The sequence below is a fragment of the Pantoea sp. X-Soil-TKNS-1211 genome, from assembly GCF_059730495.1.
In genome coordinates this window covers 57,672-288,357 of record NZ_AP035955.1, presented here as the reverse complement: position 1 = coordinate 288,357, position 230,686 = coordinate 57,672, and the positions used below count along the sequence as shown (strand labels likewise).

The 230,686-nt window shown below is 49.8% G+C and carries 201 protein-coding genes and 5 pseudogenes (2 of these 206 only partly in view); 95 read left to right on the top strand and 111 right to left on the bottom strand.

Features of this window, described 5'->3' with window-relative positions; genetic code table 11:
- From AC6I8W_RS24695 to AC6I8W_RS24685, 3 genes are all read right to left on the bottom strand, one after another.
- Positions 1-897 carry the 5' portion of a hypothetical protein gene (locus AC6I8W_RS24695; RefSeq protein WP_497838875.1) on the bottom strand. It extends 135 nt beyond the left edge of the window, so 897 of the gene's 1,032 nt are visible here — the first part of the coding sequence; its start codon is at positions 895-897; its stop codon lies beyond the left edge, outside the window.
- A 224-nt stretch (positions 898-1,121) separates the two neighbouring features.
- Complete coding sequence (locus tag AC6I8W_RS24690; RefSeq protein ID WP_497838874.1) at positions 1,122-2,057, bottom strand: Rpn family recombination-promoting nuclease/putative transposase; 936 nt, start codon at positions 2,055-2,057, stop codon at positions 1,122-1,124.
- 151 nt (positions 2,058-2,208) lie between these two features.
- Positions 2,209-7,674 (bottom strand): hypothetical protein, encoded by a 5,466-nt coding sequence (locus tag AC6I8W_RS24685; RefSeq protein ID WP_497838873.1) that lies wholly within the window; start codon positions 7,672-7,674, stop codon positions 2,209-2,211.
- A gap of 353 nt (positions 7,675-8,027) precedes the next feature.
- Here AC6I8W_RS24685 and AC6I8W_RS24680 point away from each other — a divergent pair, with 353 nt between their 5' ends.
- Positions 8,028-8,207, top strand: coding sequence for a hypothetical protein (locus tag AC6I8W_RS24680; protein ID WP_497838872.1), 180 nt, complete (start codon positions 8,028-8,030; stop codon positions 8,205-8,207).
- Positions 8,208-8,269: 62 nt separating this feature from the next.
- On the top strand, positions 8,270-8,455 hold the full coding sequence (locus AC6I8W_RS24675; protein WP_497838871.1) for a hypothetical protein: 186 nt from the start codon (positions 8,270-8,272) through the stop codon (positions 8,453-8,455).
- 101 nt (positions 8,456-8,556) lie between these two features.
- On the opposite strand, the gene AC6I8W_RS24670 is transcribed toward AC6I8W_RS24675, so the two are convergent.
- The 7 genes from AC6I8W_RS24670 to AC6I8W_RS24640 all read right to left on the bottom strand — a co-directional run bounded on the left by AC6I8W_RS24670 (position 8,557) and on the right by AC6I8W_RS24640 (position 14,240).
- A complete protein-coding gene (locus AC6I8W_RS24670; RefSeq protein ID WP_497838870.1) occupies positions 8,557-10,566 on the bottom strand; it encodes a hypothetical protein in 2,010 nt (669 codons plus the stop codon).
- A 208-nt stretch (positions 10,567-10,774) separates the two neighbouring features.
- Positions 10,775-11,383: a hypothetical protein gene (locus AC6I8W_RS24665; RefSeq protein ID WP_497838869.1), complete on the bottom strand. Its 609-nt coding sequence runs from the start codon at positions 11,381-11,383 to the stop codon at positions 10,775-10,777.
- Positions 11,383-11,937 carry a hypothetical protein gene (locus tag AC6I8W_RS24660; RefSeq protein ID WP_497838868.1) on the bottom strand — a complete coding sequence of 185 codons (555 nt, stop codon included), beginning with the start codon at positions 11,935-11,937 and terminating at the stop codon, positions 11,383-11,385. Before AC6I8W_RS24660 ends, AC6I8W_RS24665 begins: the two co-directional genes overlap by 1 nt.
- Positions 11,918-12,655 (bottom strand): type III secretion system inner membrane ring lipoprotein SctJ, encoded by a 738-nt coding sequence (sctJ, locus tag AC6I8W_RS24655; protein WP_497838867.1) that lies wholly within the window; start codon positions 12,653-12,655, stop codon positions 11,918-11,920. The genes AC6I8W_RS24660 and sctJ overlap by 20 nt, the downstream gene beginning before the upstream one ends.
- The gene (locus tag AC6I8W_RS24650; RefSeq protein WP_497838866.1) at positions 12,655-12,945 is read right to left on the bottom strand and encodes a hypothetical protein; all 291 of its coding nucleotides are present in this window, start codon (positions 12,943-12,945) and stop codon (positions 12,655-12,657) included. Before AC6I8W_RS24650 ends, sctJ begins: the two co-directional genes overlap by 1 nt.
- Before the next feature lies 1 nt (position 12,946).
- On the bottom strand, positions 12,947-13,228 hold the full coding sequence (locus AC6I8W_RS24645) for a hypothetical protein (protein WP_497838865.1): 282 nt from the start codon (positions 13,226-13,228) through the stop codon (positions 12,947-12,949).
- A 10-nt stretch (positions 13,229-13,238) separates the two neighbouring features.
- Positions 13,239-14,240, bottom strand: a complete 1,002-nt coding sequence (locus tag AC6I8W_RS24640) for a PrgH/EprH family type III secretion apparatus protein (RefSeq protein ID WP_497838864.1) — start codon at positions 14,238-14,240, stop codon at positions 13,239-13,241.
- A 603-nt stretch (positions 14,241-14,843) separates the two neighbouring features.
- On the opposite strand from AC6I8W_RS24640, the gene sctC reads away from it, so the two are divergent.
- The 21 genes from sctC (at position 14,844) to AC6I8W_RS24535 (ending at position 40,242) form a co-directional block, all read left to right on the top strand.
- On the top strand, positions 14,844-16,505 hold the full coding sequence (gene sctC, locus AC6I8W_RS24635) for a type III secretion system outer membrane ring subunit SctC (RefSeq protein WP_497838863.1): 1,662 nt from the start codon (positions 14,844-14,846) through the stop codon (positions 16,503-16,505).
- Entirely contained in the window at positions 16,502-17,590 is a 1,089-nt protein-coding gene (locus tag AC6I8W_RS24630) for an HrpJ domain-containing protein (protein WP_497838862.1), read from the top strand. The genes sctC and AC6I8W_RS24630 overlap by 4 nt, the downstream gene beginning before the upstream one ends.
- Positions 17,574-17,897, top strand: coding sequence for a hypothetical protein (locus AC6I8W_RS24625; protein ID WP_497838861.1), 324 nt, complete (start codon positions 17,574-17,576; stop codon positions 17,895-17,897). The genes AC6I8W_RS24630 and AC6I8W_RS24625 overlap by 17 nt, the downstream gene beginning before the upstream one ends.
- A complete protein-coding gene (locus AC6I8W_RS24620) occupies positions 17,887-19,959 on the top strand; it encodes an EscV/YscV/HrcV family type III secretion system export apparatus protein (RefSeq protein ID WP_497838860.1) in 2,073 nt (690 codons plus the stop codon). The genes AC6I8W_RS24625 and AC6I8W_RS24620 overlap by 11 nt, the downstream gene beginning before the upstream one ends.
- Before the next feature lie 169 nt (positions 19,960-20,128).
- A complete protein-coding gene (locus tag AC6I8W_RS24615) occupies positions 20,129-21,136 on the top strand; it encodes a hypothetical protein (RefSeq protein WP_497838859.1) in 1,008 nt (335 codons plus the stop codon).
- The gene (locus tag AC6I8W_RS24610; protein WP_497838858.1) at positions 21,120-22,148 is read left to right on the top strand and encodes a FliM/FliN family flagellar motor switch protein; all 1,029 of its coding nucleotides are present in this window, start codon (positions 21,120-21,122) and stop codon (positions 22,146-22,148) included. The genes AC6I8W_RS24615 and AC6I8W_RS24610 overlap by 17 nt, the downstream gene beginning before the upstream one ends.
- 3 nt (positions 22,149-22,151) lie before the next feature.
- Entirely contained in the window at positions 22,152-22,811 is a 660-nt protein-coding gene (locus tag AC6I8W_RS24605; RefSeq protein ID WP_497838857.1) for an EscR/YscR/HrcR family type III secretion system export apparatus protein, read from the top strand.
- Entirely contained in the window at positions 22,811-23,068 is a 258-nt protein-coding gene (sctS, locus tag AC6I8W_RS24600; RefSeq protein WP_497838856.1) for a type III secretion system export apparatus subunit SctS, read from the top strand. Before AC6I8W_RS24605 ends, sctS begins: the two co-directional genes overlap by 1 nt.
- A gap of 11 nt (positions 23,069-23,079) precedes the next feature.
- Positions 23,080-23,835, top strand: coding sequence for a type III secretion system export apparatus subunit SctT (sctT, locus tag AC6I8W_RS24595; RefSeq protein ID WP_497838855.1), 756 nt, complete (start codon positions 23,080-23,082; stop codon positions 23,833-23,835).
- Entirely contained in the window at positions 23,832-24,917 is a 1,086-nt protein-coding gene (locus AC6I8W_RS24590; RefSeq protein WP_497838854.1) for an EscU/YscU/HrcU family type III secretion system export apparatus switch protein, read from the top strand. The genes sctT and AC6I8W_RS24590 overlap by 4 nt, the downstream gene beginning before the upstream one ends.
- Positions 24,918-24,942: 25 nt before the next feature.
- Positions 24,943-26,322, top strand: a complete 1,380-nt coding sequence (locus AC6I8W_RS24585) for a hypothetical protein (protein WP_497838853.1) — start codon at positions 24,943-24,945, stop codon at positions 26,320-26,322.
- A gap of 38 nt (positions 26,323-26,360) precedes the next feature.
- On the top strand, positions 26,361-28,229 hold the full coding sequence (locus tag AC6I8W_RS24580) for a hypothetical protein (RefSeq protein WP_497838852.1): 1,869 nt from the start codon (positions 26,361-26,363) through the stop codon (positions 28,227-28,229).
- A 58-nt stretch (positions 28,230-28,287) separates the two neighbouring features.
- A complete protein-coding gene (locus AC6I8W_RS24575) occupies positions 28,288-28,839 on the top strand; it encodes a hypothetical protein (protein ID WP_497838851.1) in 552 nt (183 codons plus the stop codon).
- Positions 28,840-28,907: 68 nt separating this feature from the next.
- Positions 28,908-29,348 carry a tetratricopeptide repeat protein gene (locus AC6I8W_RS24570; RefSeq protein ID WP_497838850.1) on the top strand — a complete coding sequence of 147 codons (441 nt, stop codon included), beginning with the start codon at positions 28,908-28,910 and terminating at the stop codon, positions 29,346-29,348.
- A 12-nt stretch (positions 29,349-29,360) separates the two neighbouring features.
- On the top strand, positions 29,361-31,139 hold the full coding sequence (locus AC6I8W_RS24565; RefSeq protein ID WP_497838849.1) for a hypothetical protein: 1,779 nt from the start codon (positions 29,361-29,363) through the stop codon (positions 31,137-31,139).
- Between the two features lie 13 nt (positions 31,140-31,152).
- Positions 31,153-34,026 (top strand): hypothetical protein, encoded by a 2,874-nt coding sequence (locus AC6I8W_RS24560; protein WP_497838848.1) that lies wholly within the window; start codon positions 31,153-31,155, stop codon positions 34,024-34,026.
- Positions 34,027-34,130: 104 nt separating this feature from the next.
- The gene (locus AC6I8W_RS24555; protein ID WP_497838847.1) at positions 34,131-34,604 is read left to right on the top strand and encodes a hypothetical protein; all 474 of its coding nucleotides are present in this window, start codon (positions 34,131-34,133) and stop codon (positions 34,602-34,604) included.
- 141 nt (positions 34,605-34,745) lie between these two features.
- The gene (locus AC6I8W_RS24550) at positions 34,746-35,705 is read left to right on the top strand and encodes an Rpn family recombination-promoting nuclease/putative transposase (RefSeq protein WP_497838846.1); all 960 of its coding nucleotides are present in this window, start codon (positions 34,746-34,748) and stop codon (positions 35,703-35,705) included.
- Positions 35,706-35,785: 80 nt separating this feature from the next.
- Positions 35,786-37,411 (top strand): hypothetical protein, encoded by a 1,626-nt coding sequence (locus AC6I8W_RS24545; protein WP_497838845.1) that lies wholly within the window; start codon positions 35,786-35,788, stop codon positions 37,409-37,411.
- 170 nt (positions 37,412-37,581) lie between these two features.
- Positions 37,582-39,402 (top strand): hypothetical protein, encoded by a 1,821-nt coding sequence (locus AC6I8W_RS24540; RefSeq protein ID WP_497838844.1) that lies wholly within the window; start codon positions 37,582-37,584, stop codon positions 39,400-39,402.
- Between the two features lie 54 nt (positions 39,403-39,456).
- A complete protein-coding gene (locus tag AC6I8W_RS24535) occupies positions 39,457-40,242 on the top strand; it encodes a hypothetical protein (protein WP_497838843.1) in 786 nt (261 codons plus the stop codon).
- Between the two features lie 8 nt (positions 40,243-40,250).
- Here the strand turns inward: AC6I8W_RS24535 and AC6I8W_RS24530 are convergent, their stop codons facing one another.
- Positions 40,251-41,252 carry an IS110 family RNA-guided transposase gene (locus AC6I8W_RS24530; RefSeq protein ID WP_497835483.1) on the bottom strand — a complete coding sequence of 334 codons (1,002 nt, stop codon included), beginning with the start codon at positions 41,250-41,252 and terminating at the stop codon, positions 40,251-40,253.
- A 465-nt stretch (positions 41,253-41,717) separates the two neighbouring features.
- Between AC6I8W_RS24530 and AC6I8W_RS24525 the strand changes: the two genes are divergently transcribed.
- Together AC6I8W_RS24525 and AC6I8W_RS24520 are read left to right on the top strand one after the other, a co-directional pair.
- Positions 41,718-42,830, top strand: a complete 1,113-nt coding sequence (locus AC6I8W_RS24525; protein ID WP_497838842.1) for an RHS repeat domain-containing protein — start codon at positions 41,718-41,720, stop codon at positions 42,828-42,830.
- A gap of 100 nt (positions 42,831-42,930) precedes the next feature.
- Positions 42,931-44,172: an RHS repeat domain-containing protein gene (locus tag AC6I8W_RS24520; RefSeq protein WP_497838841.1), complete on the top strand. Its 1,242-nt coding sequence runs from the start codon at positions 42,931-42,933 to the stop codon at positions 44,170-44,172.
- Between the two features lie 60 nt (positions 44,173-44,232).
- Here AC6I8W_RS24520 and AC6I8W_RS24515 read toward each other — a convergent pair whose 3' ends face one another.
- Complete coding sequence (locus AC6I8W_RS24515; RefSeq protein WP_497838840.1) at positions 44,233-45,060, bottom strand: hypothetical protein; 828 nt, start codon at positions 45,058-45,060, stop codon at positions 44,233-44,235.
- 804 nt (positions 45,061-45,864) lie between these two features.
- Here AC6I8W_RS24515 and dinQ point away from each other — a divergent pair.
- Positions 45,865-45,960 (top strand): damage-inducible type I toxin DinQ, encoded by a 96-nt coding sequence (gene dinQ / locus AC6I8W_RS24510; RefSeq protein WP_497839088.1) that lies wholly within the window; start codon positions 45,865-45,867, stop codon positions 45,958-45,960.
- A gap of 103 nt (positions 45,961-46,063) precedes the next feature.
- Here dinQ and AC6I8W_RS24505 read toward each other — a convergent pair whose 3' ends face one another.
- On the bottom strand, positions 46,064-46,756 hold the full coding sequence (locus AC6I8W_RS24505; RefSeq protein WP_497838839.1) for a hypothetical protein: 693 nt from the start codon (positions 46,754-46,756) through the stop codon (positions 46,064-46,066).
- 321 nt (positions 46,757-47,077) lie between these two features.
- On the opposite strand from AC6I8W_RS24505, the gene feoA reads away from it, so the two are divergent.
- From feoA to AC6I8W_RS24485, 4 genes are all read left to right on the top strand, one after another.
- Positions 47,078-47,305 (top strand): ferrous iron transporter A, encoded by a 228-nt coding sequence (feoA, locus tag AC6I8W_RS24500; protein ID WP_497838838.1) that lies wholly within the window; start codon positions 47,078-47,080, stop codon positions 47,303-47,305.
- Complete coding sequence (gene feoB, locus AC6I8W_RS24495) at positions 47,302-49,614, top strand: Fe(2+) transporter permease subunit FeoB (protein WP_497838837.1); 2,313 nt, start codon at positions 47,302-47,304, stop codon at positions 49,612-49,614. The genes feoA and feoB overlap by 4 nt, the downstream gene beginning before the upstream one ends.
- Positions 49,615-49,767: 153 nt before the next feature.
- Positions 49,768-50,094, top strand: coding sequence for a hypothetical protein (locus AC6I8W_RS24490; RefSeq protein WP_497838836.1), 327 nt, complete (start codon positions 49,768-49,770; stop codon positions 50,092-50,094).
- Between the two features lie 409 nt (positions 50,095-50,503).
- Complete coding sequence (locus AC6I8W_RS24485; RefSeq protein WP_497838835.1) at positions 50,504-50,947, top strand: hypothetical protein; 444 nt, start codon at positions 50,504-50,506, stop codon at positions 50,945-50,947.
- Positions 50,948-51,034: 87 nt separating this feature from the next.
- Here AC6I8W_RS24485 and AC6I8W_RS24480 read toward each other — a convergent pair whose 3' ends face one another.
- Positions 51,035-51,295 carry a hypothetical protein gene (locus AC6I8W_RS24480; protein WP_497838834.1) on the bottom strand — a complete coding sequence of 87 codons (261 nt, stop codon included), beginning with the start codon at positions 51,293-51,295 and terminating at the stop codon, positions 51,035-51,037.
- Positions 51,296-51,647: 352 nt separating this feature from the next.
- On the opposite strand from AC6I8W_RS24480, the gene AC6I8W_RS24475 reads away from it, so the two are divergent.
- From AC6I8W_RS24475 to AC6I8W_RS24455, 5 genes are read left to right on the top strand one after another with little or no spacing between them, the layout of a single operon-like run.
- A complete protein-coding gene (locus AC6I8W_RS24475; RefSeq protein WP_497838833.1) occupies positions 51,648-52,751 on the top strand; it encodes an ABC transporter ATP-binding protein in 1,104 nt (367 codons plus the stop codon).
- Positions 52,752-52,778: 27 nt separating this feature from the next.
- A complete protein-coding gene (locus AC6I8W_RS24470; protein ID WP_497838832.1) occupies positions 52,779-54,056 on the top strand; it encodes an ABC transporter substrate-binding protein in 1,278 nt (425 codons plus the stop codon).
- Positions 54,056-54,967, top strand: coding sequence for a carbohydrate ABC transporter permease (locus AC6I8W_RS24465; protein WP_497838831.1), 912 nt, complete (start codon positions 54,056-54,058; stop codon positions 54,965-54,967). The genes AC6I8W_RS24470 and AC6I8W_RS24465 overlap by 1 nt, the downstream gene beginning before the upstream one ends.
- On the top strand, positions 54,964-55,758 hold the full coding sequence (locus AC6I8W_RS24460) for a carbohydrate ABC transporter permease (RefSeq protein ID WP_497833323.1): 795 nt from the start codon (positions 54,964-54,966) through the stop codon (positions 55,756-55,758). Before AC6I8W_RS24465 ends, AC6I8W_RS24460 begins: the two co-directional genes overlap by 4 nt.
- Before the next feature lie 11 nt (positions 55,759-55,769).
- On the top strand, positions 55,770-56,660 hold the full coding sequence (locus AC6I8W_RS24455; RefSeq protein ID WP_497838830.1) for a metallophosphoesterase: 891 nt from the start codon (positions 55,770-55,772) through the stop codon (positions 56,658-56,660).
- Here AC6I8W_RS24455 and AC6I8W_RS24450 read toward each other — a convergent pair.
- The 5 genes from AC6I8W_RS24450 to AC6I8W_RS24430 form a co-directional block, all read right to left on the bottom strand.
- Positions 56,657-57,421: a TraX family protein gene (locus tag AC6I8W_RS24450; protein ID WP_497838829.1), complete on the bottom strand. Its 765-nt coding sequence runs from the start codon at positions 57,419-57,421 to the stop codon at positions 56,657-56,659. The two genes, AC6I8W_RS24455 and AC6I8W_RS24450, sit on opposite strands and share 4 nt — an antisense overlap.
- 170 nt (positions 57,422-57,591) lie before the next feature.
- Positions 57,592-57,993: an H-NS family histone-like protein gene (locus AC6I8W_RS24445; RefSeq protein ID WP_497838828.1), complete on the bottom strand. Its 402-nt coding sequence runs from the start codon at positions 57,991-57,993 to the stop codon at positions 57,592-57,594.
- A gap of 475 nt (positions 57,994-58,468) precedes the next feature.
- The gene (locus tag AC6I8W_RS24440) at positions 58,469-58,675 is read right to left on the bottom strand and encodes a hypothetical protein (RefSeq protein WP_497838827.1); all 207 of its coding nucleotides are present in this window, start codon (positions 58,673-58,675) and stop codon (positions 58,469-58,471) included.
- A gap of 255 nt (positions 58,676-58,930) precedes the next feature.
- Entirely contained in the window at positions 58,931-60,361 is a 1,431-nt protein-coding gene (locus tag AC6I8W_RS24435) for a Cu(+)/Ag(+) sensor histidine kinase (protein ID WP_497838826.1), read from the bottom strand.
- Positions 60,351-61,034: a copper/silver response regulator transcription factor gene (locus AC6I8W_RS24430; RefSeq protein ID WP_497838825.1), complete on the bottom strand. Its 684-nt coding sequence runs from the start codon at positions 61,032-61,034 to the stop codon at positions 60,351-60,353. The genes AC6I8W_RS24435 and AC6I8W_RS24430 overlap by 11 nt, the downstream gene beginning before the upstream one ends.
- Positions 61,035-61,216: 182 nt before the next feature.
- Here AC6I8W_RS24430 and AC6I8W_RS24425 point away from each other — a divergent pair, with 182 nt between their 5' ends.
- The 4 genes from AC6I8W_RS24425 (at position 61,217) to AC6I8W_RS24410 (ending at position 67,407) form a co-directional block, all read left to right on the top strand.
- Positions 61,217-62,599 carry a Cu(I)/Ag(I) efflux RND transporter outer membrane protein gene (locus AC6I8W_RS24425; RefSeq protein WP_497839087.1) on the top strand — a complete coding sequence of 461 codons (1,383 nt, stop codon included), beginning with the start codon at positions 61,217-61,219 and terminating at the stop codon, positions 62,597-62,599.
- A gap of 76 nt (positions 62,600-62,675) precedes the next feature.
- Positions 62,676-62,954 (top strand): copper-binding protein, encoded by a 279-nt coding sequence (locus tag AC6I8W_RS24420; protein ID WP_497839086.1) that lies wholly within the window; start codon positions 62,676-62,678, stop codon positions 62,952-62,954.
- 90 nt (positions 62,955-63,044) lie between these two features.
- Positions 63,045-64,280, top strand: a complete 1,236-nt coding sequence (locus AC6I8W_RS24415; RefSeq protein ID WP_497838824.1) for an efflux RND transporter periplasmic adaptor subunit — start codon at positions 63,045-63,047, stop codon at positions 64,278-64,280.
- Positions 64,273-67,407, top strand: a complete 3,135-nt coding sequence (locus tag AC6I8W_RS24410; RefSeq protein ID WP_497838823.1) for a CusA/CzcA family heavy metal efflux RND transporter — start codon at positions 64,273-64,275, stop codon at positions 67,405-67,407. The genes AC6I8W_RS24415 and AC6I8W_RS24410 overlap by 8 nt, the downstream gene beginning before the upstream one ends.
- Positions 67,408-67,465: 58 nt before the next feature.
- On the opposite strand, the gene AC6I8W_RS24405 is transcribed toward AC6I8W_RS24410, so the two are convergent.
- From AC6I8W_RS24405 to AC6I8W_RS24395, 3 genes are all read right to left on the bottom strand, one after another.
- Positions 67,466-67,774: an addiction module antidote protein gene (locus tag AC6I8W_RS24405; protein WP_497838822.1), complete on the bottom strand. Its 309-nt coding sequence runs from the start codon at positions 67,772-67,774 to the stop codon at positions 67,466-67,468.
- 2 nt (positions 67,775-67,776) lie between these two features.
- A complete protein-coding gene (locus AC6I8W_RS24400) occupies positions 67,777-68,094 on the bottom strand; it encodes a type II toxin-antitoxin system RelE/ParE family toxin (RefSeq protein WP_497838821.1) in 318 nt (105 codons plus the stop codon).
- 201 nt (positions 68,095-68,295) lie between these two features.
- A complete protein-coding gene (locus tag AC6I8W_RS24395) occupies positions 68,296-68,898 on the bottom strand; it encodes a cupin domain-containing protein (protein WP_497838820.1) in 603 nt (200 codons plus the stop codon).
- Between the two features lie 140 nt (positions 68,899-69,038).
- Here AC6I8W_RS24395 and AC6I8W_RS24390 point away from each other — a divergent pair, with 140 nt between their 5' ends.
- Entirely contained in the window at positions 69,039-70,259 is a 1,221-nt protein-coding gene (locus tag AC6I8W_RS24390; RefSeq protein WP_497838819.1) for a hypothetical protein, read from the top strand.
- A 64-nt stretch (positions 70,260-70,323) separates the two neighbouring features.
- Here the strand turns inward: AC6I8W_RS24390 and AC6I8W_RS24385 are convergent, their stop codons facing one another.
- Positions 70,324-71,724 (bottom strand): RHS repeat-associated core domain-containing protein, encoded by a 1,401-nt coding sequence (locus AC6I8W_RS24385; protein ID WP_497838818.1) that lies wholly within the window; start codon positions 71,722-71,724, stop codon positions 70,324-70,326.
- 303 nt (positions 71,725-72,027) lie between these two features.
- On the opposite strand from AC6I8W_RS24385, the gene AC6I8W_RS24380 reads away from it, so the two are divergent.
- The 3 genes and pseudogenes from AC6I8W_RS24380 to AC6I8W_RS24370 all read left to right on the top strand — a co-directional run bounded on the left by AC6I8W_RS24380 (position 72,028) and on the right by AC6I8W_RS24370 (position 74,609).
- Positions 72,028-73,239 carry a hypothetical protein gene (locus AC6I8W_RS24380; protein WP_497838817.1) on the top strand — a complete coding sequence of 404 codons (1,212 nt, stop codon included), beginning with the start codon at positions 72,028-72,030 and terminating at the stop codon, positions 73,237-73,239.
- Positions 73,240-73,253: 14 nt separating this feature from the next.
- Positions 73,254-73,361 (top strand): annotated as a pseudogene (locus AC6I8W_RS24375) (integrase core domain-containing protein); the annotation flags it as partial.
- Between the two features lie 60 nt (positions 73,362-73,421).
- Complete coding sequence (locus AC6I8W_RS24370; protein ID WP_497838816.1) at positions 73,422-74,609, top strand: hypothetical protein; 1,188 nt, start codon at positions 73,422-73,424, stop codon at positions 74,607-74,609.
- 53 nt (positions 74,610-74,662) lie between these two features.
- Here the strand turns inward: AC6I8W_RS24370 and AC6I8W_RS24365 are convergent, their stop codons facing one another.
- The 4 genes from AC6I8W_RS24365 to AC6I8W_RS24350 are packed head-to-tail and all read right to left on the bottom strand — an operon-like array spanning position 74,663 to position 78,179.
- On the bottom strand, positions 74,663-75,754 hold the full coding sequence (locus tag AC6I8W_RS24365) for an NAD(P)/FAD-dependent oxidoreductase (protein ID WP_497838815.1): 1,092 nt from the start codon (positions 75,752-75,754) through the stop codon (positions 74,663-74,665).
- Positions 75,755-75,768: 14 nt separating this feature from the next.
- Positions 75,769-76,512 (bottom strand): amino acid ABC transporter ATP-binding protein, encoded by a 744-nt coding sequence (locus AC6I8W_RS24360; protein WP_497838814.1) that lies wholly within the window; start codon positions 76,510-76,512, stop codon positions 75,769-75,771.
- On the bottom strand, positions 76,505-77,308 hold the full coding sequence (locus tag AC6I8W_RS24355; protein WP_497838813.1) for an amino acid ABC transporter permease: 804 nt from the start codon (positions 77,306-77,308) through the stop codon (positions 76,505-76,507). The genes AC6I8W_RS24360 and AC6I8W_RS24355 overlap by 8 nt, the downstream gene beginning before the upstream one ends.
- 58 nt (positions 77,309-77,366) lie before the next feature.
- Positions 77,367-78,179 carry an ABC transporter substrate-binding protein gene (locus tag AC6I8W_RS24350; RefSeq protein ID WP_497838812.1) on the bottom strand — a complete coding sequence of 271 codons (813 nt, stop codon included), beginning with the start codon at positions 78,177-78,179 and terminating at the stop codon, positions 77,367-77,369.
- A gap of 198 nt (positions 78,180-78,377) precedes the next feature.
- Between AC6I8W_RS24350 and AC6I8W_RS24345 the strand changes: the two genes are divergently transcribed.
- From AC6I8W_RS24345 to AC6I8W_RS24300, 10 genes are all read left to right on the top strand, one after another.
- Positions 78,378-79,454 carry a LacI family DNA-binding transcriptional regulator gene (locus AC6I8W_RS24345; RefSeq protein WP_497838811.1) on the top strand — a complete coding sequence of 359 codons (1,077 nt, stop codon included), beginning with the start codon at positions 78,378-78,380 and terminating at the stop codon, positions 79,452-79,454.
- Positions 79,455-80,197: 743 nt separating this feature from the next.
- The gene (locus tag AC6I8W_RS24340) at positions 80,198-81,316 is read left to right on the top strand and encodes a hypothetical protein (RefSeq protein ID WP_497838810.1); all 1,119 of its coding nucleotides are present in this window, start codon (positions 80,198-80,200) and stop codon (positions 81,314-81,316) included.
- 127 nt (positions 81,317-81,443) lie between these two features.
- Positions 81,444-81,965 (top strand): ferric citrate uptake sigma factor FecI, encoded by a 522-nt coding sequence (gene fecI, locus AC6I8W_RS24335; protein WP_497838809.1) that lies wholly within the window; start codon positions 81,444-81,446, stop codon positions 81,963-81,965.
- A gap of 1 nt (position 81,966) precedes the next feature.
- A complete protein-coding gene (gene fecR / locus AC6I8W_RS24330; RefSeq protein ID WP_497838808.1) occupies positions 81,967-82,920 on the top strand; it encodes a ferric citrate uptake sigma factor regulator FecR in 954 nt (317 codons plus the stop codon).
- A gap of 87 nt (positions 82,921-83,007) precedes the next feature.
- Positions 83,008-85,311, top strand: a complete 2,304-nt coding sequence (gene fecA / locus AC6I8W_RS24325; protein WP_497838807.1) for a TonB-dependent Fe(3+) dicitrate receptor FecA — start codon at positions 83,008-83,010, stop codon at positions 85,309-85,311.
- A 14-nt stretch (positions 85,312-85,325) separates the two neighbouring features.
- Positions 85,326-86,192 (top strand): Fe(3+) dicitrate ABC transporter substrate-binding protein, encoded by an 867-nt coding sequence (locus AC6I8W_RS24320; RefSeq protein ID WP_497838806.1) that lies wholly within the window; start codon positions 85,326-85,328, stop codon positions 86,190-86,192.
- On the top strand, positions 86,189-87,154 hold the full coding sequence (gene fecC / locus AC6I8W_RS24315; RefSeq protein WP_497838805.1) for an iron-dicitrate ABC transporter permease FecC: 966 nt from the start codon (positions 86,189-86,191) through the stop codon (positions 87,152-87,154). The genes AC6I8W_RS24320 and fecC overlap by 4 nt, the downstream gene beginning before the upstream one ends.
- Positions 87,154-88,110 carry a Fe(3+) dicitrate ABC transporter permease subunit FecD gene (fecD, locus tag AC6I8W_RS24310; RefSeq protein WP_497838804.1) on the top strand — a complete coding sequence of 319 codons (957 nt, stop codon included), beginning with the start codon at positions 87,154-87,156 and terminating at the stop codon, positions 88,108-88,110. Before fecC ends, fecD begins: the two co-directional genes overlap by 1 nt.
- Positions 88,111-88,884, top strand: coding sequence for a Fe(3+) dicitrate ABC transporter ATP-binding protein FecE (fecE, locus tag AC6I8W_RS24305; RefSeq protein ID WP_497838803.1), 774 nt, complete (start codon positions 88,111-88,113; stop codon positions 88,882-88,884).
- A 111-nt stretch (positions 88,885-88,995) separates the two neighbouring features.
- On the top strand, positions 88,996-89,211 hold the full coding sequence (locus AC6I8W_RS24300) for a YdgH/BhsA/McbA-like domain containing protein (protein ID WP_497838802.1): 216 nt from the start codon (positions 88,996-88,998) through the stop codon (positions 89,209-89,211).
- A gap of 218 nt (positions 89,212-89,429) precedes the next feature.
- Here the strand turns inward: AC6I8W_RS24300 and ompC are convergent, their stop codons facing one another.
- Positions 89,430-90,557 carry a porin OmpC gene (gene ompC, locus AC6I8W_RS24295; protein ID WP_497838801.1) on the bottom strand — a complete coding sequence of 376 codons (1,128 nt, stop codon included), beginning with the start codon at positions 90,555-90,557 and terminating at the stop codon, positions 89,430-89,432.
- A gap of 253 nt (positions 90,558-90,810) precedes the next feature.
- Here ompC and AC6I8W_RS24290 point away from each other — a divergent pair, with 253 nt between their 5' ends.
- The gene (locus AC6I8W_RS24290) at positions 90,811-91,458 is read left to right on the top strand and encodes an SDR family NAD(P)-dependent oxidoreductase (RefSeq protein ID WP_497839078.1); all 648 of its coding nucleotides are present in this window, start codon (positions 90,811-90,813) and stop codon (positions 91,456-91,458) included.
- Here the strand turns inward: AC6I8W_RS24290 and AC6I8W_RS24285 are convergent, their stop codons facing one another.
- The 3 genes from AC6I8W_RS24285 to AC6I8W_RS24275 form a co-directional block, all read right to left on the bottom strand.
- Positions 91,459-91,998, bottom strand: coding sequence for a GNAT family N-acetyltransferase (locus tag AC6I8W_RS24285; protein WP_497839077.1), 540 nt, complete (start codon positions 91,996-91,998; stop codon positions 91,459-91,461).
- 437 nt (positions 91,999-92,435) lie between these two features.
- Positions 92,436-92,804: a HipA N-terminal domain-containing protein gene (locus AC6I8W_RS24280; protein WP_497839076.1), complete on the bottom strand. Its 369-nt coding sequence runs from the start codon at positions 92,802-92,804 to the stop codon at positions 92,436-92,438.
- Positions 92,801-93,115: a helix-turn-helix domain-containing protein gene (locus AC6I8W_RS24275; RefSeq protein WP_497839075.1), complete on the bottom strand. Its 315-nt coding sequence runs from the start codon at positions 93,113-93,115 to the stop codon at positions 92,801-92,803. The genes AC6I8W_RS24280 and AC6I8W_RS24275 overlap by 4 nt, the downstream gene beginning before the upstream one ends.
- Before the next feature lie 455 nt (positions 93,116-93,570).
- Here AC6I8W_RS24275 and AC6I8W_RS24270 point away from each other — a divergent pair, with 455 nt between their 5' ends.
- Complete coding sequence (locus tag AC6I8W_RS24270) at positions 93,571-93,717, top strand: Hok/Gef family protein (RefSeq protein WP_497839074.1); 147 nt, start codon at positions 93,571-93,573, stop codon at positions 93,715-93,717.
- A gap of 153 nt (positions 93,718-93,870) precedes the next feature.
- Here AC6I8W_RS24270 and AC6I8W_RS24265 read toward each other — a convergent pair whose 3' ends face one another.
- The 7 genes from AC6I8W_RS24265 to AC6I8W_RS24235 are packed head-to-tail and all read right to left on the bottom strand — an operon-like array spanning position 93,871 to position 99,152.
- Positions 93,871-94,815: a threonine ammonia-lyase gene (locus AC6I8W_RS24265; RefSeq protein ID WP_497839073.1), complete on the bottom strand. Its 945-nt coding sequence runs from the start codon at positions 94,813-94,815 to the stop codon at positions 93,871-93,873.
- On the bottom strand, positions 94,812-95,804 hold the full coding sequence (locus AC6I8W_RS24260) for a succinylglutamate desuccinylase/aspartoacylase family protein (RefSeq protein WP_497839072.1): 993 nt from the start codon (positions 95,802-95,804) through the stop codon (positions 94,812-94,814). The genes AC6I8W_RS24265 and AC6I8W_RS24260 overlap by 4 nt, the downstream gene beginning before the upstream one ends.
- Before the next feature lie 2 nt (positions 95,805-95,806).
- Positions 95,807-96,592: a transporter substrate-binding domain-containing protein gene (locus AC6I8W_RS24255; protein WP_497839071.1), complete on the bottom strand. Its 786-nt coding sequence runs from the start codon at positions 96,590-96,592 to the stop codon at positions 95,807-95,809.
- 18 nt (positions 96,593-96,610) lie between these two features.
- Positions 96,611-97,339: an amino acid ABC transporter ATP-binding protein gene (locus tag AC6I8W_RS24250; RefSeq protein WP_497839070.1), complete on the bottom strand. Its 729-nt coding sequence runs from the start codon at positions 97,337-97,339 to the stop codon at positions 96,611-96,613.
- Positions 97,320-97,976: an amino acid ABC transporter permease gene (locus AC6I8W_RS24245; RefSeq protein WP_497839069.1), complete on the bottom strand. Its 657-nt coding sequence runs from the start codon at positions 97,974-97,976 to the stop codon at positions 97,320-97,322. Before AC6I8W_RS24245 ends, AC6I8W_RS24250 begins: the two co-directional genes overlap by 20 nt.
- Before the next feature lie 2 nt (positions 97,977-97,978).
- Positions 97,979-98,641 (bottom strand): amino acid ABC transporter permease, encoded by a 663-nt coding sequence (locus AC6I8W_RS24240; protein WP_497839068.1) that lies wholly within the window; start codon positions 98,639-98,641, stop codon positions 97,979-97,981.
- Positions 98,625-99,152, bottom strand: a complete 528-nt coding sequence (locus AC6I8W_RS24235; protein WP_497839067.1) for a RidA family protein — start codon at positions 99,150-99,152, stop codon at positions 98,625-98,627. The genes AC6I8W_RS24240 and AC6I8W_RS24235 overlap by 17 nt, the downstream gene beginning before the upstream one ends.
- 269 nt (positions 99,153-99,421) lie before the next feature.
- Between AC6I8W_RS24235 and AC6I8W_RS24230 the strand changes: the two genes are divergently transcribed.
- Positions 99,422-100,156: a FadR/GntR family transcriptional regulator gene (locus AC6I8W_RS24230; protein WP_497839066.1), complete on the top strand. Its 735-nt coding sequence runs from the start codon at positions 99,422-99,424 to the stop codon at positions 100,154-100,156.
- An 82-nt stretch (positions 100,157-100,238) separates the two neighbouring features.
- On the opposite strand, the gene AC6I8W_RS24225 is transcribed toward AC6I8W_RS24230, so the two are convergent.
- Together AC6I8W_RS24225 and AC6I8W_RS24220 are read right to left on the bottom strand one after the other, a co-directional pair.
- Positions 100,239-100,391 (bottom strand): Hok/Gef family protein, encoded by a 153-nt coding sequence (locus AC6I8W_RS24225; RefSeq protein WP_497839065.1) that lies wholly within the window; start codon positions 100,389-100,391, stop codon positions 100,239-100,241.
- A 404-nt stretch (positions 100,392-100,795) separates the two neighbouring features.
- Positions 100,796-100,948 carry a Hok/Gef family protein gene (locus tag AC6I8W_RS24220; protein ID WP_497839064.1) on the bottom strand — a complete coding sequence of 51 codons (153 nt, stop codon included), beginning with the start codon at positions 100,946-100,948 and terminating at the stop codon, positions 100,796-100,798.
- 514 nt (positions 100,949-101,462) lie between these two features.
- On the opposite strand from AC6I8W_RS24220, the gene AC6I8W_RS24215 reads away from it, so the two are divergent.
- Positions 101,463-103,073, top strand: a complete 1,611-nt coding sequence (locus tag AC6I8W_RS24215; protein WP_497839063.1) for a dipeptide ABC transporter ATP-binding protein — start codon at positions 101,463-101,465, stop codon at positions 103,071-103,073.
- Between the two features lie 83 nt (positions 103,074-103,156).
- On the opposite strand, the pseudogene AC6I8W_RS24210 reads toward AC6I8W_RS24215, so the two are convergent.
- A pseudogene (locus tag AC6I8W_RS24210) lies at positions 103,157-103,445 on the bottom strand (type II toxin-antitoxin system RelE family toxin).
- Positions 103,445-103,684, bottom strand: coding sequence for a type II toxin-antitoxin system antitoxin RelB (gene relB / locus AC6I8W_RS24205; protein WP_497839062.1), 240 nt, complete (start codon positions 103,682-103,684; stop codon positions 103,445-103,447). The pseudogene AC6I8W_RS24210 and the gene relB overlap by 1 nt, the downstream one beginning before the upstream one ends.
- A 214-nt stretch (positions 103,685-103,898) precedes the next feature.
- Between relB and AC6I8W_RS24200 the strand changes: the two genes are divergently transcribed.
- Both AC6I8W_RS24200 and AC6I8W_RS24195 read left to right on the top strand, forming a co-directional pair.
- Positions 103,899-105,083, top strand: a complete 1,185-nt coding sequence (locus AC6I8W_RS24200; protein WP_497839061.1) for an RHS repeat domain-containing protein — start codon at positions 103,899-103,901, stop codon at positions 105,081-105,083.
- Between the two features lie 105 nt (positions 105,084-105,188).
- Positions 105,189-106,391: an RHS repeat domain-containing protein gene (locus tag AC6I8W_RS24195; RefSeq protein WP_497839060.1), complete on the top strand. Its 1,203-nt coding sequence runs from the start codon at positions 105,189-105,191 to the stop codon at positions 106,389-106,391.
- Positions 106,392-106,393: 2 nt separating this feature from the next.
- On the opposite strand, the gene AC6I8W_RS24190 is transcribed toward AC6I8W_RS24195, so the two are convergent.
- The 7 genes from AC6I8W_RS24190 to AC6I8W_RS24160 are packed head-to-tail and all read right to left on the bottom strand — an operon-like array spanning position 106,394 to position 113,837.
- Positions 106,394-107,215: a sulfurtransferase gene (locus AC6I8W_RS24190; protein ID WP_497839059.1), complete on the bottom strand. Its 822-nt coding sequence runs from the start codon at positions 107,213-107,215 to the stop codon at positions 106,394-106,396.
- On the bottom strand, positions 107,205-108,176 hold the full coding sequence (locus AC6I8W_RS24185; protein ID WP_497839058.1) for an ornithine cyclodeaminase: 972 nt from the start codon (positions 108,174-108,176) through the stop codon (positions 107,205-107,207). The genes AC6I8W_RS24190 and AC6I8W_RS24185 overlap by 11 nt, the downstream gene beginning before the upstream one ends.
- Positions 108,177-109,175, bottom strand: a complete 999-nt coding sequence (locus AC6I8W_RS24180) for a 1-aminocyclopropane-1-carboxylate deaminase/D-cysteine desulfhydrase (protein ID WP_497839057.1) — start codon at positions 109,173-109,175, stop codon at positions 108,177-108,179. It abuts the gene before it with no gap.
- Complete coding sequence (locus AC6I8W_RS24175) at positions 109,159-110,586, bottom strand: M20/M25/M40 family metallo-hydrolase (RefSeq protein ID WP_497839056.1); 1,428 nt, start codon at positions 110,584-110,586, stop codon at positions 109,159-109,161. The genes AC6I8W_RS24180 and AC6I8W_RS24175 overlap by 17 nt, the downstream gene beginning before the upstream one ends.
- Positions 110,583-111,497, bottom strand: a complete 915-nt coding sequence (locus AC6I8W_RS24170; RefSeq protein WP_497839055.1) for an ABC transporter permease — start codon at positions 111,495-111,497, stop codon at positions 110,583-110,585. The genes AC6I8W_RS24175 and AC6I8W_RS24170 overlap by 4 nt, the downstream gene beginning before the upstream one ends.
- A gap of 1 nt (position 111,498) precedes the next feature.
- Positions 111,499-112,347, bottom strand: a complete 849-nt coding sequence (locus AC6I8W_RS24165; RefSeq protein ID WP_497839054.1) for an ABC transporter permease — start codon at positions 112,345-112,347, stop codon at positions 111,499-111,501.
- On the bottom strand, positions 112,344-113,837 hold the full coding sequence (locus AC6I8W_RS24160) for an ABC transporter substrate-binding protein (RefSeq protein WP_497839053.1): 1,494 nt from the start codon (positions 113,835-113,837) through the stop codon (positions 112,344-112,346). Before AC6I8W_RS24160 ends, AC6I8W_RS24165 begins: the two co-directional genes overlap by 4 nt.
- Before the next feature lie 166 nt (positions 113,838-114,003).
- Here AC6I8W_RS24160 and AC6I8W_RS24155 point away from each other — a divergent pair, with 166 nt between their 5' ends.
- Positions 114,004-114,660: a GntR family transcriptional regulator gene (locus AC6I8W_RS24155; RefSeq protein ID WP_497839052.1), complete on the top strand. Its 657-nt coding sequence runs from the start codon at positions 114,004-114,006 to the stop codon at positions 114,658-114,660.
- Positions 114,661-114,726: 66 nt separating this feature from the next.
- Here the strand turns inward: AC6I8W_RS24155 and AC6I8W_RS24150 are convergent, their stop codons facing one another.
- Positions 114,727-115,035 (bottom strand): hypothetical protein, encoded by a 309-nt coding sequence (locus AC6I8W_RS24150; RefSeq protein ID WP_497839051.1) that lies wholly within the window; start codon positions 115,033-115,035, stop codon positions 114,727-114,729.
- Between the two features lie 233 nt (positions 115,036-115,268).
- Between AC6I8W_RS24150 and AC6I8W_RS24145 the strand changes: the two genes are divergently transcribed.
- Positions 115,269-116,321: an endonuclease I family protein gene (locus tag AC6I8W_RS24145; RefSeq protein ID WP_497839050.1), complete on the top strand. Its 1,053-nt coding sequence runs from the start codon at positions 115,269-115,271 to the stop codon at positions 116,319-116,321.
- Between the two features lie 96 nt (positions 116,322-116,417).
- Here the strand turns inward: AC6I8W_RS24145 and AC6I8W_RS24140 are convergent, their stop codons facing one another.
- Positions 116,418-117,737 (bottom strand): glycoside hydrolase family 10-like protein, encoded by a 1,320-nt coding sequence (locus tag AC6I8W_RS24140; protein ID WP_497839085.1) that lies wholly within the window; start codon positions 117,735-117,737, stop codon positions 116,418-116,420.
- Positions 117,738-117,842: 105 nt separating this feature from the next.
- Here AC6I8W_RS24140 and AC6I8W_RS24135 point away from each other — a divergent pair, with 105 nt between their 5' ends.
- Both AC6I8W_RS24135 and AC6I8W_RS24130 read left to right on the top strand, forming a co-directional pair.
- Positions 117,843-119,204, top strand: coding sequence for a hypothetical protein (locus AC6I8W_RS24135; protein WP_497839049.1), 1,362 nt, complete (start codon positions 117,843-117,845; stop codon positions 119,202-119,204).
- A 116-nt stretch (positions 119,205-119,320) separates the two neighbouring features.
- The gene (locus AC6I8W_RS24130) at positions 119,321-119,629 is read left to right on the top strand and encodes a hypothetical protein (protein ID WP_497839084.1); all 309 of its coding nucleotides are present in this window, start codon (positions 119,321-119,323) and stop codon (positions 119,627-119,629) included.
- Here the strand turns inward: AC6I8W_RS24130 and AC6I8W_RS24125 are convergent.
- From AC6I8W_RS24125 to AC6I8W_RS24110, 4 genes are all read right to left on the bottom strand, one after another.
- Positions 119,626-120,285, bottom strand: coding sequence for a DUF1345 domain-containing protein (locus AC6I8W_RS24125; protein ID WP_497839048.1), 660 nt, complete (start codon positions 120,283-120,285; stop codon positions 119,626-119,628). The two genes, AC6I8W_RS24130 and AC6I8W_RS24125, sit on opposite strands and share 4 nt — an antisense overlap.
- Before the next feature lie 79 nt (positions 120,286-120,364).
- On the bottom strand, positions 120,365-121,633 hold the full coding sequence (locus AC6I8W_RS24120) for a methyl-accepting chemotaxis protein (RefSeq protein WP_497839047.1): 1,269 nt from the start codon (positions 121,631-121,633) through the stop codon (positions 120,365-120,367).
- Positions 121,634-121,880: 247 nt separating this feature from the next.
- Positions 121,881-122,780 carry a hypothetical protein gene (locus AC6I8W_RS24115; RefSeq protein WP_497839046.1) on the bottom strand — a complete coding sequence of 300 codons (900 nt, stop codon included), beginning with the start codon at positions 122,778-122,780 and terminating at the stop codon, positions 121,881-121,883.
- A gap of 38 nt (positions 122,781-122,818) precedes the next feature.
- Positions 122,819-123,271, bottom strand: a complete 453-nt coding sequence (locus AC6I8W_RS24110; RefSeq protein ID WP_497839045.1) for a nuclear transport factor 2 family protein — start codon at positions 123,269-123,271, stop codon at positions 122,819-122,821.
- Between the two features lie 352 nt (positions 123,272-123,623).
- Here AC6I8W_RS24110 and AC6I8W_RS24105 point away from each other — a divergent pair, with 352 nt between their 5' ends.
- On the top strand, positions 123,624-124,622 hold the full coding sequence (locus AC6I8W_RS24105; protein ID WP_497839044.1) for a type IV toxin-antitoxin system AbiEi family antitoxin: 999 nt from the start codon (positions 123,624-123,626) through the stop codon (positions 124,620-124,622).
- A gap of 381 nt (positions 124,623-125,003) precedes the next feature.
- On the opposite strand, the pseudogene AC6I8W_RS24100 reads toward AC6I8W_RS24105, so the two are convergent.
- The 8 genes and pseudogenes from AC6I8W_RS24100 to fimA all read right to left on the bottom strand — a co-directional run bounded on the left by AC6I8W_RS24100 (position 125,004) and on the right by fimA (position 132,921).
- Positions 125,004-126,202 (bottom strand): annotated as a pseudogene (locus AC6I8W_RS24100) (IS3 family transposase).
- A gap of 75 nt (positions 126,203-126,277) precedes the next feature.
- Positions 126,278-126,514, bottom strand: coding sequence for a hypothetical protein (locus tag AC6I8W_RS24095; protein ID WP_084879151.1), 237 nt, complete (start codon positions 126,512-126,514; stop codon positions 126,278-126,280).
- Between the two features lie 294 nt (positions 126,515-126,808).
- Positions 126,809-127,354, bottom strand: coding sequence for a type IV toxin-antitoxin system AbiEi family antitoxin (abiEi, locus tag AC6I8W_RS24090; RefSeq protein ID WP_497839043.1), 546 nt, complete (start codon positions 127,352-127,354; stop codon positions 126,809-126,811).
- Positions 127,355-127,442: 88 nt separating this feature from the next.
- The gene (locus AC6I8W_RS24085; RefSeq protein WP_497839042.1) at positions 127,443-127,964 is read right to left on the bottom strand and encodes a fimbrial protein; all 522 of its coding nucleotides are present in this window, start codon (positions 127,962-127,964) and stop codon (positions 127,443-127,445) included.
- 11 nt (positions 127,965-127,975) lie between these two features.
- Positions 127,976-128,980, bottom strand: coding sequence for a type 1 fimbria D-mannose specific adhesin FimH (fimH, locus tag AC6I8W_RS24080; RefSeq protein WP_497839041.1), 1,005 nt, complete (start codon positions 128,978-128,980; stop codon positions 127,976-127,978).
- Positions 128,981-128,994: 14 nt separating this feature from the next.
- Positions 128,995-131,568: a fimbrial biogenesis usher protein gene (locus tag AC6I8W_RS24075; RefSeq protein WP_497839040.1), complete on the bottom strand. Its 2,574-nt coding sequence runs from the start codon at positions 131,566-131,568 to the stop codon at positions 128,995-128,997.
- Between the two features lie 30 nt (positions 131,569-131,598).
- Positions 131,599-132,294: a type 1 fimbria chaperone FimC gene (fimC, locus tag AC6I8W_RS24070; protein WP_497839083.1), complete on the bottom strand. Its 696-nt coding sequence runs from the start codon at positions 132,292-132,294 to the stop codon at positions 131,599-131,601.
- 75 nt (positions 132,295-132,369) lie between these two features.
- Positions 132,370-132,921: a type 1 fimbrial major subunit FimA gene (fimA, locus tag AC6I8W_RS24065; protein ID WP_497839039.1), complete on the bottom strand. Its 552-nt coding sequence runs from the start codon at positions 132,919-132,921 to the stop codon at positions 132,370-132,372.
- Positions 132,922-133,412: 491 nt separating this feature from the next.
- Between fimA and AC6I8W_RS24060 the strand changes: the two genes are divergently transcribed.
- Positions 133,413-134,597, top strand: a complete 1,185-nt coding sequence (locus AC6I8W_RS24060) for a hypothetical protein (protein ID WP_497839038.1) — start codon at positions 133,413-133,415, stop codon at positions 134,595-134,597.
- Here the strand turns inward: AC6I8W_RS24060 and AC6I8W_RS24055 are convergent.
- The 9 genes from AC6I8W_RS24055 to AC6I8W_RS24015 form a co-directional block, all read right to left on the bottom strand.
- On the bottom strand, positions 134,538-135,293 hold the full coding sequence (locus AC6I8W_RS24055; RefSeq protein ID WP_497839037.1) for an SDR family NAD(P)-dependent oxidoreductase: 756 nt from the start codon (positions 135,291-135,293) through the stop codon (positions 134,538-134,540). The genes AC6I8W_RS24060 and AC6I8W_RS24055 overlap by 60 nt on opposite strands.
- Complete coding sequence (locus AC6I8W_RS24050; RefSeq protein WP_497839036.1) at positions 135,290-136,255, bottom strand: zinc-dependent alcohol dehydrogenase; 966 nt, start codon at positions 136,253-136,255, stop codon at positions 135,290-135,292. The genes AC6I8W_RS24055 and AC6I8W_RS24050 overlap by 4 nt, the downstream gene beginning before the upstream one ends.
- A 9-nt stretch (positions 136,256-136,264) precedes the next feature.
- Positions 136,265-137,551, bottom strand: coding sequence for a hypothetical protein (locus AC6I8W_RS24045; protein WP_497839035.1), 1,287 nt, complete (start codon positions 137,549-137,551; stop codon positions 136,265-136,267).
- Positions 137,541-138,869 carry a histidinol dehydrogenase gene (hisD, locus tag AC6I8W_RS24040; RefSeq protein ID WP_497839034.1) on the bottom strand — a complete coding sequence of 443 codons (1,329 nt, stop codon included), beginning with the start codon at positions 138,867-138,869 and terminating at the stop codon, positions 137,541-137,543. The genes AC6I8W_RS24045 and hisD overlap by 11 nt, the downstream gene beginning before the upstream one ends.
- Before the next feature lie 15 nt (positions 138,870-138,884).
- On the bottom strand, positions 138,885-139,646 hold the full coding sequence (locus tag AC6I8W_RS24035) for an ABC transporter ATP-binding protein (protein ID WP_021185415.1): 762 nt from the start codon (positions 139,644-139,646) through the stop codon (positions 138,885-138,887).
- Positions 139,646-140,491: an ABC transporter permease gene (locus AC6I8W_RS24030; protein WP_497839033.1), complete on the bottom strand. Its 846-nt coding sequence runs from the start codon at positions 140,489-140,491 to the stop codon at positions 139,646-139,648. The genes AC6I8W_RS24035 and AC6I8W_RS24030 overlap by 1 nt, the downstream gene beginning before the upstream one ends.
- A 17-nt stretch (positions 140,492-140,508) precedes the next feature.
- Positions 140,509-141,498, bottom strand: a complete 990-nt coding sequence (locus AC6I8W_RS24025) for an ABC transporter substrate-binding protein (protein ID WP_497839032.1) — start codon at positions 141,496-141,498, stop codon at positions 140,509-140,511.
- Between the two features lie 492 nt (positions 141,499-141,990).
- A complete protein-coding gene (locus AC6I8W_RS24020) occupies positions 141,991-142,263 on the bottom strand; it encodes a type II toxin-antitoxin system RelE family toxin (RefSeq protein WP_497839031.1) in 273 nt (90 codons plus the stop codon).
- Positions 142,253-142,501 (bottom strand): type II toxin-antitoxin system Phd/YefM family antitoxin, encoded by a 249-nt coding sequence (locus AC6I8W_RS24015; protein ID WP_161519102.1) that lies wholly within the window; start codon positions 142,499-142,501, stop codon positions 142,253-142,255. Before AC6I8W_RS24015 ends, AC6I8W_RS24020 begins: the two co-directional genes overlap by 11 nt.
- 508 nt (positions 142,502-143,009) lie before the next feature.
- Between AC6I8W_RS24015 and AC6I8W_RS24010 the strand changes: the two genes are divergently transcribed.
- The 5 genes from AC6I8W_RS24010 to AC6I8W_RS23990 all read left to right on the top strand — a co-directional run bounded on the left by AC6I8W_RS24010 (position 143,010) and on the right by AC6I8W_RS23990 (position 151,387).
- The gene (locus tag AC6I8W_RS24010; RefSeq protein ID WP_497839030.1) at positions 143,010-143,150 is read left to right on the top strand and encodes a Hok/Gef family protein; all 141 of its coding nucleotides are present in this window, start codon (positions 143,010-143,012) and stop codon (positions 143,148-143,150) included.
- A gap of 405 nt (positions 143,151-143,555) precedes the next feature.
- Positions 143,556-143,696 carry a Hok/Gef family protein gene (locus tag AC6I8W_RS24005; RefSeq protein ID WP_497839030.1) on the top strand — a complete coding sequence of 47 codons (141 nt, stop codon included), beginning with the start codon at positions 143,556-143,558 and terminating at the stop codon, positions 143,694-143,696.
- Between the two features lie 265 nt (positions 143,697-143,961).
- A complete protein-coding gene (locus AC6I8W_RS24000; protein ID WP_497839029.1) occupies positions 143,962-147,231 on the top strand; it encodes a hypothetical protein in 3,270 nt (1,089 codons plus the stop codon).
- Positions 147,232-147,467: 236 nt separating this feature from the next.
- Entirely contained in the window at positions 147,468-149,399 is a 1,932-nt protein-coding gene (locus tag AC6I8W_RS23995; RefSeq protein WP_497839028.1) for a hypothetical protein, read from the top strand.
- Between the two features lie 53 nt (positions 149,400-149,452).
- Entirely contained in the window at positions 149,453-151,387 is a 1,935-nt protein-coding gene (locus tag AC6I8W_RS23990; RefSeq protein WP_497839027.1) for a hypothetical protein, read from the top strand.
- A gap of 43 nt (positions 151,388-151,430) precedes the next feature.
- Here the strand turns inward: AC6I8W_RS23990 and AC6I8W_RS23985 are convergent, their stop codons facing one another.
- Positions 151,431-151,643, bottom strand: coding sequence for a hypothetical protein (locus AC6I8W_RS23985; protein ID WP_497839026.1), 213 nt, complete (start codon positions 151,641-151,643; stop codon positions 151,431-151,433).
- A gap of 363 nt (positions 151,644-152,006) precedes the next feature.
- Between AC6I8W_RS23985 and AC6I8W_RS23980 the strand changes: the two genes are divergently transcribed.
- Together AC6I8W_RS23980 and AC6I8W_RS23975 are read left to right on the top strand one after the other, a co-directional pair.
- Positions 152,007-152,270 carry a hypothetical protein gene (locus AC6I8W_RS23980; protein WP_497839025.1) on the top strand — a complete coding sequence of 88 codons (264 nt, stop codon included), beginning with the start codon at positions 152,007-152,009 and terminating at the stop codon, positions 152,268-152,270.
- Positions 152,267-152,925, top strand: a pseudogene (locus AC6I8W_RS23975) (cell filamentation protein Fic). Before AC6I8W_RS23980 ends, AC6I8W_RS23975 begins: the two are co-directional and overlap by 4 nt.
- Here the strand turns inward: AC6I8W_RS23975 and AC6I8W_RS23970 are convergent.
- The gene (locus AC6I8W_RS23970) at positions 152,922-153,815 is read right to left on the bottom strand and encodes a LysR family transcriptional regulator (protein WP_497839024.1); all 894 of its coding nucleotides are present in this window, start codon (positions 153,813-153,815) and stop codon (positions 152,922-152,924) included. The pseudogene AC6I8W_RS23975 and the gene AC6I8W_RS23970 sit on opposite strands and share 4 nt — an antisense overlap.
- Positions 153,816-154,032: 217 nt before the next feature.
- Between AC6I8W_RS23970 and pckA the strand changes: the two genes are divergently transcribed.
- Entirely contained in the window at positions 154,033-155,652 is a 1,620-nt protein-coding gene (gene pckA, locus AC6I8W_RS23965; RefSeq protein ID WP_497839023.1) for a phosphoenolpyruvate carboxykinase (ATP), read from the top strand.
- A gap of 22 nt (positions 155,653-155,674) precedes the next feature.
- Here the strand turns inward: pckA and AC6I8W_RS23960 are convergent, their stop codons facing one another.
- The 3 genes from AC6I8W_RS23960 to AC6I8W_RS23950 form a co-directional block, all read right to left on the bottom strand.
- Positions 155,675-156,112, bottom strand: coding sequence for a hypothetical protein (locus AC6I8W_RS23960; RefSeq protein WP_497839022.1), 438 nt, complete (start codon positions 156,110-156,112; stop codon positions 155,675-155,677).
- A gap of 270 nt (positions 156,113-156,382) precedes the next feature.
- A protein-coding gene (locus AC6I8W_RS23955) for an IS3 family transposase (protein ID WP_497834991.1) occupies positions 156,383-157,503 on the bottom strand; the annotation gives its coding sequence in 2 pieces (ribosomal slippage) (positions 156,383-157,245 and positions 157,245-157,503; 1,122 coding nt in all).
- 68 nt (positions 157,504-157,571) lie between these two features.
- A complete protein-coding gene (locus AC6I8W_RS23950) occupies positions 157,572-157,862 on the bottom strand; it encodes a hypothetical protein (RefSeq protein WP_497839021.1) in 291 nt (96 codons plus the stop codon).
- Positions 157,863-158,201: 339 nt separating this feature from the next.
- Between AC6I8W_RS23950 and AC6I8W_RS23945 the strand changes: the two genes are divergently transcribed.
- Positions 158,202-159,194 carry a sugar phosphate isomerase/epimerase family protein gene (locus tag AC6I8W_RS23945; RefSeq protein WP_497839020.1) on the top strand — a complete coding sequence of 331 codons (993 nt, stop codon included), beginning with the start codon at positions 158,202-158,204 and terminating at the stop codon, positions 159,192-159,194.
- A 105-nt stretch (positions 159,195-159,299) separates the two neighbouring features.
- Here AC6I8W_RS23945 and AC6I8W_RS23940 read toward each other — a convergent pair whose 3' ends face one another.
- From AC6I8W_RS23940 to AC6I8W_RS23830, 23 genes are all read right to left on the bottom strand, one after another.
- Positions 159,300-160,310 (bottom strand): acyltransferase family protein, encoded by a 1,011-nt coding sequence (locus AC6I8W_RS23940; RefSeq protein WP_497839019.1) that lies wholly within the window; start codon positions 160,308-160,310, stop codon positions 159,300-159,302.
- Between the two features lie 225 nt (positions 160,311-160,535).
- A complete protein-coding gene (locus AC6I8W_RS23935; protein WP_497839018.1) occupies positions 160,536-161,060 on the bottom strand; it encodes a hypothetical protein in 525 nt (174 codons plus the stop codon).
- Positions 161,061-161,089: 29 nt separating this feature from the next.
- Positions 161,090-162,547: an undecaprenyl-phosphate galactose phosphotransferase WbaP gene (wbaP, locus tag AC6I8W_RS23930; protein ID WP_497839017.1), complete on the bottom strand. Its 1,458-nt coding sequence runs from the start codon at positions 162,545-162,547 to the stop codon at positions 161,090-161,092.
- A 127-nt stretch (positions 162,548-162,674) separates the two neighbouring features.
- Positions 162,675-163,415 carry a hypothetical protein gene (locus tag AC6I8W_RS23925; protein ID WP_497839016.1) on the bottom strand — a complete coding sequence of 247 codons (741 nt, stop codon included), beginning with the start codon at positions 163,413-163,415 and terminating at the stop codon, positions 162,675-162,677.
- Positions 163,416-163,509: 94 nt separating this feature from the next.
- A complete protein-coding gene (locus AC6I8W_RS23920; RefSeq protein WP_497839015.1) occupies positions 163,510-164,667 on the bottom strand; it encodes a glycosyltransferase family 4 protein in 1,158 nt (385 codons plus the stop codon).
- Positions 164,668-164,812: 145 nt separating this feature from the next.
- A complete protein-coding gene (cpsG, locus tag AC6I8W_RS23915; RefSeq protein WP_497839014.1) occupies positions 164,813-166,189 on the bottom strand; it encodes a phosphomannomutase CpsG in 1,377 nt (458 codons plus the stop codon).
- 14 nt (positions 166,190-166,203) lie between these two features.
- Positions 166,204-167,625 (bottom strand): mannose-1-phosphate guanylyltransferase/mannose-6-phosphate isomerase, encoded by a 1,422-nt coding sequence (locus AC6I8W_RS23910; protein ID WP_497839013.1) that lies wholly within the window; start codon positions 167,623-167,625, stop codon positions 166,204-166,206.
- Positions 167,626-167,755: 130 nt separating this feature from the next.
- Positions 167,756-169,228 carry a right-handed parallel beta-helix repeat-containing protein gene (locus tag AC6I8W_RS23905; RefSeq protein ID WP_497839012.1) on the bottom strand — a complete coding sequence of 491 codons (1,473 nt, stop codon included), beginning with the start codon at positions 169,226-169,228 and terminating at the stop codon, positions 167,756-167,758.
- A gap of 198 nt (positions 169,229-169,426) precedes the next feature.
- The gene (locus AC6I8W_RS23900) at positions 169,427-170,587 is read right to left on the bottom strand and encodes a glycosyltransferase (RefSeq protein WP_497839011.1); all 1,161 of its coding nucleotides are present in this window, start codon (positions 170,585-170,587) and stop codon (positions 169,427-169,429) included.
- Positions 170,580-171,146 (bottom strand): acyltransferase, encoded by a 567-nt coding sequence (locus AC6I8W_RS23895; protein WP_497839010.1) that lies wholly within the window; start codon positions 171,144-171,146, stop codon positions 170,580-170,582. Before AC6I8W_RS23895 ends, AC6I8W_RS23900 begins: the two co-directional genes overlap by 8 nt.
- Complete coding sequence (gene murJ / locus AC6I8W_RS23890) at positions 171,133-172,611, bottom strand: murein biosynthesis integral membrane protein MurJ (protein WP_497839009.1); 1,479 nt, start codon at positions 172,609-172,611, stop codon at positions 171,133-171,135. The genes AC6I8W_RS23895 and murJ overlap by 14 nt, the downstream gene beginning before the upstream one ends.
- A complete protein-coding gene (locus AC6I8W_RS23885; protein ID WP_497839008.1) occupies positions 172,608-173,780 on the bottom strand; it encodes a glycosyltransferase family 4 protein in 1,173 nt (390 codons plus the stop codon). Before AC6I8W_RS23885 ends, murJ begins: the two co-directional genes overlap by 4 nt.
- Before the next feature lie 39 nt (positions 173,781-173,819).
- The gene (locus tag AC6I8W_RS23880) at positions 173,820-174,863 is read right to left on the bottom strand and encodes a hypothetical protein (RefSeq protein WP_497839007.1); all 1,044 of its coding nucleotides are present in this window, start codon (positions 174,861-174,863) and stop codon (positions 173,820-173,822) included.
- A 261-nt stretch (positions 174,864-175,124) separates the two neighbouring features.
- On the bottom strand, positions 175,125-177,296 hold the full coding sequence (locus AC6I8W_RS23875; RefSeq protein ID WP_497839006.1) for a polysaccharide biosynthesis tyrosine autokinase: 2,172 nt from the start codon (positions 177,294-177,296) through the stop codon (positions 175,125-175,127).
- 13 nt (positions 177,297-177,309) lie between these two features.
- Positions 177,310-177,744 (bottom strand): low molecular weight protein-tyrosine-phosphatase, encoded by a 435-nt coding sequence (locus AC6I8W_RS23870; protein ID WP_497839005.1) that lies wholly within the window; start codon positions 177,742-177,744, stop codon positions 177,310-177,312.
- Between the two features lie 5 nt (positions 177,745-177,749).
- A complete protein-coding gene (locus AC6I8W_RS23865) occupies positions 177,750-178,886 on the bottom strand; it encodes a polysaccharide export protein (protein ID WP_497839082.1) in 1,137 nt (378 codons plus the stop codon).
- Between the two features lie 98 nt (positions 178,887-178,984).
- On the bottom strand, positions 178,985-179,398 hold the full coding sequence (locus AC6I8W_RS23860) for a helix-turn-helix domain-containing protein (RefSeq protein WP_497839004.1): 414 nt from the start codon (positions 179,396-179,398) through the stop codon (positions 178,985-178,987).
- 125 nt (positions 179,399-179,523) lie between these two features.
- Positions 179,524-179,799 (bottom strand): exopolysaccharide production protein YjbE, encoded by a 276-nt coding sequence (yjbE, locus tag AC6I8W_RS23855; protein ID WP_497839003.1) that lies wholly within the window; start codon positions 179,797-179,799, stop codon positions 179,524-179,526.
- Between the two features lie 243 nt (positions 179,800-180,042).
- Positions 180,043-180,756, bottom strand: a complete 714-nt coding sequence (locus AC6I8W_RS23850) for an EAL domain-containing protein (protein WP_497839002.1) — start codon at positions 180,754-180,756, stop codon at positions 180,043-180,045.
- Between the two features lie 807 nt (positions 180,757-181,563).
- Entirely contained in the window at positions 181,564-182,571 is a 1,008-nt protein-coding gene (locus AC6I8W_RS23845; RefSeq protein WP_497839001.1) for an alpha/beta hydrolase, read from the bottom strand.
- 253 nt (positions 182,572-182,824) lie between these two features.
- Positions 182,825-184,138 (bottom strand): M20/M25/M40 family metallo-hydrolase, encoded by a 1,314-nt coding sequence (locus AC6I8W_RS23840; protein WP_497839000.1) that lies wholly within the window; start codon positions 184,136-184,138, stop codon positions 182,825-182,827.
- Positions 184,120-189,678: a hypothetical protein gene (locus AC6I8W_RS23835; protein WP_497838999.1), complete on the bottom strand. Its 5,559-nt coding sequence runs from the start codon at positions 189,676-189,678 to the stop codon at positions 184,120-184,122. Before AC6I8W_RS23835 ends, AC6I8W_RS23840 begins: the two co-directional genes overlap by 19 nt.
- Before the next feature lie 161 nt (positions 189,679-189,839).
- Positions 189,840-191,099 carry an RHS repeat-associated core domain-containing protein gene (locus tag AC6I8W_RS23830; protein WP_497838998.1) on the bottom strand — a complete coding sequence of 420 codons (1,260 nt, stop codon included), beginning with the start codon at positions 191,097-191,099 and terminating at the stop codon, positions 189,840-189,842.
- A gap of 245 nt (positions 191,100-191,344) precedes the next feature.
- On the opposite strand from AC6I8W_RS23830, the gene AC6I8W_RS23825 reads away from it, so the two are divergent.
- Positions 191,345-192,709 carry a M60 family metallopeptidase gene (locus AC6I8W_RS23825; protein ID WP_497838997.1) on the top strand — a complete coding sequence of 455 codons (1,365 nt, stop codon included), beginning with the start codon at positions 191,345-191,347 and terminating at the stop codon, positions 192,707-192,709.
- A 44-nt stretch (positions 192,710-192,753) separates the two neighbouring features.
- Here AC6I8W_RS23825 and AC6I8W_RS23820 read toward each other — a convergent pair whose 3' ends face one another.
- The 3 genes from AC6I8W_RS23820 to AC6I8W_RS23810 form a co-directional block, all read right to left on the bottom strand.
- A complete protein-coding gene (locus AC6I8W_RS23820; protein ID WP_497838996.1) occupies positions 192,754-193,932 on the bottom strand; it encodes a hypothetical protein in 1,179 nt (392 codons plus the stop codon).
- Between the two features lie 355 nt (positions 193,933-194,287).
- Entirely contained in the window at positions 194,288-196,066 is a 1,779-nt protein-coding gene (locus tag AC6I8W_RS23815) for a hypothetical protein (RefSeq protein ID WP_497838995.1), read from the bottom strand.
- Between the two features lie 110 nt (positions 196,067-196,176).
- On the bottom strand, positions 196,177-196,365 hold the full coding sequence (locus AC6I8W_RS23810; RefSeq protein ID WP_497838994.1) for a MetQ/NlpA family ABC transporter substrate-binding protein: 189 nt from the start codon (positions 196,363-196,365) through the stop codon (positions 196,177-196,179).
- Between the two features lie 362 nt (positions 196,366-196,727).
- Here AC6I8W_RS23810 and AC6I8W_RS23805 point away from each other — a divergent pair, with 362 nt between their 5' ends.
- Entirely contained in the window at positions 196,728-197,129 is a 402-nt protein-coding gene (locus AC6I8W_RS23805) for an H-NS family histone-like protein (RefSeq protein ID WP_497838993.1), read from the top strand.
- A gap of 62 nt (positions 197,130-197,191) precedes the next feature.
- Here the strand turns inward: AC6I8W_RS23805 and AC6I8W_RS23800 are convergent, their stop codons facing one another.
- From AC6I8W_RS23800 to AC6I8W_RS23780, 5 genes and pseudogenes are all read right to left on the bottom strand, one after another.
- Positions 197,192-198,091: an alpha/beta hydrolase gene (locus AC6I8W_RS23800; RefSeq protein WP_497838992.1), complete on the bottom strand. Its 900-nt coding sequence runs from the start codon at positions 198,089-198,091 to the stop codon at positions 197,192-197,194.
- Positions 198,092-198,209: 118 nt separating this feature from the next.
- Complete coding sequence (locus AC6I8W_RS23795; protein WP_497838991.1) at positions 198,210-206,945, bottom strand: hypothetical protein; 8,736 nt, start codon at positions 206,943-206,945, stop codon at positions 198,210-198,212.
- 223 nt (positions 206,946-207,168) lie between these two features.
- A pseudogene (locus AC6I8W_RS23790) lies at positions 207,169-208,071 on the bottom strand (Rpn family recombination-promoting nuclease/putative transposase); the annotation flags it as partial.
- A gap of 213 nt (positions 208,072-208,284) precedes the next feature.
- The gene (locus tag AC6I8W_RS23785) at positions 208,285-208,848 is read right to left on the bottom strand and encodes a hypothetical protein (RefSeq protein WP_497838990.1); all 564 of its coding nucleotides are present in this window, start codon (positions 208,846-208,848) and stop codon (positions 208,285-208,287) included.
- Positions 208,849-209,334, bottom strand: a complete 486-nt coding sequence (locus AC6I8W_RS23780) for a glycoside hydrolase family 108 protein (protein WP_497838989.1) — start codon at positions 209,332-209,334, stop codon at positions 208,849-208,851. It lies immediately after the preceding gene.
- 264 nt (positions 209,335-209,598) lie between these two features.
- Between AC6I8W_RS23780 and AC6I8W_RS23775 the strand changes: the two genes are divergently transcribed.
- The 4 genes from AC6I8W_RS23775 (at position 209,599) to AC6I8W_RS23760 (ending at position 214,093) form a co-directional block, all read left to right on the top strand.
- Positions 209,599-210,051 (top strand): hypothetical protein, encoded by a 453-nt coding sequence (locus tag AC6I8W_RS23775; protein WP_497838988.1) that lies wholly within the window; start codon positions 209,599-209,601, stop codon positions 210,049-210,051.
- Positions 210,052-210,391: 340 nt separating this feature from the next.
- Positions 210,392-211,639 (top strand): serine/threonine transporter, encoded by a 1,248-nt coding sequence (locus AC6I8W_RS23770; protein WP_497838987.1) that lies wholly within the window; start codon positions 210,392-210,394, stop codon positions 211,637-211,639.
- A 28-nt stretch (positions 211,640-211,667) separates the two neighbouring features.
- On the top strand, positions 211,668-213,065 hold the full coding sequence (locus AC6I8W_RS23765; protein WP_497838986.1) for an L-serine ammonia-lyase: 1,398 nt from the start codon (positions 211,668-211,670) through the stop codon (positions 213,063-213,065).
- A 134-nt stretch (positions 213,066-213,199) separates the two neighbouring features.
- Positions 213,200-214,093, top strand: a complete 894-nt coding sequence (locus tag AC6I8W_RS23760) for an alpha/beta hydrolase (protein ID WP_497839081.1) — start codon at positions 213,200-213,202, stop codon at positions 214,091-214,093.
- 35 nt (positions 214,094-214,128) lie between these two features.
- On the opposite strand, the gene AC6I8W_RS23755 is transcribed toward AC6I8W_RS23760, so the two are convergent.
- Complete coding sequence (locus tag AC6I8W_RS23755; RefSeq protein ID WP_497838985.1) at positions 214,129-215,691, bottom strand: phosphoethanolamine transferase; 1,563 nt, start codon at positions 215,689-215,691, stop codon at positions 214,129-214,131.
- Between the two features lie 515 nt (positions 215,692-216,206).
- On the opposite strand from AC6I8W_RS23755, the gene AC6I8W_RS23750 reads away from it, so the two are divergent.
- Positions 216,207-217,391 carry a hypothetical protein gene (locus AC6I8W_RS23750; protein WP_497838984.1) on the top strand — a complete coding sequence of 395 codons (1,185 nt, stop codon included), beginning with the start codon at positions 216,207-216,209 and terminating at the stop codon, positions 217,389-217,391.
- Positions 217,392-217,484: 93 nt separating this feature from the next.
- Positions 217,485-217,793 (top strand): hypothetical protein, encoded by a 309-nt coding sequence (locus tag AC6I8W_RS23745; protein ID WP_497838983.1) that lies wholly within the window; start codon positions 217,485-217,487, stop codon positions 217,791-217,793.
- A 99-nt stretch (positions 217,794-217,892) separates the two neighbouring features.
- On the opposite strand, the gene AC6I8W_RS23740 is transcribed toward AC6I8W_RS23745, so the two are convergent.
- Positions 217,893-219,584: a hypothetical protein gene (locus AC6I8W_RS23740; protein ID WP_497838982.1), complete on the bottom strand. Its 1,692-nt coding sequence runs from the start codon at positions 219,582-219,584 to the stop codon at positions 217,893-217,895.
- Between the two features lie 301 nt (positions 219,585-219,885).
- Between AC6I8W_RS23740 and AC6I8W_RS23735 the strand changes: the two genes are divergently transcribed.
- The 3 genes from AC6I8W_RS23735 to AC6I8W_RS23725 all read left to right on the top strand — a co-directional run bounded on the left by AC6I8W_RS23735 (position 219,886) and on the right by AC6I8W_RS23725 (position 222,302).
- Positions 219,886-220,362, top strand: a complete 477-nt coding sequence (locus tag AC6I8W_RS23735) for a hypothetical protein (protein WP_497838981.1) — start codon at positions 219,886-219,888, stop codon at positions 220,360-220,362.
- Between the two features lie 381 nt (positions 220,363-220,743).
- Positions 220,744-221,076, top strand: coding sequence for a hypothetical protein (locus tag AC6I8W_RS23730; RefSeq protein WP_497838980.1), 333 nt, complete (start codon positions 220,744-220,746; stop codon positions 221,074-221,076).
- 536 nt (positions 221,077-221,612) lie between these two features.
- On the top strand, positions 221,613-222,302 hold the full coding sequence (locus AC6I8W_RS23725; RefSeq protein ID WP_497838979.1) for a fimbria/pilus chaperone family protein: 690 nt from the start codon (positions 221,613-221,615) through the stop codon (positions 222,300-222,302).
- 57 nt (positions 222,303-222,359) lie between these two features.
- On the opposite strand, the gene AC6I8W_RS23720 is transcribed toward AC6I8W_RS23725, so the two are convergent.
- Positions 222,360-223,190 carry a hypothetical protein gene (locus AC6I8W_RS23720; protein WP_497838978.1) on the bottom strand — a complete coding sequence of 277 codons (831 nt, stop codon included), beginning with the start codon at positions 223,188-223,190 and terminating at the stop codon, positions 222,360-222,362.
- A gap of 304 nt (positions 223,191-223,494) precedes the next feature.
- On the opposite strand from AC6I8W_RS23720, the gene AC6I8W_RS23715 reads away from it, so the two are divergent.
- The 10 genes from AC6I8W_RS23715 to AC6I8W_RS23670 form a co-directional block, all read left to right on the top strand.
- Complete coding sequence (locus AC6I8W_RS23715; RefSeq protein ID WP_497838977.1) at positions 223,495-223,728, top strand: hypothetical protein; 234 nt, start codon at positions 223,495-223,497, stop codon at positions 223,726-223,728.
- A gap of 450 nt (positions 223,729-224,178) precedes the next feature.
- Entirely contained in the window at positions 224,179-224,577 is a 399-nt protein-coding gene (gene gspG, locus AC6I8W_RS23710) for a type II secretion system major pseudopilin GspG (protein ID WP_497838976.1), read from the top strand.
- Between the two features lie 2 nt (positions 224,578-224,579).
- Positions 224,580-225,053 carry a lytic transglycosylase domain-containing protein gene (locus AC6I8W_RS23705; protein WP_497838975.1) on the top strand — a complete coding sequence of 158 codons (474 nt, stop codon included), beginning with the start codon at positions 224,580-224,582 and terminating at the stop codon, positions 225,051-225,053.
- Positions 225,050-226,219, top strand: a complete 1,170-nt coding sequence (locus AC6I8W_RS23700; RefSeq protein WP_497838974.1) for a type II secretion system F family protein — start codon at positions 225,050-225,052, stop codon at positions 226,217-226,219. The genes AC6I8W_RS23705 and AC6I8W_RS23700 overlap by 4 nt, the downstream gene beginning before the upstream one ends.
- Positions 226,220-227,848, top strand: coding sequence for a GspE/PulE family protein (locus AC6I8W_RS23695; RefSeq protein WP_497838973.1), 1,629 nt, complete (start codon positions 226,220-226,222; stop codon positions 227,846-227,848).
- Positions 227,832-228,524 carry a hypothetical protein gene (locus AC6I8W_RS23690; protein ID WP_497838972.1) on the top strand — a complete coding sequence of 231 codons (693 nt, stop codon included), beginning with the start codon at positions 227,832-227,834 and terminating at the stop codon, positions 228,522-228,524. The genes AC6I8W_RS23695 and AC6I8W_RS23690 overlap by 17 nt, the downstream gene beginning before the upstream one ends.
- The gene (locus AC6I8W_RS23685) at positions 228,521-229,033 is read left to right on the top strand and encodes a hypothetical protein (RefSeq protein ID WP_497838971.1); all 513 of its coding nucleotides are present in this window, start codon (positions 228,521-228,523) and stop codon (positions 229,031-229,033) included. Before AC6I8W_RS23690 ends, AC6I8W_RS23685 begins: the two co-directional genes overlap by 4 nt.
- Complete coding sequence (locus AC6I8W_RS23680; RefSeq protein WP_497838970.1) at positions 229,017-229,535, top strand: hypothetical protein; 519 nt, start codon at positions 229,017-229,019, stop codon at positions 229,533-229,535. Before AC6I8W_RS23685 ends, AC6I8W_RS23680 begins: the two co-directional genes overlap by 17 nt.
- Entirely contained in the window at positions 229,532-230,047 is a 516-nt protein-coding gene (locus tag AC6I8W_RS23675) for a hypothetical protein (protein WP_497838969.1), read from the top strand. The genes AC6I8W_RS23680 and AC6I8W_RS23675 overlap by 4 nt, the downstream gene beginning before the upstream one ends.
- A 6-nt stretch (positions 230,048-230,053) precedes the next feature.
- A protein-coding gene (locus tag AC6I8W_RS23670; protein ID WP_497838968.1) for a secretin GspD/PilQ domain-containing protein crosses the window boundary here: on the top strand, positions 230,054-230,686 show its 5' end (the start). 1,254 nt of this gene lie beyond the right edge of the window; 633 of the gene's 1,887 nt are visible here — the first part of the coding sequence; it begins with the start codon at positions 230,054-230,056; the stop codon falls past the right edge of the window.

Below are 230,686 nucleotides of genomic sequence, written 5' to 3'. Positions count from 1 at the left end.
CGTGTCGGGATACCATTGCATCACCTCATGGAGAAAAGGGGGCGAACAATGGGCATTCAGTAACTCCAGCGTGCTGACCGAGAGGATCTCATCAGGAAAAAACACCGCAGGAGAACCACGCCATTCGATTTCGCCATCGGTCAGGTTCAGGGTAAACATCAGACTGGCAGCGGTATCCGCCAGACCGGCGATAATTTGTTGCTCGCTGTGTCGGTGCGCCACCAGGAGCTGGTGGACATTGACGAACTGGCTCAGGCAACGGGTAAGAATCACCGAAAAAATCAGATACCACTGCGCCTGCCACACCGTCAGTACCGTGGCCTGCGCGGAATGATCGAACGACACGGCGGTGGTCATGATGGCGTATTGCAGCAGTAACAGCAGCCCGACCTGGCGGGAAGAAAGAATAAATACGCTGAGTAGCAGGGCGCTGAACTGGAGCCACAACGGGTTTAGCCCCAGCCACGGGCCGCTATCTGTGACCGCCAGCATTAACATCAGGCCAAGATTGCCGGCGATAATCGGCACGCTATACCAGCGGCTGGGTGAGAACGTTGTTTCTTTGCTGTACAGAAAATGCAGGATAGACAGCGCCGCCGTGAGCGCGGCCAGCATCCAGGAGAGAAAATGCTGCGGAGCGACAGCATAGCCTGCCAGCAATAAACAGCAGCTGAGCAGAATACTGCCGAGGCTCAGGCATATCGCCACGATGGCGACCTGGCAAAGTACCTGCATCACCGGCTGTTGCCAACGTAACTGTGGCAGCAGACGCAGCAGCATGACACAAAGCGGGAACACTACCACATCAAAGGCGGCAAAGATGCCAGCTAACAGGGGAGGACGTCCGGTATACACACCGCACAGGGCGTGCAGCAGCCCGGCGGTAATCAGCCACATTGGCCAGTCGCGCCGGGGGGATAACCACAGTGCTGCCAGCAGCAGACCTGCCGGAAACCATACCGTAGAGGAAAAACTCCAGGGATCGCGGTTTTGAAAACTGAACAGCGCCAGCGCAGTGTAAAGTGCGGCAAAACCTGCCCAGTACAGCAGCGTTTTTTTGATGGGACTGTCCTCGCTCAGGCCAATTCTGCGATGGCACGCGTTATCGCGCAGGTTTACGGTCAGGAATTGAGCTGTTGTAGTTCAACTTCGCTCAGACCTGTTATCTTCATGATGGTATTGAAATCAAGTTGTTCCTGTAGCATGCGTTGTGCCAATTCCTGTCTTTCTTCAAGTCTACCCTTCTGAAGCCCCTCCTGAAGCCCCTTCTGAAGCCCCTCCTGACATCCTTCCATCCGCCATTGCTGTACAATCGTCATAATTTGTTCCTTTAGCTGTGGTTTAGCCTGCTTGATAATCTCAACGAATTTATCCCGATGATCTGTCTCGCCGTAGCACAGCAGATAGAAAATCACATCGTGCGAAAGATCATCATTGTAATCCAGTGCCAGCAGCGTTGCCATCGAGTCAATCTTTTCCAGCATGTCGCGCATACGCACCATTTTATGGGCCATTTCCAACCGCGCCACGCCGCGGTGTAGCATGATCTCTTCATCCGGGATCACAGTGACATCGACTAACGGGAAAGGCTGACAAAAGATCTGTTCTGCCAGCTGGGGATTGCCGAATGACTCCAGCCAGTTCATGGAATAAGGGTAGGGACTGGTCTTCCCCTGGTAGAACAAAATAGGTACCACGAGCGGTAATTCATCATGCCCTTCATCCAGATGGCGCTGCATGGCGGCAATGGCATAACGCATCATACGTAGGGTCATATGCTTATGGGGCGTGCTTTGATGCTCAATTAATGCATAGACGTATCCATCGCCACCGTCCGTCTTCATTGACAGCAGAACGTCGGAATACAACGCGCGGAGATCTTTTTCAATGAAAGTGGTTGGAATCAGTTGCAACGTATCAAGGTCGCAATGCTGCTGCACTGATGTTGGCAGGTGAATTTCCAGGAACTGTCTGGCGATGGGAAGGTGACTGAGAAACTTTTTGAACAGGGCATCATGTGGGGTTGGGGTGATGCTCATCGTTGTATTACCTGCCATTTCAATGGAATGGCAGGACGGTAGCACGGGAGTTAAGCTGCCGAAATTTCAGGCGTGAAAATATCAGGCATATATAAGAAACTCAGTTCGCTATCAGAAAATGATCAGCATATTTACACCAATTTATCGCGCTGTTTTGCTGATGCGTCAGCTACTCCTCCAGGACGGTGTTCCTGACCAGCAAACCGACAAATTGGCGAAACAAATCGTGGGCAGTATCGGTGGTTGAATTAAATCCCCCCAACGTGTTGTAAAAAAGTGGTGGGGCCGATGTGTTCTCGCGTTTACGTACGGTATGTCCCTGCGCCCGTGCTATTTTTTCCGCGTACTCTAACATCGAGCCAAGTAAACTAAGGAACCAGTCCGGATTACTAAAGAGTAACTGCATAATAAAGGCCAGATTGTGGAAGGCGGCACTGGCTATCGGTGTGAACAGTTGATATCTCTCTGCTTTATTTTGCTGGCTTTTATTGTTGCTGGCAGTGAGTTTTTGTGGCAGGAAGCGGTTTCTGAAGTGAGTGATTTTCTCTTTCATTAGCGGATCCTGGGTAAATTGATGGAATTGGGTCAGTAAAGCATCGAGATAATGTTCATCACTCAACACATAATCTTGAAAAAAACTGAGGTCGGACAGCAGTTTTTTCCCCAGTTTGACCATGCCGTGGCGGGTAAGTTTTTTTACTACATGACCTGCATCAAGATAAATTTCCTTGCCGGTATTTAAGAAATCCACATCGCCCATTGCGCCATGTGTTTTTTCATGAATAATCAAATCTGTCAGTGCGTTAACGGGTGTCTCTTGAGCGGCATATAACATCAGGTAGATTTTTTTGAATTTATCCAGACTTGAGGTATAACCAATAACGTGACTCCCCATCGTCAATTTTTCTATGTTAGTTTTGGCACAACCGACCGGATAACGTCCATGATTCAGAAAGCGATCCTGCACGATATAAAAGTCGTCAAGCGTGAGCTGTTCACCGGTCTCCAGTATTTTGACCACGTTTTTGTGACAATAATTGACCAGGTTATTGTCCAGGTGACTTCTTCCCAAAAATCGTTGCAGTGCCTTTTTCATGCCGCCAGGGTTTTCAACCGGATCAATCATCGATAATACCACCCCGACGATATGGCGAATTTCGCTGAGGGAGCTTTCGATACTGTTGACTACATCTGGATATTTTCTGATTAAATCCTCTTCATTGTGGGTTTTTAAGATAAAAGGAGAAGGATGGGGATGAATAACTTTCTTGATCTTCATTATGAAGGTGGTGACGGCTGATTGTTCTGCTTCAATCACCTGCTGAAGTTTTTTTAATGCCTGAGAGTATTCATAATGCTTAATCAGATACTCCTGATGACGTGCCGCATATTTCCTGTGTTCGGAAAAAACATGCATCATATCTGCGACAAATTTATCAATAACCCTATCCCCTTTCTCAAAGTGTCCAAGTTTATAACTCTCAAAATACGCTTCTAACTGTTTCACCACACCATCGGTGAGCGGTTCTCGCCAGCTACTGAGTTCATGTACGATATCTTTAGGAAGGCCACCCGCAAATTCTTTAAAGGATTTGGGGAGCCATGAGGCAATATTTCGAAACAGCGACTTGACGTGGATCTTATTAAACAGCTGTGGTTTAGGGATCCTGGGTAGACAAACCGCCAGCGCATTGACCGCCTCATTGCGTGCTGCTGAGATGCCTGGCGGCAGGGCACGATAGCCGCTGGTGGCGGGCGTGAGGGCATCGAAAAACAGTGGTTTTGGCGAAACATCATTTCGACTGTGACGTGTCAGAGGGACCGGAGGAAACCACTCGCGCCACTGTGCCTGATGATTTGGCTGCATATACACCGGTTGGCCGTTGGCGTTTTTGAACTCAACGATTAACTGCGTGTGCGGTTCGGTCTTCAACCAACTTTGCTGGTAGCGCCACCCGGTGGGGATACTGCTGTGATCAAGATAGTTATGCACGATGTCGTGTGCCGGGTTGTCCGCTGCGACCGCGTTTAACCTCAGAGGCACCCTTGAGGGCGGTGATAAGCGGGCGATCAGCTCAGGGAGTCGTTGCTCGCGCACCGCTGGAAGAAATTCAGTCACCGGGAGGCTTAACCCGTCCGGCGGCACACTACCCGGTTGCGGCAACACCTGCTGACTATGCGGGTCAAAATGATAATGGCGGGGACCGATGGGGGTGGTGATATTACAATGCAGCCGATCGCTGAATTCATCCCAGGCCACGCCAGCCAGCGCATATCCGGTCGGCAGATCATTAACTGGCAACGAACGCTGCAACAGTTCCTGACCGAATGTGGGGTGAAAGGCGGTATGACGACACAGTTTTTCACCAATCAGGCTGTCGTCCACCAGACCTTCTTCAGCTCGGGTGATATTAATGGGCAGCGCAGTGGTTGCCGGTGGATGATCAATGAGACGCCCTGCCAGATAGTGGTACACCGAACGTAGCGCGCTTTCCCCCACATTTTCCGCCACCGTCGCAGTTTCCTCTTCGGGGATAACGCTTAGTCCACAGTCAATAAAATTCAGCAGAATTTTTTTGGCCGCTTGCCCCTGCACCGTGGATTTTAACGCTCGGTAGCACAGGGTGAACGGATTTACATCAAATAGCTGCCCCAGCAGGCTGGGTGGCTGCACCGTGGTCGACACCGTTAACGTTGTCGGTAGCACGATATCAGGGAATTGTTGTTCACCGATCTGGCGGGCAATGACGGCAGCGCAATGCGACCAGTCGTCAGCCGCGCCAGCCGTGTCGACCGACACTTTCGCATCAACAATGAAACGGATATGCGTACTTTCACGCAACGCAGCCGTAGAGAGTCGGGTCAGCATATCGACTTTACCCGCACCATTCAGCAATGACTGGACCTGTTCCCGGCTACTGAATTCTTCGCTGGCGTCAAAGCTGTCTGGCTGGCCCAGTTTATTTATCTGCGCCAACGGCGTGATAAAGGTGGTGCGTGACTCAAGATCATGGCTGGCAGAAAGATAACAACCGACACAGGAGGTTGCGGTTTTGCCATCAGTGGTGTGCTCCAGACGCACCTGATAGAGGCGAACACCTTGTGGCGTTTGCAGCTGTTCACGATAAAATCTTTGGTCGGCAGCGGGCAGGTTTTGCAGCACCGCCTCATACCATGCTTGCAGGTTGGTGCGTAATTGCTGATAAGTTTGCGTGATTGCCGTGGCATTGCCCGCTGGTGATGTGAGCAATTGTCGCAGCCGGGTTGCATGTTGTTGATAGCGGATGAGTCGCTCGCCTTGCTGTTCAATCTCCGCCAGATAATGTTTCATCCGATCCCTCGGGTGAAAAATCAACGCGTCCGTCGGTGCAGATTCATCCAGTAACGCCGTTTGCGAGCGGCGGTAGATCAACTGTATGCCGATTGCACGTATTTGTTCTCCGCTGGCTGCGTCGAGGGTCTGTTGATTCTCAATCTCATAGGCGGCGACTGCGCGCTGAAAGCCACTGTGTGACAGGCAAAGCTCGCTGGCGAGATCGGGGTGGTCGCTCAGTTTGAACATCGGATAGCGTTGCAGCAACATTGTTAGCAGCAGAAAGCGCAGCTTTACTTCCCGTTCGTTCTGCGCCTGCTGGTCAATCAGCTCAGTCCCTTTCTGTATCAAGCTGGTAAATAGCTGATCGGTTTCCAGCAGCAGCGCGGCGAGATCCTTATATGTTGTTTGGGCCGGATTCATGCGTTGAAGAAACAGTTGCTGGATGCTGAAGAGTGGGCGACCTGTGGCATCCAGCACATCATCTAACGCCAGCAGCAGGCGGTGCGCCAGGGCTGCGGTGCCACGCGGGGAACGCACGAAGGCATCAATGGATAGTGGATGCTGTTTAAACGCGGCCATGTCGGGAAGTCGGGTGATAAAATCGACTGCCAGTGTAGGACCAATATGCAGCCGGTGATGTTCACTGTCCCATGAGATCAGCTGATCGCAGGCCGTCAACAGCAGGGTTTTAAACGTCGACTCAGCGGGTGCTGCACCCACAAAATCTTCCAATATCGTTGCCAGTTGCGGTGTCGTCAGGGTTTCAATCCGCAGGCTGAGTTGATTAACCATATCGCGTAAACCTGCGGTTTCCAGGGGAGCAGGGGCTTCCAGGCAGGTGGGGGCGTTGGGATCGGTCTCAATCCAACTGGGCCAGGTGATCGGTGCGGCGGGGGTGGATGAGGACGACAACGATTCGTCCAGTTCAAGTTTAAAACCTGATCCGAAACCGCGTTTATTCCTATCCCACCATTCCTGATCAAAACGCGTAGTCGCTTCCGTCGCCTGTACGGTGGCAGGGAAGTTGTGCCACGTGCGCGGGAGAGGGGGATTAGAGCACACCGCTGGTGGTGCTTTCTGAAGTGCATGAGGCAGAGGGGATCGCCGCCAGTCGCGACCCTGAATATGAAGATTCTGGAGCGGCAGCGGGCTTTGCAGCGGCAGAATATGGCTACCGTGGATATGCACAACGATATCATCAGTGATAAACCGCATTCCTTCCTGTTGTTCCCCCTGACGATTGATAGCGGTAAACCATATCACCGACACGACATGTGGGTCCTGGAAAGGGGCGGTTGCGTTGCCAGCTATCCCGGCATTGCCCGCAGCGCAGTAAGGTAAAGATGTACCGGGTTTGAGGAAATCAGCACAGCTCCAGGCATCCAGAATGAGCGGATGCTCCCCAGCGGGATGATTAAGTGCAGAGTTGGCCTCCAGCGTCAGCGTGATGTTTAACGTGGGTAAGGTTGTTTCCTGTGGCGGCCGCGTTGGAGATGGCGCGCTGGAGGCGAGGCTCTGGCTTAGGATGTCATCACCATGCGCGATAACGGTCGGCAGCGTCACCGGGCGGCAGCCGGCGGAGTCAATGGTGGCACCGCCGATTAATTTGCCAAAGATCCACTGTTCACCCACCTGCAACGCGGGTCTAACCCCCTGCTGCGGGATCAGCCTTATCGCGTTAACACTGCAAATGGCCAGGGTGATGAGGGGAAATTTGTACGCCAGGCATTGGGTGAGCAAATGTATCGCTGCTCCCGGAGTCAGCTCCAGTGAGGGGCGCAGCATCACTTTATAAATCTCCCGCATCAGCAGGTTATTTAAACTGGGATAACGGGAAGGCAGTTGTGCCAGGGTTTGTTGAGCGGTGATGGCAGGAAATAATCCCTGCACCAGGTATTGCATTTGTTGTTCACTAAATAAGGGCTGAGCGGCCAATATGCCGTTACACCATCCCTTCACAAAGGCCAGCGCATCCTGTTTGATACGTTGCCAGCGCCATACGGAATCCGGCTGGCGTTGCGCTCCGCTATCTACCGCCTGCATCTCAAGCGTGACCAGACGGTCCTGAATATAAGTGAGCAACGCTTCATCGTTAGCAAATTTTTCTGCGCCAGCCAGGTTCTGCGTCAGGTGATGATATTCTTTTAACGCCGCACCTGGCGGAATGGGCGGCGGCGTGGTACTCCATGACTGCATAAAAATACGCGCATTGCTGACAAGCTTGGGAATTAAGGTCGGTTTATTATGCTGGGACGCGGAACCGGAAAGAGGGGTATAGTCTGGCGGAAAAATAGGGTTACTTACTGCCGGTGTCATCATTTTCCTCCATATTTATGAATATCATCTGAAACTGCCATCTGATTTTTCTTCATGTAATGAATGAAGATCTGCGGTACAACGTTCAGTTATGCATCTTAGTCAGTCAAGTTAGTCATGATCGTAAAAATCCGTGATGGCTAATAAATGATTATTAAGGGGTAAACGGTTAATTCGACGATTCAGTCATTTGCGGCGTTTTCAGACGATTTGTTACCGAATCTGTTGACTAGCCTGGTTGAATTACGACAAAACTGCCATGAAAAATTCCTGAATCCCGCTCGACAAGCGTGGAATTGAAGTCAATGATAAGAGTCTGATTTCAGATTGATGGTCGTATTTCAGAGGGGAAGGCAATGATGATCACCAGTGCTTACGTGGGTTCTGGCCCAGACTCCAGCGCTGCAACCTTGGGGCGAGAAATATCAAGAAATGAAGTGAGTCAGTTTGTTAAGTATATTACTAACGTACGGGCGTCGCTCAACGTTATCAAGCCGAAATATCAGCGACAACATGGTGGTGGTCTTAAATTTTAGCGGATTGTTATGTTTCCGCTGTTATAACCAATGACCAGTAATAACCCTATGGGAGAAAGTGGGTGTCTAGTTTAGAAAAGATTGCGCATACTATTGCAGAGCAACTGGAAGAATTAGGTTTTTATAAAGGGGTGCGCCAGACCAGGGTAGACATTGCTAAGGCAATGAAGAGCAGAGGGTATGATAAGGAAACGATAATCGCGCTAACAGAAGTGAGTGAGGATGATTTAGCGGAAAGTGACAAGTAGTTTCTTTTGATGGAAGGATGTTGGGGTATTATCTGCCCCTATTCACTTCACACAAGTGAATAGGGGATTTATTAATGGTATGCGTATTATATTAATTTACATCACTTGGCCATAGAAGGCTCATCGCAATCATCCGCAACTTTGCCCACCCCCTCTGGCAGTTCGATAGCAATGCGGTGATTGCTTGCCAGCCATAAACGGTTGCGATAACCGCTATAGACCGTCCTCATATTAACATTAAAGTTAGCATCCATTTTTTCACCTGCACGAATATAATAATGACCAAAAGTTTGATTAATAAAATCGCTCAGGAATTTAGGCCAACTATAACGGCCACCATTTTCTTGTGCCTGGAAAACTCTGGTTTCAGCAGAGCCAGATGATGGTATGGCTGTGACTTTTATTTCTGTATGCGGCGCAAGGTCGTTGAAGGAGCAAATATAACTACCGGTAGGGTTGATGAGCCAATGTTGACGAACGCCGTTATTGCATCCATTGGCACAATTAGCCAAATCGTGAAATGCGACCTCGAAGTCGACACTTATCGCGCTGCCCTGCGGGCGGAAGATAAAATTGCGATAACCACTGGCGACCGGTGTGAATTTTTCTTCTTGCTGCTCCCCGGCTTTCAGGTACAGGGAGCGTTCGTTAATGGCGGTTGCCAGCTGCAAAGGCCACTGGTAAGGCGAAATCTTGCCGTCAAGAGAATCTCGCGGATCCAGTTGGATTGAATTGCGCTCGATCTCAATGCCGTTTTCTTTAACACTCCAGATTAAGACGACGAATTTGTCATCTTTATTCTCTTGCAGCACGTCCTGATTGATCTGCTTAATCTGTTCCCAGCCGGCAATCTGCTGGCCGTCCAGCGCATAACGATAGATGATATTATCCGCGGCGACGTAAAGCGAATTACCCTGAATCATTGGCGCGCTACTAATAGCCCAGCGGCGCAAAATGATGTTGCTACTCTGGCCGTCGGGTGAGAAGGCCAGCACACCGCTGCCATTCTCACCGGTGAAGCTGCGATAACCCCATCCGGTACGGGAATCAAAAGTGGTCTGGTGAATAAACTCTGTGCCTTCAGGTGCTGGAACGGTAAATATCTTCGCACCTGTATCGCGGTTCATGGCATAAATCGCGTTGGGATAACTGGCATAAACTAAGTTGCTGTCCTCAGTACCCAACATAATGTGGGTGTGAAAACTATTAGGCGTATAGTCGTCTATGCAACCGTCTGCGGTCACTACCCACCCTGGCAGTGGGCTGGTCGTGCCATTCTGCCTGATCTTATTGACTTTGCATTGGTAGTTATTTAGCCCATAAAGCATATTATGTTCATCAATGACAACAGCTCCACTGCTAAACCATGGCCCGGAACTGAATTGATAACTACCATCAATAGCAGATATGCCATACCCTCCATAATTTGCTGATTTACTCTGATAGAGTAATTGCTGATTATGCGGGTTGTAAATCGCGTTTTCTTCGGCATTGCCTTGGTTTTTGTTCCAAAGATAGTCAGGATGTGTTGCGCCGTTTTGATTATCAAGTGTCCAGGCCGCAACGGAATTATAATTACTGTTGCTCAGAGCGATGCCGGTATATAATTGAGTGAAATCTTCATTAAATGAATATGTGATGATTTTTCGAGGGATGTGATCAGCAATACCAATTTTGTCTGGCAAGGTAAAAATAGTGGTGATTTCTTTTCCTGGATCCGCGTTAAGCTTGTATAAGCGATGAGAGCTGGCAATGTATAACTCATTTTGCGGTCCGCCAGTGACAGAGCGGAATCCGCTATACCATCGGTTGGGGATATTGAGATCATCAGCAAGCCAATGTTCAGATTGCTTTATTGACTGATTATCAATGACAGCATAACTTGAACACGCCTCGGCCGAGTCAGGGCACTCCGTGATTTTATGATAAACAGCATAAATTGATTGATCATCAACCTGATACAAGGTGGCACTTTTACCTGGCAATGGGTAGCTTTCCACCGGGAAAAGCTCTGCATGGCTGGTGCTGAGCCCGCTGAGAAAAATCCCAGATGTCAGCATAACGTGTGGAAGCATTTTTATTCGGCAAAGGGGAGATAATAAAGTAAACATCTGAACTAACCTCTGTAGTGGTTTTAGTTATTATTTCTCCTTATTGGATAACGCAAAAACAATTTTTCCGTGAATGTTGTGAGTTATACGGAATAATGTTGAGAGTGTTCTGATGATAATAATATTCAGGGTGAATAAGTTTTAACTTTTCTTATTGCAATCTGAGGGGATAGTTGTTTTTCAGCCAGTATCAAGCAGTCAGGAACCCTCAGCTTTTGGCACCGGTCGCCGTCGGCGTATAGTCGACATCGCTGTACGGCCAGTTGGGTTGCGCCAGGCCCTGCTCCCAATCTACCACCAGGGGTTTGCCCAACTCATCCTTGACTTTATCGAAAAGATTTTGCCAGTTCTTTTTGTACATCAATTGGAAATTGTTGAATGCCAGCGATAAGAAGTGTTTTTCGTCGGCCGGAGACGCGTCCTCGGCAGGTTCCTCTTTGCTCGGTGTCGGCACCAATGCAATCAACCACTTTTCCATCTCCGACATCGATGGGGGCTGTAAAACGGCTTGATCCTCCTCCGCCGGTAGCATCAGTTTGTAGAGCAGGGCCAGATCCTTGGCGAATTGCTTACACATCTTTTGCGGGTCGCTGTCGTAAGCAAGGATAAACTGTCCGGCGGCGATCGCCTGCGCATAGCGCTGTAAAAATTTTTCTTTGGCATTGACGCTGGGTGTCGGCGTCTCTGCATTTTCCTGAAAGACCTGTCCGGCAGGTTGTGACGACAGACTTTGTATCATCATGGCATCCAGCGAGTGCGAGGAAACCGCCATGGTCGAACGCTGGGCATAAGCCGAAAACACGTCAATGCTGCTCATCACTTTGTTCCTTCGATGTAATTCAGGATCTTGTTCAACGTCAGGCACACCCGCAGCGAAACATCCAGTGGCACTAGCTCGGCAGAGGATAAGGGGGGCAACGCAAGCCTGCCTGCCTGCATCACCTCGACTGGCAGATTAAATGCCTGACACATCGCCAGCCAACCACGTTCACACAATGATGCTTCATTCACCTGCGCCCCGTCCTGTTTGGACGGAATGGGAAAACATTGTTGCGACAGGGCGGTGATAAAACCGAGGTCAGCGGCCTGATACAACAACTGTAAACGCTGGGAATGTACTACGCCGATCAGACCGAGGCTGCCCGCCAACAGACTTAGCCGAGGTAGCTGTCCCCAGCAGGCGATAACTTCGCTGCCGGGGATGCTGGCGAGCGTCTCGGGGTGAGGTAACCGAAGGTGATGGTACATGATCAGCAGTCGGTTTTGTTGCCTCCGGTTCAGCCCGGTGTATTCCTGTGGGCGGCGCTGTGGGTGCAACCAACTGCTGATATCAGCCAACTGACATAACTGCTTATGGATGACCGTTTGCACGGGAGGCCCTCCATTTGTGTAGCCAGATACCTGCGATAATCAGCAATACCACCATTAACCCCACGCCTAAACCAAACATCGTGATCGGACTGGCTGCGGACGGTTCTGGCGGACGAGCAGGAGAAGGTGATGGCTCCTGTTTGGCGAACAGCACCACGGTAATATCCTCCAGCTTGACGTCAGGAAAGCTGTTCAGAATAAATAAACGGATTTTATTGGCGAAGATGGTGGCGTCATCCAACGGACGATGAAGCATCAGTACCGAAATACGCTTATCCGGCGGATGGGCCAGACGGGTTTCATCCTCCAGCGGATAGGTAATATGCACCCGCACCTCCACCGCCTCATCCAGTCTGAGCAGTGATTGTTGCAATTTTTGCTCAATCGCAGAGATCAGCCGCGCTTTCTCGGCACGTGGCGAAGCGACCAATGCATCGGTGGGGAAGAAGCGATCGATCTCAACGTCATCATGTGAAGGCAGACGATAGTCAGCGATAAGTGAGATGGCCTGTTTCATATGCTGTTGATCGACCAGCACATTAAACATTTTCTTCTCACCATGCACCTTGGTCGCCGGGATTTGGTAGCGATCCAGTAACGCAATCACCTCATTCGCCTGGCGCTCACTCAATCCCGTCAATGCTTCTTCACGGCAACCGCTGAGCAGCAGCATCAGCAATGCCAGCAGACAGATCTTTCCCGTAGCAAGCAGCTTCATCAGGCTTTAACCAGCGTTTCAATCCCTCGATTCACTTCGCGGGCAAAGGCCAGTAGCGTTTCGGTGTGAATTTTATGATCGCCCAGCAGGGCAAGGGATTTCAGCATCTCGCCAGGCGAATTGTTGGTCACTGCGTTATCCATCGCCTCGGTGCCCGCCGCGCGCAATTGTTGATTGTCCGTAATCATCTGGCTCATCGCGGCGATCATTCGTTGGTCCAATGACACTTCGACATCGTGATTAAGCGCCCCTGCCACTTCCGGTAGAGCGAAAAGGTGAATTTGCGCCATATTATTTAATCTTCTGGGTGATTTCGCTTTGTAGGGCGACCAGCGCACTGACCAAACTGCCAACCCCACGACTGAGATTGCCGACGTCCCCCTGGGCAGCCTGCATTTTCAGCGTCAGTTTCGGATCGGTCGGTGTTTCTTCCCAATCGGCTGTGGCCGTTTGGAGCGCTTTATGGGCCGTGTCAAGTTGAGTTTCAAATGCTTTATAAAGATCCAAAAAATTGCCGGAGAGCGGTGTCTTATCCGTACTATCAGCGAAGATTGCGCTATTACCTTGAGCCATGACATTTTCCTTAGAGTGGTTGTTTTAAAACAGGACGGAAGATGTGGTTTTTCCGATCCCAGATAAGATCATCCTGACCGCGCTGCAACACGGCGCGTGGCGCGTTGCTGGTATCGGGTAGTTGGATGGAAACATGGACGCGCTGTTTGCCCCAGCGCTGGTAGAACGTGCTAAGACGCTTGTTAAGATAATCGAGCGCTTCCGGGGCCAGTGCCTGACGTACCGCCACATAGATCCCTTCAGCGGTGGTTTCCTGGTAATACTGGATCCCCGTCTGCGCAAAAAGCAGTTGCAGTTCATGCTGCATTTCCTGCACCGAATGCGGATGGATAATCACCGTACCCATCTGCGGCCAGGTTTGCTGGAGCAGCTGAGTTGCGCGTTGTACGGCATCTTTTTGCCCATCGGTCAGCAAGCGCAGTACCACTTTGTTTTGCTCGTTCTGGCTAAGTGTGAGCCACAGAATACCGGCCTCAGAAAGCCGTCGCTGAATCACCTTGCGCACCTTCGGCGTGAGCTGGAAACTGCTGCTGGCCTGGGTGGTTTTTTCCTCAGGGGTTGATGGAATCACGTAATAAAAAACCGCGGATAAGGCGCAGATCAGCAGAATGCCAATCAGCAGAACAAACTTTAATGGCGAGACGGCACCGTAGCGAGCGGCGTTCTTCACCGGTCTTTCTTCCGGGCAGGCTGCCGGTCCGGAGAGAGGTTCACTGCTCAGTGACCAGTTTTCCTGTTGGGGTTTCAGGGCAAAACTGAGGCCACCAAAATCGGTTTTTTGTTGCGGTCTGAGTAGCTGAAACGATGTGGGCTCGTCCTGCCAGCCATACCGGCATTCCTGGATGGATTCACCGAGTTCCAGCTGCATATGTCGTGCATGTTCATCACCGTAAACCGGAATGAAAATAACATTCTCACCGGCGACTTTGACATTATTCGCTACGCGTATTTGTTCAGGCTCATTATTCTGGTTGTAAAGATAGAGATGCCATAATCCACTGTTTAACATCATGTCAAAACCACTTAGCGGACCATTTAGAATTTTTAGTGAAAACATGATAAACCCAAGGTTAACAATACGTCTCCACACCGTGGAAGAATGAAATTGATTTCTGGTATTTTATGGATATATGCCAATTATGAAAGCCATAAAATAGTAATTGGAATACGCCTTTTGATTGCATTTCTTTGTTAAGTCATGTTTTTTATGTATTTTATTTCCTGTTTTCACATGTTAGGTAAAGTATTTATCAGATTTAAATCATCCTTTTCAGAAGATTATCAAACGTATCTGCATGGTTTTATTGGATGCTTATCGGTAATATTAAGTTATGTTCTTGTGTCGAAAATAATTAGCTGGGAAGGGCTGGATGATCTTATATGCCAGATTGACTGTGGATGAATTATTTTCATATCACTATAGTTTGTTGTCCGTGGCGGTATTGATATTACGTGAACACGTAACTATTAGCATTAATATGCTCCCGGACGAAAGCAGCTGCCGCATAGTGTTAGACGTCATCGAACCAGAAGAACAGGGTGCCAAATGTCAGGCGTTATTACAGTGGCTGGCACAACAAATGTCAGGGGATTTGATCATGGAAGAGGATGCCGGGTGAGTAACGAGTGGCGACAACAATGGACAGTAACTCTCAACCGGGCATTGGCGGGATTTCCCCTGCTTGCTGTCAGCATCATGCTGTTATTTATCGCTTTCTCTGCACCGGCCAGGGAGCCGGCGGTTCTGACGTTACAGAAACAGCCAGCGACAGTCTACTTCCAGGCACTGTCAGCCTTGATGGAACGTCCGGTTATCCTCAGTACAGCCAGTAAAAAACTTGAGGTTTCTGGCCAGTTTGACCTGACCGACCCGATGCTCGCGCTGAAAGCTTTCTGCCATGATATGGGGTTGATTTGGTATTTCGATGGTCTGGCGATCTACGTCTATCGTCAGGATGAACTCACCAGTGCTCTGGTGCGCCTGGAGTTCCTTAGCGTAGAAGGGCTGACGGGCGCGCTACGGGACGCCGGGTTATATGATGAACACTATCCGTTAAAAGCACGTCCAGACGCCCATTCGTTTTATCTTGCCGGTCCGCCAAAATACGTCCAGTTGGTGACGCAGACGGCGGCATTGCTGGATAAACAACAACAGCTGGCGCAGGAAGATCGGCGGGGTATCACTGCCACCGTCGCGGTGGTGCGGGTGCGTTATCGCCCGATATTTGCCCGCACACTGACCCTGCGTGGCGAGAAGGTCACGGAACCCGGTTTAATTGATACGTTGCGTGCGTTATGGGCAGGTGCAGATCGCCTGACGCTCACTGGCAGCCGTGATCCCGTTCCACCTGCTACTTTGCCGCCGCCGATTCTGGAGGAGGTAACACCTGCCGCTGAAGGGGAAACGGTCGCATTAACCGCCGCGCAGCCATCCGGGCAGCAATTGTGGATTCTCGGCGACAACGACAGCAACAGCGTTATTTTGCGCGGCGACCCCGGCCAAATCCGCGATGCCCGTTACCTCATTCGTCAGCTCGACCATCCCCGCCAGCAGGTGCAACTGGGACTGCAAATTATTGATGTCAAAGAGAGCGAAGTTGAGCGGTTGGGGATTCAGTGGTCGGGCAGCTTTACCGATGGCAGCCTGACGGGGCAGATCAACCCGATGGGTGCCGCGCAAACCCTGGTGCAAACCAGCGCGATTCTGGCACGGATCCACGCACTGACCGAGAAGTCGCAGGCGCGCATTATTTCACGTCCGATGGTGCTGACGCAGGATAACGTCACCGCCTATTTTGACAACAGCCATTCATTCTACATCAAGCTGGAAGCGGAACGTTTCGTCGACCTGAAAACCATCACCTACGGCACACTGATATCCGTCACCCCGCGCATCATCACCACGCCTGGTCAACTGGCGCGGGTGGAAATGCAGTTGACGGTGGAGGACGGCAGCAGTGACGCCGCCACCAATGTGAATAATCAGCAAGTCAGCCAGACGCGCATTGAAACCGTGGCGCGTGTGCCATCTGGCGACAGTCTGTTGATTGGCGGTTATACCCGTAGCGAGCGGGTGGATGATCGTAACAGCATTCCTTTGTTGAGCCGTATCCCGCTCATTGGTGGACTGTTCCGTTATCAGGAACCGCGTAGCACCAATGTCGTGCGGTTATTTCTGATTGAACCACGCATCCTCAGCGAACCGGACAGCTCGGTTACCCGTCTGGAGGAGTGGCTACAGCGCACACGCCAGGAAACTAACCGGAGTCTGCCATGAATATGACCAGCCCGATTAGCGCCCTGTATGGCTCCCGTGAGGTAAGCAGCGATCGGGCGGCAAGTCGTAGGGATGCGCCAGAGAAAATCGTGGAGATTTCGGCGTTCCCGAATTTGATGGAACAAATTGGCATGTCTGACGATTTGGGTTTGATGCGCCCAATGTTCGGCCAGTCAGCCGTGTTGAAAGCCAGCTCTGCCGAGAAAATTAACAGCAAAGTGGAACTGGATATTGAGAGCGACGCATCTTCACTGGTGCCGGATATTCAACCGGTCGTCCGTGCCAGTGAGCTGCTGCTGATGCTGCGTCAGCGCTTTAGCGATGCCACAGATATTCTGTTGATTTTAAAAGCCTTGATCGCGAACGCCAGTAACTGGTTGCTGGATAAGCTGTTATTGCAGGAAACCCTGGATCTACTGGAAGCTGAAGCGAGTGAAGAGGAGCGCCAGGCGATGTGGGCCGGGGCAAATACCCACGCCCTCACGCAGCAATATGCCAGAATGACGCGTTTTACCCCCCAACAACTGCGTCGCTGGTATCGGGTATGGCTCAGCTGGGAGGAAGATGACGAAGATGGCTTCTTCTGGGCCATGACGGATGAGGCCGAACTCACCAGCCTTGGCTCCTTGTTTCACTATATATCGCGGGCATTACGTCACGATATCAATGCGTTACGGCCCAGTACACAACCCGCGCGTCTCAGCGCGCTGCAAAACAAAATTTTCGCTATGTCACGTTTCTCTACCCTGCTACAACGCGTCTGCGGGTTGTCCCCGATCGGGCAACCGGGCACTGAACAGCCCGAATCCCCTCTTGCTGGCCCGGTTGTCCACTTTCTTCGCACTATCCTTACACAGCCCGTGACGTTTTTACCGCGATGGCGAGAGTTACAGTGTCACGAAATGTTGAGTGGTCATGCCCGGCAAACGCGCTTTTTACGTGAGTTGCGTGCCGCGTTGGTGGAGTTGCCCGACCTGTTCTTCAAAGAACAGAACGATCGGGCGCGGCTGGATGCAAAAGTCGTTCAGGAACTGAGCGAGCGTTGGCAGGCACAAGGGACAGGACAACATGATGTGGGATGCTGAAGAGAACGCATTGTTAGGATCGTGGCAAGAACTGGCCCCTGGCGCGGGTATCGAACTCGATATAGGCGGCCGTACCGTCTATCTCCATCGTCGGCAACGTGGTTGTGAGGTATTGCTATTGTTGGCAGAGGTGCCGTTCTCTGCCGCGCTCATTAGCCGGGTTGAGCGCGACTATCCGGGCTATCTGCTGCTATTGCTAAGGGAAAAATGTTATCTGCATCGGGCTTATGAGGAACTGACCAGCCAAATATTGCACGATCTTCACGCGGTTACCGCACAGCTGAGGGAGTGGCTGCATGCTGAGTAAACTGGGCCTGTCTGCGTTGATTAAACCTGAACTGGCCATCGTCATTCTGATTGGCACGGTGATTGCCATGCTGATCATTCCGTTGCCGCCGCGCCTGATTGATTTTCTGATTGGCCTGAATATCGCCCTTGCACTGGTGATTTTTCTCAGCTCGCTCTATGTCAATGATCTGATCCAATTTTCCACCTTTCCGGCGGTATTGCTGATCAGCACGCTGTTCCGGCTGGCACTCTCCATCAGTACCAGCCGACTCATTTTACTGGATGGCTATGCCGGTGAGGTGGTCTCCACCTTTGGTCAGTTCGTGATTGGCGGCAGTCTGGCGGTGGGTGTGGTGATTTTCTTCATTGTCACCATCGTGCAATTTATCGTGATTACCAAAGGATCCGAACGCGTGGCGGAAGTCTGTGCGCGTTTCTCGCTGGACGGTATGCCAGGTAAACAGATGAGTATCGATGGTGATCTGAAGGCCAACAGTTTGACGGCTGAACAGGCGACGGCGAAACGTAAACGCCTCGAACAGGAGAGCCAATTATTCGGTTCCATGGATGGCGCAATGCGTTTCGTTAAAGGCGACGCCATTGCCGGTTTATTGATCATCCTGGTTAACTTTATTGGCGGCATTTTAATTGCGCAGCACTCCTATGGCATGAGTTTCTCCGACGCGCTGGATATCTACACCATGCTGACCATCGGGGACGGATTGGTGGCGCAGATCCCGGCCCTGCTGATCTCGATTGGTGCTGGATTTGTTGTCACGCGCGTTAACGATGACAACAAGAACCTCGGCGCCAGCATAGTCCTGCAACTTTTCAGCAATCCCTTCGTATTGGGTGGCGCTGCGGTGATGGTGCTGATTGTTGGTCTGTTACCAGGTTTCCCATTGATGGTCTTCGGCTCGCTGGCGGCGATGTTGGGGATAGTGGTGGTGATCAAACGTGACGGTAAATTTAAGGCACATCTGGTGGCCTCGCTCCAGCGTATCGGTTTGATGCGCACCGCCGAAGAGATTAAAGCGGCTGAGGAAGCTGCGGCGAAAAGTGAAGAGCAAACGGATGGGCAGGTGTTTCCTGAAACCATTCCGGTGATGCTGGTGATGGCACCGCAAACGCATCATTGGCTCGATCAGTCTGATGATATGGCATGGTTTCAACAATCGTTCTTTCTGGAATATGGCATCCCCTTACCACGAACTGAGCTGCTGGCGAAAGAGGGAATTCCTGAAGGAGTTGTGAAATTATTGATCCACGAAATCGACGTTGACCAGATTGAGGTATTGCCAGGCCAGCGTCGTATTTTGGCGGTCGACCAATTAGCGATACTGGAATCATTACATATTCCCGTTACGCGTCTGGAGCGAACCCCGCCACAATATTGGTGTGACGAACATTACGCTGGCCAGTTAAGGCCGCTTAATATGCAGAGCCGTAGCGCCCGAGAGGAAATTTACCGTTTGATGTCGCGGTCCCTGAGCCGTCTGGTTAATGAATATTTCGGTATTCAGGACACCAAAGAGATGTTGGACAAAATTGACAGCAAATCACCGGAATTAATGAAAGAAGTCTATCGCAATGCCACTGTTCAGAGAGTTTCAGAAATTTTTCAACGTTTAATCAGTGAAGGAATCTCCCTCAGGAATAATAAGATAATTCTTGAGACGATCGCTCAACATGCAGGTAAAGAGAAAGATAATCTGGCATTAACAGAACTGGTGCGCGGTCGTCTGGCGCGTTATATCTCTAATAAATATCAGAGTCGTGGTTTTATTCGTTGCGTGATGATGACCCAGGGTGTGGAAGAGGAAATTCGTAGCAATATCAAGACCAGCGGTTCCGGCAGCTCTATCAATATGGAACCGGGACAAATGGATGAGATTTTCTCGCTGTTTTCCAACGCTATCGCTGAAACAGCGTTTGCCGCAGATGAACTGGTCATTATGTGTAGCATGGATATTCGGCGTTTTGTGAAGAAGCTGCTGGAAAACAAATTCACCGATCTGGATGTGTTGTCCTGGCAGGAAATTTCAGACCACAGCCAACTACAAATTGTCGCCACGGTATAGGTTGTCATCCGGTAATTAAAATCGCGATACATCGCGTAATGTCGGGACTTTTTGGCACATTCTGTAGCGGCGTGATTTATCACGCTGTACTCCAACGCAATATTGCCAAACCAGGCTGCTATCGGTGTCGATGGCAGCCTGGATTTCGCAGGGTAAAAAGGAGAAATAAGTGGCAACTCAGAACGTCGCAAACCCGATTACCAGTAACTCGGGTGCGGTAGCCTGCGCGGAAGATACTGGTGATCTTGCCCAATGTTTGGCCGAGCGCCTGGTGCAAAATAAACAAGACGCAGCCGATCGCAGTAAAAAACGGCATAAGGTTCAGCCTGAAGGTGTGGCGTTTATGCAATCTCAACCGCAACCGTTGCAACATATTACACAACCCGCATTATCACAGGTGATGATGCAGTTAACTGCATTATCACAGGTGATGATGCAGTTAACTGCATCACATTACACTGCCGTGCGGTCTGATGCACAAGCTGATGTGCATCGTTCTGATAATGGTAAGCAGACAGCAACCACCTTACCGGACCGGGTAGCCCAAAAGACCGACATTTCACCTGAATTAAAGGTCGCAGTGCACACGGCAAGTCCAACTCGCGACGGCCATTCGCTATCGACAGCCTCACCGGCGGAATTCGTCCATTCGCCGATGGTCCTGGCCGCAGAAACCACCGTCGATCTCCGTCTCAGGCGCAAGGGTGCAGATGAATCTGTCGATAAGATAGTTGCCGATCCCTTGGCAATGCCGCGCGCCGCTGGAGCACAACCGAACTCGCAGCCAGTAACAGCGGAGTCAATCACCCAAGCGGAGGCCGCACGACAAACCACACCGCCTGCTGCTGTATTGTCCTCACCAGTACCAGACGATGTTTCCGCAACGGTGGTCAGCAAAACCATCGACCTCGACCTGCAAGCCGATCAGGTGGTGGTGCGCTATGCCGTAAATGATCAAGCATCAGCCAGACTCCAGGTGGCGGAGCAGGCGATTATCCCTGCCAGTACCGATAGCCGACTTAATAATATGCTGATTGGCCAACAATCACTGACGGTATTTGACGCCGGCTGGACGCTATACGGCATAAAGCAGGCCAAACCCTATTATCTCTCCAGTGTCAGCAACCAGGATCGGGTGAAAGAAACCGACAAGACGTGGGATGAATGTGATCAATAAGATGCCCACCATACCCGCCATTCCGGCGATGACCAAAACCACGCATCACCTGCTGTATCGGCAACGATGTACGCGCGGCAGTATGCCGCAGGGTGAGGGGGATATCCTGCGGGTGGAAATCAGGGATGCCCCTTTGTATGTGTTTCTGCCGGTGAGAAGTGTGGCTGAACGGGTATTTGCACCTGCAACGCCGCCCGATTCTGTATTGATGAAAAGCGAGTTGCGACTTGCGTTGCTGACGCAACATCTGGAAATGCATGGACTGGAACTGTCCGGTGGTGTCTGGAGCGCATCACAAATTCGCCTGATGACTAAAGCGGAGATCGCTACAGTGAACCTGCGCAACTGGTGCTATGGCGTCTCTTCCAGCTTCGGGCCGGTGGCGCTCTGTCTGGATAACGATCCTTGCATCGACCTTCCTGTACTCCCGGCGCGACGCGTGAGGGATCACTTTCCGGCGTGGCATCTGCCACTGCAATGTCGGGTGGGATGGACTTTGCTGCCGCTCAGCCAGTTACGCCAGTTGGCAACAGGTGACCTGGTGATGCTCACCCGTCGTCAGCAGTATCTGACGTTGACCGGGAGTTTTTTTGGCCAATGGAAATTTGATGAAGAAGGAATCGTGATGGAACGAATGGACCCTGATGATGACTGGATGTTCGAGGATGACGATGAGGACATTGCTGATGATGAAGACGAGGATGAATATGATGCCGATGATGAGGACGATGAAGAATTTGGCTCAGCGGCCCAGGAAGCCGATGCCGTTGAGTTGGGATTGCGCGACGTTGAGATGACGCTCGAGGTGACACTCGGTAAAGCCAGCGTACCGCTTTCACAGGCAATGGCGTTACAGGCTGGAGACTTTGTCCCTTTGAGCAGCGGTGGCCTGAAAGCGAGCCGTCTGCGTCTCGGCAACCAGACGCTGGCAAAAGGGGAACTGGTTGAAGTTGATGGGCGGCTCGGTCTGATCCTGAATCATATCTATTTTCGCGCTGCAGGACAGCCCTGAACCATGAATGAAGCGGCACTGATATTAACCCTGTCACTGGCGGCGACGCTGCCATTTCTGATCGCTGGTGGCACCTGTTTTATTAAATTCAGCATTGTTTTTGCCCTGGTCCGCAACGCGTTAGGTATTCAGCAAATTCCCAGCAATCTGACACTTAATGGGCTGGCGTTGATTCTTACACTGTTTGTCATGGTGCCAGTGGTGAAGCCGGTCATCGCCTGGATCGATGAGCATCCCGTGAGCTACAGCGATACGGCCTCGATGGTGGGGTTGATGAATGAAGGGACGCAAAGTTATCGCGCTTATCTGACCAAATTTGCCGATCCGGCACTGACCGCCTATTTCACCACCATCTGGCAAAAGCGTGATAAAGACGCGCCTCAGGCGGCGGAGGGGTACCAGGATCCACCAGAGCCATCGGTGTTCGCGTTGTTACCGGCCTATGCCTTAACCGAAATTAAAGACGCGTTTGAAATTGGCTTTTATATCTATCTGCCTTTTATTGTTATCGACATCCTGGTATCCAACATTTTGCTGGCGCTCGGCATGATGATGATGAGCCCGGTCACCATATCGTTACCCATTAAGCTGGTGCTGTTTGTTGCGGTCGACGGCTGGGCGAAAGTGGTGCAGGGCACACTGACCAAATATCTGGAGTTGTGATGGGCGAGATCGGTTATGTCAGTAATAAAGCCATCTGGTTGATCCTCGTATTATCTGCCTGGCCGGTCATTGTCGCCACGCTGGTGGGGTTGCTGGTTGCGGTTATTCAGACCGTGACGCAAATTCAGGAACAAACCTTGTCCTTTGGCATCAAGCTGATTGCCGTGTCGATATGTTTATTCCAACTCTCAGGCTGGATGGCACAGGTGGTAATGAATTATGCCAACGAGCTGTTCACCTTGATCAGCCGTAGTTAGTGGGTGTCTGAATGCTGGAAGGACTCTATGCGCTGGCGGTGTTCTACATTCGGGTATTACCGATGTTCCTGGTGATCCCGCTGTTTCAGGGCAACTGGCTTACCCATAGCATGATCAAAAGCTGTTTGATCGTGATGCTGGGCCTGGCGTTTATCCCGCATATTCAACCGGCATTGCCAGGCATTGAGCACCATCTGGTACGTACGGCATTAACCGAAGTGACGCTTGGATTACTGATTGCCTTTCCGATTGGGTTGCCGTTCTGGGTCGCCAATGTGGCCGGGCAATTTCTTGATAACCAGCGCGGGGCAACCATCAGCAGCACGTTTGATCCGAATAGCGGTGTGGATTCATCCACGTTGGCGAGCTGGTTTAATTTCTATTGTTGCGTGGTATTTGTCGCGGGCAATGGTTTTATTCATCTGTGCAATCTGTTGTTGGAAAGCTACATCTTGTTTCCACCGGGCCAGCCGGTTGATTTCTCGTTGATAAAAATTGCCCATTTTATTGCGCTGCTGGATCTTTCCATTCTGAAAGGTATTATTCTGGTCTCGCCGGTGCTGATTACCCTGTTTCTCACCGATATGATACTGGCGGTGCTTTATCGCTACACCCCGCAACTCAACCCGTTTATGTTGTCATTGTCGCTGAAAAGCTTGATCGCCTTTGCGGTGCTGCTGCTGTTCTATAATCCGGTGTTTCACACCACCTTTCAGCAGTTAATTGATGAATTTATGCCGCTGCGATACTACTTCCACCTGCAATGAATCAGAGCAAAACTGAACTCCCCACGCCGAAAAAGAAACGCGATGCCGCGAAGCGTGGGCAGGTGCTAAAAAGTCGCGACGTGACCACTACGATCAACCTGGTGGTGGTGATGACGTATTTGTTTTATTTTTTTAATGGCCTGGACGAGGCGTTACATTTCCTGCTGAGTACGTTACCCACCGTCAATAATATTAATCACCATGATTGGTTGCGCGCTCTGATGATGGTACTGGTGGAACCGACGTTGGTGCTGTTGGTGGTGACACTGGTCTCGTCGATAGTCCCCTCGTTGTTGCAAAGCCGTTTCGCGATTGCAACCCAGTCACTGAAAATTGATTTCAAGCGTATGGATGCGGTGGCGGGGTTTAAACGTATTTTTTCCTTACGTACTTTCTTCAATACGTTGAAATCGTTGTTATATGTTGCCGCCATCGCGGTAGTGAGCTGGCTGGGATATTATGCGCTGCTGCGTTCGCTGTTGTCGGGTGTGAATGCCACGTCGTTGAGCACGATAATTGCGTTATGTGAAACCGCGTTTCTGACCACATTGCTGGCGGTGTTAATTACCTGCGGGTTGATCGCCATTCTCGATTTCCTGCTGGAATATTTTCATTACATTAAAGAACTGATGATGACCCGTCAGGAGGTCAAGAAAGAAAATAGCGAGCAGAATGGTAAGCCGGAAATTAAAAACAAGCGGCGTGAACTGCATCAGGAAATTTTAGGTGAGGACATCAAAAAGAATGTTCGTGACTCCCAAGTGTTATTGGCCAACCCCACCCATATTGCCATAGGTATCTATTTCAACCTGTCGTTATCACCTTATCCTTTTGTTTCGCTGGTACAGCGCGACGCTGCGGCACGCGCCGTGCTGCAATACGCCAGCGAAATCGGTAAACCCATTTATCGCGATAAAAAGCTGGTCAGAGAGATGTACAAAACGGTTAAGCCGTATACGTTTTTACACTGGCGTTGGTTTGATGCACTGCTGACGGCACTGCGCTGGCTGGACGAAGTGGAAAAGCAATACATCGTACTGGATGGGACGGAGAGTGAAACGGATAACCCTCCTCAAACTTAATAAGGAGGGTGGAAAAGGAATTGGCATGAGTAATATCTCAAGATCTTATCCCTTTCAGCTACAGTATAAATCTCTGGTCGACAGCCCCACACAGCCAGAGAAAACGACTGAACAGGAAATTTGCGATGTCGACAGTGAAAACGCTGCAAACTTTCAGGCACTGTTGGAAGATATTGATAATTTGATTCTCCAGATGGAGCGGAATCGTAAAAAATTAAGCGAACAACCTGCATTGTGTGAGTTTTTTCTGGAGTTAATTTATACCCAGCGCTCGGAGTTGAATAAGAAAATGTTGAATGATCAGCTGGCATTTTTTGATTCATCAGGTGAACTGGTACGTAAAGAAAATCATGAGATCACCCGGCGGATTGTACAATTGTTCGATCTGGAGAGTGAACTGGAACAGATGCAAAGCGAAGCCAGGGAAAGCATCTCACAAATATTGACCCCGGCAGAACAAAGAGCATTAAGGCACCAACTGGCGAAAACGCCACCGATATTAAAATTTGGCGAGACATATTTTAGCGCAGAAGGCTTCATAGATAATACCTGCACAGGCAATACCATGGTGCTGGCGCATGAAACCATCAAAGAAGGAATGGCAAAGCTGTTTGATGCACGAGCAGAATTAGCTGAGGTGATGAAGTTAATAGAGTCGAGTACGCGGCACGAAAATCAACAATTATTCACCGCCACGCTAAAAAAACTTGACGCTATTCATCAGAAAATGGATGGCTTTATTAATATGTTATCTGATGGTGCAGAAATCATTCGGCAGAAAAAACCTGATCCTGCTAATGATATCGCTCCGTCCAATATAGCTACCCCTCCGAATAATGAGGTGCCTGAAAACAGTAAAATAGCGTTTTATCAATCAGTGATGGGATTAACTCATTCATGGGAAGATAAAGTGACCTATTTCAATGCGCAATATATCGGGCTATTAATCGGGCTCAGTGGTCTGATGCCGCAGAATGATAAACAACGATTCGACATCAACAACATCGCTGCCATGCTGACTGTGCTGCAAGATATCTCAGCAATTAAAGATAATATGGCGGCGGTGCTGGGAGGTGTGACTGAGGCCGACCTGGCGCATCTGCTCGAAGATATGGGGATTAACTCAGGTGAAGTCGTAGGTTCGATTGCACTGATTAATATTGGCAGCGATGTTGCCAGTATGCTGAAAGATGCCTTGCTGGGATGTTTCATCACCCTGCAAACTGCACAAGAACGGCAGGGAATGATGACCCCCGAACAGCTCTCAAATATGAATAACATGATGGCGCATTTCGACGGTGTGGTTAAGAAAATCGCCTCTTTTAGCAGCACTAAAATCGCGTTAAGCCAGCTCATTAAAACAGCAGGGAGTTTGCTGTCGGTACTGGCAAAGATGTTCAGGTAAAGAAAACTACACCAATACAAAACAACAGGAAATAACAGATGACGTCACTCTATACCGGTTATCGTAATGTTTATCAGCCACCATTTAACGCTCAGCAGGAAAATAAACAGCGGGAAGAAAAAGTAAAAGAACGGGAGCTGCGTGATAAAAAACTCACAGTCGTTTCGTCTGAGGACCTGGCGAAGGATATTGATGCCTTACTGGCGAAATTGCAGAAAAATCGCAAAGCCATGCAACAAAAAAACGACCAGCGTCAGCAAATGCAAGAAGAAATAGCGAAACGTAAACTCGCGCTAAGCAACGCCATAGAAAATAATAAGCTGGCGTCTTATGAGTCAAATAATCAACTGGTGCAACACGAAATTAAAGGTCTGGTGCAACGTCTGGCAAAACTGTTGGCTGCGCAAGCCGAACTGGAACAGACGGAAAGCAAAGCGACGGATTCCAGCAGCTCGCTGGCGATTTCAGTGGCGGTGAAGAAGGCGCGGTTGAGACAGCAGACGATGCTGACACCGGTTATCGAGAAATTGGCACAGGAAGGTACACCGCTTTCACGTAACGTACCAGTGACGGCTGAAGCTAAGCAACAGGAAGCGGCGGAGAGTGACACTAATCCGCTGCTGCGCTCGGCTCCGGCGGAAACTGTGGAGTCAACGACGCAAACGAAAAGCACCGGGGCTGCGACTTACGCGGACGATATCACGACAATCGGCCAGGATAAGATGACGCCGGAAGAACAAATCTGGCATGATTTGTCAGTTTTGCTGGCAACTATTTCTGACATAGAAGATATCATGAAAGAGATCAATGCTCTGATGAATGATCTTCTTAATTCTGATAGTGGTTTTCATCATGAGTATCTAAGAACAAGATTCGAAACACTTTATCAACGAATGACTCGCGCCATGGAGGTTATTAATAAATATGAAGTCAATGGTGATAATATTTATCTCCAGCCGCCAGCAGGAATGACGTCTGAAGAATTGAAAACCTTGCTGGATAAGGCGGGAATTAAGTGCGGAGTGGATGACTCCACGGGTGAAGTATATATTAAAGGGTTTAAGGCTTCAGTTTTCTCCCAAATATCACAGAAATTATGGGGTACAAATTACCACCTCGCAAACGGGTCGGGTTCCTATATTAATGCTTACAGGGATTTTCAAAAGGCCAGTCAGCATGCAACTGAGTTTTTAGCTGAATCTGAACTCAAGCAGCAAATCGCTGCAATCAACAGTTACTACCCCAAGCCTGAATTACCTGAATCGGATGACAGTACGTTAAGTGGTTGGTTAGACGGAATGCTTCCTGCTTTTGACTCCATTGATAAGAGTAATATCAATTTCTATAAATCCCTCATTGCCCTTATTACCTCCTGGCAATCTAAAATCAATGATTTCAATAAACTCTATTCTGAGATTCTAAAGAAATCCGGGGGGGTGAATCCGGGGGATGGAAAACATCGCTTCGATATCACCAATACGGATAAGTTGTTGGCAATGCTGGATAATATTTCTGCATTAGAACAGCAGATGGCGATGATACTGGGCGGTGTCAATTCTACCGACTTGCAGAACCTGTTGGAGGGAACAGGCATCAATGTGACTGAAGTCATTGGTACAGTGGCGATGGTGGATTTGGGTATGGATATTACGCAAATGATGCGAGAAGCGGTAAAAGGACTTCAGAGCCACATCTGGCTGGATGATTATCTGGTCACACCTGAACAGCTTACGCATTTTAATAGCACCCTGACACAGGTGCAAACGCAGTTCGATATCATCATTAAAAAAGTCAGTACCAAAACTGAATCCGCAAAATCATTATTTAACGATACCAAAGAAGCGCTGAGTAATTTACTGAAAACCGCAGAAAGTCTGTTAGCCGACCTGGCAAAAATGATCCGTTAACGGAATGGGTGTAACGGGGAGATGAGTTACATGAATTAACTTCATAAGGAATTCCATCATGTCGACATTTTATTCAGATTATCGTGCTGACCGGGAAGGACTGAAAAAACATGCGATAAAATCACCAGAAGCGCAATTTCTGCATGATCTCACTTTTGAACTGTGGCTTTCGGGATATCAATCTGAATTGGTGCCCGATCATCATGGTAACTGCGAATTGATCAGCAAACTCCATTATCTGTCCGGTTTTGTCTCCTTTCGGTCTGACTGGCATGGTGTTTATGCTGAAGTGATGCAGTTGGTGAAAGATCAGCAACGAACAGTGAAACTTCCGTGTGGTATTAGCCAGAAACAGGTCAGCGATATTCTTAGTAAGTCTGGAATGTCGTTCACCATAAAAGGTGAGCATGAAGTGATCATTAATCCGTTCGCCGATATTCATGATGACCTGCTGGGCGTACTGACCGGGATGAAACATCAGGTCGATAATCTCGGCGACTTTTCAAACAAACTTCAGGATAAACTGGTTTCACTTATCAACAAAACAGCGCATCCTGACGTTTCTTATAAATCCAATCTGCAAAAATCCATTAATAACATCGTTGCCTGAATACCGCACATGCCTTAACGGTGCAATTGATTGTGCGTCGAAGAACTCTGGAAAAATGGAGAATTTAAATGGAAGATACCACCACTGAAACAAGAGAGACAAATGAAAACACAGATCACGCGTGTGATCAGGAAACGCTGGACAATTTATATAGCTGCGCCTGGAATCTTTATCAGCGATCAAAATTGGAAGAAGCCAATGTGCTATTTCAATATCTGTGTTTGTTACGACCATTAAACAAAGATTATCAGATGGGGTTGGGTGCCACGCACCAACTAAAAAACCAGTATCACCGGGCTATTGAGGTTTATATGACGGCTGCCGCGCTGGCGGAAAATGATTATCGCCCTTTATTGCAGTTGGGATATTGCCATTTAATGATTAAAAAAAACGTGCAAGCGCGCGAGTGTTTTGAAGAGGTTTACGCATCGACCAGTGACCCGCAATTAAAACTGACAGCGCAGGGGTATTTAAGTGCAATGGATAATTACCCCGCCGTTAACCATTAAAGGAAAAACGCCATGACGTCGGCACTCACAGCAAGTTATCGCCACTCTTACCCGTATCAGTTTCATTCGCAGCAGGACAATAAAACGCATCAGGAAAAACGGACAGAGAGAGAACAACGAGAGCGCCCTGCGCCGCTAATAAACCAAAATGCACAATTAGATGATCTCGAAGCACTTCTTAAGGAATTGGTCGCCATAAGGAAGGCGCGTCAGCAAAAGTCAGCGCGATACGAGTCACTCTCGGATGAGTATCAAAAGAAAATGTTACTGCTCAATGTAAAGTGGTTTGCAATCCAGTCCTCAGGAGAAATGGCGGGGAAGGCCAATCGCGAACAACTGCAAAAGCTTGCGCAGCAACGGGACCAGTTACTGGCAGATGAACAACTGGATACAACGGATCTGCACGCACCTGGCCCCCGTGATGCGCTGACGGTCGTAATGAAAAAGGCTGGAGTCACACTGACGACACAAGCGATGCCGCTTACCCGGACGGAGGCGGCTTTGCTGGCAAGCAAAAACAACCTGAAAACCGCTGTTCCTGTTGTCCCGTCCGGCAACGAAATGCCGCAACCCACGCTCGCAAAGCAGTCAGAAGCTGCGTCAATGGTGGCGAGCGTGCCCCTCCAACAGAATGAATTCACACCGACAGAGGAGAAACTTGACGCCGCTGCGTTACAACAACTGGCGAACGACGTGGTATTGCTGGCAGACGAAGTTGGCGAGCTGTGGCAATCGGTAGTGGATGAAGCCCGTGACGCGGTGATAACCGTGCTGGTGCAAAATCCAACGGTTCTGAAGCGAGCCGATAACATAACCACCCCGCCGGAAAACCCAGAACAGCCTGAGCTGCCGTTCCCACGCGGGGACAGTACTTATGACCTTAAACGCATGTTGCTTGGTTTACGAACGATCAAAATCGATACCGCCACGCTAAAAATTGAAACGGACAAATACGGCAGCGACGCCATGGTAGCCGTCATGCTACAGACGGCGAAAAAAAGACTCAGGGATAATGCAGAATTGAAGGATAAAGTGCGTCAGCAGCAGCAATCCGCTGAACGTCGTGGCACCCTTTTTAAATGGTTGACGCGCATCGTGATGACGTTGGTCGGAGTACTGATCAGCGCCTTAACCGCTGGCGCAGGCGCGCTACTGTTTTCGCTACTGTTTACCATCGTGGAAGTGGTGCTGGAAGAGGCGGCCGGCTTCAGCCTGACCGGCAAAATCGCGGAAGGTATCGGTAAAGGAATGGCTGGAGCAATGAAGGCCATGGGGATATGTGGGGAGTGGGTAGAACATTTCGCCAATGCGCTGGCGCAAATTATCGTCCTGGTCGCCAGTATTCTGCTCTCGAAAGGGATGACTAAATTATCTACCAGTAACCTCGGTAAGCGTCTGGCGGGCTTTATCACGGACAAAATGCCTTGTCTGAAGAAGCTACCCGGTGTGCCTGACGCCAGCAAACTGGCCAAACCTTTGGAGTGGGTGCAGAGGCGTAGTTCATTAGTGCAGGGAACCGCCGGTATGGTGACCCACTCAATGCAATTGGTGCAGTTTGCCTTTTTGTTCGAAAGTGTGAAAACCAAGCGACAGTTGGGTGATAGCAATGCGGAGATAAAACAGGTCGAATTCTGGCAGGATTTACTCTACCAAATGATGAAAGACCTGCCGAAAGGCTTAGATCAATCCACCAAATCGGAAAGAGAGTTTGTCGAGCTTGCCAGTGACCTGATCAATGGCACTTACCAGCGTAATAAAACGCTAACGATGAATATCGCGGCGCGCAAATAAAGGATAATAATTTATGAGTTTACTCATTCAATCATCTCATCGTGCTTTACCCTTGATCGCTAACGTTGCAATAGCTGCGGAGAATAGCCGAAAAGTATCTGCATCACATACTCTCAAATCGCTGGAAATAAGCGAGTTGAAAGAGATGATTTCAGCGGATATTCAGGATCTACGTTCACCCGAATTGGCTACACCGAAGTATGCTGAACCGACGCCAGAGCAACTGGCAGTCGTTAAGGCTTTCCTGAAGGCGAACCCGCTGGAAAACCTGACACCCGCATCCACTGTCACGCAGAGTCGCTCAGTAGCAAAAGATGTTAAAGACGCCCCGGCAGCTACACTGCATACCACGACTAACCAACTGACTAACTCTGTGATGGCGTTGCAGACCGCACGAGGCCAGACGCAAATCATTGATGAGAAGCTGAAAGGCTTAAACATACAAAGTCAGGCTCAGACCTCGCTCAATCAACAGCATTTCGCCAGCGAGCAACTGTATAAAGATGCGAGAAAAGAATTGGGCGGAGGCATTTCTAGTGCCATAGTCAGCACGGGGGCGTCATCCGCTGGCGCGATAAGCAGTTTTGGCGCGAACAAAAAACATCTTGCAGCACATAAACATCAGCAAAATATTGATGCTTATGAGCATATCAACAAAAAATTGGATATTGGTGTGGAACGTCTGGCGAAGAATAAAAAGCTGGGTTTTGACCGCACCAAAGTGCAAGAAACACCGACACCAGAGGTATCCAAACTGGATGCTACCACCGATGCGACCTCAATTGACATGGATCCAGCGGAATATTACGAGGCTCTGGTATTTAATAAAATGCGCACTGAAATAGCGCAAGCTGAAGTAACACCGCAGGAGGCTCAACCCTTTTCCGATGTGAGTCGCGTGGTTGATGACAGAATAAAGGGCATACTATCTGTTGCTCCCGGGGATATGGCGAATTCGCATGTTACTGGAAAAACGAAATTAATAGAATTTAGTGACGAGCTTAATTTCAGGGTCAAAGATGAACAACAAGCAAATATACATCTCGCGGCAATGGGTTTCATGAAAAAAAGCACTCAATTTAACGATGCGCGAAATGATATAAATCATGGGGTTGATCCAGATGCCGTTGCGTCAGTCCCAAAATCTGGGAAAGAAAAAAAGGATATGCATCATTATATCCAGTTCCAGAAGAGTGATTTTGCCAGTCAGTCCAGAATAACACTGACTGGCGGTGATATTAAAATTATTAAGGACGTTAAAAAAGTTGGTTTTAATTGGGAAGATGGCAATAAAGTCGCGAGTCCATCAGAAGATCATAAAGCGTTCATGAAAAAAATTGAACAGGAAATAAATACACTTAAAACTACCGACAGTCAGACAAATAAAAATGTCATTACAGATGATAGTCAAGTTGTTCAAGAGAGCGTGGTTCTACCGAAAAAGCATAATCAGTTGCAGCAGCCAGCAGCAGAGCGCAGTACCGTTCGCAAGGATTTGCTACTTGCCCCATTGAGCGCAACCTCTGTCGGGATAAATAAGGCCACAAAATCTGTTGCGTCGCAATATGATGTTACGCCTGAACCGACAACTGCCGTTATTCAAGTTGCTGATACACGCAAGCCGAGTATGGCTCACACCGGAGATAATGATCACCCGGTCGTGTCAATCGATGAATTCGCAAACAGCGTGTTAACGCTACCAGGACAAACTCAGGTGCAGACGGAAGTGAAAACCTTGTATTCATCACCAGAGCCTGTCTACGCAAAGATCAATACTGTCACACCCTCAACAGTGCCTGCATCCATTACGACAGCAGAAACAAACGGCATCGACTGGAAACAAGTCCCATTACCACCGCCACCACCACCAATGCCTCCGGTATTAATAAAACCAGAGCCAATTCCAGGTTTTAAACTCTTTGACCGGAGTATCAAAGAAACCTATGACCTGATGCAAAACGTGCGCAGTCTCAAGGGCGGAGTGAATGCAGAATTTAAAAACCTGCCTAAAACTATTTTTGATTTTGATAGTGATGGCAAATATAAAAATAACAGGAAAATTTTATTAAAAAACAAAGCAAGGGCCAGCACACATCTGCTCAAAACTGGGGAATTCCATCCTTTCCATTTTGACGATCCAGGACTTACAACAATCAATAGCGATGAAAAAACCAGGCTGTCCACCTCGATTTGGCGCATGGAAGATATCGCCAAGCAAATGGAGCGCAAAACAGAATCATTTCGCGTTGCCGATGACACCCTGGTAGAGTTGAGTAAAGATAAGCGCCTGGAAGATCTACCAGAAGGGCTGGCGCTGGAAATCAAAGATAATTTAGACGAGGTCAGAGCACTGCAGGCTAAGGTAGCATTAATTAATAATGAATTTGCCAATCAACTCAAGCTTGCTCTTGCTAGTAGCGACTTGAGTAAGCATAAACCGCATCTTATTGGATTCGTGACTGAACTTAATGCATTGAAAGGTCCCTGGACGTCAGCGGTGAATAAAACGGTCAGGAAGCTGCAACAGGCCAGAACCATCATTAGGGAGAAAATCGAGTCTGAACAGAATATTAAAGTTAAGTTGGATTCATCGGCGAAATATCTGGATACGGTTTCCATGGTGTTATTCCAAACCATTGCCAATGCATTTAGCCATCTTTCCCAGGTGACCACCGCGCTGGCGTTGGTGAGGCAGGTCGAACTGGCCAGAATTGGCCAGATTAAGAGCGATACGGCCAAGGAGATGCAGAACAGCTCCATGCGCGGTGATGATGCGCGTGCCGAACAAGCGCGGAAACTGCAGGAGGAGCTTGACTCCATGGGTAAAAACATCGAACAAAGCGATAAGAAAATGCGCGGCATAGTGAATGGCAACCTCAGAGTTTAACGTTAAAAAATTTCTTTCCTGATACGCTTATTAATTTATTCGTTCGCGCCACCCCGGGTGGCGCATTTTTCCGGTAATCGACCCGATATAATGTGGAGGAGAGTATGACTGATGATGAATATCATCTGACCGAATTCTCAATGGAATTGGCAGATGAAAGGGACACCGCCGTTAAATTCATTATCCCGGATGGGGTACACCACGGTCCGGTGGTAGTGAAAATGAAATTCGAAAACAAACGAGGGGAGGTGGTATTTCCACATCATGCCCATTTGAAAGACAGCATTCGTTTCTGCACTCGATCAGGTACGCGACTAATCTGGAAAGGCAATCGTGAAATGGCGAAACGCAGGCCCTGTTATACTGATGAAAAAGGAGACAAGGTGGGTTTTGCTCACTATTATGGCGACCATTCCCATCTTAAACCCTATGATATTGTCGATGATAATGTGGTGATGTGCTTCTTTATTTATTCGGCAAATGAAAAACCACAGGTTGACTATTTTGTTGCGGAATATGGCGGCGAGCATACCACCTCGCCTGTGCCAATTTGTCTTTCCTATCCACCGTCCTGGTAATATACGTCATGGGCTGTATGACCTGATTTTGTCAGTTAAGCGTTAACGGGAGAACGTAAATCTGCACAACGCAATGTGCCTTTACTGCATGGCATCAGGTCTGAACGGCCCCTGATAATTTTCTTATAGAGTTCCGTTTTGATGAAAAAAAGTTCCCCTGTTTCCTGTGACGTACTGTTTAAAACCTTTTTCACTCATCCCAGCACTGCGCAGGATTTTCTGCAATTTCACCTGCCGGTATCCCTGTTGGAAATTTGCGATCTCAGCTCCCTGCGGGTGGTGCCAGGTCGCTATATCGAAGAAACGCTACTGAGCGATTACAGCGAAGTGTTGTATAGCGTGAAAACGTGCAATGGTGAGGTCTTTATTTATTGCCTGTTACAACACCCGCGCTGTTCTGCTAATCAGCACGTTGCCTTCTGGTTAATGCAGGCGGCCATCGCCGTGATGCAACAGAATCTGCAATCTGGTGCCAGCCAGCTACCGTTGGTGATGCCGCTGCTGTTTTGTCAGGACAAAGCACTGTCGTCACCGCTCAACTGGATCGATCTTTTTCCCAATCCCGCGCTGGCGCAACAGTTTTACACCCATGATTTCCCGCTGGCGGATGTGATGTCGCTGCCGGATAAGGTGATTATGAAGCACCGCCGCATGGCAACGTTGGAACTGTTGCTCAAACACATCTACACCCGTGAATTAACCGTGTTAATGCCGCAGTTGGTCACGTTGTTGACCATTAATTACATGACGCGCGAACAGTTAAATGTCCTGATCCGCTGGATGTTACAAACTGGAGATGCCGGAGAACCGGAAGCGTTCGTGTTCGCGCTGGCTCGTCATCTCCCCCAACATAAGGAGGTTTTAATGAACATTGTCCGGCAAATCGAAAACAGAGGTCATCGTGCAGGTCTGATCCTCGGTGAAGAGCGTGGTATCCGAATCGGTATCGAGAAAGGGGTTGAGCAAGGACGGCTGGATGCCGCGCTACGCATCGCCAGTACCATGTTACAGAACGGCATGGATAAAACTACGGTGATGAAGATGACTGGCCTTTCGGAAGAGTGGCTGATGCAGGCGCGCGAGCAAAAATCTACACCCTAAGCCCATACCCCTAATAATGACAAAAATTTCCCTTTCCCTTTCTCACCAGGTTGGACCTTCAACATGGATTGAACATCACAATGAATATGACCCGTGGTTTGGTAGCTATTTTATTCTTTGTTTTCAGTTGGCTGATGCTAACCAAAGCTACATTTGCCGTAGAGTTTTCCCGTCCCCGGTCGTTGCTTGGCGATGACATTTGCCGCATGGCGCTGGCACCACAAGGTGATATTTACACCTTTTCACCGCAGATCAATGGTGCGCTGGGTTATCGCATTCTGAGCGAGGATTTAACCCGTGAAGTACGCGGCGAGATTTTTGCCGCTGACACGATACTGGATTGCCCGCAGGAAGTGGTTTTCGCTGCGCATGGACACGTCTGGCTGCCCCTCAGCAGCCAGAATCGCACTCTGGTTTATGAACTGAGCACGGCTGAGTCGCCCATCAACGCCCGTAAAATCTATCAAAGCGACACCGGGCGCATCCCGCTAAACAGCTGGCTGGGAGATAATGGCGCGACGCTGTACCTCGTCACCGCGCACAGCCGGGATGCGGATAATCACGGCATCATTGAGGCGATTGATATTGCTACGCGGCACAAGCGAACCCTCACCACCGCCGAAAGCGCTCAGGTCAGCGTGACAGAAAATAACGATCACCATGACGTTGCTGAATTTCCGCTGACCCACCTTAACCATAACAGTGTCGATGTGGTGGTTTCCCCACCGGTTTACGATCCCGCCACGGGTGAGGGGTACAGTTATTATCGCAGCACCGCCGCCATTAATGCTGCGGATAGTGGACGGGAGTGGGGCATCTGGCGCTTTAATCCAGCGACAGGTAAGCGTGACATTATTTTCCGCAAAGCCGGTGTCGGTAAACTGCAATCGTTAATCATGCATCAGCGCCGGCTGTATGCCCTGGTGAGCAGCGAACTCATTCTGTTTCATCTGGCAGAAGCGGATATGACGCCAGATAAACGCTGGACGCAGCTTGAGGACACCATCGAAGGCGAACCGCTGGCCGCCAGCGCCGATCATTATCAGGTGCGGTGGGAAGTCCGCGACCAACTGCACCGTATCCGCCAGCAAGGTGATGTTTGGCTTGCCAGTGCCGATAAATTTACCGGCTACCCTGGCTTTTGGCCACTGCGCGTCGCCGAAAAAATCAATGCGCAACAAGCCTTCCTGCTGGCGGGAGAGCGGGGGAAAAATCGGCATATTCAGCCGTTGGCCAGCAGCTACCGTAACCATTTGTGGCTACCGACCGCGTTGCAGGCGCGCGGCTGGACGGTTTCACTTTCGGCACCGCTGGCGGACCGCAGCGCGCCAGTGCAAACTCTGGCCTGGCTCAGCAATCCGGTGGCGGATTTCTCGGCTATCACGTTAGCAGAAGGCGAAGCACTCAGCGAGCGCGTCTGTCTGAAACTGGAAAAGCGCCTGGGTGGCAATGAATATATTCCGTTGTCAGCATTACATACCAATAATCATTATCGCTGGTCTTATGATCTGGCCCGCGCTATTAACCGCAGTCCGGCGCGTAATTACATTGGTGCAGGGACGTTTATCAATAATGAACTGGTTCCCCTGTTAAGTAAATTCCGTAACCGCTTATGGTTGAAAAACCTGAACGATGACCATGAAGGTCTTAATTATAATAAATATTCCGGGTTCAGCTATCAACAAGGAGGCTGTCCGGGCTTGTAGTCGCTGTAATATTATTAACTATAGGGAAATTCCAAATGAAACCATTCCAATACCCACGGCTGAGTAAAGTGGCCTGCGTTCTTATGGCTATAACATCTTCATCCGCGCTGGCAGAAGAAATATTACCAGTGGCCGTGGAACGCTTACCGGGAAATATTCAAGGCGTGTATATGGCTGGGCCAGACCGCAGTTATATCGTTTACGAAAAAGACCAAAATTGTCCTGATAACAGTGATGGTTGTAGCAGCTATGCCGTGATGGAAAACGGCACCCTACGCCTGAGTGAGCAGTGGATAAAAGGTTCTGCGGCTCAAGCGCAATGGTTTTATCAGCTGAATACGCTGCTGAACGGACCGCAAGGGGAAATCTATCTCCCGATATTGGAGGATGTGACTGATGTAGTAACCTCATCGATTTATAAATTAACCCCTGATGTGAAGCAACCACCCGAAACGGTATTTAACTTTTCTTCTGATGCGGCAGGTGAGGGTTATACGCTGAAAAGCTTTGTTTTTGATCCTGATTTTGAAAACATTTATGTGAGTATGCGTACCAGGGGGGAGAATAAGACCTTAATGGTAGCGAAGGATATTGCGACGCCGCCGAATAACTATCGCTGGACGCAAAGTATGAATGTCAACATCAATAGCACGCTGTTTATTAGCGATAGCACCGGTAACGGTAATCTGCTTTCTCAGGGTGGCAGATATGATGGTAGTTTCCGTTCGCTGCGTTCAGTCAATGATCCGGCAGAGGGTAACCATCAGGGTGATGCCTGGTTTTCCGGTCAGAGAGCGATCAGCCTGATTGAGGGTGATAAGCATGTCGCTTATGGGCAAAACCTCAACCAATGTCTGATCACTAAAATCGATTTGCAACAGGTCGTTTCCGGGCAAGCAGATGCGGCTTTGTTGTGGTCAGCTGAAACCCCAGGTTGTCAGTTAATCGATAATGTGGATCTGAACCTGGCCTCGCATCAGCAGCGCGCTTACGCCGGATATTCCAATGCGATCTATGTTTTTGACCGCACCAGTGGCGCGTTGCTGTACACCGTGGTAGCGCCTGAAGATACCCGCTTCGTCGATGGTATGGTGTTCGATGATGCTGGTTGGGCTTATCGCAGTTATAGCGGTTACGATGGATCGGGAGTACTGGCGTTTTCTCCCGATGGCAAAAGTCAACGCAAATACCTACAGGCGGGGGTGGCAGGCGCGCCGGCTATTATGGGCGACACCCTGTACAGCGCCTCGGGTAATCAGCTCTATCGCTACAAAATTGGCACCCCGGATGTGACGCAATGGAAGAAAGTGCAACAGCTGCACCAAAGCTGGCTGACCGAAGACCACTACCGTAATGGCGTAGTGGTGCAATGGACGGAAAATCATGACGGAAAAAGTGTCACGCAGCAGGTCACACTGGATCCGCGTGACACCCCCGAAGGCGGCCTGTCACAATATCGCTGGCCGCAACAGTTAGCGACCGCGATCAATACCTTGTCAGCCTCGCTGCGTGCCGGTGAAACGCCGGTCAACGCGCCGCTGGCGAGCAGCTACCGCAACTGGATTTTCCAGCCTGCCGGACAACAAACTCCGGTGGAATTTACCTTCTTACCGCTCGATCTCAGCGCCCAGCAGCGCTGGCAACTCAATCCGCCAGGTTCTGCACTGTGTTCCTATGGTGATTTACCTACCGGAAGTCGCGTGACGGTGACGCGAACCGGTAATGGCGCACAACTGAGCCATGTTTTTGAGGTGAATGCCCTGAACGGGCAACGTTACCACTGGCCCAAATACCTCGCCGACTTTATTAATCAGAACTTCTCCGGGGTAAGAGCGGGCGAAAAAATTGATGACGCCAGCAGCAGTTTCCGCCAGCTGTACAGCGGATTCCGTAACCGCTTGTGGCGTAACGGAGACCGCGAGCTACGTATTGATTTGCCCGTTAGCACGCAGATAGCGGAGATCGCCGATAACTGTCGTTACGTGCCTTAAACAATATCCGCCGCCTGGTTTAGCCGGGCGGCGCTAAAATGATGGATTAAACAGATGAGAGTATATCGGGCAGTGACCAACAGCATTAGCGTTGCCCCTATAGATAAAAATGTATTAAAAGCCTATCTTTCACCGTACGCATGTGCGCTTAAAAGCTATGAAAAGAAGATAAAGAATGTTGAGGATTCGCTGAAAGCCCAAAATATTCAGCCTGAAGTCGTTGAACATGCCTTTACACGGAAAGAAATGTGGCGGTGTGAGATACTTGAATCTACCCAACTTTTCTGGGATTTAGTGAAGAAGCATGAGGATGTGAAAGATAAAGCCGTAGTCAACGATCTTCACCAGCTATATTTGACAAGTGTCCGTTTACTCTTCAAGTGCAGTGATATAAGTTTTGAGGCTTATAATGCAGCGGAAGATGTCCTTAGTCAGGCTACCCAGTTTATGGACTCTAACCATTATGCCCCGACTACCGTTAGTTTATGGAAGTTGAAAGAGAGCTTAAATGACCACTGGGATACATTAAGGTATAACCTGGCATGGAGTATCACCTATTACGGCGGTCATGCGGGGTTCGATAATGAAAGTCTGGATGAGATAAGTTCGGCCAGAGAAAACGCCAGAAAAGCAAAGGCGCTGGTTGAGGGCTCGCTTGAAAAGAATGAGAAGCCAGATGCGAATTATCAACGTCTTCTGACGCATTTGACCTGTATTAATGAGTTTTATGATAAGTATGAGCTTAAGGGTCATGTGACTAAAAATGATGTGGTCAGTATTTTACAGCTTAAAGTTTATATTCCGGAAAAAATTATCCAGAATGGGTTAGCAAATCCGTAGATACTCTGTTAAGCATCAACACTTTCCCGATGCTTGGTACTAAAAAGTCTCGCTGAATCAAAATCCTGACCGTGCTTTATACAGCTCCATAAGCCGGTCAGGTATTTCCGCATTACTGCGCATATCGCCTGGATTTTCTTCTTACCTCTTTTTATCAGCCCCTGATAAAACATCGCGGCGCGGGGTTCATGCTGCGCAGCACTCAGCGCGGCCATATACAGCGCCCTACGCAGATGACCGTTGCCCGCTTTACCCAGACGTCCCGGACGGTTCACGCTGCTGCCCGACTGGCTCTGCCTCACATGCAGGCCCGCATGACGGCTTACCTGATTTGCCTTCATATCCCGGGGCAGCAGGCTCAGCTCGCCCAGTACAGTAATGGCCGTTGTCTCTCCGACGCCTTTGGCTGAACACAGGCACATGAACGCCGCTTTCAGGGCGCTATTTTTCGCGATGATTTTCAGCGCCAGCGCGTGCAGCTTCTCTACCTTACGGCTGTAATATTCCACGTCTTCTTCTTCCAGCTCCAGCAGGACATCGGCAGTTCCGGCGCGGGTTTCCAGCGCATGAAGACGGTTTTTTGAACGTGTCCGGGACTGAACGGCTCGCGTCATCATGCGGGCGATATCGCGCAACGCCATGCAGTCATCATCCGGAGCCTGCCAGAGTGCAGGCCTCATGCTTTCTCCATATTCAGCCAGCAGTACCGCATCACGGGCGTCAGTTTTGGCAGCGTTCAGGCGCATGGCGGCATAGTGGTGATAACTGGCGGGATTAATGACGCAGACGGGCAGCCCGGCACGGACAAGAGCCACCGCAAGGTCAAAATGGTAGACACCGGTTGCTTCCATAACGATGCGTTCGGGGGACAGCGATATCAGCTTTTTCGCAAAAGCCTGATAGTCCTCAGGTGTCTGATTAAGCTCAGAAACCAGCGTTGTTTTACCGTTAACGCGTACGGCAAAGGTAAAGGTTCTGGCAGAAATATCGATCCCGGCAAAACAGGTCATGTGGCCTCCGGAAGGCAAAATAGCGTAAACTGTTAACCGGTTCCCGACCTCGTCATCTGAGATTGTTCAGCCTGCCTTGTAATGCGAAGTCAGTCTCGCGAGAGAAAGCTTCCTGGTACTCTTCGGCCTGAACAAGGAGGCGGGAGCCACTCTACGTACGAAGTCACTGTAAAAGCTGCTTCCAGCGGCGCACGGCTTCCCGGTTATCAGAACTGATTTCAGGGAAATCATAATCTGACCCTCCAAACATACAAGCGGCGCGATTTATCGCGCTTCTGAAGGTTGATGCCATACTTCCAGACAGGTTTTTTATAGAAATGCGATGACGTAGGGTGGCAGCTTTTAACCGAGGAGTCACGTATGTCACCGTATTATGAATGTTATCGCTATGCCACGCCCGGCACGCGCAGCCTTAAACGCCTGCAAAACGGCACCCGGCAGCAGCAGGCGCGTTACCTACCAGGGATGGAAATTCGTACCGACACCGCGCAGCAGCGCCTGCTGGCGATCACCGCAGGGCGCAGCCGCCTTTATAGGCAGGGTAGCCAGAACTTTACCCATTTTAACCTCAGCGATCGCCTCGATAGCATCTGTGGTGCGGTGGATGCCAGCGGAAATCTCATTAGCAGGGAAAGCTGGTATCCGTTTGGCGGCACCGCCTGCTGGCTAACCGCTGCGCAGGTCGGGGCCGCTATCAAATACCAGCGCTATGCCGGTAAAGAACGCGATGTCACCGGGCTGATTTTCTACGGTTGGCGCTACTATGCGCCGTGGCAGATGCGCTGGCTGAACAGCGATCCGGCAGGCACGGTGGACGGGTTAAACCTGTTTCGCATAGTGGGCAATAATCCGGCGACGCTGTGCGATCGCGATGGCCGGATGAATGAAAATCCCCTTGAGGATGTGGAAAAGGTTCTCAACGAATTTAAGGACACCAAAAAAATAGGTTCTGACCTTGACAGTATCGGCGGTCAGCCAGTTGTGACCGGCAGAGATCCCTCCCGACCATCTACGTCCCAGTGTATCCTGTTAGTTGCGGTGGAGGATGCACCACCGCTCACACCGGCACCACCCCAGCCCGGGCCCAGTACTGATGCCAGAAAAATCGACTGTTATTGCCAAATTTGCCATAAAAAATTCGACTTAATTGATTTGCTCGCATCACATCAACGAAACAAGCATAGATATGGTATCCCGTTCAAATGTCACATTGCGGGATGTGAGAAGGAGTTCAAGTATAAAGCAAATTTTCATGACCATTTAAATGCTCATACCGGTAAGAAGAATAATCAGTGCACTCTCTGTGAGGTGCTGTTTTCCAGAAAATCCGATCTTTGTCGTCATATGAAAACCGTCCACTGTGATAAAAGAAAATATCTGTGTGAAATGGCTGGCTGTGGAATGGGATTTGCCAGAAAAGATTATTTGCGCAATCATATCGTTTCAATGCATTCTCCTGAAACGCAAAAGTTACCCTGTCCGCATTGCGATAAATTTTCGGTAAATCAACGTGCGCTTCAGCTGCATATTTATAGATACCATAACAAAAAAGGTGGTACGGGAGGGCAAGCGTCGTAGCATGCCGGATACGTAGCGGAAGCACACGCTGGAAATATGGCTCAGGTTTTTAATAGATCCGTGGTGACATACATACTCATTCTCAAATCGAGGAGAATGTATGTCACAGCATTATGAGCTTTATCGTTACGCCGCGCCCGGAGCGCGAATTCTTAAGCAGTTGCAAACTGGCACCCGGCAGCATCAGGCACGTTACCTGGCAGGGCTGGAAATCCGCACCGGCAGCGCGCAGCAATCCTTGTTGGGTATCGCGCTGGCACGCTGCCGCGTCTGGCGTAAGGGTAGCCTGAACGTTACACATTTCAATCTCAACGATCGCCTCGATAGCATCTGTGGTGCGGTAGATGGAAGAGGAAAACTGGTCAGCCGGGAAAGCTGGTATCCATATGGTGGCACTGCCTGCTGGTTAACCGCTGCGCAAGCGGGCGCGACGATCAAGTTTCAGCGCTATGGTGGCAAAGAACGCGATGTCACCGGGCTGATTTTTTATGGCTGGCGCTCTTATATGCCGTGGCAGATGCGTTGGCTCAACAGCGATCCGGCGGGCACCGTGGACGGGTTAAATCTATTCCGCATGGTGGGCAACAATCCTGTGACGCTGAATGATCACGATGGTCGGATGCCTGATGCTCTCTTTTCCATGATGGACGAGGATCTCGACGATTTGCTGGTGGAAACAGACACGAAACCGACGCTTAATACTATCGCAGGTCAGCCAGAATGCGATCTCATCGAACCAACTTCGTGTCCGCCACCCCTTGCTAACGATGACCGCGAGGGGCTGCCACGGGAAATACCAGCCTTGCCGGCTGCCGAACCGCCATCACCACAACAGGTGCCTGTGGTTAACGTCACCAGTTATATCAGGGATGTTTCATTCGCAGTGGGTCCTTCTGTTGATACTTCCGCTACAAATAATTATCGATGTAAATTTTGTCCCCGTGGTTTTAGCTCCATCAAGGGACTCAATAGGCATTTGAAACAGGGACATCCGAAAGACATTCTCCGCTGCCCCATCAAAGGGTGCACTCAGATATGTTATGAAAAGGAATTCCTTGATATGCATGTGAAGTTTCATGCAGTTGAGTTGTTCAAATGTAATGACCCATTATGTGGTGATTTTATTAAAGGCTTCGCTAACTATTATCAACACCAGCAATCCCACAATGTTAAGCCAATATATCATTGCGCTATTCAGGGCTGCACGGCGGTTTTTTACTCGGAAGCTGAATGCATCGCACACCGGGCCACACATGTAGAAACGACGATAATTTGCCAGTTTTGTAATCGATCGTTTAGTACACATGGCGGTTTGCAATACCATCTTAATAAGATGCATTAGTCGTCATACCGGGGCAGCGCGATAAATCGCGCTGCCCCGTACTTTTTTTGGCTTTAACCGTCAAGATTGCGGCGTAGAATTGCGAGCCTCTATCACACTATTTATCACATCCATATGCATTTTTTTAGCCTCCGCAGTCAATTGGCCCGTTTTACCTTCGGTTTGCAAAAGATTAATGCCCATCTGCATATTCACTAACACTTCAAGACTCATTTTCTCATAGACATCTTTTATTTCCTTTTCCTTTGCGAAACTCTCTGCATGGTTGATTTTAGCTATATCATCCGGGTCTAAGTAGAAAGGTGCACAATTCTCTATTCTTCCTCCTAACAGCACGCAGTTTTTTTGAGGGATTATTTTATTTTTATTTCCCAGGGCTACATTTTGCATTTTGGTGGTTTTACTTCCTGCTTCTGTTCCTTTGAAATGAAATTCATCTACCTGTGTCCGGCTGATAAAATTAACCGAGTCAGGTTGGTGGAGGGATAAATGGTGTAATTTTTTATCCTTGTCGTTTTGCAGGCTGAAATGACCTCCAACGTTGATGTAGCCCGCCTTGTACTGCTGAACATTTTTGAAGAACACATGACCTTCAGCATGAAGATCGCCATTAACTACCACGTTTTCGATATAAATGCTTTTTGCAATTAGGGTGACCTTTCTGTCTTTACCAATAATAGCATTTTTAAAAGTCAGGGTGTCACCACTAAAAACAAGGTCATCTTTGAGTTCAGGTTGCAAAGAGGGGGTATTAGACTCAATGATGGCATTGCACCGGGTTATATTTAATGTCTGGGCGGTAAATGAAAAGTTTTCGTTCTTGTTATTATCTACCTGTAACGATAATCCTGATGTGGCCAGTTGATATGCTACAGCAGCAAAATGCATTGTTAACCTCGCTTTAGCTTGTCATTGCATTGTAAACTCGCTTTAGCTTGTCATTAGCGTAATGATTCTTAACCAAAGTAAAGCAGACGGCGCGCGGGGCATCGATGAGATCAGTGGAGTTTCATTAAAAAATCAGGTTGCTGTGTCTCTGAAGAGAGAACGTTATTCCTGGTTGTGACTGTATTCAAACGCAGCGTGGGTAAGGAATCCCTTTTTTTAAAGGTTGAAGGCATTATCTGATGCCAGAATATAAAACTCAGGCGTAAAAAAACCGACTGGTGAGGTCGGTTTTTTTACGGTTCCGTCGCCCTGACCGGAGTGAAACTGCTAATGACTAACAAGTTCATTATACCTGCACGTGGTCTGATTTCAAACTCGAATAAGTCATGTTGAATCAGACGGTTAGTAATGCCGGTAGCAGTAAATCTGCTGTATCATTACAAACCTGGAACATTGTTTGATGCGGGGACGATGAAACTCAGATGTAAAAAAACCGACTGGTGAGGTCGGTTTTTTTACGGTTCCGTCGCCCTGACCGGAGTGAAACTGCCAACAACTAACTTATTCATAATATCTGCGCGTTGTCTGATTTTCAACTTTTGATAAGTGTTATAGGATCAGCCGGTTAGTGATACTGGCAGCCCTCATCTGGCATTCACATGAACGGATTCAAGTCCTGGCCGAAATGACGGGTGGTACCGCTTTCGGTGCTCTGGCCGGAGTGAAACTGCTAATGACTAACAACCGAGGCAGCCGCAGTGACAGGCAGTGTACGAGTAAGCAGCGGTGTTCTCACTCCATGTTATGGAGAAACGGGTGAAAACTTTCATTGATAAAGTTCTCATCGTTCTGAAGGCATTAATCGTGCTGCTGGAACTGATCCGTCAGTTTATCGAATGATAAGGACGGAAACGTAATTAAATCCTGGGGGGATACCACTCCCAGGATTTTAACAAAGCATGACTGATGATAAATTGATCCTGTTTTATGTCTGCCAGGTATCTTATGGACGTTGCATCATTTCACGTAGATATTGTTCTTGTTGCGCATTCCCGTACTCATCATACGTTGTTTGTGCTAAATCATGACTCGGTGGCTCTTTAAATATGGCTGCGCGGAATTGACCCATTATATCTTCTCTCTCCGCTTGGGTGGCGTTCGGGGAGATAAGGGTGCTCGCACATTCTAATTCGATCATTCTTCCTGCGTTGTTGTAATTATAGGATACGAACTGTAAATCACTCACCATCCTTGATAAATGGATATGATCATTTTTACTGTCATTTGGGTCGGAAATTTTATAATCTACCTCTTGGTAGGTGCTAATATGCTGCTTGATGGTTAAAAAAAGGCATTTGTGGCAGGCGCTGTGAATTAATTCATCAGCACTCAGTTTAGAATTATCCGTTTTAGCTTCTGTTATTTTATCTATTAGCATCTTGAACAGGGCTATGTCATTATTAATATGGCTTCCTGTAATTTCTATTTTGTCTAAGAGTTTTTTGTAATATTCAGCGCATTGCGGCATGTCTTTGTGGTCAATGCTGACAAAACTCTGCAAAAAACTGTCAATATCGCCATCATCCAAAGTACTTGCCGGATTGAATTGCTGAAAGATATTATCAACCTTTTCCTTTAAATTGAGTAGTGTCGAATATCCATGCCCGGTATATATTCCGCCAATTCCCTGAGACATTATGCATAACTCCTTTATCGCTGAGAGAAACAATAAAACAATCTTTAGTATAGTATATGGGATAAAAGTTCAGCTGGATATGATAATAATTACAACATGCTTTATAATGAATTTATGGGACACCGCATGCACCTTCGGAGTGACGGTCAGCCTGGCAATAAACTGATAAAAACCTGAGAATGGCCCCGCAATCTTCCCGTCGTTAACCTTTTATTGAGGTTAAAACCCTGGCCCCCACCCTGATCACGTTTCAGATCAAAAAAGTGGAATGCTTATCATTTATATAATCGCCAGCTCCTGATTACCGAACTGGCTGATGATATGAAGATAAACACGCAAACCACCTGGCAAATTGTGGGTTATCAACCCTCAATCAACCCGCACTGGCGGCAGAAGTTATTAACCATGGGCATGTTGCCAGGATCGCTGATTGAGGTGATCCGTGTTGCTCCGCTGGGAGACCCGGTGCACATTCGTACCCGTCGCGTCAGTCTGGCAGTGCGACACAGCGACCTGGCTTCGCTGCTGCTTAAGGAAGTGGTGTCATGAAACAACTGACCATCGGCCTGATCGGCAATCCTAACACCGGCAAAACCACCTTATTCAACCAGTTGACCGGCGCTCGTCAGCGGGTTGGGAACTGGGCAGGGGTGACGGTGGAGCGTAAAGAAGGGCAGTTTTTCACCGCGCAGGCTGATGTGCGACTGATTGATTTGCCGGGCACCCGTTCGCTGACCACCCTCTCAACTGACAGTTCGATTGATGAAAGCATCGCCTGCCGGTATCTGTTTAATGATCACGCTGATCTGGTGATCAACGTCGTCGACGCCTCGAACCTCGAAAGCAATTTATTTCTCACTTTCCAACTGCTGGAACTGGGTGTGCCGTGCATTATCGCACTGAATATGCAGGATATTGCCCTTAGCCAAAATATTGATATCGACGTTGCAGCCTTGTCACAACGCCTCGGTTGTCCGGTGGTGTCACTGACTTCCACGCGTGGCACAGGCATTGCGCAACTGAAGGCGCTGATTGATAGTGAACATCGCTATCAGCCGGTCAAACCCGTCATTTATCCGCCAGTGGTGGAAACCGTTATCCCGCGCTTATGTGCCCTGATGCCGCGCGACATTCCGGCACAGAAACAACACTGGCTGGCGTTGCAGTTGTTGGAAGGCGATATCAATAGTCAGACGCTGTGCCCGGCAGTGGTGCCGCATCTGGCCGATCTCACCCGACAGGCCGGTGATGATCCCGCAATGTTAATTGCCGATGCGCGTTACCGTGCCATTAGCGGGTTGTGCGCGGCCGTCAGCAATATTCAGCACAGCGCGCCGAGCCGCATTACTGAACGGCTCGATCGCATCATTCTGCACCGTTGGGCTGGTATTCCGGTGTTTCTCGGCGTGATGTATCTGATGTTTGTGTTGTCGATCAATATCGGGGCCGCATTGCAGCCAATATTTGATGGCGGTTCGGTGGCGCTATTTATTCATGGTGTGCAATGGCTGGGCTATACCTGGCACTTCCCGGATTGGCTGACGATCTTTCTGGCGCAGGGCGTCGGTGCCGGGATTAACACGGTGCTGCCGATCATTCCCCAGATCGGACTGATGTACCTGTTCCTGTCGTTCCTGGAAGATTCCGGTTATATGGCGCGTGCTGCTTTTGTGATGGATCGTCTGATGCAATCGCTGGGGCTGCCGGGAAAATCCTTTGTACCGTTGATCGTGGGTTTTGGCTGCAATGTTCCAGCAGTGATGGGCACGCGTACGCTGGACACCACGCGTGAACGCTTGATCACCGCCTTGATCGCGCCGTTTATGTCCTGTGGCGCGCGTCTGGCCATTTTTGCGGTATTTGCTGCCGCCTTTTTTGATGCGCACAGCGCCAGCCTGGTGTTCTCGTTATATGTCCTTGGCATGGTGGTGGCGATTGCCACCGGGTTGGTGTTAAAACATACTTTGCTGCGCGGTGACGCGTCGCCGTTCATTATGGAACTGCCGGTCTACCATCGACCTCATATCAAAAGCCTGCTTATTCAGACCTGGCAGCGCCTGAAAATGTTTATCGTCCGGGCGGGCAGGGTGATTATCCTGGTCAGCATGTTTATCGGTGTGCTGAGCAGTTTTTCCTTCAATGGACGTACGGTCGATAACATCAATGATTCCGCGCTGGCGGCGGTCAGCAAAGTGATCACTCCGCTCCTGTTACCTATCGGCGTCACACAAGATAACTGGCAAGCCACGGTTGGCCTGGTCACAGGGATCATGGCGAAAGAAGTGGTGGTCGGTACGCTGAACAGCCTGTACACCGGGGAAGATATTCAGAGTGGGAAATTTGACCCACAGGAATTTAATTTACTGAGCGAAATGAAAGAGGCACTGACACAAACCCGCGATGGCCTGACCGCTGCTTTCAGTTTCAGCGCCTTGTCAAACCCCATTGAGGCCAGTAAAGGTGACGGTGCGATGGATGTGGGACAGATGGGGGTGATGAGTGCGAAATTCGGTAATGGATTCGCTGCCTACAGCTACCTGATTTTTGTGCTGCTTTACGTACCCTGCGTCTCTGTCATGGGGGCGATTGCGCGCGAAACCGGGCGCAACTGGATGATGTTTTCCTTCTTCTGGGGCTTAAACGTCGCCTGGTCGTTAGCTACGTTGTTTTATCAAAGCGTCAGTTTTACGGCACATCCGGGTTACAGTTCGCTGTGTCTGGCCAGCGTTATCGCACTCAATAGCATGATTTTTGTGGTGATGCGTCGTTTGGGAAACCGCATGACATGGCATCATTTTACACTCGCACCACAGAACACTGCCGCCAAATGTGGGGGATGCGACGGGTGTTGTAAATAATCAGGCTGAAGAATACGGCATATTTTCCTCATCAATGTAGGTACATTACGCACATTATGACGCTGACTTCAGACAGGAATTTCAGGAATTTTTGAGAGTCGATGAGAAATGCGGTTGATACACTCGAATGCTCTTCACATCCCAGGAGGTCATATGTTTACATCAAGGATTGGATTGCTATCGGGTTTAGTATTCGCAACGCTTTCCGTACTTCATGCCGCTAATGCCAATGAACACGCACTACTCAAAGCAGAAAAAGCCGTGACACTGAATTTTCAGCCCTCAACCGTGAAACCCAAATGCACAGAAGAGAGTCGGCATTACCTCATTGTTAATGCGGCTGGTTATTACAACTCGGTGTTCGCTATCTGTGCCAAAAATAGGGAGTTTATCAACTTTTGGGGATGGGATAATGGTGAATACACCACATTCACCGCCAAAATGTATACGTTTTGGGCTGAATTACCCGAAAAAATCTAACGGTGATGCGGTAGCGGCGCGATAAATCGCGCCGCTTTTGATATCTATCGATCTTTTACCGGCCTGAACGGCGTGTTGATCGTGCCGTCAGGGAAGGTTGTTCCCTCAATGGTTCCTGCCGCTTCGCTAACATACAGAGCAAATTCTTCATTCGAAGTCGTCAATATTTCAGCATCGCTATAGCGCGATCTTTCATGCGATCTCGTAGCCACGAGAAGGAATCGCTGGTGATGATCTGTGGTTTAATATTGATGCTTTCAATTCCCCAGCTACCACTCACCGGATTAAAGGCTATCCCTGGTAACTATCAGACAAATATCAGATTTTCTGGCGATAAATAACCTTATTCTGTTGATTTTAGGGTTATGTATTGTTCGATAAGCGCTGCTTATCTCGTGAGGATAGTAAGATGGATAATGCGTTAAGAGCCGCCCTGGTATGGGGCATCGTCTGTTTTTTGCTCCTGTATTGCACCTTACCTGCCGACGTCGCCATGTGGTGGCAACTGCGTCAACAATTTAATGTCCCGTGGGTGCAACTGGTTGCGGGGGCAAGCGTCCAGATCATCCCGGCCATGATGCCGCTGCTGTGCTTTGTTTGCTTAGCGTATCGCATGGCCAACAGCAAACTCTGGCTGTTTATCCCGGTGATGGGCTGGCTTATCGGCAAGTTCGCTATCTTGGGTATCCTCTATTTTCTTGCATTGAAAAGCGGCAACGTGCCGCCTTATTCAGAAAGTTTTTTCAGTCTGCTCAAGCGCGTGATAACCGTCGACTGGTTGATCAATGCCTCGGTGTTTGCGCTGGCGATTATCGCCTGTAGCTATGCTTACAGGCGGGAAATGCGGGTATAAACTAATCCGTAGTGGCACGATTTATCGCGCAGTTTGCGAAAAACCCGCGCGATAAATCGCGCCGCTTCGGGTCAGCCTTCTCCGTTATTACTCGGGGAAATGCCGTACTGGCACCGGCTCCTGACGTGGGCGGGAAAAATGATACAACCGCCGTTTCAGCACGCAGTGCGGGCAGGGTGTCACTTTTCTGAAGTTATTGCGGGAAACGCCCAGCGCAATCACAAGCTGTTCGTAACGACCAATCAGAATCATATCCTCTTTGTTTTCCGCGTAGATCCGGCAAGTAGCGTTATGCAGGGTATGATTATCATTGGTTTTGGATATGCTGATGTAGTAGGTATTTTTCATTGTTATTATCTCTGTGTAGTCGGGGAAGGCAGCATCTCTTACCGGTCCGAAAAAGTGTAATTATTTTGTATTTTTTTCGGAAGAGTCCTTATTACGTTTCGTTACAAGATGATACAACCCATTGAAAATTATGATATGGGGAAATTAGCTGAAACAACATTTTCAGAATAATGTTATACGAAATTTATATGGTTCAAATTTTATGACAGTTCGCGGCGTGGTTCTGACAATAAATTTGTGTTAATGCTGCAACCGGATCACCCTGCCATCATCCAAACGTCACTCTACTTAAATAATTCCTTCACTATCCCCAGCTAACTTACCGCCATTCTGATTCCGGGCCAGAGGGCGCATGAGCTACCTTTCTCTTCAACACATCACCAAAGCCTGGGGCGATAAAGTTGCCCTGAATGACATCAGTTTTAGCGCTGAAGAAGGGACTTTTGTCGCATTGCTGGGGCCGTCTGGCTGCGGTAAATCAACCTTGCTGCGCACCATTGCCGGGTTGGAAAACGCCGACCAGGGTGAGATTTACTGCCGCGACAACGCGATTAGTCATCTGCCGCCGTCACAGCGCCAGCTCTCGATGGTGTTCCAGTCTTATGCCCTGTTTCCACACCTCAGCGTGCGCGAAAACCTGTTGTTTGGTCTGAAAGCGCGTGGCGAAGATAAACAGACGTTTGCCGCGCGTCTGGCTGAAGTCAGCAAGCTGATGGAGTTGGAGACACTGTTGGATCGTCAGCCCTCTCAACTCTCCGGTGGTCAGCAGCAGCGTGTGGCGCTCGGCAGGGCGGTGATCGCCAGACATCGTCTGTGTCTGATGGATGAACCGCTTTCGAATCTGGACGCCAAACTGCGCCAGAGCATGCGACGTGAGATCCGTGCCTTACAGAAAAAACTCGGCCTGACCATGTTATACGTTACCCACGACCAGACTGAAGCCATGAGCATGGCCGACAGCATCATTTTGCTGAATGATGGCCGCATCGAGCAGCACGCCACGCCAGACGACCTCTACAACAATCCCGCCAGCATCTTCGCTGCACAATTTATTGGTGCCCCACCGATGAATATCCTGCCGCTGCATTGCCGGGGCAGCGCGCACTATCTCAGCTACATGGTGGCACCGATCGTGATCGATCCTGATGAATCCGCGTTGAGTGTGGGATTACGCGCGGAAGATATCATCCTGGTCGAGCCGAATAACGCGCTGCTGACCGCCCACGTCATCAGCTACGAATATATGGGTGCCGACACCCTGCTGGTGTGTGCGCTACCGAACGTCACTGACGCGCTCACCGTTAAGGTACCTGGTATGAAACGTTTTGAGGAAGGCAGCCTGGTCGGGCTGCACTGGTCTCCCTCACAACAATATTTGTTTGCCAGTCAAAGCGGGAAACGCCGTTGGCTGGCCGGACAACCGCTTTTTTCATGCGAAAAAAAATACGCTGTTTAACCTTCATCTTTTGATCAGGGAAAAATCATGTCTGCTCTTCGTCACTTACGCCTGGCTTCAGCTTTATTACTTTGCGCCACCTCTGCGGCACTGGCCGCCGAACCGGTTAAATTGCAGATGTACTACCCGATTGCGGTGGGGGGTAAGGTCAGCCACACCGTGGATGCCCTGGTGGCAGATTTTGCAAAAGTGCACCCGGAAGTCAGCATTCAGCCGGTTTATACCGGGGATTACGCCACAACCGTCACTAAAGCGCTCACCGCCTTTCGCGGTGGCAATGCGCCGCAGATGGCGGTGATTGGCGATATTGAGGCGTATTCGTTGATTGATGCTGGCGCTATTGTGGCCGCCAGCGATCTGGCCAATGATGCCGAAGGAAAACGTTGGATCGACGGATTTTATCCGGCCTTTCTGCGTCGTATCGACGGTAAAGTCTGGGGGATCCCGTTCCAGCGCTCCACGGTGGTGATGTACTGGAACAAGGAGGCATTTGCAAAAGCCGGGCTGGACGCCAACACGCCGCCAGCGACCTGGCAGCAGGTGGTCGATTTCGGTAAGAAGCTGGTGATCAAAGATAACAACGGTGTCAGCCAGTGGGGGATTGAGATCCCGTCAACACCCAATGGCTACTGGAACTTCCAGGGATTGTCGGCCACAAATGGTGGTCGTCTGGATAACGGCAAGGGTACGGCGGTGAATTTCAATACCCCCGGCAATGTTGCTACGTTGCAATGGCTGACCGATCTCGGACAGAAAGAAAACGTGTCACCGCAAGGGGCGATTGCCTGGGGCACCACGCCGCAGGATTTTATCAGCGGCAAAACCGCGATGATGGTCACCACCACCGGCAACCTGACTGTGGTGCGTGAAAACGCGAAGTTTCCGTTCGGTGTGGCAATGTTGCCGGAGAAAACCCAGCGCGGCAGCCCGACGGGCGGCGGTAACCTCTACGTATTTAAAAATGCCTCACCGGAACAGCAGAAAGCCGCGATGGAATTTATTCGCTGGGTGTCTGCTCCGGAACAGGCGGCTCGCTGGAGTATCGCCACCGGCTACGTTGCCACATCGCCTGCCGCCTGGGACACCAGCGTGATGAAAGATTATGTTAAGGATGTGCCGCAGGCGCTGGTCGCACGCGAACAGCTCAAGTACGCGCAGCCGGAACTTTCAACCTATAACAGCGTGCAGATCCAGGAAGCGCTGAACCACGCGATTGAGGCGGCGGTAACGCAGACAAAAACACCGGCAGAAGCGTTGGAATCGGCGCAGAAGCAGGCCGACCGTCTGTTAAAAGCGTATCAATAATGAGTACGATCCTCCCAACAGTGGCGGTCAGCCGCCACCGGTTATGGTCACTTCAGCTATATGGTTACTTGCTGATATTACCGGCGCTGGGTTTTTTGCTGTTGTTTACCCATTATCCGGCGCTGGCGACGCTGTGGGAGAGCGTGTTTAGTGCCGCACGCAATGGCCATCCAGCCCGCTTTGTCGGGCTGGATAACTATCTGGCGCTGCTGGATGACGATGTATTTATCCGCTCGCTGTGGAATAACCTGTTGTATGCGCTGATCACTATTCCGCTGGCGGTAGCGCTGTCATTGATGATGGCGCTGGCGGTCAACCGCCATCTGCGCGGCAACGCGCTGGTGCGTGCAGCCTTCTTTATTCCATCGCTGCTGCCGATGATCGCCATCGCCAATCTGTGGTTGTTTTTCTATACGCCACAGCTCGGCTTGCTTAACAAACTGTTGGCGCTGTTCGCGTTACCCGCCGTCAACTGGCTGGGGGAGCCGGGAAGTGCCCTGTATTGTCTGATGGCAGTCTCGGTGTGGCGTGAGGCGGGATTTTTTATGATTTTCTACCTCGCGGCGTTGCAGCAAATCGATCCACGCCTGAGTGAAGCGGCGGCCATAGAAGGCGCGTCGCGCAGTTATTTCTTCCGGCGCGTGCAATGGCCGCTACTGATGCCCACCACGCTGTTTGTGCTGATCAATGCGTCGATGAACGCCTTCCGTATCGTTGACCAGGTGATCGCCATGACCAATGGCGGCCCGGATAACAGCAGCAGCCTGTTGCTGTTCTATATCTATCGCACCGCATTCAGCTACTGGGATATGCCCGCTGCTGCCGCGATGACAGTGGTGCTGCTGATTATCCTTGCCAGCATTGCCTTGATTAAATTTAACCTGTTGGATAAGCGAGCGCATTATCAATGAGATTGCTCAACCTGGTGATTTGGCTGGCGGCGCTGCTGTGGTTTTTACCGATTCTGGTGGCGCTGTGGGTGGCAATCCATCCGGCGGCGGAGCAGGGCAGTTTTTCGCTGTTCGCCCCACTGACGTTACAAAACTTTGTCAACGCCTGGCACGCCGCGCCGTTCGGGCGTTACTTTATCAACACCAGCTTGCTGGTCGTGATGATCGTGGTCGTCCAGTTGGTTTTAGCCACGATGGCAGCTTATGCGTTGGTGCGCTTTCGCATGAAATATTCCGGCGTATTATTTGCGCTGATCCTGCTGCAATTAATGATCAGCCCCGATGTACTGATCCTGAATAATTACAAAACGATTGGTGCGCTCGGGTTACGCGATAGCCTGACCGGCATTGCGCTGCCCTATTTCGCTTCGGCCTTTGCGATATTTCTGCTGCGTCAGGCGTTCAAAAGCATTCCGCTGGTGCTGGAAGAGGCGGCCATTATCGAAGGGGCCAGCCGTTTTTATATTCTGCGCAAAATCTACATACCGCTGGCAAAGCCGATTTACGTGGCATTTGCGCTGGTGTCGATCAGTTTTCACTGGAATGATTTTCTCTGGCCGCTGGTCATTACCGATTCAGTACAGGTACGACCATTAACGGTGGGGCTGCAATTGTTTTCCGCTCCGGAGCAGGGGGTGCAATGGGCATTAATTGGTGCCGCCACCCTGATGACCACGTTGCCGCTGTTGCTGCTGTTTTTCCTGTTCCAGCGTCAATTTATTCAGTCATTTATGCGTGCCGGTATTCGTTAAGGAGTGATCTCATGTCATTTGTTCAGCCGTTGAGCGCCCAGCAGCGCAGCTTACTCGGTGATGTCAGCCAGCTTTATCAACTGCCGGTTTTACGTCCGGGACTACTCAATCCGGTCTTACGCTTTGGTCTGATGGCCGATCCACAGTACGCCGATATTGAGGCGGATCATGAGAAGAATCGCTACTACCGCCATGCTTTACAAAAGTTGCCGCCGATTATTGCGCAGCTGAATCAGCAGCCGTTGGATTTTGTCGTGACACTCGGGGATATGGTCGATCGCCGCTGGGAAGATTATGCCGCGCTGCTGCCGCTGTATCATGAGCTGCAACACCCACACGCGGTGGTGACAGGCAACCACGATGCGCTGAGCATGGTCGACCGGCTGGCAGAGGTCGCGCTGCCAAAAAGTTATTACAGCTTCCGCCTGCCAGGCTGGCGTTTTGTGGTGTATGACGGCAACGACATCAGCCTGTATTGCTGCGGGGATGAACGTCAGCTGGCCGAAGCGATGCTGGCCGATTTAGTCGCCAACCAGCAGCCGCAGGCGCAACCGTGGAACGGCGCGGTAGGTGCTCAGCAGTGGCAATGGATAGAACGTCAGTTGCAGGAAGCGCAAACGTGTGACGAACAGGTGATCGTATTTGGTCACTACCCGCTGGCTCCGCATACCTCGCATATTCTGTGGAATGGCACCGAGCTGGCGGCACTATTTTGTCGTTACCGGGTGCGGGCTTGTTTTGCCGGACATGATCATCGCGGCGGCTATACACGTATCGATGAAACTGATTTTTTCACGCTTAAAGGACTACTGGATGGCGCAGAAGCCGCGCCCTTTGCCGTGGTGGAAATTAACGGGGACACCCTGACGGTCACGGGTTATGGGGGCGAGATCAGCCGTTAAAGGCGCACCGGCATCACCGCCAGTACGCCAAGCAGGGTGAGATGCCCGGCGTAAGCGTGATAGAAAAAGCGGCGGGGCCAGAGGCGGGCAGCGGAGATGTGCGGCAGCGCCGCGACCGCCGCGACGATCAGCAGTGGTAGCACCATTCCGGGTAGTAGACCGTAAACCAGGCCGCTAGCGGGCAGGCTCAACCACGCCATCGCGGCAAACACCAACATGAGAAACCAGCGGCTTGCCGCGACGGCATTGATGCATCTTGCTGCCATACACAGCAGGCAAAATACAATACCGGGAATGCCGTAACTGGCGGGTGTTAACGGCCACGCCAGCAGCAGAAGCAGCGCCAGACCTGCCATCGCGCCATTGATCCCCCAGCGTGCAGCCCAGCTCAGCAACTGCGTACAACCCGCATAGGCGAACAAAATGTTCAGCGCCAGCCAGGATTGTCCTTTCATCATAAAAGCCAGCCAGAACAACGGTTGGGTAGCCAACGCCCAGAGCCACAGTCGTTTAGCACGCTGACGCAGCCGTGCGCTATCATCGGGCAGATTTATGGCCCAGATAAGGGTAAATAAAGGAAACGCGCTACGACCCACGGCGGAAAGAAGGGCGTTGTGACCATTTAATAAAATGGTGTTTATGTGATCGGCTAACATCGCCAGCAGAGCAATGGTTTTAATGATATCAGCCTGAAAAGGGCTTAATGATTTAACCTGGTCAAAAGGCGAAGATAAACGTAGCGAAGTTAGCAGCGCGTGCATAGGAAGTCACCGACCTGGTTTTCTCTCACGGAAACCTTACATTGAGCGTGACGGGTCGTAAAGCCCGAAATAATCCTAATTCGTTAAGGTCAAGCACCATACATAAAAATGTGGGCGCTCCGGCCCACATATAATCGTTAGCGAAATAACCTGATTGTGCAGGGCGTCAATTAGATTAAGAAATCATTCAGTGATTTACCGCTGGCGATTGCCGCTTTAATCACCGCAGGAGTGCGACCCTGGCCGGTCCAGTTTTTTTCCTGACCATCTTCATCGGTATATTTATACTTCGCCGGGCGCGGAGGACGTTTCACGCGTTGTTTCGCGGCGGCTTGCAAGGCACCGAGTAATTCAGTAGGGTCGATCCCATCTCCCAACAACAATTCGCGATATTTAGCCAGTTTCACCGCCTTTTCACGCACGGCAGTTTCTTCTGCATGACTCTCTTCACGACGCTCAGCAACCACCATGCTGAACTTCTCCAGCATCTCTTCCAGGTCTTGCAGATGGCAGTCACGTGCCTGTGCACGCAGGGTACGAATGTTATTTAATGCCTTAAGTGAGTCACTCATGGACTTCTCCCAAAAATTCTGTGTCATTGAACGAATAAAATTAAGCTTAGTTAGATTTTTTACTGCGCAATTATAGGTAGAACATCTGACCTGACATTTCTGTGCAGAGAAGTACAACACAACTCATGCTTAGAATAAAGCAGATTGCGCGTAACTTTTTATCTTTATCTGCGAATTAAATGGCAAGAGATGAAGCGATTTTAATGCTAACCAGACAGGAATGACAACATTTGCGGCAGATTTGTTGAAATTATTTATTTATATTTTGTGACAGACATACAAAATGTGCGCTGAGATCATGGCTTGCGGTTTTGCGGGAAGAATCTTGTTTCTTTATTAGGAACTGCGGATGCAGTTAACTACGCGCATCATTATTTAACATCAGCAGAGGGTGCACATTTAGCCGATACCTGTTGCAGAAAACGCAGTTTTTCTTCAACCTGCGCTTCCGCATTGGTCGCGCGAGTGCGCAGCGCTAAATTCCGGCGCGCTCGATATCACGAATGGCTGTTGCCACTGCGTCATTTAGCGTTTCTGCTTCTCTGTCAAATTCCAAATAGACAGATTCACCGCAAAAGCAAATCAGGGCATCACTGCACCCCGCCACAAACAATGCATCTTCCAAACCTGATGTTTCCGAGTTAACACTTGAAAGGACTAAGGTAAAATTATGGAGTGGCATGTAGGTCTCTCATTTCTAATCAGGCAAGGGTAGTTTCGGTAGAAAAACATATCAGCGGCGGCTGTACAAATTAAGCACAGGCCAATTGTGAGGAAGTTCAAAAAGTTTAAATTAGGTCTTATTCGTTGTTTTAGCAGGAATTTTATTTCTGAAAATACTGATAAGCCTTTGTAGCAGCGCATGGCGAGGAACCGCCATTAATAAATGGCGTTAGTTGATTAATGAATACTTGCGTGTCAGTGGTAGCGGCGCGATTTATCGCGCAGTTTTCGCGTTAATTCCCGGCAGCCGCAACGTAAAACGGGTAGAAACGGCATCGGAAACCACGCTGATTTCCCCTTGATGGGCCGTGATTATTGATTTCACAATCGCTAACCCGATGCCGCTTCCTTCCCCTTTGCGCTGGCGCGAAGGGTCAACGCGATAGAAGCGGTCAAACAGCCGTGGCAAATGCTCGGGCGCAATGGCGACGCCGGGATTTGCCACCACCATCTCCACCCAACTGCCGCGCGGGTGAAGTTGTACCGTGACGGATTGCCCCGCAGGTGTATGGCGAATGGCGTTGGACAATAAATTATTGATCACCCGCCGTAGCATCAAGGGATCCCCCTCCACCAGGGCGCTAACACCTTCCAGCGCCAGGGCCACATCGCGTTCTTCCGCCCAGGCCTCAAAAAACTCAAACACCCGCATGACTTCTCCGCGCAGATCCAGCGGGATACGCTCCGGCATCAGTTGATTATTATCCGCCTGGGCGAGAAACAGCATGTCGCTGACCATTTTCGCCATCCGGTTGTACTCCTCAAGGCTGGAGTAGAGCACATCTTCCAGCTCTTTCACCGTGCGGGGTTGGCTTAAGGCAATTTCCGTCTGTGTGACTAAATTGGTGATCGGTGTTCTGATTTCATGGGCGATATCGGCGGAGAAATTGGCCTGGCGGGTGAAGACATCCTCAATCCGCGCGATCATATGGTTAAAGGAGATCACCAACTGTTCCAGCTCAATGGGGACATTTTCCGGCTCCAGCCGGACGTCGAGGTTTTTCGAGGTGATGTTCTTAATTTGTCCGCTGACATTACGTAACGGCTGATAACCGCGATGCACGGCAAACAGCACGATGATGATGATTAACAGGCTGATGGCCGAGGCGATAATCAACAGATTATGTTTCAGCGCATCGAGGTAGTGCAGATGAAAATCGATCGACAACGCAATCAACAACCGGTCGTTAGCGGGCGAAATCGATGAAGCGATAATCCGGTAGTTGGCGCTGTGCATCGGGTGCGCGGCCATACCATCAGACCAGAGAAAAACCTCGCCGGAATCCAGCCTGGGACGCAAATGACTATCGTGTACCAGAGGCATCAGTTCCGGCCCGTCGGGTGAGCGGTACAAAACCTGGTTCTCCGGGTTAAGCAGCAACACCGAAATATAACGGTAGCTCGCCAGAATGATGCTGATTTTCTCTACTTTTTGTTGTTCAGACTCGGCTGGATTATTAAGGATGGTGGTCAGCGTGGTGTTGATTTGCCGCAGGTTGTTGTCGTCCTGCTCGGCAAAATGCGTTTGTACCGAATGCAACATAATCCAGGCGGAGGCGGCAAAAGCAATGATGGTGGCAAGGCTGATAAAAAAGGTCAGGCGAAACTCCAGCGAGAGCGGGCGGCGCAGCAGGTTAATCCTCATCCGGCACCTCAAGGACATAACCGACGCCGCGCATGGTCTGAATCAATTTCGGCGTGAAATCGTTATCGATCTTCGCGCGTAACCGTTTGACCGCAACGTCGATGGCATTGGTGTCGCTGTCAAAATTCATATCCCATACCTGTGAGGCGATCAGCGAACGCGGCAGGACTTCACCCCGATGGCGAATAAAAAACTCCAGCAACGTGAACTCTTTACTGGTGAGGGTGATACGGGTGCTGCCGCGATACACTTTGCGTGAGACCAGATCCAACGTGAGATCGGCCACCTGAAACTGGCTTTCGGGAATAATATTGGCACCGCGCCGCAGTAGGGTTCTGACACGCGCCAGCAATTCAGCAAAGGCAAAAGGTTTCACCAGATAATCATCCGCGCCCAATTCCAGCCCCTTCACCCGGTGTTCAATGGTGCCGAGCGCGGTGAGCAGCAGAATCGGCATTCCTTTATTGGCGGCGCGTAGCATACGCACAATATCCCAGCCATTGACGTCTGGCAGCATAATATCCAGCACAATCAGATCGTAATCTGCGGTCATCGCCAGATGGTAGCCGGTGAGGCCGTTGTCGCTGCGATCGACCACGAAACCCGCCTCGGTCAACCCCTTGCTGAGATATTCCCCGGTTTTCACCTCGTCTTCGACAATCAGTATTTTCATCTTCTCACCGCGCTATTGACTCATCGAATGTCATTCTAGGCGGCTAAACAGCGATATCAACGACTTCAACCGAAAATGACAGCTTTGTCATTCGCCTGTCACCCACCCAACAGAGTCGCCTGGTTACATTGGCCGCCATCACCTTGTACGTATTTGTCGCGCCGCGACGGACGAGAAACATGATGGACAAATTAAAACTTACCGTGGCCGCCGCGACTTTGTTACTGGCGGGTTGTGTCTCGCTGGCACCGCAATATCAGACGCCTGAACTGCTGGTCCCGCAACAATTTTCGCGCACCAAAAACGGGCTGGTGCCGCTTACCACAGGCTACCAGGACACCGGCTGGCGCACGTTTTTTGCCGATCCTCAGGTCAGGCGTTTAATCGATGAGGCGCTGCAAAATAACCGCGATCTGCGTATGGCGACCCTGAAAGTGCAGGAAGCTCGTGCGCAGTATCGGGTCACGGATGCCGATCGCTATCCGCAGCTGAACGGTGCCTCACAAGCCAGTTACAGCGGCGGCATTAAAGGTGACAATGTCACGGAAAGGCAATATCAGGCGGGTGTCGATCTGAGTTTTGAACTGGATTTCTTCAGTCGACTGAAGAATCTCAGCGAAGCCGATCGACAGAGTTTCCTTGCCAGTCAGGCCGCGCAACGTGCGGTACATATCCTGCTGGTGGCGACGGTTGCTCAGAATTATTTCAGCCTGCGGCTGGCGGATGAACAACTGAATATTGCCCGTGAGACGCTGCAAAATTATCAGCAATCTTACGCCTTGGTCGAACAGCAACTGATGACCGGCAGCAGCAGCCTGCTGGCGGTGGAACAGGCACGCGGTTTGATTGAAAGCACCAGAGCTTCGATCGCCGCGCGGGAAGGGCAACGGGCACAGGCGCAAACCACGTTACAGTTGGTGCTGGGCAATGGGCAGAACTTGCCGACCCTCCCGATCAGCGCCAGCGACCTCAATCCGGTCACGCTCCCCGCCAACCTTTCTGCAGAAATCCTGCGTCAGCGCCCGGATCTGATGGAAGCCGAGCACCAACTGCGGGCGGCCAACGCCAATATTGGTGCGGCCAGAGCGGCGTTTTACCCGTCGATAAGCCTGACCAGTGGCCTTGCGGCCAGCAGCACCGATTTAACCAACCTGTTTGCTGCGGGCAGCGGGATGTGGAGTTTTGTGCCGAAAATTGAGGTGCCGATTTTCAACGCCGGACGTAATCAGGCCAATCTGACCCTTGCGGAGGTGCGCCAGCAGCAATCGGTGGTGAATTACCAGCAAAAAATTCAAACTGCGTTTAAGCAGGTGGCTGATGCACTGGCGTTGCGCGATAGCATCAGTAAACAAATTGCGGCGCAGCAGCGCTACCATGCTTCACTGCAAATTACCTTGCAACGTGCACGCGGATTATATGCCAGCGGTGCAGTGAGTTATATCGAGGTGCTGGATGCGCAACAGTCATTATTTTCTACCCGACAAACCCTGCTGGATTTGCAATATTCCAGCCAGGCAAATGAAATCAACCTGTTCAATGCCCTGGGAGGCGGTTGGACAGAATAACTTTTTAACCTAAATCACAGGAATCAATATTATGCATAAATTTATCAAAGTCGCCTTATTCGGTTTGTTCCCGTTAATGTTGCTGCCCGGTGTGCAGGCCAGTGAACAGCATGCCAGCGCTCAGCAACAGGTTATCAACGCCCGTGGCGTGGTGAAGCAGATTGATTTGGCGAATAAAAAGATCACCATCGCCCATGACGCGATCCCGGCCCTCGGCTGGCCTGCCATGACTATGCGTTTTACCTTTACCACTCAGGATGACAGCATCGAAGCGTTAAAGGTGGGCACTCCGGTCAATTTCTCTTTTATTCAACAGGGCAATATTTCTCTGTTGCAGGAAATAAAGATCAGCTAACGAACATTCCGTAGCGGCCCGATTCATCGCGCTATTTTTTAAAACACGCGCGATAAATCACGCCGCTACGCATAATGGAATAATCACATCATGGCATCGTTAAAATTCAAATTTTCTGCTGCGATTATCGGCAGTCTGATCATGGGCGGACTGATCGCGGCAACGGTTTTCCCTTATTTCACGGTCGCGGAGCAATCCTCCTCCCATGCAGCAGAACGCAAGGTTTTATTCTGGTATGACCCGATGAAACCCGATACCAAATTCGATAAACCCGGCAAGTCCCCGTTTATGGATATGGACCTGGTGCCGAAATACGCCGATGAAGGGGAAGCGGCAAATAGCGCTGGCATCCGTATCGATCCGGTTCTGGTGCAGAATCTTGGCCTGAAAACGGTGAAAGTCAGCAAAGGTCGCTTGCAATATGCCCGCACCCTCCCGGCCAACGTCAGTTTTAACGATTATCAATTTGTGATTGTTCAGGCGCGGGCCGAGGGGTTTGTGGAGAAGGTTTATCCGCTGACCCTCGGCGATAAGGTGCAGAAGGGCGCGCCGCTGATTGATATCACCATTCCCGAGTGGGTTACGGCGCAGAGCGAATATTTATTGCTGTCTGGCACCGGAGGATCGGCGACGCAGGTGAAGGGGATTCTTGAGCGTTTGCGTCTGGCGGGGATGCCGGAAGAGGATATCCAGCGTTTACGCACCTCCCGTACCATCCAGACTCGCTTCACCATCAAAGCGCCGATTGATGGCGTGATCACCGCCTTTGACCTGCGCAGCGGCATGAACATTTCTAAAGATAAGGTGGTGGCGCAGATTCAGGGCATGGACCCGGTGTGGATCAGTGCTGCGGTGCCGGAAGCGATCGCCGGCATGCTCAGCGACACATCGAAACTGAGCGTGTCGGTGCCAGCTTACCCCCATCACCGCTTCAATATCGAAAAATGGACCCTGTTGCCGAGTGTTGATCAGACCACCCGCACGTTCCAACTGCGGTTACAGGTGGCTAACCGCGACGAATTGCTGAAACCCGGTATGAACGCGTTTCTGCAACTGAACAGCCAAAGCGAAGAGATGGTGCTGATCCCGTCGCAGGCGGTGATTGATACCGGCGAGGAGCAACGGGTGATCACCGTCGACCAGGCGGGGCGCTTTGTACCCAAAGCGATCCACGTGTTGCAGGCTACATCGCAACAGACGGGTATTGCTGACGGGTTGCAGGAAGGGGAGTCCATCGTGACCAACGGGCTATTCCTGATTGATTCAGAAGCCAATATCAGCGGAGCGCTGGCGCGGATGCGTCAGGCGGAACACGACCATGATTGAATGGATTATTCGGCGTTCGGTCGCCAACCGTTTCCTGGTGATGATGGGAGTGGTGTTTCTCAGCCTCTGGGGCGGCTGGACCATCGTGAATACCCCGGTTGATGCGTTGCCCGATCTCTCCGACGTGCAGGTGATCATCAAAACCAGCTATCCCGGCCAGGCACCGCAGATTGTGGAAAACCAGGTCACTTATCCGCTCACCACCACCATGCTTTCCGTGCCGGGGGCGAAAACGGTACGCGGCTTTTCGCAGTTTGGCGCTTCCTATGTCTACGTGATTTTCGCTGACGGCACCGACCTCTACTGGGCGCGATCCCGCGTGCTGGAGTACCTGAACCAGGTGCAGGGAAAATTACCGGCGGGCGTCAGCTCGGAGATTGGCCCGGACGCCACCGGCGTCGGCTGGATTTATGAGTATGCGCTGGTGGATCGCAGTGGTAAGCACGATCTGGCTGAGCTGCGTTCATTACAGGATTGGTTCCTGAAGTATGAGCTGAAAACCATTCCTGATGTGGCGGAAGTCGCCTCGGTGGGTGGGGTGGTGAAGCAGTACCAAATCCAGGTCAACCCGCTGCAACTGGCGCAATATGGCATCAGCCTGGCGGAGGTAAAGTCGGCCATTGAAGCCTCCAATCAGGAAGCGGGCGGCTCCTCGGTGGAAATCGCCGAAGCGGAATATATGGTTCGCGCCAGCGGCTACCTGAAAACGCTGGATGACTTCAATCAAATCGTGCTGAAGACCACCGCCAACGGCGTGCCGGTAACGCTTGGCGAGGTGGCGCGGGTACAAATCGGGCCGGAGATGCGGCGCGGTATCGCTGAGCTGAACGGTGAAGGCGAAGTGGCGGGCGGGGTGATTATCCTGCGCTCCGGGAAAAACGCGCGCGAGGTGATTGTGGCGGTGCGGGATAAACTCGCTACCCTGAAAAACAGCCTGCCGGAAGGGGTTGAGGTGGTGACCACCTATGATCGCAGCCAGCTGATCGATCGCGCCATTGATAATCTCAGCCACAAATTGCTGGAGGAGTTTCTGGTGGTGGCGGTGGTGTGCGCGTTATTCCTGTGGCACCTGCGTTCGGCGTTGGTCGCCATTATCTCGCTGCCACTGGGATTGTGTATCGCCTTTATCGTGATGCATTTCCAGGGACTGAACGCCAACATCATGTCGCTGGGTGGCATCGCCATTGCGGTGGGGGCGATGGTGGATGCGGCGATTGTGATGATTGAAAACGCCCACAAGCGGCTGGAGGAGTGGCAACACCAGCACCCGGATACCCGTATTGATAACGCCAGCCGCTGGAAAGTGATCACTGATGCTTCGGTGGAAGTCGGTCCGGCGTTATTTATCAGCCTGCTGATTATTACCTTGTCGTTTATCCCGATTTTTACCCTTGAAGGGCAGGAAGGGCGGTTGTTTGGCCCGCTGGCGTTTACCAAAACCTATGCAATGGCCGGGGCGGCGACGCTGGCGATTATGGTGATCCCGATCCTGATGGGATGGTGGATCCGCGGCAACATCCCGGCGGAAACCCGCAACCCGCTCAACCGGGTACTGATAAACCTCTACCACCCGCTGCTGCTGCGGGTGCTGCGCTGGCCGAAGCTGACGCTACTGGCGGCGGCGCTGTCAATCCTGACGGTGTGGTGGCCGCTAAGCCAGGTGGGCGGCGAATTCCTGCCAAAAATCAATGAGGGGGATCTCCTCTATATGCCTTCGACTCTGCCGGGCGTCTCGCCGGGACAGGCGGCGGCGTTGTTGCAGACCACCGATAAACTGATCAAAACCGTGCCTGAAGTTGCCTCGGTGTTTGGCAAAACCGGTAAAGCGGAAACCGCCACCGATGCGGCACCGCTGGAAATGGTGGAGACCACGATTCAACTGAAACCCGAAAGCGAGTGGCGGCCCGGCATGACCCTCGACAAAATTATCGATGAGCTGGATGCGCGGGTGCGTCTGCCGGGACTGGCGAACCTGTGGGTGCCACCGATCCGTAACCGTATTGATATGCTCTCCACCGGGATTAAAAGTCCGATTGGTATCAAGGTGTCTGGTACGACGCTTAAGGATATCGATGACAGCGCGCAGCGCATTGAAGCGGTGGCGAAAACCGTGCCTGGCGTGGTCTCTGCCCTGGCGGAGCGTCTGCAAGGCGGGCGTTATATTGATGTCGATATCCAACGGGAAAAAGCCGCGCGCTATGGCATGACGGTAGGGGATGTGCAGTTGTTTGTCTCCTCGGCGATGGGGGGCGCGACGGTGGGTGAAACGGTGGAAGGGGTGGCGCGCTATCCCATCAACATCCGTTACCCGCAGGGATCGCGGGACAGCCCTGAAGCGCTGCGTCAGTTACCGATCCTCACGCCGATGAAGCAACAAATCACCCTGAGTGATGTGGCGGAGGTGCGGGTGGTCACCGGTCCCACCATGCTGAAAACCGAAAATGCCCGCCCCGCCAGCTGGATCTATATTGATGCCCGTGGCCGCGACATGGTTTCGGTGGTGGAGGATCTGAAAAACGCGATAGCCGAACAGGTTACGCTTAAGCCCGGCACCAGCGTCACCTTCTCCGGTCAGTTCGAGCTGCTGGAACATGCTAACCAGAAGCTAAAACTGATGGTCCCGATGACGCTGATGATCATCTTTATCTTGTTATATCTGGCGTTTCGCCGGGTCGATGAAGCCCTGTTGATCCTGATGAGCTTACCTTTCGCGCTGGTGGGCGGCATTTGGTTTCTCTGGTGGCAGGGGTTCCATCTGTCGGTGGCGACCGGCACCGGATTTATTGCGCTGGCCGGGGTGGCTGCGGAGTTTGGCGTGGTGATGCTAATGTATCTGCGCCACGCCATTGAGGCGGATCCGGCGCTGGCTAACCCGGCAACCTTTACCCGGCAGGCGCTGGATCAGGCGTTGTATCAGGGGGCGGTATTACGCGTGCGTCCCAAAGCGATGACGGTGGCGGTGATTATTGCCGGTCTGCTGCCGATTCTGTGGGGGAGTGGGGCGGGTTCCGAGGTGATGAGCCGTATTGCCGCGCCGATGATTGGTGGCATGATCACCGCGCCGCTGCTGTCGCTGTTTATCATTCCTGCGGCTTACAAACTGATCTGGCTGCGTCGGCTGGGGTAATACAAGTGGCGCGATAGATCGCGCCACGTCATTCTCCGGGATGCCAGGAAATGCTGGATCAAGTACATGCCAGATGAGAGAACTGAAAGCCGGTTGCATTAACCACGCTGCGCAACGTCCTGAGGGTTGGATTGCCTGCTGGTGATAGCGTTCTGTAAAGTGTTTCACGTGACACCCCCGCTTTTTGCGCGATGGTAGCCATACCCCCACGGGCCTCAACAATATGGCGCAGTGCCATCAGAAAAGCCTCTTGACCACCTTCTTCATCTATATCGAGAAACGCCTGGTGAAGGTACGCTTGGGCAAATGAAGGGTCATCACGCAGGATCTCAATCATTGCATCATCATGTAAACGAGCTTTAGCCATAGTCACCTCGATAAATAATCTTTCAGGCAATGGACTGCCTCATTAATATCTGCATCCTGAGTGCGTTTGTCTCCAGCCAGAAGTAACAGCACGACTTCACCCTCAACGATACTGTAATAAACGCGATAAGCCGCTCCCTGGTCGATCCTGAGTTCCCATACCCCTTCACGGCAGGGTTTATGGTCACCAAAGTTTCCCGCAGCCATTCTGTTAACGCGGGATGCAATTTTTGCTTTGGCAATCGAATCGCGAATTTTTATGAAGTAATCGGCGTACAAGTCCTTGCCGTCATGCGTCAAATAGTGTTTTATCGTTTTCACTCATTATTATTGTAGCCTTTAAGCTACAACCCCTCAATGCTTATTTACTTATCACTGGATTGAGCTGCTCATGAGGGATTGTGCATTCTTACTGAACAAGAAACTAGACTTTAGTCTAGTTTTGTCGTGATGACAGGATCTGTCATTGTGAGATTCAATTCGCAGCACGTTGCGTGGCCGCGCGATTTATCGCGCAGTTGGTTATGTCCGCTCCCAACTGTGCGTCAGTGGACCGCTGCGCCCGGCAACCGGGTCGCTTTCCGGGAAGGGCAACTGGCTGATCCGTTGCTGCATTTCCGCTGTCGGCGCAGTACGACAGATATCCCACTGCTGATGAGGGGGATAGGCACCGACCACCTGAAAATCATCGCTGCTGCCCTGATTACAATGCCCGGTGCCCGCAGGCAGCAGCGCGACATCACCCGCCGTCATCGTTACCACGTGCCCGCCAGGGCCGCCCAGCATTACCTTCGCGTTACCACTGACACATCCCAATACCTCATGGGCGGTACTGTGATAATGATGAAAGCTGAAAATCGAGGCCACCCACTGCGGTGGCCAGTCGTTTTTCTCAAATAAACTTTCGGTGGCGTCAGTCATTGCTGATACTGACGGCAACACGCCCTGATAGAGAATGACCGGCAGATGGGGATTATTTGGCACCCAGCTATTGCGTTCTAAATGCAGCAGCTTGACATTACCAGTCGCAGGAGCGGCATTGGCATAGCGGCTGAACAACATCGGCGCGCTCAACGCCAGACCGGACAACCACCCCATAAAGTGACGGCGTGATACGTCATTCATCTGTTCCTCCCGTTTTTTAATGCGACTTAGATCACAGTTTAAGCCTAATGTAAAAATGCCCGCTTTGCCGATAAATTAGCCTGTGAGGTATCTGACACTGAGATGTATTACATCGTTACATGATGAATTTGAGGGAATATATGAAAGTTGATAAGAGATTAAACGTACAAGGTTCTTTTAATAGGCAAAGCGATCAGCCTGACTTTCGCGTAACTGGCAGCATAAACGCCATAAGCAACCTCACCCATGCGCTTCCCTGGAGCAATTTTGCAAAGCGAAATGATTACAGAGGGGAGGCGGCGAGAATGGCCAATCATTTTGAGGCAAAATTTAATGAGGCTCTTCCCGCTCTTTGGGATAAAGTGAGGGACGAATGTAAGTGCTACGAACATCGAAACCAGACAAAAATAGTCAGCATTCTTTTGGCCCCCTTTACCTTTAACGCGCTGGACATAGTAAAACCCGCTGAAATCGAGAATATTATTAATCTCAAACACCCTGGAATAGTAAAAATTACGGCGGTAAATCACGCATTATATAAACTCTTCAGTCAAGAAGCGCAAAATTGGGATTCCGCGAGTGCGATGCAACGTGACGGCTTGAAATTAATCCATAAAAAGTATGATAAAGTGAGTTGTCATGTGGCTTTATTGACTCTGATACGGCTGGACCCCGACTTTGAAAAGTTAAATCTCTCAGAACAACAATTCAGATCAGCACTGCACAACTTAGAAATAAAAGGATTTAAACCGACGCTGCTCGAAATTAGCCTTAGTCATATGATTGCCAATACGCATATTCCCAAAGAAATAGAGCAGTGGTACGAGCAAAGCAAAGTGTCTATCAGACAGGAGCGAATAAGAGACAAAAAAGCGCAATACAGCTTGCGCGAAAGTGGTATCCCGGAAAATATGACCATTGAACAGTATCAAAAGCTTACTCTGCGTGATGGTTATTATGATATGACATGTAACATGATTTATCTGGAAGTCTGTCATCTGGGCGTTAAACTTCAACCTTATCATTCACCGATCACCCTCCTGAAAGAGGAAGAAAATAGCGATGTAATAATACTCTCCAATAATAGTTCTGATGAATCATCATCGGATAGCCTGCCAGCGCTTTCTCCTGTCATAACGCAACCCGACAGTTTTCCTTATAACGATAGTAAAATATGGACAGAAAATGATTACCAGACCAGAATATGGGCAAACGACACGCCTGTATTATCTGTTATGCCAGACCAACCCTCCATGTTGGTCTTTGATGCTGAGTCAGGAGAGATGCGCGCCGCGCGAATAGTGGATGCTGAGCAGCTTGCTGACGACTTCTTCCTCCAACTCGGGCAAGAGCTGGAGTAATGGGTGCTGCCCTTTTTTACCGTAACGACTCAGCCAAAACGTTCCGGTCAGAACGCCGCCAGGGCTAACCTGACCGATTTACTATCGCGTTTCGAATATTGATGAGTTCCGATTTGTAACTGGATGGCGAGTTCTCCAGGCTGTTTTGATCAATTTCAAGCGACAAATGTCCCCAAATCATTGCCTCACATCTTACGGCCTCTCCTGCGGCGTGATTAGCCAGCATATAGCTGGTTTTTTGGATGCCGACCGCTTCTTGCAAAAAGGCTAAATTGTCAAATGTCAGATCATTTCTCAGCTGAAGCTCCCCGCCCGCAACAGACGCCCTATAAACGAATTTTGTCGTCATTTGCTCAACAAGTTCTGTTTGCGGTATTTCTGGACGCGTATTAAAAACAGTTATCTGTTTCCCCTGCAAACCCATGTGCCGTCCTTGGTAATGATAACCAATACGTTCTTGTCGCAAAAAGGGTATCAGTTCACCGTGAAGTGTTACTTTTTCGAAATAGTAGCTTTGGTATTTCTCAAAGTTCTCCAGTCCGGCTGCTACCGCAATGAATTCCTGGGGACCGTAGTCGGGTGGCTTACGATCAAACAGCGCCTGAAATTTGCGCCCAAGTTCTTTCATCGATTCCGATCGTACGTCCTGATAACTCGGCAGATCCGAAGCAGGATAAGCTGGCGTCGTGAAAGCACTGAACCCGGCATAATGTGCCAGCTGATCATCCGCATTTGGAGTATAGGGGGGAGGCGCTACGGGCATCATAGGTGCTGCGGGGCTCGCAGGCTCCGCTGATCCCCCCTCACTCCGCTGACGGTTGGGTCGCACCGCGCGTACAATCCGTTGCCACCAACCACTATTATTTGAACGATCCTGCCCGGACCGGCGCATTCTGCCGTCGGTGTCTATCCAGGTAACCGGATTATTGCCCACCATGGCATACAGGTTATATCCATCGGCACTCCCTGCCGGATCGGGGTTTATCCAGCGCATTAGCCAGGGGGCATAATAGCGGTATCCGTAATAGAGCAGTCCGCTAACATCCCGTTCCTTGCCTGAATATCGTACGGTTTTATAGCTCGCTTCTGTCTGATGGCGTGTTGACCACAGCGCGGTCCCGCCATAGGGATAGTATTGCTCTTGACTCATTATTTTTCCCTCATGATCCAGCTCTGACTGTCTGTTGTGGCTACGATCATCCAGACAGAAACGCACCTGGTTATTGTGCACTTCTGTCGGTTGACCCTGCGCCCAGTGCAGGATACGCACGCTATTTATCGTGATCACATGCAAAATTTCGCGTTGCTGGATGCTGCTGTCTCCGGTGCGAACTTCCAGTCCAGGCAGATAACGTACCTGGTTCTGGCGTATGTCCGGTTGAAGGGCGTATTTCAGGACTCGCATTCCCTCACGCGCGTAGCGGTAACATTCATGACGGTGGAACTGTGCGGGAGTGATACTCATTAAGTGGCACCTGTGTCTGGAGGAGGCGTTGACGTTACTTCCCCTATGGTCCGTAGAATAGCGTGCAGTTCCGCTTCCACAGAAAACATGCATGTTGATCTTTGATTCCGCGTCGCAAAGCATGGTCTGGAACCCTGCCGTTGACGATACGTTACGTACGGACGACTTCAGGAAGCGCCTCAGCCACATGGAGGAATGGTAGCTGGATCACACCAACGGTGGTTGTTTTGACTCTACATTAACGCGTGATGGAGCTGACATTGACATTTGTTACGCAGTTAAATTATGAAATTGAGGGAATATATGAAAGTTAACCAAGGATCAGCCTTAGCAAATTATATTGATTCTCAAAGCGCCAAACCTGAATTTCGCGCAACCGGCAGGATAAATACCATAAGCAACACCACTAATGCGTGTCCCTGGAGCAATTTAGCAAAGCGAGATGATTACAGAGGGATAGCGGCGCAAATTGCCAATAGTATTGAGGAAAAATTGAAAGAGGAGCCCCGCACTCTTTGGGATAAAGTGAAGAGAGAATGTAAGAACGGCAGGAATCCAAACCAGACAAAAATAGTCGACATTCTTTTGTCCCCCTTTACCTTTAACGCGCTGGAAGTAGTAAAACCCACTAAAATCGAGAAATTCATTAATCTCAAATGCCCTGGGTTGGTAAAAAACATGGCGGTAAATAACTCTTTATATAAACTATTGGGAAATGAATTGAAAAATTGGGGTCGCGAGAGTCGGGATCAATATAATGGCTTGAAATTGATCTATATAAAATATAAAGCAGTGAGTTGTTATGTGACTCTGCTGACTCTGATTCGGCTAGATTCCGAATTTGAAAAGTTACATTTCTCAGAAGGACAATTCAGATCTGCACTGCACCAATTAGAAATAATGAAATCCAAAGCGACGCTGATCGAAATTAATCTCAGTTATATGATTGCAAACACCCACATTCCTGAAGAAATAGAGCAGTGGTACGAGCAAAAAAAAGTGTTCTTCAGCGAGGACAGAGTAAGGGGCAGTAAATTTAAATCCAGGCTGCGCGACTGTGGTATCCCCAAAAATATGACCGTTGAACAGTTTCAAAAACTTTTTCTGCGTGATGGTCGGTGTGATATGACATGCAGCATGATTTATCTGGAAGTATATGGTTTAGGTGTTAAACTTCAACCTTATAATTCGCCGATTACTATCCTGAAAGACGAAGGTAATAGCGATGCAATAATGCTTTCAGATGAATCATCATCTTATAGCGTTCTACCGCTTCCTCCTGTCATAACACAACGCGCCAAATTGCCTTATGACGATAGCAAAATAATGCAAGAAGAGTATTACCTGACCACAAAATGGGCAAGCCACACGGCTGCATTACCTGTTATTTCAGACGAACCATCCATATTGACCTTTGATGCTGTGTCAGGATCAATGCACCTTACGCGAATGGCTGAAGACAGTCTGCGTGCTGACAGTTTCTCCCATCAGCTCTGTAATGAACTGGAGGGATAACATTGCTGATCAGTCAGGCAGCGGTGATAAACCTGGCGGTGGCGTTCAGTCATTACAACGAACATCACCCGCACAGTGCGCTGGGATATCGCTCGCCGCAGGAATATATACGCAGAAAGTGATAACCAGGTAGTAACAGTGGTAGATGTTAAGCAATTATAATCAGTTAATTAAGGGAGTATATGGATTATATCGAAGGAGCAACCACAAATGTTTTTTTTAACAAGTCCGGACCTCAATCAAAATTTACGTCAGAAAGAAGGATTAAAGATATACGTGTTACTTCAGAGATGCCTGTCAGTTGGGTAAAGAAAGATGATTACCGAGGATATGCAAGAATGTATTCCTGGTGTGTTCAGGAAAAAATGGAAAGTTTTTCTTCTGACGATTGGGATAAAATTAAGCAGGTGACAGCTTTTGGTCCAAAGCTGAAGAAGGCAGAACAGGCAAAGAATATTCTATCAATTTTTAATTTCGCAGCATTGGAAACCGTAAAATGCGCCAGTCTGACTGCCTTTCTGGATAAGAAAACAGTGGGTGGAATGTCAGAAACATTAGTGAGAGGTACATTAGCCGAACTCTTTGCAGAAGAGAAGACCAGGTGGGAAGGCGCGGATCCACGGCAAATTGCTGGCATAAAATCCTTGTGGGATAAATACAAATCGATGGATTGTATTATGTCCAGACTGGTCATGATGCAGTTGGACCGCAATTTTGCAAAATTATCCCTTACGCAACAATCCTTCAGGTCTGCACTGGCAGCCTCAGATTATGCAGTGCAGTGGACGGAGATTGAACTTAGCCACAGAATCGCCAACACTATCATTCCCGAAGCAGTTGAGCAGTGGTACAGAGAATGCAAAGCGCGCAGTAAAAATGGTAAAGTTAATATTTACAAGCTGAACAACCTTGCCTCCCTGTTAGCAATAATGACGGTTGAGCAGTTACAAAAATTATTTTTGCGTGACGGTCGTTACGATGTTAATTGTAGCCTGATATGCCTGGCAGCTCAAAACTCAAGCATCAGATTTGAAAATTATCATTTACCCATTGTTATTCTGAAAAACCCCAATAGTCATAACGATGCCAGCAAATCTTCAACGGTGACTTCTGTTGACAATTTATCTCATACTCCACCACCGCTTCCCCCAGTTGCGGAATTACAGCTCTCCAATCCTGGTAAGCTAAAGGCGTATTTCTGCTGGTTCGCTGATCACACTGCCTCTTCTGAGGTTGTATCAGAGGTTCCAACAAAAACATGCATGCAGATATTTAATTTTCCGGCGGGAAACATGGTCTTGACCCCTGATGCTGATGGCAGACAGCGTGCTGACGACTTCACCCTCCAACTCTGGCAAGAGCTGGGGTAATCGATGCCGCCCTTTTTACAGTAACGGGGGGCGGCGCGCAGTAGCGCAACGGCTCAGCCAAAACGTTCCGGCCGGAACGCCATCAGCATCGGGTGCTTTTCGCCGCTCACGATCTCATCCGCCAGCAGCTCACCGACGATCAGCGCCAGCGTTGCCCCGGAATGGGTAAAGGCGACAAAGCAGCCCGGCACCTGTTGCAGCTCACCCAGCACCGGTTCGCCGTCACCGGGAATCGGTTTGTAACCGATTTTCCAGCTTTTCGCCTGCAAAGCGGTGCCCTCCGGCAGCAGTTGTTCCGCTTCCCTCACCAGTTGCTGCACCACCTGTTCATCGATAGTGAAACCGCCAGTGGGCAGCGGCTGGATATCGTTCTCATACCAGTCATGATCCAACGCCAGCCTTTGACCGGGGTTAGGCCGTACCGCCACACGTGGTGTATTCAGCACCGTTTTTATTTCCGGCCCGCCAGGTTGGGTAATCACCAACATCGAGAGAGGTGAACCGTTGGGAATGCGCACGCCAAGTGGTGCAACCACATCCGGTGTGGCGGGGCCACAGGCCACCAGCACCGCGTCGGCCGCTAGTTCACCACCTCCCCAGTGCACCCCGCAGGCTCGCCCTTCACGGGTGACGACCTGAGCCGGTCCGGTTCCCTCAATAATTTCGCCCCCCAGCGCCCGTAACTGCTGTGCCAGCAACGCGATCAGTTCGGGCAGGCTGACCCAGCCTTCGCCCGGATTAAAAATCGCTTCCCCATTTAACGCCGCAGCATTGATCTGCGGCAGATCGTCGCGGGTGACAAGATGTGAGTCATAACCGTGGGCTTTTTCATACCGATGCCGCGTCCGCACAGCGCTGTCATCGCCGGTAGTCCAGAACACCCCGCCATCAAAACGCAGCCAGTCACGCGTCGGATCTGCCGCAAATAGCGTGCGATAGCGGTCGATGCCTGCCATCCGCAGCGCGTGGTAGGCGGTCGATCGTTCACCGGCCGAATTCAGCCACGAAAGCGAGCGCCCCGAGGCACCGGAACACAGTGCCGCCTCGGTCACCAGCGTGACCGCCGCGCCGCGTTTTGCTAAATGCAACGCGCTGGAAACGCCCAGCACGCCGCCACCGATGACCACCACTTGTTTTATCGCCATGTTGGATTCCTTGTTCACAGCACTTCAGAAAGAAAACGTTGCAGACGCGGCGATTGCGGGCTATCGAACAGCGCTGTCGGGCTGCCGACCTCGATAATCTCGCCTTCGTCCATAAACACCACCTGATCGGCGACTTTGCGCGCGAACCCCATCTCGTGCGTCACCACCACCATCGTCATACCGCGACGACACAGATCGGCCATCAGGGTCAGCACGCCTTTTACCAGCTCGGGATCCAGTGCCGATGTAGCTTCATCAAACAGCATGACCTCCGGGTCCATCGCCAGCGCGCGGGCGATCGCTACCCGCTGCTGCTGACCGCCGGAAAGATCGCGCGGATGATGATCGGCACGCTGGCCCAGTCCCACCTCTTCCAGGCGCTGACGGGCAATCGCCATCGCCTGGGATTTTGGCAGCCCCTTCACTTTCCACGGTGCCAGCGCCACGTTCTCCAGCGCGCTATGATCGGGAAACAGGTTGAAGTGCTGAAACACCATGCCGATGCGCAGGCGTAGAGCATCGGGTTTGTCACGCAACACCGAACGTCCGGCCAGCAACACATCGCCGGACTGCGGCTCATGCAGCCGGTTGATGCCACGTAGCAGGGTGGATTTACCGGAACCGGACGGCCCAATGATGCAGGTCGTCGTGCCGGGGGCGACACTTAGCGACACCTGCCGCAGTACCTCGATCGGTCCGTAGGCCAGTGACAGTTTTCGCAGTTCGAGGCTGGCGCCTTGCCAGTTGGTCTCAGTCATGATGACCTCCCAGGCTGCCGAACAGCGCTTTGTTCGCGGGTTTCTGCACCTCTTCCACCTCTTTCAGGCCGCTCTGTGGTGCCGTGCGCCGACGGCGGCCCGTGCGATAGCGCACGTCAACGTAGTTCACCATATGTGTCAGTGGCACGGTGATGATCAGATAGAACAATCCGGCCAGCATCAGCGGCGACAGGTTGCCAGTCAGCACCGCTGCATCCTGACCGACGCGAAACAACTCGCGCTGGTTGGTCATCAGTCCCAGCAGATACACCAGCGAGGAGTCTTTGATGATGGCGATAAACTGGTTGACGATGGCGGGTAGCACCCGGCGGATCCCCTGCGGGATCACCACCAGCCGCATCGCCCGGCTGTAGCTCATGCCGAGGGCGCGACAGGCTTCCATCTGGCCGCGTTCCACGCTCTGAATGCCCGCGCGGAAGATCTCACCCATATAAGCGCTGGCGATCAGGCTGAGGGCAAAAATGCCGAGCGGATAGGGCGACGGGCCAAACAGCTGATAACTGAAGCGCGCTAATCCCTGACCGATCAGCAAAATGGTGAGAATCGATGGCAGGCCACGAAACAGGTCGGTATACATCCTGGCAGGCAGACGCACCCAGCGTGACGGAGAGATCCCCAGCAACGCCAGCAGCAGACCCAATAGCGTCCCGAGCAGGGTGGCGGCCAGCGAGATGATCAGCGTGTTGACCAGACCGTTCGCCAACAGCTGCGGTAACACTTCCATCATCGACGGAAAGTCAAAGAAGGTGCGGGAAAGAATTGTGAGTACGTCCATCGGCGTCTCCCTTCAGTACGGGTGATGAGCAGGCTCATCACCGGTGAAAAACCCCTGACTACTGGCCGTCAGGCAGATACTGTTTTGGCATCGGGGAGCCGGGAAACCATTTTTCATACAGTTGTTTCCAGGTGCCATCCTGCATTCCCGCTTTGATCGCTTTATCCAGCGCGGCTTTGAATGCCGGTTTGTCTTTGGCGATCGCGACGCCAGCGGGCGCATCGAAGGAGGGGATATCGGCGGCAGAAACCAGTTTGAAGCGATCGGCATAGCTTTTCGCCGCTTCATAATCGAGGAACACCGCATCCAGCGTGCCGTTATTCAGTGCCGAGACGGCGGTGTTGTTATCCGGGAAACGCACGATATCGGTCTGGGTAAAGTGCTGAACCGCATAGTTTTCCTGCAATGTCCCCTGAATCACCCCGAGGCGATGCTTCGCCAGCGTCGCGACGTTGGTCACACCGCTGTCACTGCGTGTCAGCACCGTCAGATAACCCGCGAGATAGCCGGTGGAGAAATCAACGGTTTTTTCGCGCGCCGGGGTGATACCAATCGCGGCAACACCGGCGTCAAACTGACCATTCGCCACGGCGGGCAGAATGGCGGAGAAATCCTGACCGACAAAGTCCACCTGTTCGATACCCATGCGGTGGGCGACGTTCTTGAAAAACTCCACATCAAAGCCGGTGAACTGACCGCTGGCGTCGGTGAAGGTGTAAGGTTTGGCGTCGCCAACGCTGGCGACACGCAGATGACCGGGAGAGAGCAGACCCCAGGGGTTGTCTTGACTTACAGCATGCGTGGTGAAGGAAAGCGAACACAAGGCGATGGCCGCGCCGAACAGCGCGTGCAGGGATTTATGCGATTTCATAGCTCGTCCGTTTTTGCAGGTTAAACATCAGAGACTGTTGAGCCGGTGAGCTGTAATGTTTTTGAGACCGGTCTCAACGCAGGTGACTCCATGAGATTCAGTGATTGTGAGACCGGTCTCATGGAGTTAGAATGAGTTTAAGCACACCCGTTTTTCAGCGTCAATGATCCTGACCTCAACCTGTGATTCGAATTAATTATGACCAAGCAAAAAGTGCGTTCTAAAGCGCCGACCGTGGCCGATGTGGCGCGTGCGGCAAATGTTTCGAAAGCGCAGGCGGCAAGGGCGCTGGGAGGGTATGGCGCGGTCAGTGAAGAGGTGCAGACCCGCGTGAGTGGTGCGGCAGTCGCACTCGGGTATCGTCCTAACGAACTGGCACGCAGCATGAACACCGGACGATCTAACACCATTGGGGTGATTGTCGGGGATATTGAGAACCCGCACTTTGGTCTGGCACTGCGCGGTATGGCGGATGTGACACGCCAGGCGGGTTATCAGTTGCTGCTGAGTAACAGCGATGAAAAATGGCAGGCCGAGCAGGATGCGGTGCGGGTGATGTTGGAAAAACAGGTGGATGGCATCATCGTCACACCATGCTGCTCGGAATGGGAGAAAAATGGTCATCTGATGCAGGTTCAGGCGGAAGGGCGGGCGCTAAAATTATTTGATCGTGCGGTTATTGGTATGGAAGTGGAGGCGATATGCTGCGATTTTACTGCCGTTGCGCAACAGGCGACTCACCAACTGATTGCGGCGGGACACCGTGAGGTGGTGTATGTCACCAGCATGACGCTTGAGCACGATTTTCAGCAACTCAGCGACTTTGGTTTGACCCCGGTCGCACAGCGCGTTGATGGCATGATGCGTGCCTTTGCTGCTGCCGGACATCCCTTCGCTCCCGGCATGGTGCAGGTGAATGCTGGCAGTGACGAACAGATCCAGCAGATCGTGGCACGCTTATGGCAACGTCCCCGACCGCCCACTGCGTTGATCGCCTCTGACAGCGTGGTGGCGATGTCGCTGCTGCGTGCGCTGACACAACGTGGCCTGCGCATCCCGGATCACCTGTCGTTTGTGATGTATGACAATTTTCCGTGGAGTGAAATCGTCTCACCGCCGCTCACGGTGGTGGCACAACCGGTCTACGAAATGGGCCGCGAAGCCGCACGCCGCTTGATCGCGGAAATCCGCGGTGAGGCAGCAGGGCCATTGCCGGTGTTCAGTGCCGAATTGATTGAACGCCAGTCAATAGGAAAACCCCGCACGCAAGCGTAGCGCCGCGATTTATGAAGTGAACCCCATAACCTGGACAGTCCATACCGTTAAAAAATCAGATGATTTTGTTCTGAGCTTGCGCGAACAGGATACACCTGATGCGATAAGCGCCACGACCCTGGATGCTTTAATGGCGGTAACAGGTATGACCATCTGCAAAAACTGGCAGATGCTTACCTGCCTCATGATGCAGAAGACAATGGGGCGCTCACTCCCGCTCAGGTCCAGACTATTCGCGAACTCTCTGCGGCCAGCGGTAAATTGGAGGAGCGATTTAACAAAAGCCTGATGTAAGGCAGCACAATATTATTTCCGGGTTGGCGCGTGATACCAAATTGACATTGCTATTAAAACCGACACTCTGTTAGCACATGCTGGCAGGGTGTTTTATTTTGCTTGCGATAAAATTTATTGACATAGCGCATGGTAATCAATACTTATTGTGGCAAGTATTAACACCAGTACCAAATAATCATCAGGACGTGGTTATTGAGAATATTACTGATGGAGATGAGAGACTCCAGATATTATAAAGAAAATATTAGTCTGTAAACATATACACAAAATTCTTTTCTTAAAAATAATAATTAATTTGCATGATTATCAACACCAGGGCAGCAGCGATATCAGCGTTATAACAATTTTAACATGCAATGATTAAATTGAGCTGATTTCCACTGCTATTCCACGACAAAACGCCCGTCTGTTTCGCCAGGCGATGCGCAGCCTATGAATAAATGACAATGACAAAGATCAGTGATAGCGCGTTGCGAATAAGAACTGTTGGCAACTTCCACAACAAGGTAAATGATAAGCATAAAACGCATTTAGCCAAAAATGTTAAAGGATGCAGTAATAACTACTGCGCCCCGCGGAGTCAGGATTTTAGTTTTGATTTTCCGTATAAAAATATCACCCAGGTTGATTGTCATCCTGGGAAGCTATCGGGTAATCCTTTAAGTTTGAAGAAGGTGGTTTTCACCGTTGTTTTCGTACAGGCGGTTTTTTCGGGGGCTGGGGCATCTCCGACCGGTGTGGCACTAACCCGAAGTCAGCGCTCAATCAGCTGGTTTGCTGTCCCTGTACATTGTGACGATTTTGCTACAGCACGCGCTAAAGTACAGAAGCTTAAAGATTGCGCGGCTAATTTAGCCTATGTTAATAATAAAGCTAAAAATCTCATCAGGCGCGCCAACACGGTGGGGAAAAAGGAATGCAATAACATCAATAGTAATATAAAAGACATGAACATTGTGACGGGAAAACCGATCATCACCGAAGTCTCTCCTGATTGTTTGGGTGCAAATGGCGATAACGATGTGGCTAATCTTCAGCGTGAGAAGAGTAGCACCGATGAGTTCATAAAAAACCTGGAAAAACAGAATACCAGCTACTCACGCACCAGCGTCAACATTCTGCATATGTACAGGGACGATGTGGATGCCAATATAAAAAAATTAGAGCAGCATAAGCAGGATGTGCTGGATATTAACACCAGTAAAAATAATCTTGGCGAGGAATGTGTCATAAAGATAAAAAATCAAAATAATGTGGAGAATTTACGTGACGCATTTGAAAACCTCGAAGCACTAAATGCAGGCTATAAGGATAGCAATTTTGAAATCAATCGGGACATTATCTTTGCTAATGATGCTATCCCGAAAAGACATGATATGCACTGTGAGACGTCGCCAATTGCACAACAAGAAATGGACGCCTTCCATGATGAAAAATATTTCCGTTGCGATAACGGTGGCCCGCCAGATGAGTATTGCCAGGATCCTGCAACCCATTTAGCCGACCAGGTATACATGGATAACTTTCCTAACCCACGCGCCAGACCTCCGTTTCATTTCAAGTAACAAACTCTCGTAGCGGCGCGATTTATCGCGCTCTTACCCTTGTCCGGCTAAATCATCCGGAGTTGTAATGATAACCATTCGCAGCTAGTATCATTACACTTTTCACCTTTTGACATACTTTGACATCATGCTGCCTGCTGCCGAATTGCCCGCTGCACCTTCTCTCGCGCTGTTTTACGCCAACAATCACCGCTGGCTGAAGCACTGGCTGACGGGCAAGCTGCGTTCGGCGTTTGATGCGGATGATGTCGCGCAGGACACGTTTTTACGGGTGATGTCCGGTCATCATTTGGCCGAGATTCGCGATGCCAAATCATTCCTCTGCACCCTCGCCAAACGCGTAATGGTGGACCGCTTCCGCCGCAATGCGTTGGAAAATGCGTATCTGGAATTACTCAGCCAACTGCCTGCAACGGTAGTGCCATCACCGGAGATACAGCAAAGCCAGCTGGAAACCCTGCAATTGCTGGATCGGATGCTGGATGGGCTAGGCCACAAGGCGCGTCAGGCCTTTCTGTTGTCGCAATTGGATAACCTCACCTATGCGGAGATTGCCGCGCAGCTGTCGGTTTCGGTCAGTTCGGTGAAGAAATATATGGCGAAAGCCACTGAACATTGCCTGCTGTTTCGTCTTGAGCAGGGGTTGTGACGTGACCGCGCCACTCTCCAGCTCACAACGCGAAGCATTGCGCAGTGCTTCACATTGGTACGCGCTACTGAGCGGCGAACGCGTCAGTCCGCAGCAGGAAATCAAATGGCAGCGCTGGGTCGAGGCTAACCAGGACAACCAGTGGGCATGGCAACAGGTAGAGAACCTGCGTCAGCAGATGCAGCGCATGCCGGGTGAGGTTGCCAGCAAAGCGTTGCGCGATTCACAGCTAACGCGGCGTCATGTGCTGAAGGGATTGCTGCTGGCGGTCGGTGTGGGTGCCGGATGGCCATTGTGGCACAGCGAATATGCCGCCGGATTACGCGCGGATTATCGCACTGCCCGTGGCGAGATCCGCCATTACCCGCTGGACGATGGCAGCTTGCTGACGCTCGACACTGCCTCGGCGGCGAATGTCACCTTCAGCGCCAGCGAGCGACGTATCGATCTGATTGCCGGCACCCTGGCGATTACCACAGGCAAAGACACGGCACAGCGCCCGTTACGGGTATATACGCGCCAGGGACAAATGACCGCGCTCGGTACCGCCTTCAGCGTACAACAACAGGGCGACAGCACCTGGCTTGGCGTCTCGCAACATGCGGTGGCAGTACGCCTCGCCAATGATGCCACCCAAACCCTCACCGTGCAGCAGGGGCAGAGCCTGTCTTTCACCGCCGATCGCTTCGGTACGCTGGCTCATGATGTCCCAGGCGCGCCCGGCTGGATTAATGGCTGGCTCAGCGTCAGCGATCGTCCGCTGGGTGAGGTGATCGACCAACTGGCGCGCTACCGCCAGGGGATCTTACGGTGCGATGCCGATGCGGCCCGCCTGCGCGTCAGCGGCACTTTTCCGTTGTTGAACAGCGACCAGGCGTTACACGCCCTCGAGCAAACCCTGCCTATTGCCCTGCATCGCATCACCCGTTATTGGGTGCGGGTACAGCGGCGATAAATTTTTTTGTTTCGCCATTGTCCCTTTTGCCTGCGTCATACGACTTATCTCTGAATATCACAAAAAATCATAAATTTTGGAGAGGTTATGACTGTTTCACGTCCAGCTTGGCACCTGCTTCCTGCATTACTTTTCACCTCGGGAATGGTGATGGCGGCCACACCGGCCACTCATCCTTACAATATTGCTGCCGGTCCGTTGGACAGCGCATTAAACCAGTTCGCCTCTGCTGCGGGTATAACGCTGTCGCTGGATGCCAGCCTGACGCGCGGTAAACACAGCGACGGTTTACAGGGCGATTATTCGGTGGCTGATGGGCTGTCGACCCTGCTGGCCGATTCACAGCTCGAAGCCAGTCCGTTGGGCGGCAATCTGTGGACGGTAAAACAGCGCGCCAACGAACAAAGTCTGACGGTGGTGGGTGACTGGTTGGGCGAAGCACGCGAGAGCGACGTGTTTGAGCACCCTGGCGCGCGTGACGTTATCCGTCGCGCCGACTTCGCTAAAAACGGTGCCACCACCATGCGTGAGGTGCTCAACCGCATTCCTGGCGTCAATGCCCCGGAAAACAACGGTACTGGCAGCCACGACCTGGCAATGAATTTCGGCATTCGTGGTCTGAATCCGCGTCTCGCCAGCCGTTCAACGGTGTTGATGGATGGTATCCCGGTGCCGTTTGCGCCTTATGGTCAGCCGCAACTGTCGCTGGCACCGGTCTCGCTCGGCAATATGGATGCGGTGGATGTGGTGCGCGGCGGGGGGGCGGTACGCTATGGGCCGCAGAGCGTCGGTGGCGTGGTCAACTTTGTTACGCGCGCGATCCCGCAGGATTTTGGTATCGAAGCCGGTGTGGAAGGGCAGCTCAGCCCGACCTCGTCACAAAACAACCCGAAAGAGACGCATAATCTGCTGGTGGGTGGTACCGCCGATAACGGGTTTGGCAGCGCGATTCTGTACTCCGGGACGCGCGGCAGTGACTGGCGGGAACACAGCGCCACCCGCATTGATGATGTGATGTTGAAAAGCCAGTACCAACCGAATGACGTGCACACCTTCACCAGCCTGCTGCAATATTATGACGGTGAAGCGGATATGCCGGGCGGCCTGAGCCGCGCCGACTACGATGCCGACCGCTGGCAATCGACTCGCCCGGTCGATCGCTTCTGGGGCCGTCGTCAGCTCGCCAGCCTCGGTTATCAGTTCCAGCCGGACGCGCAGCATAAATTCAATATCCTCGGCTTTTACACCCATACGTTGCGCAGCGGCTATCTGGAGCAAAAGGCTATCGTGACGTTGTCACCGCGTGAGTATTGGGTACGCGGTATCGAACCGCGCTACAGCCAAAGTTTTAACCTTGGCCCTACGGCGCATGAAGTGGGCGTGGGTTATCGCTATGTCAACGAATCAGGCCATGAGCTGCGTTACTACGTCCCGACCGCCAGCGGTGATTTGCCGTCCACCTCCAGCCCTTATGATCGCGACACCCGTTCTGGCACCGAGGCGCACGCGTGGTATCTGGATGACCGCATTGATGTCGGTAACTGGACCATCACACCGGGCATGCGTTTTGAACATATTGAATCTTTCCAGCGTAACGCGATTCGCGGTACGCGCCAGGACGTCAGCTACAATGCGCCGCTGCCGGCGTTGAACGTGTTGTACCACCTGACCGACAGCTGGAACCTGTACGCCAACACCGAAGGATCCTTCGGCACCGTGCAGTACAGCCAGATAGGCAAAGCGGTGCAAAGTGGCAGCGTCGAGCCGGAAAAAGCCCGCACCTGGGAAGTGGGCACCCGTTACGACGATGGCGCGCTGACGGCAGAGGTCGGGCTGTTCCTGATCAACTTTAACAACCAATATGACTCCAACCAGACTGATGACACCGTCAACGCGCGCGGGAAAACTCGTCATACCGGATTGGAGAGCCAGGTACGCTACAACCTCGGAGAACTGACCCCAGCGCTGGAAGAGGTAGCGGTGTACGCCAGCTATGCGTATGTCAATGCTGAGATCCGCGAGAAAGGCGATACCTATGGCAATCAGGTACCGTTCTCGCCGCGCCAGAAAGGCACCCTGGGCGTGGATTACACACCGGGCAACTGGACCTTTAACCTTAACAGCGAATTCCAGTCGAGCCAGTTTGCCGATAACGCCAACACCGTGCAGGAAAGCGCCGATGGCAGCACCGGGCGAATTCCCGGCTTTATGTTATGGGGGGCGCGCGCCAATTATGCTTTTGGTCCCAGCCTCGCCAACCTCAACCTCGCACTGGGGGTGAAGAACCTGTTTGATCAGGAATATTTCACCCGCTCCTACGACGACAACAACAAAGGCATCTATGCTGGGCAGCCGCGCACCTTCTATCTGCAAGGTTCACTGAAATTCTGACGGGAGAGGTCACTATGCGCGTTCTTTTTTTGCTGCTGGTATTGATGACACAGGCTAGCGCGGTGACGGTGCAGGACCAGCACGGCACTTTCACCCTGAACCAGGTGCCGCAACGGATTGTGGTACTGGAACTGTCGTTTGCGGATGCGCTGGCGGCGGTGGATATCAGCCCGGTGGGGATTGCGGACGATAACGACCCGCAACGCTTGCTGCCGGAGGTGCGTGAACATCTCCAGCCCTGGCAATCGGTCGGGCTGCGTGGACAGCCCAGCCTGGAAGCCATCAGCGCCTTGCACCCGGATCTGATCATCGCCGACAGTAGCCGTCATACCGCTATCTACAGCGCGTTGCAGCGTATCGCCCCGGTGTTGTTACTTCAGTCACGTAATGAAACCTACGCAGAAAATCTACAATCTGCGGCCATTATCGGTGAAGTGGTGGGTAAAAAAACCGAGATGGCGCAGCGCCTGGCGTTGCACCGACAGCGTATCGCGGCGGCGGCCAAACAGCTGCCACAGGGCGCGCGGGTGATGTTTGGTACGTCGCGGGAAAATCAGTTCACGCTGCATTCGCGCGACAGCTACACCGGCGGGGTGCTGGCGGCACTGGGGTTGCAGGTGCCGGAGGCGATTAACGGTGCGGCGATGACACCGATCGGCCTCGACGCCCTGCTGGCGCAGAACCCGGACTGGCTGCTGGTGGCGCACTATCGCCAGGAAAGCATCGTCAAGCGCTGGGAAGCCGACCCGTTATGGGAAATGTTGAACGCGGCGCAACAGCATCATGTACGTGCTGTCGATAGCAACAGTTGGGCGCGCATGCGTGGTTTGTTTGCGGCGGAAAAAATTTCGCGTGACACCGTCACGTTATTTGCGCCATGACCCGTTGGATGATCAGCCTGGTGCTGCTGCTCAGCGCCTTCTGGTTTAGCCTGATCAGCTTCTCACCGGTGCCGATTGCGCCACAATCGGCGCTGCATGCGTTGTGGCCGGGGCAGCCGGCCAATATCGCAGAGGCGCTGGTGTTCAATTTGCGGCTGCCGCGCGCGCTGGTGGCGCTGCTGCTGGGCGCGGCACTGGCGCTGGCGGGCGGATTGTTGCAGGCGTTAACCCATAATCCGCTGGCCTCGCCCTCGGTGCTGGGGATCAACAGCGGTGCGGCGTTAGCCATTGCGCTGGTGTCGGCCTTTGCGCCGGTGAAGCTGGAAGGCTACCCACTGGCCCTGATTGCCGCCGGTGGTGGCGCGCTTAGCTGGCTGTGCGTCACCCTGGCCGCTGGCACGCGCGAGCGACAGCGGCTGATCCTCGCCGGTATCGCGTTATCCGCCTTCTGCATGGCGATGACACGGATTGTGTTGCTGCTGGCGGAAGATCACGCTTACGGCATCCTGACCTGGCTCGCAGGGGGGATTGCCCATGCGCGCTGGCAGGAAGTGTGGCAGCTGTTGCCGGTGATGGGGGTGCTGATCCCGCTGGTGCTGACGCAAACACGAGCGCTCAATCTGCTGAGCATGGGCGATAGCGCGGCGCATAGCCTCGGCGTCAATATTCTCGCGCTGCGTATCGGGCTGAGTATCGCGTTGTTGTTGTTGGTCGGTGCCTGCGTCAGCGTGGCGGGGCCGTTGGGGTTTATTGGCCTGCTGGTGCCGCACCTGGCGCGTGCATGGATTGGGCACGATCTGCGTTTCATGCTGCCAATGGCGATGCTGTTGGGGGCCACGCTGCTGCTGACGGCGGATATCGCGGGGCGCGGGCTGGCATGGCCCGGTGAGCTGCCTGCCGGGGTAGTGTTGGCGCTGGTCGGCGCGCCGGGGTTTGTCTGGCTGGCAAGGAGGCAACGCTGATGTCGACGCGTTATCTGTTGCCGTTGGTGCTGCTGTTGCTGGTGGTTTGCGCCGTTATCAGCCTGAAACTCGGCGTACAAACATTTGCCTGGTCAACCCTGTGGACAGCCTGGCAAGCTGGCAGCGAGGCGCATTTTGTGGTGATGGAGTACCGTTTGCCACGCATGGTGCTGGCGTTGCTGGTGGGGGCGGCGCTGGCGGTTTCCGGGGTGTTGGTGCAGGGCATCATCCGTAATCCGCTGGCCTCACCCGATATTCTCGGGGTTAATCATGCTGCCAGCCTTGCCTCTTTGCTGGCGCTGCTGCTGTTGCCCTCTTTCCCGCTGGGGTGGCTGCCGTTGGTAGCGTTTGGTGGCGGCGGCTTATCACTGCTGCTGCTGCGCTGGCTGACCGGCAGTTCTTCGCCGTTGCGGCTGGCGGTGGTGGGCGTGGCGCTTGCCGCCTGCTTTGCCAGCGTCACTGATTATCTGCTGTTATCGCGTCCGCAAGATGTTAACACCGCACTGCTGTGGCTGACCGGCAGCCTGTGGGGACGCGACTGGCAGATGGTGCTGCTGGCGCTACCGTTGCCGGTGTTGCTGCTGATAAGTCTGGCTTTCTGTCGCGATCTTGATCTGCTGGCGCTGGGCGATGATCGTGCGGCGACCCTCGGCGTGTCGTTGCGTCATTTTCAGCGCGGCGTGTTGCTGCTGGGCGTGGCGCTGGCGGCGCTGGCGGTCGCGGTATGTGGCCCCATCAGCTTTATCAGTCTGGTGGTGCCGCATCTGGTACGCCGTCTGGTGGGTGGACGTCACGCGCGTCTGCTGCCGTTTTCTGCCTTACTGGGGGCGCTGGTGCTGCTGCTGGCCGATGTACTGGCGCGCACCCTGTCTCCACCGATGGAGTTGCCTGCCGGTGTGATCACCGCGTTGATCGGCGCTCCGTGGTTCTTCTGGCTATTAATCAGGACACGATAGATGCAACTGAAGGTTGAGAATCTGACGGCGGGTTACGCAGGCAAACGCGTGTTGCAGGATGTCAGCGTCAGTTTTGCCTCTGGACAAATCACCGCACTGCTTGGTCCCAATGGCTGCGGAAAGTCGACATTACTCAAAGCGCTGGCGCGTCTGCTGATACCCAGCCAGGGACAGGTATTGCTCGCGGAACAACCCTTAGCGCGTTTTTCCGCGCGCCAACTGGCTCGACATCTGGCGTTGTTGCCGCAGCAGCATCTGACGCCGGAAGGGGTCAGCGTGGCGGAGTTGGTGGCTTATGGACGCCATCCGTGGTTGCCGCTGTGGGGGCGGCTATCGGCACAGGATCGGGATCAGGTACAGGCTGCGATGGCGCGTCTGGGAGTGGATCACCTGGCGCAGCAACGCGTCAGCGATTTATCGGGCGGCCAGCGTCAGCGCGTGTTTCTGGCGATGCTGTTGGCGCAGGATACGCCGGTTATTTTGCTGGATGAGCCAACCACCTGGCTGGATATCAATCATCAGGTTGAACTAATGAAACTGATGGGGGAGTTAAAGGCACAGGGGAAAACGGTGGTGACAGTATTGCATGACCTCAATCAGGCCAGTCGCTATTGCGACCAACTGGTGTTGCTGGCAGACGGGGCACTGATCACCCACGGAACACCGGCACAGGTGCTGCAACCGGAGATCCTTAACCGCGTGTTTCAGGTCGATGTAGCGGTGGTGCTGGAGCCACTGAGCGGCGCATTGATGTGCGTGCATCATGATAATTAGCATGATCACGGTAATCGCACTAATTATCAATATTGAAATGATAACTATGGTTATTATTACTTCCATCGAAGGCATACAGCCTTCCACACAAACAAACGAAGGAATAAGACCATGAAAACTATCAAAGCAATGTCAATCGCCGCTGTCGCCGCTGTTTCAATGATGTCATTTGCCAGCTTCGCGCAGAGTGTTTCCGTGACCGCCGATACCCTGGACGGTGCCGAAGCACAAATCGCCGCTCAGGCTGCACAGCATGGCGATCAGTACAAAATCACTGAAGCCAACACCAATAACCGCGTGCATATGACCGCAGAACTGTATAAATAATAAAACGTAGTTCCAACGAGGCCGCCTGATAAGGCGGCTTTTTTTTGTGCAGGAAAAGTTAAATACGCGCGATAAATCGCGCCGCTACCACCGGAACGATATTCAACAACGACATCAATTTCTGCACCATCCGTAGCGGCGCGATTTATCGCGCGACTTGTTAGAAAATCCGGAAACGCAATGTTCCCGGATTTGACGATCAGCTACAGGTTAACGCATCAGAACTGATAAACCAGGCCCACAGCCACCACATCGTCGGTGCTGATACCGGCCGATTCCGTGAACTCGCTGCTGTCGATCAGGTTGATTTTGTAATCGACATAGGCGTTCATGTTTTTGTTGAAATTATAGGTCGCACCGATGTCGATAAACTTAACCAGATCCTGGCTGGCATAGGTATTGCCATCACCTGAAGCGCCGAGATCTTTGGCACGGGTTTGGTTGTAGCCGACAAACGGTACCAGGCCGAAGTCAAAGGTGTATCCCGCATAGGCTTCGAACAGATCAGACTGGTTGGCATAACCATAAGCGCCGCCTGAACTGGAGCCGAAGCGAGAGGCGTTGTAGGCTTTGGTGTACATAAACGCCAGATAGATGTTGTTCGCATCGTATTTCAGCGCCGTGGTGTAGGCTTCCGCACGGGTGCCGTGGCCCATAATGCCGCTGGTCACGCTGTTTTGTTCATTGGTGCGGTCGGCACTCATGAACGCGCCTGCCAGGCTAAAGCCTGCGCCAATATCGTACGAGGCCGACATGCCGTAACCGTCACCATTCTGACGCAGCACATCACGTACGCCCGGCTCACCGCCGCCGTCGTTTTTACCCTGATATTGCAGTGCGAATTTCAGGCCATCCACCAGGCCGAAGAAATTGGTGTTGCGATAGGTCGCCATACCATTGCCACGGTTGAACAGGAAGGTGTCTGAGTTGTAGGTCATGCCGTCAAATTCAGGCTGCATATCGGTATAGCTCAGGGCATCGTACATGACGCCAGAGTTACGACCGTAATCGAAGGAACCGTAGTCGCCATATTTCACACCGGCGAAACCTTTACGGGTATACATGGAGTCGGATTCGTTTTCAGCCTGGTTCAGGTTCCACTGTGCTTGCCAGAATCCGTAACCGGTCAATTGATCGCTAATTTGCGTTTCACCACGGAAACCAAAACGCATATAAGACTGGTCACCATTCTGGCTTTGATCGTTGGTGATATAATTTTCACCCACAACCATGCCGTTAATATCTAATTTGTTACCATCTTTGTTATAAACTTCCGCTGCATGTGATGCGTTAGCCATGATCAGGCCTGCCACCGCTAAGGATAGCTTTTTAATATGTTTGCTCATTTTATCCCTCGAAAAAACACTGCTTGTAATATTTAGTAATGCGGGAACTTATTTCCGCAGTTGAGGTATGTAACATTCATTTCAAGTTCAGTAAATCTATGTAATTAAAATCCGCACAATAAGGTAAAATAGTTCTATTGGTGTGCAGTCGATCACGGTTTAGCACAGTTTGGTAAATTAAAAGCGGCCACAGTTGTGTTATTAGTTTAATAAGCTCACACCAACGACAGGTGCTGTGATGGCAATCTGACAGATGAAAAAGATGAAATGGATTGTAGCAGGCGCGGAGTCCGGCCTGGGTAAGGAGATTGTTGTACAGTTGTTGCAGAATGGATGCTATGTCGCTGCTATTGTTGAAGATTATATCAAGATTGCCGACCTGACATCCCGCTTTCCGCAGCAATTTGTGGGTGTGGAAATAGCGCGCAATGATAGCCGGGGAATAGCGACATATCTTCAAACCATTATTGACGACTTCTCCAGTGTTGATGGGGTAATATTGTGCGACAGCACCATATCAACCAAACCCGTGGAAGATATGACGGCGGATGAAATTATATCATCTGTTACATTTGGACTCACAAATCCGCTCTTATTGATACGTGAAATTATTCCTTACTTCAGATATAAAAATCGGGGAAGACTCATCCTGGTATCCTCTACACATGATAAGCAATCATCGTCAGCTATGTCAGTGAATTATGCGGTCAGCAAGGGAGTAGAGAGCCTTTTTTCATCACTGACGCATGATCTTTCCGCATTTGGCATCGAAACATCCGTGATTAATTTCAATAGCGAAGATTATGTTGCGTCTGTGGCAGATAAAAATAATTGGGCGGCTTATTCGATGGCAGAATGCATTTCGAGTGAAATAAGCCCAACCCGTCTGCTGGCCTGTTAATCACGCTACGTGCGTTATTATTCCGTCATGCTGACGAGACAAGCCAAATTGCCAGTCGCTATGCCAGCGATTTCTTAGCCAATAACTTTGCGGTATTTCGGCCTCAAGAATAAATCCGGCTTTTTCCAGCAAGCGACGGGAAGGGAGGTTGCCAGCGGTGACGGTCGCGATCAGGCGGCTAACCCCACCAGAGGTAAACGCATAGTCGCGCACTGCCAGCAGCGATTCCGCAGCGTAGCCCTTGCCCTGAGCTTCAGGCGCGAACAGAAAACCTACCTCAGCACAGTGGTTATCATGATGGATATAACCTGTGACGCCAAGGGGGTTGCCGCTCAGCCTTTCGCGCACCATCAGACATAACCAGTGCTGACACTGCGGCGACCAGATCGGTAGCCGGGTCTCAAACGAGGCGCGAATTTCCTCCTCTGTTTTGGCATCAGAGACGTAGTACAGCACGTGCGGAGAGGTCAGCAGGCGGTGATAAAAATCCCAGTCCGCTTCTGTTATTTGCGCGCAGGTGAGTCGGGGAGTGTTAAGCATTAACCGAGTGCTCTGATGTTAGCGTTGATCTTATTCGCCATCATTTTAGGTATAAGGGATGGTTTTATGGCTCTTATTATAACATCGTTATTATGTTACGCAGCGACGCGATTTATCACGACGTTAGTCGTGTCCAGCGCATTTTGCATTTCGAATGGGAGATAAATCACAAACCTGGGACGTGGTGTAAAAAAGATCTCAGATTTCAACTATATAACATGTTGATTTATATCATTATTTAAATGATTGTTTGTGTTTTTACGATGACCAGTTACTGGTTCGCGGAATTGATGTTTAACCAACAAAAAAAGTATTATCGCGACGGGTGCTTGGGGCTTTCTGCCTTAAGCATGCATTTGCTGACGGCAGAAAGAAAAAAGCCCCAAGTGACTGTAAATCAACCTGAGGCCTCATCTTTATACCTAGACTACATAAAGTTAGCCTCTTACATGCCGCAAGGCAAGAGGAAACATCGCCAGTCGATCCAGCACCGACAAGGCGGCAGGTTCGATATCATTGCGCCGTAACAGGCGATCCATCAGTAACCGGCCCCAGCCATCGGGCAACGAGTCGGCAATAAAACCGGGGATACCTTCCTGATGACGCTCAAAGTCGGCATAGGTGGTGCTGACAGGCGGATGCAGCAGCGGCGACAATTCAATGTCACGCTCAATGCCTTCGGGTGAATATTCAAACAGCCACTGCCCGCGATCTCTGCCGGCCGCCAGGATGCCCAGCGGAAAGTGTTCGCCCCAGCCCTGGTAGATAATTTCCAGCCGCTGCAGAGGTTGATAGCTTTTTATCATGGTTCTTTCCTCTTGCGTTGAGTCGCACGTTGCCGGATCGGCTGCTTCAGCGCTTCTACCTGCGCGATACTCAGCGCCGGTGCGGCAAACAGCCCGGTCATCTCTTTTTCCAGCCGGAGGGCAAAAACCACCTTCATAAAATTTTCCAGCGTGGCTTTACCGTCATTCTCCAACTTCTTCAGGGCGGAAACCGAGATCCCGGCTTTTGCCGCCAGATCCTTTTGCAGCATATTGCGGCGCAGGCGGTGATCTTTCAGCCGTTGACCTAACTCAGAGAGCAGCCTGGCTTCAGAATAAAGCTTAAGAGACATAAATAAAGCTCCTGATGCTGTATTTTATGCATAAGGGGTGGTTTTGTGACCCTTATTATAACACCGTTATCATCTTTCGCAGCGGCGCGATTTTTCGCGACATGAGTCGTGTTCAACGGACTTTTCATTTCGAATGGGAGATAAATCACAAACTTCGGATATGCTGTTAAAAAAATTTCAGATGTGAATTTTATAATTCATTGATTTTTAATATTAAATTAATGAATTTTTGTGTTTTTACGATGAATCGTTACTGGTTCGCGGAATTGATGTTTAACCAACAAAAAAAGTATTATCGCGACGGGTGCTTGGGGCTTTCTGCCTTAAGCATGCATTTGCTGACGGCAGAAAGAAAAAAGCCCCAGGTGACTGTAAATCAACCTGAGGCCTCATCTTTATGCCAGACCACATAAAGGTAGCCTCTTACATGCCGCAAGGCAAGAGGAAACACAACCATGAAACAGCAGATAATGTTTTTCACCCTGGCGACACTGGCGGTGGCAGCCGTCATCCTGGTCTCGCGTAAGGATCTCTGTGAAATACGCTATCGCACCGCAGTCGTGGAGGTTGCTGTTTCACTGGCGTGTGAAACCTTGAAGTAAGGGCCACAACGGCGGGGTTCGCCCCGCCGTTCCGGTTGTTGTCAGGCAAAAGCCTTCAGGCACCCTTCTCAAATTGCACCGCTAAAAACATTAAGGGCTTTATATAAAGCCCTTTTAAGCATTTATTCGATTTAAGAGACGTTAAATCAACCCTTAAATTCCGTTGGTGCCGCTACCACATAGCACTACGGCGATTTTCTCGTCGGGTTTGACGGTAAATAGCTGACGAGTTACTGCTGCCACCGCCGTTGCCGCGCCCAATTCAATCGCCAGCCCGGTGGCGGCCCAGACTTCACGGGCAGACGCCTCGACCTGGTCTTCCGGCACCAGCACGATCTCATCAACGTACTGTTCCACCAGCGCAAAGTTAATCGCTTCGGTTGAGCGGGCGGCGAGGATCGGCACAATGGTTTTAACCTGCTCCAGTTTGACGATCTGCTGCTGCTGGCGACTGGTCCACATCATCGGGCAACCTGCCGCCTCCACGCCGATAATCCGGATGCCGGGTTTCAAGAGCTTCGCCGCCTGCGCCACCCCGGCAATCAAACCGCCGCCGCCAATCGACACCACCAGCGTTTCCACCTCGGGCCACTGTTCGAGAATCTCCAGCGCCATCGTGCCCTGACCGATGATCACATCGCGGTCAGCGTAGGGATGGAGCAGGGCACCGCCGGTTTCCTTGATACGTGCACCTGCCGCATCCCAGCTCTGGTCCCAGAAATCGCCTTCCACCGTCAGTTTGGCACCGTAGCTTTCAATGCGCTGGCGCGTCAGCTCGGTGCTGGTGTTCATTACAAACACATCGGCGGGCAGGGCCAGTTGCTGACCGACATACGCCACTGCGGCACCAAAGTTACCGCCCGAGGCGGTCGCCAGTCCCTGCTGACGGATGTTCTGCGGCAGGTTAAGCACGCGGTTAAAAGCGCCGCGAGCTTTAAAGGATCCGGTCACTTGCGAACATTCTGCCTTCAGGCGCAGCTCAATACCGGGCACCGGCTGCCACGGAGCCGCTTCCACCAGCGGCGTTTTACGCACCCACGGCCGCACGCGTTCCAGCGCGGCCAGATAGTCATTGACGTTAATATCCTCGATCATCATTTAACATCCTGTACCAGCACCGCGAGGCTGTTGCCCTGCGCGGTGGCACCAAACGTGCGTTGTGAATAAATCTGCCCGCCGGTGGTGAAATGCACCGCCTGCGGCTGCGCAGCGGGTTCGGTAAGACGATGCAACCAGCCCGCCAGTTCCCCGGCGCTAACCCGATCGCCGATGTTATGCAGCGGTTCAAACCAGCCGTCACCCGGCGACAGCAGATTGCCCCCCGCCGGGATAAACACCTGCTGCGATGCCTCTGCGGGCAGCGTTTCCGATGCGATCAGGTCCAGATGATTGAGGACACGCGCCACGGCGGCGCGGGTGCGTTTTACCCCGCGCGGTGACACGCTGCCATTCCAGCCCATCTCAGCCGCAATCGCCGGCAGACCGAGGTTAGCCGCTGCACCACAGCTGGTACGTGGATCGCCCATGTTATTGGTGACCACGGTCAAGGTAGCAGCAAAGGCACGCGCCATGGCTTCACTTTGTTCACGCACCTGCGGACTGAGTTCATCAGTCACCACCACCTGCGCGCTTTCTTCGATAAACAGCGAGCTGCCGCCGCTGTGCAGATCAAGATAAAAATCACACAGCGGGAAGATCGTATCGTGGATCCAGGCCGCGATCTGCTCGGTCGGCGTGCCCCACGGGTTACCGGGGAACACCCGCGCCAGATTTTTGTTATCGAGCGGGCTGACGCGCATCGAGGCGCGTACCGCAGGGGTATTGGCGCAGGGCAGCAGGATCAGACGACCGTTAACCTGATCCGCCGACAGATCGCGGATCAACTCATTGATAATAATCGGCCCTTCATACTCATCACCGTGGATCCCACCGGTGATCAACACCGTTGGCCCGTTGCCATTGGCGATCACAGCCAGCGGCATGGCAATGGTGCCCCAGGCATCGTTATGCGCCGACAACGGCAGATGCGCAAAACCCACCTGCTTACCCTGACGGTTAAAATCAATCTCGCTAAACACGGTGGACATGATTACTGCTCCGTTTTCAGATCGTTTTGCGCATCGTTAAACCATTTCTGGCGCAGTGCAGGCAGCTCGCCGTCCTGGGTGCTTTTATCGATAAACTGATTGATGGCGGCCATCAGCTCCGGCTGGCCGGGACGGATCGCGATATAAGCCGGGCTTTTACGCAGCAGATATTTCAGTTCGATATGCTTCGCCGGGTTTTCCTGCGCAACTTTCTGTGCAATCAGATTATTTTCGGCGAACATCGGTGCCTGACCGGATAAAAAGGCGCTGACCGCCGACGCGGTGTCTTCTAGGCGCAGATAGTTGCCCTGCGGGTTCTGGTCACTGAGCGTCAGGTCCGGGGTGGAGCCTTTCGGCACGGCGATGGTGGCGTTGCCGAGATCGCTCAGCCTGGTGACTTTTTTCACGTCGCTGCCACCATATACGCCGAGATACACCGCCGCGTAGGGTTCGGAGAAGTTCACCAGTTTGGCGCGCTCCGGGCTGGAGCCGAGCGCGGCGATCAGCACATCCACTTTGCGTGACATCAGGTAAGGAATACGGTTAGCACCGGTTACCTGCTGCAATTGCAATTTGACACCCATGTTATCAGCCAGCTTCTGCGCCAGATCCACATCCAGTCCGGTGGGTTTTCCGGCAGCATCGGTGAAGCCCCAGGGCGCGGCATCGACGGTAGTTGCCACGCGCAGTACGCCACGAGATTTGATGTCATCGAGTGAGTTGGCCTGTGCCAATAATGGCAGGGCACACAGCGCGACCAGCGCCAGGGTTTTACCCATTGTTTTCATGCCTGTTCTCCGGTGTGGTTAAACGGGGGTTTGTACAAAGCGTTGTAATTCAGGGGTGCGCGGTGCACCAAATATCTCGGCAGGCGGGCCACTTTCCCATACCTCGCCCTGATGCATAAAAATCACCTTGCTCGAAACCTTGCGAGCAAACGCCATCTCATGGGTGACGGCAATCATCGTCATGCCTTCCTTCGCCAGGTCCTCCATCACCCGCAGCACTTCGCCCACCAGTTCCGGGTCAAGTGCGGAAGTGGCTTCATCAAACAACATCACTTCCGGTGACATCGCTAACGCGCGGGCGATGGCCACGCGCTGCTGCTGGCCGCCAGACAGCGAAGAGGGAAAGGCATCGCGCTTTTGTCCCAGTCCGACTTGCTCCAGCAGGCGTTTTGCCAGCGCCGGGGCTTCGGCTTTGGTGATGCGCCGCGTGAGTAGCGGGGCCAGCGTGACGTTTTCCGCCGCCGTCAGGTGGGGAAACAGGTTGAAGCTCTGAAACACCATGCCGACGTTCTGACGCAGCTTCTGTAACTCGGCGGCTGAGCCACCCACTTGCAGGCCACCAACGTGAATGGTGCCGCTGTCCGGTTGTTCCAGGCCGTTGATGCAGCGCAGCAGCGTGCTTTTCCCGGATCCGCTTTTACCGATGATGGTGACGATATCGCCGCGATCGACCTGGGTGGTGATGCCGCGTAGCACCTCGTTCGGTCCAAAACTTTTTCTGATTGCATCAATGACGACCAGCGACATGGAAACGTGCCTCCAGGTGAAGGGAGAGACGCGCCAGCGGAAAGCACAGCGCGAAATAACAGAGCGCTACCAGCAGGTAAATCAGCAGCGGTTGCAGCGTTGAACCGCTGACAATCTGCCCGGATCGGGTCAGCTCTACGAAACCCACCAGCGCCGCCAGTGAGGTGTTTTTAATCAGTTGTACGGAAAAACCGACGGTTGGCGGCAGCGACAAGCGCAACGCCTGCGGCAGGATCACGGTACGCAGCATTTGCAGCCGCGAGATCCCCAGCGACAACGAGGCCTCCCATTGTCCTTTGGGCACCGCCACAATGCTGCCGCGCCAGATTTCACCGAGAAATGCCCCAGCGGAGAGCGAGAATGCCACCAGCGCGGCGGTAAAGGAGCTAACATCAATGCCGAAAAACACCGGCATCCCAAAAAACAGCAGGAACAACATGCCGAGCAGCGGGATGCCCTGAATCAGTTCGACGTAAAACCAGCCGATGCCCTGCAACCCGCGTTGATGGGAAGTCCGTGCTATTGCTACCAACAGCCCGATCACCGCACCACAGGCAAAGGTGCAGAGCGCCAGCAACAGCGTCCAGCGCAGCGCGCTGACGATCATCCAGATATCATGTAAAGAGATGCCGCGCATGCTTACCTCCGCGCCTGAAAGCGATACCACACCACGCGCAGCAACACCTTCATCAGGCTGACGGCGAGGAAGTAGAGGCCGCAAATCAGCAGATAGATTTCAAAGCTGCGAAAGGTGCGTGAGTCAACAAAGCTGCCGCTGTGGAAGATCTCCTCCACGCCGATTTGTGAAATCAGGCTGGTGCCAATCAGCGTCAACACCATCTGGCTGGCGAGTGCCGGGAAGACATTCTGCAAGGCCGGCAATGTCAGCACATGGCTGATAATTTGGCGTTTTGATAGTCCGAGCGCTTCACCGGCCTCGCTTAAACCGCGTGGCAGTGAGATCAAACCGGCGCGCAGGATTTCCGTCATATAGGCACCGCAATACAACGACAGGGCGATGATCCCGGCCACCGGCGGCGAGAGATGGAGTCCAAGACTGGGCAGGCCGAAGTAGATCAGAAACAGCTGCACCAGCGACGGCGTATTGCGAAAAAACTCCACGTAGCAGCGTACCAGTCGCTGCCAGCCTTTGCGGCTGTAGACCAGCGCCAGGGCACAGATCGCGCCAATGCTCAGCCCAAACAGGATCGACAGCAGGGCATAAAGGGCGGTTTCCATCAACCCCTTTGCCAGTACATCGCGGTAGGGCAATAGCGAGGCAAAATCAAAGACGTAATCCATCGGCAACCGCCTCCTCAAGTTCGAGAATGGCTTCGATCTCTACCGTCTGGTTCTGCGGCAGCGATCCTGCACCGATTGCCGACCGCGCGCCACGGCCAATCTGCTCACCAAAAACCTGAACGAAGAGATCGGAACAGCCGTTGATCACCTGAGGATGTTGGCTGAAGCTATCCTGCGCGTTGACCCACCCCAGCAACTTGACCACGCTTTTGACCGCACCGAGATCGCCAGTGGCCTGACGGGCGACGGCCAACAAGTTAAGACCGGTCAGGCGGGCGTGGTGATAGGCCTCTTCCACGCTAACCTCGTCACCCACTTTGCCGGTGTGCAAATGTCCATTGGCTTCCAGTGGTCCCTGGCCGGAGAGATAGAGAAAATTACCCAAGATCCGCCAGGTGACGAAGTTCGCGACTGGCGTCGGCACTGGCGGGAGTTCAATACCCAGCGCGTGCAGATGGTCGCTTAAGCGGCAATCAATGGGGGATAATGGCGTTGCGACAGATGTGTTCATTTTTTGCCCTGCATGGAGTTTTTCGGCATTATGACCACGCTGGTTTTTATTGGTCAACCATAATGGTCAACCAATAAGCAGATTGTATGACCGGGTTGTGAGTCGGGTCACGTTAACGGGCAGAATCAGCGCAGGTATAGGATAAGCAAAGGATCTGACTGAAAAAGTTTTGCTGTGTAGCCCCTCGCGGTGGCCGCGAACTCAGGCTATAATCGCCGCCAGTTGACCAAATTGGTTAGCCATTTGCAGATATTTTCCAGGAGTCGCGGATGAACAGCACTGATGACATCTCCCAACGTATTGTCGGCCACGATAAAACCGCTGCCGTTAGCGTATATCGCTCGATTATGCAGGCCATCCGTGAGGGTGACTTAAAAGCGGGGGATAAATTACCCAACGAGCGTGAGCTGGCGCGTCGTTTTGCCACGTCGCGCAGCACCATCCGTAATGTGCTGGCAATGATGTCGACGCAGGGATTGGTCACGCGCAAAGTGGGCAGCGGTTCTTACCTGTCGGATAACCTGAATCAGCAGTTGAGCGACACTGACCGACCGGTGGCCGCGTGGCACAAAGAAGTGCCGACTTACAGCGAAATTCTTGAAGGTCGTCTGCTGTTCGAACCGATGATGATGATGCTGGTGACTGCACGTGCTACCGCAGAAGACTTCGCCAAAATGCGCCACCATTTGCAGGGTATTCGTGAAGCGCAAGAGTGGTTGCTGTACAAAGAGCATATCTATGCGGTGCATCAGGCAATGTTTGCCGCGACGCGCAATCGCTTTCTGATTCAGATCTTCGATAACGTGATCGCTGACCGCCGCGCAGTGCAGTATGACGGGCAACATTCGTTGCATTCGGCGGTGAGTGACATTGTGCGCGAGCAGACACTGCGAGAATTGACACCGTTGGTGGAGGCGCTGGAAGCGCGGGATGGCAAGCTGGCCCAGAAACGGGCGGATGATTACTTTACCCGGATTTTAGCGTCATTAAGTGTGTATGGTTAAAGCATATCCCGTCAGAAGGGTGCCTGAGAGCCTTTGCCTGACAACAACCGTAACGGCGGGGTGAACCCCGCCGCTGTGGCCCTTACTTCAAGGTTTCACATGCCAGTGAAACAGCAACCTCCATGACTGCGGTGCGATACCGTATTTCACAGAGATCCTTACGCGATACCAGGATGACGGCTGCCAGCGCCAGTATCGCCAGGGAGACAAACACTATCGTTATCTGCTGCTTCATGGTTGTTACCTCTTGCCTTGCGGCATGTAAGAGGCTACCTTTATGTTGTCGAGCATAAAGATATGGCCTCAGGTTGATTTACAGTCACCTGGGGCTTTTCTCTTTCTGCCGTCAGCAAATGCATGCTTAAGGCAGAAAGCCCCAAGCACCCGCCGCGAGTGTACTTTTTATCTCTCATCACGACAATTACGCGAACACGTAATAATGCACGCTGTTTTTACAAGATATATTGTCATATTTTGATAAAAATCAATGAGTAATGAATTATAAATATGACGCTTATTTTTTGGAAAGTTGTGGGAAATGTGAGAGGGATCTCTGTCAGGAATAACTGGAGAAGGGTGCCTGAGAGCCTTTGCCTGACAACCGCAGGAACGGCGGGGCGAACCCCGCCGCGATTGCTCTTACTTCCTGGATTCGTAAGCCAGTGAGACAGCAACCTCCATAATGCCGGTTCGGAGTCGTACCTCACAGAGGTCCTTCCGGGCGACCAACATGACAGCTGTGGCCGCCACTATGATAAGTGCGGTGAAGATGATCACCGTCTGCTGTTTCATTGATACTCCTCCTTGCCTTTCAGCAGGTAAGAGGCTACCTTTATGTTGTGACGCATGAAGGAGGCCTCAGGTTGATGTAAATTGACCTGGGGCTTTTCTCTTTCTGCCGTCAGCTAAAAGCTATGCTTAAGACAGAAAGTCTCAAGCACCCGCGGCGAGTCTACTTATTTCCCGTCAGCACCGCAATCACCCTGAAACGTACTATTTCCATGCTTTGTTACTCGACGTTGTTTTTTTATTTATTTGAATCAATCAGATAATTAATGGCTAAGTGACATAATTTATTTTGATAAGATAAGAGGTTTGAGGAAAGTTTCTCTATATAAACCAGATAAAATGATTGTTCCATGCAGGTTTAGTGACGAACATCACAATAAGGTTAATTTCCTTTTTGCACCTTGTTTTTTCCACCCCGTGCTTATAATCCTCACTTTCACATCATAACCTAACGTTCTTGTTGGCTTTTCCCTCAGGATATATCCTGTCTTTTTCTGCTTTAGGGACCGATTGCCTTATGCCTGCAACCACGCGCCTGCTGTCTGTTGAACACCTCAATCTGGCGACAGAAGACCAACGCCTGCTGGTGGACGATATTTCATTTCACCTCGACCAACGGGAAATTCTGGCGCTGGTGGGGGAATCCGGCTCCGGTAAAACGCTCACCTCGCTGGCGCTGATGCATCTGCTACCGGATGGTGTGCATCAAACCTCGGGCACCATCCGCTTTCAGGGTGAAATCCTCGATGCTAACCGCACCGCCGCGCTACGTGGCTGTCGCATCGCCACCGTGTTTCAGGAACCGATGACCAGCATGAATCCGACGCTACGTATTGGTGAGCAGATTGCCGAGGTACTGGTGCGCCATCGGCAATTCAGCTGGAAGCAGGCGCAACGTGAGGCGGTGGCGTTGCTGGATCGCGTGGGTATTGTGAATCCGGCGCAACGCGCCCGTCAGTACATCCACCAACTCTCCGGGGGGATGCGCCAGCGGGTGATGATCGCCAGCGCCATCAGTGGACAACCTGATGTACTGATTGCTGATGAGCCAACGACGGCGCTGGACGTCACTATTCAGGTACAAATCCTGTCATTGCTTCAAGAGTTGCAGCAGGAGATGGGGATGGGCATGTTGTTGATCACCCATGATCTCTCCGTGGTGGCGCGCTACGCGCATCGGGTCTGCGTAATGCAGCAAGGCCGTCTGGTTGAGCAGGGGGATGTGATTGCCACGCTGGGCGCGCCTCAGCACCCCTACACACGCAAGCTGATTAACGCCTCGCTAACGACCATCCCCACCGCCAGCCCGGTGCGCGCCAGCGAGACGCCATTGCTCAGGCTGCGCGACATCTGCAAAAGCTACCCCACACCAGGACGCCTGCCGCTGTTGCCGGGTCAGCGTCAGACGGTGCTGCATCCCACCAATCTGGATATTCAGCCTGGCGAGATTGTCGGGCTGATTGGCGAATCCGGTTCCGGTAAAACCACCCTCGGTAGCGCAGCAATCGGTCTGATCACCGCCGACAGCGGCGAGGTGTTGTTTGAAGGAAAAGCGCTGAAAGGCCGCCAACTGCATAACCTACGCCGCCACAGCCAGATCATCTTCCAGGATCCTTACGCCAGCCTCAACCCGAAGATCGCCGTAGGTGAACAGATTGCCGAACCGTTGCGCGTCTGGCAGCTACGTCAGGGGGCGGCGATCAACGCGCGTGTTAACGAATTGCTGACGCTGGTGGGATTAGAACCGCAACATGCTGACCGTTTACCGAGCGCGTTTTCCGGTGGACAGCGTCAGCGCATCGCGATTGCCCGTGCACTGGCGATGGAGCCTAAACTTCTGGTGGCGGATGAGGCTGTCGCCGCGCTGGATCTTTCGGTGCGTGGGCAAATTCTGGCTTTATTTCGCGAGCTACGCGACAAACTCGGTTTATCGGTGTTGTTTATCAGCCACGATCTCAGCGCGGTACAGCAGCTGTGCGATCGCGTGGTGGTGATGTATCACGGCAGGATTGTTGAATCTGGTGCAACCGCGCAAGTGGTGGACCAACCGCAAGAGGACTACACACGCCAGCTGCTGGCTGCCGCGCCCAATGTGCAACAGGCACTGGCCCGGCGTCAGAACGCGTAGCAAGCCGGTAGCGGTGCGATTTCTCGCGCCGCTCCAACATAACGCAAAACAGAAGTGGCACCTTCGCTACGAAGCAGAGATGTTCAGAGAATGCGTTTGATCGCCTCGGTATAGACTTCCGAGCGTTCCCTTTTCCCAACGGAAATCACGAAAACAACAATCTTCTCGTCTAAAACCTGATATATAAGGCGATAACCTGAAGACCTGAGCTTTATCTTGTAACAGTCAGGCATACCGCGAAGCTTGTTCGCTTCAATTCGGGGCGACTCAAGCACTTCAGCCAGCGTCTTTTTCAACTGTTCACGTACCGTCGAGCCCAGCTTTTCGCCATTCCTTTAGTGCCCGCTCGTCAAAATCCAGAAAATACGCCATCAGAGCTCATCCAGCGTCACACGAACTGGTTTAGGATTGCGAAGACGCTCTTTCACTATCTCCACGAGCTCAGCATCTTCATCACTCAGGAGTGTCTGTTTGAACGGCAAGCGTTCATTTTCAGCAATATATTCAAGCATGAGACGAAGCGCTTCAGAGGGGGTTACACCCATTCTTTCAAGTGCAGCGTAAGAACGAGCTTTAAGTTCATCGTCAATACGCAGGTTGATGCTACCCATGACTTACACCTCCTGTAAATACAAATGTCATTACAAGTGTTGCACTACCAAATACATATAGCAAGGCACGCATAAAATCAGAAAACTGGCCGCCGCGCCCAATGTGCAACAGGCACTGGCCCGGCGGCAGAACGCGTAGCGGCGCGATTTATCGCGCAGGTTTTTATAGATTACCGCTGACATACATTTTGTCCTTTAAAACAGGAGAAAATGTATGTCACTGCCTTATGAGCTTTATCGTTATGCCGCGCCCGGTGAGCGTCGGATTAAGTACCACCTCGACAGCAGCCAGCAACAGGTACGTTATCTGCCGGGCGTGGAAATTCGCCGCTGCGCACAGCAGCAACTGCGGGTGATCATGACCGGCCACAGCCATATTTATCAGACCGGGAGCCAGAACATTGCACATTTTAACCTTGCCGATCGGCTCGGCAGTCTGAGCGGAGTGGTGGATGAACAGGGCACCCTGGTCAGCCGGGAAACCTGGTATCCATTTGGTGGCACCGCCAGCTGGTTAACCGGCGCGCAGGCAGGCGCGGCGCTGAAGTTTCAGCGTTATGTTGGCAAAGAGCGTGATGCCAGCGGGTTGATTTTTTACGGCTGGCGCTATTTGGTGCCGTGGGAAATGCGCTGGCTGAACGGCGACCCGGCGGGGACCATTGATGGGTTAAACCTGTTCTGCATGGTGAGGAATAATCCGCTTACGTTGCGCGATCGGGATGGCAGGGTGGGTGATGATGAACCGGCAAACTCTGTCAAGGATACGTCGAGCGCGCCGTTGCCACCGAAAAAAAGGTATATAAAGATGCACTCCGAACCCCAGCACACCCCCTCTGCCGTAATCACCCCCAACAATGATTCACCGCCGTCTGCATCTCCAGCTTCTGCAACGTTGGTCACACCCGAGCAACCCCAGCCCGGCACATCAACCGACTCAGGGAAAAAGCGGAAACCCGTGAAACAGACATTTTGGTGTGATATATGCAATCCCCGACAGAATATTGGTTCGTATTACCGCCTTAACCAGCACTATCTGAAGATCCATAATATTGGATTTGTTTGTGAGTATGAGGGGTGTGGGAAAAAGTATTCCGTCAAACAACAATTTGAAGAACATTTGAATGGTCATACTGGTGCCAGACCGTTTGTATGTGATTGGAATGGTTGTGGCAAAGCATTTGCTATGGCTTCTTGCTTAACCCAACATAAAGCCATACATGAAAAAAGTGGAACATTCCAGTGCCTGAAATGTAGGGAAGGATTCTGCAATAGAAAGCGTTTAAACCAGCATAATTCCCGTATTCACAATAATGAACAGATATATCCCTGCGACAGTTGTAACATGAAATTTTACACCCCGCGTAAACTTGGGCAGCATAAAAAGTCAATGCAGCATTGATATCATTGTGCGCAGGCTCTATATGCCCGCACTCGACACCAGCCGCTGAGGTTTTTATAGATTGCAGGTGGCGTATATTTTCCCATCTAATACAGGAGAAAATATATGTCACTGCCTTATGAGCTTTATCGTTATGCCGCACCCGGCGAGCGTCAGCTTAAGTACCACCACGCTAACCGTCAGCAGCAGGTGCGTTATTTGCCGGGCGTAGAGATTCGCACCTGCGCCGCCACCGCGCGTTTACGGGTGATTGCGGTGGGTAACAGCCATATCTATCTGACCGCGAGCCAAAACATGGCGCATTTTAACCTTGCCGATCGGCTCGGCAGTCTGAGCGGAGTGGTGGATGAACAGGGCACCCTGGTCAGCCGGGAAACCTGGTATCCATTTGGTGGCACCGCCAGCTGGTTAACCGGCGCGCAGGCGGGGGCGGCGCTTAAGTTTCAGCGTTATGTCGGCAAAGAACGTGATGCCAGCGGGCTGATTTTTTTCGGCTGGCGCTATTTGGTGCCCTGGGAAATGCGCTGGCTGAACGGCGATCCGGCGGGCACTGTGGACGGGTTGAACCTGTTCTGCATGGTGAGGAATAATCCGGCGACGTTGCGCGATCTGGATGGCAGGATGATAAGTGGCGATGAACCACTGGATCTGAGTGTGAGTGGTGGCGCTCAACAACCCTCAGTGGAAACACTGCCGCCGAAAAAGAGGTGGATGATGATGAATCGGTCACCCGATGCCGTACCATCCCCGCTGGAAGTTATCCCAGTCGCATCCACCAGTTCAAACACCGCTTCACAACCGCCTGTTACAACGTTGGCGGAAGATCCACCCCAACCCGGAACTTCAACCGATTCAAAGCTAAAGCAGCAATCCCGTGTAAAGCAAATTCCATGTCGGTGTTGCAATCCCCCGGTAATGTTTAAGGACTATCCAACCCGCATAAAGCATGAAAATGAGAAGAATAATGTGGTTTTTCGCTGTGACAGAGATGACTGTGGCAAATCGTTTAACAGTCAACGACAGCTTAACGCGCATATTAATAGCCATACTGGCGAGAAGCCGTATGTTTGCAACACATGTGGCAAAAGCTACGGTAGCGGTTCTGGCCTCTCCCAGCATAAAACGATACATGATCAGTCTGGAAGATATTTCTGCAAGCAATGCAAACTCAATTTATCGGGTAGGGCTGCTCTAAATCAGCACAATAGATCTTTTCACACTGAGGAAGTCCAATATCCTTGTAGCCTGTGTGGCAAGATATTTTATAGCGAATATCAGCTTAAGATGCATAAAAACAAAGGTCATTAACACTACAGCAATGATGTGAGCGCTGGCAGTTCAACATGTTCCGCCCATTCATGCCAGGAACCAACGTAAATGGCCACCTGTGGATAACCCGCCAGTTTTAACGCCGCCAGCACCGTGGCAGCGCGTGCGCCGCGATGGCAATATACCTGTAGCTGTGCGCCGCGCGCCAGGCCTGCGGCTTCCGCCCGTTGAGCAATATCCGCCGCACTGCGGAAGCGGCCATTTTCCAGCACATCTTCCCAGAACAGCAGGCGCGCATGAGGAATACGCCCGGCGCGCTGGCAACAATCGTGCACAAAACTGCCAGCAAACTCTGATGGACGACGTGCGTCAACGTTGATCACCGTTTTGCCATCGGCATTGATAACCTGTTGACGGCTGCTGACCCAGCGGCTGTCCCAGGGCACGGCAGTCAAACCGGTATTTTGCGTGACAGTGTAACTTAAGCCCTCTCCGGGTTGCAGCTCGCCACCCAACTCACGCCAGGCATCGACGCCGCCATCAAGAATCAAAGCGTCTTCCCGCCCCAGCAGCCAGGCAAACCAGGCACCGCGTGGCGAACGCATGCCCACCTGTTGCTCAAAAAACACCGGTGTGGCCGTCGGATAGCGATCAAACAACGGTTGCAGGGCCGCCGCCGCATCCGCCGCCATTTTTGCCAGTCCGGCGGGGCTACTGTCGGCGATAAAGTAATCATAAACGTTGCAATGCTGCGCATCGGGCAACGTACTGGCTTGCCAGTCAGCCACGTCGCGTACGTCAATCAGTAAAAAATGTTCGCCGCGTGATTTTCTCAACCGCAGCGCACTGGCCTTAATGATCATCAGCGACTCCATTAAACAGCGGTTGCCAGGTGCCCAGCTGTTGTTGTTCTGCGGCTGCCAGCACGCGGGCGGCGAGGGCAATATCGAAGACGTTCAGCCCAAATGAGGAGAAATAAACACTGTCCGCCGCGTCTGGTCGCCAGCCATCAATCACCAGCGAGGTCAGATCGGCAGCCACCTGGCGCTCAGCGAATTCACCGGCGCGGAACATCTGGAATAAACTTTTGGCGCTGCGCTGGGCGAAATCTCCCCATGCATCGACCACCACCTGACGACTGGCTTTAATCGCCGCAAAGCTCACCTCGTGATAACCCACCTGGACAATCAGGCGGCCCGGACGGACCGCGCGCTCATCGACGATCGGCTGTGCCGCGCTGGTACAGGTGATCACCGCGTCGTACGGTTTTGCCAGCGCCGCGTCAAGATCCGGTTCGGGGGTGATGCCGCTGAAGTCGGCGCTGTTCTGCGGAGTGCGATTCCACACACCAATTTGCGTCAGCGCCGGGAACAATTGCTGCAACATCCGCAGATGCGCTCTGGCGTGAAAACCTGCGCCCAGCAGCAACACACGCTCAACCGGACGCGGAGCGGCATACAGCAGCGCCAGCGCTGTCACTGCGGCGGTGCGTGCAGCGGTTAACCCACCGCTCGCCAGCAGGCCACGCGGCACACCGGTTGCGGCGTCGTTGATCAGCGTGACGCCCAACGCGGCGGGTAAGGTATCAGGTCGCTGCGGGCGGTGGGCGGTCCATTTGACGCCCGCCGCGTTAAAATGTCCGCCAACCCTGGCGGGAAGTGCATAGGCTTTGCCGAGCGGTGTCGCAAGGTCGATATGGTTTTCGGCGGGCATCTGAGTCTCGCCCGCGCGCATCAGCGTGACAACGTCACGCACATCGACCAAGGCTAACGCAGGATCATCGCCGCCGAGCAGCGCTACCGTGGCTTCGTCCAGCACGCGCATTTACTGCTCCAGCAGCCGGTCGGCAAACGGATAAAGCGCCGGAGAACCGCCACAGTGCACGAAGGTCACGTTGGCACCCTGCGGAATGCGCCCCTGTTTCACCAGCGACATCAACCCATGCATCGCTTTGCCGGTGTAAACCGGGTCGAGCAGTACACCTTCCTGCTGCGCCAGCTGATAAATGGCGTCGATACCGCCAGGTGACGGGATGCCGTAAGCCTCACCGACATAGCCATCTTCAATCCAGATATCTTCGGGTTGCCACTGTTGCGGCCATTGCAGCAGGTCAGCACAATCCTGCGCCATGCCGGAAATACGCGGCTGGAACCACTCGGCTTTGGCGCTGACGCTGATCCCAATCACTTTGGTCTCCGGCCAATAGCGCCGTGTCCCCACGTGCAGACCGGCGAGGGTGCCGCCAGAACCGGTCGGTGCCACGATAAAATCCGGCACCGGGGCGTGACGTTCCGCAAGCTGCCGGCTTATCTCCTCGACCGCACGCACATAACCCAGTGCGCCCAGCGGTGTGGCACCGCCCAGTGGGATGATCATCGGTTTCTCGCCGCGGGCGCTAGCCGCATCGGCGTGGGCCTGCATCGCCCCTTCAATTTGGGTGAAGTAACCGTCCGGGTCGAGGAATTGCACCTCGGCTCCGAACAGCTTATCGAGCAGCAAGTTACCCTGCCAGCTGGCAGGCGGGTTGCCGCGCAGCACCAGCACCGGACGCATACCAAACTTACGCGCCGCCGCTGCCACCATGCGGGCGTGGTTTGACTGATGTCCACCGGTGGTGATCACCACGTTGACGCCCGCCTGGCAGGCTTCTGCCATCAGATACTCCAGCTTACGGACCTTGTTGCCGCCGCCGCCGAAGCCACTGTAGTCATCACGTTTGATGGTGAGATTTATGCCTAATACCTCCCCAAGCCGCGGTAGCGGCTCCAGCGGCGTGGGGAAGAACCCCAACGGCACGCGTGTAAACTCATCGACTGTCTTCATTAAAATTACCTGTAATATTATGTTTTAGTACTTCTCTGGTGTTTCCCTGGTGTGGCGCGACCCGACCAAAGGTCGAGTCAGTAAATGCGGTGAGCCACAGGCTCAGTGACTGCTGGAAGCGTTCCAGTCCGGTCAGGGTGACAAATTCGTTTACGGCGTGGGCGTTGCCGCCGTGGCCGAGGCCGCCAATCAAAAAAGCGGGGGCGATGGCAGCGAAGGCATATGCCGGGGCGCAACCTGGCGCCCACGGCCAGATTTGCGGCTCTGCGCCCAATGTCTGATAGCTGGTGATCAACTCATCGACGCCGCTGGCATGGCGACCAAAGCGCACGCCAGGATAGCGATCCACCAGTTCCAGCTCAGTGCCGGACAAATCCGGCTGCGTCAGGCGTTGCTGGGCGGCGGCAATCATCGCATCCTGATCAAAAGCGGGTGGGATGCGGAAAGCCAGCTCGGCGCTGGCACGAAACGGGATCACGCCCCGACCGCCGACCGGATCGCTATGCAACTCGGCCAACGTCAGTACCGCACTGCCGAGTAAGGTTTGCAGACAGGTGACGGTGTCACCTTTAATCATCAGGCGCTGGCTGCGGCGGAAGCGTAGCTCATCATCGATGCTGAACGACTGCGCCAGCGTTGCCAGCAGCGCGTTGGCTTCGGCATCCGGCGCGATGTAGCCCAGCACACCGCTGTCAGCAGCGGGAGCGAGGGCGTCCAGCGCCTGCACCAGACGCCAGGCGGGATTGGCTATCCATCCGGCGTTACTGGCGTGAATGGCGGAGGAAGGGCCGCCCCAGTCGCCACCGCGGACGCTTAAGCGTCCGGTGGCGAGGCCGGTGAAGCCGAGATAGACGCGAGGCGCGCCGCCGCCATATTCACACAGCGACGGGAACAGCACCGCCTCAGCCGGAGCCACCGGGCAGGGCTGTTGCGCGAGGTAACGCCGCAGCGTGCCGCTGCCGATTTCCTCTTCGCCTTCGAGCAAGATTTCGAGGTTGACCGCCAGTTGGTTGTTGTGCAGCAGCTCGCGCAGCAGAATCAACAGCGCGGCGACCGGGCCTTTGTTGTTTTCCGCACCGCGTCCGACAAACACATCGCCTAAATCGTCCCAGTGGCAGACGCCGCCGACAAATGGCGGCACGTCCCATCCGGCGTCATCAGCAGGCATCACGTCGTACATGTTGTACAGCACCACGGTTTTGCTGGCCCCGGTATCAATACGGACATGTACCACCGGCGGCGTGTCGGTCACCTGGCTGGCAACCGGATAGATCACGCGGGCGTTCAACTGCGTCACCATCCAGGATTCGAGCCAGGCGGCGAGGCCGCGCTGTGCGTCGAGCTGCCCCGACACGCTTGGCCAGCGCGTCAGTTCACTCAGCAGTTCCAGAGTGGCATCGAGTCGGTTCACAGGCGGATCCTCGGGTTCAGCACCAGATACAACAGGTCGATCAGCAAATTAATCACCACAAACACCAGCGCGGCCAACAGGACGATCGCCTGTACCAGCGGGAAGTCGCGGTTCTGAATCGCCTGAATCGCCAGGCGACCAATGCCCGGCCAGGCAAAGATAATTTCTGTCACCAGCGCACCGCCGAGCAGCGAGGCGAAGTACATACCCTGTACCGTCACCACCGGGATCAACGCATTACGCAAGCCATGGCGTACCACGATGCGCCACTGACTCAACCCTTTGGCGCGCGCGGTACGGATATAATCCTGTTGCAGCACCTCAAGCAGGCTGGCGCGCGTCAGACGCGCCACCGCGCTCATATAAAACGCGCCAAGACTGAAGGCTGGCATAATCAGCGCAGCAACGCTGCCGTAACCGCTGGCGGGTAGCCATCGCAGGTGCAGGCTGAAGAATAAAATCATCAGCAGCCCCAGCCAGAACACCGGCACCGCCTGACCGCTGAAGGCCACCAGGCGGCAGATCAGATCCCAGATGCTGTGCGGCCGCAGGGCGCTGATAATGCCCAGCAGCAGGCCGAGCAGGGAACTCCACACCAGCGCACTGACGGCCAGCAACGCGGTCGCGGGCAGGCGCTCGCCAATTAACCCCAGCACCGGCTGGCTGTAGCGCAGCGATTCACCAAAATCGCCCTGCAACACGCCACTCAGGTAGTGGCCGTACTGCCACAGCAGCGGGCGGTCAAAACCCATGCTGTGACGAAAGGTATCAATCTCCTGCTGGCTGGATCCGGGTGGCATCATCAATGCAGCCGGGTCGCCGGTCAGATGCAGGCTGAAGAAAATCAGCAGCGATACCCCGAACAACACCAGCACCGACTGCCCGAGGCGATTGAGTAAAATGTTCAGCATTTTAATCCAGCCTCATGTGGGTACGGCGCAGCAGGGCATCGCCCAGTAGATTGCAGCCAATCACCAGCGCGGCGATCACCAGGCCGGGATACAGCACCAGCCACTGCGCCAGCAACATATAAGAACGTCCTTCGCCAATCAGGTTGCCAAGGGTTGGTGTCGGCGGCTGGATGCCCATACCGAGAAAACCCACAGACGCTTCCAGGACAATCAGGCGCGGAATATCCAGCGTCAGTAGCACCACCAATGGGGTGAGCAGATTGGGCAGAATATGGCGCAGCAAAATGCGCAATGGCGAGAACCCCATCGCTTTCACCGCCTGGATATACTCCAGCTCACGAATTTCCAGCGTTTTGGCGCGCGCCACACGGGCGTAGATCGCCCAACTGGTCACGCCCATGATGACGATAATGTTGGTGGTGGAGGTGCCCATTAAGGCAATTACCAGCAGGATCAGCAGAATAAACGGCACCGCCAGTTGGATATCAATCAGGCGCATAATTAAGGCATCAACCCAGCCACCGGCGTAACCGGCAATCATGCCTAGCGCCACGCCGACCACCGCGCCGATGACAGCGGCCAGCACCACCACCAGCAACGACAGACGCGTTCCGGCCAGAATGCGCGACAACAGGTCACGACCCAACTGATCGGTGCCGAGCAAATGGCCGCCAGAGCCTGGCGGCAGAAACATCTCGGTTAACTGGTTGGTTAACGGATCCGGCAATGGCAGCCACGGAGACAGCAACGCCGCCACGATCACCACCAACAGCAAAACGCTGCCGATGATGGCATCACCGTAAAAAATACGGCGTGGCCGACGTTGTAAGGCTGCTGCCGGGGTAATCATTTCAGCCTCAGATCGAACAGCGGGATGCGGGCATCGACACGGCCTTTAAAGGTCAGCGCGTCGCTGTGCGCATACAGCGTATCTTCGCGGTACAGCGGGATCAGCGGTTGCTGTTCGGCGACGCGTTGCTGAATCTGCTCCAGCAGCACTTTGCGCTTCGCGGCATCCACCGTCTGACGGCTCTGGTCCAGCAACTTATCCATTTCAGGATCGTTCACCGTGGAGTACGGCTCGCCGCTATGCAAAATCGGGAACAGGGCGGCATCGGCGTCCAGTGTCTGGGTCGATCCCCACGCCAGCATATACATCGGCGCTTGCTTCTGCGCCGCGACTTGCTGGGTATAAACCGACCATTCCGGCACTTCGAGCTGGGCTTTGACGCCGATCGCGGCCAGATCCTGTACGATCGCCTGGGCGACATCCGCGCTGGCGATATAGCGACGTGGAGCCTGGAAGCGCAGGGTAAAGCCGTTTGGATATCCGGCCTGCGTCAGCAGGGTTTTGGCCCTGGCGACGTCCTGGGTGGTCGCGGGCACCGCCAGATAACCGAAATCGTTTGCGCCGGCCATCGTACCGGTCGGGGTGCCGTAGCCGTGCAGCAATTGCTGGGTATAGGCCTGACGATTCAGCGCCAGCGACAGCGCCTGACGTACGCGCACGTCGTTTAACGGTTTTTCGTTGTTTTTCAGACCAAGATAGATGGTTAACCCACCGCCTTTGACCTGCTCCAGCTCAACGCCCGGACGATTTTTCAGCGCAGGCACCAGATCGGCAGGTACGCTTTCCACCAGTTGGACTTCACCGGTCAGCAACGAGGTGATACGGGCAGTAGCCTCCGGGATCGGACGCCAGGTGACGCGCTCAATGGAAGGTTTGCCACGCCAGTATGCGTCATTGGCGACCATCACGACTTTTTCATCCGGGATAAAAGTATCGAGCTTGTAAGCACCGCTACCAATTGGTTTGCGGGCGAATTCGCTGGCTCCCACTTTTTTCACATACGCGGGCGGGACGATATAGGCCGGATAACGACTCATGCGGGTTGGCAGTAGTGGATCGGGACCGTTAGTATGGATCAGTAACTGATAATCATTGACCACTTCCACCGATTTGATGGTGCGGATGTAGGAGATAGTGGGTGCGTGGTTGGCCGGGTCGAGAATTCGGTCGATAGAAAATTTGACCGCCGCGGCATTCACCGGTTCGCCATCGGTGAAACTGACGCCTTTGCGCAGGTTGAATTGCCAGGTGGTGTCGTTGATGGCTTTCCAGTCGGTCGCCAGTCCCGGTTGCAGCGACATGTCATCCGCGCGGCGTACCAGGGTATCGAAGATATTGTCCACCAGCGTGGCGGCTTCTTTCAGGAAGCCAGGATCCAAAGCTGTTGCGGAGGCAGGTTGGGCAATGGTCAGTTCAGCCGCCTGTAAACTGGCGGGCAACAGGGCAAAAAGCAATGCGGTGGTAGCAAACTTCACTGCAGGTAATCTCATAAACTTCATCCCAAAATGCATTCGGTAACGTAGTGAAAAGAGTGGTGCTGTGTTGATCGTGCTTCGCTTGTTTTGTAATACATGATATATCCTATAGTAGGTCGTTTTGGCAACAAAACATTTAAACTTCTTACCATTTTCATAATCCGGGAAAGGAAAAAAACGCATGATTAAGATGGAAAAAGCCCAGCGCCTTAGCCTGACCGCCCAGGTAGAAGCGACGCTGCGCAGCGCCCTGATTGTCGGCAAACTCAAACCCGGCGCGCGTCTTGTCACAAGAGATCTGGCTGCCCAGTTGGGCACCAGCATCACCCCGGTGCGTGAGGCGTTATTGCGCTTAGTTTCCGCTGGCGCACTTGATGCCACCCCGGCGGCAGCGTTTCTGGTCCCGGAAATGAGCCTGGAGCGATATCAGGAGATCACTCTGATACGTAAGCAACTGGAAGGGTTGGCGGTGCGGATGGCAACAGCGAATATCACGAAAAAGCAGCTTTCTGAGCTAAAAAAATTATGTGATCGCTTTATGCAGGCCAAGTTGAGTGGGGAGGTGGAAACCGCGTTGGAAGCCAATCGCGCGTTTCGTTTCACCCTTTACGGCTATGCGCAAATGCCGACGTTATTGCTGCTGATTGAACAACTGTGGGTGCAGATTGGACCCTGTCTGAATTATCTCTATCCGCAATCGATGGAAATGACCAAAGGGCATAATTACGATCACTTGCTCGACGCGTTGAAGGCAAAAGATATTGCAGTGGCAGAGCAGGTGGTGATGAAGGCGATTGACGATGGTGCGGCGATTCTGCTGAGGACGTACTTTGTTTGATGGCAGGAGGGCGCGATAAATGTGTGCACGCAATCGTAGCGGTGCGATTTATCGCGCAGTTGTGGCTTAATCCAGAAGAGGTTCTGATTTACGCGCTGAATGAATCGTAAAATTGCTATGGATTTTGGCGTCGGGTTCGATTAATACATATACATCCCGGTTATCACTATAATCCACCACAATCGTCTCTTTTGCTATAAAGCCAATACGATCCAGTACCCGTTGGACACACTTTCCGTTAGGTGTTTTGGTTAAAAAGGTATCTGAAATATTATTATTTCCCTGATGATGGTTCATTTCAGAATTTGTCGTATTTGTGTACCAGGATGCACATTGTTTTTCTTGTAAAAGTTGCAAGCGGGTGCGCTTTTCCACTCGGGTTTCTGATTGGCTGTAACGATATTGTTGTTTGTTTTTTCCATGGTTCTGATTCCCGTTGACAAACAAGAGAATATGAAAAATCGGCTATCACAATAATTATTAAAATTCAGACATAATGTATTAATGGGATTTTATTCTTATTAGTGTTTATAATCTTGCCAATAATTCATGGGGTTAATATGTTAATCAGGTTTGTATCATGTTTATTAGCATTGTCATGGTCTGCAATGACGTTGGCCGGCATGCTAAATCAAAACAGTCAGTCATACTATCAGGGGGTCGAAGGAAAAGAAGGTATTGAATTAAGGCGCGCCCTCAACGAATTAATAAAAAACCAGAAAGTTTTTTCCTATAAGGAGCTTTGGCAGCAACTGGAATATACCGATGAGGATCCCGCCAATACCGATAATATCATTGTTGTCTATGCCGGGAAATCGGTGCCTAAAACTTTCCGTATTGGCGGTGCAGGGGGGAATCAGGAATACGCATGGAACCGTGAACATCTCTGGCCTAAAAGTCATGGATTCAAGAATGAGAGCCAAACGGCATATACCGATCTGCATCACATTCGTCCGTCCTTTCGTATTATTAATGAAAAAAGAGGCAATAAAGATTTTTCGTGGGTAGCCACGCCTGTTTTAACACTTGACGATAATCTGGTCGGAAAATATGACTTTGAACCTGCTGACCGGGTGAAAGGGGATATTGCACGCATGATGTTGTATATGGATGTGCGTTATGAAGGTAATGATCAATCCCACGTCGGCGATTTACAACTTGTCGATAAAATCAATACCAGTGGTAACGAGTTAGGCAAAGTGTGTGATTTATTGTCGTGGCATTATCAGGACCCGGTGTCTGATAGTGAGCGGATACGTAACGATCGCATCTATGAACGACAGCAAAACCGCAATCCTTTCATCGATTATCCGGAATGGGCTACCAGTCTCTACCAGCAACAATGCCCGGTTATCCCGGTGATTCAGACCATGCAGGGCCAGGAGGTGATCAATCAACGCTTTCTGGTGCTGGACGCCATCGACTCTGTCATCAACGGCAAAAAGATAACGGCAAAAGATGATGTGGTTATTTCATGGGAGGTGATCAGTGATCATCAGAACAGCATTATCTTCAATGCGACCAATGGACCGAGCGCGATGATTCGTACCGCAAAAGCACCGCTAACCTCGTTTCCGGTAAAAGTTAAACTCTCGATTTATGATAACCAGACGGGCCAGCGCGCAGAGACGATAAAAACCCTGATGGCGGGACCGATATAGCGTAGATGCATCCCGTAGCGGCGCGATTTATCGCGCGGGTTTAACGACCAAAAGAACGCGATAAATCGTGTCGCTACGAATTTGCGCTGGATGTTATTAACTTCCCCAGCGACTGCGCAGATAATTCACCGCCTGCTGCGTCTGCGGTTGGTTGAGATAATTCTCCCGGAAAAGAATCGTGCCACTGATTTGCGGTAACGATTCATTCAAATCCAGCTGCTTTTTCAGTTCCGGCACGCCGCCATTGCGTGTCCAGTCTGGTTCACTTCGCGAAGGTTCACCCACTTTATACAACGCAACGCCGATGTAGAGACGGGTGTGCGTGGGTTTCACCACGTCTGCCCACCAGTGAGCCAGCACGTCATAGCGTGCCGCCTGGCGCGCGAAAGGCCAATATATTTGTGGCGCGATATAATCCAGCAACCCCATCTGCACCCACTGCCGGGTATCGGCAAACGCCTCATCATAGGCGGCGGCCCCCCGGGTGTCGGAACCTGAGGGATCGTGCGACAGATTACGCCACACACCCGCCGGACTGACGCCAAACTCGACCTCGGGTTTCAACTGTTTGATGGTATGCGACACCTGCGCGATGAGTAGCTGGGTGTTGTGACGCCGCCAGTCGGCTTTGGACGCAAATCCTGCGCCATATTCTCTGAACGTCTGGTTATCATTCAGCACAGAACCTGGGGATTCCGCATAGAAATAATCATCAAACTGGACACCGTCAACCGCGTAATGGGAGACCACCTCCGCCACAATGCTGGTGATCCAATCGCGCGCCGCCGGGATGCCGGGATCAAGCACAAAACGGTCGCCTGCGGTACGGATCCAGTCGCGATGCAAAACAAACACGCTGGCGGGATGCAGTGGCAGAGTCGCGTTAAGTTCCTTCACGGTGGAAGGCTTGGTATTGACGGATACCCGATACGGATTAAACCAGGCGTGCACTTTCATGCCGCGTTTATGCGCCTCATCCAGCATAAATTGCAGGGGATCATAACCGGGATCTTCCCCGATCTTGCCAGTCAGCATATCTGACCACGGCAGAATTTTAGAGGACCACAACGCGGTGCCATCCGGCTTCACCTGGAAGAAGACGGTATTGATACCGAGGCTTTTCAACTTATCCAGTTTATCGGTCAGCGCTTGTTGCTGCTGGCGGATGCGGCTGGTGGCACTGCTGGCATTCACCGATGCGATCGGCGGCCAGTCGAGGCGGGAAACGGTGGTCAGCCAGACGCCGCGTACCGGTTCCTGTTGGCTCATCGGCTTAGTCGGCAAAGGTCGCTGCGCAACGGGAGGTAGCGGGGTGACCAGGGATTTCGGCGGTGGCGACGCGCAGCTGGCCAGTAGCAAGCCGATGGCGACCAGCAGGCCAGTCCTTTTGGGCGAGAGGGCGATGATAAGCTCCAGTGGTTCTGGTTTTCACGCAAAAGAGACATTTTCTGAGTGTGGCGTGCAAAGTCAAGCCAGGCGCTATACTTTTCGTACATGGACAAGTTCAGTACAGGAGTTTTTATGGTCAAAATCACGGCACAAGCGACTCAGTTGTTAATCGCTGAAGCTGAAAGCCTCGTCGTAACAGTATATGCGTGCATTTCCTCTTTAAGCAGTATTGCTCAGACAATGCAAAATCCTTCGTCGTTCGAAGCTGCGCCTGCTGAATTAACTCATCCACCCATACCGGAAATGACGCCAGCATGCAAAATTCATCGAGCGCTTAGTCTGCTTAAAGATAAGAACGTTCAGGGTAAATCGATCGATGAACAACTATCCGAACTCGCTAAGTATAAATTGGAAACGGCCGCATTCTTTCCAGAACCCAACGGGAAAGCACTGTATGAACTCATGAACACCATATGGAAACGTATTGATAGCAAACTCACACCCGGTAAGAGATTTGAACAGCTGGTATTGATGTTAAAGGTTATGGATATCAGACTCCATTCGGCTGCTATGGAAAAGGCGCTGAAAGAAATTACTGGAGAAACGAACTTTCTGACCCGTGCCAGACAAAGTCAGATTCTGGCAAAGATCTTTTCAGCTATACCTGATTCGATAGTGAAGTTATTAAAAAACAATAAACCTGACCAAGAATCGCTTGCCACTGTGGGTTCAGTTAACCATCTTAACCTGCTAATCCCCTTACAAAAGGATCCAGCATACATTCATGCGGAATGGAGTGTATGGAAGAAAGCGATAAAAGAAGTCTGGCAACTCGAAATATCAGATGAGACCGCCCGTATGCTCGCTATAGTCTCAAAAACCAAAACCTGTGTTGAACAGGCTTGTTGGTTTAATGATATAAAAAATTTTACCCAACTCCATACTAAACTCAGTACAAGGGAAGATCGTCCTGGCATGCATTGGTCCCAGGCTTGGGTGCTGCTTTACGAAATGACAGGTGAAATCGTACCCATGTGTAAAATAAAAAGAGTGATGAAAAAATACGAGTGCAGAGAGGATGAGTGGGTCAGTCGTTTGATGAGGGCATTAAGTTATCCCGGGAGATCCAGCAATAATCTGGATATGCTTTATCAGTTAAAATATAGTGGAAACATATCCAGCATGAGCAATTTACAGCTGCAACGTACTTTTACATTAATTGGCGAGCCAATGTCGATAGAGGATATTCAACTTATTGATGAAGCATTTAAGTTCCGCAAGGAAAAAAGATTCAATCTGGAACATATTAAACTAATGGAATACGATGATAACGCTGACATAGACGTTCTTGCTGTTGACTCGCTACGCCGTCACGCTCATGTACACAACTGGCAGCGCAGTGTAGCACTGGTTATATTGTGGCTGGATCATGTGTACCCACCACGCTCAGAGGATTTGATCCGATATCTTGAGCAGGCACAGCAGCCGGGATAGCTTTAATGTTGTAATGGAGAATATCAGGCCATTCCTGCCATCGATCAATGATCGATATTTTACATATGGTCATCAACTAAAATACTTCCACATAACCCGATTAAGGACCCAAAATGATGAGCGACAAAAAAATGATTTCCATTGACCAGTTCGACCCGGATGAGCGGCTGGCAGTAGAGGAGGCGTTCAGGGGATTGGTACAGAAGTACCGTCAGCGCAGCGGTAAGGAACCGGACGCTAAAAAAGAGAAAGAATTTACCGCCGAAGCCCGCCAGCAAATCATGACGCTGAAACAGGCAAAACAGAAAGCGCTGGCGGAGAAAGCGAAAAAGAAACCGTTGAAGAAGAAAAAACCGGAATCACTGGCCGCCAGTGAAGTCAGTGATTTCAACTGGTCGGCATCGGTAACCAAAGGGCGCCGTTAACTTAACAATCCCGCGCCAACATTAACCGACAACCCCAAAATGGCCAGATTGAAGATAAAGGAGATCACCGACTGTAACAGCGCGATTTGCCGGATGTCGGTGGTGCCGGTCGCCACATCGGCGGTCTGTGCCGCCACGGCGATGGTGAAGGAGAAATAGAGAAAATCCCAGTAACCCGGATCGTCCGGTTTCTCCGGGAAGATCATCGGTGTCACCTCATGACTACGACGCAGGTAGTGATGATGGGCGTAATGCAGCGCGAATGATGTTGGCAACAACGCCCATGAAACCACCAGAGTACTGGCCGTCAGCAGCAGATGCAGCACGCGCGGCGTGTCGGTCAGATGTTTTAGCGAAGGCAGCTCCATCAGAATTGCCATCAGACTGGCCAGACATCCCAGTGTCACCAGACTCAGCACCAGCGTCGCGCTTTCATCCTGTTGTTTGGCGATATGCGGAATATCTTTCACATCGGTGCGCAACATGCGCAGCCAGACCAGAATCAGGTACAACCACGCAAGAACATTCCAGCCGATCAGGAGTCGTTGCAGATAACCCAGTTGGACGGGCAGTAAGAAAAAGCACAGCATCCCGACGGCGATGGAAACCGTAAAGCGCAACCGGGTACGCAGATGAGTGTGGAAAGAAAAGTCCATTATTATCATGGCCTGGCAAAATAAGCGTGTAGCTTAACTATAGGCGTGGAGGACGGTTTAGCGTCCTCCACGCAGCTAATCACACATCCAGCCGATGTATCACATTGACAAACTCATGTACGCCGCGATTAATTTCCCGCAGGCTGCGCGACAAATCGCTGATTTTATCCTGTTCAGACACCACAAAATGTTTGACCTCATCCAGCTGATGATACATCTGCTGAATCAATCGGGCATTTTCTTCCACCACCTGAGTGATTTTGTGCGTGGCGGTGGCGGTGGATGCCGCAAGGCGACGGACTTCACCCGCGACTACGCTGAATCCACGCCCGGCTTCGCCGGCTCGGGCCGATTCGATGGCGGCGTTCAGTGCCAGGATATTGGTTTGTGAGGCAATCAGATTAATCGAGGCAACCACTTCGCTGATACTTTTGGCTGATGCACTCAGTTGCGCACCAATCTCAGTGGCAGCGTTAACCTGGACTGACACCAGCCCGGAGTTGCGCACCGTCTCATCCAGCACGGCGTTAGCATTGTGGGTGATTTGCGAAGTCTGTTCCGAGGTGGTGACGGCAATATCGGCCACCCGTTTTGCAGCCTCGACGCGGGCGGTGATATCGGAGGCGATCTTGATCACCTTGTACACCCTGCCATCCATGTCATACACCGGGTTATAACTGGCTTCGAGCCAGATACGTTCACCGCTGGCAGTTTTGCGTTCAAAGCGGCCGACAAAGTGCTGACCTTTGGCGATCTTCTGCCAAAAATCAGGATTCTCGCGGTAAAAGTTGTCATAGCAGAACAGACGGTGGTGCTTACCGATAATCTCCGGCAGGGTATAACCCATGTGAGTGAGGAAATTGTCGTTAGCAGTGAGAATATGGCCGTCGGGGGTAAATTCTATCACTGCCATGGAGCGGTCCAGCGCGGTGATCACCGCTTCTTTCTGTTCCAGCTCCTGATGGCGTAAGGTGATGTCGCTTGCCACTTTAATCACTTTATACACTTTGCCTTTATCATCGCAGACCGGAAAGTAAGTGGCGCTGAGATAAAAACGCTGATGCTGCTGGTTGAAACGTTCAAAAATACCGGTGACTGATTCACCGGAAGCCAGCGTTTGCCAGAATTGGCGGTAGTCCGCTGACTGGGTATAGCCCGGACTACAGAAGATCCGGTGATGCTGACCCTGAATCTCCTCCAGACGATAGCCGGTGACATCCAGAAACTGTTGGTTGGCACTGAGTATTTCACCGTCGGGTGAAAACTCAATCCATGCCACATGCTGTTTAATCGCCTCAATGTCCTTCGCGATGCCGCCATAAAAGCCTGACTTTTTAACACCAAACATAAGACACCCCAGGAGGTTATCGTTATTCCGATTAACAAAGCGCGCCGCAACTAACGGCTGCGGATGGTTTTCCCTGCCGGACACGTCTTCGTTCGCTGATATGGCGAAGGAGGGTGTCTCTGCTGCGCTGCATGGTGCGCAGGCGGGATTGTTATGGTGGTCATCTGCCTGGTGTCGGCTTGAAAAGATCGTTATCCATTACAGTATCGACAGTAAACATAAAAACTTCAGATAAATTTAATGTTGGTCATCTGTCCCGGATTGTCATGGTCGGCTGAAGCCAGGTTTTCAATGACTCGAGATGCCCTTTAAGCCGGGTAATAAGTCGCATAAAGTCACTAAAAGTCAATGTTGCTGAGTTACCGTGAGCCAGGTAGATATCCTGGTTATCATCTCCGCAATTCCGGCGTAAATTTGCTAATATATCGTCAATGTTTTCATTTGATTCTGTTGCAACGATTTTTAAAATAGCCAAATCAGCATGGATCCTATTGATGAATTCATTATTTTCTTTTATTTCATCCGGGGTGCCATATAAATTATTTTCTTTGAAATCTTGAGCGTATTTTTGACATTTCTCTATCTTTTCATTAATTTTACCGCTTGTCATGCTATGGCACTGACGAGGTGGAATCTGTTTTATCGTCGGCTTTGCTGCGAAGATCTCATCGTCAGAGCCGCCAGGTAAAAAAACTTCGGTCTCCCGTATTTCCTCTATAATGGATTCTAATCCTTTACAGACAAAATCCCTATAAATAATTAAATTCCCTATATTTTGTTTTTCGGATAATAAGGCGTTATGGCATTGTTGATGTGTTTTTGTTTCCATCATGGCATGGCGGTTATTATTTATCTTCTCTTGCTGCTTCAATTCTCCCGTTGTTTTTATCCATAGCGCAGTAGCTTCTCTGTTCGCCTCAACAAAGTTGGGAGGGGATCCTATAGCTTTGATTATATTGGTTGATAAACAAACACAGGGGGTTACAATGTAACAGGTTTTTGCTTTTGTTGACGCTATTTCGCTTTCAGCATTATTGCCTATACGGCTAATGGATTTGGCGACTTTATTTGCGTCATCACCCTGTAATTCGAATTGAGTTTTAGAAGTAATCGCTGCGAATGCCAACCATCGTACAAGATTTACCATATTTACACTCCCAATGATGAGTTATATACGGAGAAAATTCAGTAGCTTTCTTTGGGCCGCGTATATTGTGCCAGTACAGCCCGCCAGCTATCATGTTCTTTAATATAAACGCGTGTATAGGCAAATATACCACTCACATCACGCGCACCACGTTGCCCATCATTAATGGTCAGTCCGGTAACAACCGCAGTGTTACCATAAATACGAATATGCATATTTTTATGTTGCATGCTGGTGTATCTGAATTTTCCTGCCTTGACGTCTGACAATACCTGCTCGCGCGAAGTGAAGTGACCTTCATTATTAATGGCGTAGTAATTTTCTGCGTGAAGACTCTCAAGGGTTTTATAATCACTCAAGACCCATGCCTGCCGCCACTGCTGTTCACGTTTAGCTACAGCAGTTTCAGCGCTACTTGCCGCCAATGCGTTTCCCATCGTCATCAGGATGAAAAGGATCGTTGATAACATGATTTTGTTAAAGACCTGCATAACATTTCCTTTGTTGTTTGCTTTGGGCAATCAAACATAGCATGGGGGTAAATTTGCATTATCAGAGTTCAGAAAAATATCAGGTAACACCGAGTTGGCGTCGCTACGTGAATTCTGAGAGAAGTGCAGGGGAATTGGAACTGGCAGGGAGTTTTCGCGCAGCGCTGTCTGGTGCATTCCGTAGCGGTAACTTGTCGCTCACCACTTTCCAGGCTGCAGTTAAACGTTATGAGAGGAATAGCTCGGCATCAGTTACAGGTCGGATTGAGCGACTATAGGCATTGAAAAAGTTCATCTTTGTTCATACAATTAATTTGTTCATGAATCGTGAACACTGATATGGTATGAACGCATGCAAAATGAACAGTTTATCTCTAATGCTATCGACTGCCTTCCAGCCGGTTTTAGTCTGGAATACAATCTGACACCGCGTGAAGCCAGTTCAGATGGCACAGCGACCCTCATTACGCCGCATACTGAAAGAGTAGACTTCGTGCTGGAAGTTAAGCATATCCACCGTATAGAAACGCTCAAACGTACAAAAGTACGGTTCGACAAAGTCGGCAGGGAACATCCCGTGTTACTGATTTGTAATCAGCTCACGCAGAAGCTCGTAGCATACTGTATACAGAACCAAATTAACTACATCGATGCCGCCGGAAACGCCAACATTCAGCTACCAGGACTCTATATACTTATCGAGGGTAAAAAAGAAAAGAAATCACCTTTAGCGGCAGGACGATTCCCTGAAGGGGTAATGAAACTGCTTTTTGTTCTGCTATCCAGTCAGGATGTTATCGATAAACCATATCGCACACTCGCTGAGATGGCAGGCATCTCGCTTGGCATGGTCAGTAAAGCCTTCGATTACCTGGAGCAGCAGCGTTATTTTCGTAAAACGAAAACTGGCAGACGGCTCATCGGCGAAGACGAACTATGCGCGCTATGGATCACCGATTATGCCCGCTCACTAAAACCCAAACTGGATCACCTGAAGTTGGCCGTGCCAGAAACACTGGATCACCTGAAGTTGGTTGCTGGTGAAATCGCAGGGGGAGAACTCGCAGCAGCAGATCTCAGCAACGGATATCTGGTGCCAGCAACAGCAATCGTATATACGCCGTATTCTTTACTGCAGCGTCGTAAAGAGTTGGCTCTAAAACCTTCACGTGATGGTGATTTTCAACTGTTCTCCAGTTTCTGGGGAAATTTCACATTAACCTCTCGCGCTCATGTGATGTTATGCCTGGCTGACCTACTGGATAGCGGCGATGACAGGGATCGGGAAGTCGCAAGGATCATCAATGACAAATATCTTAACCTTAACGAATCCACTCTTTTCACTTACTGAGGAACTACTCCGCAGTATTAATCGTATCTGCGCAGAGCAGGAAATTGCCTATTTTATTGCGGGAGCTACTGCACGCGAGATCCTTATTCATAACGTGTATGGCCGAAGTATGGGGCGGCGGACTCGAGATATTGAACGAAGTGCTCCTGAAGGGGAGTTTTCGCGCAGCGCTGTCTGGTGCATTCCGTAGCGGCGCGATTTATCGCGCTTCGTTGGCACCGGTGCTGAAAACCCGCGCGATAAATCGCGCCGCTACGGGCGGGGTGTGGGTTTCAGGGTTAATCGGATACCTTATTTAACATAATTCACGTTATGCGCACTTTCATTGTTACTCCAAAACGCTAATGTCGTACGGGGAGATGCGGATGTTTTCCTGGACTGCTATGTTGTGATCCCCAGATGCTCCCGGTACTTCACCGGACTCATCGCACCTAATGATATTTTGATTCTCTTCTCGTTATACCAGCGTATGTACCTGTCCAGGAAGCACATAAAATCTTCCAGCGATGTGCCCGCCCAGTTTCTGCCATAGTACATTTCATTTTTGACCCGCCCGAAGAAGCCTTCGCACGCCGCATTATCCGACGAGCAACCCTTGCGTGACATGGACCTTATAAGACCCGATCCCTTGATACGATCCAGCCAGCCCGGCCATCGGTAATGGCTTCCTCTGTCACTGTGTATCACCGGCCTTTCATTTTCGCTAAGCGTATCGATCGCATCATCGAGCATGGCATTTACCAGTTTTGCGTCCGGACGTGTCCCTATGGCCCAGCTCACTTCGCGTACTTGTCATGCAGTCGCAGGCTTGCTTTGTGATAAAAATAGCAACTGCGGGCAAGCTGAAGAGCACTGAGCAATTCAGCAACGGGATAAATTTCCTTAAGGGCATCAACGAGCCGGGTCTTCTCCCTGTTCTTCAGGGTCAGGACGCTGATGCCCATGTCTTTTTTTATCAGTTCATTCGCTTTTGTCAGGATGTCACGCTCAAGCTGTAGCTGATGAACCTGCTGTTTAAGCTGCTTTATTTCATCGCGCAGTTCATCCTGCTGCTTATCCTGAGAAGCTGGTTTACGTTTACGCATGGATTGATAAGCCTCATCGTCGATCAGGTCTTTCTTCCATTTGTACAGGACCGGAACGCTTATACCTATCTTTTGTGCCACTTTAAGGGCGGTTCCACGTCGGGTGCAGAGCTCGCGAACGGCCTGCGTTCTTTCCTCCGGGCTGAAGCATTTGTTTGTATTCGAACGAATAATCAGTGGGCGTCGTCCCGGATAAATCTCTTCGATCCAGCTCTTGAGCACTTCGCTACTGGGATAGCCAATGGCGCGACGCGTGAAGGCCAGGCAACCACCATGCGTAAGATAATGCTCAACCGCGGCGACTTTCTGTGCGTGTGAATAGCGTTTTCTTGGCTTTAATTCCCTGGGTAAGTCACCGGCCTCTTCATAAATTCGAACCCACCGGGAAAGCTGTTTAACGGATGGATAGCCCAACTCTCTGACAACAACTGTCAGCCTTTTGCCATACCTGAAGTAAAGCTCCACGGCCCGGATCCGATCCTCATATGAGTGCATAAATTATCTCCCGAAGGTCCAGGAAATCGTCCGCACCCCCCAGAAAGATACTTAAACCCGGCTTTTTAAGCGGCTTTATTCCCAACCCAGTTCGCCATAAGTTTTACAATCCTGTTCAGGAAAAGACGTCATATATTGCCCCCAGTCCATATATTTATAATAAAGCGTCATTGCTTCAAAATGGCTGGCAGCCTCGACTTCCCATACAAGTTCTGCGCCGGGTTCTAATAATGATCTTGCGGCATTTCCGTGGACACCTCTCAGACAAAAGGTCTGGCATCCATCAGGCTCGACCCAGAGTTCATGCCTCAAAGTTTGTTTCCTTAATAATCAAATTTATCTGCCAATCATTCCATATTAGAATGTAATTTGACAGGCACTAATTAGCATCAGCCGGACATCTCTGGTTTGCCTGAACCCGGTCATCTCTGCTTAGGTTCAACATTCATTGAGAGTCCTGTTGCAATGTGCTAAGTAGCGTTTTAAATCTGTTGATCAAATAATCAGTAAACTCCGCTCGTCCCAGCGTTCTCTGGAAAACCTCGGATGTTACGCATACCCTCCAGTTCAGAAGATTCCATGGCTCTACTGACCAGCTCGGCAAAGTTAACTCTTTGATTCATGATATAGCTCCGACTCGTTGATCAGATGCGTATTGCGCCCGACACGGCGTAAATCCCTTACTGCGGCTCCCGGCTTCGCCTGGCGCAACGGGGAGTCGGCAAGATATGTGTCCTCTAAAATCTGCTCCGGCGACCGTTTTGTGTGGGTGAACTCAATGACACCGAATGGCGTTTTATGTTCTTCTGAGCGCCCCGTGGTCATCACGGTAATTCGGTCAATTGGGATTTGAGAAATAATGCCATAGGCGGACAGGGCTGATTCGAGGCTGAGATAATTATATTCTCCCCTGCGCAGTGCTAAAACAATGCGCTCAAGCGTATACGCATCTTTGTTTCTGGCATGGTTGTAAACAAACACGCCACGAATGGCTCGGGTAAGAACGCCATCCTTCACCAGACGATTTAGCCCGGCATTGAATGCCCTCGGGCTATCTTCGTGAAAAATTTTGGCCAGATCGCGTGTGGTAAAGACATAGCGTCCGTTCTTGCCGAAGGCATTTAAACGCTCAATAGCAACCATTCTGTTCATTGACAAATCTACATGAAAAGCACAAAAAAGTGTCATTCACGCTGACTTAATAAGATGAGCGAGGAAACAACAGCCAGCTACTCAATCATTAATGATAATTAAGCGTAAAAGTCGCATCCGCAGCAGCCCGTCCGGGAGTCACATTATCAGCCAGCGAGATAAGGTTTGCCCAGAATCCATGCACTACTGTGCCATCAGAAAGTGGCATCCATTGCATTCCGGGTTGACCGAGAGGCAAAGGAACATGCACCTCATTTCGCAATTGCACAGCCACATTGGTGGCGGTACTACTGTCATTCAGTGCCAGTAAGCCATTGCCGACGCTGTTACCAGTAAAAGTAATCGAGGTTGGTACATTCAGTGGGCATCCGGTGAGCCTTATAACAAAATCTTTTTGCGGCGTCGTAGCGCCGGCCGAGTGTAATTGATGCACTGGCCAAATACCAAGATCGATGGTTTGATTGTCATAGTCCATATCTACGGCACAGGTTGAGTGAATAATTTTCCCCTTGAGCGTAATATTAATCTCGCCAAGCGCGACATCCGCGCTGGCATGGGTGGTCACCAACAGTGCGCCCAGCATCAATCTGGTCAGACTTTTTTTATTCATCACCCGTTCCATTAATCGTAATCCACGCGTAGATAACCCCTCGCACTGAACAGACCTTCTGCGGGGGTATTACCGGTGACACTAACCGGTTGCGCCCGAAGAACCACTTCAGCCTCTGCGGCATCATCAAGTCGGAAGGGAATTTTGCTGGACAGATTATTTGGTGTGAGCGGCGTACCGTTATTCTGCGTCAGGATAAAACCTACATCGCGGTTATCCGACAGCAGTATATCGCCGCTGCTTCTTTCTGCTTCCAGCCGCAGCGTAAGATAGGCTTGGGCATTCATATTGCTGCATTTAATACCCAACACTTTTGTTATCGGATTCACCCGCTTTGGCGTCTGCCCCGCTGCGACCTGATCGAACTGCATGGTATAAATATCGCCAAAATCGAACTCAACGACCTGGCCGGCGTTGATGGCGCAACTTTGCGGGACTTCCACTACGCCAGCGTAGCTGATGGTGTAGACCACGCTACTGAGCGGATCGACGTTACTTGTAGTGACGTAAACCCGAAACATCGCTTGTTTAGGAATCACCACACGATCTACAAATCGCCGGGTCACCTTGAGCCGAAACGACAGTCTGGAATCCGTCACCGGGAACGCGGTATTTTGCGACACAAAAGGATGTCCCCCCATCTGGATATAATTTACCGGCGGGTAGAATCTTCCAACTGTGTCATCATAAATACTCATGGCACCATTGAGATATTCATTTAACTTCAGATAGTGATAATTTCCGACAGTCTCCTCAATTGGCAGGTCAGTCACATAGCTACGCAGGGTGGTATTGCCAGCCGTGCCTGGAGGGCAGATGGCATACACACCCACCCTGCCGGATGTCTCCGGCAAGTTAACAATCTGCCCTTCGGCATTGTTGCTGCTGTTGAACACATGAGAGAGATCAAAAGGCACATCTTGCGCTACGCCTAAGGAATTGGTACAGACGGTGGCGGAGACGGGCCCAGCGCAGGCCAGAAGTATCGCCCCGGCTAAGTAATTTTTTAATTTCATCAATAATTTCCGGTCTATTTACAGCTGGCCGTCGCCATCACCACTGTCTGTTTCAGGCTATCCGCTGGCAACTGGTAGTCAGCAACGCATTGCGCACTTTCACCCTCACCCCACTGCACCCGCAGCTTCCCGCTTAACGGCAAACCGCTCAGATATACCTGCCCTTCATCGCCTGCCATGCTCGTCACCCCGCTGCCTTCTTCACGCACCGAGGAGCCAAAGGGCACCGGGCGTTCGCCACGTTGCACGGTGATAATGGCGCGCACGCCGATTCTTGCGTCAAAACTGGCCCTCACCAACGCGCCTTCGGTAGGCACCACGCTGCTGACGTTGTTTTCAATCTCGGTTTGGTTATCCATCGAATTGATGTCCAGCCCAACACGGTTGTAGCGATAGACTGACGCGTTAGGTACTACCGCATAACCACGCCAGTCGGTTTTCACCCCGATTTGGTTCTCCACGCGAACATCAGATGCGCCAGGCGCGGCAATCAACACGTTGGTGTTGCCCAGCGATTGGCTGAGTGTCACGCCCTCAGCGTGCCCGACTACCCCGCCCGAGGTTTGCCAGTTGAAATCGCGTTGATTGCCGCCATAGTTGTAGCCAAATCCCAGGTTGCCCATTGAGCCTTGCCAACTGGCGTTAGCGCTGCCAGCATAGCCGTTATCGCTGCTGTGCCCTTGGGTCACACGGTAGTTCACGCTGCGATCGTCCAGCAGCGTGCCGCCAACACCGCTTTGCCAACTGGTTTTGCCCGCGCTGCTGTGATTGACTGCGGTCGTTGCATAAGCACGATCCAGCACCGTATCCTGTGAGTGCCCCTTGCCTGACAACGCGCTGAATGGAACAGAAAGGTTGAACGCCACCATGCGATTATTGTCTGCCATGCCAAGGGATTGGCTCCATGACCATGACAGCGAATAACTGATCCCACGCCAACCGCTGGCATAACCGAGCTGATACCCGCTATTAGTCTGATCGGTTCCCCAGTAGGATTGCTGACTTCCGGAGGCATACAGCGAACCGTAATCCCCCAGCGACTGCGAAATATTGGCCTGAAAACGCCCTTTTTTGTTGTAACGCAGATTGTGGTAGCCGGTCGCCGCCTTGACCCCGTCTTCCCGTGGCGCATACTCATACCCCTCCATGTTGCGGTAAGCCACATCATTGAGGTTAAAAAAGCCTCGCGTTGAATAGCGATAGCCAAGCAGTTGGAAGTTAGTACCATAGTCGTTCAACGATTTGGCATACAGAAAACGCAGGGACTGCCCCTGGTGTTCGCTGTCATCGGCCAGCTTGCTCTGCGCATGGGTGATATCCATTGAGATCGCACCCCAGGCATTCAGGTTTTTACCGGCCCCCAACGCGACGGCACGATAGCGCTCGGCCAGCTGCGTTCCACCGTAAACCGTGTAGCCATTGGACAAACCGCCAATCAGCGTTCCCTGGGTAAAGAAGGGGTTATCCTGTTGTTTGTTACCGCTACGGAAATCGCCCATCACCAGGTCGTATTTAATCCGTCCTTCGCGTTGCAGCAGCGGCACGGTGGAATAAGGCACGCTGTATTGCTGCTGGCTGCCATCACGCTCTTCGACCGTTACTTCAAGGTTACCGCTTGATGAGGTCGGGTTCAGATCATTGATAGCGAAAGCACCCGGTGCAACGTAGCTCTGATAAATCACATAACCATTCTGGCGGATAACCAGTTTGGCATTGGTGCGGGCGATACCGCGTACCGTGGGCGCATAGCCCTGTTGGCTGTCCGGGTACATACTGTCGACGGAATAAAGGCGCGCACCGCGAAAGCCCAGGCTGTCGAACACTTCGCTACCACTATTGCTATCGCCCATCACCAGTTCACTTTTTAGCGGGACCAGGATGCGCTGTACCGAGGTGCTGATATTCTCCCAGCTATTGTCGTGGAAGCCCGTCCCGCTGGTGTAACGCCATGCGCTATTGTTACGCAGCCGCCACGGCCCGTAGTTCAGGCCGCTTTGCAGGTTCAGATAGTAGCTGTCATCGTAAGTGCCGCGATTCCCGGAAAAGGTGTAATTGAGCAGCGCTGCCGGAATCCCCTCATCCCACTGTTCTGGCGGAATATAGCCGCGTGCGCTGTTCAGCAGGGAAGCCTGCGGCAGGCTGATTTTCAGCTGCAAACGGGCAAAATCATATTGCGTCACCGCCCCCGGAATCGCTTCGTTAAGGGGAACACATTCACCCGGTTTATACTGCGCCAGATCCGGGTAAGCCAGCATATTCACACCCAGACGCTTCAGCCAGTTAACGTCCAGACAAGGCGTCAGACTGCCGGATTTCGCCGCTTCCGCCGCATCATCATTATGTGTTGCCGCGTCGAAACGCAGATCTTCGATGGCGATGAATTCCTCATTGCGCCAGATATCGACGCGATAGATGCCAGCGGGTTGCTGACTGCCGGTTTCGAAGCGCGCAAGATCGGCCACCATTGCCACATCGTCCGACAAAAATGCCGGATTAAAATAGCTCCCGGCAGAGCAAATGCCCGGCAATAGCGTCGCCGCCAGTGGCGTGAGCGTAAAAATTTTACGCATAGCGGGTGTCCATTTCATTTTCCTGCTTTCCTTCCCTGGCAAATGCCGTTACTGCATCACACCTGTTTCCGGTGGTGTTAACCCACCATAGTCATTCACCGTTTGAAAGCTGACGCTTCCCTGCACACCCGCAGGCACCGCCACCTGTGCACTGCTTTTCGGTGCCACCATGGTGTTAGGCAGCTTTTCGTTCGCCACTTTCAGGTTGACCAGCGAAACGTAATATGGGGAGGGATTAATGATCTTCAGCTCTTTTCCGACGTGGCTGAAACGGATCTGTTTTAACGCATCATTCGGTTGCATAGACAAATTCGCGGGCCGGACAAACAGCTTGATGCGGGTGAGAATCGCCAGTTGCAGCACGTTCTTACCTTCGATGCTTTTTTTATCCACGGCGGGGATGGCTTTCACGTTCATCCAGAAAAGGGATTCACGATCCGCAGGTAGCGGCTGGCCGACATACATAATGCGCAGCGTATTCTCGCCCTGTGGCTCGCTGACAAACAGTGGCGGCGTGACCACGAAACTTTTGTCTTTTTCGCCGCGCGCATTCTCAACCCAGGAATTCACTAAAAACCGTTCTTTTGACGAACTGTTGGTGATGGGGAGTGAGATCTGTTTAGCGTCGGCGGGATAAATAACCCGCGTCGCACCCAGCGCAATTCCGCCGGAGGCTTGCGCATGAGAAAAAATCATGCTTAAAGAAAGCAATAACGCCGTGGCGGATTTATATAAAATGTTCATCACAACCAATATCATCCAAATAATACCAATGGAAAATCGCCTCTTCCCTGAGGCCAGGTAATCCTTATTGCGCGATTATTCGTATTTCATTATGAAAGTCGCATCGGCGTTTGCCAGACCTGCCGTGGTGGTCGCGGCAGTCGCTTTATAACGTGCGGAGAAGCGTAGGGTGTTCTCACCGTTAATCAGGTTCTGCGGGGTGGAGAACATCGCGCCATTCGGCGTCAATGCTGTTGAGGTCACATCAAGGATCTCGATACCCACACCCCTGGCAGTGATGCCATTACCACCAGAGTTAACGGCCAGCAGTGTCGGGTCAGTCGCATCAGTTTGTCCCGCGAAAGCCACGGCAGCGGTGGCCGCAACGGTGTTATCGCAGTTGGTCAGCACAATACTGAACGGGATCTGGGCAGCGGTATCACCCACGGCGGTAAACGCAGCGGTACGGTACTGACCTAATCGCACCGTCTGATTATCAGACTGGGTGCTGACCGCACAGGCTGCGTTGACCAGTTGACCTTCAAAATGCACCGTTCCGCCTGGAACGGAAACCGGTGCTGCATGTACTGATCCGCTCATCAGAGCAACGCCAGCCACCAATGTGGAAGCAACTTTAGTTAATTTCATCACAATTCCTAATAGTAAAAACGCACATCCGGATAATGTATCCTTCATTATTCCATTGGAGTCATCATTGCTCGCCTATTCTGTTCTTCACATCCTGTGTAATAAACCTGCGCCGCACCAGATTAATGGCGTATCGCAATGAATAAGTGAGCAAATAACAAGCCGCTCATCCTCAAGCGACATGTGAGAATTGTAGGGCTGGGATTAGGAATCTTCCTAGGGATATATTAATGAAATACCTCCGATTGCCTATTAAACAATGGGGTACAACAAAATAATCATGAGAAAATGAATTTAATTACGATATTTATCAGACTGGGAATTCATTTTCATGAAAAAGTGAGGTTGGTTTACTTTCGCAAATCCACATCAGGTACTACCGCACCAGTTACTTCCCTCTTCTTGCGTAATAAGTTTTTTGTATGACGTAATCATTAAATTAACTCTACCTTAACAAGGTATATTTATTTTTGTCCTAAAAGGGATATCTGATGAATCTTTCGACCAGCTCCCAGAACATTTACTCTCCTGGGGTTGCTGCCTCTGGTAATAACGGCGACCATCGGCTGCGGGCCTTCAGCTTTGTATCCAATACCTTTGTCAAACCGCACTCTGGTCATCAGCCACTTTCCCGTCAGCGTTCGTTTTCTTCTCCGCCACAATTCACCGCGCCAAAACCCGGTCAGCTTGCTTCAACGGCAATTGATATGACGGCGATCACCGGTGATGCGATTGCGATAAATATGCCCGAGTTAGCCCCGGAACAGCCGCAAACGCGTTCTTTTCAAACATTAACCAATATTGGCACCGTTGCCGCGCGTACTCTCGCTTCGGTCGGCGTGCCAACCGCCGCGCGTGAGGTGGTAAGCCGCGTAGCACTGGCACCGTTAGCCGCCAGTGCACCAGCAGCGCTTAACTCGGTAGCTCTGGCCTGCGGCGCGTTGCCCCTCGTCCTGCAAACCGGCGCGCTGGCGTATGATTATTATCAGGGCAGGCAAACGACGCAGAATGTTTGCGCGCGGCTGGGGAATATGCTGCTGGCAGGGGGATCGATGGCCGGACTGATCTACAGCGGTGGTCTGTCAGCGGCCGCGGCCCCGTTAATTTCTGCGGTGTTAGTGTATGTGCCGCTACGCGATGTTATCCAGTATTTCCTGCCACTCAGTGACAACGTCACACCGCGCGCGTCGCTGCCTGCGGTGGCGAGCGCGGCAGGCGCTTATGCTGTCAACCAAACGGCGGTCAGCCTGTTAATGGCGGAAGTTGCTGAGTTGTTGACACCGCTGGTCGGTCCGGTAACCGCGAATGTTGTTGCTTCTACTCTCTTCAATTGCGGCGGAGAAGCGACAGAACATATGACCTACCGCCTGCTCACGGGCTATTTCACCGGCGAAACAGCATTAGAGATCGAATGCCACCTGCGTACCCCGGAGGAAACCACCTGGCAAAGCGCGCTGGATACCTTCACCACCGCCTACGCCAGCCGTACCTCATTGTTCACCGCCGGTTACGCCAATAGCTTTGCCATTCAGGGCAACAGTCTGGTTAACAGTGCGACCATCGGCGCGACGCTGGGGGGAGGTTATTCGCTGTTTGTGTACAGCGACCCGGTGGCCTCAAATCGCCGCGAGATAACCGCCATCGACATAGATCACCTGCCCGGTGAGATACCTTGAGGCATCGGAGCAGAGAAACACCGCCGTGCCGATCAGATCATCCAGCTCACCAAAGCGACCAAGGGGGATTTTTTGCAACATGGCTTCGCACCATACACGGTCCTGGTAGAATTCAGCGGTCAGATCGGTGCTGAAGTAGCCCGGCCCTAAACCATTCACCCGAATCCCCTGGGACGCCCATTCAGTTGCCAGTGTGCGGGTTAACCCTGCCAGCCCTGATTTCGACGCGCCATAGGCGGCAGCACCCGGCACGCCCACCTCGCTGGTCAACGAACACAGATTAAGGATCACCCCACCGCGTCCGGTCATGCCGCGCGCGGCCGCCTGGGCGACGAAGAACGCACCTTTCAGGTTGGTATCGACGATGCGTTGCCACAATGCTTCGTCGACATCAAGCGACGGGCACAGTTGCTCAGTACCCGCGTTGTTGATCACCACATCAAACGGCGGCAAGCGGGCAAAGAAATCACGGATCGCCTGCGGTTGCGAGACATCCAGCGGCCAGGCTTCGGCTTGTGGGTCGATCTGGCGCAGCGCAATCAGCGCCGTATCCAGCGTGCTGACATCGCGTCCGCAGAGCGTAACCTGCGCCCCGGCCGCTGCCAGACCTGACGCCAGCGCAAAGCCAATGCCGCGCGAGCTGCCAGTTACCAGCGCGCGTTTACCTTTCAGCGAAAACTGTTCTAATCCTTTCATGGCGTGATCACCGTTTTTAACCACGGGCTGCGCCCGGCAATCAAATGTGGATAGATGTCCGGCACGTCATCAAGGCGGATGGCGGGCGCAACCAGCGTCGCCAGTTTATCTGCCAACTGTGGCAGCAGGGTCAGCGCCTGACGTTGTTCATCTCGAAACACGCTGCACCCCACCAGGATGATTTCTCGCTCCACCAGGCGGTTCATATCGAAATCAGCGGAATGATGGAACAAGCCCACCAGCGCAATCCTTCCGCCGCTGCTGATGTCTTCCACCAGTTGACTCAGTACCGCATTGATACCGGTCGCCTCCACGGCAAAATCAAACGGGCCAACGGGCTGCAACGGCACCAGGTTCGCCAGCCGCTGGTAACGTTCTATATTCGGCTCAACCAATTGCACCTGACATTGCGCCACCTCGTGCAGCAGCAACGCCACCAGCCCGCCGATGGTGCCACCACCGGCCACCCGCACCCGCGCTCCTGGCGAAAGCTGCAATTGATTCACCACCCGCAACGCCACACCAAGCGGTTCGCTGAGTACCGCAATCTGTGGTGGCAGATCATCCGCCACTCGCATCAAACCCTGCGCAGGTAGCAGGGTCTGCTCGGCGAAGCCGCCGTCACACACCTCGCCGACAAAACCCAGTTTCTCGCACAGGTTGTAATGTTGCCGGGCGCAGGCCGGACACGTGCCACACCAGACGCGGGAGTCGGCCACCACCCGATCGCCGGGACGGAAGTCGTTGACGTCCGGCGCGCAGGCGATCACCTCGCCCATCAGCTCGTGCCCCGGCGTAACCGGCAGATGAGCAAACCATTTGCCGGTGCGATAATTATGCAGATCGGAGCCACAAATCCCCGCCGCCAGTACCCGAATATGCACCTGCCCCGGTGCCAGCACCGGCGCGGGAAGGTCTGCCACACTCAACTGCTCAATACCTGATAACCGCACGGCTTTCATGTCACCTCCTTACACCAGTTGGTTGATCCAGCGGTTGAAATCATCATCCCCTTCACTCCCCAGCATTACCGCCAGCGCCAGTCCCAGCGAGGAGGTTAACGGCGTATGCCCGCTGCCGCCGCCCGCCCGCAGATCCAGCACCAGCGTCGGGCAACAAAACATCGCCAGGCGCACCACCCGCTGCCAGTTGCCGGGCAGCCAGCCTTTTTCACGTAATGCCGCCAGCAGCGGTCGCCAGTAATTCTCCCCTTTGCTGGCGAGAAACGCGGCACGCAACGGCGTCAGTTGCCAGTCGTGGGTGACATGCAAGGTATCGCCACGCCGCTCCACCGCGGCGTGATAACGGCTGTCAGCCTGCGCTGGTTCATACAGCCACAACGGATGGGCGAAGATGTTATGGAAGGTGGCTTTCACTTCAGCCAACAGCGCCGGGATGCTGCTGCCCGCAAAAGCGGGATCGAAGCTGATCAGTTCCGGTTGCGTGCCCTGCGTGTCGTACCACACGTTGGCGTTGTGCGCATCGCCATGCGCCACCACCACGCCATGCTGCGCCAGTGCGGCCGGGGCCAGCAGTTGACCGGCTTCGAGAAACAGCTGGCGCAGGCTGTGACCATAGCGCACGCCGTTGATCTCCCACTGCAACTGACTCAGGGTTTGCCATGGCAGGGTTTCGCCTGCCAGGGCAAATTCTTTGTCGACATAAAAACGCTGGACGCGCCCACCGAGTCCCGCCGGTACATCCGGTGAAATCAGCCGGTGCCAAAACAATTGGTGGATCGGTTCCGCCACCACCTCATCCACGCTGCCGCGTTGCAGCGTGGGCAAGGTTTTGCGCAGAATATCGCGGTCAGCGCGCTGCTGGGCATCAATCACCGCGGCCTGCAACGCCGGTTCCTCCCCTGCTTCGATCTCGCGGCAGACATCCGCCAACCGCCGATCGTCACGCCGGGTGTAGAGCAAAATCTGCCGTCCCGGCTCGCCGCAGGCATAACAAGGCACATCCACCGCGAAACCATGCTCACGCAGCAGCTCGGCACGGTAGTACTCTTCAATGGTGTGTTCTTCGCTCTCTTCATGGTGATATTTAAAAAACAGACGGCGGCTGCCGTCGAGCGTGACCAGACCATTCAGCGAGTTCAGGCTGTATTGATCGCGGTTGATCGCCACATCACTGGCTGGCGCGCCGGTCACTTCGGTGATCAACTGGGTGAGTTTCTGTTGTGCGCCCTGCCAGTCACCCGCCCGTGCCAGGGTACGAGCCTGCGCCGCCAGCGGTTGCTTTGATTCAGCCGTCATCCTTTTCTCCCATCAGCGTTTTACGCAGATCGGACACCGCCAGTGCATGGCCGGGAAAGCCTTCATACAGCGCAAAACGGTGGGCTTTGGTTGCCAGCGCATCATAACCCGCCGAGGTGACATACCCCACCGAGACGCGTTTCATATAATCAAACACCGACAGCGGTCCGGCGGTTTTCGCCGCGCCGTTGGTGGGTAACACCGCATTCGGGCCGAGTACAAAGTTACCGAGGGTGATCGGGGTATGCTGCCCGAGTAGGATTTCCCCGGCGTTACGGATTTGCGTCATCACCGCCATCGGTTCACGTGCCAGAATTTCCAGATGCTCTGGCGCGTACTGATTCACAAACTCAACCGCCGTGGCAAAGTCTTTGGTCAGCACCACGCCGCCGTGGGTGCCGCACAGCACCGCCTGGGAAAATTCCGCGCGTTTCTCTGTCTGCTGCGCCCAGTAACCCGGCAGCGCGGCAATCGCCTGCTCCGCTACGCGACGGCTGGACGTCACCAGATACGCCGAAGAGTCCGGGCCATGTTCGGATTCAATCAACAAATCCAATGCCGCCAGTGCGCCGTCAACGCTGTCGTCCGCCAGGATGATGCTCTCGCTCGGGCCAGCGGGCACGCCGGGATCAATCAGATGCGTCAACTGACGTTTTGCTGCCACCACCCACGGGCTGCCGGGACCGACAATTTTCAGGCATTTCGGTACGCTGGCCGTGCCGTATGCCACAGCCGCCACGCCCTGTGCGCCGCCACATTTATAAATCTCGGTGATGCCGACCAACTTAGCGGCGACCAGCGTAGCATCATCCACCTTGCCATCCGGTCCCGGCGGCGTGATGACGATCGGACGGGGGACGCCAGCCACCACCGCAGGAATGGTGGTCATGATCAGCACACTAGGGAACGAACCTTTACCCCTGGGCACGTAGCACGCGACCGCATCGATGGGCACATGACGATCGCCGGCAAATACGCCTGGCTGCATCTCCTTCAGCCACATCTCTTCCGGCTTCTGCGCTTCGTGAAACTTACGCACGTTCTCCACCGAAAAACGAATCGACTCAATCACCTCCGGGTCCATGCGGGCAAAGGCGGCATCAAATTCCTCGGGTTCAGCGCGAATAGAAAAATGTTCGGGTTGCACACCATCAAATTCGCGGGCGAAGCGGATCAGTGCAGCATCCCCTTCGCTTTTTACCGCCTCGATAATCGGCGTGACGCGCGCCGCAAAGAAAGAGAGATCGGACTCGGTACGTTGAAACAGGGCTTCCGGCAGCGTGTCGGCCTGGGTTAAATCATGAAAGGTTACGGACATCGTGGTTTCCTTAAGTCAGTGGGTCGCGAGGGGCTGACGAATGCGTGACAACACCCGGTGCTGCAAATCAATGAACTCGGGATCGCGGCTCATTTCTTCGTGTCGTGGTCGGGGAAGATTCACCGGGAAGGTGCTGTCAATGACGCCCTGTCCCATTACCACGATACGATCAGAAAGCCACACCGCTTCTTCAATGTCGTGAGTGACAAACATCACCGTCAGGCGATGTTTTTCCCAGATTTCAATCAGCAGCTGCTGCATCTGATGGCGGGTCATAGCATCCAGCGCGCCAAAGGGTTCGTCCATTAGCAAAATTTTCGGCCGATACGACAGCGCGCGCGCAATTGCGACGCGCTGCTTCATGCCACCGGAAAGTTCGCCCGGCCAGCGATCACCGGCATTTTCCAGCCGTACCAGTTCGAGATGTTGCTGGGCGATCTCACGGCATTGCTTTGCCGGGGTGCCTGCCGCCTTGAGGGCAAACTCAATGTTTTGCCGCGCGGTTAACCACGGCAGCAAGGTGTAGGATTGAAACACTACGCCGCGGTCCAGCCCCGGCCCGGTGATAGAGCGCCCGTCCACCAGCACGTCACCGCCTTCAAACTCCTCTAACCCGGCGGCAATCGACAACAAGGTGCTTTTGCCACAGCCGGATGCACCGACAATGGAGACAAATTCGTTATCATTCAGGGTTAAATCAATCCCGTGCAGCACCCGACGTTGGGTTTTACCCAGCGGGAAACTTTTTTCCAGTTTGGATAAGGTCAGCGTGGCCATCAGGAGCGTCTCCGGTTGTAGCGGAATAACACGCGTTCAGCCGCGCGCATCAGTTGGTCGGTGATCAGGCCCAATAATCCCAGCAGCAGGATGTAGCCGATAATGGTGTCGGTCTGGAAGTAGCGCTGGGACACCACGATGCGATAGCCCAGGCCAGAGGTAGAAGCCACCAGCTCCGCCAGCACCAGCCAGGTCCACGCCCAGCCCAGGCTGATACGTAATGCATCCCAGATGGCAGGCAGCGCGGCAGGTAACACGATACGCAGCAGGATTTTGCGGTCAGGCATACCCAGGGTGCGGCCAAGACCGATAAAATCCACCGGCACGCGTTTCACCGCATCCATCATCATTAACACCTGCTGGAAAAAGGTGCCGATCCAAATCACTAAAAACTTTTGCACATCGTCGGTGCCGGTCCACAGAATGGTCAGCGGCACAAACGCCACCACCGGCATATAGCGGATAAAATCCACCAGCGGTTCAAAAATCGCTTTGAACAGGCCATAACACCCAGCCAGCACCCCGATCACAATCGACATCAGCGAAGAGATAACAAAAGCAATCGCGATACGGTACAGGCTGCTTTGCACATCGCTCCACAAGGTGCCGTCAGTGGCCAGGCGCATCATGCGTTGCCAGACCTGATCAAGGCCCGGCAGAAAGATTGCCGGGATCGTGCCGTTACGGGTTGCCAGCCACCAACTGATCAGCAACAACGCAAACACCGCGATGGCGATGCTGAGAAACTGCCCCCGCGAGGGGGCACGGCCAATGGTGAGCAGCGACCAGCGACGTCGACGCGGACGAGATGGCCGGTTGACGGCATCCAGTTTTAAAGAACTCATTACGCCTCCGGGGAGGATTACTGTGCGTTAACGAAGCTGGCGTCAATCACCTGCGCAGGTGTTACCGGTTGGGTAATAATCCCGGCTTCGGTGGCTGCTTTCAGGACATGCGGGAAAGTGGTGGTGCTATATTCGCCGCCCAGCACCGCTTTATTCTCCGCCAGGGTGTAATATTTCACGCCATCGAACGCGGTGTTGAGATCCTCGACGCTTGCGCCTACCGCCTTAGCGATAATGGCGCGATCCGCCGGGGTGTTGGCCTGATAATGTGCCACGGCGGCATCCCAGGTTTTAATCAGGGCGGCAATCTGGCCGGGTTTGTTTTTGATCACGTCATCGCGTACCACCAGCACGTCGCTGATTAACCCCGGATCGGATGCACCGCTGTAGAGCATTTTCAGGCTGGGATCCCCCTTCATCGCCACCGAAAGATAGGGTTCATAGGTCACCGCCACTGGCACACGTTTGGCGATCAGCGCGCTACCGGCAGATGAAGCAGGCATCGGCACCGGTTTGATATCACTGTATTTCAGGCCCGCCTTGGCCAGCGCACTACGCAACAGAATGTCGCTGGTGGTTCCTTCTTCGTAAGCCACCTGCTTACCTTTCAGATCTTTTAACGAGGTGACGTCTTTGGATACCAACATGGCATCGGCGGTCTGGCTGCGGTCCAGCAGCAGGACCACTTTGACCGGCAATCCGGCTGATATCATGCCCATGGCGGTGTGGGTGGCAATGTTGGCGGCATCAATCTGACCACTCGCCAACGCAGCGTTAATATCCTTATCTTCCGCGAAGTTAATCACCTCAACCTTTTCTAATCCCTGCTGCTTATACAGGTCGTGTGCCGTGGCCACATGCCATTGGCCATAACCCAGCCAGGGTTCAATCCCCATCTTTAACGTGCCTGCTTCCGGTGCGGGTGCTGCCAGGCTGCTGGCAGAGACGATCAAACCAAAACAACAGGCCGCCGCAAGGGTCGTTTTCAACGTACGCAGAGATAGCATGCTGATTTCCTTCTGGTAAAAAGTTAAGGGTGATTGTTGTCAGAGCATGTATATACAACTGCAAGCAAATTAAGTGCCAGGATTACAGCCCGCTACAGCAGGACCACCACGAGATGTTGCACAAAAGTTGCGCCCCAATGGAGAGCATTGCACAGTTTTCAGTCAGAGCAAACAGGTGGACGGGGAATGTTGGCGGTGTGATGGTGCTGACGAGCAGAGTGATTTCTCATTTCGGATGGGAGCTGAATCACAAATCATATACGTGCTTATAATAATAAGTTTCATTATAAAAATATTAACTTATTGATTTTAAATCAAAAAAATAATAATTATTTGTATTTTTACAACGAAACGTTACGAGCTCGCGTAATTGATGTTTAACCAGCAAAAAAGTAGTATCGCGGCGGGAGCTTGAGGCTTTCTGTTTTAAGCATGCAGTAGTTAAGACGAAAGGATAACTGTTATGCCATTCTTATCGGGCATCCGGAGCGATTAATTTCTGTGTTGGGTTACACTGTTTTCTCGTTTACCCACTCCAATTGCGGTGACCGTCACAATGTCATCGTTGACACTGTAAACCAGTCGGTAGCCCGCGCCACGAAGCTTGATTTTAAACTGGTCTTTGCGGCCATGGAGCTGTGATGCGGGCACCCGTGGGTTTTGCAGACGCTCAGCGAGTTTCTTTTTAAATTGTTCCCGAACGGGATGGCCCAGTTTTTTCCATTCTTTCAGCGCTGATTCATTAAAGGCCAGCTTATAGGTCATCAATATTGACCTCGATTACTGCCTCACCGATTCGCTCGTCGGCAATACGCCCCAGCTCCTGATCTTCCAGAATTTCCATCAGCTGTGCATAGAGGGCCGGTGGTACACAGTAAAAAGCGGGTTCGTTGCGATTCAGGATCGCTACCGGTGCACCTTCACCTGCATTGAAAGTACCCATAGGATCACGTTTAAGCTCAGTAATGCTGGCCGCAGTGGTGGTTAAAACCTGAAATGCCATATTGTACCCTCCTGTTAAGAGTGCCAATTACAGCCCACTTAAAAGCACTTTTAAAGATGCTTTAATTGAGTATTGAAATTTAGAGGATGATTTTTTTGACGTAAATCACCCCGGCGGGGTATGCCCCGCCGTTTCGTTGTTGTCAGGCAAAAGCGCTCAGGCACCCTTCTTCATTATTCTCCTGATTGAGATCCCCTTCACATTCCCCAGCTCTCCCCAGAAAAATAACTGTCACTTTAAAAATTCATTAGCCATTGATTTTTATGAATATATGACAACACATCTTGTAAAAACAGAAGGGATTATTACCTGTTCGCGTAATTGTCGTGCTGGCAGGGAAAAAGTAGACTTGCGGCGGGTGCTTGAGGCTTTCTGCCTTAAGCATGTAGTTGCTGACGGCGGAAAGTGAAAAGCCCCAGGAAGATTATCCATCAACCTGAGGCTGCCATTGATGCCTAGACAACATCAAGGTAGCCTCTTACGCGCCGTAAGGCAAGGAGGTACCGGCATGAAACAGCTGATGACGAGGAAAATCTTCATCATTGTGATCCTTATCATTCTGGTGACGCAGAAGAATCTGTGTGAGATTCGGTTGCGCACCGGCATTGCGGAGGTCGCTGTTTCAATGGCGTGTAGCGCTCTGAAGTAAGATGTCACCCCGGCGGGGTTCGCCCCGCCGTTTAGTTGTTGTCAGGCAAAGGCACTCAGGCACCCTTCTTCATTTCTCCTGATAGCGATCCCGCTCACATTTCCCGGCTCTCCTCAGAAAAATAACTGTCACTTTCAAAGTTCATTACTCATTGATTCTTATGCATATATGGCAACATGTCTTGTAAAAACAGAAGGGATTATTACGTGTTCGCGTAATTGTCGTGCTGGCAGGGGAAAAGTAGACTTGCGGCGGGTGCTTGAGGCTTTCTGCCTTAAGCATGCAGTTGCTGACGGCGGAAAGTGAAAAGCCCCAGGAAGATTATTCATCAACCTGAGGCTGCCATTTACGCCTGAACAACGTAAAGGTAGCCTCTTACGCGCCACAAGGCAAGGAGGTACCGGCATGAAACAGCTGATGACGAGGAAAATCTTCATCATTGTGATCCTTATCATTCTGGTGACGCAGAAGAATCTGTGTGAGATTCGGTTGCGCACCGGCATTGCGGAGGTCGCTGTTTCAATGGCGTGTAGCGCTCTGAAGTAAGATGTCACCCCGGCGGGGTTCGCCCCGCCGTTTAGTTGTTGTCAGGCAAAGGCACTCAGGCACCCTTCTTCCTGCCCCCTTTACGCTATGCAGTTAAGTCAGATCAAACATGCTTGCCATCAACTGGCTATTCGCTGACCAGCATTAGCATATAATTCCCTTGCGTTTCGCCCGTGCTCTTATAAAGAGGTAAAAAAGCGAAAACCATTATCTTGCTAAGTTATTAACTTAACATCATCAGCAAAAATAACGATAAAGGGACTTTATGCATTCACCCAATAATGCGGTCAGCCGTATTAATACCGTCGTCGCTGCCCGCCAATCTTCGGAAATAACGACATCTCAAACCAGCGTGAACATTACAAACGTTATCATGTCACGGGACACGCCTGGATCGACTCACTCCGCCACCTCGTTTCATTCTACCGCAGCAACATACCAGCCAGCAGCCTCTACCGTTCAAAGCCATGCACTGGCAGCCGCAGGGGCAACCCGGATCTCTCAGGCTCATTCCTCCGCCTATCCCGCTGCTTCTTCTGCTCAACGCGAAGCGATCAGAACCCACACACACGCCCTCACGCTCCCTTACCATGTACAGCAGTTGTTTGAGACCGTGACGAGTGTCGATGAGCAGAGTAAACCAGTCAGCATCACCGCCAATAATCTGAGCCAGATAGCAGGGCGCTTCATGCCCTCCCCTGAAGCGTCCACCAGACCTCCCAAGCGCCAGCGCCGTGGGGCTATCACTATCCCGCCGCTGACAGCAGAACAAACAGCGGAAAATGAGATGACTGAAATATTGGGAATAATCAATCGTAGAGAGCATTCTCGAGAGAATCCTCATTTTCTTCGTGTACAGAACAATCTGCTGCAAGGGTCCATGGAAAAAATCGGCCCACATGTGATAGGACAGGCGTTGTCCGACGCCACAGTCGAAGCGTTGGCGAACCGGCTGGTAACACTGAAGCCAGACCGTTGCCTGGAGGAAATGAGAAAATCTGTTCGTGTATCACCGCTTAATGCGTCGATCGCCGCGATTACCCGCAACACAGTCATGCCATACCCGCCACCGCCCGCTGTACCTGATCCTGTGGCATCAACGTCCACCGCCACCACGCCGCAGAACAAACGCAAAGTGAACGATAAACCATGGACTACGCCACAAGCGGCTAAGCGATCCCAGCAAGTTGCAATCCCAGATGATGACCTGAACGAAAGACCCGGTGAAGCCCCTGAGACGTGGGTAATACGTTTACGCAAGCTGGGTATCAGTGACGATAGAATCCACAATATAACCAAATACTCGATCGATTTTATACGCTACTCCGGATGTTTCGTTGAGCATAGTAAAAAGCTGGCTCAAGCTCAGGCGATTAAGAAAGAGTTATGTCGTGAAACCGAGAAATTACGTCGTGAAACCGGGGAAAAAACAGGGAATAAAGAGTTTGCGCAGAAACTGGACCAGCTGACCCGCCACCTCGAGTTAACAGATAAGCAAAAATGCGCACTTCACGTCCACAAAGAACAAACGCTGAGATTTTGGCAAATCATCAGAAAACCGAGAAAAAGGGCGATCATGGCGCGCAACATGACTGATCTGACGGGATGTAAAACGGAACTTGAAAAGGCGGAGCGGATAAAGGCCACCAACCCAAAACTTAACATGCTTGACCTGCTCGACTTAACCGATGTGACGGAGGAGGAACTGAGAACCAATCCCCTCTTCCTGGATTTAACCGAAGTGGGCAGGCATGCATTTGCCAACGTAAAAAGGAGAGAGTTTACACCAGCGCAACCCGGCCGCGAAGCTCAACCTCGTGAAGACGATGAGGATTTCGGCATACGCCTGTTGTCGATATATAACCAAGACCCTGCAAAGCCGGGTCTGACATATAAGGATCTGGGCATCCTTACTGGCATGAGCAGAAGCGCGGTGAGAAGTCGGTGTAAACTTCAAAAGCCCACCAAAGAAACCAAAGAACTGAGCAAGCGTTACCCGCAGAATGGTCGGGAAAAGCTCGAATGGGCCGTATACGTACATACTCAGGATAGCAGCGTTACCCTCGACCAGTTGAGCGTCCTTGTGCAGTTGGACAGATGGGTAATCGCCGCCCATGAACACTTCCTTGAATGGACCCCTGAGGCCAGAGAAGCCGAGGTGAAGTTCCCGCGCGGAGGCAGAAGCAATCGCCAGTATGCGTTGTATCTGTATGATCAGTGTCCCCATCTGACGGCCAAAGATATTTACCGTCTCAGCGATTATCGTGTCGCGACGATGCGCAAAGACAAAGTGAATCGTGGCGAATTTGATCGTCTCTTCGGCGACAGGTTCTCGCCGATGTATTACCCACGGGTACATAAACGCGCAGCAGCACGCCGCGCCAAAGAGGCCGGTCTCACCGCTACAACCGCCGTGGTTTCTGCGACCAGAGATGCCACGGCCTCGACCAGCACCGCTGTCGCTCCGGCTACCTCCAGCCATCAGCCGACAACCGTTATCACTGCGGTTCCTCCTACACCTTCCCCGCTTCAGCCCATTTTCGAGAGCACAGATTTTGATCACACCTTCGCCGATTTCACCCCGCCGGAAGCAATGCTGCGCCCCTCAGCACCCTCACCGCTTCCTGCGTTGCTCCCCCTTTCTCCCGACGCTATCCACATGACGTCGCCTGCGCCATCACCTGACGACGATGACATGGAGGACTGGATCGATAAGATGCCTGATCTCCCCTCCTGTCTTTCTTCGGTGTTTGATGGACAGCAAGAGATGGATATACCTGAGGACATGCCGACCAGTCTGCCCGTGCTGAATTTCAGCCTCTCCCCGATATTATACGAAGGGCACGCGATGGACATCCCTGAGGACGCACCAGCCAGCCTGCCCGTGCTGAATTTCAGTCTCTCCCCGATATTAACCGGAAGTGAAACGATGGCAGTAGCCGACCTGCAACAACTCACCACGCCAGGGGCGACCGCGTGGCTACCTTCCACGCGCGAAGCGTGGCTGTTGGCTGATATGTTGCTGCGTAATGTAAAAACGGTTAATAATCATCCGGTCAACTGGATTCTCGACATGCTGGTTGCAGCCCCTGAATGGCCGCCTGGTTTTGTGCTGGATGTCACGGACCAGCGCAATGGTGGCCATATCAACTGGCAGTTTCGCAACCCAGATCATCCGGCGACAACCAATGAGAAAGTGATTTCGCTGATTTCGACACGTGATGTGATGGTAAATAACGTTGCCTCAGCGTATTGGGAATTGGACCGCCGGGATCAGGATGGTCAGGAACGTTTAATCCCCGAAAATAACGATTCGCTGTTCGAAGCCATCAGGCATGGACTGGAGGTGCATGGATGCTTTGGATTTTCGGTGGAGCATCAACGCAATGCATTGGCTGATGAATGGATATCCCATCCAGAGAAGTGGCTGGAAAACGCGGATCGTGCGCGCCTGAGAAGGGTGCTGGAAACAGCCAAAATAAATATGTCCCTGCAACAATATAATGAATTTGGACCTGAATCACCTGATCAGTGATGCGTTCAAGTTTAATCATTGATAACGGTGCGATTTATCGCGCTGTTTTTTTTGGAAATTCACGAAATCAACCGTATCACGGCCATCTGCGCCTGATTAATCTGATGTCAGCATTAAATCACGCTTATATCAACCTGGTGCTTAATGCTCAGCGGTAAAATAGCGTCCGAAAAAAGACTATGTTCTCTCACGGCAACATTACTCCCTCACTGCCTTTAATTTAAAAGGGATTTATTATGAAATCCAGGATATTCCGATCGTCGCTCTCAGCCCGCTTAGTATACGGCACCCTCGCTTTCTCCTCGCTTTATTTTATCGGCGAGGCTCAGGCATGGATCAACCATGAACCCCTGCATTATAAGGATAAGTGGGAAATCACCACCTCTAACCACGAAAGGATTTCCCGACAGTTTATCACCCGCACAGGTATGAATTTTATTCTTAACGACTACAGTTCCATCCTCTACAAAGCCTCGCGCAATACGCCGGTGCAAGAGATAAGGGTTCCGCCCAGCGCCGGGGTCAAAAAGACCATCAAATCTGACCAGGCGACATTAGGTTACGATGACCAGCTTTACCTCGCCAATTTAACCTATATACCGGCTTCCTTAGGTTCAGCCGCAATGATGAAGTCAGTGGAAATCTATCGTCTTAGCGCCGGGAGCGATCAACTGGAGCTTTTACAGCAATCTGACTGCCAAAATCAGAACATCGACAGTTGCCAGTTTACTGCGCCGTTGCTGGTTTCCGAGAAAAACCATGCCGTGTATAGTATCAGAAGGGATGGTGATCGCGCCTGGCTAAGCCAGACTTCGCTGGATGGCAGCAACAAAAACTGGCATGAGATACGTTTTGACACCGTGGTGACGGGTCAGGTAATCAGCGCGGATGAACGTCAACTCTATCTGCAAAGCAGCTCACATTTCTATGTGGTTGACCTGGAGAGTGGCAACATCCTCGATCAGGATGCCTTACCTCCCTCACTGGCGGAAGACACGGTTGCAAATACCCTTTCTCTGAGAACGGATGACGGGCATACCGTTTTCGGCGCGGCAAATAATAAGTTATTCAGGCTTAATCTTTTCAATGACACGTCACCGTTTGAACTGGTCTGGGTAAAAGAAATGGCGGAAATTCAAGATATCGCGCTGCCACCCAACCGGGATGTTATTTACGCGTGGGATAAAAAAGGCGTAATAAGCTGGATAACAAAAGCAGAAGGAAACTTCCAAAAAAACGTCGTCACGCCAGGCAAGATTAAAAAAATTCAGTTCGATCCGGTCAGCGGTTGGGCCTACGTACTTAATCATATAACCTCGCGCGGTATAGTAATCTTAAAGCTAATATCACCCAGCGGTACGATAGCCGACCCCATATTTCAATTTCATGCTGATTATGCAGTTTTAATGGATGCCGATGTTAATCTGAAAAATAATGTTTTATCCATCGCGGTAGAAAGTAAGGTTATTCATTATGATCTGAGCGGAACAATGGAATTTGTCGACACGGGAAAATATGTGTCCGGGTATGCCATACCAGGAGCAACCACACAATTTAACTGGCAAATTGGCGAAGCCTGCGGCCAGTGGTGTCCGCGAGAAACAGGCGCAGTCACCATTGATAACGCTAATCCAACTTTGTTAAACCAATATCACTGGCCTCTTATTCTGGCAGAAAATATCAATAAACATAGCGATCTGATGCGGATTGGTGAGAAGGATGAAAATGGCACCATTCGGCCACTGGCGAGTGAGTATCGCAACAAAATATGGCTGTTAAATTATTATAAAGATGTTCGCTATATTCTTAACCAGAAAGTGACACCGCAACCTGACATCGTGTCGTCCTGGAAACTGAACCCTGCGCAGCCCGGCATCATCGCTGAGCGTAATTTGACACCCGGAACGAACATTCAGGTCACCGTAACCCTCCCCAATGGCAGCAAACGTCCGCTGCCGGTTTTTACGGTTACGCGCGACAGCAAATTCTTGTGGCCAGCCGATCTTGCCCGTTTCATTAATAGCCAGGCGAGTCAATTTGATTTGCCCATCGCCGCCGGTGAAAGACTCGCAGGCGACGTGCTGACAACCCCCTCCAGCTATTACCGAAACAGCTTATGGGTGCCCGCCAACGACAACTATACGCTGCACTATGACGTAAAACCGTGACAGGTCCCTGCCCCGCTTCGCGTCTATAACAAGATAAATTAAGGATAATATTTATGATGAAATCCAGGCTATTCCACTCGTCATCACGTTCAACCTGGTTCTGCCGCACCTTATTACTTTCCTCCCTAACCTTGATCGGGAATGCACAGGCTGGGGTTGACTCCGAACCCCCGCATTATAAGGATAAATGGGAACTAACCACCTCTGACAAAGAAAGAATTGCCAGAGTTTTCGTTACCCCATCAGGCGTCAATTATATCCTCAATGATGCCAGCCATATTCTGTACAAAGGCGCGCGCAATGCCGCGTTACAGGAAATCGCACTGACCAATGCAGAGGGATTTTCCAACTACATTCAATTCGAGCAATCCATATCAGGCGCTGATAATAATCTTTATCTGGCAAATCAACAGGATAAGAAAGGCACCATCTCATCAAACCAGATGCATGAAGATCTGGCCATTTACCGCCTCTCACCTCAGGCTGAGCAACTGGAATTGTTGCTACAAACCGAATGCGAGCATAAAACCCTGGGACAATGCCGTTTTACCGCACCTTTGCTGGTGTCAGAAAAAAATAATGCGCTGTATAGCCTCAGAAGAGATGGCGATAGCAGTTGGTTGACCCAAACCTCACTCGATGGCAGCAACATAAGCTGGCATGAAATACATTTTGCCAGCGTGGTGACTGGCCGGATCATCAGTGCCGATGAGCGCAAACTCTATCTGCAAAGTAGCTCACAGTTCTACGTGGTCGATTTAGCCAGCGGCACCATCATTAATCAGGATGCATTACCGCCGTCACTGGCAGAAGATAACGTGCAAAACACGCTCATGCTGGCCTCTGATGACGGACGTAGCGTGTTTGGTAAGACGAATAACAAATTTTTCCGCCTCAATCTGTTCAATGAGGCTTCCCCTTTTGAACTGATCTGGGTCAAGGAGTTGGCCGGGATTAAGGGGCTGGCATTGCCTCCAGAACGTGACATCCTCTATGTGTGGGATGAAGCCGGTACGCTGAGCTGGGTGACAAAATCGGCAGGCATGACAGTAAAGCAAAAACACCTGAATGACAGCATTCATAAAATCCTTTTTGATTCTGTCAGTGGTTGGGCATACATCCTGAATCAACAATTTCATGCAGAAAAGCTGAGAGTCACGCTGCTGTCACCCAGCGGCAACTTCAACGACCCTCTGTTTTCCTTTACACGTGATTACGCCCGACTCATTAATTCTGACATCGTTGTTCAGGGAAATGTATTAACTATCGGCGCTGAGGGGAAAGTATTTCATTATGACCTGACTGGCTTAACCGATTTTTCTGATACCGGGACCACCTTGTCGGGGTACAGCTTACCGGCGGTGACCACCAGCTTTAACTGGGCAACCGGCCGGGCCTGTGATCATTGCGCCCCACGCGATACAGGCGAAGTCACCATTGATAATGCCAACACTACATTGCTGAATCAATATCACTGGCCGTTCGTCGTCGCTGACCATGTGAATAAAAACAGCGACCTGATGCGGGTGGGTGAAAAAGATGAAAATGGCATGATTCGCCCTCTGGCGAGTGTGTATCGTAATAAAGTCTGGCTGTTCAATCGCTATAAAAATAATGGCTACATCCTGGAGCAACAGATCACCCCCAAACCGGAGATTATCTCCGCGTGGAAACTGAATGCGACCCAACCCGCTATTACGGCAGAGCGTGATTTGCCCGCCGGCACCGAAATTCAGGTGACGGTAACACAACCGGATGGCAGCAAACGCCCGTTGGCGATCTTTAACGTGACCCGTGGTAGTCAATATTTATGGCCTGCCGACCTGGCACGTTTCATTAACCAACAGGCGAGGCAACTTGGGCTACCCATTGCCGCCGGTGAAAGGCTGAACGGTGATGAGTTGAGTTTCCCCGCCAGTTATTACCGTAATATGCTGTGGGTGCCAGCCAGTGCCGATTACGCGGTGCAATATCGTGTGAATCTGTAAAACCGTTCTCCCCGGCACATCGTCGGGGAGAAACCGAGATATTTCACTCCTCTTCAATCCTCACTTTATCCCCTGCTGCATCTTCAATCGCTTTTCTTAACCTTTCTGCCATCGCTTCATCCAAATGACCAATTTCACCCGGTTCAGCGGCGTGTTGCGCATCCTGTATTCCCCAACCTTCAGCCGCCATCACCGACAGGATCGCTTTGGTTACCCCGGCTGGATTAGGACGGGCGCTAAATGTGACTTTTTTCATTCTCTATATCCTTAGCAGACATTCTGGTTCACCCTGAATTTACCTAACGCCAGGATGATAAAAACGTGAAGTGAGGCGACATGAACATCAGAATGCGACAAACGCTTAGCGCACAAAGGCCAGACTAAAATCATACGTGCTGGACGGCTTGCGTAGCGGCAAAGTGGTACGCGAAGGCAGTGGCTTTGCACTCAACTACGATCTGTGATCGCCGGTGATTTTACGAGTTGACCCGAAATGGTAGCTACTTGATTTATCGCGCTGCTACAGCCACATTCAGGATTCGTCATGCCGTATGTCCAATTTTAAAGACAGGGGGGTTGGGGCATGTTAAAGTTGGGGAAAAGATGGAGGGTCTGACTCATGCCTAAAGCAGCTTACTTAAGCATAGCGAATAAAGTACGTCACCTCGCGGCCATTCATAATGTTTCAGCCAGTCGTGACGATACCAGCCGTATGGCAGTGGCGATAACGCGCCTTGCTGGTGATGTTGTTGAATTGGACACAATTGAGCAAATGCTGGTGAATTTAAAACGTCAGGGTGTGCTCACAAAGTCCGAAATCCTTCGCATGCAGGCGGAATATCTCAAAGAAAAAAGAGATACTAAACAGAATTTGAGTGCATGATATTCGATCCTTTTGGTGATTTCGCTAGCGCACAGGTTACTTGCGGAATACATTAGGTTTAAAAAATCCTGATGAATTCAAAGAGTCCGAACATTTGGCTTTCGAATCAAGTATTGAGGAAGCTCTTGATTTCCTGGCCAATCTAACTTCAATTGATTATGATGCAGTCCTGAAGGTTCATGAAATCCTGTTTTCCGATTTTTATCCTTGGGCTGGGAAAGACAGAAATACATTAGTTCCCCATTTAGCTGTATTTAAAGGTTCGCCAGAGAATCCCCAGCATACTGCCTTTGAACGTCCTTTTTTAGATGGTAACGGACGTACTTTACTTCTTGTTTATATGGAGCTTTCATATTGCGCTGGCTTTTCAATTGCCTGGACCAATACCAATAAGGATGATTATTTGAAGGCGCTGAGCGAGGAGATAAAAACCCCTTCCAAAGGCTATCTTGACAGATATTTGAATCCATTTATCGTTAAAATATCCAGCCGAAATGATTGGCCTGACATGATTGGTGGAATAAAGGGGCTGGATGGTCTCGATAAGGAGGATGTTACGTATAAAAACGTAGATGATCCAGAAGTGCAACAAATATACAAATCAGGAACATTATATTCCATGTATCGCATGGACAATAAAGACGATCCCAACTAATCCAGCCGGATATTCTGCGCTTTAATATGTTGCCAGAAACGCTCCGCCGCCAGGTTCAGCCGCGCCCCTGAACGATAGACATAAGCCGAAATCGGTAACGACAGCGTACCATCCAGAATCATCAGCTTACCTTCACGCAGTTCACGTTGAATCGAATATTGCGGCAACCACCCCACCCCATGTCCGTTAACAATCATCCGCTTAAGCAGCTCGCTCATCGAGGAGACAAAGCTGAGCGTAAAGGTATTGTCGGGGATTTTATCAATCACCTGATTCACCTGACGTCCCATATAACTGTCGTTGGCATATTTCATTAACGGCAACCCGCCCTGATTGAGGCTAAACAGCGGCCGGCCATCGACATCACAGGGAGAAACCAGATGCAAAAATGAGTCAAAAATTTTGTGGTGGATAAACGGGTAATTCATAAACTCTTCGTTGTAGAAGGTCAGAATAAAGTCACTTTTGCCTTCTTTGAGGTTATACACCGCCTCATCAACGTTGATCGACTCAACGTAATGAATCCTTTCAGCACTGTCGGCATAACCGGCAATCAACGTGGGAAGTAACAAGACAGACAGTGAGGGGGCGGCATCAAACTTGATACTTTGGCGGAAATTATCCAGCCCCTGAATCCGGTTCAGCTGGTAATCCATATCATCCAGCATATTGCGCGCATAGCCGACAAAACTTTTGCCCTGGCGAGTAAGCTGCAACGGATTGACGCTGCGATCAAAAATAGCGAAGCCAATCGCCGATTCCAGCGACTGAATACGGCGGCTGAATGAAGACTGAGAAATGTTGCGCTTTTCAGCCGCTAACGTGAAGCTCCGGGTCTCTTCCAGCGCGATAACATCATAAAACCACTTCACTTCCAGATTACTGACCATTGCGCTGATTCTCACAAAACACTGATTTTCGCCATGCAAATTATGCATAGAGCATAGAAATTATGCAATCAATGCATCTGATTGTTGGTGCTAATATCCTGAACAGTTGCATAACTGAACATCGCTATTTCATTAACAGCTCAGTTAACTATCAAACAAACTACCGGCCGCAGTGCTATGCAGCCCAATATTCAGCCAGCAATCAGTCAGGTATAACATGTCCAGCTCAGAGAAGATTAAAACAGCCCTGTCAGATTTAGGGATCACCAACGTGAGCGAAGTGATCTACAACCCCGATTATGACCTGCTCATCGTGCATGAAACCTCGGCAGCATTAAGCGGCTATGAGCGCGGTATCATGACTGCCTCTGGCGCGGTGGCGGTCGATACCGGTGAATTTACCGGTCGTTCACCGAAGGACAAATATATTGTCCGTGATGAGCTAACCAGAGATACCGTCTGGTGGTCCGATGCCGGTACGGGTCGTAATGACAACAAGCCACTTGCTCCGTCGGTGTGGGCTGAACTGCGCCATCTGGTATCGAACCAACTTTCTGGCAAGCAACTTTACGTGGTAGATGCCTGGTGTGGTGCCAGCAACGATTCACGGCTGGCGGTGCGCTTTATCACCGAAGTTGCCTGGCAGGCCCACTTCGTGAAAAACATGTTTATTCCGCCACTGGCAGACGAGTTGGCAAATTTCGATCCTGATTTTATTGTGATGAACGGGTCAAAGTGCACCAATCCCAACTGGCAGGCACAGGGTCTGAACTCTGAGAATTTCGTCGCGTTTAACCTGACTGAAAAGATGCAGCTGATCGGCGGCACCTGGTACGGCGGCGAGATGAAGAAAGGCCTGTTCTCGGTGATGAACTATTTTCTGCCGCAGCGTGGCATCGCCTCCATGCACTGCTCCGCCAACCGGGGTGCGGCAGATGATGTGGCGTTGTTCTTTGGTCTGTCCGGTACCGGCAAAACCACGCTCTCCACCGATCCACAACGTGAACTGATCGGGGACGATGAACATGGCTGGGACAACGAAGGCGTCTTTAACTTTGAAGGCGGCTGCTATGCCAAAACCATCAATCTGAGCGAAGCGGCAGAGCCAGAGATTTACCGTGCGATTCGTCGGGATGCGCTGCTGGAAAACGTGGTGGTGCGAGATGACGGTACAGTTGATTATGCGGACGGCAGCAAGACCGAGAACACTCGCGTCTCTTACCCGCTGGCGCATATTGAGAATATCGTCAAACCAGTATCGCGTGCGGGCAATCCGTCTAAAGTGATTTTCCTCGCGGCTGACGCCTTTGGTGTATTGCCGCCGGTATCGCGCCTGACCACTGATCAGATGAAGTATCACTTCCTGTCGGGCTTTACCTCTAAACTGGCCGGAACGGAACGCGGTATTACCCAGCCGACGCCCACCTTTTCTGCCTGCTATGGTGCTGCCTTCCTGATGCTGCATCCAACGCAATATGCCGAAGTGCTGGCAGAGAAAATGGCGGAAAGCGGCGCTGAAGCCTGGTTAGTGAATACCGGCTGGAATGGTGAGGGTAAACGCCTTTCCCTGCGTGATACACGTAATATCATTCGTGGCATTCTTGATGACAGCATTGTATTGGGTGATAACACGATGCCGGTATTTGGCCTGTTGATCCCGGACGCGGTACCGCAAGTCGAGTCACGTCTGCTGGATCCGCGCAACGGCTGGGCTAACGCGGAACAATGGCAGGAAGAAGCGGAAAAACTGGCGCGACTGTTTGTGACGAACTTCAGCCAGTATGCAGAAACCCCGGAAGGTGCACGTATTGCGCTGGCTGGGCCGGGTCTGGAGTAATCTGTCTGCTACCCGTCACAGCTCAGACTGTTGACGGGTTATTCTGCCCGTTGAAAAACTCAAGCTTAACGGAATTAATCAATGTGACAGAATGGGTGAATATCTCGTTTCGATAAAGAAAAAGCATCAAAGACTCGGACGGTACATATTGAAGCAAGGGGAACTGAATAAATAATGTTCTGATTCTGGATCTTGCTTCATCTTCTGAATTAACGTCCGTGTCTCGTAAAAAAACAGAATATTCACGCAGTTTCAACATTGATAAATCAGCCCGACTGGCATCCCATGCCGCTTTTGCGGCAGCCTCGTCCAACTCACCAGCCTGGATATTCTTAATCACCCCTTCCTTTATCTTTTCTAAGGTTACTTTATCCTTATCGGGCGAGACAGGCTGTATCTCATGAATTAACATTAACCATTTGATTTCATCGCTAACATTAGTTTTAAAGGTTTTAATCATCAAATCACATCGCTTCCTCACCGCTTCCCAGCAATACCAAACTCGCAGTTCCACATGATCGATGTCACAGGAGCCTACGAAGGACTGTTATCAGATAAATATGCTGGCATTGACTCGGGTGCCGCGGCTCCCGTTGCAGGCGTGGGAGTATCTGAGAAAGGGAAAGATAGATCTGTCGAGCCAGCGAGAACAACTTTGTTTGAGATCGTTAGTGATCCCGAGACACATCGCATAGAGACTTTGACCTGCCCCCAGTATTAGATACAACCTTCAGTTAGTAATATCGGTTGATTTTTCTTCATGTTTCCCGTTTCGCCAGCCTGCTGCAAATTCAAATGGCGTCTGGTAATTCAGCGATGAATGAGGTCTGGACTCGTTATAGTCCTGCCGCCAGCCATTAATGATTTTTCGGGCATGAAGAACATCGCTGAACCAGTGTTCATTCAAGCATTCATCCCGAAAGCGACCGTTGAAACTCTCAATAAATCCGTTCTGAGTTGGCTTGCCCGGCTGGATTAAGCGCAACTCAACACCATGCTCAAAGGCCCATTGATCCAGCGCGCGGCAGGTAAATTCCGGGCCCTGATCAGTTCTTATCGTCGTAGGATATCCACGAAACAGCGCAATGCTGTCCAGAATACGTGTCACCTGAACGCCTGTAATCCCGAATGCCGTGGTGATCGTCAGACACTCCTTCGTGAAATCATCCACGCAGGTCAGGCACTTAATCCTGCGGCCGCTGGCAAGTGCATCCATGACAAAATCCATCGACCATGTCAGGTTCGGCGCATCCGGACGAAGAAGCGGAAGCCGCTCAGTCGCCAGCCCCTTGCGGCGTCGCCTGCGTTTTACACTCAGGCCGTTGAGATGATAGATGCGGTATACCCGCTTGTGGTTGACGTGAAGGCCCTCCCGACGCAATAACTGCCAGATGCGCCGGTAACCAAAGCGGCGGCGCTCAAGTGCCAGCGCTGTGATGCGTAGAGACAGCTGCGCGTCAGCAGCCGGACGCTGAGCCGAATAACGGCAGGTGGACAGGGACAAACCTGCCAGCCTGCAGGCACGACGTTGCGACAGACCCGTTGCCTCACACATGACTTCCACGGCTTCCCGCTTCTGGTCTGTCGTCAGAACTTTCGGCCAAGAGCCACCTGAAGCGCCTCCTTATCCAGCATGGCTTCAGCGAGCAGCTTCTTGAGGCGGGCGTTCTCCTCTTCAAGCGACTTGAGCCGCTTCACTTCGGGAACTTCCATGCCGCCAAACTTCTTGCGCCAGGTGTAAAAGGTGGCGTCTGAAATAGCATGCTTGCGGCAGAGTTCCCGGGCTGAAACCCCGGCTTCGGCCTCGCGGAGAATACTGATGATCTGTTCGTCGGAAAATCGCTTCTTCATAGGGATGTCCTCATGTGACTGATGAAGACATTACTAACATCGCGGTGTATTAATCAACGGGGAGCAGGTCAACTTTCCTGAATTTCAAGCTTCTCTTTTTCCAAAATTCTTTTCATTTGTACGGATTTTGGATCTGTTGGTACTACCGTGGTGGGAACATCTGTCCTTATTTTCCCTTTTATCCACTGTATAAGCTGCGTTGATTCAGGTTTCATCTCTTGATGAAAGAAATGTTCAAAGGTATTGATAATATGTTTGAGCTGGTTAAGTAACTTCTGGGCTTCTTCCAGGCTTTTCTCTGTTACAGATGAAGATTTGATTACAGATGTTGAGACGGTATCAGTGACAAAATAAGGCATAGCGATTTTACCCGGTACGAATTTGTGGATTAAAGAATAGGATTAACCTGCCAATAACGCAGATATTTTAATATTCTGCTAATTAAAATCCGTGCATCCCTCCGATTCTCACCATGAAAGTCGTCTGAGAAGCTGTGAATTCAGCCATTTTTGTGATTTCTACGACAATTCTACTTCATCATGCTAGCTGTCAGGCGCCTGGATCTCGCACAATAGAATATATATACATATGTGAATATATATTCAATGCAGGAAAATGAATTTGAAGACTCGGATGTAGCGGCGTCTAAGCCAGACACCGGCATTCGCACTATCACTGTGGTTTAAGGAGAACATCTTATGAGTACCTGGAACTACCCAAAATTCGGCGCGGGCCTGTGGCATTTCGCTAACTATGTTGACCGCTATGCCGTGGATGGTTATGGACCAGCGCTGAGCACGCTGGAACAGATTCGCATCGCTGGTACAGTAGAAGATCTTTCGTATGTTGATGTGCCCTATCCTTTTACCGAGGGTGTCAGCGTCAGCGATGTGAAACAGGCACTGGCGGACGCGGGCTTAAGAGCCATCGGTGTTACCCCGGAGATTTACCTACGTCGATTTTCACGAGGGGCGTTTACCAACCCGGATCCTGTATTACGCAAGCAAGCATTTGATCTTATGCATGAAGCCGCCAGCGTGGTGCGTGAGCTGGGGGCTAACTATGTCAAGGTTTGGCCAGGCCAGGATGGTTGGGATTATCCCTTTCAGGTCGACCACAAAAATCTCTGGCGGCTGGCGGTCGATGGCATGCGCGAACTTGCCAGCGCCAATCCAGACGTAAAATTTGCCATTGAGTACAAACCCCGCGAGCCACGGGTCAAAATGACCTGGGATTCCGCAGCGCGCACACTATTGGGGATTGAGGAAATGGGTCTGGATAATGTCGGTATTCTGCTGGACTTTGGGCATGCATTATTTGCTGGCGAGTCACCTGCGGGTTCCGCGCAACTGATTATCGATCATGGTCGCCTGTTCGGTATGGATGTAAACGACAACCTGCGTGGCTGGGATGATGACCTGGTGGTGGGAACGGTGCATATGACGGAGATCTTCGAGTTCTTTTACGTACTGAAGATCAATAACTGGGAAGGTGTATGGCAGTTAGACCAGTTCCCGTTCCGCGAGGATAATGTGGAAGCGGCTAATCTGTCGATTCGCTTTTTGAAGCATGTGTATCGCGCGCTGGATAAGCTGGATATTGTGGCGTTGCAGGCTGCGCAGGCGGAACAGAATCCGTTGTTGGCGCAGAGGATTATTCAGAATGCGCTGCTGACGGCGATTGAGGAGTGATGGGGCGTTTATTTCTTGAATGCAGAAACATAGCCTAAGCGTTTTTTATTTCATGCCATGCTGTTATGGCAGCATGGCATCACATTTTAACATTTACGGAGGTTCTTAAGAACCCAGGATCAAACGTGTGTTAACGCGTGTTTTTTTCAATGCATACACGAAAAATGATATTATGGATATGATTAATATTGAAAAAACGGCACTAATTAAAACTTCAATTACGACACTCGAGCTTAAGGAATAAGAGTTAATGAGTTCAATTTTCTTCCTAAGGAAACCAACAAAATACCCGTGGAGAAAATAAATAGCAAAACTCGACGTGGCCAACCATGACAAAGGCGTGGTTACATATGGCATATTAGTTGAAGAAAGAGTAATGCATAAAAAGAGAAATAAGAAAATCTTCGACAACACTGAAAGACTTGGTGTGACGTCAAAAGCCACGCGAACACCAAAAAGCACTAAAAAAGCGAAAAGGAAAAACCACTTATTCTTATTTTCAATCAAAGATTCTCTATACTCACATATAAACATGCCCAGTATATATACTGGTAGGAAATGAATATATGCCAGAAAAGCATTGGAGTCAGCAACTGGTCGCGAAGTCAAAATAATTACAACGACAGAAATCATCGATGCATATAAAAGGTTTTTTCTATTCCCCCCCAGCATTTTTAATGGAACTGAGCTAAGAAAAATCAGGCTAAGCATTGGGATAAACCACAATGGCCCCAGGTGTGCACCTGTAGCATAGAAGAACATCAAGATATAGAGAATGGAATGTTGCATTAACTCATTAATATCGACCCAGTTATGTTCTTTCTTTAACCCCAAGACATAAATACTGATTGCAGGAATAGAAATGATTAAATATGGAAGAATTACATTTTTAAACTTACTGACGTAAAACTTCTTCACTTCATACCGCGGCAATAAGTATTGAAATAAAAAACCAGAAATAAGAAGAAAAATCGCAGTCCATTCTCTTAAAACTTCACTCCAAAGACGAGCAAAAACACTATCATCCGTTGTGAATAGATTGCAATGCGTTGTAACGATGAAAAATATAGCAATCCCTCGGATATAATGTATATAATTAATTTTTTTATTTGGCATGAAAAAGACTCCATCTTTAAGCTTCGTTATTTTACTACAAAGTTTTATCCTGAAAATCTAGATTGTATATGAAAATAATGCATCATTTAATTAAATCACTTTATTAATCATAGGGTGTGTAGCCTGATGGAATATCTTCATATTTATTAGGATGCCATTTTACGTCTTGAATTGCCATCTAAATAACTCACCAAACTTATCAGGCCATACACACCATATTAAAGATTAAGCTGCCAAAACATCTCTTTGCAAAAATCCGTTTAGAGTCAGATAAAAAAGATTTCTTCTCTTTTCAAAGAAGGTATACGTGAGCTGTGACTTATACTCTCGAAGTTTTTTCATCGTTATAAGTAACGCTTCACAAATTCGATCGTCATCCCACCCTCGCAAAATAAGCAGAAAAACTCGCATTCTTGCACTATCTTCCTTCTGCTTAAAAGGTTTTACTTTCTTGAATACTTTACACCCTTGAAAATAATCGAAGACATCTTGTGTCCGAACATCGAGTGCAACAAAAGACACATCGCAAATTGACTGTAGTATGAATACTTCAAGATCATTGTTGTAAACTAACACAACATTTTTAGATCTGGAATTTATATCCCCTCGAGTTAGCGCCAGAAGGAAATGATGAATATCACAGACAAACAAATTCAATTTATTGCAAGGCATATTCCGAGACAATCTCTCTATTGCACACTCAATAAACTTATTCTGTAAATGTGTAATGACAGAGTTGATTTTTATCATATTAACTCCATTTAATAAATAAGAGGAAATTAATAGGCGCCGTCACGTTTAAGCACTACGCCAACCGTCTTAAATAGAATCGCGATGTCATTCCATAAAGACCAGTTCTTCACATACCAGGAATCAAAATAAACACGCGTTTCATAATCAACATCGTTACGGCCACTGATCTGCCACAATCCAGTCATACCTGGCTTAGCCATCAGATAATAATCGACGTCTCCAGCGTATCGACTGAGTTCATCTTCAATAACCGGACGTGGTCCCACAAGGCTCATATCCCCCCGAACTACGTTCCACAATTGGGGTAGCTCATCAAGGCTAGTTTTACGGATAAAGTGACCTACTTTAGTGATACGAGGATCATTCTTAAGTTTGAAATCTTTGTCCCACTCGGCTCTCGCAACAGGATCAGTACGTAATACCTCCTCCAACACTTCTTTCGAGTTGATAACCATCGAGCGGAATTTGAGGCATTTGAACTTGCGACCATTCATACCAACACGTTCATGACCATAAATTGGACTACCTCCGTCACGACTCACAAGATAGCCAAGAATCAATAATGCCGGAGACAATGCAACGATAATCGAAAGAGCACCCAGAAGATCAAACGCGCGTTTCAGGAAACGTGATGTACGTTTTGCCAGGTTATTGTTCACACGAAGGATCATCACCTCATGGCTAAAAATATACGCCATATCCGTCCCATAAAGTGGTACACCTCTCAACGTAGGAACGACTGAAACAGAACGACAATTACGTTTAGCCAAGGTTTTTAACCATTGATCACGATACTGACTTTGTTCGGTCTCAACTGCGACGATGAACTGCGTTTCATTATTTGTCAGCAACCAAAGATCATGCTCATTTCTCAGTACCGGAATACCTGCCACACTAGACTGTTGGCAGCTACCATCAACGTCATAGAACGCAATTGTATCAAAGCCCATAACTTCTTCGCTTTGTAATGCCTTCCACGCTTCCTGCGCATTCTTATTACTACCAATGATAATTGTCTGTTTTTTCCACATGCCAAAATGGTCTAGTAAACGACGTGCAATGCTGCGCCCAACCGGAATCACAATCAGGGCTAACAACCAGGTTAAAGCCCAGACAAACCGAGACATCTGCCACTGTGATAAAGCTGTGATTGCGAGATCAATCACTGAGAAGATAAGAATGGTGCGAAAAATCTCTTTCAGTTCAAACCAGAATGGCTTTCGATAGGTAAAATGACGCAGTCGTACCCAAAACCAAACAACACAGATAACCGACAAACAGATATGAGTAAAGATCTTAAGATTAAGATCTTTCACCGATATATCAGCCAGTATTGAATGAGCTCCTGAGTCGATAAGTTTTAGTGCGATGAACAACGCTGCATTAAAAAAAAGTAAATCTGAGAATGCCAGGGAGAGCTTTGTGAGCAGAGTTTTGTATGTAAACTCTGATGTAATCTGTATACGATGCTGGAGTGTTGTCATATTATTAAACCCGGCCAATAAATCCATTAATGATGAGATGAATCTTGCCAAAAATTGCAACAATGAATAATCTATATTTCTTGTTGCATAGTGATAACTATGGTGAGCTAGTAAAAATGAGAATTGATTAGTTTGTAAAGTGTGATTTTTTTGGCAAGATCCCTTCTTTAAGACGTTCTATCACTCGCCATTTGCTATCTCTTCCGCTACTGCAATTGAGAGTATGTTCCAGTGTATTAACTACCTGAATCTTAATACTGATATTTTCAGCGCTTAGCAATTTAATTTTTCCAAAAAAACTGTTGTCAATATCATAAAAAGAAAAATGATTATCGAAAATTGGCTTATGGATTGCGGAAAACTTATTAATGGCCGAACGATAAACGACCAAGCCAAATCCAGGTGAACGAATATCTTGTGCAGCACTTATAACCAAGCCATCCGCCACCTTAGTTACAGATTCATCGATGATAGGAAAATATATTTTACCATCAACAGTTGACCTGATATTAGGAATTTGTAGATCAATATGATTTGTATGATACCTATCAAGATTGTTTAAATAACTTTTATTCAGGCTGCATTCGTCATCTAAAAATACAAATCGCTCGATCTCACAATGCGCATTGAGAATTTCATTATAGATATTCCCGAGCGGACGAGCATCAAGATACTCTTTGATATCTATACTTTTGACGTAAAATCCCAATGTATGGATAAAATCCTTATCAAACTGTAAAGCATCAGGCCCTGTATTAATAATAACGAGGCCAGAATCAACATATTCCTTACTCATCAGGCAATTAAGTGTTAAAGAGTCTTTGTATGTCTTGCCGCTTAAAACGACAACTAGTAGTGTCTGGTACATGAGAATGCCTTTACTCTTTGAAATTAAAGCCAAGTTTAATTTCTTTGTGGCCTGATATGTCGAGTCTGAAACACGACAAATTTTGTTTTAACTATCATGAATAGACCACTTCCTTGTTCTGTTTGAATATCTCCCATTTACTTTTAATGTATATGTCCAGTTCATTACGGAAACGCTCTGCTGAAAAACGCGTAGCATTGGTACGGCAATCAATTGGGAGTATGTCATGCCCAATGATATCAAAACTTTCTACTGCTTCGACAATAGCATCGGCAGACTGTTCATAGAAGAACAATCCTGTAGGAAATTCTTCACCATAAGGACGAATAGTTTCCAACGCCCCTCCTTTACCAAAGGCAATTACCGGAGTGCCGCATGCTTGAGCTTCAACCGGTGTAATGCCGAAGTCCTCTTCAGCAGCAAACACGAATGCTTTTGCACGTCTCATGTAGTCTTCCATCACCTCATTCGGTTGGTAGCCAAGTATTTCAATGTTTGGTGTCGCCTTAGATTTAATTTTAGCCATCTCAGACCCATCACCAATTACGACTAATTTTTTTTCTGGCATACGACTAAAGGCTTCAACAATCAGATCGATACGCTTGTAAGGCACCATCCGCGAGGCTGTAAAATAGAAGTCGTCTTTCTTTTCATGTAAAGTGAAGCGTTCGACATCAACAGGAGGATAGATAACGTCTGCATCCCTGCCATAAACTTTCTTGATACGCCGTGCAATAAAGTGGGAGTTAGCGATAAAGTGGTCAACACCGTTCGCCGTACGGTAATCCCACATACGGATATTGTGAAGCATCCAACGAGCAATCTTACCCTTCAATCCTTTATCTAACCCAGATTCACGCAAGTATTGATGCTGAAAATCCCAGGCATAACGGATGGGTGAATGAACATAGCTGATATGAAGTTGATCAGGACCAGTCAACACCCCTTTGGCCACTGCATGGCTGCTGGATAACACGACATCATGTTGGGTGACATCAAGTTGTTCAATGGCTAAAGGCATTAGCGGTAAATAAGTTTGATACTTTTTTTTAGCTCCTGGCAGACGCTGAATAAACGATGTCGTCGCTTTTTTATCTTGAAAATGATGACGGGAATCATCTGATAAAAAATCGACAACAGAATAAATTTGGGATGCGGGGAATAGATGGATAAATTCCGCAATCACACGCTCGGCACCGGCAAAACCTACTAACCAGTCGGCCACGATTCCTATACTTATATCTTGTGACATAATTCAATCCTCTTTAATACCGATTGTACAAACAAAACCAGCTCTATTAAATCTTGTTTGTTTTAATTTAACTTTAAAAATTGATAAAGTAAGGGAATTTAAATGTGAGAATAAACTAATATTTATAAATGTTAATAAATAATATTTAACCACGCAGAATAGCGAGGATGTTATCAGTGTGCTGTTGCATTAAAGCGACATTTGCGCGAGACTCCACATTGAGTCTAACTACTGGCTCAGTGTTGGAACTTCTTAAGTTGAATCGCCAGTCAGAAAACTCAAGACTAATACCATCAGTTCTATCAAGGCTTAATGCTTCATCTTCATAGTGCTGTAATACACGTTCAATCGCCTGCTGTGGCTGATCAAGTATGCTGTTTATCTCCCCGGAAGCCGGATAAGCAAGCATACGACTGTTAACTAGCTGCCTTAGAGATTGACCTTTGACTTGGAGTAACTCTGTTACAAGCAACCACGGAATCATCCCACTATCACAATAAGCGAAATCACGGAAGTAATGATGAGCACTCATTTCACCACCGTAAACCGCATCTTCATGGCGCATGCGTTCCTTGATAAAGGCATGCCCAGTTTTCGACATCACAGGCACACCGCCAGCGCCCGTAACGATATCTATAGTATTCCAGCTGAGGCGTGGATCATGAATAATGCGTGCACCTGGATCTTTTTCAAGGAAGGCGGCAGCAAGTAATCCGACAATATAATAACCTTCAATGAATTTCCCTTCGCTATCGAAGAGGAAACAACGGTCAAAATCACCATCAAATGCAATACCCATATCAGCTGCATTTACGATGACTGCATCTGTGGTGTCCTGCCGACACTCAGGCAACAACGGATTGGGAATACCGTTAGGAAAATTGCCATCGGGTTGGTGATGTACCTTGATAAACTGAATACCAACGCCAGCTAGTTCAAAGCGCTCTTGGATCGCATCAATTACATGCCCTGCCGCCCCGTTACCTGAGTTAACAACAAGTTTCATTGGTTGCGTGAAATTATTCAGGTTGACATAGCTAAACAGTTTATCGACATAAGCATCCAGAACTGAGAGTTTGGTATAGCTGCCACGATTTTCTGGGCCAGTGGGTGAGAAATTATTTACCTCAGCCAGGTGCTGAATATCTCGTAAGCCAGTGTCCCCACTTATCGGTTTAGAGCCCTCACGAACTAACTTCATACCATTATAGTCTAGCGGGTTATGACTGGCTGTAACTTCAATGCCACCATCAACATTTAGATATGAGGTAGCAAAGTAGATCTCTTCAGTACCGGATAAACCAATATCAACAACGTCCGTACCGGCATCACGTAAACCATTAGCCAGAGCATGTTTCAAGCCTTCACTGGTTAATCGCACATCACCACCGACCACCATTTTTTTAGGCTTCAGATATTCACCGTATGCACGGCCAATCCGGTAAGCAATATCTTCATTTAATTCTTCACCTAATTTCCCTCTAATGTCATACGCTTTAAAGCAGGTTAATTTACCAGACATTTTTCATTCCTTTATTAACTAAGGCCATAGTGATCTTTGGTACGGATAATGTCGTCATCACCAAGATAGGAACCGGACTGTATTTCTAATAATTCAAGAGGAATCCTTCCAGGGTTTTCCAGCATATGTTGAGAACCTATGGGAATGAATGTGGATTGATTCTCCGTCAATAAAAAGGTGTTATCTTCAATAGTTACCTTTGCAGTTCCAGAAAGAACGACCCAGTGTTCAGCGCGATGATGATGCATTTGCAAGGAAAACATACCACCGGGTTTTACCGTTACGCGGTTAACGTTATAGCGAGGCATACTCACAACTTTGTCGTTTTTTCCCCATGGTTGGTATGACTCACGGTGGACTCGATGTTCACCACGCTCATTTTTCTTGAGAAATTCAACAACTTTTTTAACGTCCTGAACTTGTGATTTATCAATTACCAGTACCGCATCTTTGGTATTGATAATTACCAGGTTATCTACACCGACTGCAGCAACCAATTTTTCGTCAGTGTTGATGTAACAGTTACTGGTATGATGTGTGAAAACATCACCGGCCAGAGCATTGCCCTGCGTATCCTTATGATTGACATCCCAAAGTGCCGACCAGGAACCTACATCATTCCAACCAGCATCAAGAGGTACAACGACAGCATCAGTTGTTTTCTCCATGACCGCGTAATCAACTGATTCATCAGGACACGTGATAAAGGCTTGTTTATCAACACGGATAAAATCTTGATGTGCATCTGTCTGAGCAGAGGCAATCGCTGTTTTACATGCTGCCAGAATATCTGGTCTGAACTGAGACATTTCTTCCAGGAAGCGACTTGCATGAAACAGAAACATACCGCTGTTCCAATAATACTCACCAGACTCCAGATACTGTAATGCTGTTGGAAGGTCTGGTTTCTCAACAAAACGATGAACACGGAATACAGGGGGTTTACCACTTCCTAATGACGCACCACGTTGGATATAGCCATAACCTGTTTCCGGTTCTGCAGCAACAATACCAAATGTTACAAGCATTCCCTGTTCAGCATAAGGAATTGCATCCTGAACCGCACGGTGAAATGCTTTTTGATTACCAATGACATGATCTGCTGCTAACACCAATAACATAGGGTCTTCACCCTGAGTGATTGCATTAAGCGCTGCCAATGTTATAGCAGGAGCAGTATTGCGCCCAACAGGTTCGAGAATAATGTTCTTAGATAACTGCCCAATATTACGCAGTTGTTCAGCAACCAAAAATCGATGCTGCTCATTACAGATCACTAATGGCTCAGAAACGTCTAACCCCTTCAATCGGGTAATCGTTTCTTGAAGCATAGAGTAATCGCCGTAAAGACGTAGAAATTGTTTAGGGTAAAGTTCGCGAGACATTGGCCATAGACGGCTACCCGTGCCGCCAGCCATGATTACTGGAAGAATCATAATTCACGCCTCATAGTTAAACATATAGAATTTGTAATCATTCAAAGCAAACCAAGTTAACTGTGTCAAAAAAGGAAGTTAATTAATTCGCATAAGACTAATGAGGAAACATTAAATAAACACTATTACTTCATTGAGATTGCCTTCGAATCTGTTGATTTTTTTTCATTGCATAATGACTAACGCATTCAAAACCCATGAAATATTCAATTAAATTCTTTGTTTTTGAGAGTACATGGACCCTATTGTCTATAAACATAAACATTGCTCTGAATTTCTCTTCAGTTTCTTTGATTTTAGCAATATCAAACTTAATTAAGATTGACATATCGGAATAGAAATTATTCTTGGAAACTACAAAATCACCATAACACTGTACAACCCTTATAAAATACTGAAGTTGTTTATGTCGAATATTAATACCTTCATTATCAATTGTCATTTTGAAAGTATTGCTGTCAATATAAATATTCTTTGCTTTTTTATCAGAATCATATGTAAGAATCGATACGCCAGTTAAGCAATCCTGGATTTTATTTTTCCTGAACGTAATGTTAGATATAAGAGATTTGGTGTTTTTATTAGGCCAAAACCTAATTCTCAACGCACCCGCCTCATCACTTTTAGAAGAAACCCCTATGGAAGAAAAAAAATTTTCCATTATAACGACATTATCTACTGTCGCCTCATTTATTGAGTTTTTATCATCAGTTATATATACACCACCTTCACGCGAGTTAACGATGCGATTGTTATTAACGCTTACATCACTCGCAAATGAATATATCTTTATTCCACTCTTAGTGTTGTATATATAGTTATTCTTGATTACAGCATTTTTAATGCCATGCTTTGGATCAAATGAGCCTGTAGAAATAGCATCATCACCAACATCATGTATGACATTATTTTCTACTAAGATATTTCCAGACCTATATATATGAATACCATCCGTGCCACTGGCACCTCCCATATCATCTTGGTGATTATGGACATGACAGCGCCTTATAATTATGTCGTTGCTATAATCGACATGAATCCCATAACCTATCCCATAGCATTCTTCTACATCATAAATCCTCAGAGGACTGGCATTAGCCACATACAAACCTTTAGGTCCGGCAGATAATTTATAATTATTCGAATTTAGTCGCTTTATTGTAAAGTCGGAAAGATAAACGCTGCGTTTATCATTTTTATTTTTCGGTTCATCATATACGACACCATGATTAATATGGTCGAGTAAGAATACCGTCTTACCTTTCCCAAAACCCATGAAGTCCAGAGTTACAGCGGATATTCTGACAGTATCACGGAGCAAATAAACCCCTTTATTAACAGCGCGTATCACTAAACCAGAGTTAAGTGCCAAGCTAATTTCTCTGGAACAGTCAGTTACACCATCAGAAATTGCCCCGAAATCTTCAAGCGTAAAGTAATAATCTAGCCTAACCCAAACACCTCCTTTTCTAGTATAGACATAATCTCTACTCTGAAACCATAAACTTTTAGGCTCGACATGATAGACGTATAAATCTGCAACACCATCACTCCTGTTTTTTACAAACAAAAAATCAGAGTTGAATGAATCATTGTCACTCAAATACCCCCTGTCGACTTTATTATCTGATTTATACTTCAAAACATCCTTGTCAAATTTTAGCTCCGTAAGATTAGGTGAAATTGATGTTTTTGCAAAGCAATTCTCATACAGCGTAATTGAAGAGAGAATGACCGCGAGAAATGAGCGTCTGTGCAAAATACACCTCCAGTTCATAGGAGCTTTTTAATTCTTATTTATCTAAATTTCATTAATTGCATTTAGCATCTTTTTCATTCTGGTTTCATATGTATATTCTTTTGCAAGGTTGAGAAAATCCAGTTGCCTTGAGTTATTTTCCTCCAGGCAGTCATCTATATGCCTGAGAAACTCACTGTGAGAATGACCAATCTTGACCACACCATCAAATTCACGGATTGATGAAAGATTGACACTCACTACAGGCCTACCTGCTGCGAGATATTCAAAGAATTTCATAGGGAACATATTGTCTGTATATTCATTTAACCTATTCGGTAAAAGTGCCACATCGAAAAACTTTAAGTAACCAGGTAAAATATCGTAACTTTTTGGCCCAAGAAAATGTATATTAGAATATTTTTTTAATATATTTACATTAGTTCCTGGCTCCCCCTCACCGACGAGCCCTATAATTAATAAATTATAGTCTGGCCGTGAACTGGCGATATACTCTAAAAGTTCAAAATCCACTTTATAGTTGCTAACCGCCCCGATAAATCCAATAAACGGACCTTTCAAACCTCTTAACTCCACAGGTAGTTCATAGTCTACCGTAACGGCCTTGTTAAAATGACCGTAATCAGCAACATTAGAAAAATAAAAAATATTACGATTCCATTTCTTCTTACTTTCATAGAGTTGGGGGGCGGTAACAAAAATAGCATCCGAAACCTGCAATAACTTTATCTCTTCCCTTTCCAATATTTCTCTCGGCATTCCCGGCTGCTCTTTGATCTCATCCACGCAATGATAGATGGTCTTATTGTATTTACCTGGGTCAAGGAACTCCGTTGTTAAAGGATTGTAAGTCCATAAAATCGGATCCTTAAATTTAAGAGTCTTACTCCAAAATGAAAGAAATAAACGCAAATATGTTTTATTTACGAATCGTGCGAATGAAATATTATTCCATGGCAAATTAATTGGTGACCAAACCCATATGTTATCCTTCACTTTTTTAGGTGGTTTCAGTGCCTTGAAAATTCTTAAAAAAACACGCCTCATGTCTTTTTTATTTAAACCTGGCTTTCTAAGGCCTAAGGAATCAACATATAATACTCTATAACCTAATCTGGCAAGCTCTACTGCAACATGTTGTTTATTCGTCCAAAAGGGATTATCCCAATCTGCAGTTGATAATAGTATTATATATTTATTCATGAATCCCTCTTAATCGTTTTACCGGATTGCCTGCGTATAAGCTATTATCGTCTAATGAACCTCTGACGACAGAATTAGCACCAACGACAACATTCGACCCAATACTTGTTCCCTTAGTTATTACAGAACCTGCTCCGACCCACACATTATTCGCAATGCATATTTCACGAACAACATACCCTTGGGAACTAAATTTATCCCCGAGAATATCAAAACGATGATCAGAGTCAAAAATACAGATATTATGTCCAAACATGCAGTCGTCACCTATTGTTATTTTTTTATGGCAGACAATATTCAGGTTACTATTAAAAAAAACACCACTTCCGATTTCCAACTCACCACCAGAGGCTAATATGGATGACCCTTTAGAGATATAAACTCTTCCACCAGCAGTGTTTATCTTTATCCTTCCCTCCTCTTTAATATTTACAGTAGCACCTGGGTGAATGAAAACCTTTCTTATGTCTAGCTTTATTTTACTACCAAATCTAATCTTTAGAATTATAACATTAAACAACGAAAGAAGATGTATCAGCTTTATTCTATTTCTTGCCACGACTTACTATCTCCTTAACAATTAGCATCCTCCAGGATGGAATTAAGAATGCACACCCACTCCAAAACAACAAGAAAACAGCACTGTTAATATAGAAAGTGAAGATAGACTTATCAACCATGTTAACTGAATATGAAACAACAAGATAAATAATTGAAGATATTAATATTGGAGGGATTAATTTTTTAAACTCACCCCACAACTTCAAATAGGTCATTGCAGATATAAACATTACAATACCATATAGTGAATTCCCCAACCCTAAAGATATTTCTCGATAATGCTGATAAAATAGGATATTGAACAAAGCATTAGCAGCCACACTAAAAAACATAATTATTAAAACTGTTCCATTTCGAAACTGAGCAGTTAATGCTTTTACGAGTACATATCCAACTACATTAGCCCATAACCCAACAGACATACCTTTAAGGATCATTGCTGTGACATCAATTGATTCTTTATTAAAACGACCTCTTTCGAATAAAATTGAAACTATCATCTCTGAATTAAGATAAATGAATAGTGAAATAGGCAATGAGATAATCAATATTATTTTAATTGCTTTTGCTAACTTTAACTTTAGGCCTTCCGTAGTTTCACCTGACCAATTCACGAGACCAACTAATGCAACTGGCGTCGACACTATGAGAAGTAAAGTTTCGTTAATAAACTTTGCATAATCCAGAGCTGATATTGCGGTTAAACTTATTAGAGTTGCGACTGCTCGTTCTATCGCAATGTTACCCTGGTATAAAAAAGGCAAAAAAACCAGAGGCTTAATAGTTACCCAGAAAGATTGCATTACATCCTTAATATCAATGCGTTGTATTTTACTTGGGAACGCAATGATTTTTTTCTTCAGGCCTCTTTTCAACACCCACAAAAAGAAGAAAACATAACCTACTGTAAACCCCCATGCCAAATAAAGGGGATCATGGAGATAATAAGCAAAAAAAGCACCGATAAGCATACCTAAATTTTGTATTGATGGTCGAAGTGACATCGGCGTGAAATCTTCATTTGCCATTTCAATATAATTTATTAGAGCTGAACTTAAGTATAAAATTATGCCCAAACTCATTATTAGTAACATTGATTCGGACAATGCTCTTGTCTTTGGATCTAAACCAGGAGCGAGTAAGCTTAACCACTCATCTACAAATAAAAATGCCCCTATAGTTAGCACAACGGAGAAAATGAGAAAAAAAAGCTGCATTAACCAAAAAAAAAGTAATGCCTTATCTTCATCGTCCTCTCTGAACTTTTTGAATAGTGGTATAAAAGCTGTCAGACTATCGCTTACTAGAAAGTTGACAGGTACTAAAGTTCCAGTTTGTGCTACACGATACGCTCCATTTACGTATCCTGTTCCGAATAAAGCTGCGACCACCATTTCTCTTATCAGGCCTAAGAGCTTCGATGCTAGATTACCACTCACCAATGATGTGATAGCTTTTTTCACTTCTGCTCCTTATCAATCTGGCATATGGTTTCCAGATATTTTTCTGCAGTGTAATCAAGCGTATACTCTGAAGGTAAGTAGGCATCGGTCAACAATTCTTTTGCTGATAATTTATCAACAATTATTTGAGCATTTTTTTCATACTCCTTTGGATTTACTGACGTTATTCTAACAGAATCGAAAAGTTTCACTTGTTCAGAAATAACAATATCAAGACCAACCGCAGATGCCTCAAGCACATTTAGCGGTAGCCCCTCAACACGGTCAGTAAGAAATAAAAATAGATCACAAGCACTTTCTAGCTGTGCTATTTGTGGTCTTGATAGTGAGCCTGTAAATAGAACTCTATCTGTAAGTCTTAACTCATTAGTAACTTTTTTAAGATAGCCTTCTTGTGGTCCAGAACCTACAACAACATAAAAAAACTGTATATCATCTTTTATTTTTTCCAGTGTCCTTAGGCAATTCAACACTCCTTTTTGTTCATGCAGACGGCATGCAGTTACTATTAATTTTTTATGCTTGGGTATTTGGTATTTCTCTAGAACTTCATTTTTAATCCCTTCATTAGGCGAGAATAAAACATGGTCTATTCCATTCTTTATCATTATATGTTTAGCAGGGTCTATGATTTTTTCGTATGGCCATTTTGATAGATCATCAGACACTTGTTTACCAATGCTGATAATCTTATCGAAATTATTGTAATTAACTAAATCTCTAAACATCCATGATAGATTTTTAGGCCATGTCAAGAATCCTTTTAGAGTTCTTGATTTCAATTTAGATATTAATTCACCCCATGCTGTTCCATGAATCTGGATCACGAAGTCAATATCATTGTAACTGGCTTTATCTTTAAGTAAACCATATGCACCTGTGCTGACACTGAACACACAGTCACATTTTTCTTTATAATTTAGGTCAAAAACCTCTTTTGATTTCTCCCACCATTTCCTGGAATATTTCCCAGCTCTTACTCCTTCAATGAAATGTATTGGAACTCCATTTATTACTTGTTTACCTTTGAAATTTTTTGCTTCTGTTGTTATTACTTCTAGATCACACCCTAATCTGGACAAAGATTGGGCTAAATCCCACGCCACGACCTCCATACCACCAACACCGTGCATGGGTAAAGATCTTGTGAACATTATGATTTTTCTCATAGAGTAATTCTATCCCTTCACCTGTAATTTTCTCATTAATTAACTTGAGGATTTTGGTATTCTTTTCGTACTTGCGAATAAAATTAATGATGAACATAGTCCTAATGTTATAGGCGGAGCTACCGAACCGAATGATCCTCTAAACACAATAAATGCAAATGAAGAAATCCATAAACCTGTTAAATACATCGGTGAGATGGTTCTATTCCGTAATAATGAATCCGCCTTTCCTGTCAACCCACCTAATATGACAGCACCTAATATTATAAATATAAAATTCCCTGCGTAATATAACTCACCAACCAGTGGCGCACTTAAATTAGTGTAAAAATAACCTTGATGGTCAGCTGCTAATATCCCTAAATTGCTAGGTTTCGACTCCCATATAAATCTTGGTATGAAGAAACAAACACCGGCAATAAAATTCATTCCATAAGAATACCCTTTATCTTGGACATATCTCAATATATTAACCAACTGTTGGAATGAATCAAAATCTACACCCTGCACTATATAACTTGCCGTATCATACGTTTTAAAATCTTGCGATGAGTCTCCAAGGTGTTTGATTGCAGGGAAAAGAAAAAACAATAAGATAGGTGAAGCAAAAAATAGAATAACAAAAGATTTTTTACTATTCATAAATCCTGCCATTATGACTAAAGCAATTGTCATACTCAGGAAGTGAAATCTTGGACTCGATAACGGATTGTTAATTATAAAATTGACCATCACAGACATCATCAAGACAACAGTCGCACCACTGGCATGTTTGAAATCTTTTGTTTTCCACAACGACAAGTATACGACCAAAACTCCAAAGGCAACAAACTTTGATAATGCATAAAGCATCGGCATAAAACTATCTGCATATACCATTTCTCCCAGTGATGAACGCCCTGAAAAAAAGGAACCTACTCCTGTAATCTGAATGAATACAACAGCTGGTAGCAACATTATTATCGCCAAAACATTAGTCATTGTTGAAATTGAATATCCATATCCACTTGTGTTTTTTTTGCTTATTTTCTTGAAAGATAAAGAGTAACCAATGAATAAAAACAGAGTAAACACAATGGACATTGTGTTTACCTCATTTATCTCGGTATCTTTAGGAAAGTTTGGCCACGGAAACTGATGAGCAGAGTACTGTAAGAATGCAGGAACACAAAAGAACCATACAAGGTAAACCACCCATTGAGTGTAAAAAATCCCAACCTTACCCGTTAACATTGAATATAAGAACGTTAGTATCGCGATAGCAACCAGAATAAACAATGATGTGTAAATCATCCTTTAACTCTCAAATAGTATTTTTGCTACACATCCTAATTTTATCTTGCTTTAATCAGGAACTTCACTGTAATTATGACCATAATATCCATAACTATACCCATAACGGCTACTCCTTCGCGTAATACCATTCAAAACACATCCAGTTAAGAAACTACCACTTTTTTGGAATTTTGACCTACTCAGAAGGATCTCTTTTAAAGTGTTAACTTCGTATCTGACAACATGCATATTTGCTCCGCAATAGGCACCTACAATTTCTGCATCAGTCACAGACAAAACAGGCGGTGTATCTATAATAATTAGAGTGTATTTGCTTTTTATTTCTTCTATAAACTCTCGCATTCTATCACTCATAAGCAGTTCAGAAGGATTAGTCGGAATTTTACCGCGGGTGATAAAATCTAAGTTATAGTTGTCCAGTCTATTGATCACACTCTCGAGTTTCCTTTCTCCACTTAATATATCCGACAGTCCGCTTTTTATCTCTACACCCAAGAGATTATGAGCTGTACCTTTTCTCATATCTGCATCTACGATTAGAACTTTTTTACCTGCCTGTGCCGCCAAAACAGCAAGGTTTGCACTAACAAATGTTTTTCCGGCATTCTCTGTGGAACCAGATATCATCAGAATGTTGTTCGCAGATTCGGCCATTACAAAATGCAAACTTGTTCTTAAACTTCGTATTGCCTCTACGGACATATCAGCTGGATTATCTATTGCAAGCAGCGCATGATTTTTATCCCCCGACTTATGTCCTCCTTTGCTATTGTTCTTTAAATTACGTTTTAGCCATGTTGACTCTGGAATACTTGCATATACATTGATGCCTTCGTCTTCCAGTTGTTGTGGCGATACCAATCCTATTCTTAATGCATTTCTTAAAATAATCAAACCTATAGATAAAAACAACCCAATTACTAACCCCATCAAAACAACTAATATTTTATTTGGTTTTACCGGATCGACACCAACAATCGCAGAATCTATTATTCTAACATTGCCAATTGCACTGTTCTTCGCAATATTTAATTCTTGTTGTCTGCTCAGCAACTGCATATAAACAGCTCTTCCTGACTCTACATCCCTACTTAGTTTTAATACGCCCTGCTGTGTTGCTGGCATTGTCGAGATTTTCTTATTCAGTGCATCTTCTTCTTGTTGCAATGTTTTTCTTTTCTCTAAAAGAGATTTGTAAGTCGGATGCTCTTTTGTGTATAACTGAGAAATCTCTGCCTCTTTGAATGTCAACTCGTTCAATTGGTTGTCAATGTTGACCAACTGATCTAATGCTGACTTAGCTTCAAGAGATAAATCTACTGAGTCTTTTTTCTTTCTATAGTCATTTAGTTTATCTTCTGCTACATCTAATTCATTTCTAACTTCCGGGAGTTGGTTTTTCAAAAACTCAAGGCTTTTTGTATCCTGAGCAGCCTGACGCTCTACGTTTTGATTTACATAACTTTCGTTTATCTTATTGAGGATGTTCTCAATTTTATTTTGATCAGTCCCCGTAAAAGTGACTCTTAAAATCCCACTATCCTTACCTTGGTCCGCAACATCTAAATTATTCAAAAGGTCATTAGCTGCTCTTAGTTTAGTCAAATATTTAACTACAAATGTCGCACCTATATTTGCACTGATCTTATCTACCTTAATAGTTACCCCATCGGAAACAAGCGCATTACCCACTACTCCATTGATTTCTTTATCATTAAATTCGATTTTATAATGATCATTATCTATAACAGTTAAAATCAGTTTCTGAGGGTTCTTCGTTGTCGTTCCCTCTATAAACAAATCACTAATCTCGATACTGCCTCTTTTTACGCCAAATAATCTGTCCCATCCTCTACCAAATATTGGAAAATAATTAGGTTCAATTGATGTTTGCAGATTCAAATCTGAAACGACTCTACTGGCAATCATATTTGATTGAATGATTGATATTTCAGGACCAGTTAGAGGCTGCGAGTCTGGTAATATTTGATTCAAGCTGTTTAATATAGCATTTCCTTGATTTTGCTCTATCTGCAATATGGCACTTGCTTTATACACCGGAGTAGAAAATAGAACATAGAAAATCGACAGCATCAGAAAAATCGAGCAGATTGATAAGATCAATTTCCATCCATCAAGAATCTCCCCGATAATACGACTAATATCATAGCCCTCTGAACCTTCATTTCTGACTTTATTTTCAATTGAGGTTAACATCATTTTATTCCTGCTTTTAGTCAATAAGTTTTGCTACCCAGCACTGGCATGCTTTTTCAATCAATTTGAAAACTGATTCAAAGGCTTCATTACTCTTTCTATATGGGTCGGGTATATCCTTATTACCAATCCAATGACCAAGCAACATCGTTTTTCCGCGCAATTCAGGCGCACGACGGCTAATTTCTTCCATCTGTTCTTTTTCCATTACCAGTAGTAATTCATATTGACTAGCCTGCAAAACGTCGAACTGTCTTCCGTAGTGTTCAAGAAGTGAAATACCATATTTTTCAGCAACGCGAACTGCACTTGGATCTGCGGGTTCCCCAACTAATGCCCCAATACCCGCGGAATCGATTTTTTTTGCAGGAAATGCTTGTCTCAAAACTCGTTCCGCTATCGGAGACCGACAAATATTCCCAGTACAAATCACCAGAATTGAATCAAACATACTCATCACCATTCGCGGATGTACTGTCCAGACTGGACAAGGTCATGCACACCACCAATCGTCGGAACCAATTGCGAAATCACGCGGTTCCAACGCACAATTGGGGCGGCAGTGACATAAACGATGTCATACGGCTGCAACTGGAACGAAGTGCTCATCACCATCGCCGCAGCATCTTTCGCATTCAGCTGGTAAATGTTGGCCAGCTTGCCCTTCCCTGCCGGGTTATGCAGCTGACGGATCACAAAGATCCCCGATGCATCGGCCATTTCCTGTGAAACCCCTTCGGCATTACCCAATGCCTCAGCTAACGTCATACCGCTGCGATCCATCTTGAGCGTGGACTGTTTATTAACTTCGCCCATCACGAACACTTTCAGGTCGTCATTACGCGGTACAAACAAAATGTCCCCAGGTGTCAGCAAACGGTTTTCACGAAGGTCGCCTTGCTGCATTAATGCCTGCAAAGAAATCAGGCTGTCTTTACCATTGTGGGTCAACACCACATTGCGCCAGTCCGCGTCCGGGGCTAAACCGCCTGCGGCATTGATTGCATCCATAATCGTCAGCGGGATATTGCTGATGGCCTGCTGGCCTGACCGCACCACTTCCCCGGTCACGTACGCCTTTTGTGAGCGGAACGCGGCGATGCTGACATCAACCTGCGGGCTTTCAATATAGGTTTTCAGTCGCTCAGTGATCTCGTTACGGACTTCCTCGATAGTGCGTCCGGCGACTTTCACCTTGCCAATATAGGGATAGAAGATGGTGCCATCGTTATTTACCCAGTTACCGGTGTCGCTGGCGCTGCGGTATTGCCCGGCTGGGGTGGTCAGCTCGGGGTGATCCCATACCGTCACCATCAAGACATCACCAATGCCGATGCGGTATTGGTAGTTTTTGATTTCATCTTCCAGCTGCGGGTTAGCGCTGGACATCACTTTTTGTGGTTGCAGCGAATCAAGCAATTTTGGTGTTAGCGGATAAACAGTAACGTATTTGCTAATGTCCGTATTCGAATCCATCTGCTCTACCACATCTTTATCACTCGTTGATAAATGTTGGCCGGGAACGATGGTGCAGGCAGAAAGAAAAAAAACAGATACCGCAATCGCGGATAATCTGAAAGGCAATTTCATCATCATGAGTTGAACTATCATCCTATTAAATGCAAGAAAATAAGGCCTCTTTATCAATTTGCTAAAGAGGCATAGTAAAGGGAAATGTCATTCACCCACCTTTAGAAATCCATCCCTGCGTGGCTGCGTTGTTTTCCATAAAACAGATTTCTGAATGATGAAATGTCTCGATGCAACATATGTAAATTACTGACTTTAAGTTTCTTCAACCCTGAATTTTTTTGTGCACTGATTGTTTTGGGGCTAAGCCCACTGTTCCTTGAGATCTCAAGAATGTTTTGTCCGTCCAATAAATCCTTCAAAACATCGATTTCTCGCGGAGTCAGGTACATGGTTTTTCTTTCAGCGATGAGCCGGTACAATTTATGATGTAAAGGCGTAAGCCCATCATCTAATTGGTAACTCATCACAAAGGTTGTCAGGCAATTACCGACAAAAAACTTCTCATTAGAATAAATGCTTATGTCTTTATACAGTCTGAGGGTTTTCAGGTCAGAACTTAACGAGATAGTCATGTCCTGTAGTCCGCCTTCGTGGACTTTTAACGCTTCCCGTAAACCCAGACTTAAATAGTAATCATTAGATATTATCCTCATATCTCTCTGACACCTTTGCGATGCCCTCCGCTGTCTGGTTAGTACTATCTGCCGGTGGTGGTTGTGGTGGTGGTGGTGGTGGTTCCCGTGTTGCTGCCGTTATTGCTCTGCGTCGCCAACCCAAGTGCTGCCAGCGCGGAAACCGCAGAGACACCGATAACCACACTGTTTCCTACGGCAAAACTGGTGGCGCTTTCACCTGCTGGCGCACCCACATTCTGTGCCGCTGCTGTTTGTTGCGTAGTCGTTTCTTCCGCTGCGTTTACACTTAAACTCAGCAAACCGGTTAATAACAACGTAGTCATTGCTGTGATTTTCATAATGTTACCTTTTTGGTTATTAGCGATAATGAATGATATTTTTTACTACTTTTTACTGCTCACTCATCCCGGACCTTTCAGGCACGCTACCGCCCTTAGCTTACTGGCGCCAATAGCCTGAAAAATAAATAATCAATACAACAGGCGCAGCGACGCCTTTGCGACGCTGGCAAAAATAAAAGTAATGGGCAGGACAACGCCGCCATTTTGCTGTGAAAAAAGACTTATATTAAAAGTGCAGAGTTATAATATGAATTTCTTATTTAAACTTTCGATATTCTCAAGTCGTACGCTTTTAAAACATCCACCCTGTATCGCTTTAATTTCCTTTTCGATGGCATGGCACTGCTCTGTGCTTTCCACACCTTCGATAATAATAAAATTACAATATCGCATTATGTTCTTGATAATGACCGGCCAGATACCTGACTTGCTGTAGATCTTAAAAAAATCATTATCAATCTTTACGGCGTCATAGAGATTTTCCTGCAAAGCTCTCAGGCTCGATCCACCCGAGCCTAAATCTCCCAACCACAACCGGTACTCTTCAGCTAACGCCTGCAATACCCGGTTACTTCTCCCATCGGAAAGATTTGGGAAGCCTTCTGAAATCTCTAAACGTAAAAAGGGCTTTGATCTGGCTAACTCGGCGATCTCCTCTTCCTGTATCAGGATCGCAGCCATATCAAAATCAATGTTGATGGAGCATAAAATATTATTGTTTTGAAAATATGCTGTCTTTTGATCGATGAGACTCAGTTGGTCCTTCAACAGTTTTTTCTTCTGTGCTTTACTCGGCTTACCCGCTTGCCTGAAAAACCACCCTGGTGAGGCGCTTCCTGTGCGTATCTTTACCGCCAGAACATTCCCTGCTCTGTCTACTATCGGTTCCGCTTCAATACCACTGATAACTTTACCTGTTAAGACTTCGCTGAGATTCATGAGGATGTTTTCCATAACACACATCAGATGATTCTCATTCTATGATCACTAATACCAATCAATAAACACTTTACGATCGGTTTTATCTATGTTTTTACCTATCAAAAAATAGCCTTTGATCGATCGATCCTTTCTTAAATCGAATGAATAGAAGATTATCCCGAGAATTCGGGTAGAAATAGTTATTTTATGGCACTATGCTTTATATATCAGTCACATAAGCCAGGAGGGGACAAATATTTGATAAAATACAGTCGGATATTAACGCTCACCTGGTAATGCCTTAATAATTAAGACCTGAGCAGTTAACTATGTTAATGAAATGTAGCAGATTTTCGTGCATTTTCCTCAGAGAGGCATGATAAATGATTGATTAGCCGTTAAAAAGTATACTATTAGTACCTTTGCGGAACTATTAAGTTTCTGGTTTGTGCATAATGAATGCTGATGAATGGCCCTAATGCAGGCCCAGCCTGGGTTAGACAGGTGATTTCAACATCGCTTAAATTTCAAACAGTCATATGTTTAAAATTAATCATTAAGCAGACCTTAACTTACTCATTTTTTCAAAATGTTACCTTAAGCCCCAGGCATGGAAATGGTCAGCCCTATTGTTCACTGAACGTCATCGCATCAATTGGCTAAAAAAGGAGTGGCTAATGTGCCTCTTCGTATGATTGTCCATTCAATATCATCTTTCCCTATGGAACAGTTGCCGACATCCCATAACCTGAAAAAGGTTACGGTTTCTGACATTGAATTGGATCAGGCAGGGTGATGGGGAAACAACAGAGGGCCAGGCGCTAAGCCTGGCCGGTTGCTTTACTTCAGGTGGGTTTTCAACTCTTCGGCTGCCTGGCGCAGCGCCGTTTTCACTGCCGGAACATTGCTCAACGGATTCAACAGACCGTAATCATGGATCAGGCCGTTGTAGCGCGTAACGGTGACATCCACACCCGCTTCATCCAGCTTGCGGCCAAATGCTTCTCCTTCATCACGCAGTACATCCAGTTCGGCGGTCTGAATCAGGGTAGGCGGCAGCCCCTGTAATTGCTCGCGCGTGGCACGTAACGGAGAGGCCAGAATATTGTTACGGTCGCTTTCTTTGGTGGTGTAAGCATCCCAGAACCACTTCATCATATTACGTGTCAGGAAGTAGCCATTTTCAAACTGGTTATAGGACGCCGTATCAAAGTGTGCGTCAGTCACCGGCCATAACATCACATCGTAACGAATTGCCGGGGTGTGCTGCTGTTTCGCCTGCAAGGCCACCGCCGCAACCATGTTACCCCCTACACTGTTCCCCACCAGCGCCAGACGTTTACCATCAACGCCAATTTCCTGGCCGTGCTCTGCCACCCAACGCGTGGCGGCATAAGCCTGATTAATCGCCACCGGGAAATGTGCCTCTGGTGACGGGGTATAATTGACAAAGACGGCCGCCGTGCCGGACTCAACCACCAGGTCACGCACCAGACGCTCATGGGTCGGGAAATCACCTAACACCCAACCGCCGCCATGAAAGAACATAAACACGGGCAGCGTGCCATGTGCACCTTTTGGTTTGACGATATTCAGCTTCAGCGGCTGCCCGTTAACTTCAATGGTTTTTTCTGTGACGTCTGCGGCTGGCAGGACCGCCCCTTTCTGTGCCCCAATCAATACCTGACGCGCCTCCTGTGGTGACAACTGCTCCATCGGTTTGCCGCCGCTGCTATTCAGCGCGGTGAGAAATGCCTGTACGTGGTGTTCTGGTTGTGGCTCACCCGCAATACTGGAGGCAGAGATGGCAGCTAAGGCGACGGCTAAGAATGTTTTGCTTAATTTCATGATGTTCCCCTTTGAGTCTTTTGCGATTATATAGCGCACTATTTAGTTGGTTACGTATCTGCGATAGTTGTTTGCTTCGGATATAAATATAAATAGCGCGCTATTTAATAGCAAGAGATCTAAATGAGATCGCTGCGGAGATACCTATATCTGATTGATATGTTTAGATAAATATACGCACAGATTGATAAAGCGCAACGTTGTTGCGCGATAAATCGCGCCGCTACATCAGGATCCCAAGCAATCCACCCGCTCATCGTGTGCGATAACGGCTCAGAAAAATTGCTACTCTTTTAATCACGATGGGCAGCGAAGCTACCACCAGCGTTTCATTTTCGCTGTGCGCGCCGCTACCCCACGGACCCAAGCCATCAATGCTGGCGTCAACATCTTGCGCCACCCAGGAGATGTCCGCACCACCGCGTGCGGCCGCAGGCACGGCCTTAAGCGGGGGGCCACCCAGTGCCATGTTGATCTGACCGAATTGAAGCAACAGTTGCCGATTGGCCTCGGTTTCCGGCATCAGCGGAATAATATCCCGGAAACGCAACTGGCTGGAGGTCAGTGGTAACGAGTTTGCCACGATGGTTTGCATCTGTTGTTCCGCCTGTGTTTTCTGATCCAGCGAGAGAAATCGCAAATCCCCCTGCACCCAGCTTTCACCCGCCGTGATGTTTTTCTGCCCGCGGGCGCTGACGCTACCCTGCTGGATGTCTTCGCTGATATGTTGCCCGGCGACCATCACACCGGGATTGAGGGTTAAGCCCGGCGTATCCGCCAGCGTGCGCCGGAACCCATCCAGCACCCGCGCGGTTTCATAAAGCGCACCAAAACCGGTGTCGGGAGCAAACAGGGTTGATGAATGGTGCGACAGCCCGTGGCTGCTAAGCGTCCATGCGCTCAATCCTCTGCGACCGACCACCAGTTGGTCCTCTGCCAAAGAAAACTCGAAGCCCAACGCCATGTCGCTACCTTGTGCCGCTTCCCGGAGCGCCTGGCGCGAAACCCGTGTGGGTTGGGCTGCCTGCTCCTCATCACCGGTCAGCACCACCGTGATATTGGCCTGGTATAAGGTTCCCACATGCGCCAGTGCTTTGAGCGCATAGAGGATCGTCACCAATCCCCCCTTCGCATCGATAACGCCCGGCCCGGTGGCGGTAGTTTTATCAGCGGACAACGTAAAGGTCTGAAAGGGACTGTCGGGTGGAAAAACGGTATCCAGATGACCGATAAGTAAAATGCTTTTACCCTTACCGGGATGCGTCGCCACCAGGCTTCCGGTATGTTGCATTGACGCAGGCAACGCCACCCAACGGGTGGTGAAACCCAATAACGCTAACTCACGCTCAATCAGATCGCCGACACGTTTCACTCCATCACCATTGACCGTGCCGCTATTTATATTGACCAGTTGCGCTAATAACTGAAGTTGATCGGCTTGATGCTCATCAATATAAGCGGTTAATCGCTTCTCTTCCGCCGTTAAGTTTCCGGCCACGGCGGCGGGAAAACAGCTCAAGGCAAATATAATTAAAATCGCTTGCGTCTTCACTCCAGTGATTCCCATTCGGCCTCCACGCTTGCAGCAATCGGCGCCGGTATGCTTTTCACTAAATGGCGATATATCGACAGCACACCGTCAGGGAAATGCAGCCACGGTTGAATTTTATGCTCTGGCTGCTCATACATGATGTCGATTATTTTGTTCACCATCGCCAGGTTTTGTGCCGACAGAGGAGACTGCCAGTTCTGCCGTAATTCACGTGCCAGTCGCGAAATTTCATCATGCGTAGAAAAAATACAGGCATGAAAAAATGGTTCGATAAACTCTGGCTGACCTTCCATATAGGCACGAAATACCGCAGGCGCAGACATCATCTTATTCAACAGTTCCATTTGCTCCGTGCGTAGTAACGTCCTTGGTCTTTTCAGCCAGGTGAGATACGCTTCGCCTTTAATTGTGATGCCCCGAGGAAGGTGTTTTAATATCGCATGATGTAAGTCCTCATGTTCAATGATGGTGGCCACCAGAGGGGTATTTCCTTCTGAGCCGCAATTGAGTCCGACCCTCAACTTTGCATCATTGGCTGTCGACTGCCCTTCCACTGCTGCGACAGAAATGATTTTTCTCTCCATCGCCGTGAGAAATGCCACCCGCTGATTCTGCTGATTGATTGGATTTACTCCATTGTAATCTTTGAAGATTTTTATATTTTCGCTCTTGGTCTTTTTTGCCATACGGTGGTATTCTTTAATTATTTTCTCAAACACACTGATATCCGCTGAGACATCATCAGGAATATGAAAAAACTTTTTCACTTCACGCGCAATAAAATCACTATCCTGCCGTACCGTTTCTTCTAATTTTTCTATGGTTAACATTTTTTCGTTGTGTATTTTTCTTAACTGGCCATCCAAAAAAGGAAATTTATCTTCAATCACTTCACCTTCAGCGACGTACTTAATACCGTTATAGGCCTCTGGCACACTCAGCGGCGTGCGAAAAAAGTCACTAATCCGCGCAGACTTGAAGATGAATTTATTAAACACCCGCATATAACGTCTGACCCGATTAGTAAATCCCTCATAGGCTTTGCGGAATGCAAAAATTTTTGTTGGCATGACATCAGCAGCGTTGATCACGACATTCGCCAATGTTTGATATTTTTCTATATCGGCTTCGGTCAGCGTATGATCACTCCCAGGCAACGCAAATATCTTGATGATATCCTCCAGACCGCGAGCGGCATCGGCTAAGACTTGTAAACGCACATGATAATCGGGTTCTGTTGCCGGTATTCTCTCGGTGATAAACGTCAGTGCCCCATCGGCAATCTTATCAATTACACTGATCAGTGCCTGATAACCCGGTAAAGTCACATCGTTATGCGCCAGTGAATTGACATAGGTTTGCATGGTCAGATGGCCGGGAAGTTTTTTAAGCTGACCGGCCTCCCAGATAAGTTCCACCATTAATTGCTTTTCCGGTTTTAAGTTCAGCAGAGAATTACGCGCCTCAGCTAAACCCACTAATTCTGCCCGGCGAACTTTATCGTTGATGCGCGCCAGGCCGTATTTACCTATGTAGAGTGGTGTGGCATCACTGACCGGATCGTCATCAATACTTCGCCGGCTTCGTTCACGCACGTGGGCAAATATGCCGGGTTCGAACGGGACAAAATTCCCCTCCGCGTCCACTTCACGCCAGTAAATTGAGCCGTCCTTATCCTTAACCTTAAGCACCAGACGATGATCATTGAAGGTGGAAATATAGACTTCTTCAACGGTCATACCTTCCGGGACAGACAGACCGCAGCCACCACCCGCAACAGGAACGCTGGCACCCTCACTCACCGGCATAATTTTAATCTGCTGAGTGCCCACCACCTGCAAATGCCCCTGTTGGTCCTTTTTCACCATGACGATGCGATCGCTGGGTGCCCCTGCCGGCAACTCATACAACACTTCACCGTCAGCCGAGAGTGAGTAGGCGATCACTTCAAACTGCACCTCGGTGTCACCGTATTTATATTTGAGGTACTCTTTTCCTTCTTCCTCTGCCCCATAGTTGTCATAACCGACCAGTTCATTCAGCGTCTCCTCACTGGTCATCGCCGGTCGGAATGTTGCGGTTGATAACGGCGCCCAGGTCGGTTGCTGCAAGGGTGCCAGCCATGGCTTTAATTCACGATGATCGTAGAGGTTCTCCAGATTGGCCGAAAAATCCATGAAATCACCGAATTCCTGCTCCTCCCACTGGGTAATGGCTCGCTGCTGCTCCCCGTCCGGATTCTGTGGTTGCGCAACCTGCCGCTGGGCAGCAGCGTGATTCTTTACCCACTTCAGACCTTGTTTAACGATTGATTCACCTGCTTTAAACAGTTCACTGGCCGCTTCAGTTTCCGGTATCAACTCCTCAATGCACATGGCCCCCGTGCCAGCCTGCTCCAAAAACGTCTCTTTAGCAGGATTTAGCAGGTTATCCAACACATCCAAACACGACCCCCACGGCGAGTTGTAAATCAACGATTTGGCATGGGAATAAAAGAATCCAAAGATGCCTCCCTCGGCAGCTGGCGTGGTGGAGGTCGACGCGGGAAGATCGGCTGGAGGATTAGCGAGTTTTTCTATCTGAGTCACTACCGTTTCCGCCAGGTTGTCATTCCACAGCAGGCCAGTGTCGCGATGAAAAAACAGATGTTTGGTAGTGAATGTCAGTTGATGTCGCGGCAGCGCAGCCGCGTTTTCAAACAACATATCGGACAGTTTTTTTTCCTGTTGCGGGGTACGAAACCCGGATCCCTCTATCATGTCAGAGACATCAAACACGGCACGACGTGGCGGATCGCCAATTTTGGCTAGCGGCGTAATCAAATACGCCTTCCCGGCATACTGGAAAATCACCCCAAGAGTGGGTTTACCCGGCGAGGGATCACCCGGAGGGGAGATCTGCACAAATGTCACCGTCACCGCATTGGGATAGTTTTTCTCTAATCCCTTCACCGCAGACTGTGGCAAATCTAACAACGCGTTTTTATAAAATTGCCGCAGGGCGGCGTGTTGCTCGGCTTTCGCCTTGTTCAGCTGGGCAGGCGTGACATCCTGGGGTTCCAACAGCAGTTTATCCAGCGCGCGTTGCGCCCGGGTAAATTCCCACACGTCGGTAAAGGTTTGGCCTTCCCGCTGCCACCATTTTTTCAGATTTTCTTTCACCCCGACGCTGACACGCGTGGTCCAGCCGAGCATCGTTACCAGCGTATCGGTGGATTGATTCAGCAACAGATGCAGTCCGATTCGTTTGACGATCTTCAGCGGAATGGTGCGGTATTTTTTTTCGGCAACCACTGTCGCCGCCAGCGCTGCCCAGATCCCCTGTTCACTGAACGCTGACATTTGCCTGATTTCCGGGTGAGAGGCAAACTCGATCACCGGAAAGGCTTCTTTATTTTGTTCCTCCAGCAGCAAGCGGATACGCGCAATATCCAGCGAAGACAACTGCGGATACTGTCGTCCCAGCTCATCACAGAACTGACGGGTTTTATCAGCCACCCGAAGGGCAAACGCCTCCACCGTGAGACTGTCGATTGCCGCGTCCGTCAAGTCCGCGATGATATTGCGGTTAAGGGCCGCGAAACCGGCAAAAAGCGGCGGCGTGGTGATGTCTTTTAACGTCCGTTCCAGTAACGGCAGCATCATTTTGCCGAACATCCGCAGACTGGCCCGCGCTTCGCCACCGCTCATGATGGCTAAACCATGATCCCAACCGGTGCGTTGATCATTGAGGAAAAAAGCGAACTCATCCATGTTCAGGCTGAACGGACTGTCATTGTCCCGGCGCGTGATGATATTTTCGAGGGTCTGCTGCACGGTTTTCAGGCTGTTAGCGTGCGAGGGAACTGTTTCTTCCTGAAAGTGGTAATCCTTGCCAATCTCGCGTAATGCCACATGTTCATCCCTCAGCGCCAGATAGCGTGTACATCCCGCTTCAATCTCGGCTAAAGGTGCGTGGTTCACCACCTGCCGCCACAGTTTGCAAGCATCAAGGGCAACTTTGGGTTGAACTGGGGATGGTGCTGCGGTACTGACAACCGGAGCAACATCAGGCAGTCGATCGTACTGCACCGGATTTTGTGGGGTATCACCGGGTTTGCGCTCAGTGTTCACATCTCGCTTTGAGAGTGAGCGGTACGGCTCACTCTGTGCGGCACCGACGCCAGGCAAGGTAAGCATTCCGGTAAACATCGTATCAAACCTCTGCACCAGGTCTGTCCAGGCTGGCGGCTGCGCAGGTAACAGTTGCGGCACGGTGAGCGCGGGAGCCGGTATGGCTGGCTCCTGCAATGAACACACTTCATTAGCAAACGCGGTAGCGGGTTGATCAACCGCAACCTTTGTGTCCGCCGACAGATGAGTGATCGCGCGCAAGGGCGACGTGACCAGGGTTGTGGAATATTGAGTCGCAGGGTAACGACTTTTGAGATAAACCGGCGTCGGCGCGGTATTATTGTTTGCGAGATAAAGCTCCATATCCTCCATCGTATGTTTACCCACACCGCCGATGGAGATACCCCTCGCAGGGGATGTTGCGTTGAGCGGCAATTGCGCCGGGCAGGCCGCTGCGTTCAGAACCATGGAGGAATTTGTTGCCAGCACCACGTCTTGCCCGGCAGGAGACAGGGTGCGCAATGTTCCGACATAGGGGAAATGAATTCCTGGCGGCGGTGCTGGTGGCGCGCTTACCGTCGGTGCGGAGGCCGGTGTGGCGGTCGGTGCTGCCGTGGTGGGCCAGACCTTCGCCAGCAGCTGGCTTTGCAGTTGCGCAGGCACCCCACTCAACTGCACCAGCATTTCGCTGTTGACATACTGTGCAGCACATTGCTCAGCAAATTTGGCGGTGAGAAAAGACTTTACCTTTGTTTTCAGTTCAGCACGGGTCCATCTTTGTGCTTCTGCCTTATTGCTGGTGTTTTTTTCCCAATTCAGTGCCCCACCCAGCCACAGAGCCTCAAACAGATCTTCGAACATCTCAGCATTTAGCTGTCGGGGCTTAACCTCACCTCCACCACTACCCGCGATGATTATCATTAACGATAAAAAACGTCTGGTTTCGCTTTCCAGCGTGGGTTCCTCCGCTATCGCCACGCAGTATAGCTGCTTCAGCCGTTCGCGATTGACTGGGGTGTCAAGGATGTCATTAGCTTTTGCCAGATGCAGAAACTCCCCACGCGGATCGGACCTGCCGCCCAATAGCATCATCGTCGGCTGTTCCAGCAGATAACGCGCCAGTAACGCAAAACAAGGTTCCAGATAATTTTTCAGTGCAGCATCCAGCGGCTTATTGGGGTATTTCAGGAATGCCTGCCAAAGTTGAATCTGCCGGGGGGAGATGACGTCTTTACCCACCCAGTGATTCAGGGTGGTGGCGACTGCGGGTAGCCCATTGATGCCCAGGGCCATTAATCGGCTGATACCATGCGATAGCGGCGTCGTAACCGTCGACCTTACTGATATAAATTTCTCCCCGACGTCATTCAACAGACACAAGGCATCTTTAACAGGGGTAGCGGGCGGCACAGGCTTGTTGGTACTGGCGAGGATCGAATGCATTTTTTTCTTCCGTGAAAATAACCAACCTGAAGCCTAGTCTACTGAGGATTAGCACATGTCTGATTATCCTGAAAAATAGATGAAAATTTGGTCTTGTTACGCGGGTTAAATAACCGTGGAAAGCAGCGCGATAAATCGCGCCGCTCCCGATTTTCCCTTAATTATTCAGGGATGGATTTAAACTTTTGGGGACAACTGTGATTAAGATGTCTTGTTAGTGACCCGCTCGAGGGAAAGGTAAGGTTGCATGGCATACATCGCAGCCCGGTAGCGCCAGGTGCATGGTATAAATTTATATGATTTTTAAGGTATATCTTTCTAGAAACTGAGTAGTCACATCCGGCAAACATGCATACATGTCTGTTTTTGCCACGATGTGTGAGATTAACATGATTCCTCAGGACGCTCTTTGCCCGAAATCTCTCTCCGCAACCCAGCCAGTCACAACTAAACGGTTTTTCGTCTCTGTGCAGATTGAGATGAGCAGTCCAACTTACCTTACGGCTGAGTATTTTCTTACATTCCGGCCAGGTACATTGATGTTTTAATTTACATCGTATCGTGCTGTGATCTTGCCAGGCAACGTGAGATTGAAACCTGTCAAAACAGCGATCACATTGCCAGGTTTGATTAGCGGAAAGCGCATCCGCGGTTGTCACCTGACCGCAAGGTACTGGCTGATGCAGTTGATTACCGGATCCAGAAGCAGAAGCACAATAAGCCGCTGAGGTTGAAGGCAGCGGTAGCGGGTCAATGCTTGTGGCATCATCGGGTATAACACACCGTTGCAATGACTGCATGATGGTTTCAAAAGTAGCTGAATCTGTCGGTGTACTTGTTAATATATCATCCAGGTCTTTTTCCATAAGTGAATTTTGCTCGTTCGCCATCCGTCCATCAGCGTCATAGCGGGTGAGCGGATTATTTCTCACCATGCGAAACAAATTTAATCCATCTATTGTCCCCGCCGGATCGCTATTCAACCAGCGCATCTGCATGGGGACTAAATAACGCCAGCCATAGTAAAGCAGCCCGGTGGCATCGCGTTCTTTGCCCGCGTAACGCTGAAACTTTAGCACCGCGCCCTGCTGTGCACCGGTTAACCAGCTGGCGGTGCCGCCAAACGGATACCAGCGCTCCTGGCTGACCAGGGTTCCGGTTTCATCCACCACGCCGTTCACACTGCCAAGCCTGTCATTCAGGTTGAAATGCAACAGTGTTTGCTTCTCATCACGGTAGAAACGGCTCTGACCCGCCGCGACCACCCGCAAATGCTGCTGTTGGGCATTGCTGGCTATGCAACTGCGCACTTCAAGTCCCGGCAGATAACGCACCTGAAGCTGGCGGATTTCATGTTGGTGAAGCTTATGCGTACGTTGGCCGTGGGCGGCATAACGATACGATTCATGATGCTGTGACATACGTTCTCCTGAGTTAAAGGCGGCAAACGTAGGGCCGTGGCAATCTATTAAAAACATGCCGCGTTGTTAAGCGATCACAGTGAAACCTGATGATAGCAATATTATGCTGATTCAGCATTTATTCCGGCATCCCAATTATGTACACCATGAAAAAAAGATGAATATTTATTATGCCGAATGGTGGTGTAAAAAAAATAAGATAAGGTTAATGGCCGGTAAAAAGGAAAACCATTTAAGGAGTGAACATGTTAAGGAATATACTTACCTGTAGTGCCGCCATTGTCATGCTATGTAATTCTGGACCGTTGCTTGCAAAATATTCACCTGAGGAGCAGGCCGAACACGCGCCTTTTGATTACCCGTATGTTTTAATAAATGGCACACCGGAAGTTCATCAGGATGCTGACAGAATGGGATCAAGACCCTGGCACCCCGGCTATCCGACCGGTTATTATGCTGAGCCAAACCAAAAAATTCACTATGCAGTCAATTGTGCCAACCACAAAGATAACGTCACGCCTCAGTTGCAAATAGGCACCTGGGACCGTTATAAAGAAAAACCAGAACCTGACCGCTTCACATTGGCACAAAATGTCAATACCAGTATTACGGCGGGCAATAAAGGAGGAATTATTTATGCTTACGCCCCTATGGGAAAATATACGATTGGGGCAAATTGCCGCCTGACATTCGTGGATGCCACCCCTATGCCTTATTATCGGTTGGGCACTACCACCAATGCAGCATGGCGTGAGATGTTGGCTAATTACCCTACTCCTGATGTCGTATTCGAATCTGAGCGTGCCATTATTGTCGCATCACGCGAAAGTGCGTTGCGTTATATTAATGAGGATCAGGATAAAGTTTTGCAGACAATTGACAAAATCATTAACGCGCAGGATGACATTGCCATGTTGACTGAAGATGCCATTTTTAATTTCACCAGCAGTAAAAGTTTATATAAGTTATTAATCACCGAAACGGATGATCCAGATGTGCATGCATATGCACGTAGTTATGGCACGGTTTATAATAAAAATTTGATGGGCCAGCTTCTGACAGTGCAGGGATTAGTCAACGAGGGCTGGGTGGCTTATCATGAACTGGGCCATATGCATGAAATCCAGGCGTGGAAATGGAGTGGCATTAACGAAGTTCAGGTAAATATATTTGCCCTCGCTGCCGAAAGAGAAATGGGAATATCGCCCTCACGTTGGATGACAGTCGCTAATTCCTGGCCGCGTGCCAAAGAATTTCTGAATAAAACCGCTGCACAAAAAGACTTCAATCAGGATAGCGCATTAGGTAATGAGGGAAAACTAATGATGTTCCATCAACTTTGGCTGGCTTATGGTGATAATTTTTATCGCACATTGCTGCGCCATTACCGGGTTTCCTCCCCTGATTTACCCAACGATGCAGACAGAATAAACAGCTTTATTGTGAAAGCCAGTATCTACTCAGGTTATAACCTCGCCTCTTTCTTTACGACCTGGGGATTAATGCCGAAGGATCCGAATGCTTATAATTCTCTGCTGGCAGAATTGGATGCGTTAAGATTACCCGACACCAAAATTGATCCTTATACGCTGACCGATCTGGCAGGCTGATAGCCGCAGCAGCCCTGGTGGAGCCATATCGCACGCCAGGGTGCTTATAAGTCGGTGTCATCCAGGTTATCGATCATATTCTCAAAAATCTCCGGTACGAAATCCAGCGCGGTGATTGGCCCCGGATCGACCAGATCATCCTCTGGTGGGTCAGATGGCAATGGTGGCTCATGGACGAAAGACATCACAGCCGGATTTTCACCGCTGTTGATGGTCAACGCTTCTCCAAGCGGCCCGTCGATTTCGTCTTCAGCTTCTTGTTCATTGGACGGGGCGACCAGACGATGCCCTCTTTCGAGAACCATGTTGTCCCTGATCCGGCTGTAAGGGAACGCCACTTCGCTGGCTGCCAACCCGTTAAACAGTTGCTCTGGCGTTAAATCGGCGGGTCGTTTAACGTCGAGGAGAAAATGCAGAACAAAGTCCGACGAACTCAACTTTCCCTTTTTGGCAGTCACACATTTCTCTAGCTGTTGTTTAATATAGGTTGTCTGCTTCGGCGTCGGTTTTTTTTTGAAAATTTGCAGCGCCAGCTTGGCCGGAGCAGGACTGATGTATTCCTTCTGCATGATCACCAGCGGCCATAAAACTTGCCATGCTATGATGGGCAGACCAGAGCAGCGCCACAACGCAGATAAAATTCGGTCATTGAGATTATCCATCCAACTGAGCGCCTTCCAGGCGGTGTTAAATTCCGTTTTCGTCTTATCTGCAATCTCTATTTTGGTAACCGTTATCACCATATCTAACGTTTGACCTGCAATCGCAAAGTCTGGTGTTCTCAACGCTTTCAGCAGCGGATATTTTTCCAGATTCATCTTTTTCACTTCTGGATCAGTCAGCACCAGGTACGTCCGGCACATCATTTCCCGCGGTGCCCCTCCGACTGCAACCAACTTATCTCTTATCTTTTTAATATCGGGCTCATCAATATTCGCCTTTGCGATACCTACAAGGTCCTCTAAAAAACGCGGTTGCACATCAATACGCTCGCGTAGCGTCCTCAGGGCCTTACGAACCTGATACCAATCCAGGGTTGTCAGCAGCTTTTTTTTCTCCAGCGCCGGTATTAACGCCTCCACGACATCTTCCGGTGTGTGTCTATGGGTGTTTGCCTTGGTAATCGATGTAACGATCTCCTCAATGGCATCCTGCACCCTGGAATCGACCCTGGCCTTCATGGTCTTTATTGCATCATCCACCGTATAAGAGGAGAGTGCCATCCCCTTTCCCTTCAGAAACTATTGACAATGCATGGTAGGCATTTTTTCCAACACGTTGATGTCAAAGGGTTCCAGGTATAGCTCCACTAAGCTCTGGGAACAGACGGCAGATTTTTCTTTTAACGCTTTAAACGTCTGCCAGTGCGTTTCGTAAATCGCTTTTTTATAGGTTATTATTGCGTTTGACTTAATTTTTTTGGTGCTACTAATCACCTGTAGCTTACGTTGGACGCGCTTGGGGGCACTTCGGGTTGTAGAGGCCACAGCAGAGGTTGAAGGTGGTGGGATTCTTAGCATAAGCGTCCTGATCGTTGTCTCATCGGCAGGCGAATAGAACTTCCGCCTGATTTTTGCATCAAGAGAAAGGCCATACTTCTAAACTGCCGATCGCTATATCATCGGTTTCCAGCGTATAAAAAGGTTCAGGCGTTGCATAATTTTGGGATGGTTTCAACATCTCCAGGAAATATAAGGATTTCTCTTCCTCACTAAGCGGCTTATCCATACATGGCACAGGAATGCTGGACGGTAGTTCAGAAACAGGTTCGGGGGCGGGTTCTGTTTCTGTTATTATCTCGACTGGCGGAATGTTGGAGAAAATCGGGGATCTTTTGAGTTCTCGCACTAATCTATCCAGCGTAGTGTAACTTATGTCTGCACTGGTTTGCCAAATGGCACGCAATAACTTTTCCGTCAATTTTTTTCTGACTATTTCTGTAATTTCCTGTGGACGCTCTTTCTTCTGTAAGATATTTTTCAGCCACTGCGACTTATTTTTACTCGAATAACCAATTTTATTTTCAAGTTCAGACTTTAACCAGACAATTGTCCCGATTTCGAGAGGATCCTGATCGATTATCCTCTGGGCAGCAAATATTAAAGCAATCGTAAAACTGATATTTTTCTTTAACATGTAGCGCGCCAGTACGGCCTTTCCACATCCAGACTCCTCCATCGTCTTACCCATCTTACGTTCTAGCGTGATATCCTGTTGCTTAGCGTACTTTTCCCAATGTGGAGTTATCTGCTTCTCTGTTTCTGTCGAGAGAAACGCATCTATAGCGAGATTAAAGATTTTCGTCGTATCTTCCGTACTCTCAAACTTTGCTGCCAATCCTTTTCTTTTAAGAAAAATAAAGAGATTGCCGACAGTCAATTTTGACATCGCTGGCAAGGGGGAAATATCAGCATAATTGAGAAGCGTAAACGCGATTGTCTGGGTATCGGGGCGGAAATCGGGAGTCATCTTATTTTGCGTATACCAGCCCTCAAACCATTGATCCAGCGGAGAACCGGGTTCTAATTTTGCATGGGCAAGGATTACCGCGCCAGAGATAATATTCCTGTTTATGCCATACTCTTGTTCTTTACCTTTAAACAGGCAAAACATATTTGCCTCGTTGCGTAACTTCGGCGGAAATTCCTTATGCGTCATCATATCATGCAGGCGCCAGACCGGCTCATCCGAGACCGTATTACTGAAGATTTCCAATGATTTATTTGTGTCTGCTGAACTAATTTTCGCCGCAATAATTCGTATGCTTTTCTGTAAGCATACACTGGTCAATTTACCATTTATGGTTATCATCAGATGGCGCAGTACTGGTGCGGTAAAAATTTTACCCTCCGCCTTTCGCTTTTCCAGCATTTTTTTTACCCATTTCGTCTCCGTATCCTTATTATTATCTTTGTTGAATGGCTGGGCTGTAACATATTTATTGAACCATCCGGTTTGTTCCTCATCAGGTATGGCGGTTATCGCCCGAAATGCGTTACCTATGGTGACTTGACTGACAGGAAAGTCTTCAAATACCTCTATAATGCTACTCATTTCCACCTTCCTGAGTTCCTCAACTGGGCATGTAGCCAGCAGTTCTTCCACCCAAACCTGCTTATTATCGAATTTTTTCTGGTTGGTGAATTTGGTAAGTTCCTCCAGCCTGGTGCGCAAGACATCCAGACAGGTATGTTCCCTGGTGGTGGACGGCAAGCACGCTGTGGTCTTCACCAGGCTGGCTGGTTGTATGAGGGTCGAGCTGGTGGTGATTATCGCATGAGATAATTTCGTTCGCTTTGCCGGTGGGGAAACCTGCATTTTCAGCTGAATGTTTTGATTCAAGGCATTTGTTAACATAGGCACCAGCTTCCATTCAGATCAATCGTTGTGTCCCGTTATTATAATAGCTGACTGATGGAAAAATGTCGGGGTCAGACCACTCTTCAGCGCCAAGTCTGTATTGACGATCACTGCATCCAGGTGGCAAAAATACCCGCACATGGCCTCAATTTTATTACTCCCTCCTGTTGCAATAAATTCCGGCCGCGAGCTTCATTTGGCACCCCAACCACCGCATCGGTTTTCAGATCCGTTACTGATTTCACCTTTTTCGAGTAGCGATCAATCGGCCACTCGGCGGTATCAACGACACGCACGATGTCATAATGATTAACCTTGATTTGGTTATTGAATACTACCGTTTTGACCGTTAACCCTCTGCTGGCAGATGGCGGCAGTATACCGGGTTGATGACAGTGCGATTATGATTTATTTGGCAAAGTTTCTACAAAACAAGCAATTGGCGACAGTAAAATTCTCGGGGAAACAGATATCCAAAAGACTAAGCCAGACGGTAAATTTCTCAGCATTTTAACTTTATTCTACAATCTAACTGTGATGTACTGATTAGTATGAAAATGAGGAGATTAAAATCTCTTTTCATATACATTTTTTCTGTGAACGTACCACGCCAAACTTATTCGTTTACCGATAACCACGTTATTATCAGGAGATAGTGATGAGTGATTCTCTTAAGGCGATAAACAACTTTCGCATCCTGCGTGCACAAGCACGAGGCTTACCGCTGGCTGTCCTGGAAGAGATGCTGGAGAAATTAACGGCTGTGGTTGCTGAACGCCGCGATGAAAGCACCGCCGAGGAAGCGGCCGTGCGCGAAAAAGCAGAAAAACTGGCAAAGTATCGTGAATTGTTATTAGAAGACGGTATTGATCCCAACGAATTGTTAACTACCATGCAGGGTAGCGGGCAACCGCGTAAAAAACGCGCTCCACGCCCGGCTAAATACAAATACATCGATGAAAATGGTCAGGAAAAGAACTGGACCGGTCAGGGACGTACCCCTGCAGTGATTAAAGAAGCCCTCGAAAATGGCAAAAACCTGGATGATTTTTTGATTTAAACCAGACCGCATGGATTCGTAGCGGTGTGGTAAACCGCGCCGCTACAGAAAGTTTCAGTGCCTCAGCGAATCTGCGACATTTTCTTCAAGGCATCCCGCAGTGAAGAATCAAACACCTGACCATGCCGCTGACCGTGATAGCGAATAATACTCAAATCAGCGCCTTTTTCTTTCATCAGGTTTATCAATGTTGCTTCTGCTTCATTAACTTCGCGATGCAGCATCGGTGGATAATCAAGTGTGTTATCCCCTGCCATCAATACCACCGCCTGACCGGTGAATTGAGTGTCATCCGCGCGCAGTACCTGCTGAAGAATGCGCGTATTCTGCCAAATCAGCGATGGTGCAGCGGTGAAGTAATAATGAAACCATGAAGATTCAGCGAGGGTATCCAGCACAAATAAACCACCAAACGAATGCCCCCAGACCGCGCGCTTATATGGATTACTGACCGCCTGCGTCTCTACCCATGGAATAAGCTGGTTGAACAGCAATGCGCGAAATGCCTGACTGCCGCCGCCAGGCCTGGTAATCCATGCCATGCGGGTCTCATCCTCCGGCACATCTTCGCCCGGCGGGGTGTAATCAAGGGTACGGGATTTAAGAATGACCGGCTTGTCGGCATCATAACCAATGGCCACCAACACCGGTGCATCTGCCCGGTGCAGTTGGCCGAGCAGCGTTTCTGATAAATTCGCCAGCGCCCGATTACCATCCAGCAGGTAAATCACCGGGTAACCGCCGGCCGGAACCGGCCGGTAAGGAATGGCAAGCCAGACCTTATAATGACGCTGATCATCAGCGGAATCGAAATTTATCGTTTGAAAACGATAATATTCAGAACCGAGCTCCACCACGTTCGGAGGTAATGGCTCCAGCGGCGGATTGACTTTGGCCGCACCAGGCAAAACAGTACAGGCCGCGCCCAACAACACCCCCAAAACACGTCTAATGTTACTCATCAGCCTGTTCTCCCTGGCTCTTTCGAACATAATCATATGGGTCAAAACTAGACCATGGTATAGCCATGTCAAATAAACAAATGAGTATTATTTGTGATATTTCGCGCAAGACGAGCAGCTACACCCCAACCAGATGGAGGGTGGGCAAATGTGCATCTGTCGGGATATTTTCATGCGTATCTTTCAGGCATACCCATGCATAGGTAACATCTTCATCTGGCTGCGGAGATAACCCGCATAACATGCCAAACACCATTTCCGCATCGGGCATGATCAGGCGCACAATCAGCATCTCACTGGCGTAAAGCGCCTGAAAAAACGCCAACCGTCGACTGGCTTCTTCAGTCATAAAATCATGGATCTTGAGAAAGCGCTGGGTGGTATCTGACATATAAAAAGCACGTTCGGCTTCGCTCCATACCCCGGCTTCCGTCGCCATAACCTGCCGAATGCGGTGTTGCAGGCGCAACAAGAATGCCGGGCTGGACAACTCGCTCATAAATATCGGACCAGCAAGCCGGTGTTGGGTCCATGCAACAAAATCTTTTGCCTTACGGGGGTGGCTGCCAATCCCCGCCAGACGCGCTTCGGTGGTAATGTTATGTGTCAACCGGACATTCTCCAGCAATACATCTTCTGCCACCTCCGGGCTGAGCATAAACGGAGGCGCCTGATGCTTACCGGAAATAGACCCAATTTGTGCGGTCAATATCAGGTTGGTGGGCTGTTTACGTTTGGTGGCTGCCAGGGGTAAACCCAGCGAAGAGGTTATCGGCCTGATAATAATGATGTCATTGGCATCGTGGGGTTGCTGCCAATATTCACAGGTGCGGTTTAGCTGCTGCTGAAAAAACCTGGTAGCGTTGCGCATAGCGGGCTGCTGCCAATTTTCATTGGATAAGCCCAGAAAAGAATCGAGTAACTTGTTAGCCGCAGGCAGGCCGCTGGTGAGCTGACGAAGCTTGTCAAACCCGGTTTGCCAGGCGGCAATGTTAATCGGCGCTGGGCGGTGATCAACCTCAAATTCCCAGGTTTGCAGAAAAGTGTCCGGTGTCCAGTGGGGATGTGCGCCGTAGCGACTGAAGAAGTTATTCTCTGCCAGGCAATTCTTATGCAATCTTTTTACGCCCTCAGTGGATGAAGCAAGGCGTTTACGATGGGACTTGAACCACTCGATGGCAGCAATGATGCGAGGAATAATATGACTTCCTTTCTCAACCCAATCTAATGAACCATCCTGGGGAAAAAGCCTCAGATATTTACCGTGCTTGAGATACAGGGCCAGGGTATGAAAAACGATTTGGCGCTTTCTTAAATCCGCCAAAACGTTATGGCAAACCGATGAATCATAAAGATCCATTTTTCGCCAGGAAAAGATATCCCAAACAGCGGAACTTATCACAATATTTTGCTTCATATATTCTTGCAGAATTAATGCCAGGCTGGTGCCTTCGCTGCGCAGATGACCTTCAACTTCGATCAGATCGCCGGCATCCGTTTTCAGTTGGAAAGGAATATCCGCCGTCATATTACTCAGTTGCTGAAAATACTCAGCACTGACCTTATGCCCGTTTAGCAATGCAAGGCTGATATTTTTCTGTTGCTGTTCATTCAGCAACGGCAGGAAATCAGGTGCGGCTTTGCGCTCCTCTGCCGCGAGGAAAAGGTCTACGGTCGCACGGAATTGCTGCCCGGCGGTTTTTTCGGCAACGGCAGTGACCGTCCGCGGCCACTCCGTCATACCCAGCGGTAAAGGTTGTAACTGACCAGAGGGATCCAACACGCTATAGCTGATTTCCTGATAATTATTCTTGCCGTGAATAAAGATAAAATCTCCACTGTGATACTGCAATATATACGGGGTTAGCTTGATACGGGTGGAATTGATTCCTGCCGTTTTCTGCAAATAGGATATCGGCGTCATCACCCCCTGGTCGATCAATGCACTGGCCGCAGCCACAGGTATTAACTGCCAGCGTTCTTGTGTCTGGTCATACTTTTTACGCCACGCGTCAGGCACCAATTGGTCAAAAAATTCCGTCGTCGAGACCGCGCCACTGCGCAGGTCAGTTAAATTCTGCTGTAATTCATTCACCAGACTAAGGGATCGCCAGATGCTCGCATGAACAGGTTTATCGGTTACAGGAAATAGTGTCGCACGCTTGTCTACAAGGCTGGCAAAAAGCTGATATTCCTCGCCATTAATAAAACCGAGGTAACAGCAATAACTCATCGGATCCCACCAGGCACCCGCGAACCCGCTGCTCGGCAATGCGTCCGGCAACAGTGTATTGTCAACCGGGTAGTGGGTTCTTAACATGGCGGCATTGTCGGGGAAGTCGGTATAGCTGCTCATTAGCCCACGTACGGTCTGCTCAATAAAATTACCCGCGGACATGTCGGCTGGTTTCGGATGTTGGCCCGTTTGCCATTTCTTCACATCCGCTTCCGCTGTCAGCTGAATAATACGTTCGGCATTGAGCTGATCATCCAGGGTGCTGCTATCGCGATAGAAGGCAAAATATTGCGTTAACCACAAGTCAAAGCGATCTTTGATGGTGTTAAAGTCAGTCGCATTTTTCGCCGTGGCGAGTTGATCGAGGAATCCTTGCGACTTATTTTTCATCCACAGCGTCAGCATGGTGATCACGCTGAAATTTTCCTGATTAACCTGTGATTTCGGCGTCAGGGTTTTGCGTTTGAAACACATCTTCGCGACTTTGCCTTCATCAAAACAAATGGCGGTCAACGTCTTATTGGTGATACGCGCAGGTGTTTGCAAGAAAGTCCCTGATTCCGGCACCGGTAATCCTAAGGGGAAGATCACTCCTCGCGGCTGATTTACAATATCGAATCCCAAACCCGCCAGGGTGAATTCCCCGCTGCTATTCGCCTCCCGCGCCAGATACCAGGTAAACTGTAATTCTCCACGCGTGCGCGCCGCACGGAATTGCTGCTCTTGATGTTGTGGCAGCGCCAGCGTCAGTAACGCCTGCTGATCTTGTATCGTCGTATCGAGCAACTCGCGCAGCAGTTCAAGTTCGCCTGGCGTCGCATTTTCGAAAGTCAGCTCCCACAGAGATGCCATTAGATGTTGGTTATCATTGATACAGGCAACCAGAGGAGCCAAAGTTTTTGCGCCCTGTTCGATGCTATAAGCCAGCGTTGCCAGAGCATCCTCAGCATGATGCTTACCAGGCATGTTGAACAACGCCAGTTGACTTATGGCGTTGACCGGTACAATGCCGGCGTCACGCATCATCAGAGTGGCGAGTCGCACCAAATCACCGTGCACGACATTTTCCCATCTCAGCCCATCGGCAATGATCGCGCCCAAGCAGAGTTGTTGCCCGAGACCTTCACCAGCTGGCAACTCAATCATTGCCGGGTCTACTTCAGATAAATGCCGGGTAAAGGCCAACTGCTGGTGGATCGCTGCCCGCATAAAGCGACGGATGGCATCCAGTGTCGCACCATGCTCAGTTTCCAGCAGAGTTTCATACTGACGTATCGCGGCATCAATTTGTTCGCGCACGAAACTCCCATCGCTCAAGGTACTCAGCGTGGCGTCTGCTCCCGCCAGCGCCGTTTGCAAATAAAAAATAACCTGTTGATATAAAGGTGGAAGGGTTGGGTGTTGTAGTTGGAAGATATCACTGAGTAGTTGGAGCACCCGGCCTGCATCCATCACCGTACCGGCGGGTAAATAACGTTGCAGTACCCGTAACTGATAATCTACTAACATTCCATTTTCACTGATGATATGGTTTATCATAGCAACAACGTCGTGTTTATATACCGTACTGGCATCGAGCTCTGTCAGGGCATAACCATTCAGACGCTCATGAAAGGGCAGCGATGAGGACCAGATAAACTTACTCACTACCTTATTTAATTCTTGTTGATAGATAGCAGAATCATTCACAACCTGCCAGGTTTCCACCAACTTAAAGGGAACGATAAATTCATCTCTGATTTCGCGATGATCGATCGGGGGCAATGGCATGTCAGGATGACCGCGTCCCAGTTGTCTGCGTGAAAGCTGCCGCGGCTTACGTTCAGAAATGAAGTCATGTTTGAGAATGGTGAAACTGCCATAATCCATGGTGTAATATTGGCAAAAAAGCTGGTTTTTATGGATGCGGCAGCTTTCTGTAAACGCCTTTTGTACAATCTCGATAAATTCATAACGCATCTCATCATCATGCATAATTTTTATCTCATGCGGCGAATCGGTATTGCTCAATAATTTTTTCCACTCTGCCATCACTATTTTCGTTGCATCGGCCAGAAAAAGGGTCAGATTCTGATAACGCATCTCAGGCGTAAGAAACTCCATCATGCGCGCCAGCCATGCCGTCTGCGCGTCAACCCCGGACCAATCGTCGATAAGATAATCATCCAGCACGCTGGCGGTAGATTCAACGCGGGCATATTTATCGTATAATATCGCCAACCTGTTCTTCACCTGTAGCGCATCTGTAATATACTCGGCTACAGAAGGTATTTCAGCATCTGGGTGCTGACGGAGATACTCGTTAGTATTTTTATCGAAGGCAGTCAGACTTTCACAAAATAAGGTAATCGCCGCAGGATTTTCCTCTACCTTGCGCCGGATATGTTCAGATAAAAAATCCATTACCTCGGCCTGATATTGTTCCAATGCAGAGTTTCTTTTGGCATCGAGTCCAAACCTATGCAAATAATAAAAAACATCTGACAGAATCATCTTTGTCACGCGTTTTTTTGTTGCCGTTCTGGTTAACGCTGTAAGCGTTTCTTGCGAATGACTGAGTATAATATATTGTAAAACAAAGCGGTAATTACGCTCAAAGGCCAGAATATTACTCGTCATGATATCTTTAAGGGCACGCATCGCCTGCGCAAGCAGTAAGTTTTGCTCCGGCGTCAGGATAAGATTAGGAATCGGATCAGGTTGTTCCTTATTGATATTATCTTTTAGGTGTTGATAGAAAAAATTGGCATCAATATCTGTTCGATTGGGGTTAAGATTGTAATATCCCCCGAGGTCCAGAACTTGCATGATGATTTTCCTTACCTCAAGGGTAAAACTCCTGAAAGAAAATATCGCGATGGAATCATAATTGGGTGCTATTGTCCAACCTCCCTTACTGGCAACATTGATAACTTGTTCGATCTGACCTGACATTAATTCAGTAAAGAATAGTTCTTTATATAGACCAGGATCTTTATAATGAATATCAAAAATATTTAAGGTGATATTGGTCTGTTTTAATTTATCGTTATAGCAGGGAATTTCTTCACGTGGAGGCAGTGGAAAAATGTAATTTTCGATATTGTCGGTTTGATTCCCCTGCGGTGCAATCCAACGTGAGAACGGGTGAAACTTATGCTGTTGATAAAAATCATTCAATTTGTTTTTAAACATCGCCACAATACCAGGAAACCCCTTTAACGTTTCTGCCAGATTGACCAAATTTGATCCGAACGGTTTCAAATTTGACCAGGGATAAATAAACGTCGAGGGTATACCCAATGCATCGATATACTTCACAAATCGTTCATGTTCTAATTTTTCCAGCAATCTTTTTGCTGCGTTAAGTTCAGAAATCTCAGTCTTTATTTGTGATTCAATTAGCGTAGACATCTGCTGTTTGCTGGTATGAGGTAACGTCTGTGCGAGTTTATATTTTTTCTCCAGCGCTGTTTTCCGCGCCAGAATGGTCAATTTCTGGAGATTAATTTTGGAGATCACGCTGCCGATACCCCTGAAGGTTTTTATTACCGCACGCGGCAACAGCAACTCCGCTCCGCATGAAAAAAGCTTTATCAGATCCTGTAATGTGGGGGTGATAGTGACATCCTCAGAGGTTAGCAATAGATTATTTACCGAATCGAAGCAGCTCTTAAGCGGCAGGTTTTCCGCTATTATTCCCAACGTACCTATTTCTTCTTCTCTTTCACCTCGCGTTAACATCGATTCATCAACTTGCTTTTTTTGCCAGGCTAAAAACCCCCTCCTGTTCTCAACCGCCTTTTGAATGATAAAGGGGATGGCAACTTTAGCAGGTCCGAGTTTTTTTTCTTCAAACCAGGGGACGATGTGCCACATTGGCGTCATAAACTTACAAAGCTCGGAAAGACCGTATCGTGTCCATCCGCTATAGAATTCAACAACTTTCGCGGCGTTATCAGTCCAGCCAAGAGCGGGCTTTTCAGCATGTTCACAACGGCCCCAATACCCTTTTCCATCTTTAAAATAATAATGCTGATTCAGGATTATCTCTGGCAACGTTTGAATGTCTTTGGTGGCATTTATCGGCAAGGGTATAATCGGAAATACTTGCCCCTTACGCGCGATTTCCGGGTTTAAAAGAAAGTATTTTCTTTCACCGGTCCTGCGATTCTCGCCACCAAAAATCACACCTGACTCGGTTTTCGGCCTCTGATTGAATGCTGCTCTACTCAGGACTTCCGGGTTAACTTTGGCTGAGGTATGGATAAAAGCATAATTCATCATATGAAACCGTTGGCTATGCCCCTCAACCAGAAAGAGATCAACCTCCGGATCGTAAAAAAATTTTTTGACATCATCGGAAGCAATATCAAACGACTTAGTGGTGGCATTAAGATAATGAGTAAGATGCTCCTCCTCGAACGCCATGGAGGCTTTTTCATAGTCTTCCTTTATCTCTGCCCGTACCGGGTGCGGTTTTAGCGTAAAGACGGTTTTACCTTCATAAGGATATTTTCGTAACGGACCCGGCACCGAATTTGGCATAAGTTGATAAAGTACTTTTATGCCATCAGGAAAGCTCATGAGTACACAAAACAAGTCCTTACACTCGATAATTATCGGATATTCAGGTTTTCTTCTATGCTCACGATGGACCTTGAATGACGCTCTATCAAAATCCATGACTTTATCAATATCAACACCTATAGTTTCATATTTGGCTCTGGCGATATCCCTGGCTGAAACCGGTATCGTCCTCTCCAGATTTATATCTGCTTCATGATATTCCTGATAGGGTTTATTGATAACGCGATCGTATTTTGCATACTTTTGCGCCATGGTAATGTTGTTTGAATCACCGAGGTAAACCTTAATTCTCGCCAATTTAAATGTCATCATTTCCCCTCGACGCAGAGCTGCTTCAAATTCCCCAAACGTAATATATTTATTCTTAGGATACTCTACACCCATCTCTATCCAATAATCATTGGCACGTTTCGATATAACTAACTCATCGGATAATCCATGATTTTGGAATTGAATAAAATCAGGGGCAGGAAAACCAATAAGAAACCGTATTATCCGCTCCAGTTTTTCAGATTCTGTTGTTTGCAATGATTTAACCAGGACCCGCAATGAATACGAGTGAAGCGCCTGGATTGCCATACCAATGGTATCATTTCCCATCCCCCTGGCGTTATCTCGCCAAATCTTACTCACCTTCATATTCACCACATCAACAAGATTGACTAGATTCATCATTCTTTTACTTCCGGGTGGAGTAAGTAGCATGGAAAAGATAGTAGCTAACAGTTCATTCATCTGATTTCTATCGTGATGAGTATGTTCAGTGATATTCCAGGTGGTTATCAACTTTTCTGCATTTTTAAGTCGTAGATCGCCATTTTCGTCAAATATATACTGACTGAATTCATCGGCCAGCCGTATCCCGCTCTTGTCAGAATGCAGTAAATTTCTGACTTTTCCGACTACGTCATAACAGGTACTGTTGATAGTTTCATTTATTTGCAAAGCGAGACTGGATGGACGATATCCATAAGCTACGTGTTGTTGATCGCCGCGATCCTCATCAGGGAAGAGCAATTCATCATATTCAAGATTATTGTTTGCTCCTGATGCGAAAAGATTTTGATATGCCAGCATCAGTCCTCCCCCTACCAATGTCAGCGCTCCGGCAATGGGCGCTATACTCCGACCTGGCTGTGGAACTTGCGACAATAGCGTGGCGGAAGTCACTCCTGCCATCAGCAGCGGGGCATTAACGGCAGTACCGGGACTGGCAGAGGTTGCCAGGGCAATGGGAGAGTCAGAGGGAGTTTGAACCGGTGATGCAGGCTGCTGTTGCGGCGGCTTGTTGTTCTCTCCCCTGTGTTTCAACTTTTCAAAATGTTCTGACATCTTTTCCGAGCGTTTTTGCCGCGCCAGCCAATATTTATCCATCGTAATATCCTGACACAATGGACGAACCAGATTGATGCCGTCGATGAATTTAATAGCCGCACCGAGCGGTGGATATATCCAGCTGATAGTATGAAGCAGCGCATATCTCACCCCAACACCCACCATTTCCTGAGTGAGGTACTGAGGTTTAATAAACTCTAAGATAAATTTCAGCAAAACATCTTCACGTGAAATTTGCTCGGAAGAATTAATTCCTGCATTATGCTCATCCGGATCTTCTATTAATTTTAATGCCTTATTTTTTTCCAGTAGATGAATCAACCTTTGATAAACTGATTTGTTAGTGTCGCGGGGAACTCCACCAGTGATGTTTTCCAGTTGAAGAAATTTCTGCATTGCACTTTCTGGCAAAAACCATTGTGCCAGCAACGTTTTTCCTTCCTCGGAGTTCATCACCTCAACTGCGGCTGGCAGGTGGAGATATTTGTCATACCCCATCACATCACCGCTGAAATCATCGACTTTTTTCTCGTTCCTCTCTTGCAATGACGGTAAATGATTATAAATCAGACTTGCTATAACATTGACAGGTGAAGTGGTTATTCTTCTTATGGAGCTTATAAATAAATTATGCGTTTCAAGAAAAAGAGAGAAGGCTGTATGATTATCGAATAAAGAAATACCATTACAATGGGAGTAGCGATCCGTATTCATTAACAACATTCCTTATGATTTTAAAAATGTGCTGATGTGAAATCACAAAAAATGTAGTCGCTTATGCCAAAAAATAAAGAGCGCAGGGAATAAAACCTCGCGCTATGCTGCCTGTCACCACAAATTCAGATAGCGCGTAGAGAAATATCAGAAATATATCAAAATTGTCACAGTGACAGGGTGGGATACTACACGTTCGAACCTAACAAAACAGGAACCTGACTCAGCGTGTTAACTGTGTCAACGCTTCATCGGTCAAACCCGTCAATTTTTTTACAAAGCCCAGATCGAGACCATTCTGTAGCATATTCCGAGCCATCTGTAGCTTCTCTTCATTACGCCCTTTTTCTATTCCCTTTTCTATTCCTTTCTGTTCCAGCATCTCAGCGATGGTCATCAATTCGTCCTCGTGTTTGGGCATCTGGTGTGCCAGGTCGCGTATAAAGGCTTCTACGTCAGACGTTTCACCTGCCTGAATAAGATAGTTTATCAGTGAAACGACCAGCTGTCCCGGCAATAGCTCAGTACGAATCAGTTTACCCAGCAAAGGCAAACGCCCTGCCAAATCACGCTTGCGGATATATTTCTGTACCATTGTCAGCACAGACATTCGACGCTGCTGCATAATAGCATCGTCGGTTACCACGGTTATATCTACCAATGGGAAACTGCCGCTGTAGATGCGGTCAGCCATCACGGGATCATCAAATCCTTCCAGCCAGTTCGTTGAGTATGGGTACGGACTCCGTTCGCCGTTATAAAACAATATCGGGATCACCAGCGGCAGTTTAGGGTGTCCCGCATCCAGGTGACGCTGCATTGCTGCAACTGCATACCGCAACAATCTGAACGCCATATATTTATCGGGTGCCGACTGGTGTTCAATTAATATATGCAGGTAACCCTCTCCAGACTTCGTTTTCATACTGAACAGCACATCACTGAAATATGGCCGTAAATTATCTTCCACAAAACTGCCTGACTCGAGCTTCAGCGTGCTGAAATCACACATTGACTTAAGTTCTGCCGGTATATGAAGTTGCATAAAGTCCCGAGCGATTTCAGGGTGCGCCAGAAACTGCTTGAAGATTAAATCATGCGGCGTCGGGCTGGCTTTTTTCTTCTGGCATCTCCTGCTTCCTTCCTTCTGGTGACGGCAGGATAGTAACGAAACGTAGCGGCAATATGAGGGGGTAAAGTTCGGCAGTGCGGGCCCGTCCGAGAGAAGATTTTGCTTTTTACGACAGCGTGACAACGATTTGTGAAGCGGCTCGCAACCTGGCTATGGAGGATGTGAGTTCCGGGCCCATGGCTGCAACCGGAACTCACATCCTGGTTTTCAGCGGTGCCCTGCCACCTCCTGATTAACCTGCATTTTTCCCCGGAACCAGGAAGCAATACCCAGCACCGGACTCATGGTTGCCATAATGCCCGCTTCGGCTCCAATCATGCCGGGCAATACGCTAAGGATCTGACTATCAGCCTGGAAAAACATAACGCCGAGGTAGCACATTGCGACCGTCAAAGAAGAGCAGATCGCGGTGGCACCAAAGCAGAAGCCAATAAAAGGGCGCCAACTGTAGGTTGGCCAATGTGTTGCCCTGCTCTCTGCCTGCATGGTTTGATTCACTGCGGCAGCGTTATTTTCACGTGCAATGGTTTCACGTGCGTCCATCTCCGTCAGTGTTTCCTGATGACGGTAAAGCGCCTCTGTTAGCGCCTGCACCATAGCCGGATTATTTCTCAGTACTTTTACCGCCGCATCATCATATTTTTCACCGGTAATGCCCCGGACAGTACTGAGTATCTGCGCGGCACTGCCTGCCGCATTTTCATGCCCGAGCCATCGCAGCACTGAGGGGGCAACATTGGCCAGCGACATGACCAGACTTACCGCGTCCATTCATTGCGCTCCCCGTAACAAATTTCCCGCGACCCGATTGGCCCAGCCACGACCAAAATGCGACCAGTTTTTAAGCGCAGTGTAATAGGTCAGCCGGTAGGCATTCAGACGGAGTATCACCTGACGTGGATCGGCCTGGTGTGCGGCCTTCAGGGTGAGCGGTCCCATAATCCCATCGGCGTTGACACCGACCGCCAATTGCAGCCAGCGCACCGGATGCCCCCCATTGAAAGCGATATCAAAGATCTGCAAGGCAATACCCACCGGCAGTTCATCACAAAGATAACGATCCCACCATAGACGGCGGGCAATATCTCGCGCTGTTTCCAACGGTAAATTGCGCATTTCTCCGGTATAACCATTCTCCCGTGCAACCCGCTCGGTAATGCCATAACAGGTCGCGCCACCGGGATCATTCGGGTGATTGACGTATCCTCCTTCATGGCCCATCAGCATCGCAAAGGCTTCATTAAATTGCTTATTCATTATTCATTCTCCCAAAAGATCATTGCTTGTTGGCGCAGAATGCACCAGCGGGAGCGAATATGGGTTACACAGCGTTTTTTTATTAGCGACCTGATTTGACGATAACTTTATCTTCCCCGCACATCTCGAAAATTCTCATTACAGGAGAAAAGTCCATAGGGTTTTTCCTGGAATGATAAATTTACTCTTTCGAGGTACTTCCGCATTCTAAACTGGTGTGACATCTTACCAGCACCCTCACATTGTCATGAAAAGGTCATACAGATGAACGCCAGGACTCATCACATCAGTATACCCATAGACAATGATGGTTATCACAGGTTAGACAGAAACATCCGCGCATTCAGTAACGTGCCAAAAAACAGGTTTCAACCTGGATTACCGCCGCAAAACATTATTTCGCTGACGAGGGTTGAGGATAGTTTCCTCTCCCCGGACAATTTCTTCCCACTGATAATCAGAAAAGAGAAGCCCTGGCTTCCAATTCAATACCTGGACAACATTATGCATAAATCCACTTTTTATTATCTTGATAATCAGATTTTGCACAGTAAAGAATGCCCCTATGTTCATAAAGGCATCAGCCTGTTCCTTGGCTCGGCTTACAACAATGCACAGGCAATGTCGATTGCAAAACAACGCAGCGAAAATGTGCGTTACTGCAAGGAATGCTGTACCCGCGACTGGCTAAGAAGCCTCGATGTAGTGGAAAAGTAACGTCTGAAGCTCTGCCTGGCGCGACCTGTCCATCTCGGGATGACGGATAAGGAACGCCAGTCATCTTAACGAAACTCAACACCTTAACCATCCTCCCGATTATTTCACCCCAGAAACCCTGAAGTTATTATTTGAACCCCCTCATCAGACCTGAGAAATTCCCAATTAAAATGGTAAATAAACTTATTTTTCTTCGAAAAATAGTCAATATAATTATCGCCTAAACATCTTTAACTTACGCCTTCATATTAATAACCACAAACTTATCAGCAGAAAAACCTCCCCCTATGTCTTACATTGAATTCACACAAATTTTGCCTTGGGAAATAAGGAAAAAAACATGAGTCTCGAAACAACAGAAAAAGCGACGGCAGTGAGCCTGAATCGCTGGCGTAAAACCGATACCGTCTGGATGCTAAGTTTATATGGCACTGCGATTGGCGCTGGCGTACTTTTTTTACCGATCAATGCCGGTCTGGGCGGGTTAATACCCTTGATCCTGATGGCGTTGATCGCCTTCCCCATGACCTTTTACGCGCATCGAGGCCTGACGCGCTTTGTCCTTTCCGGCAGCAAACCGGGAGCCAATATCACTGAAGTCGTGCAGGAACATTTTGGTCCTCGCGCAGGCAAAATCATCGCCCTGCTCTACTTTTTCGCTATCTATCCCATTTTGTTGATGTATAGCGTCGCTATCACCAACACCGTTGAAAGCCTGCTCATCAATCAGCTGGAGGTCTCTGCGCCACCACGCGTTCTGCTGGCATTGTTGCTGATCCTCGGCATGATGACCATTGTCCAGTTCGGACAGAACATCATGGTGAAAGCGATGAGTATCCTGGTGTATCCATTTGTCTTATCGCTGTTGCTCATGGCGCTGTATTTGATCCCCCACTGGAATGGCGCTGTACTGGAAACCTTGTCCTTCGAATCTTCCGGCAGCGTGTTGACCTACCTCTGGCTGGCAATCCCGGTAATGGTGTTCTCATTTAACCATTCCCCGATTATCTCCTCGTTTGCGGTGGCGAAGCGTGCAGAATATGGCGCTGAAGCAGAACAAAAATGTTCCCGCATCCTGGCTTGCGCGCACATCATGATGGTTGTCACGGTGATGTTTTTTGTTTTCAGCTGCGTGCTCAGCCTGCAACCGGAAAACCTTGCCGAAGCCAAAGCGCAGAACATTTCCATCCTGTCTTACCTGGCTAACCATTTCTCACTGCCTTTTGTCGTCTGGATGGGACCGATCATTGCCATCGTCGCAATTACTAAATCCTTCTTTGGCCATTATCTCGGCGCAGCGGAGGGTTTTAATGCCCTGCTGAATATCAACAGCAAAAAATATGGCTGGGTAACGCCGTTATTTATGCTGATCTCCACCTGGGCCGTCGCCACGTGGAATCCCAGCATCCTCGGCATGATTGAAACCCTGGGTGGCCCGGTCATCGCTATGCTGCTGTTTTTACTGCCGATGTATGCTATTCGCAAGATCCCGGCGATGCACAAGTATCGTGGTGCGTTAAGCAACATTTTTGTCACGGTCATCGGTCTGGTGGCGCTGACAGGCATCTGTTTTTCACTGTTGGCCTGATTGGCCAGCAGTTGAGTAAGGTAATCGCATGATCTCGATTCTTGATATGTTTAAGGTGGGCATCGGTCCCTCCAGCTCCCACACCATTGGGCCGATGGCAGCGGCAAAACGTTTTGTCACGGAATTGCAGCAGGATGAACAACTGACAGAGGTAAGCCATATTGATGTACATCTTTATGGATCGCTGGCACTGACCGGGAAAGGTCATCAAACCGATAACGCCGTGATTTTAGGACTGGCAGGCTTCTCTCCGGAAGATGTCGATATTGATGCGATTCCGGCATTTCTCACCCAGCTCGCGACGTCAGGGCAATTACCGTTGGCGGAAACAGCGCACAACATTGCCTTTTCGATGCGAGACCATATCCATTTCCACGCTGAAGCGCTGCCTTTGCATGAAAATGGTTTGCGCCTGCATGCCCGACAAGACGCACGCACCGTGGCAGAGAAAACCTATTTCTCGATTGGTGGGGGATTTGTGGTGGAAGAGGCAGGGATGTTGCAGACGCAGTCTGAACCCCGCTACGTCCCATTTCCCTATACCAGTGCCGCCGATTTACTGGATATCTGCCAGCATCATCATCTCACCATTGCCGAGGCCATGATGCAGAACGAGCTGGCATTGCATCCGGCGGGTATCCTGAAGGCCCATTTACGTCATATATGGTCTGTTGCCCAACAGGGTATCCAGCGTGGTCTGGTACAGGATGGCGTTTTGCCAGGTCGGTATCGCGTACCACGCCGTGCGCCAGCCCTGCATCGCCTGCTGCAAAGTGGAGAGAATCAAACCAGCGACCCATTGCTGACGCTGGACTGGCTCAACCTGTTCGCACTCGCTATCAGTGAAGAAAATGCATCGGGCGGTCGGGTAGTCACCGCCCCCACCAATGGCGCTTGTGGCATCATTCCAGCGGTACTCGCCTGGTATGATAAATTCGTCAGCCCGGTTGATGACAATATATTAAGCAACTGGTATCTCACTGCCAGCGCCATCGGTTCTCTGTATAAAATGAACGCGTCAATTTCTGGCGCTGAAGTGGGTTGTCAGGGGGAAGTGGGTGTGGCGTGTTCCATGGCCGCTGCCGCACTGGCATCAGTTTGGGGTGGCAGCGCACAGCAAGTTTGCATCGCAGCAGAAATTGCGATGGAACATAACCTCGGACTGACCTGTGATCCGCTGGCAGGTCAGGTTCAGGTTCCTTGCATTGAACGCAATGCCATCGCCGCCGTTAAAGCAGTCAACGCTGCCAGAATGGCATTGCGCCGCAGTTCTGCACCTAGCGTCAGTCTGGATCGCGTGATTGCGGCGATGTATCAGACCGGCAAAGATATGCACGCTAAGTATCGTGAAACCTCACAGGGTGGATTGGCCATCGCGGTAGAGGTGGCGGACCCTGAGAAGGTGTCACTGAGCAGATGGTGGTAATGCATTGAGGCGCGATAAATCGCGCCTTTTTGCCTGTGCAATGGCTTAGCCAAATACCTTGTTGCAACTGATTGTTATTATCATTAAGGTGTTCTTCCGTGGATATCGTTAAAAGGATGGAGGAAGAAACGCCAATGAATCAGAGGTTGTACTTTAAGGGGATCCGATACCTCACTGCATTTTTTGTGTTGCTCTACACTGGAACCAGCAGTGCCAGACCGGATATGACGCCCTTAGGTCCTAACATTGCGGACACGGGTTCAGCCTTTTATCATTTCTCCATCAGCACTTTTGATTCCTCTGACGGCAAGCGCCATTACAAAGTCTGGACAGCCGTTCCCAACAAAATCCCACCCAAAGCGGGTTTCCCCATTCTGTATATGCTGGATGGCAATGCTGTGATGGACAGGTTGTCTGATTCTTTTCTGAAGAAATTATCAGAACAGACGCCACCGGTACTGGTGGCCATCGGCTATCAGACGACGCTACCTTTTGATCTGCCAGCCAGAGCTTATGATTACACACCGCGGTTCCCCGGCAACAGTCGGGACAAGCATGGCAGAGCAGGAGGTGGCAGCGTCGATTTTCGTCATCTTATCGAGAAGACCATTGCCCCCCATACTGAAAAAGACCTGAAGATCAATTCTGCTCAGCGCGGGCTTTGGGGACACTCCTATGGCGGGTTATTTGTGCTGGACTCCTGGTTATCCTCAACATTTTTCCGCGCATATTACGCAACCAGCCCCTCGCTGGAAGGTGATAACCGCATGATACTTCAGAAAATAATATCCGCATCCAGCGATGCATTCAGTCACAAGAGTCTGTATTTAATAGAAGGTGACGGTGATGAGAAGAGACCCAAGTCCGGTGCCCCAAAGGATACATTGCGTGCCGTGCGGGACACGGTCAACACCCTGCGCACCGACGGGATTGCCGCAAGCTACTGGCTATACCCCGGCCTGACACACGGCGCGATGTTCACCGCATCTTTCCAGTCGGTGCTCTTGAAGATGTCTGAAGAGAAGTGAATCGAAAATGCGACTGGTACATTAAATTGCCAGCATCAGCGTGCTTCGGCCGGTAACTCATTATAATCCAGTCGATTTTTATTACCGTCCAATACTTTGACGTCCTGTGGTGTGCGATAACAATCACTGAGCGGCGAGTGACAGCGCCGATTATCTTTATGCGTGACACCCAACCAGTCACTGATCAACCAGTAATTGTTGCTGGTCGAATATTGTTCCGAAAACACCTGTCCGCGAGCATTCACTGCTTCCACTTGAGCGCTGTACCAAATAAACATTGGAATATCATAAGCTTGTTTGGTCGGGTTGCTAATATCATGGTGATAGTAATTCAGATATTTTTGCGGATCGCGCACCAACCCATGATCGGAATAATAGATTAATGAAGACCGCGTATCCGCCAGCAATGAAAAAAGCCGCCCGAGTTGCTTATCCGTATAGGCAATCGAATTCAGATAACAGTTGTCACTCATATCCTGAGTAAACTGAATGGTTTCATTACGCGGATAGCGCTCACACGCCGGTTCATGACTACCATAAAAATGCAGCACGACCAACTTTTTGCCAGGTTTCGGCAGTACTGTCGCCAGTTCATCCACAAGACTGCCATCAAAACCGATGGTTTCATTCCATTTATGATGCCTGGCGCGTTTCGCCATCGCTGTAATCAGGCTATTACTTTGCCCTACACTGCCCTGATTACTGAGCCAATAAGTATCCAGCGATAAATCGTTGGCCAAAGAGATCACATTGTCTGCCCAGGCAGCGAGTGGCACCTTTTCACCGATATTTACTTTAGCCAGAGAAGCAGGCACGGAAAGGATGGTGAGCGGAGCGGGTGCGATGGCCTGGTTGAAAAACTGCATATTGGCACGCTGCGCATCAATAAATGGTGTTGTGGGATAGACGGAACCATATACCGCATGATCCTGCCTGCGAGCCGACTCGCCAATCACCACCACATAATTATCGATGCCGCTATCTTGCCAGTTGTAGTCATAACGGGTTTCGGCCTGCATGACGATATCGGTAAGTTTCGCGTCGTTGAATGCACGAGCGATAGGCGCAAAATTATACAACGGCGAATTAACCAATAATCGTTCAGTAAGCAGAAAATCTTCGGAGCGGGTTTTACCGGATACCGTATATAACAAAACGGTAATAGCCACATAGATCAGCAAGATTAATCCAGACAGCGCGAATTTTCTTCCGACGATGCGTTTGGACAGATACCAGGAGAGCATCACATGGAGGGAGAAAATTAAGCCGAAGCACAAAATATAGGGGTAATTATACCTAAGCATATCAATACTTTCTTTCTGGCTGGCATGCAGGAACGTTGTCGCCATAACCGTAGAAAAAGTAGTATCGAACTCAAAATAGAAATATAACGACGTGACAACGGAAAGGGAGAAAATGAAACACAAGGCGAGAGAAAGTAAAACGGTTGATTTTCGTTTAAAAAACCACGCCGAAATCAGAAAAAGCAGTATGGTGGTCACATAAACTTTAAGGATCGTCCCTGGCTTCTTATCAAGAATAAAAATTGCCGGACATAATGCCAGCAATCCAACCAGAAATATATAACTCTTTTTCACTTGGTCTACCTGGAAAAACACCTCCCCTGCTTGTGCGGGTTGTTACCCCTCAAAGGTGGGACGGGTGGATATTTTTGTATTTTTAAGTATGTTGTAACTAGGAAGGGAGGTTTTCAATTTAATAACTAAACCAGATAAAATCCCCATGATGCAATGGCCGCCCAGAAAACCAGACAACCGAAAAACACCAGCCGCCAGGGATTACTGCAAAATTTAGCCGCGCGTTGTTGCAAAGACATTAACATTAATCCTTATTGATGTTTTTATGTTTTATTGTTGGGATGTGATGATGATTCTACCTATCCGCATCTTAATATTCTTTAAGAAGACTGAATTTTTTATTCAGAAGTCTCTACATCTTACCCGAGCGCCCTGGAATTACGCACAACGTTTTTCTGATATCACGAAAAAATCAGTTATAACATGACGACAGTTCACATTCGCTTTCTGGATAATGGATTAGGCTACTGTTACACAACCATCATCACCACATTCATTAAATAAGAGAGGCATCGATGGGAGACCTTATTTCAAGATGTTGCAATTCAAATACTGTAAATACAGCCCAGAATACCAACATCGATCAGAGAAGCTTTTCGAATTTTACTCCCCGTGTCTCGCAGGTCCAACAGACTTCCATACTGCCTGCTTCATTATCAAGCGACAATTCGGAAAAGACCGATAAGATTTGTACCCCGAAAGTTGTCTTTAAGGAAGGAGTACAAATCTTTGATTATGATTGCTGCAAGAACGATATTAAAAAATTGTTTTTGGATCAAACCAATGGTGATTTTTCAAATATGATAGCCCTGCTAAACTGGATCAGGCCAGAGGGAGATGGGTCTCATTATGATTTCGGGGAATTTGCACCAAACTGTATCAGCCCAGATGATAAAATTTGGTTTCAAAGATTTCTGAAATGCACTGTCACCACCCTGAGCAACAAGCATATTCCAAAAGTTTTCAAAAAAAGAATTATTAACGATGTTATAGTTCCGATGCAAGCGAAAGAAGGTAAGGTTTTCACCCCAGGGCATTCATGTTTCCTCCCACAGGAAATATATTTAGCGCTCATTGATTACTCACGCCTGGATACCGAAGGTGTGAATGATTTGATGACGCGCATTGATACACATTTTGGCAAAGAAGATAATAATTATTCCGTTACGCTGTCGCAAGGTGCTCCGGCTGCGACGAAAGACCGTCAAGTGCTAAATGCTTTAACCGCCGCCACGACATGCATCACTCATAAAGACTTAAGCGAGGAAGGCCAGAAGGTGATTCACAATGGTCTGGAACAACTTCTGGAGAGGCTCACGGAGCTGTGGATTAATATCGACAACCAGAAAAATGTGAAAAATAATGCAGGCGCAGAATCCGACAGGGAAAAACTAAATGCACTTTTCGAAAAATGGGGGGGCTTTTGCCTGGCAATCGCTTCGCATATTTCCTTGCCCAGGAATCAAAAGGAACGTGAGAGCATAGAAAAAGAATATTTAAATTACAGGACTGATGTCTCATTTGACACATCAGTTGATAACCCGGTTAAGATTATAATTCCACATTTATCCGGCGTCTTTTTTGATGATTTGCGAAAAAACAATTACCCGACACCAATCATCGCACAGATTATAAATTTGGATGGTAGAATAACGACTCACTACACCCCCATCGTTTTGCCCCCCTTAACTGAAGGCTAATTAAGCATGAGAAAAAACGTTTAACTCACCTCCCATTTTTCTCATAACCGATGCCAGTACATCCGTTACCGGCTAAGAAATACAAGGTAAAACATGGAACAACAATTCTCCCCCGAGCATCAGCAGTTTCTGCTAGCCCAGCTGCCGCGTTATATTGCGCAACTGACCGCAACCATTCAGCACACCATTCGTGCCACCGAGGCCGAAGCCAATGCGGCATTTGCCGCTCAGGGCATGGTGTTCAATACCCATTCTCCGGCCAATGCTGATTATCTCACCGCCAGTATTCTGGATAATCTGTTCGACCAACTGCATGGCGGCGATAATGAAGTGGCCGCCTATATTCTGACCATGCAGGCGAAGCGGTTGGGGATCAGCCTGCATGTTGATGGCTCGCGTTGAAATGTCCACTCACTACAATGGCGCGATAAATCACGCCGCTACAGAATGGGCCTTAACTGAACCGCATTACGCGCTAAATCGCGCCATTAAGGTGGGTATTTAGTAACGGTAATCGTCTATCTCAATCATAAATTCCCGTTTGGTTTCATCTCCGGCCTGGGTGCGTGCCGTTAACGACAGCACGTACTTGCCCGGTTTGGCCTGCAAACCATGGCCATACTTCATCGTAACAGGCATCGTTTGACCTGCCGGAGCCAGTACCGTAGCAATGACATTGGGGCCGCTGCATTCTTCCCGCGGAACCCTCTGGCAGTGCAGCCTGGCAGTCACAATGGCGGTATCCGGGGTGCTCACCTCAAAAGTGAAATCAAACTTACCTGCCGTATTTAACGCATAACGGCTTTCCAACCCGCTAACATGGAGCGGCGATTCACTCGCTGTTTCACTCAGCGGCCAGGCATAAACCTTATTGTCGACGCTGACATATAACGTATCGCGGAAAATCACCGGTTCCGACATTTCAGTATCACGATCTTTGCCAATCAGTTCATGCTTCGTCGTGAAGTCGCCCTCGAGGGTAAACAAACGCTGCTGCTGTTCGCCGTCCGGTGAGAAGCCAAGCACACCAACCTGCGCCACCGGGGTTTTCTGCACATAGCTGAGATAACCCCAGCCCGTGGCCGGATCGGTCACTACCCCGCCATAACCGAGAAAACGGTTACCGTTGCCCGGCGTGGCAAACAGGGAATCATCCGGTGCCGCGATGCTAAATAACGCCTTGCCGGTATCACGGTTGAAGGCATAAACATGGTTATAAAACGTCATAAATACATCGTTATTTACGCCGAGACTGACCCAACGATTACGAATTTCCGGCGATGGTTGCCCGCTGCGAGCTTCCCAGACAACATTCACAGGGTTATCAAACAGCGTGGTTTTCATTAAATTCGCACTGCCGAGATTTGCACCGTAAACCGCGCCGCTCTGGTCAATTGCCAACGAAGGGGAATCCGGCAGCAAGAAACTCAGCTGATTCGCCACGACCTCACCCTGTGCATTCAAAATCAGTAAATCATGGCCGATTTTGCTTTGGGTCAGCGCGATTTTTCCCCCATCCGGGCTCAGGGCAAAACGATCGACCGGACTATTGATGGCTTTTTTCCACAGCCAGGCCTGGGGATCCGGGTTTTCCAGGTCCAGCGCATAAAACATTCCTTTGGTATAGACTTGACCTTGCGCATCAGTTTCGCCGGTCCCGACATACAGATGATTCTGTTTATCGAATTGATAACTGAGCAGTTTATTCTTTTGTTTATTATTGTTGCTGCTATCAGTATGGCGCTGCTGAAAAACTATCTTTGCTTCTAAACCGTTTTGTGGATTGATTTGATAAAGTGTCGCCACCGAGGGTGAGCCGATATTGACCGGCAAATAAAGATTACCGTCACTATGCAGCAGCGGCTGCGCGCCCGCCTTATCAAAAAGATATTTCTCACCTTTTAAATCGATAAAGGTGCCGTTGTTTTCAATCACCCCCGCGTTGTTAATGCCGTAGATACCGAGCCGGTTGCCATCATGGTCATAGGTCAGCGCATAGGTGCTGCCATCCTGCCCCACCAGCATATTCACGACCGGGTAAGGTAATTCTACCGTCCAGCGTGCTTCCGTTTGTGTCGTATTCAATTGGGTAGCAGAAACCAGCGGCACGACGGTTGACGAGATCGCCACAACCCCAGGGGCGACAGACATCGCTGCCAGGGAGATCGCCGAAAGAGAAAAAAACCTTTTCATTTATTATTTCTGGTCCTTAAAATACTCGGGGTAATTAGCCTACTGAAGTATGACAAGAAGATAAGTAATAGATGCATGAACAAGTCTCGAAATCATAAATTTATCGGGAATTTTCATGTGCTCAGGTTATTTATTAATCCTGAAAATGAGACGGATTGAAAAGGGGCAGTATGGCATGGCATTTATTTTTTACTTGCCAATAAGAAATGCCGAATTTTAACCGGGATTTTTCTTCTTGCCTCTAAGATTATTCCCGACATCCAGGCTATAATTAACCCGTCAAGTTTGGTGAGATAGTCCCATGCTAAAATCCACAGTGCTCTTATTAATTATTTTCGGTGTCCCCGGCTGTGTGTTGGCGACCCAACCTTGTCAGGTTCGTTTCCATAATTTTATCGTCGATCGTGAGCCGCATGGTTATCCGATTAACAAAGCGACACTGAGAGTGGTCAGCGCCACCGCCTGTAGCAGTAAAATGGATAAGAATGGCAATATCGCTATCCGCATCGGTGAGACAGTGATCGATGTCTATGACCGCGTCACCCACCAGCACAGCGCGGTGCGCAGCACCACCTTTGTCAACGTCAATCCTGCCAGTAAGCACGCGGAGCTGTTTAACAATTATTTGAGTATGAACGTTGTGGTCCCGATCGAGATCAAGGGACAACGCATGACGATCAAGCTCCGCCATCCTCCCAAAGCATTATTTGGCCCGTCAGCCCCACCGGATTATATTTTGCGCCTGGGTTCGGAGCTGACCATTAATCTGACCCGGTAAGATTCCCATTTCAACATCTGAAGTCCTGAATAACCAATATGAAAACAGGAGTAAGCTGTGATATTTGGGCTAGCGTGATTGCTTTTTAGCGCTGAAATGGCAAATTTAAAGGGCAGCCCAGTATCTCGATACCTTCCTCTGAGCCAGAAAATAGAAGATACGCGCTGTGCCTCTACCAGGGTCTTAAGGTTGATCGATTATTGATCAACCTTTTTTTTTGCTTTTAAGACAGGAATTAATTACAAAACCTTGTAAAGAATTTTCTTATTTACGACGGTACAACTTCTCGGCTCGCATGACTATTTTCCGCCATAGAACACTGCCAGAATAGCCACATCAAAAATGACAACAGCCATTAAAAATAACATCGGAAGCACGGTTATGAATTTTCTCGTTGATAGTCGCCACCACGGGGCAACACTCTGCCGGGCACTGTTGCTGGCATGGTGCTGTACCGCAGCGACCTCAGTTTACGCTGAAAATGAGAAATCCATCCCGTCTTCAACGGCGAAGTCTGATGTAGTCACCTCTGTCAGCCATACCCTCCAGGCAGAGAATAATGATGGCCGTCAGACCAGCCTGTGGCGCCAGAAGAACGTCAGCTTCAACATTGGGGTATCTGCGGATGTTCCCCTGCGTTGGGACGAGAGCGACCGGGAACAGGCTGCGGAGCATGAACGTACCTGGTGGTTTTCCGGGAATTATCATTTTTAAAAATGGATAGGCGTGGTGAATGCCTGCCATCGTCCGAACTGCAAATCGTACGGTGGCAGATATTTTGCGCGATCCCTCACTTCATATTGAGTTAGTGAGTGCCCTTTGGGAATGGGTTTCCCCGCCTTTCAGAATGATTATTCTGAAAGGCTTTTTTTTCCCTGCGAACAGTTACCAGGAAACACCTCGTTTTCTATGAAGATTATTCTTAGATAAACCAGGCCAGCACTCTTTTTTGCCATTAAAAAACAACAACCCAATTACAATAAAAATAAAAAACAGGTGCCAACCAATGCGTTAGCCAATATAAAAATATTAATTAGTTGTTACAGTGGGAACAGGCTGATTTTTCTGGCATTGATTTCCGTTATCATAAAATTATCATAACGCAACACTGACAGAATCGTTATTACATCATCCTGTCTGCATATTAATAAAACCCTGAAAGCCGGATATTTATCCTTACAGAAAATTCTGTCACGGCTTTTTCCTGCGACAGGGTGGGTAAAACATTCACTAATGAGAATCATCAAAACATGAAAACGACGTTACGCCTGGCGGCTCTGTTCGCCCTGCTTGCTTCCCCATTGCTGCATGCCTCCGGCGTTACACCGGACACCTCCGTGGTGATTATCAACGAAGGCACGCATGGCGGGAGTATTAACATCAAAAACACCGATGACTCGCCGCTGTTCCTCTACAGCACCGTAACGGATTTAGCAGATGATCCGACCACCCATGTGGCTGCTGCGCAACCGGTGGCGCGGCTGGAGCCTGGCGAGACACAGCGGGTACGTTTTATCCTTACCAGTCATAACAAACTGGATCGTGAGCACCTGAAGCGGGTATCGTTTGAAGGCGTGCCCACCAGCCACAACACCAATGAGCTGGTGATGGTGAGTCGCCAGGTTCTCCCGATGCTGATTGTGCCAAAGGATATGCAAGCGCGTCCTCAGCCAATCAATGACCTGATCTGGTCAGCAAAGAACGGCACACTGACGGTGACCAATACCGGGTTGCAGGTGGTGCGTCTGGAACAACAGGCGCTGCTGATGCCCGGTAAGATCTCGATCTCGTTAATGAAAGGCTATGTGCTGCCGGGAGAAACCCTCAGTGTTAACGGCAATTACGCCAGGCATCTGAAACAGCAAAGCCAGGTGATGGTTATCCCCCTGTCACGCGATGGCAAAGTCAGCACTCCACAACGGTTTGACTTGAAGCGCTAAGCGTCTTTGCAGGTATCTGGAGCGGCGCGATTTATCAGGCAAACGAAATCCAGCTCACTAATCAACGCGCCCATTCGCATTATTCTTTGAAAGCAAGGACCAAAACGTTGCCAGCGCACCGGGATTATCGAACGTTTTGGATTTCGGTGTCGCAAATGTTTTGGCATCGTTGTGGCGCCCTCCCATACGATGGAACGCTTCCCGTTTTCCATCGAGTCCACGTTTCGTTCCCATATCGAATCCGTGATGATTATCATAGTTAAATAGCGCCATAACCATTTTTCGGTTGTTGGGATCTTTTAGTGAGCTGGCTATCCATGCCATATCCTTTTCATCATTGCGCGTGAGCGGTTTATCTTTTAATGCTCTCTTATGTCTTTCATCATAATGAGTCACAAAGTTTCTTAATCTTTTGTAAAAGCGCCAGGAATGAGGATCGGTCAGGACATTGTTAAAAGTTAACTCAACCGCACCCACCACATCACCGTATTGCAGTGAACTCTCGACCAGACCGAGCACTGTAAACTCAGCACCCGTTTTTACGCCATAACCACCCGTTACGGCTAATCCCTCATTGCACTCAGGCGTGTTTGGCTTGCCCAGCGCCTTAGCGGTTTCGTGTATATTCTTCTTCGCGTCGCTAAGCAATAAACTGGTGATGCCCACAAGACCCAGGGTAGCACCACCAACCAGGATGTATGATATGATTTTGTACGGACCAGGAAAGGCAGAAGCCCAGCAAGATAAAGGTGTCGTGGTCTGATTATAAACACGATCACCCTCAAGCTCATTGATTAATAAAGATGCCTCGTTTGTTCGTGATATATCTTCACCCTTGATATGGGAATTAAAACCGGATGATATTGTGGGTAGACCTGCCAGAACCATGACGTTCTCCTTTACAATGGTTAATTAATTATAGCCTCTCATGCTATTTATATTAACTTTTTCGAGTTTTATTGACCAATATCAATAAATGCCATCTCCACGAATCAATGTTGGTATAAAGGATCACCTCTTCCCTTCCTGGCTCTCCTGTTTGCTGTGTAACAAAGGCATTCTGCCGAAAAGCGCGACGCGCGGTGAAGTATTTCCCTTGAAAATTATGGTCTATAAACTATCATTAGCGGTACCGTAAGTCGCAATAGCAAATAACTTCATCACACTCAACGATTAAGCCACAGAATATAACATGTCTGATATAAATTTCGGCCATCGCATTGATTACCTAACACCTCAAATTTTTGCAGCACATTCATTACCAAATGCAGCATCTGTTAATTTCGTTAGTTCAACGCCTGAAGCATTGCAATTATTTATCGCTCCCTCTGCTTTATATCCTGGGTATTTATTCACGTTAAACCTCACAAGACAGGAGCGTAAAAACCAGCCAAGGCAGAACAAGCCGCCAGGACCAATCCATTAATATTCTAGCTAAAACATTACCGCAGCAATAATCCGTACCTGGACGGATGTCATCCTGGTTGATAATAAAAATATTCAACAGAATGACATCCTCTCCCCCTTAACAAATATCAAATAGTGGGCACTTTTCATAACACCCCCCGATATTTTCAGGAAAATATAAAGAAATCACAAACAAATACGATCGTTATTGTCCCAATTATCCTCGTTCTGCCATTCAATAATCCCCGGATACCCGTAACTTCACGATAACGGCCGGGTATGCCTTATGAAGCGCACGAGCAGTGGCTGACGCACTGAGCAAGATAATTCCTAAGCGTTACACGAACATTCGGTAATGAACAAAGAGTCATCAGCTACTCCCTCCGAGCAACTTCATGAAAAAATCACGCCAACAATTTCAGATATAACCATAAGGCACGCACTTAATATGAACAAAGTACACTCTCTGATGAAAAGACAAGGCGGCTTCACCTTACTGGAGCTGCTGGTGGTATTGATGATTATCGCCCTGTTGGCGGGCTTCGTCGGCCCTAAAGTGTTGTCTCAGGGCGATGGCGCCAAAGAGAAAACTGCCATGCGCCAGATGCGATCCCTGGCAGATACGCTGGGTCAGTATCGCCTTGATGTCGGTCACTATCCGTCTGAAGCTCAGGGCCTGAAAGCCCTGACTGAGAAACCGGCGGGCGTGGATAACTGGCATGGCCCGTATCTCAGTCAGCAAGTCCCCATGGACCCATGGGGTAATGCCTATCAATGGCATAACCCAACCCGTGAGAAAAATTCCATTAGTGAAGTCGACATCATGTCCACTGGCAAAGATGGAAAAGCGCTTACCTATGGGTTCTAACCATGAAAGGCAAAATATTCGCTTTATTACTGCTCGTCCCCGCCTTTTCCAGCATGGCAACGTGCTGGAAACAGGCTGGCGAACGGTATGGTATTGAACCTGAGCTACTACAGGCGATTGCGATAGTGGAATCCAATATGGATCCCAAAGCCATGAATAAAAATACCGATGGCACTATCGATGTTGGCCTGATGCAAATTAACAGTCGTCATTTTCAGGCATTACGCAAATTTAGTATTAGTCAAAAAGATCTGATTAATGACCCCTGCCAAAGTGTCATGACTGGCGCATGGATCCTTGCCGGCAATATCCGCCAGTTTGGTTATTCATGGGAAGCCGTAGGTGCATATAACGCCGGTACGGGTAAAACGCATAAGCATCGCGCCTTACGGCAGAAATATATTAAGAAGGTGGCCCCGCAATACGCGCAATTAAAAAAAGGCCCCAAACATAAGTCTAAACACTCACTATCATGAAACATTACGACGTAACCACCCTGGAACAGGGTAAACGCGTCACCCTGTCTGTCATGGCTGAATCAGTCGAAAACGCCACCCTGCGTATCGAAGCCGAGGGTGGCATTGTCATCAGGGTGGCAGAACGCCAGACACGGCGTGATAAAAACTTTCCACTGAACCTGTTTTTACAGGAACTGATCGCCTTGCTGGAAGCCGGGCTGGTGGTGGTCGAAGCCGTTGAAGCGCTGCGTGAAAGCAGCCGCGAAGGTGAGTCCACGCTGGTGCTGGATACGCTGATCAAACGCCTGTACGAAGGCGCACAGCTTTCCCAGGCCATGGCCAGCCTGCCGGATGTGTTTCCGCCATTGCTGATTAACACCGTTGCCTCCTCCGAGCAAACCGGGCATTTGCCGGTCGCACTGGGACGTTTCCAGTACTACGAACAACGCATGGATGTGTTGCGTAAACGCATTAAATCCACCCTGCTCTACCCGGCCATCGTGATGTCGGCAGGGGGAGCCATTATGTTTTTTCTGCTCGGATTTATTATTCCACGCTTCGCCGTGGTGTTCGATGGCATGAAAAACCTCAGCAGCAGCGCACAATTTATCGTCTGGTGGGGGCATCTGGTTCACAACAACGGATCGTTGCTGCTGGCGGGTACGGTGATGGCTGGCACTGGACTGGTCATGGCCATTCGTCAGCCGATTATGCGCCGGGCTGTCACCCGCCTGTTGCTCAAAGTGCCACAGCTGCAACAACAGCATCAGCTCTCGGTGCTGGTGCGTTTTTATCGCACCCTTGGGTTGTTATTACAGGGCGGTATCCCCGCGCCTGAAGCACTCAAGCTCGGTAGCGAAATCCTGCCTGACGACCACCGTAGTCGAATTGATCAGGTGATCCGTGACGTCGAAGCCGGTCAGTCGCTGTCGGCCATGCTTGATAAACAGCAGATGACCACCCCGGTCGCAACGCGTTTATTGCAGGTTGGCGAGCGCAGCGGTGAGCTGCCCGCCATGTGCGAACGCATTGCCGCCTTTTATGACGAGTCGCTGGAACGCGCCATTGAGAAATTCAGCAAAATTTTTGAGCCGGTCTTAATGATGATCGTCGGCGGCATTGTCGGCGCGGTGGTGTTTCTGCTCTACATGCCCATTTTCGAGCTGGCCGGAGGATTACAATAAATGTCCCATTCACACCTTGGCGGTGTCTCCATCGATAATCTGGTTCAGTTGCCGGAAGAACAACGCTGTGACGCATTGAGCGAACTGCTGCAAAGTTTTCCCCATGCGCTGAGCGCAGCGGCCACCGCACTCGGGCTGACGCCGTTGACGCAGTCAGAGTGCCGTCAGGCGGTGGAAGATTTCAGCCAGATCCCGCTGACCGAGGCGCTGGCACAACGCGTGCTGCCGTTACGGTTGAACGATCAGCCGCTGGTAGCCCTCGCCGATCCTTTTTCGTTACCGCTGCGCCAGTGGGCGCTGCGCTTTAATGCGCTGCCAGTCCTGACCTCGCTGACGTGGCTTAACGCCCGGCTGGACGCCCTTGGCAAACAGCAACGTACGATGGATCAGCTCGAACAGCAAAACGAAGAGAACACCGAAAACGGCTGTCTTGAGATCACCCCGGCAGCGATCGCCAGTGAACCGCACGCCGTCATCAAGCTGGTCAACGCCACGCTGTATGACGCATTGCAAAGCCGCGCCAGCGATATCCACCTTTCCGCAGTGGCTGACGGCCTGATGGTGAAATACCGCATCGACGGCGTGCTGCATAACATCCGCCATTGCGCCGGTCTGCAACATGCCGAACAAGTGATCTCACGCATCAAAGTGCTGGGTTGCATGGATATCTCTGAACGCCGTATTCCGCAGGACGGGCGTTTTAAGGCGATGATTCAGCAGCGTCCGGTCGATTTTCGTGTGTCGATTATGCCAAGTATCTACGGTGAAGACGGCGTGCTGCGTGTGCTGGATAAATCGCACGACCAAAACTTGCGGCTGGAAACCCTGGGATTTGATGACCATACACTGCGTGCCATTCGCCAGCTAACGCACCTGCCGCATGGCATGGTGCTGGTTACCGGACCGACCGGCAGCGGGAAATCTACCTCGCTCTACTCGGCGCTGAGTGAGTTGAATAGCGGTGAAAGCAAAATCATCACCATCGAAGATCCGGTGGAGTATCAGCTGAACGGCGTGTTGCAGATCCCGGTGAACGACAAAAAGGGGCTGACCTTTGCCCGTGGTCTGCGCGCCATTCTGCGTCACGATCCGGACATCATTCTGGTGGGGGAGATTCGCGATGGCGAAACCGCCGGTATCGCGGTGCAGGCCGCATTGACCGGCCACGTCGTCCTGTCTTCCGTGCATGCCAACGATGTCTTCAGCGTGCTGGAACGCTTTCTTTATATGCAGGTGGAACCCGCCAGTCTGATCACCGCGTTGAATGGCGTGGTGGCACAACGTCTGGTACGTCAGATTTGCCCGGAGTGCGGGGAAACAAGTCAACCGAGCGCCGAGGCGCAGCAAGCGTGGCACGACAGCCCATTGCAGGGTGTGAAGCCCAACTGGCGCAAAGGACGCGGCTGCGAGTCGTGCCGCCACACCGGTTATCGCGGCCGACTGGCGTTGGCCGAAGTACTGAATTTTAGCGACGGCATCAAGGAAGCCATGCTGGCACGCGCGTCACAGCGCAAGCTGCGCGAGGTTGCATTGCAGGACGGCTTTGTGCCGCTGCCAACCATTGCGCTGCGTGCCGTGCTGGAAGGAAAAACCACCTGGGAGGAAGTTAACCGTGTTATCGCTCACTAAAACCTGGCAGTGCGATATTTGGCCGCACGCGCTGCGTCTGCGTCACGGTACGCAGGTCGTCATTGTCCACGATCGCACGCCCGAAGAATCGCTGGAAACCGCACTGGCGGCCGTGTTGAGCGCCCGCCCGGCGGCCATGGCCTGGCTGGACGCGATTGAATTCTACGTCGATAGCGACGAACTGGACTTTCTGGTCATGCCCTGGCAACCAGGGCTTAAGACCCCACAGGAATTACTGAACGTGGCGCAGCGCGAGGCCCGCAAACGCTTCTCGCACCCGCACTGGCAGGCGCGTTTTGAAGAGGTGAACTGGGGGCAACCGGCCCTGATTGCTTGCCTGCAACAAGTTTGCTGGCAACTTCTGGCACAACAGGCCTGTCTGCACCGCCTGCGCTTCCAGGGTGTGGTGACACCTTTTCAACTATTGCTGAATCGTTACGGCCGCCGTCTGCCCCAGGAAGGGGTATTTATCGCTATGGGTACGCAGCGTTGTCGTGTCGCCTGCCGTCAGGGAGGACAGTGGCGCGATGTCTACGCGTTGGACCTGCCACAACAACAACCCAGCGAGCAACTGCACATTATTGGCCGTCTGGCGGGCATGCCGGATAGCCCGCGTTATGTCATCAACACTGCCGACTGGATGCCCGTCGAGGAAACAAGGGAGACCGTAGCATGACACCCCGTTTTTCCCTGACCCCACCCTGGGCGCGTTATGTGCTACTGGCGACCACGCTGACCAGCCTGACATTAACCGGGCTGATCCTGCATGAACGCGGCACGCAACAACAGCTGGCGCAGGAAACCAACGCAGCACAACTGACGTTGCAAACCCAACAGCAAGCATTGCGCAAGCTGCGCGAAGCGCAACAGAAGATTTTACGTCAGCAACAGAAACAACAAACCACCGCTCAAGCGCTGGTGATGCTGGAAGACATTGGCAAGGTCCTGCATCCGGGCGTGGCGTTACGTGCTGCGGATGTCACGCCATCCCGTCACAGCATCCGGCTGGAGGTGAGCGCTAAATCGCTTGCGGCGCTGATGGAGTTCAGCCAGGCCTTGCAGACACTGCCAGCCCACGTGGTGCTGGAAAACCATCGGGACACGGCTGAGAAAAACCCCGAGTGGCCGGTTACCGCCGCGCTGGATGTCAGTTTTCAGGAGGAACGCGATGAAGTTGTCCGTTAATAGCGACCTGCTGCGCTGGCGACTGGCACAACTGACAGATCGCATCGGCAAAGTACCACTGGCACTTAGCGCGCTACCGGTCTGCCTGCTGGCGGTGTGGTTAGGTATTAGCCTGCCGCAAACCGCGCAGCAACGGGAACAGCTTGCTGAATTGCAGCACGAGTTACGTGATGCGCTGCCACTGGATCAGCAGCAGCCCGCGCTACAGCAGCAAATCAGTCTGAATGAGTACCAGCAGGTGCAGCTGATTTTTGAACAGTTGCAGAAAAACCAACTGGTGGTGGAATCGAGCCGTTACCAGTTGGAGCAACAGGGCGAACGCAAAGTGCTGCGGCTGGATATCCCGCTGAAAGGGGAATATCTGCCACTGGTGCAGACACTGGATAACCTGAGTCGCACGCTGTCGCTGCATATCGATCAACTGTCGTTGCAACGCGTTAACCCGAGTACTGGCCAGTTGAAAATCACCCTGCGTTTGCGTCTGCAAAAGGAGGCGCCATGAAACTTCCACGCTATTTACAGGTGGCGATCGCCGTGACCGCAGGCCTGGTGCTCTGGAGCCAGTTTTCGGCTGAGGAGGCCACAGAAACCACTACCGCGTCACAACCGGCTGCGCAGCGCTCACGCCCTGGCACCGCCCCCGTGACCACCGCGTCCCCAGTGACCAAAGAGTGGGTAAATTTATTTCCCGGCCCACCGAAACCGGTGACCGTCGCGGACAGTGAGGGGTTCTCCACTCAGCCACCCGCACCGTCAACACCATCCTTGCCGTTAAAAGCCATGGGGGCCTGGTGGAGCAAGAAACAGCGCGTGGTCATTGTCACCGATGGCCAACAAACCTGGCCGGTGTGCAACAAATGTGATGCCGAAGGAAAGATCTGGATCGGCAGTACGCCGATCGAGGGATGGAGTTTAGTGGAAGTGGCTGATGACCACCTCTTGTTCGAGTGGCTGGCCACTCACACACGCAAGCGCCTGGACCTGGGTGATTTGCAGGATAAACCAACACGTTAAGTAATCATGAAAAAAGCAACATTAACACTCGCCATTGTATCCGCACTGCTGACCGGCTGTGCGCAACAACAGCCAACCACCCACGCCGAGGCCACGGTGCCGCAAACGGCGGAAACCATGGCCGCCCGTCTGGTGGAAATCGATCGCGATCGCGTCTCGCATCCGAACGATATTGCATTGCGTGCGGAACAGTCGGATCTCACCAACCAACTGGTGAGCACCTATATCAAACGCGCTGAAATTGCGGTGCGTAAAAATAATTATGAGCTGGCGGCAGAAAATTGGCATAGCGCCCTGCTCTATCAGCCGGGTAACCTGCGCGCCCAGCAAGGGTTAGCGAAAATCAACGCGTGGCGTGCGGTGGATAAAACCTATCGTGAAGCGGTGAAAGTCAGCACCAAAGACCCGGAGCTGGCGTTGCGTAAAGTGAAGCAAGTGCTGGAGGAGGATCCGAACTGGCCGCAGGCCCGTGCGCTGCGTGACCATCTGCTGCGTGAAATCTCCACCATGAATCAGCCATCAAAACGTCTGAGTCGTGAACTGCAAAAACCGATTTCACTCAACTATCGCCAGCACAACCTGGTGGCAATTTTCAACAGTATCAGCCAGTTGACCGGCATCAACATCATTTTTGATAAA

Excerpts from the sequence above, each read along its gene's own strand:
- AC6I8W_RS24135 (WP_497839049.1), top strand. The coding sequence starts at position 117,843 with ATGGTCAAAATCACGGCACAAGCGACTCAGTTGTTAATCGCTGAAGCT.
- AC6I8W_RS24680 (WP_497838872.1), top strand. The coding sequence starts at position 8,028 with ATGATGATCACCAGTGCTTACGTGGGTTCTGGCCCAGACTCCAGCGCT.
- AC6I8W_RS24355 (WP_497838813.1), bottom strand. The coding sequence starts at position 77,308 with ATGGACGTACTCACAATTCTTTCCCGCACCTTCTTTGACTTTCCGTCG.
- AC6I8W_RS23875 (WP_497839006.1), bottom strand. The coding sequence starts at position 177,296 with ATGATGTTAACCTCAATTGAAAATAAAGTCAGAAATGAAGGTTCAGAG.
- AC6I8W_RS24345 (WP_497838811.1), top strand. The coding sequence starts at position 78,378 with ATGACCAAGCAAAAAGTGCGTTCTAAAGCGCCGACCGTGGCCGATGTG.
- AC6I8W_RS24120 (WP_497839047.1), bottom strand. The coding sequence starts at position 121,633 with ATGTTTGGTGTTAAAAAGTCAGGCTTTTATGGCGGCATCGCGAAGGAC.
- AC6I8W_RS23940 (WP_497839019.1), bottom strand. The coding sequence starts at position 160,310 with ATGCCAAATAAAAAAATTAATTATATACATTATATCCGAGGGATTGCT.
- AC6I8W_RS24015 (WP_161519102.1), bottom strand. The coding sequence starts at position 142,501 with ATGGCATTTCAGGTTTTAACCACCACTGCGGCCAGCATTACTGAGCTT.
- dinQ (WP_497839088.1), top strand. The coding sequence starts at position 45,865 with ATGGAGAAACGGGTGAAAACTTTCATTGATAAAGTTCTCATCGTTCTG.
- AC6I8W_RS24185 (WP_497839058.1), bottom strand. The coding sequence starts at position 108,176 with ATGCGCGTGCTGGACGAAGCCACGGTAGCGCTGCTCGGCGGCGATGAT.
- AC6I8W_RS24010 (WP_497839030.1), top strand. The coding sequence starts at position 143,010 with ATGAAACAGCTGATGACGAGGAAAATCTTCATCATTGTGATCCTTATC.
- sctJ (WP_497838867.1), bottom strand. The coding sequence starts at position 12,655 with ATGAAGCTGCTTGCTACGGGAAAGATCTGTCTGCTGGCATTGCTGATG.
- AC6I8W_RS24280 (WP_497839076.1), bottom strand. The coding sequence starts at position 92,804 with ATGATAAAAAGCTATCAACCTCTGCAGCGGCTGGAAATTATCTACCAG.
- AC6I8W_RS24390 (WP_497838819.1), top strand. The coding sequence starts at position 69,039 with ATGAAAGTTGATAAGAGATTAAACGTACAAGGTTCTTTTAATAGGCAA.
- AC6I8W_RS24575 (WP_497838851.1), top strand. The coding sequence starts at position 28,288 with ATGTCGACATTTTATTCAGATTATCGTGCTGACCGGGAAGGACTGAAA.
- AC6I8W_RS24450 (WP_497838829.1), bottom strand. The coding sequence starts at position 57,421 with ATGCACGCGCTGCTAACTTCGCTACGTTTATCTTCGCCTTTTGACCAG.
- AC6I8W_RS23750 (WP_497838984.1), top strand. The coding sequence starts at position 216,207 with ATGGGAGACCTTATTTCAAGATGTTGCAATTCAAATACTGTAAATACA.
- fecE (WP_497838803.1), top strand. The coding sequence starts at position 88,111 with ATGCAACTGAAGGTTGAGAATCTGACGGCGGGTTACGCAGGCAAACGC.
- AC6I8W_RS24180 (WP_497839057.1), bottom strand. The coding sequence starts at position 109,175 with ATGAAGACAGTCGATGAGTTTACACGCGTGCCGTTGGGGTTCTTCCCC.
- AC6I8W_RS23820 (WP_497838996.1), bottom strand. The coding sequence starts at position 193,932 with ATGGCACTCTCCTCTTATACGGTGGATGATGCAATAAAGACCATGAAG.
- AC6I8W_RS23980 (WP_497839025.1), top strand. The coding sequence starts at position 152,007 with ATGCCTAAAGCAGCTTACTTAAGCATAGCGAATAAAGTACGTCACCTC.
- AC6I8W_RS24270 (WP_497839074.1), top strand. The coding sequence starts at position 93,571 with ATGAAACAGCAGATAATGTTTTTCACCCTGGCGACACTGGCGGTGGCA.
- AC6I8W_RS24640 (WP_497838864.1), bottom strand. The coding sequence starts at position 14,240 with ATGATGTTAAACAGTGGATTATGGCATCTCTATCTTTACAACCAGAAT.
- AC6I8W_RS24415 (WP_497838824.1), top strand. The coding sequence starts at position 63,045 with ATGGCATCGTTAAAATTCAAATTTTCTGCTGCGATTATCGGCAGTCTG.
- AC6I8W_RS23740 (WP_497838982.1), bottom strand. The coding sequence starts at position 219,584 with ATGAAAAGGTTTTTTTCTCTTTCGGCGATCTCCCTGGCAGCGATGTCT.
- AC6I8W_RS24105 (WP_497839044.1), top strand. The coding sequence starts at position 123,624 with ATGCAAAATGAACAGTTTATCTCTAATGCTATCGACTGCCTTCCAGCC.
- AC6I8W_RS23880 (WP_497839007.1), bottom strand. The coding sequence starts at position 174,863 with ATGTCCATTGTGTTTACTCTGTTTTTATTCATTGGTTACTCTTTATCT.
- AC6I8W_RS24505 (WP_497838839.1), bottom strand. The coding sequence starts at position 46,756 with ATGTCTCAGGGAATTGGCGGAATATATACCGGGCATGGATATTCGACA.
- AC6I8W_RS24545 (WP_497838845.1), top strand. The coding sequence starts at position 35,786 with ATGAATATGACCCGTGGTTTGGTAGCTATTTTATTCTTTGTTTTCAGT.
- AC6I8W_RS24255 (WP_497839071.1), bottom strand. The coding sequence starts at position 96,592 with ATGAAAACAATGGGTAAAACCCTGGCGCTGGTCGCGCTGTGTGCCCTG.
- fimH (WP_497839041.1), bottom strand. The coding sequence starts at position 128,980 with ATGAAATTAAAAAATTACTTAGCCGGGGCGATACTTCTGGCCTGCGCT.
- AC6I8W_RS24445 (WP_497838828.1), bottom strand. The coding sequence starts at position 57,993 with ATGAGTGACTCACTTAAGGCATTAAATAACATTCGTACCCTGCGTGCA.
- AC6I8W_RS24455 (WP_497838830.1), top strand. The coding sequence starts at position 55,770 with ATGTCATTTGTTCAGCCGTTGAGCGCCCAGCAGCGCAGCTTACTCGGT.
- AC6I8W_RS24160 (WP_497839053.1), bottom strand. The coding sequence starts at position 113,837 with ATGAGATTACCTGCAGTGAAGTTTGCTACCACCGCATTGCTTTTTGCC.
- AC6I8W_RS23785 (WP_497838990.1), bottom strand. The coding sequence starts at position 208,848 with ATGGACGCGGTAAGTCTGGTCATGTCGCTGGCCAATGTTGCCCCCTCA.
- AC6I8W_RS23920 (WP_497839015.1), bottom strand. The coding sequence starts at position 164,667 with ATGTCACAAGATATAAGTATAGGAATCGTGGCCGACTGGTTAGTAGGT.
- yjbE (WP_497839003.1), bottom strand. The coding sequence starts at position 179,799 with ATGAAAATCACAGCAATGACTACGTTGTTATTAACCGGTTTGCTGAGT.
- AC6I8W_RS24690 (WP_497838874.1), bottom strand. The coding sequence starts at position 2,057 with ATGGCAGGTAATACAACGATGAGCATCACCCCAACCCCACATGATGCC.
- sctT (WP_497838855.1), top strand. The coding sequence starts at position 23,080 with ATGCTGGAAGGACTCTATGCGCTGGCGGTGTTCTACATTCGGGTATTA.
- AC6I8W_RS24525 (WP_497838842.1), top strand. The coding sequence starts at position 41,718 with ATGGAAATTCGTACCGACACCGCGCAGCAGCGCCTGCTGGCGATCACC.
- AC6I8W_RS23850 (WP_497839002.1), bottom strand. The coding sequence starts at position 180,756 with ATGGAAAACATCCTCATGAATCTCAGCGAAGTCTTAACAGGTAAAGTT.
- AC6I8W_RS23835 (WP_497838999.1), bottom strand. The coding sequence starts at position 189,678 with ATGCATTCGATCCTCGCCAGTACCAACAAGCCTGTGCCGCCCGCTACC.
- AC6I8W_RS24260 (WP_497839072.1), bottom strand. The coding sequence starts at position 95,804 with ATGTCCACCGTGTTTAGCGAGATTGATTTTAACCGTCAGGGTAAGCAG.
- AC6I8W_RS24590 (WP_497838854.1), top strand. The coding sequence starts at position 23,832 with ATGAATCAGAGCAAAACTGAACTCCCCACGCCGAAAAAGAAACGCGAT.
- AC6I8W_RS23865 (WP_497839082.1), bottom strand. The coding sequence starts at position 178,886 with ATGATGAAATTGCCTTTCAGATTATCCGCGATTGCGGTATCTGTTTTT.
- fecI (WP_497838809.1), top strand. The coding sequence starts at position 81,444 with ATGCTGCCTGCTGCCGAATTGCCCGCTGCACCTTCTCTCGCGCTGTTT.
- AC6I8W_RS23685 (WP_497838971.1), top strand. The coding sequence starts at position 228,521 with ATGACACCCCGTTTTTCCCTGACCCCACCCTGGGCGCGTTATGTGCTA.
- AC6I8W_RS24145 (WP_497839050.1), top strand. The coding sequence starts at position 115,269 with ATGACGTTGGCCGGCATGCTAAATCAAAACAGTCAGTCATACTATCAG.
- AC6I8W_RS24275 (WP_497839075.1), bottom strand. The coding sequence starts at position 93,115 with ATGTCTCTTAAGCTTTATTCTGAAGCCAGGCTGCTCTCTGAGTTAGGT.
- AC6I8W_RS24030 (WP_497839033.1), bottom strand. The coding sequence starts at position 140,491 with ATGAGTTCTTTAAAACTGGATGCCGTCAACCGGCCATCTCGTCCGCGT.
- AC6I8W_RS23780 (WP_497838989.1), bottom strand. The coding sequence starts at position 209,334 with ATGAATAAGCAATTTAATGAAGCCTTTGCGATGCTGATGGGCCATGAA.
- AC6I8W_RS24470 (WP_497838832.1), top strand. The coding sequence starts at position 52,779 with ATGTCTGCTCTTCGTCACTTACGCCTGGCTTCAGCTTTATTACTTTGC.
- AC6I8W_RS24395 (WP_497838820.1), bottom strand. The coding sequence starts at position 68,898 with ATGAATGACGTATCACGCCGTCACTTTATGGGGTGGTTGTCCGGTCTG.
- AC6I8W_RS24085 (WP_497839042.1), bottom strand. The coding sequence starts at position 127,964 with ATGAATAAAAAAAGTCTGACCAGATTGATGCTGGGCGCACTGTTGGTG.
- AC6I8W_RS24610 (WP_497838858.1), top strand. The coding sequence starts at position 21,120 with ATGAATGTGATCAATAAGATGCCCACCATACCCGCCATTCCGGCGATG.
- AC6I8W_RS24670 (WP_497838870.1), bottom strand. The coding sequence starts at position 10,566 with ATGTTTACTTTATTATCTCCCCTTTGCCGAATAAAAATGCTTCCACAC.
- AC6I8W_RS24220 (WP_497839064.1), bottom strand. The coding sequence starts at position 100,948 with ATGAAACAGCAGACGGTGATCATCTTCACCGCACTTATCATAGTGGCG.
- AC6I8W_RS24560 (WP_497838848.1), top strand. The coding sequence starts at position 31,153 with ATGAGTTTACTCATTCAATCATCTCATCGTGCTTTACCCTTGATCGCT.
- AC6I8W_RS23950 (WP_497839021.1), bottom strand. The coding sequence starts at position 157,862 with ATGCCTTATTTTGTCACTGATACCGTCTCAACATCTGTAATCAAATCT.
- AC6I8W_RS24550 (WP_497838846.1), top strand. The coding sequence starts at position 34,746 with ATGAAAAAAAGTTCCCCTGTTTCCTGTGACGTACTGTTTAAAACCTTT.
- AC6I8W_RS23735 (WP_497838981.1), top strand. The coding sequence starts at position 219,886 with ATGCTAAAATCCACAGTGCTCTTATTAATTATTTTCGGTGTCCCCGGC.
- AC6I8W_RS23900 (WP_497839011.1), bottom strand. The coding sequence starts at position 170,587 with ATGAATAAATATATAATACTATTATCAACTGCAGATTGGGATAATCCC.
- AC6I8W_RS23935 (WP_497839018.1), bottom strand. The coding sequence starts at position 161,060 with ATGATAAAAATCAACTCTGTCATTACACATTTACAGAATAAGTTTATT.
- AC6I8W_RS24475 (WP_497838833.1), top strand. The coding sequence starts at position 51,648 with ATGAGCTACCTTTCTCTTCAACACATCACCAAAGCCTGGGGCGATAAA.
- AC6I8W_RS23860 (WP_497839004.1), bottom strand. The coding sequence starts at position 179,398 with ATGACTATCTCGTTAAGTTCTGACCTGAAAACCCTCAGACTGTATAAA.
- AC6I8W_RS23695 (WP_497838973.1), top strand. The coding sequence starts at position 226,220 with ATGTCCCATTCACACCTTGGCGGTGTCTCCATCGATAATCTGGTTCAG.
- AC6I8W_RS23730 (WP_497838980.1), top strand. The coding sequence starts at position 220,744 with ATGAATTTTCTCGTTGATAGTCGCCACCACGGGGCAACACTCTGCCGG.
- AC6I8W_RS24370 (WP_497838816.1), top strand. The coding sequence starts at position 73,422 with ATGGATTATATCGAAGGAGCAACCACAAATGTTTTTTTTAACAAGTCC.
- AC6I8W_RS24005 (WP_497839030.1), top strand. The coding sequence starts at position 143,556 with ATGAAACAGCTGATGACGAGGAAAATCTTCATCATTGTGATCCTTATC.
- AC6I8W_RS24350 (WP_497838812.1), bottom strand. The coding sequence starts at position 78,179 with ATGAAATCGCATAAATCCCTGCACGCGCTGTTCGGCGCGGCCATCGCC.
- AC6I8W_RS24540 (WP_497838844.1), top strand. The coding sequence starts at position 37,582 with ATGGCTGGGCCAGACCGCAGTTATATCGTTTACGAAAAAGACCAAAAT.
- AC6I8W_RS24565 (WP_497838849.1), top strand. The coding sequence starts at position 29,361 with ATGACGTCGGCACTCACAGCAAGTTATCGCCACTCTTACCCGTATCAG.
- AC6I8W_RS24365 (WP_497838815.1), bottom strand. The coding sequence starts at position 75,754 with ATGGCGATAAAACAAGTGGTGGTCATCGGTGGCGGCGTGCTGGGCGTT.
- AC6I8W_RS24020 (WP_497839031.1), bottom strand. The coding sequence starts at position 142,263 with ATGACCTATAAGCTGGCCTTTAATGAATCAGCGCTGAAAGAATGGAAA.
- gspG (WP_497838976.1), top strand. The coding sequence starts at position 224,179 with ATGAAAAGACAAGGCGGCTTCACCTTACTGGAGCTGCTGGTGGTATTG.
- AC6I8W_RS24250 (WP_497839070.1), bottom strand. The coding sequence starts at position 97,339 with ATGTCGCTGGTCGTCATTGATGCAATCAGAAAAAGTTTTGGACCGAAC.
- AC6I8W_RS23885 (WP_497839008.1), bottom strand. The coding sequence starts at position 173,780 with ATGAGAAAAATCATAATGTTCACAAGATCTTTACCCATGCACGGTGTT.
- AC6I8W_RS23725 (WP_497838979.1), top strand. The coding sequence starts at position 221,613 with ATGAAAACGACGTTACGCCTGGCGGCTCTGTTCGCCCTGCTTGCTTCC.
- AC6I8W_RS24230 (WP_497839066.1), top strand. The coding sequence starts at position 99,422 with ATGAACAGCACTGATGACATCTCCCAACGTATTGTCGGCCACGATAAA.
- AC6I8W_RS24060 (WP_497839038.1), top strand. The coding sequence starts at position 133,413 with ATGAATCTTTCGACCAGCTCCCAGAACATTTACTCTCCTGGGGTTGCT.
- AC6I8W_RS23815 (WP_497838995.1), bottom strand. The coding sequence starts at position 196,066 with ATGTTAACAAATGCCTTGAATCAAAACATTCAGCTGAAAATGCAGGTT.
- AC6I8W_RS24265 (WP_497839073.1), bottom strand. The coding sequence starts at position 94,815 with ATGATGATCGAGGATATTAACGTCAATGACTATCTGGCCGCGCTGGAA.
- fimA (WP_497839039.1), bottom strand. The coding sequence starts at position 132,921 with ATGAAATTAACTAAAGTTGCTTCCACATTGGTGGCTGGCGTTGCTCTG.
- AC6I8W_RS24650 (WP_497838866.1), bottom strand. The coding sequence starts at position 12,945 with ATGGCGCAAATTCACCTTTTCGCTCTACCGGAAGTGGCAGGGGCGCTT.
- AC6I8W_RS23795 (WP_497838991.1), bottom strand. The coding sequence starts at position 206,945 with ATGAATACGGATCGCTACTCCCATTGTAATGGTATTTCTTTATTCGAT.
- AC6I8W_RS23825 (WP_497838997.1), top strand. The coding sequence starts at position 191,345 with ATGTTAAGGAATATACTTACCTGTAGTGCCGCCATTGTCATGCTATGT.
- fecC (WP_497838805.1), top strand. The coding sequence starts at position 86,189 with ATGACCCGTTGGATGATCAGCCTGGTGCTGCTGCTCAGCGCCTTCTGG.
- AC6I8W_RS24200 (WP_497839061.1), top strand. The coding sequence starts at position 103,899 with ATGTCACTGCCTTATGAGCTTTATCGTTATGCCGCGCCCGGTGAGCGT.
- AC6I8W_RS24580 (WP_497838852.1), top strand. The coding sequence starts at position 26,361 with ATGACGTCACTCTATACCGGTTATCGTAATGTTTATCAGCCACCATTT.
- AC6I8W_RS23945 (WP_497839020.1), top strand. The coding sequence starts at position 158,202 with ATGAGTACCTGGAACTACCCAAAATTCGGCGCGGGCCTGTGGCATTTC.
- AC6I8W_RS24050 (WP_497839036.1), bottom strand. The coding sequence starts at position 136,255 with ATGAAAGCCGTGCGGTTATCAGGTATTGAGCAGTTGAGTGTGGCAGAC.
- AC6I8W_RS24000 (WP_497839029.1), top strand. The coding sequence starts at position 143,962 with ATGCATTCACCCAATAATGCGGTCAGCCGTATTAATACCGTCGTCGCT.
- AC6I8W_RS24480 (WP_497838834.1), bottom strand. The coding sequence starts at position 51,295 with ATGAAAAATACCTACTACATCAGCATATCCAAAACCAATGATAATCAT.
- AC6I8W_RS24465 (WP_497838831.1), top strand. The coding sequence starts at position 54,056 with ATGAGTACGATCCTCCCAACAGTGGCGGTCAGCCGCCACCGGTTATGG.
- AC6I8W_RS24290 (WP_497839078.1), top strand. The coding sequence starts at position 90,811 with ATGAAAAAGATGAAATGGATTGTAGCAGGCGCGGAGTCCGGCCTGGGT.
- AC6I8W_RS24190 (WP_497839059.1), bottom strand. The coding sequence starts at position 107,215 with ATGATCATTAAGGCCAGTGCGCTGCGGTTGAGAAAATCACGCGGCGAA.
- AC6I8W_RS24645 (WP_497838865.1), bottom strand. The coding sequence starts at position 13,228 with ATGGCTCAAGGTAATAGCGCAATCTTCGCTGATAGTACGGATAAGACA.
- AC6I8W_RS24225 (WP_497839065.1), bottom strand. The coding sequence starts at position 100,391 with ATGAAGCAGCAGATAACGATAGTGTTTGTCTCCCTGGCGATACTGGCG.
- AC6I8W_RS24555 (WP_497838847.1), top strand. The coding sequence starts at position 34,131 with ATGACTGATGATGAATATCATCTGACCGAATTCTCAATGGAATTGGCA.
- AC6I8W_RS23970 (WP_497839024.1), bottom strand. The coding sequence starts at position 153,815 with ATGGTCAGTAATCTGGAAGTGAAGTGGTTTTATGATGTTATCGCGCTG.
- AC6I8W_RS24585 (WP_497838853.1), top strand. The coding sequence starts at position 24,943 with ATGAGTAATATCTCAAGATCTTATCCCTTTCAGCTACAGTATAAATCT.
- cpsG (WP_497839014.1), bottom strand. The coding sequence starts at position 166,189 with ATGTCTGGTAAATTAACCTGCTTTAAAGCGTATGACATTAGAGGGAAA.
- AC6I8W_RS24215 (WP_497839063.1), top strand. The coding sequence starts at position 101,463 with ATGCCTGCAACCACGCGCCTGCTGTCTGTTGAACACCTCAATCTGGCG.
- AC6I8W_RS24685 (WP_497838873.1), bottom strand. The coding sequence starts at position 7,674 with ATGATGACACCGGCAGTAAGTAACCCTATTTTTCCGCCAGACTATACC.
- AC6I8W_RS23805 (WP_497838993.1), top strand. The coding sequence starts at position 196,728 with ATGAGTGATTCTCTTAAGGCGATAAACAACTTTCGCATCCTGCGTGCA.
- fecA (WP_497838807.1), top strand. The coding sequence starts at position 83,008 with ATGACTGTTTCACGTCCAGCTTGGCACCTGCTTCCTGCATTACTTTTC.
- AC6I8W_RS23925 (WP_497839016.1), bottom strand. The coding sequence starts at position 163,415 with ATGTACCAGACACTACTAGTTGTCGTTTTAAGCGGCAAGACATACAAA.
- AC6I8W_RS24045 (WP_497839035.1), bottom strand. The coding sequence starts at position 137,551 with ATGACGGCTGAATCAAAGCAACCGCTGGCGGCGCAGGCTCGTACCCTG.
- AC6I8W_RS23775 (WP_497838988.1), top strand. The coding sequence starts at position 209,599 with ATGAACGCCAGGACTCATCACATCAGTATACCCATAGACAATGATGGT.
- AC6I8W_RS23960 (WP_497839022.1), bottom strand. The coding sequence starts at position 156,112 with ATGATTAAAACCTTTAAAACTAATGTTAGCGATGAAATCAAATGGTTA.
- AC6I8W_RS23995 (WP_497839028.1), top strand. The coding sequence starts at position 147,468 with ATGAAATCCAGGATATTCCGATCGTCGCTCTCAGCCCGCTTAGTATAC.
- abiEi (WP_497839043.1), bottom strand. The coding sequence starts at position 127,354 with ATGAACAGAATGGTTGCTATTGAGCGTTTAAATGCCTTCGGCAAGAAC.
- AC6I8W_RS24110 (WP_497839045.1), bottom strand. The coding sequence starts at position 123,271 with ATGCAGGTCTTTAACAAAATCATGTTATCAACGATCCTTTTCATCCTG.
- AC6I8W_RS24025 (WP_497839032.1), bottom strand. The coding sequence starts at position 141,498 with ATGCTATCTCTGCGTACGTTGAAAACGACCCTTGCGGCGGCCTGTTGT.
- AC6I8W_RS23840 (WP_497839000.1), bottom strand. The coding sequence starts at position 184,138 with ATGGGAATCACTGGAGTGAAGACGCAAGCGATTTTAATTATATTTGCC.
- AC6I8W_RS24435 (WP_497838826.1), bottom strand. The coding sequence starts at position 60,361 with ATGAGGATTAACCTGCTGCGCCGCCCGCTCTCGCTGGAGTTTCGCCTG.
- AC6I8W_RS24195 (WP_497839060.1), top strand. The coding sequence starts at position 105,189 with ATGTCACTGCCTTATGAGCTTTATCGTTATGCCGCACCCGGCGAGCGT.
- AC6I8W_RS23765 (WP_497838986.1), top strand. The coding sequence starts at position 211,668 with ATGATCTCGATTCTTGATATGTTTAAGGTGGGCATCGGTCCCTCCAGC.
- AC6I8W_RS24155 (WP_497839052.1), top strand. The coding sequence starts at position 114,004 with ATGATTAAGATGGAAAAAGCCCAGCGCCTTAGCCTGACCGCCCAGGTA.
- AC6I8W_RS23745 (WP_497838983.1), top strand. The coding sequence starts at position 217,485 with ATGGAACAACAATTCTCCCCCGAGCATCAGCAGTTTCTGCTAGCCCAG.
- AC6I8W_RS24035 (WP_021185415.1), bottom strand. The coding sequence starts at position 139,646 with ATGGCCACGCTGACCTTATCCAAACTGGAAAAAAGTTTCCCGCTGGGT.
- AC6I8W_RS24515 (WP_497838840.1), bottom strand. The coding sequence starts at position 45,060 with ATGCATTTTGCTGCTGTAGCATATCAACTGGCCACATCAGGATTATCG.
- AC6I8W_RS24625 (WP_497838861.1), top strand. The coding sequence starts at position 17,574 with ATGATGTGGGATGCTGAAGAGAACGCATTGTTAGGATCGTGGCAAGAA.
- pckA (WP_497839023.1), top strand. The coding sequence starts at position 154,033 with ATGTCCAGCTCAGAGAAGATTAAAACAGCCCTGTCAGATTTAGGGATC.
- AC6I8W_RS23680 (WP_497838970.1), top strand. The coding sequence starts at position 229,017 with ATGAAGTTGTCCGTTAATAGCGACCTGCTGCGCTGGCGACTGGCACAA.
- AC6I8W_RS24245 (WP_497839069.1), bottom strand. The coding sequence starts at position 97,976 with ATGCGCGGCATCTCTTTACATGATATCTGGATGATCGTCAGCGCGCTG.
- AC6I8W_RS24460 (WP_497833323.1), top strand. The coding sequence starts at position 54,964 with ATGAGATTGCTCAACCTGGTGATTTGGCTGGCGGCGCTGCTGTGGTTT.
- AC6I8W_RS24630 (WP_497838862.1), top strand. The coding sequence starts at position 16,502 with ATGAATATGACCAGCCCGATTAGCGCCCTGTATGGCTCCCGTGAGGTA.
- AC6I8W_RS24420 (WP_497839086.1), top strand. The coding sequence starts at position 62,676 with ATGTTGCTGCCCGGTGTGCAGGCCAGTGAACAGCATGCCAGCGCTCAG.
- AC6I8W_RS24380 (WP_497838817.1), top strand. The coding sequence starts at position 72,028 with ATGAAAGTTAACCAAGGATCAGCCTTAGCAAATTATATTGATTCTCAA.
- AC6I8W_RS24125 (WP_497839048.1), bottom strand. The coding sequence starts at position 120,285 with ATGGACTTTTCTTTCCACACTCATCTGCGTACCCGGTTGCGCTTTACG.
- AC6I8W_RS24520 (WP_497838841.1), top strand. The coding sequence starts at position 42,931 with ATGTCACAGCATTATGAGCTTTATCGTTACGCCGCGCCCGGAGCGCGA.
- AC6I8W_RS23760 (WP_497839081.1), top strand. The coding sequence starts at position 213,200 with ATGAATCAGAGGTTGTACTTTAAGGGGATCCGATACCTCACTGCATTT.
- fecD (WP_497838804.1), top strand. The coding sequence starts at position 87,154 with ATGTCGACGCGTTATCTGTTGCCGTTGGTGCTGCTGTTGCTGGTGGTT.
- AC6I8W_RS24570 (WP_497838850.1), top strand. The coding sequence starts at position 28,908 with ATGGAAGATACCACCACTGAAACAAGAGAGACAAATGAAAACACAGAT.
- AC6I8W_RS24115 (WP_497839046.1), bottom strand. The coding sequence starts at position 122,780 with ATGGTAAATCTTGTACGATGGTTGGCATTCGCAGCGATTACTTCTAAA.
- AC6I8W_RS24360 (WP_497838814.1), bottom strand. The coding sequence starts at position 76,512 with ATGACTGAGACCAACTGGCAAGGCGCCAGCCTCGAACTGCGAAAACTG.
- AC6I8W_RS24620 (WP_497838860.1), top strand. The coding sequence starts at position 17,887 with ATGCTGAGTAAACTGGGCCTGTCTGCGTTGATTAAACCTGAACTGGCC.
- AC6I8W_RS23700 (WP_497838974.1), top strand. The coding sequence starts at position 225,050 with ATGAAACATTACGACGTAACCACCCTGGAACAGGGTAAACGCGTCACC.
- AC6I8W_RS24665 (WP_497838869.1), bottom strand. The coding sequence starts at position 11,383 with ATGAGCAGCATTGACGTGTTTTCGGCTTATGCCCAGCGTTCGACCATG.
- AC6I8W_RS24490 (WP_497838836.1), top strand. The coding sequence starts at position 49,768 with ATGTTTACATCAAGGATTGGATTGCTATCGGGTTTAGTATTCGCAACG.
- AC6I8W_RS24535 (WP_497838843.1), top strand. The coding sequence starts at position 39,457 with ATGAGAGTATATCGGGCAGTGACCAACAGCATTAGCGTTGCCCCTATA.
- AC6I8W_RS23990 (WP_497839027.1), top strand. The coding sequence starts at position 149,453 with ATGATGAAATCCAGGCTATTCCACTCGTCATCACGTTCAACCTGGTTC.
- feoA (WP_497838838.1), top strand. The coding sequence starts at position 47,078 with ATGAAGATAAACACGCAAACCACCTGGCAAATTGTGGGTTATCAACCC.
- AC6I8W_RS23720 (WP_497838978.1), bottom strand. The coding sequence starts at position 223,190 with ATGGTTCTGGCAGGTCTACCCACAATATCATCCGGTTTTAATTCCCAT.
- AC6I8W_RS24425 (WP_497839087.1), top strand. The coding sequence starts at position 61,217 with ATGGACAAATTAAAACTTACCGTGGCCGCCGCGACTTTGTTACTGGCG.
- AC6I8W_RS23705 (WP_497838975.1), top strand. The coding sequence starts at position 224,580 with ATGAAAGGCAAAATATTCGCTTTATTACTGCTCGTCCCCGCCTTTTCC.
- AC6I8W_RS23715 (WP_497838977.1), top strand. The coding sequence starts at position 223,495 with ATGTCTGATATAAATTTCGGCCATCGCATTGATTACCTAACACCTCAA.
- AC6I8W_RS23870 (WP_497839005.1), bottom strand. The coding sequence starts at position 177,744 with ATGTTTGATTCAATTCTGGTGATTTGTACTGGGAATATTTGTCGGTCT.
- AC6I8W_RS24385 (WP_497838818.1), bottom strand. The coding sequence starts at position 71,724 with ATGAGTATCACTCCCGCACAGTTCCACCGTCATGAATGTTACCGCTAC.
- relB (WP_497839062.1), bottom strand. The coding sequence starts at position 103,684 with ATGGGTAGCATCAACCTGCGTATTGACGATGAACTTAAAGCTCGTTCT.
- AC6I8W_RS24300 (WP_497838802.1), top strand. The coding sequence starts at position 88,996 with ATGAAAACTATCAAAGCAATGTCAATCGCCGCTGTCGCCGCTGTTTCA.
- AC6I8W_RS24165 (WP_497839054.1), bottom strand. The coding sequence starts at position 112,347 with ATGATTACCCCGGCAGCAGCCTTACAACGTCGGCCACGCCGTATTTTT.
- AC6I8W_RS23910 (WP_497839013.1), bottom strand. The coding sequence starts at position 167,625 with ATGATTCTTCCAGTAATCATGGCTGGCGGCACGGGTAGCCGTCTATGG.
- AC6I8W_RS23830 (WP_497838998.1), bottom strand. The coding sequence starts at position 191,099 with ATGTCACAGCATCATGAATCGTATCGTTATGCCGCCCACGGCCAACGT.
- hisD (WP_497839034.1), bottom strand. The coding sequence starts at position 138,869 with ATGTCCGTAACCTTTCATGATTTAACCCAGGCCGACACGCTGCCGGAA.
- AC6I8W_RS24285 (WP_497839077.1), bottom strand. The coding sequence starts at position 91,998 with ATGCTTAACACTCCCCGACTCACCTGCGCGCAAATAACAGAAGCGGAC.
- ompC (WP_497838801.1), bottom strand. The coding sequence starts at position 90,557 with ATGAGCAAACATATTAAAAAGCTATCCTTAGCGGTGGCAGGCCTGATC.
- AC6I8W_RS24530 (WP_497835483.1), bottom strand. The coding sequence starts at position 41,252 with ATGACCTGTTTTGCCGGGATCGATATTTCTGCCAGAACCTTTACCTTT.
- AC6I8W_RS23675 (WP_497838969.1), top strand. The coding sequence starts at position 229,532 with ATGAAACTTCCACGCTATTTACAGGTGGCGATCGCCGTGACCGCAGGC.
- AC6I8W_RS24340 (WP_497838810.1), top strand. The coding sequence starts at position 80,198 with ATGACAAAGATCAGTGATAGCGCGTTGCGAATAAGAACTGTTGGCAAC.
- AC6I8W_RS23770 (WP_497838987.1), top strand. The coding sequence starts at position 210,392 with ATGAGTCTCGAAACAACAGAAAAAGCGACGGCAGTGAGCCTGAATCGC.
- AC6I8W_RS24075 (WP_497839040.1), bottom strand. The coding sequence starts at position 131,568 with ATGAAATGGACACCCGCTATGCGTAAAATTTTTACGCTCACGCCACTG.
- AC6I8W_RS24410 (WP_497838823.1), top strand. The coding sequence starts at position 64,273 with ATGATTGAATGGATTATTCGGCGTTCGGTCGCCAACCGTTTCCTGGTG.
- AC6I8W_RS24320 (WP_497838806.1), top strand. The coding sequence starts at position 85,326 with ATGCGCGTTCTTTTTTTGCTGCTGGTATTGATGACACAGGCTAGCGCG.
- AC6I8W_RS24485 (WP_497838835.1), top strand. The coding sequence starts at position 50,504 with ATGGATAATGCGTTAAGAGCCGCCCTGGTATGGGGCATCGTCTGTTTT.
- AC6I8W_RS24430 (WP_497838825.1), bottom strand. The coding sequence starts at position 61,034 with ATGAAAATACTGATTGTCGAAGACGAGGTGAAAACCGGGGAATATCTC.
- AC6I8W_RS24235 (WP_497839067.1), bottom strand. The coding sequence starts at position 99,152 with ATGAACACATCTGTCGCAACGCCATTATCCCCCATTGATTGCCGCTTA.
- AC6I8W_RS24605 (WP_497838857.1), top strand. The coding sequence starts at position 22,152 with ATGAATGAAGCGGCACTGATATTAACCCTGTCACTGGCGGCGACGCTG.
- AC6I8W_RS24130 (WP_497839084.1), top strand. The coding sequence starts at position 119,321 with ATGAGCGACAAAAAAATGATTTCCATTGACCAGTTCGACCCGGATGAG.
- feoB (WP_497838837.1), top strand. The coding sequence starts at position 47,302 with ATGAAACAACTGACCATCGGCCTGATCGGCAATCCTAACACCGGCAAA.
- AC6I8W_RS24055 (WP_497839037.1), bottom strand. The coding sequence starts at position 135,293 with ATGAAAGGATTAGAACAGTTTTCGCTGAAAGGTAAACGCGCGCTGGTA.
- AC6I8W_RS24440 (WP_497838827.1), bottom strand. The coding sequence starts at position 58,675 with ATGCCACTCCATAATTTTACCTTAGTCCTTTCAAGTGTTAACTCGGAA.
- wbaP (WP_497839017.1), bottom strand. The coding sequence starts at position 162,547 with ATGACAACACTCCAGCATCGTATACAGATTACATCAGAGTTTACATAC.
- AC6I8W_RS24170 (WP_497839055.1), bottom strand. The coding sequence starts at position 111,497 with ATGCTGAACATTTTACTCAATCGCCTCGGGCAGTCGGTGCTGGTGTTG.
- AC6I8W_RS23985 (WP_497839026.1), bottom strand. The coding sequence starts at position 151,643 with ATGAAAAAAGTCACATTTAGCGCCCGTCCTAATCCAGCCGGGGTAACC.
- AC6I8W_RS24405 (WP_497838822.1), bottom strand. The coding sequence starts at position 67,774 with ATGGCTAAAGCTCGTTTACATGATGATGCAATGATTGAGATCCTGCGT.
- AC6I8W_RS23800 (WP_497838992.1), bottom strand. The coding sequence starts at position 198,091 with ATGAGTAACATTAGACGTGTTTTGGGGGTGTTGTTGGGCGCGGCCTGT.
- fimC (WP_497839083.1), bottom strand. The coding sequence starts at position 132,294 with ATGAACATTTTATATAAATCCGCCACGGCGTTATTGCTTTCTTTAAGC.
- sctS (WP_497838856.1), top strand. The coding sequence starts at position 22,811 with ATGGGCGAGATCGGTTATGTCAGTAATAAAGCCATCTGGTTGATCCTC.
- AC6I8W_RS23845 (WP_497839001.1), bottom strand. The coding sequence starts at position 182,571 with ATGAAATTAAGCAAAACATTCTTAGCCGTCGCCTTAGCTGCCATCTCT.
- AC6I8W_RS24240 (WP_497839068.1), bottom strand. The coding sequence starts at position 98,641 with ATGGATTACGTCTTTGATTTTGCCTCGCTATTGCCCTACCGCGATGTA.